General features: G+C 42.8%; 198 protein-coding genes, 1 tRNA gene, 3 pseudogenes and 1 riboswitch (2 of these 203 running past the window's edge). Of the genes and pseudogenes, 120 read left to right on the forward strand and 82 right to left on the reverse strand.

Translation table 11 applies throughout. The features are described from left to right. From AAGA51_RS04200 to purF, 7 genes are all read left to right on the forward strand, one after another. Nucleotides 1–755, forward strand: partial view of a FimV/HubP family polar landmark protein gene (locus AAGA51_RS04200; protein ID WP_042486334.1) — the final stretch only. 3,652 nt of this gene lie to the left of the window's left edge; the window shows 755 of its 4,407 coding nt (coding positions 3,653–4,407); its start codon lies beyond the left edge, outside the window; the stop codon is at nucleotides 753–755. Nucleotides 756–928: 173 nt separating this feature from the next. Further along, a complete protein-coding gene (truA, locus tag AAGA51_RS04205; RefSeq protein WP_042486330.1) occupies nucleotides 929–1,723 on the forward strand; it encodes a tRNA pseudouridine(38-40) synthase TruA in 795 nt (264 codons plus the stop codon). A gap of 209 nt (nucleotides 1,724–1,932) precedes the next feature. Further along, on the forward strand, nucleotides 1,933–2,859 hold the full coding sequence (gene accD / locus AAGA51_RS04210; protein WP_042486327.1) for an acetyl-CoA carboxylase, carboxyltransferase subunit beta: 927 nt from the start codon (nucleotides 1,933–1,935) through the stop codon (nucleotides 2,857–2,859). A gap of 44 nt (nucleotides 2,860–2,903) precedes the next feature. Then, the gene (gene folC / locus AAGA51_RS04215; RefSeq protein WP_042486324.1) at nucleotides 2,904–4,169 is read left to right on the forward strand and encodes a bifunctional tetrahydrofolate synthase/dihydrofolate synthase; all 1,266 of its coding nucleotides are present in this window, start codon (nucleotides 2,904–2,906) and stop codon (nucleotides 4,167–4,169) included. Next, nucleotides 4,170–4,721: an SPOR domain-containing protein gene (locus tag AAGA51_RS04220; protein WP_042486321.1), complete on the forward strand. Its 552-nt coding sequence runs from the start codon at nucleotides 4,170–4,172 to the stop codon at nucleotides 4,719–4,721. It begins immediately after the preceding gene. A 62-nt stretch (nucleotides 4,722–4,783) separates the two neighbouring features. Beyond that, entirely contained in the window at nucleotides 4,784–5,275 is a 492-nt protein-coding gene (locus AAGA51_RS04225) for a CvpA family protein (protein ID WP_042486318.1), read from the forward strand. 35 nt (nucleotides 5,276–5,310) lie between these two features. Continuing rightward, nucleotides 5,311–6,822, forward strand: coding sequence for an amidophosphoribosyltransferase (gene purF, locus AAGA51_RS04230; protein ID WP_042486316.1), 1,512 nt, complete (start codon nucleotides 5,311–5,313; stop codon nucleotides 6,820–6,822). Between the two features lie 131 nt (nucleotides 6,823–6,953). Here the strand turns inward: purF and AAGA51_RS04235 are convergent, their stop codons facing one another. After that, nucleotides 6,954–8,279, reverse strand: coding sequence for a Na+/H+ antiporter family protein (locus AAGA51_RS04235; RefSeq protein ID WP_042486313.1), 1,326 nt, complete (start codon nucleotides 8,277–8,279; stop codon nucleotides 6,954–6,956). 29 nt (nucleotides 8,280–8,308) lie between these two features. After that, nucleotides 8,309–8,962, reverse strand: coding sequence for a ribonuclease T (gene rnt / locus AAGA51_RS04240; RefSeq protein WP_042486311.1), 654 nt, complete (start codon nucleotides 8,960–8,962; stop codon nucleotides 8,309–8,311). A 258-nt stretch (nucleotides 8,963–9,220) separates the two neighbouring features. Between rnt and motY the strand changes: the two genes are divergently transcribed. Further along, a complete protein-coding gene (gene motY / locus AAGA51_RS04245; protein WP_042486307.1) occupies nucleotides 9,221–10,105 on the forward strand; it encodes a flagellar protein MotY in 885 nt (294 codons plus the stop codon). Nucleotides 10,106–10,184: 79 nt separating this feature from the next. On the opposite strand, the gene gloA is transcribed toward motY, so the two are convergent. From gloA to rsxA, 8 genes are read right to left on the reverse strand one after another with little or no spacing between them, the layout of a single operon-like run. Continuing rightward, on the reverse strand, nucleotides 10,185–10,601 hold the full coding sequence (gene gloA / locus AAGA51_RS04250; RefSeq protein WP_042486304.1) for a lactoylglutathione lyase: 417 nt from the start codon (nucleotides 10,599–10,601) through the stop codon (nucleotides 10,185–10,187). A 34-nt stretch (nucleotides 10,602–10,635) separates the two neighbouring features. Further along, entirely contained in the window at nucleotides 10,636–11,271 is a 636-nt protein-coding gene (gene nth, locus AAGA51_RS04255) for an endonuclease III (protein ID WP_042486301.1), read from the reverse strand. A gap of 32 nt (nucleotides 11,272–11,303) precedes the next feature. Continuing rightward, nucleotides 11,304–12,008, reverse strand: coding sequence for an electron transport complex subunit E (locus tag AAGA51_RS04260; RefSeq protein ID WP_042486296.1), 705 nt, complete (start codon nucleotides 12,006–12,008; stop codon nucleotides 11,304–11,306). Beyond that, nucleotides 12,008–12,637, reverse strand: coding sequence for an electron transport complex subunit RsxG (gene rsxG / locus AAGA51_RS04265; RefSeq protein WP_042486293.1), 630 nt, complete (start codon nucleotides 12,635–12,637; stop codon nucleotides 12,008–12,010). Before rsxG ends, AAGA51_RS04260 begins: the two co-directional genes overlap by 1 nt. A 9-nt stretch (nucleotides 12,638–12,646) precedes the next feature. Then, nucleotides 12,647–13,693 carry an electron transport complex subunit RsxD gene (rsxD, locus tag AAGA51_RS04270; RefSeq protein WP_042486290.1) on the reverse strand — a complete coding sequence of 349 codons (1,047 nt, stop codon included), beginning with the start codon at nucleotides 13,691–13,693 and terminating at the stop codon, nucleotides 12,647–12,649. Then, entirely contained in the window at nucleotides 13,693–16,212 is a 2,520-nt protein-coding gene (gene rsxC / locus AAGA51_RS04275; RefSeq protein ID WP_342291540.1) for an electron transport complex subunit RsxC, read from the reverse strand. The genes rsxD and rsxC overlap by 1 nt, the downstream gene beginning before the upstream one ends. Nucleotides 16,213–16,220: 8 nt before the next feature. After that, complete coding sequence (gene rsxB, locus AAGA51_RS04280) at nucleotides 16,221–16,808, reverse strand: electron transport complex subunit RsxB (protein ID WP_042486242.1); 588 nt, start codon at nucleotides 16,806–16,808, stop codon at nucleotides 16,221–16,223. Then, complete coding sequence (gene rsxA, locus AAGA51_RS04285) at nucleotides 16,808–17,389, reverse strand: electron transport complex subunit RsxA (RefSeq protein WP_042486237.1); 582 nt, start codon at nucleotides 17,387–17,389, stop codon at nucleotides 16,808–16,810. Before rsxA ends, rsxB begins: the two co-directional genes overlap by 1 nt. Nucleotides 17,390–17,698: 309 nt before the next feature. Between rsxA and AAGA51_RS04290 the strand changes: the two genes are divergently transcribed. Continuing rightward, on the forward strand, nucleotides 17,699–17,998 hold the full coding sequence (locus AAGA51_RS04290) for a PTS transporter subunit EIIB (RefSeq protein WP_042486233.1): 300 nt from the start codon (nucleotides 17,699–17,701) through the stop codon (nucleotides 17,996–17,998). Between the two features lie 21 nt (nucleotides 17,999–18,019). Here AAGA51_RS04290 and AAGA51_RS04295 read toward each other — a convergent pair whose 3' ends face one another. Then, nucleotides 18,020–19,024 (reverse strand): substrate-binding domain-containing protein, encoded by a 1,005-nt coding sequence (locus AAGA51_RS04295; protein WP_042486231.1) that lies wholly within the window; start codon nucleotides 19,022–19,024, stop codon nucleotides 18,020–18,022. Nucleotides 19,025–19,405: 381 nt separating this feature from the next. Here AAGA51_RS04295 and AAGA51_RS04300 point away from each other — a divergent pair, with 381 nt between their 5' ends. Then, nucleotides 19,406–21,523 (forward strand): alpha-galactosidase, encoded by a 2,118-nt coding sequence (locus AAGA51_RS04300; RefSeq protein ID WP_042486228.1) that lies wholly within the window; start codon nucleotides 19,406–19,408, stop codon nucleotides 21,521–21,523. Nucleotides 21,524–21,618: 95 nt separating this feature from the next. Here the strand turns inward: AAGA51_RS04300 and AAGA51_RS04305 are convergent, their stop codons facing one another. Beyond that, entirely contained in the window at nucleotides 21,619–23,943 is a 2,325-nt protein-coding gene (locus tag AAGA51_RS04305) for a glycoside hydrolase family 9 protein (RefSeq protein WP_081878717.1), read from the reverse strand. A gap of 439 nt (nucleotides 23,944–24,382) precedes the next feature. Here AAGA51_RS04305 and AAGA51_RS04310 point away from each other — a divergent pair, with 439 nt between their 5' ends. From AAGA51_RS04310 to fbpC, 8 genes are all read left to right on the forward strand, one after another. Then, on the forward strand, nucleotides 24,383–25,081 hold the full coding sequence (locus tag AAGA51_RS04310) for a family 16 glycosylhydrolase (RefSeq protein WP_052404605.1): 699 nt from the start codon (nucleotides 24,383–24,385) through the stop codon (nucleotides 25,079–25,081). Nucleotides 25,082–25,278: 197 nt separating this feature from the next. After that, complete coding sequence (locus AAGA51_RS04315; RefSeq protein ID WP_052404604.1) at nucleotides 25,279–26,475, forward strand: glycoside hydrolase family 5 protein; 1,197 nt, start codon at nucleotides 25,279–25,281, stop codon at nucleotides 26,473–26,475. A gap of 269 nt (nucleotides 26,476–26,744) precedes the next feature. Next, nucleotides 26,745–27,371 carry a response regulator transcription factor gene (locus tag AAGA51_RS04320; RefSeq protein WP_042486226.1) on the forward strand — a complete coding sequence of 209 codons (627 nt, stop codon included), beginning with the start codon at nucleotides 26,745–26,747 and terminating at the stop codon, nucleotides 27,369–27,371. Between the two features lie 2 nt (nucleotides 27,372–27,373). Next, nucleotides 27,374–28,936: a signal transduction histidine-protein kinase/phosphatase UhpB gene (uhpB, locus tag AAGA51_RS04325; protein WP_042486223.1), complete on the forward strand. Its 1,563-nt coding sequence runs from the start codon at nucleotides 27,374–27,376 to the stop codon at nucleotides 28,934–28,936. 92 nt (nucleotides 28,937–29,028) lie between these two features. Next, the gene (uhpC, locus tag AAGA51_RS04330; protein ID WP_042486220.1) at nucleotides 29,029–30,351 is read left to right on the forward strand and encodes an MFS transporter family glucose-6-phosphate receptor UhpC; all 1,323 of its coding nucleotides are present in this window, start codon (nucleotides 29,029–29,031) and stop codon (nucleotides 30,349–30,351) included. A gap of 103 nt (nucleotides 30,352–30,454) precedes the next feature. Then, nucleotides 30,455–31,489, forward strand: a complete 1,035-nt coding sequence (locus tag AAGA51_RS04335; RefSeq protein ID WP_042486217.1) for an ABC transporter substrate-binding protein — start codon at nucleotides 30,455–30,457, stop codon at nucleotides 31,487–31,489. 105 nt (nucleotides 31,490–31,594) lie between these two features. Then, nucleotides 31,595–33,691, forward strand: a complete 2,097-nt coding sequence (locus AAGA51_RS04340; RefSeq protein ID WP_042486214.1) for an ABC transporter permease — start codon at nucleotides 31,595–31,597, stop codon at nucleotides 33,689–33,691. Nucleotides 33,692–33,702: 11 nt separating this feature from the next. Then, nucleotides 33,703–34,758, forward strand: a complete 1,056-nt coding sequence (fbpC, locus tag AAGA51_RS04345; protein WP_042486211.1) for a ferric ABC transporter ATP-binding protein — start codon at nucleotides 33,703–33,705, stop codon at nucleotides 34,756–34,758. Between the two features lie 94 nt (nucleotides 34,759–34,852). Here the strand turns inward: fbpC and AAGA51_RS04350 are convergent. Next, nucleotides 34,853–34,928 (reverse strand) — tRNA-Asn (locus tag AAGA51_RS04350). A 628-nt stretch (nucleotides 34,929–35,556) separates the two neighbouring features. On the opposite strand from AAGA51_RS04350, the gene uvrB reads away from it, so the two are divergent. The 3 genes from uvrB to luxU all read left to right on the forward strand — a co-directional run bounded on the left by uvrB (nucleotide 35,557) and on the right by luxU (nucleotide 39,614). After that, nucleotides 35,557–37,587 carry an excinuclease ABC subunit UvrB gene (gene uvrB, locus AAGA51_RS04355; protein ID WP_042486208.1) on the forward strand — a complete coding sequence of 677 codons (2,031 nt, stop codon included), beginning with the start codon at nucleotides 35,557–35,559 and terminating at the stop codon, nucleotides 37,585–37,587. 270 nt (nucleotides 37,588–37,857) lie between these two features. Then, the gene (gene luxO, locus AAGA51_RS04360; protein WP_042486207.1) at nucleotides 37,858–39,258 is read left to right on the forward strand and encodes a quorum-sensing sigma-54 dependent transcriptional regulator LuxO; all 1,401 of its coding nucleotides are present in this window, start codon (nucleotides 37,858–37,860) and stop codon (nucleotides 39,256–39,258) included. Nucleotides 39,259–39,260: 2 nt separating this feature from the next. Continuing rightward, nucleotides 39,261–39,614, forward strand: coding sequence for a quorum-sensing phosphorelay protein LuxU (luxU, locus tag AAGA51_RS04365; protein WP_042486204.1), 354 nt, complete (start codon nucleotides 39,261–39,263; stop codon nucleotides 39,612–39,614). Between the two features lie 91 nt (nucleotides 39,615–39,705). Here the strand turns inward: luxU and yvcK are convergent, their stop codons facing one another. Then, the gene (yvcK, locus tag AAGA51_RS04370; RefSeq protein WP_042486268.1) at nucleotides 39,706–40,596 is read right to left on the reverse strand and encodes a uridine diphosphate-N-acetylglucosamine-binding protein YvcK; all 891 of its coding nucleotides are present in this window, start codon (nucleotides 40,594–40,596) and stop codon (nucleotides 39,706–39,708) included. 251 nt (nucleotides 40,597–40,847) lie between these two features. Beyond that, nucleotides 40,848–40,997, forward strand: a riboswitch (molybdenum cofactor riboswitch). On the opposite strand from yvcK, the gene moaA reads away from it, so the two are divergent. From moaA to udp, 7 genes are all read left to right on the forward strand, one after another. Next, nucleotides 40,985–41,974 carry a GTP 3',8-cyclase MoaA gene (gene moaA, locus AAGA51_RS04375; RefSeq protein WP_042486200.1) on the forward strand — a complete coding sequence of 330 codons (990 nt, stop codon included), beginning with the start codon at nucleotides 40,985–40,987 and terminating at the stop codon, nucleotides 41,972–41,974. Its footprint overlaps the riboswitch before it by 13 nt. 77 nt (nucleotides 41,975–42,051) lie before the next feature. After that, entirely contained in the window at nucleotides 42,052–42,558 is a 507-nt protein-coding gene (gene moaB, locus AAGA51_RS04380) for a molybdenum cofactor biosynthesis protein B (RefSeq protein WP_042486196.1), read from the forward strand. Between the two features lie 12 nt (nucleotides 42,559–42,570). After that, a complete protein-coding gene (gene moaC, locus AAGA51_RS04385; protein WP_042486194.1) occupies nucleotides 42,571–43,050 on the forward strand; it encodes a cyclic pyranopterin monophosphate synthase MoaC in 480 nt (159 codons plus the stop codon). After that, nucleotides 43,047–43,292: a molybdopterin synthase sulfur carrier subunit gene (gene moaD, locus AAGA51_RS04390; protein WP_042486192.1), complete on the forward strand. Its 246-nt coding sequence runs from the start codon at nucleotides 43,047–43,049 to the stop codon at nucleotides 43,290–43,292. The genes moaC and moaD overlap by 4 nt, the downstream gene beginning before the upstream one ends. A gap of 1 nt (nucleotide 43,293) precedes the next feature. Next, on the forward strand, nucleotides 43,294–43,749 hold the full coding sequence (gene moaE, locus AAGA51_RS04395; RefSeq protein WP_042486189.1) for a molybdopterin synthase catalytic subunit MoaE: 456 nt from the start codon (nucleotides 43,294–43,296) through the stop codon (nucleotides 43,747–43,749). Nucleotides 43,750–43,905: 156 nt separating this feature from the next. Next, nucleotides 43,906–44,322 carry a CBS domain-containing protein gene (locus AAGA51_RS04400; protein WP_042486187.1) on the forward strand — a complete coding sequence of 139 codons (417 nt, stop codon included), beginning with the start codon at nucleotides 43,906–43,908 and terminating at the stop codon, nucleotides 44,320–44,322. Nucleotides 44,323–44,588: 266 nt separating this feature from the next. Then, a complete protein-coding gene (gene udp, locus AAGA51_RS04405) occupies nucleotides 44,589–45,347 on the forward strand; it encodes a uridine phosphorylase (RefSeq protein ID WP_042486185.1) in 759 nt (252 codons plus the stop codon). Between the two features lie 81 nt (nucleotides 45,348–45,428). Here udp and AAGA51_RS04410 read toward each other — a convergent pair whose 3' ends face one another. After that, nucleotides 45,429–46,235: a hypothetical protein gene (locus tag AAGA51_RS04410; protein WP_042486183.1), complete on the reverse strand. Its 807-nt coding sequence runs from the start codon at nucleotides 46,233–46,235 to the stop codon at nucleotides 45,429–45,431. Between the two features lie 262 nt (nucleotides 46,236–46,497). Continuing rightward, a complete protein-coding gene (gene metG, locus AAGA51_RS04415; RefSeq protein WP_042486181.1) occupies nucleotides 46,498–48,561 on the reverse strand; it encodes a methionine--tRNA ligase in 2,064 nt (687 codons plus the stop codon). A 159-nt stretch (nucleotides 48,562–48,720) separates the two neighbouring features. Here metG and apbC point away from each other — a divergent pair, with 159 nt between their 5' ends. The 3 genes from apbC to AAGA51_RS04430 all read left to right on the forward strand — a co-directional run bounded on the left by apbC (nucleotide 48,721) and on the right by AAGA51_RS04430 (nucleotide 52,946). Next, nucleotides 48,721–49,794 carry an iron-sulfur cluster carrier protein ApbC gene (gene apbC, locus AAGA51_RS04420; protein WP_042486179.1) on the forward strand — a complete coding sequence of 358 codons (1,074 nt, stop codon included), beginning with the start codon at nucleotides 48,721–48,723 and terminating at the stop codon, nucleotides 49,792–49,794. Nucleotides 49,795–50,002: 208 nt separating this feature from the next. Beyond that, nucleotides 50,003–50,644 carry a uridine kinase gene (gene udk / locus AAGA51_RS04425; protein WP_042486176.1) on the forward strand — a complete coding sequence of 214 codons (642 nt, stop codon included), beginning with the start codon at nucleotides 50,003–50,005 and terminating at the stop codon, nucleotides 50,642–50,644. A 160-nt stretch (nucleotides 50,645–50,804) separates the two neighbouring features. Next, nucleotides 50,805–52,946, forward strand: coding sequence for an AsmA family protein (locus AAGA51_RS04430; RefSeq protein ID WP_042486174.1), 2,142 nt, complete (start codon nucleotides 50,805–50,807; stop codon nucleotides 52,944–52,946). An 86-nt stretch (nucleotides 52,947–53,032) separates the two neighbouring features. On the opposite strand, the gene cobO is transcribed toward AAGA51_RS04430, so the two are convergent. After that, entirely contained in the window at nucleotides 53,033–53,638 is a 606-nt protein-coding gene (gene cobO, locus AAGA51_RS04435; RefSeq protein ID WP_042486171.1) for a cob(I)yrinic acid a,c-diamide adenosyltransferase, read from the reverse strand. An 85-nt stretch (nucleotides 53,639–53,723) separates the two neighbouring features. Between cobO and AAGA51_RS04440 the strand changes: the two genes are divergently transcribed. Beyond that, nucleotides 53,724–54,191 (forward strand): low molecular weight protein-tyrosine-phosphatase, encoded by a 468-nt coding sequence (locus AAGA51_RS04440; protein ID WP_042486168.1) that lies wholly within the window; start codon nucleotides 53,724–53,726, stop codon nucleotides 54,189–54,191. Nucleotides 54,192–54,238: 47 nt separating this feature from the next. Here the strand turns inward: AAGA51_RS04440 and AAGA51_RS04445 are convergent, their stop codons facing one another. The 4 genes from AAGA51_RS04445 to AAGA51_RS04460 form a co-directional block, all read right to left on the reverse strand. Further along, the gene (locus AAGA51_RS04445) at nucleotides 54,239–55,519 is read right to left on the reverse strand and encodes an outer membrane protein transport protein (RefSeq protein ID WP_042486264.1); all 1,281 of its coding nucleotides are present in this window, start codon (nucleotides 55,517–55,519) and stop codon (nucleotides 54,239–54,241) included. A gap of 303 nt (nucleotides 55,520–55,822) precedes the next feature. Then, nucleotides 55,823–57,067, reverse strand: a complete 1,245-nt coding sequence (locus AAGA51_RS04450; protein ID WP_042486165.1) for an outer membrane protein transport protein — start codon at nucleotides 57,065–57,067, stop codon at nucleotides 55,823–55,825. 242 nt (nucleotides 57,068–57,309) lie between these two features. Beyond that, nucleotides 57,310–58,035 carry a DUF3379 family protein gene (locus tag AAGA51_RS04455; RefSeq protein WP_042486162.1) on the reverse strand — a complete coding sequence of 242 codons (726 nt, stop codon included), beginning with the start codon at nucleotides 58,033–58,035 and terminating at the stop codon, nucleotides 57,310–57,312. Then, entirely contained in the window at nucleotides 58,028–58,591 is a 564-nt protein-coding gene (locus AAGA51_RS04460; RefSeq protein ID WP_042486160.1) for a sigma-70 family RNA polymerase sigma factor, read from the reverse strand. Before AAGA51_RS04460 ends, AAGA51_RS04455 begins: the two co-directional genes overlap by 8 nt. A 643-nt stretch (nucleotides 58,592–59,234) precedes the next feature. Between AAGA51_RS04460 and fadI the strand changes: the two genes are divergently transcribed. From fadI to AAGA51_RS04475, 3 genes are all read left to right on the forward strand, one after another. Next, nucleotides 59,235–60,542, forward strand: a complete 1,308-nt coding sequence (gene fadI / locus AAGA51_RS04465; RefSeq protein WP_042486261.1) for an acetyl-CoA C-acyltransferase FadI — start codon at nucleotides 59,235–59,237, stop codon at nucleotides 60,540–60,542. Further along, entirely contained in the window at nucleotides 60,542–62,665 is a 2,124-nt protein-coding gene (gene fadJ / locus AAGA51_RS04470; protein ID WP_042486157.1) for a fatty acid oxidation complex subunit alpha FadJ, read from the forward strand. The genes fadI and fadJ overlap by 1 nt, the downstream gene beginning before the upstream one ends. Before the next feature lie 174 nt (nucleotides 62,666–62,839). Next, complete coding sequence (locus tag AAGA51_RS04475) at nucleotides 62,840–63,388, forward strand: NAD(P)H nitroreductase (RefSeq protein ID WP_042486154.1); 549 nt, start codon at nucleotides 62,840–62,842, stop codon at nucleotides 63,386–63,388. 66 nt (nucleotides 63,389–63,454) lie between these two features. Here the strand turns inward: AAGA51_RS04475 and AAGA51_RS04480 are convergent, their stop codons facing one another. Beyond that, nucleotides 63,455–64,330: a LysR family transcriptional regulator gene (locus tag AAGA51_RS04480; protein WP_042486152.1), complete on the reverse strand. Its 876-nt coding sequence runs from the start codon at nucleotides 64,328–64,330 to the stop codon at nucleotides 63,455–63,457. A gap of 237 nt (nucleotides 64,331–64,567) precedes the next feature. Between AAGA51_RS04480 and AAGA51_RS04485 the strand changes: the two genes are divergently transcribed. From AAGA51_RS04485 to recR, 7 genes are all read left to right on the forward strand, one after another. Further along, nucleotides 64,568–65,671: a response regulator gene (locus AAGA51_RS04485; protein WP_042486149.1), complete on the forward strand. Its 1,104-nt coding sequence runs from the start codon at nucleotides 64,568–64,570 to the stop codon at nucleotides 65,669–65,671. A 211-nt stretch (nucleotides 65,672–65,882) separates the two neighbouring features. Further along, the gene (locus AAGA51_RS04490; RefSeq protein WP_102940142.1) at nucleotides 65,883–66,014 is read left to right on the forward strand and encodes a hypothetical protein; all 132 of its coding nucleotides are present in this window, start codon (nucleotides 65,883–65,885) and stop codon (nucleotides 66,012–66,014) included. A gap of 57 nt (nucleotides 66,015–66,071) precedes the next feature. Then, a complete protein-coding gene (locus tag AAGA51_RS04495) occupies nucleotides 66,072–66,425 on the forward strand; it encodes a YbaN family protein (protein WP_425304592.1) in 354 nt (117 codons plus the stop codon). 139 nt (nucleotides 66,426–66,564) lie between these two features. Beyond that, nucleotides 66,565–67,110, forward strand: a complete 546-nt coding sequence (apt, locus tag AAGA51_RS04500) for an adenine phosphoribosyltransferase (RefSeq protein ID WP_042486144.1) — start codon at nucleotides 66,565–66,567, stop codon at nucleotides 67,108–67,110. Between the two features lie 89 nt (nucleotides 67,111–67,199). Continuing rightward, on the forward strand, nucleotides 67,200–69,344 hold the full coding sequence (gene dnaX, locus AAGA51_RS04505; RefSeq protein ID WP_042486142.1) for a DNA polymerase III subunit gamma/tau: 2,145 nt from the start codon (nucleotides 67,200–67,202) through the stop codon (nucleotides 69,342–69,344). A gap of 80 nt (nucleotides 69,345–69,424) precedes the next feature. Continuing rightward, a complete protein-coding gene (locus AAGA51_RS04510) occupies nucleotides 69,425–69,754 on the forward strand; it encodes a YbaB/EbfC family nucleoid-associated protein (RefSeq protein WP_042486139.1) in 330 nt (109 codons plus the stop codon). A gap of 14 nt (nucleotides 69,755–69,768) precedes the next feature. After that, entirely contained in the window at nucleotides 69,769–70,371 is a 603-nt protein-coding gene (recR, locus tag AAGA51_RS04515) for a recombination mediator RecR (protein WP_042486136.1), read from the forward strand. Nucleotides 70,372–70,424: 53 nt separating this feature from the next. On the opposite strand, the gene aqpZ is transcribed toward recR, so the two are convergent. Continuing rightward, nucleotides 70,425–71,126 (reverse strand): aquaporin Z, encoded by a 702-nt coding sequence (gene aqpZ / locus AAGA51_RS04520; protein ID WP_042486134.1) that lies wholly within the window; start codon nucleotides 71,124–71,126, stop codon nucleotides 70,425–70,427. A 121-nt stretch (nucleotides 71,127–71,247) separates the two neighbouring features. Further along, nucleotides 71,248–71,496, reverse strand: a complete 249-nt coding sequence (locus AAGA51_RS04525; protein WP_081878714.1) for a YkgJ family cysteine cluster protein — start codon at nucleotides 71,494–71,496, stop codon at nucleotides 71,248–71,250. Between the two features lie 164 nt (nucleotides 71,497–71,660). Here AAGA51_RS04525 and AAGA51_RS04530 point away from each other — a divergent pair, with 164 nt between their 5' ends. After that, nucleotides 71,661–72,101, forward strand: a complete 441-nt coding sequence (locus AAGA51_RS04530; protein WP_042486131.1) for a YcgN family cysteine cluster protein — start codon at nucleotides 71,661–71,663, stop codon at nucleotides 72,099–72,101. 128 nt (nucleotides 72,102–72,229) lie between these two features. Here the strand turns inward: AAGA51_RS04530 and AAGA51_RS04535 are convergent, their stop codons facing one another. The 4 genes and pseudogenes from AAGA51_RS04535 to rlmA form a co-directional block, all read right to left on the reverse strand. After that, on the reverse strand, nucleotides 72,230–73,228 hold the full coding sequence (locus tag AAGA51_RS04535) for a hypothetical protein (RefSeq protein ID WP_052404603.1): 999 nt from the start codon (nucleotides 73,226–73,228) through the stop codon (nucleotides 72,230–72,232). 21 nt (nucleotides 73,229–73,249) lie between these two features. Beyond that, nucleotides 73,250–73,425, reverse strand: a pseudogene (locus tag AAGA51_RS04540) (site-specific integrase); the annotation flags it as partial. A 100-nt stretch (nucleotides 73,426–73,525) separates the two neighbouring features. Continuing rightward, nucleotides 73,526–73,882, reverse strand: coding sequence for a hypothetical protein (locus tag AAGA51_RS04545; protein ID WP_042486128.1), 357 nt, complete (start codon nucleotides 73,880–73,882; stop codon nucleotides 73,526–73,528). A gap of 257 nt (nucleotides 73,883–74,139) precedes the next feature. Then, nucleotides 74,140–74,958, reverse strand: a complete 819-nt coding sequence (gene rlmA, locus AAGA51_RS04550) for a 23S rRNA (guanine(745)-N(1))-methyltransferase (RefSeq protein WP_042486253.1) — start codon at nucleotides 74,956–74,958, stop codon at nucleotides 74,140–74,142. Between the two features lie 435 nt (nucleotides 74,959–75,393). Here rlmA and AAGA51_RS04555 point away from each other — a divergent pair. After that, nucleotides 75,394–77,127, forward strand: a pseudogene (locus AAGA51_RS04555) (methyl-accepting chemotaxis protein); the annotation flags it as partial. A 101-nt stretch (nucleotides 77,128–77,228) separates the two neighbouring features. On the opposite strand, the gene AAGA51_RS04560 reads toward AAGA51_RS04555, so the two are convergent. Both AAGA51_RS04560 and gap read right to left on the reverse strand, forming a co-directional pair. Next, on the reverse strand, nucleotides 77,229–78,113 hold the full coding sequence (locus AAGA51_RS04560) for a D-hexose-6-phosphate mutarotase (RefSeq protein WP_042486121.1): 885 nt from the start codon (nucleotides 78,111–78,113) through the stop codon (nucleotides 77,229–77,231). A 131-nt stretch (nucleotides 78,114–78,244) separates the two neighbouring features. Further along, nucleotides 78,245–79,240: a type I glyceraldehyde-3-phosphate dehydrogenase gene (gene gap, locus AAGA51_RS04565; protein ID WP_042486118.1), complete on the reverse strand. Its 996-nt coding sequence runs from the start codon at nucleotides 79,238–79,240 to the stop codon at nucleotides 78,245–78,247. 336 nt (nucleotides 79,241–79,576) lie between these two features. On the opposite strand from gap, the gene msrB reads away from it, so the two are divergent. After that, complete coding sequence (gene msrB, locus AAGA51_RS04570) at nucleotides 79,577–79,981, forward strand: peptide-methionine (R)-S-oxide reductase MsrB (RefSeq protein ID WP_042486115.1); 405 nt, start codon at nucleotides 79,577–79,579, stop codon at nucleotides 79,979–79,981. Nucleotides 79,982–80,023: 42 nt separating this feature from the next. On the opposite strand, the gene AAGA51_RS04575 is transcribed toward msrB, so the two are convergent. After that, entirely contained in the window at nucleotides 80,024–80,845 is an 822-nt protein-coding gene (locus AAGA51_RS04575) for a DUF2989 domain-containing protein (RefSeq protein WP_042486112.1), read from the reverse strand. 192 nt (nucleotides 80,846–81,037) lie between these two features. Here AAGA51_RS04575 and AAGA51_RS04580 point away from each other — a divergent pair, with 192 nt between their 5' ends. After that, nucleotides 81,038–81,322, forward strand: a complete 285-nt coding sequence (locus AAGA51_RS04580) for a YeaC family protein (RefSeq protein WP_042486109.1) — start codon at nucleotides 81,038–81,040, stop codon at nucleotides 81,320–81,322. A gap of 90 nt (nucleotides 81,323–81,412) precedes the next feature. Here the strand turns inward: AAGA51_RS04580 and ansA are convergent, their stop codons facing one another. Continuing rightward, complete coding sequence (ansA, locus tag AAGA51_RS04585) at nucleotides 81,413–82,426, reverse strand: asparaginase (RefSeq protein ID WP_042486106.1); 1,014 nt, start codon at nucleotides 82,424–82,426, stop codon at nucleotides 81,413–81,415. A gap of 120 nt (nucleotides 82,427–82,546) precedes the next feature. Then, entirely contained in the window at nucleotides 82,547–84,394 is a 1,848-nt protein-coding gene (sppA, locus tag AAGA51_RS04590) for a signal peptide peptidase SppA (RefSeq protein ID WP_042486103.1), read from the reverse strand. Nucleotides 84,395–84,601: 207 nt separating this feature from the next. Between sppA and AAGA51_RS04595 the strand changes: the two genes are divergently transcribed. After that, complete coding sequence (locus tag AAGA51_RS04595; RefSeq protein WP_042486099.1) at nucleotides 84,602–86,605, forward strand: NADPH-dependent 2,4-dienoyl-CoA reductase; 2,004 nt, start codon at nucleotides 84,602–84,604, stop codon at nucleotides 86,603–86,605. 60 nt (nucleotides 86,606–86,665) lie between these two features. On the opposite strand, the gene purU is transcribed toward AAGA51_RS04595, so the two are convergent. Further along, nucleotides 86,666–87,499, reverse strand: coding sequence for a formyltetrahydrofolate deformylase (gene purU, locus AAGA51_RS04600; RefSeq protein ID WP_042486094.1), 834 nt, complete (start codon nucleotides 87,497–87,499; stop codon nucleotides 86,666–86,668). Between the two features lie 197 nt (nucleotides 87,500–87,696). On the opposite strand from purU, the gene AAGA51_RS04605 reads away from it, so the two are divergent. From AAGA51_RS04605 to rnd, 8 genes are all read left to right on the forward strand, one after another. After that, nucleotides 87,697–87,906: a hypothetical protein gene (locus AAGA51_RS04605; RefSeq protein ID WP_042486091.1), complete on the forward strand. Its 210-nt coding sequence runs from the start codon at nucleotides 87,697–87,699 to the stop codon at nucleotides 87,904–87,906. Nucleotides 87,907–88,065: 159 nt separating this feature from the next. Beyond that, a complete protein-coding gene (locus tag AAGA51_RS04610; protein ID WP_042486087.1) occupies nucleotides 88,066–89,997 on the forward strand; it encodes an ATP-dependent DNA helicase in 1,932 nt (643 codons plus the stop codon). A gap of 8 nt (nucleotides 89,998–90,005) precedes the next feature. Further along, entirely contained in the window at nucleotides 90,006–90,725 is a 720-nt protein-coding gene (gene tsaB / locus AAGA51_RS04615) for a tRNA (adenosine(37)-N6)-threonylcarbamoyltransferase complex dimerization subunit type 1 TsaB (RefSeq protein WP_042486084.1), read from the forward strand. Between the two features lie 89 nt (nucleotides 90,726–90,814). After that, nucleotides 90,815–91,111, forward strand: coding sequence for a hypothetical protein (locus AAGA51_RS04620; RefSeq protein ID WP_042486082.1), 297 nt, complete (start codon nucleotides 90,815–90,817; stop codon nucleotides 91,109–91,111). A 37-nt stretch (nucleotides 91,112–91,148) separates the two neighbouring features. Continuing rightward, nucleotides 91,149–91,712 (forward strand): Slp family lipoprotein, encoded by a 564-nt coding sequence (locus tag AAGA51_RS04625; RefSeq protein ID WP_042486079.1) that lies wholly within the window; start codon nucleotides 91,149–91,151, stop codon nucleotides 91,710–91,712. Next, complete coding sequence (locus AAGA51_RS04630; RefSeq protein WP_156102046.1) at nucleotides 91,709–92,569, forward strand: alpha/beta fold hydrolase; 861 nt, start codon at nucleotides 91,709–91,711, stop codon at nucleotides 92,567–92,569. The genes AAGA51_RS04625 and AAGA51_RS04630 overlap by 4 nt, the downstream gene beginning before the upstream one ends. Before the next feature lie 142 nt (nucleotides 92,570–92,711). Beyond that, a complete protein-coding gene (gene fadD / locus AAGA51_RS04635; protein ID WP_042486077.1) occupies nucleotides 92,712–94,400 on the forward strand; it encodes a long-chain-fatty-acid--CoA ligase FadD in 1,689 nt (562 codons plus the stop codon). A 103-nt stretch (nucleotides 94,401–94,503) separates the two neighbouring features. Continuing rightward, nucleotides 94,504–95,622 (forward strand): ribonuclease D, encoded by a 1,119-nt coding sequence (gene rnd, locus AAGA51_RS04640; protein WP_042486249.1) that lies wholly within the window; start codon nucleotides 94,504–94,506, stop codon nucleotides 95,620–95,622. Nucleotides 95,623–95,698: 76 nt separating this feature from the next. Here the strand turns inward: rnd and minE are convergent, their stop codons facing one another. The 3 genes from minE to minC are packed head-to-tail and all read right to left on the reverse strand — an operon-like array spanning nucleotide 95,699 to nucleotide 97,468. Further along, on the reverse strand, nucleotides 95,699–95,962 hold the full coding sequence (minE, locus tag AAGA51_RS04645) for a cell division topological specificity factor MinE (RefSeq protein ID WP_042486075.1): 264 nt from the start codon (nucleotides 95,960–95,962) through the stop codon (nucleotides 95,699–95,701). A gap of 9 nt (nucleotides 95,963–95,971) precedes the next feature. Further along, nucleotides 95,972–96,784, reverse strand: a complete 813-nt coding sequence (minD, locus tag AAGA51_RS04650; RefSeq protein WP_042486072.1) for a septum site-determining protein MinD — start codon at nucleotides 96,782–96,784, stop codon at nucleotides 95,972–95,974. A 21-nt stretch (nucleotides 96,785–96,805) separates the two neighbouring features. Then, nucleotides 96,806–97,468 (reverse strand): septum site-determining protein MinC, encoded by a 663-nt coding sequence (gene minC, locus AAGA51_RS04655; RefSeq protein ID WP_042486069.1) that lies wholly within the window; start codon nucleotides 97,466–97,468, stop codon nucleotides 96,806–96,808. A gap of 191 nt (nucleotides 97,469–97,659) precedes the next feature. On the opposite strand from minC, the gene AAGA51_RS04660 reads away from it, so the two are divergent. Both AAGA51_RS04660 and AAGA51_RS04665 read left to right on the forward strand, forming a co-directional pair. After that, the gene (locus AAGA51_RS04660) at nucleotides 97,660–97,941 is read left to right on the forward strand and encodes a YcgL domain-containing protein (RefSeq protein WP_042486066.1); all 282 of its coding nucleotides are present in this window, start codon (nucleotides 97,660–97,662) and stop codon (nucleotides 97,939–97,941) included. 20 nt (nucleotides 97,942–97,961) lie between these two features. Beyond that, entirely contained in the window at nucleotides 97,962–98,933 is a 972-nt protein-coding gene (locus AAGA51_RS04665) for a lytic murein transglycosylase (protein ID WP_042486063.1), read from the forward strand. Between the two features lie 67 nt (nucleotides 98,934–99,000). Here the strand turns inward: AAGA51_RS04665 and folD are convergent, their stop codons facing one another. Further along, the gene (gene folD / locus AAGA51_RS04670) at nucleotides 99,001–99,861 is read right to left on the reverse strand and encodes a bifunctional methylenetetrahydrofolate dehydrogenase/methenyltetrahydrofolate cyclohydrolase FolD (RefSeq protein WP_042486060.1); all 861 of its coding nucleotides are present in this window, start codon (nucleotides 99,859–99,861) and stop codon (nucleotides 99,001–99,003) included. Nucleotides 99,862–100,639: 778 nt separating this feature from the next. On the opposite strand from folD, the gene AAGA51_RS04675 reads away from it, so the two are divergent. From AAGA51_RS04675 to AAGA51_RS04685, 3 genes are read left to right on the forward strand one after another with little or no spacing between them, the layout of a single operon-like run. Further along, the gene (locus tag AAGA51_RS04675; RefSeq protein ID WP_042486057.1) at nucleotides 100,640–102,058 is read left to right on the forward strand and encodes a tyrosine-type recombinase/integrase; all 1,419 of its coding nucleotides are present in this window, start codon (nucleotides 100,640–100,642) and stop codon (nucleotides 102,056–102,058) included. After that, nucleotides 102,055–105,375 (forward strand): hypothetical protein, encoded by a 3,321-nt coding sequence (locus tag AAGA51_RS04680; RefSeq protein WP_042486053.1) that lies wholly within the window; start codon nucleotides 102,055–102,057, stop codon nucleotides 105,373–105,375. The genes AAGA51_RS04675 and AAGA51_RS04680 overlap by 4 nt, the downstream gene beginning before the upstream one ends. Beyond that, entirely contained in the window at nucleotides 105,372–105,986 is a 615-nt protein-coding gene (locus AAGA51_RS04685; RefSeq protein WP_042486049.1) for a hypothetical protein, read from the forward strand. Before AAGA51_RS04680 ends, AAGA51_RS04685 begins: the two co-directional genes overlap by 4 nt. 203 nt (nucleotides 105,987–106,189) lie before the next feature. Here AAGA51_RS04685 and AAGA51_RS04690 read toward each other — a convergent pair whose 3' ends face one another. Next, nucleotides 106,190–106,447 (reverse strand): helix-turn-helix domain-containing protein, encoded by a 258-nt coding sequence (locus AAGA51_RS04690; RefSeq protein ID WP_042486046.1) that lies wholly within the window; start codon nucleotides 106,445–106,447, stop codon nucleotides 106,190–106,192. A 119-nt stretch (nucleotides 106,448–106,566) separates the two neighbouring features. Here AAGA51_RS04690 and AAGA51_RS04695 point away from each other — a divergent pair, with 119 nt between their 5' ends. The 4 genes from AAGA51_RS04695 (at nucleotide 106,567) to AAGA51_RS04710 (ending at nucleotide 110,258) form a co-directional block, all read left to right on the forward strand. Next, complete coding sequence (locus AAGA51_RS04695) at nucleotides 106,567–107,133, forward strand: hypothetical protein (protein ID WP_042486043.1); 567 nt, start codon at nucleotides 106,567–106,569, stop codon at nucleotides 107,131–107,133. A 52-nt stretch (nucleotides 107,134–107,185) separates the two neighbouring features. Next, a complete protein-coding gene (locus AAGA51_RS04700) occupies nucleotides 107,186–107,803 on the forward strand; it encodes a hypothetical protein (protein WP_042486041.1) in 618 nt (205 codons plus the stop codon). A 635-nt stretch (nucleotides 107,804–108,438) separates the two neighbouring features. After that, nucleotides 108,439–109,761, forward strand: a complete 1,323-nt coding sequence (locus tag AAGA51_RS04705) for an endonuclease/exonuclease/phosphatase family protein (RefSeq protein ID WP_042486037.1) — start codon at nucleotides 108,439–108,441, stop codon at nucleotides 109,759–109,761. After that, nucleotides 109,758–110,258 (forward strand): carbohydrate-binding protein, encoded by a 501-nt coding sequence (locus tag AAGA51_RS04710; protein WP_042486034.1) that lies wholly within the window; start codon nucleotides 109,758–109,760, stop codon nucleotides 110,256–110,258. Before AAGA51_RS04705 ends, AAGA51_RS04710 begins: the two co-directional genes overlap by 4 nt. Nucleotides 110,259–110,755: 497 nt before the next feature. On the opposite strand, the gene AAGA51_RS04715 is transcribed toward AAGA51_RS04710, so the two are convergent. The 8 genes from AAGA51_RS04715 to AAGA51_RS04750 form a co-directional block, all read right to left on the reverse strand. Further along, nucleotides 110,756–112,849 carry a bifunctional diguanylate cyclase/phosphodiesterase gene (locus AAGA51_RS04715; RefSeq protein WP_156102044.1) on the reverse strand — a complete coding sequence of 698 codons (2,094 nt, stop codon included), beginning with the start codon at nucleotides 112,847–112,849 and terminating at the stop codon, nucleotides 110,756–110,758. Nucleotides 112,850–113,169: 320 nt separating this feature from the next. After that, the gene (locus AAGA51_RS04720; protein ID WP_042486029.1) at nucleotides 113,170–115,116 is read right to left on the reverse strand and encodes a methyl-accepting chemotaxis protein; all 1,947 of its coding nucleotides are present in this window, start codon (nucleotides 115,114–115,116) and stop codon (nucleotides 113,170–113,172) included. A 534-nt stretch (nucleotides 115,117–115,650) separates the two neighbouring features. Beyond that, nucleotides 115,651–116,391 carry an IS21-like element helper ATPase IstB gene (gene istB / locus AAGA51_RS04725; RefSeq protein ID WP_337165987.1) on the reverse strand — a complete coding sequence of 247 codons (741 nt, stop codon included), beginning with the start codon at nucleotides 116,389–116,391 and terminating at the stop codon, nucleotides 115,651–115,653. A 9-nt stretch (nucleotides 116,392–116,400) separates the two neighbouring features. Next, complete coding sequence (gene istA / locus AAGA51_RS04730; RefSeq protein WP_337165989.1) at nucleotides 116,401–117,933, reverse strand: IS21 family transposase; 1,533 nt, start codon at nucleotides 117,931–117,933, stop codon at nucleotides 116,401–116,403. Nucleotides 117,934–118,442: 509 nt separating this feature from the next. Continuing rightward, nucleotides 118,443–119,135, reverse strand: a complete 693-nt coding sequence (locus AAGA51_RS04735; protein WP_052404654.1) for an HNH endonuclease — start codon at nucleotides 119,133–119,135, stop codon at nucleotides 118,443–118,445. A gap of 208 nt (nucleotides 119,136–119,343) precedes the next feature. Continuing rightward, nucleotides 119,344–119,886, reverse strand: coding sequence for a hypothetical protein (locus tag AAGA51_RS04740; RefSeq protein ID WP_042490440.1), 543 nt, complete (start codon nucleotides 119,884–119,886; stop codon nucleotides 119,344–119,346). Nucleotides 119,887–120,150: 264 nt separating this feature from the next. Then, nucleotides 120,151–121,755, reverse strand: a complete 1,605-nt coding sequence (gapS1, locus tag AAGA51_RS04745; RefSeq protein WP_042490438.1) for a GapS1 family protein — start codon at nucleotides 121,753–121,755, stop codon at nucleotides 120,151–120,153. Nucleotides 121,756–122,567: 812 nt separating this feature from the next. Further along, entirely contained in the window at nucleotides 122,568–124,157 is a 1,590-nt protein-coding gene (locus AAGA51_RS04750) for a sensor domain-containing diguanylate cyclase (RefSeq protein ID WP_342291544.1), read from the reverse strand. Nucleotides 124,158–124,391: 234 nt separating this feature from the next. Between AAGA51_RS04750 and AAGA51_RS04755 the strand changes: the two are divergent. Continuing rightward, nucleotides 124,392–124,813 (forward strand): annotated as a pseudogene (locus AAGA51_RS04755) (helix-turn-helix domain-containing protein); the annotation flags it as partial. Nucleotides 124,814–125,538: 725 nt separating this feature from the next. Then, nucleotides 125,539–127,008, forward strand: a complete 1,470-nt coding sequence (gene ltrA / locus AAGA51_RS04760) for a group II intron reverse transcriptase/maturase (protein ID WP_042490453.1) — start codon at nucleotides 125,539–125,541, stop codon at nucleotides 127,006–127,008. A gap of 217 nt (nucleotides 127,009–127,225) precedes the next feature. Here the strand turns inward: ltrA and AAGA51_RS04765 are convergent, their stop codons facing one another. Further along, nucleotides 127,226–128,227, reverse strand: a complete 1,002-nt coding sequence (locus AAGA51_RS04765; RefSeq protein WP_042490481.1) for a GGDEF domain-containing protein — start codon at nucleotides 128,225–128,227, stop codon at nucleotides 127,226–127,228. Nucleotides 128,228–128,419: 192 nt separating this feature from the next. Here AAGA51_RS04765 and AAGA51_RS04770 point away from each other — a divergent pair, with 192 nt between their 5' ends. Beyond that, nucleotides 128,420–129,451, forward strand: a complete 1,032-nt coding sequence (locus tag AAGA51_RS04770; protein WP_042490479.1) for an IS110 family transposase — start codon at nucleotides 128,420–128,422, stop codon at nucleotides 129,449–129,451. 507 nt (nucleotides 129,452–129,958) lie between these two features. After that, nucleotides 129,959–131,047 (forward strand): hypothetical protein, encoded by a 1,089-nt coding sequence (locus AAGA51_RS04775; RefSeq protein ID WP_042486913.1) that lies wholly within the window; start codon nucleotides 129,959–129,961, stop codon nucleotides 131,045–131,047. 248 nt (nucleotides 131,048–131,295) lie between these two features. Here the strand turns inward: AAGA51_RS04775 and AAGA51_RS04780 are convergent, their stop codons facing one another. From AAGA51_RS04780 to AAGA51_RS04800, 5 genes are all read right to left on the reverse strand, one after another. After that, nucleotides 131,296–131,991 carry a DUF4405 domain-containing protein gene (locus tag AAGA51_RS04780; RefSeq protein WP_042486910.1) on the reverse strand — a complete coding sequence of 232 codons (696 nt, stop codon included), beginning with the start codon at nucleotides 131,989–131,991 and terminating at the stop codon, nucleotides 131,296–131,298. Between the two features lie 12 nt (nucleotides 131,992–132,003). Next, the gene (locus AAGA51_RS04785; RefSeq protein ID WP_342291545.1) at nucleotides 132,004–132,597 is read right to left on the reverse strand and encodes a flavodoxin; all 594 of its coding nucleotides are present in this window, start codon (nucleotides 132,595–132,597) and stop codon (nucleotides 132,004–132,006) included. Between the two features lie 169 nt (nucleotides 132,598–132,766). Continuing rightward, a complete protein-coding gene (locus AAGA51_RS04790) occupies nucleotides 132,767–133,171 on the reverse strand; it encodes a carboxymuconolactone decarboxylase family protein (protein WP_156102050.1) in 405 nt (134 codons plus the stop codon). 152 nt (nucleotides 133,172–133,323) lie between these two features. Further along, the gene (locus tag AAGA51_RS04795) at nucleotides 133,324–134,748 is read right to left on the reverse strand and encodes a heavy metal sensor histidine kinase (protein WP_042486943.1); all 1,425 of its coding nucleotides are present in this window, start codon (nucleotides 134,746–134,748) and stop codon (nucleotides 133,324–133,326) included. Between the two features lie 21 nt (nucleotides 134,749–134,769). Beyond that, nucleotides 134,770–135,450: a heavy metal response regulator transcription factor gene (locus tag AAGA51_RS04800; RefSeq protein WP_042486908.1), complete on the reverse strand. Its 681-nt coding sequence runs from the start codon at nucleotides 135,448–135,450 to the stop codon at nucleotides 134,770–134,772. Between the two features lie 278 nt (nucleotides 135,451–135,728). Here AAGA51_RS04800 and AAGA51_RS04805 point away from each other — a divergent pair, with 278 nt between their 5' ends. The 4 genes from AAGA51_RS04805 (at nucleotide 135,729) to AAGA51_RS04820 (ending at nucleotide 139,080) form a co-directional block, all read left to right on the forward strand. Beyond that, entirely contained in the window at nucleotides 135,729–136,784 is a 1,056-nt protein-coding gene (locus AAGA51_RS04805; RefSeq protein WP_042486905.1) for an alpha/beta hydrolase, read from the forward strand. A gap of 232 nt (nucleotides 136,785–137,016) precedes the next feature. Continuing rightward, nucleotides 137,017–137,223 carry a hypothetical protein gene (locus tag AAGA51_RS04810; RefSeq protein WP_042486902.1) on the forward strand — a complete coding sequence of 69 codons (207 nt, stop codon included), beginning with the start codon at nucleotides 137,017–137,019 and terminating at the stop codon, nucleotides 137,221–137,223. A gap of 154 nt (nucleotides 137,224–137,377) precedes the next feature. Further along, nucleotides 137,378–137,851, forward strand: a complete 474-nt coding sequence (locus AAGA51_RS04815) for a cupin domain-containing protein (RefSeq protein WP_052404608.1) — start codon at nucleotides 137,378–137,380, stop codon at nucleotides 137,849–137,851. A gap of 65 nt (nucleotides 137,852–137,916) precedes the next feature. Further along, entirely contained in the window at nucleotides 137,917–139,080 is a 1,164-nt protein-coding gene (locus AAGA51_RS04820; RefSeq protein ID WP_042486900.1) for an aldo/keto reductase, read from the forward strand. A gap of 60 nt (nucleotides 139,081–139,140) precedes the next feature. Here the strand turns inward: AAGA51_RS04820 and AAGA51_RS04825 are convergent, their stop codons facing one another. From AAGA51_RS04825 to AAGA51_RS04845, 5 genes are all read right to left on the reverse strand, one after another. After that, nucleotides 139,141–139,758 carry a flavodoxin gene (locus tag AAGA51_RS04825; protein WP_081878723.1) on the reverse strand — a complete coding sequence of 206 codons (618 nt, stop codon included), beginning with the start codon at nucleotides 139,756–139,758 and terminating at the stop codon, nucleotides 139,141–139,143. A gap of 56 nt (nucleotides 139,759–139,814) precedes the next feature. Continuing rightward, nucleotides 139,815–140,666: an aldo/keto reductase gene (locus AAGA51_RS04830; protein WP_042486897.1), complete on the reverse strand. Its 852-nt coding sequence runs from the start codon at nucleotides 140,664–140,666 to the stop codon at nucleotides 139,815–139,817. A 36-nt stretch (nucleotides 140,667–140,702) separates the two neighbouring features. After that, nucleotides 140,703–141,674: an aldo/keto reductase gene (locus tag AAGA51_RS04835; RefSeq protein ID WP_042486895.1), complete on the reverse strand. Its 972-nt coding sequence runs from the start codon at nucleotides 141,672–141,674 to the stop codon at nucleotides 140,703–140,705. 94 nt (nucleotides 141,675–141,768) lie between these two features. Next, the gene (locus tag AAGA51_RS04840; protein WP_042486892.1) at nucleotides 141,769–142,665 is read right to left on the reverse strand and encodes a LysR family transcriptional regulator; all 897 of its coding nucleotides are present in this window, start codon (nucleotides 142,663–142,665) and stop codon (nucleotides 141,769–141,771) included. Between the two features lie 157 nt (nucleotides 142,666–142,822). After that, nucleotides 142,823–144,265: an MFS transporter gene (locus AAGA51_RS04845; protein ID WP_042486889.1), complete on the reverse strand. Its 1,443-nt coding sequence runs from the start codon at nucleotides 144,263–144,265 to the stop codon at nucleotides 142,823–142,825. A gap of 303 nt (nucleotides 144,266–144,568) precedes the next feature. Between AAGA51_RS04845 and AAGA51_RS04850 the strand changes: the two genes are divergently transcribed. The 4 genes from AAGA51_RS04850 to AAGA51_RS04865 all read left to right on the forward strand — a co-directional run bounded on the left by AAGA51_RS04850 (nucleotide 144,569) and on the right by AAGA51_RS04865 (nucleotide 148,046). Continuing rightward, complete coding sequence (locus tag AAGA51_RS04850; protein ID WP_042486886.1) at nucleotides 144,569–145,648, forward strand: alpha/beta hydrolase; 1,080 nt, start codon at nucleotides 144,569–144,571, stop codon at nucleotides 145,646–145,648. 96 nt (nucleotides 145,649–145,744) lie between these two features. Continuing rightward, entirely contained in the window at nucleotides 145,745–146,218 is a 474-nt protein-coding gene (locus tag AAGA51_RS04855; protein WP_052404607.1) for a cytochrome P460 family protein, read from the forward strand. A gap of 238 nt (nucleotides 146,219–146,456) precedes the next feature. Next, nucleotides 146,457–146,915: a DUF4405 domain-containing protein gene (locus AAGA51_RS04860; RefSeq protein WP_167828609.1), complete on the forward strand. Its 459-nt coding sequence runs from the start codon at nucleotides 146,457–146,459 to the stop codon at nucleotides 146,913–146,915. Nucleotides 146,916–146,954: 39 nt separating this feature from the next. Further along, nucleotides 146,955–148,046, forward strand: a complete 1,092-nt coding sequence (locus AAGA51_RS04865; protein WP_042486880.1) for an MBL fold metallo-hydrolase — start codon at nucleotides 146,955–146,957, stop codon at nucleotides 148,044–148,046. 112 nt (nucleotides 148,047–148,158) lie between these two features. On the opposite strand, the gene AAGA51_RS04870 is transcribed toward AAGA51_RS04865, so the two are convergent. Next, nucleotides 148,159–149,769, reverse strand: a complete 1,611-nt coding sequence (locus AAGA51_RS04870; RefSeq protein ID WP_042486877.1) for a carboxylesterase/lipase family protein — start codon at nucleotides 149,767–149,769, stop codon at nucleotides 148,159–148,161. A gap of 334 nt (nucleotides 149,770–150,103) precedes the next feature. Between AAGA51_RS04870 and AAGA51_RS04875 the strand changes: the two genes are divergently transcribed. Together AAGA51_RS04875 and AAGA51_RS04880 are read left to right on the forward strand one after the other, a co-directional pair. Further along, nucleotides 150,104–151,126, forward strand: a complete 1,023-nt coding sequence (locus tag AAGA51_RS04875; RefSeq protein WP_042486873.1) for an alpha/beta hydrolase — start codon at nucleotides 150,104–150,106, stop codon at nucleotides 151,124–151,126. Between the two features lie 165 nt (nucleotides 151,127–151,291). Further along, nucleotides 151,292–151,771 carry a hypothetical protein gene (locus tag AAGA51_RS04880; RefSeq protein ID WP_255209386.1) on the forward strand — a complete coding sequence of 160 codons (480 nt, stop codon included), beginning with the start codon at nucleotides 151,292–151,294 and terminating at the stop codon, nucleotides 151,769–151,771. A gap of 278 nt (nucleotides 151,772–152,049) precedes the next feature. Here the strand turns inward: AAGA51_RS04880 and AAGA51_RS04885 are convergent, their stop codons facing one another. Then, nucleotides 152,050–152,868, reverse strand: a complete 819-nt coding sequence (locus AAGA51_RS04885; protein ID WP_255209385.1) for a DUF1883 domain-containing protein — start codon at nucleotides 152,866–152,868, stop codon at nucleotides 152,050–152,052. A 217-nt stretch (nucleotides 152,869–153,085) separates the two neighbouring features. Here AAGA51_RS04885 and AAGA51_RS04890 point away from each other — a divergent pair, with 217 nt between their 5' ends. Next, nucleotides 153,086–153,496 (forward strand): H-NS family nucleoid-associated regulatory protein, encoded by a 411-nt coding sequence (locus AAGA51_RS04890; protein ID WP_042486869.1) that lies wholly within the window; start codon nucleotides 153,086–153,088, stop codon nucleotides 153,494–153,496. 272 nt (nucleotides 153,497–153,768) lie between these two features. Here the strand turns inward: AAGA51_RS04890 and AAGA51_RS04895 are convergent, their stop codons facing one another. Then, complete coding sequence (locus tag AAGA51_RS04895) at nucleotides 153,769–154,719, reverse strand: tyrosine-type recombinase/integrase (RefSeq protein ID WP_042486866.1); 951 nt, start codon at nucleotides 154,717–154,719, stop codon at nucleotides 153,769–153,771. Between the two features lie 734 nt (nucleotides 154,720–155,453). Continuing rightward, complete coding sequence (locus tag AAGA51_RS04900; protein ID WP_042486863.1) at nucleotides 155,454–155,792, reverse strand: hypothetical protein; 339 nt, start codon at nucleotides 155,790–155,792, stop codon at nucleotides 155,454–155,456. Between the two features lie 1,163 nt (nucleotides 155,793–156,955). On the opposite strand from AAGA51_RS04900, the gene AAGA51_RS04905 reads away from it, so the two are divergent. Then, nucleotides 156,956–158,206: a dicarboxylate/amino acid:cation symporter gene (locus AAGA51_RS04905; protein ID WP_042486861.1), complete on the forward strand. Its 1,251-nt coding sequence runs from the start codon at nucleotides 156,956–156,958 to the stop codon at nucleotides 158,204–158,206. A 54-nt stretch (nucleotides 158,207–158,260) separates the two neighbouring features. Here AAGA51_RS04905 and AAGA51_RS04910 read toward each other — a convergent pair whose 3' ends face one another. From AAGA51_RS04910 to AAGA51_RS04920, 3 genes are all read right to left on the reverse strand, one after another. Beyond that, entirely contained in the window at nucleotides 158,261–159,181 is a 921-nt protein-coding gene (locus AAGA51_RS04910; RefSeq protein WP_052404606.1) for a DMT family transporter, read from the reverse strand. After that, the gene (locus AAGA51_RS04915; protein WP_042486858.1) at nucleotides 159,163–159,783 is read right to left on the reverse strand and encodes a LysE family translocator; all 621 of its coding nucleotides are present in this window, start codon (nucleotides 159,781–159,783) and stop codon (nucleotides 159,163–159,165) included. Before AAGA51_RS04915 ends, AAGA51_RS04910 begins: the two co-directional genes overlap by 19 nt. Before the next feature lie 184 nt (nucleotides 159,784–159,967). Then, nucleotides 159,968–161,500 (reverse strand): bifunctional GNAT family N-acetyltransferase/carbon-nitrogen hydrolase family protein, encoded by a 1,533-nt coding sequence (locus tag AAGA51_RS04920; protein ID WP_042486855.1) that lies wholly within the window; start codon nucleotides 161,498–161,500, stop codon nucleotides 159,968–159,970. A gap of 500 nt (nucleotides 161,501–162,000) precedes the next feature. On the opposite strand from AAGA51_RS04920, the gene AAGA51_RS04925 reads away from it, so the two are divergent. From AAGA51_RS04925 to AAGA51_RS04955, 7 genes are all read left to right on the forward strand, one after another. Then, the gene (locus AAGA51_RS04925; RefSeq protein WP_042486852.1) at nucleotides 162,001–163,470 is read left to right on the forward strand and encodes a protein adenylyltransferase SelO; all 1,470 of its coding nucleotides are present in this window, start codon (nucleotides 162,001–162,003) and stop codon (nucleotides 163,468–163,470) included. 140 nt (nucleotides 163,471–163,610) lie between these two features. Continuing rightward, nucleotides 163,611–164,339 (forward strand): response regulator, encoded by a 729-nt coding sequence (locus tag AAGA51_RS04930; RefSeq protein WP_042486848.1) that lies wholly within the window; start codon nucleotides 163,611–163,613, stop codon nucleotides 164,337–164,339. Nucleotides 164,340–164,344: 5 nt separating this feature from the next. Continuing rightward, the gene (locus AAGA51_RS04935) at nucleotides 164,345–165,799 is read left to right on the forward strand and encodes an ATP-binding protein (RefSeq protein ID WP_042486845.1); all 1,455 of its coding nucleotides are present in this window, start codon (nucleotides 164,345–164,347) and stop codon (nucleotides 165,797–165,799) included. Between the two features lie 24 nt (nucleotides 165,800–165,823). Further along, nucleotides 165,824–167,071 (forward strand): ABC transporter substrate-binding protein, encoded by a 1,248-nt coding sequence (locus AAGA51_RS04940; protein WP_042486842.1) that lies wholly within the window; start codon nucleotides 165,824–165,826, stop codon nucleotides 167,069–167,071. Between the two features lie 285 nt (nucleotides 167,072–167,356). Continuing rightward, nucleotides 167,357–168,355: a TRAP transporter substrate-binding protein gene (locus AAGA51_RS04945; RefSeq protein ID WP_042486840.1), complete on the forward strand. Its 999-nt coding sequence runs from the start codon at nucleotides 167,357–167,359 to the stop codon at nucleotides 168,353–168,355. A 72-nt stretch (nucleotides 168,356–168,427) separates the two neighbouring features. Beyond that, on the forward strand, nucleotides 168,428–169,090 hold the full coding sequence (locus tag AAGA51_RS04950) for a TRAP transporter small permease (RefSeq protein ID WP_042486838.1): 663 nt from the start codon (nucleotides 168,428–168,430) through the stop codon (nucleotides 169,088–169,090). A 3-nt stretch (nucleotides 169,091–169,093) separates the two neighbouring features. After that, the gene (locus tag AAGA51_RS04955; protein ID WP_042486833.1) at nucleotides 169,094–170,455 is read left to right on the forward strand and encodes a TRAP transporter large permease; all 1,362 of its coding nucleotides are present in this window, start codon (nucleotides 169,094–169,096) and stop codon (nucleotides 170,453–170,455) included. Nucleotides 170,456–170,544: 89 nt separating this feature from the next. Here AAGA51_RS04955 and AAGA51_RS04960 read toward each other — a convergent pair whose 3' ends face one another. Both AAGA51_RS04960 and AAGA51_RS04965 read right to left on the reverse strand, forming a co-directional pair. Continuing rightward, on the reverse strand, nucleotides 170,545–171,885 hold the full coding sequence (locus AAGA51_RS04960; protein ID WP_042486829.1) for a sigma-54-dependent transcriptional regulator: 1,341 nt from the start codon (nucleotides 171,883–171,885) through the stop codon (nucleotides 170,545–170,547). A gap of 14 nt (nucleotides 171,886–171,899) precedes the next feature. Continuing rightward, nucleotides 171,900–173,693 carry a sensor histidine kinase gene (locus AAGA51_RS04965; RefSeq protein ID WP_042486824.1) on the reverse strand — a complete coding sequence of 598 codons (1,794 nt, stop codon included), beginning with the start codon at nucleotides 173,691–173,693 and terminating at the stop codon, nucleotides 171,900–171,902. 524 nt (nucleotides 173,694–174,217) lie between these two features. On the opposite strand from AAGA51_RS04965, the gene tig reads away from it, so the two are divergent. The 13 genes from tig to pyrF all read left to right on the forward strand — a co-directional run bounded on the left by tig (nucleotide 174,218) and on the right by pyrF (nucleotide 188,750). After that, nucleotides 174,218–175,522: a trigger factor gene (tig, locus tag AAGA51_RS04970; protein WP_042486822.1), complete on the forward strand. Its 1,305-nt coding sequence runs from the start codon at nucleotides 174,218–174,220 to the stop codon at nucleotides 175,520–175,522. 107 nt (nucleotides 175,523–175,629) lie between these two features. Next, on the forward strand, nucleotides 175,630–176,256 hold the full coding sequence (gene clpP, locus AAGA51_RS04975) for an ATP-dependent Clp endopeptidase proteolytic subunit ClpP (RefSeq protein ID WP_042486819.1): 627 nt from the start codon (nucleotides 175,630–175,632) through the stop codon (nucleotides 176,254–176,256). Between the two features lie 83 nt (nucleotides 176,257–176,339). Beyond that, nucleotides 176,340–177,620, forward strand: a complete 1,281-nt coding sequence (clpX, locus tag AAGA51_RS04980) for an ATP-dependent protease ATP-binding subunit ClpX (RefSeq protein ID WP_042486817.1) — start codon at nucleotides 176,340–176,342, stop codon at nucleotides 177,618–177,620. Nucleotides 177,621–177,771: 151 nt separating this feature from the next. Continuing rightward, nucleotides 177,772–180,126: an endopeptidase La gene (gene lon / locus AAGA51_RS04985; protein WP_042486814.1), complete on the forward strand. Its 2,355-nt coding sequence runs from the start codon at nucleotides 177,772–177,774 to the stop codon at nucleotides 180,124–180,126. 192 nt (nucleotides 180,127–180,318) lie between these two features. Beyond that, nucleotides 180,319–180,591 carry an HU family DNA-binding protein gene (locus tag AAGA51_RS04990; RefSeq protein ID WP_042486811.1) on the forward strand — a complete coding sequence of 91 codons (273 nt, stop codon included), beginning with the start codon at nucleotides 180,319–180,321 and terminating at the stop codon, nucleotides 180,589–180,591. 154 nt (nucleotides 180,592–180,745) lie between these two features. Beyond that, nucleotides 180,746–182,605: a peptidylprolyl isomerase gene (gene ppiD, locus AAGA51_RS04995; RefSeq protein ID WP_042486808.1), complete on the forward strand. Its 1,860-nt coding sequence runs from the start codon at nucleotides 180,746–180,748 to the stop codon at nucleotides 182,603–182,605. A 203-nt stretch (nucleotides 182,606–182,808) separates the two neighbouring features. Next, nucleotides 182,809–183,066: a ComEA family DNA-binding protein gene (locus AAGA51_RS05000; protein WP_102940708.1), complete on the forward strand. Its 258-nt coding sequence runs from the start codon at nucleotides 182,809–182,811 to the stop codon at nucleotides 183,064–183,066. Between the two features lie 242 nt (nucleotides 183,067–183,308). Then, nucleotides 183,309–183,989 carry a (d)CMP kinase gene (cmk, locus tag AAGA51_RS05005; RefSeq protein WP_042486803.1) on the forward strand — a complete coding sequence of 227 codons (681 nt, stop codon included), beginning with the start codon at nucleotides 183,309–183,311 and terminating at the stop codon, nucleotides 183,987–183,989. 105 nt (nucleotides 183,990–184,094) lie between these two features. Next, entirely contained in the window at nucleotides 184,095–185,765 is a 1,671-nt protein-coding gene (gene rpsA, locus AAGA51_RS05010; protein ID WP_042486800.1) for a 30S ribosomal protein S1, read from the forward strand. A 308-nt stretch (nucleotides 185,766–186,073) separates the two neighbouring features. Further along, the gene (gene ihfB, locus AAGA51_RS05015) at nucleotides 186,074–186,352 is read left to right on the forward strand and encodes an integration host factor subunit beta (RefSeq protein ID WP_042486798.1); all 279 of its coding nucleotides are present in this window, start codon (nucleotides 186,074–186,076) and stop codon (nucleotides 186,350–186,352) included. A gap of 129 nt (nucleotides 186,353–186,481) precedes the next feature. Next, nucleotides 186,482–186,769 (forward strand): LapA family protein, encoded by a 288-nt coding sequence (locus tag AAGA51_RS05020; RefSeq protein WP_042486796.1) that lies wholly within the window; start codon nucleotides 186,482–186,484, stop codon nucleotides 186,767–186,769. A 12-nt stretch (nucleotides 186,770–186,781) separates the two neighbouring features. Beyond that, a complete protein-coding gene (gene lapB / locus AAGA51_RS05025; RefSeq protein WP_042486793.1) occupies nucleotides 186,782–187,951 on the forward strand; it encodes a lipopolysaccharide assembly protein LapB in 1,170 nt (389 codons plus the stop codon). A gap of 103 nt (nucleotides 187,952–188,054) precedes the next feature. Further along, on the forward strand, nucleotides 188,055–188,750 hold the full coding sequence (gene pyrF, locus AAGA51_RS05030) for an orotidine-5'-phosphate decarboxylase (RefSeq protein ID WP_042486789.1): 696 nt from the start codon (nucleotides 188,055–188,057) through the stop codon (nucleotides 188,748–188,750). A 43-nt stretch (nucleotides 188,751–188,793) separates the two neighbouring features. On the opposite strand, the gene miaE is transcribed toward pyrF, so the two are convergent. Both miaE and AAGA51_RS05040 read right to left on the reverse strand, forming a co-directional pair. After that, the gene (gene miaE / locus AAGA51_RS05035; protein ID WP_042486786.1) at nucleotides 188,794–189,564 is read right to left on the reverse strand and encodes a tRNA isopentenyl-2-thiomethyl-A-37 hydroxylase MiaE; all 771 of its coding nucleotides are present in this window, start codon (nucleotides 189,562–189,564) and stop codon (nucleotides 188,794–188,796) included. Nucleotides 189,565–189,635: 71 nt separating this feature from the next. Then, entirely contained in the window at nucleotides 189,636–190,400 is a 765-nt protein-coding gene (locus tag AAGA51_RS05040) for a hypothetical protein (protein WP_042486783.1), read from the reverse strand. Between the two features lie 310 nt (nucleotides 190,401–190,710). Between AAGA51_RS05040 and cysB the strand changes: the two genes are divergently transcribed. Then, complete coding sequence (cysB, locus tag AAGA51_RS05045) at nucleotides 190,711–191,685, forward strand: HTH-type transcriptional regulator CysB (RefSeq protein WP_042486780.1); 975 nt, start codon at nucleotides 190,711–190,713, stop codon at nucleotides 191,683–191,685. 54 nt (nucleotides 191,686–191,739) lie between these two features. Next, nucleotides 191,740–192,942: a methyltransferase gene (locus AAGA51_RS05050; protein ID WP_042486777.1), complete on the forward strand. Its 1,203-nt coding sequence runs from the start codon at nucleotides 191,740–191,742 to the stop codon at nucleotides 192,940–192,942. A gap of 44 nt (nucleotides 192,943–192,986) precedes the next feature. Here AAGA51_RS05050 and ald read toward each other — a convergent pair whose 3' ends face one another. Continuing rightward, a complete protein-coding gene (gene ald / locus AAGA51_RS05055) occupies nucleotides 192,987–194,111 on the reverse strand; it encodes an alanine dehydrogenase (protein WP_042486774.1) in 1,125 nt (374 codons plus the stop codon). 156 nt (nucleotides 194,112–194,267) lie between these two features. Here ald and lrp point away from each other — a divergent pair, with 156 nt between their 5' ends. Both lrp and AAGA51_RS05065 read left to right on the forward strand, forming a co-directional pair. Further along, nucleotides 194,268–194,762 (forward strand): leucine-responsive transcriptional regulator Lrp, encoded by a 495-nt coding sequence (gene lrp, locus AAGA51_RS05060; RefSeq protein WP_004726475.1) that lies wholly within the window; start codon nucleotides 194,268–194,270, stop codon nucleotides 194,760–194,762. Nucleotides 194,763–194,950: 188 nt separating this feature from the next. Further along, nucleotides 194,951–197,818 carry a DNA translocase FtsK gene (locus AAGA51_RS05065; RefSeq protein ID WP_042486768.1) on the forward strand — a complete coding sequence of 956 codons (2,868 nt, stop codon included), beginning with the start codon at nucleotides 194,951–194,953 and terminating at the stop codon, nucleotides 197,816–197,818. Nucleotides 197,819–197,889: 71 nt separating this feature from the next. Here AAGA51_RS05065 and dsbB read toward each other — a convergent pair whose 3' ends face one another. Together dsbB and nhaB are read right to left on the reverse strand one after the other, a co-directional pair. Then, a complete protein-coding gene (gene dsbB, locus AAGA51_RS05070; protein WP_414628709.1) occupies nucleotides 197,890–198,366 on the reverse strand; it encodes a disulfide bond formation protein DsbB in 477 nt (158 codons plus the stop codon). A 140-nt stretch (nucleotides 198,367–198,506) separates the two neighbouring features. Beyond that, the gene (gene nhaB, locus AAGA51_RS05075) at nucleotides 198,507–200,099 is read right to left on the reverse strand and encodes a Na(+)/H(+) antiporter NhaB (protein ID WP_042486761.1); all 1,593 of its coding nucleotides are present in this window, start codon (nucleotides 200,097–200,099) and stop codon (nucleotides 198,507–198,509) included. 640 nt (nucleotides 200,100–200,739) lie between these two features. Between nhaB and fadR the strand changes: the two genes are divergently transcribed. Next, on the forward strand, nucleotides 200,740–201,579 hold the full coding sequence (gene fadR, locus AAGA51_RS05080) for a fatty acid metabolism transcriptional regulator FadR (RefSeq protein WP_042486759.1): 840 nt from the start codon (nucleotides 200,740–200,742) through the stop codon (nucleotides 201,577–201,579). A 45-nt stretch (nucleotides 201,580–201,624) separates the two neighbouring features. On the opposite strand, the gene AAGA51_RS05085 is transcribed toward fadR, so the two are convergent. Next, the gene (locus AAGA51_RS05085; protein WP_042486757.1) at nucleotides 201,625–202,785 is read right to left on the reverse strand and encodes a DUF1887 family protein; all 1,161 of its coding nucleotides are present in this window, start codon (nucleotides 202,783–202,785) and stop codon (nucleotides 201,625–201,627) included. Nucleotides 202,786–202,962: 177 nt separating this feature from the next. Then, complete coding sequence (locus tag AAGA51_RS05090) at nucleotides 202,963–204,954, reverse strand: methyl-accepting chemotaxis protein (RefSeq protein WP_042486756.1); 1,992 nt, start codon at nucleotides 204,952–204,954, stop codon at nucleotides 202,963–202,965. A 266-nt stretch (nucleotides 204,955–205,220) separates the two neighbouring features. On the opposite strand from AAGA51_RS05090, the gene hinT reads away from it, so the two are divergent. From hinT to AAGA51_RS05125, 7 genes are all read left to right on the forward strand, one after another. Further along, on the forward strand, nucleotides 205,221–205,571 hold the full coding sequence (gene hinT, locus AAGA51_RS05095; RefSeq protein ID WP_042486751.1) for a purine nucleoside phosphoramidase: 351 nt from the start codon (nucleotides 205,221–205,223) through the stop codon (nucleotides 205,569–205,571). Nucleotides 205,572–205,614: 43 nt separating this feature from the next. Next, nucleotides 205,615–207,030 (forward strand): COG3014 family protein, encoded by a 1,416-nt coding sequence (locus AAGA51_RS05100; protein WP_415679606.1) that lies wholly within the window; start codon nucleotides 205,615–205,617, stop codon nucleotides 207,028–207,030. Further along, on the forward strand, nucleotides 207,030–207,419 hold the full coding sequence (locus AAGA51_RS05105; protein WP_042486746.1) for a YcfL family protein: 390 nt from the start codon (nucleotides 207,030–207,032) through the stop codon (nucleotides 207,417–207,419). Before AAGA51_RS05100 ends, AAGA51_RS05105 begins: the two co-directional genes overlap by 1 nt. A gap of 20 nt (nucleotides 207,420–207,439) precedes the next feature. After that, complete coding sequence (lpoB, locus tag AAGA51_RS05110) at nucleotides 207,440–208,030, forward strand: penicillin-binding protein activator LpoB (RefSeq protein ID WP_042486743.1); 591 nt, start codon at nucleotides 207,440–207,442, stop codon at nucleotides 208,028–208,030. 35 nt (nucleotides 208,031–208,065) lie between these two features. Further along, a complete protein-coding gene (locus AAGA51_RS05115; protein WP_042486741.1) occupies nucleotides 208,066–208,920 on the forward strand; it encodes a phosphotransferase in 855 nt (284 codons plus the stop codon). Nucleotides 208,921–209,020: 100 nt separating this feature from the next. After that, nucleotides 209,021–209,560 carry an alpha/beta hydrolase YcfP gene (gene ycfP, locus AAGA51_RS05120; RefSeq protein ID WP_042486738.1) on the forward strand — a complete coding sequence of 180 codons (540 nt, stop codon included), beginning with the start codon at nucleotides 209,021–209,023 and terminating at the stop codon, nucleotides 209,558–209,560. A 342-nt stretch (nucleotides 209,561–209,902) separates the two neighbouring features. Then, complete coding sequence (locus AAGA51_RS05125) at nucleotides 209,903–211,192, forward strand: NAD(P)/FAD-dependent oxidoreductase (RefSeq protein ID WP_042486734.1); 1,290 nt, start codon at nucleotides 209,903–209,905, stop codon at nucleotides 211,190–211,192. A gap of 105 nt (nucleotides 211,193–211,297) precedes the next feature. Here the strand turns inward: AAGA51_RS05125 and AAGA51_RS05130 are convergent, their stop codons facing one another. The 4 genes from AAGA51_RS05130 to AAGA51_RS05145 all read right to left on the reverse strand — a co-directional run bounded on the left by AAGA51_RS05130 (nucleotide 211,298) and on the right by AAGA51_RS05145 (nucleotide 216,788). Beyond that, on the reverse strand, nucleotides 211,298–211,837 hold the full coding sequence (locus AAGA51_RS05130; RefSeq protein ID WP_042486731.1) for a GNAT family N-acetyltransferase: 540 nt from the start codon (nucleotides 211,835–211,837) through the stop codon (nucleotides 211,298–211,300). Between the two features lie 68 nt (nucleotides 211,838–211,905). Then, nucleotides 211,906–212,679 (reverse strand): peptidoglycan binding protein CsiV, encoded by a 774-nt coding sequence (locus AAGA51_RS05135; RefSeq protein ID WP_042486729.1) that lies wholly within the window; start codon nucleotides 212,677–212,679, stop codon nucleotides 211,906–211,908. 69 nt (nucleotides 212,680–212,748) lie between these two features. Beyond that, a complete protein-coding gene (gene mfd, locus AAGA51_RS05140; protein ID WP_042486725.1) occupies nucleotides 212,749–216,210 on the reverse strand; it encodes a transcription-repair coupling factor in 3,462 nt (1,153 codons plus the stop codon). 8 nt (nucleotides 216,211–216,218) lie between these two features. Then, entirely contained in the window at nucleotides 216,219–216,788 is a 570-nt protein-coding gene (locus AAGA51_RS05145; RefSeq protein ID WP_042486722.1) for a hypothetical protein, read from the reverse strand. A 249-nt stretch (nucleotides 216,789–217,037) separates the two neighbouring features. On the opposite strand from AAGA51_RS05145, the gene lolC reads away from it, so the two are divergent. From lolC to lolE, 3 genes are read left to right on the forward strand one after another with little or no spacing between them, the layout of a single operon-like run. Further along, nucleotides 217,038–218,246, forward strand: coding sequence for a lipoprotein-releasing ABC transporter permease subunit LolC (gene lolC / locus AAGA51_RS05150; RefSeq protein WP_042486720.1), 1,209 nt, complete (start codon nucleotides 217,038–217,040; stop codon nucleotides 218,244–218,246). Beyond that, nucleotides 218,239–218,925: a lipoprotein-releasing ABC transporter ATP-binding protein LolD gene (gene lolD / locus AAGA51_RS05155; protein ID WP_042486717.1), complete on the forward strand. Its 687-nt coding sequence runs from the start codon at nucleotides 218,239–218,241 to the stop codon at nucleotides 218,923–218,925. The genes lolC and lolD overlap by 8 nt, the downstream gene beginning before the upstream one ends. Next, nucleotides 218,925–220,169, forward strand: coding sequence for a lipoprotein-releasing ABC transporter permease subunit LolE (gene lolE, locus AAGA51_RS05160; protein ID WP_042486715.1), 1,245 nt, complete (start codon nucleotides 218,925–218,927; stop codon nucleotides 220,167–220,169). Before lolD ends, lolE begins: the two co-directional genes overlap by 1 nt. A 147-nt stretch (nucleotides 220,170–220,316) precedes the next feature. On the opposite strand, the gene AAGA51_RS05165 is transcribed toward lolE, so the two are convergent. Continuing rightward, nucleotides 220,317–220,832 (reverse strand): DUF2062 domain-containing protein, encoded by a 516-nt coding sequence (locus tag AAGA51_RS05165; RefSeq protein ID WP_042486712.1) that lies wholly within the window; start codon nucleotides 220,830–220,832, stop codon nucleotides 220,317–220,319. 8 nt (nucleotides 220,833–220,840) lie between these two features. Between AAGA51_RS05165 and AAGA51_RS05170 the strand changes: the two genes are divergently transcribed. The 5 genes from AAGA51_RS05170 to kdsB are packed head-to-tail and all read left to right on the forward strand — an operon-like array spanning nucleotide 220,841 to nucleotide 226,797. Beyond that, a complete protein-coding gene (locus AAGA51_RS05170; RefSeq protein WP_081878721.1) occupies nucleotides 220,841–223,084 on the forward strand; it encodes a DNA internalization-related competence protein ComEC/Rec2 in 2,244 nt (747 codons plus the stop codon). A 32-nt stretch (nucleotides 223,085–223,116) separates the two neighbouring features. After that, entirely contained in the window at nucleotides 223,117–224,865 is a 1,749-nt protein-coding gene (gene msbA, locus AAGA51_RS05175; RefSeq protein ID WP_042486923.1) for a lipid A ABC transporter ATP-binding protein/permease MsbA, read from the forward strand. Between the two features lie 9 nt (nucleotides 224,866–224,874). Further along, nucleotides 224,875–225,882 carry a tetraacyldisaccharide 4'-kinase gene (lpxK, locus tag AAGA51_RS05180; RefSeq protein WP_042486710.1) on the forward strand — a complete coding sequence of 336 codons (1,008 nt, stop codon included), beginning with the start codon at nucleotides 224,875–224,877 and terminating at the stop codon, nucleotides 225,880–225,882. Further along, nucleotides 225,863–226,042: a Trm112 family protein gene (locus AAGA51_RS05185; protein WP_042486707.1), complete on the forward strand. Its 180-nt coding sequence runs from the start codon at nucleotides 225,863–225,865 to the stop codon at nucleotides 226,040–226,042. The genes lpxK and AAGA51_RS05185 overlap by 20 nt, the downstream gene beginning before the upstream one ends. Next, entirely contained in the window at nucleotides 226,042–226,797 is a 756-nt protein-coding gene (gene kdsB, locus AAGA51_RS05190; protein WP_042486703.1) for a 3-deoxy-manno-octulosonate cytidylyltransferase, read from the forward strand. Before AAGA51_RS05185 ends, kdsB begins: the two co-directional genes overlap by 1 nt. A 134-nt stretch (nucleotides 226,798–226,931) precedes the next feature. Here kdsB and AAGA51_RS05195 read toward each other — a convergent pair whose 3' ends face one another. The 3 genes from AAGA51_RS05195 to AAGA51_RS05205 form a co-directional block, all read right to left on the reverse strand. Next, on the reverse strand, nucleotides 226,932–228,488 hold the full coding sequence (locus AAGA51_RS05195; protein ID WP_042486699.1) for a SpoVR family protein: 1,557 nt from the start codon (nucleotides 228,486–228,488) through the stop codon (nucleotides 226,932–226,934). A 12-nt stretch (nucleotides 228,489–228,500) separates the two neighbouring features. Further along, nucleotides 228,501–229,772, reverse strand: coding sequence for a YeaH/YhbH family protein (locus tag AAGA51_RS05200; RefSeq protein ID WP_042486694.1), 1,272 nt, complete (start codon nucleotides 229,770–229,772; stop codon nucleotides 228,501–228,503). Between the two features lie 123 nt (nucleotides 229,773–229,895). After that, on the reverse strand, nucleotides 229,896–230,686 hold the 3' portion of the coding sequence (locus AAGA51_RS05205) for a PrkA family serine protein kinase (protein WP_042486692.1). It continues 1,144 nt past the right edge of the window; 791 of the gene's 1,935 nt are visible here — the last part of the coding sequence; the start codon falls outside the window, past its right edge; it ends in the stop codon at nucleotides 229,896–229,898.

Below are 230,686 nucleotides of genomic sequence, written 5' to 3' on the forward strand. Positions count from 1 at the left end.
CGGATATGTTCTCCCAAACGGATGAGCTGTCGGATGAATCAGAAGACGATCATTTAGATGATTCTTCACTGTATGCAGAGGCTGAGCCGGAGACAACAGAAGTTAATCTTAGCGATGTTTCTAAACAAGAGTTTGATGAACAAGCGCTGTCCGATTGGTTGTCTGATGAAGATCGAGCAGAAACAAGCTTTACCTTTGATAAGCCTATTGATGCGAAGTCCGTTGACAGTGCCGGTATGGACATTGACGCCATGCTGGAAATGGGCGGAGAAGATTGGAATGGCTTTAATTTAACGCCTGATCAAAAAGCGACAATACCTGACGAAGTACCAGAGACTGAGAAGGACGTGTGGCATCCTGAGATTCAGGTCAAAGAGCCAGAAGTTGCCCAAGAAAACTGGGGTAATCAGGAAGAGTTTGCTGAATTCGAGCCTGCTAGTCGTCAATTTATGACTATCGACGATTTAATGGCTCAGGTTGAAAACGATGATGGCAGTACTCTTAATCTTGATAATGAAGAGTTAAAGCTAGATGTCGGCCTCAACGAGTTCCCAGATGTGATTGGTGATGTCGGTGATATCGATGTAGACAGTAATTCAGAAGCCGCAGGCAAGCTGGATTTGGCGAAAATCTACATTGAGATGAACGATGATAAAGGTGCGATTAAGCTACTCGAAGAAGCGATCGTGGATGGTAGTGATGAGATAAGGCAGCAAGCGAAACACCTTATTGATGTCATTAACGGTCGAGTGTAAACAGTAATAGTAAAAGAGGCAGCATTGGCTGCCTCTTTGTTTATTCAGCTATCTTAAATAGCAGGTATGATCTTACCGTTGTATGTATTTTGCGGGTTAGAAATCTTAAGCGATTGATATTATACTGCCCGCCCCAAGGTCTTTAGACCTATAGTTTTTAAGAGTGATACACCATGAGAATAGCGTTGGGTATTGAGTACGACGGTACTCATTACTTTGGTTGGCAGCGTCAAAGAGAAGTCGCGAGTGTTCAAGAAGAGCTAGAGAAAGCTCTGTCTGTCGTCGCCAACCATCCTGTTGAAGTTCAGTGTGCAGGACGCACAGATGCTGGCGTACATGGCACTGGGCAAGTTGTGCATTTTGATACAACAGCGACACGCAAAATGGTTGCTTGGACGATGGGAACCAATGCGAACTTACCCAAGAATATCGCGGTGCGTTGGGCAAAAGAAGTGCCTGACGAATTTCACGCTCGATTTACCGCAACTGCGCGACGTTACCGTTATGTGATTTATAACCATGAATACCGTCCAGGGATATTGGCTTCTGGTGTGAGTCACTATCACGGGGAACTTGATGCAGAAAGAATGCATCAGGCTGGTCAATATTTGTTGGGTGAGAATGATTTCACGTCATTTAGAGCTGTTCATTGCCAGTCACGTAGTCCGTGGCGTAATATTATGCACTTAAATGTTACCCGCCATGAACGTTACGTAGTGATTGATATTAAAGCGAATGCTTTCGTTCATCACATGGTTCGCAACATTACAGGTAGCCTTATTGCTGTTGGTCGTGGTGAGAAGGAACCAGAGTGGATCCAGTGGTTGCTGGAAGCGAAAGATCGCACATTGGCAGGTGCAACCGCAAAAGCGGAAGGCTTATATTTGGTGTCTGTGGATTACCCACAAGAGTTTGATTTACCTCAACCACCTTTAGGGCCGCTATTTTTACCTGATCATTTGAACTAATGTTGAACTAAAGTGTAGTAATTGGCTCAAAGTTATCAGTTGATTAGCATTCAAAACGAGCAGAATTAGGTGTGTGGGGCTGGTGCAAGAAATAGGTACAACCAGTTTTTTGTCTACAGTTGGCATTTTCTATGCTTTAATCCCCACGCATTATTGTCGAATTTAAATCTTTCGCATTGAGCGGGAGAGCACAGAGTAAAAGGTCTTCTATGAGTTGGCTTGAAAAGATTTTAGAAAAAAGCAACATAGTTACTTCACGTAAAGCATCGATTCCTGAAGGTGTTTGGACGAAGTGTACATCTTGTGAGCAGGTACTCTACCACGCAGAACTTGAGCGCAACCTCGAAGTTTGTCCTAAGTGTAATCATCACATGCGTATGAAAGCGCGTCGTCGTCTTGAAACATTCTTAGATGAAGACAATCGTCAAGAGATTGCACAAGAGCTTGAGCCTCAAGATAAACTGAAATTCAAAGATTCTAAGCGTTATAAAGAACGTCTTGCAGCGGCACAAAAGAGCAGCGGCGAGAAAGACGCTCTTATCGTTATGAATGGTGAACTGCACGGTATTCCACTTGTGGCTTGTGCTTTTGAATTCTCATTCATGGGCGGTTCTATGGGCTCGGTTGTAGGTGCTCGTTTTGTTCGTGCCGTTGAATCTGCAATTGAAAGAAACTGTGGTCTAGTATGTTTCTCTGCAAGTGGTGGTGCTCGTATGCAAGAGGCTTTGATGTCTCTAATGCAAATGGCTAAAACCAGTGCGGCGTTAGAGCGTTTGTCAAACAAAGGTCTACCGTTCATTTCGGTAATGACTGACCCAACAATGGGTGGTGTTTCTGCAAGTCTTGCAATGCTGGGTGATATCAACATCGGTGAGCCAAAAGCACTGATCGGTTTTGCTGGCCGTCGCGTTATCGAACAAACTGTACGTGAAGATCTTCCAGAAGGCTTCCAACGCAGCGAATTCCTGCTAGAGCACGGTGCGATTGATATGATCGTAGACCGCCGCGAAATGCGTCAACGCATTGCTGGCTTACTAGCGAAGATGACCAACCAAAAATCTCCACTCGTAGTTTCTGTGAACGATGCTCCACAAGAGGAAGCATATTCAGTACCAGAAGCGAAGAAAAAAGGGTAAAGTAGGCGCTAACTAAACCAAAGAAAACAATGGTTCTACGTTAGATGAAACAAAACCCAATTCCTCAAGCCACATCCCCACTGTCGATGTGGCTTGATTATTTAACCCATATTCATACTTCTGCAATTGATTTAGGCTTAGACCGTGTTCAAGCGGTGGCTAACAAAGCTTCTCTCACTAAACCTGCTCCTACCGTTATCACAGTTGCCGGAACCAACGGCAAGGGCTCTACCTGTGCGTTAATGGAAAGTATTCTTCTGGATGCTGGTTATTCGGTCGGTGTCTACAGTTCTCCTCACCTTATCAGCTACAACGAACGTGTACGTATTAACGGCGTTGATGCTCGTGATGAACGACACACAGAAGCTTTTGCTTATATTGAACAACAGCGTGGCGAGATCAGCCTAAGTTTTTTTGAATTCGGAACATTAGCGGCTCTTCGCATTTTCCAAACTGAAAAAGTCGATGTTGTGCTGTTAGAGGTCGGCCTTGGTGGTCGTCTAGATGCGACTAACGTGGTTGATCACGATGTGTCGGTTATTACCAGCTTAGCGATCGATCATGTTGACTGGCTGGGTGACGACATCAATGTAATCGGTTTTGAGAAAGCGGGTATTTTCCGCTCAGGCAAACCTGCTATTTGTGGGCAACCTAAGCCTCCGTCAACAGTTGCCGCTCACGCCGATGACATTGGTGCGGATTTCTATCAGGTTGGTATCCAGTTTGATTATGAAAAAGTGTCAGACACGGTTTGGCAGTGGAGAAGCGGACCTTTTGATCTCACCGATCTGCCTGTGCCAACACTTCCTCTTGTTAATGCGGCAACGGCGTTGATGGCTCTGGGATGTTCAGGTTTAGAAGTCAGCGATGTCAATATTGTCGAAGGTCTGCGCAAAGCGAAATTGGCGGGACGCATGCAACGCATTAGCGATAAGCCAATAATATTGCTTGATGTGGCTCATAACCCTCATTCTGCAGAGTATCTCGCTAGCCAGATTCGAACTCAGTTCCCTGAGAAAACTGTACATATGGTGCTTGGTATGCTGCATGACAAAGATATTAAGTCCACCATTGATGTGCTTAAACCGCTGGTCAAGCATTGGTATCCAGCTTCTTTGTCTGGCCCGAGAGCGGCTTCTGCGAGTGAACTGTGCCAGCACCTTGAACAAGGTCAGGTTGAGTATGCAAACCCTGTTAGTGCATTTGAAAGTGCGATGACAAGTGTTACGGATGGTGATGTCATAATCGTTGCTGGGTCTTTCCACACAGTCGGTGAAGTGCTTGAGCACTGGAAAAATAAAGGAGCGTAAATGGCGAGTAAATTTCAAAGCCGTTTAGTAGGTACTATTATTTTGGTAGCGATAGGTGTCATCGTTTTGCCTGATGTTCTTGATGGCAAAAAAATGCACTATCAAGAAGAGATCACAAGCATTCCGATCAAGCCTGAGCTTAATAGTGATGTAGAAAAGTTCGAAATACTTGAGCCTGTTGAAGATCAAGCTGCTTTACCTGAGTCTCCAGTTTCTATCACTGAACAAACGACTCCGTCTTCAAACTCTTCCGCGAAAGTCGATAAACCGATGGAAACCGTCGTCAAAGAAGTACCTGAGAAAAATGACTACCAAGACAGCGCGTGGATCATTCAGTTGATGGCATTGAAGAACGCAGAAAACGCAAAAAACGTTGTGAGTGATTTACAAAAACGCGGTTATCAAGCTCACACAAAACAAGAAAACGGTTTTACAAGAGTGATCATCGGACCTGATGTCTCAAAAAGTAAGCTTGAGAGACAACTACTGGAATTAGAGAAAGTTACAGGTTCAAAAGGTCAATTGCTCAAATTTAAACCACTAAACCCATAAGAAAACGTTTGCGTCGCGTTTTTTTCTGTTAAAATGCGCGCCAACTTAAGATGTAAGAACTCATGAATTGGTTAGATATTGTCATTTTAAGTGTGATCGGCTTGTCAGCTTTGATCAGTTTGGTACGTGGCTTTGCGAAAGAAGCCTTGTCATTAATTATCTGGTGTGGTGCATTTTTTATTGCTTCACAGTACTACGCAAAACTGGCGGTGTACTTTACCAACATTAAAGACGATTTGATTCGCAACGGCGCCGCCATTGCTGCACTTTTTGTAGCAACTTTAGTGGTGGGGGCGATTGTGAATTATGTGATTTCGCAATTGGTTCAGAAAACAGGTTTATCAGGTACGGATAGAGTCTTAGGCGTTGTATTTGGCGCATTACGTGGGGTTCTAATCGTAGCGGCAGCTCTGTTTTTTGTGGATACCTTTACTGCATTACCAAGCTCAGAGTGGTGGAAGAGCTCGCAATTAGTACCGGAATTTAGCCGTGTGATTGCGCCTCTCTTCGAACACATACAAGCAACATCAAGTTTTCTATCTGACGCGATATAACGCGTCAGTTACTGACGCAAATCGAGGAATAAGACATGTGTGGTATTGTTGGAATCGTGGGCACAACGCCTGTAAACCAGTCTATTTATGACGCTTTAACGGTATTGCAGCATCGTGGCCAAGATGCCGCTGGTATTTGTACCATAGATAGCAATCGTTTTCGTCTGCGCAAGGCGAACGGTTTAGTAAAAGATGTCTTTGAAGCCAAACACATGCAGCGTCTTCAAGGTTCTGTGGGTATTGGGCACGTTCGTTACCCAACTGCAGGCAGCTCAAGTGCATCTGAAGCTCAGCCTTTTTACGTAAACTCTCCATTTGGTATCACGCTTGCTCATAACGGCAACCTAACCAATGCGAATGTTGTACGTGAAAAGTTATTCGAAAAAGATCGTCGTCATATCAATACCACTTCAGATTCTGAAGTACTGCTAAACGTATTGGCGCATGAGATTGATACTGTAAGAGGTAATGTTACTTCTGAAGATGTCTTCCGTGCAGTGGCAAACGTGCATCGCACTATTCGTGGCGCATACGCAGTAACCGCTATGATCATTGGTCACGGTATGATTGCGTTCCGCGACCCACATGGTATTCGTCCACTTTGCCTTGGCAAGCGTGAAGTGAATGGTCGCACTGAGTACATGGTTGCGTCTGAATCGGTAGCACTTGATGCTGTAGGTTTTGACTTTGTACGTGATGTTGCACCGGGTGAAGCTATCTACGCAACGTTTGAAGGCGAGCTGTTCACTAAGCAGTGTGCTGATAGCCCAAGTCTTACTCCATGTATTTTCGAGTTTGTTTATTTTGCTCGTCCAGATTCATTCATCGATAAAATCTCTGTTTACAGCGCACGCGTTGAAATGGGTAAACGTCTTGGTGAGCGTATTAAGAATGAGTTTTCTGACTTGGATATTGATGTTGTTATTCCAATTCCAGAAACGTCAAATGATATCGCGCTGCAAATCGCTCAAGCGATTGATAAACCATACCGTCAAGGTTTCGTGAAAAACCGTTATGTTGGCCGTACATTCATCATGCCGGGTCAACAGCTACGTAAGAAATCAGTTCGTCGTAAACTGAATGCTATCCGTTCTGAATTTAAAGATAAGAATGTACTGCTTGTTGATGACTCAATCGTGCGTGGAACGACTTCTGAGCAGATTATCGAAATGGCTCGTGATTCTGGTGCAGCGAAAGTTTACATGGTATCAGCAGCGCCTGAGATTCGTTTCCCGAACGTATATGGTATCGATATGCCAACAGCAAACGAGTTGATTGCTCACGGCCGTGATAATGCAGATATCTGTAAACAAATCGGTGCTGATGCGCTTATCTTCCAAACTCTTGAAGATTTAGAAGATGCAGTGCGTGCAGGTAACCCTGATATCGCTAAATTTGAAGCTTCAGTATTTAACGGTGAGTACGTGACAGGTGACATCGACCAGCAATACCTAGACTACCTAGAGTCGATGCGTGGTGATGATGTTAAGGCACAACGTGAAATTCAGGATCTAGCAAGTCTAGAACTGTACAACGAAGGTGCTTAATCACTTTTACCGTTAGCATTTTGACGTTGATAGTCAGTGAATAGCAAAAAGGCTTCCCGAGGGAAGCCTTTTTAATGTCTTACGTTTTATCAACCCCACCATTTCAGTATGTGGAGTTGAAAGCAAATGGGTTAAAGCACCATTGCCGCAATCCAACCAAATGCAACTAACGGCAAGTTGTAGTGGAGGAAGGTCGGTACAACGGTTTCCCAAATGTGCTCATGCTGTCCATCGGCGTTTAGACCAGAGGTTGGACCTAAGGTTGAATCAGAAGCTGGTGAGCCAGCATCACCCAATGCAGCAGCAGTACCAACGAGTGCTACGGTTGCCATCGGAGAAAAACCAAAAGCGATACACAAAGGCACATAGATGGTCGCGATAATTGGAATGGTTGAGAACGACGAACCGATACCCATAGTCACCAGCAAACCCACTACAAGCATTAGTAATGCTGCTAACGGCTTGTTGTCACCAATGCTGGTTGATAACGCGCTAACAAGAGATTCAACACCGCCAGTATCTTTCATTACAGCGGCAAAGCCTGCTGCAGAAATCATGATAAAGCCGATCATTGCCATCATGTGAACACCTTTGGTGAACACATCGTGCGTCTCTTTCCATGCGATAACACCGCCGAAAGTAAACACCATAAAGCCCGCTAATGCACCGATGATCATTGAACCTGTTGCAAGTTGAACAGCTAGTGCAACCACGATACCGACAGCAGCAATGCCAACGTGTTTCTTGTCGATTTCGTTCGCTTGATGATGAACAACAGTCAGCTCTGTTTCTTGATACTCACGCGGTTTGCGGTAGGTGAAAAATACCGCAATCAATAGACCAGCAATCATACCAATAGCAGGTAGTAACATCGCCATAGGTACCTGACTCGCTGTGATGTTTTCCAGGCCGTTTTCACGTAGGTTCTTAAGCAGAATGTTGTTGAGGAAAATACCGCCAAAACCCACAGGTAGCACCATGTAAGGAGTGATCAGACCAAAGGTAAGAACACAGGCTACTAAGCGACGGTCTAGCTTGAGTTTTGCAAATACGCCTAATAGAGGCGGAATTAAAATTGGGATAAATGCAATGTGTACCGGAATGACGTTTTGTGAAGATACCGCCATCAACAGCAAAGCAATCAGAACAGCGTATTTCAATCCGGTTGTTGCCGCACCATGCTCTTTGCCATGTATACGTTTGATCACGCTCTGGGCTAACAGGTCAGTGATACCAGATTTAGAAATCGCAACAGCAAACGTCCCCAGCATTGCGTAGCTAAGTGCGATAGTCGCACCACCACCAAGGCCGCTTTCGAAAGCTGCTACAGTATCATTTAAGCTCATACCTGCCACTAAACCGCCAACAATGGCGCTGAAGGTTAGGGCAACCACAACGTTTACGCGCATCAGTGCTAGAAGCAGCATGACGCAAACGGAAATGACTACAGGATTCATATAATTCTCAATTCAAGTCGTGTTTGGTTTTAGTTGTTTTCTTGGTTATCAACAGCAGGCCAGCCACCAAGAGCTTTCCATTTGTTGACGATTCCGCAGAACAGCTCTGCAGTTTTTTGTGTATCGTAAAGCGCTGAGTGTGCTTCACGATTGTCAAATTCCATTCCAGCTGCTTTACACGCTTTGGCGAGTACCGTCTGTCCGTAAGCAAGACCACTTAACGTAGCGGTATCAAAAGTGGCAAAGGGATGGAAAGGAACGCGTTTAAGTTTACTGCGCTCGCTTGCTGCCATAACAAAGCTATGATCGAAGTTGGCGTTGTGCGCGACGATGATCGCTCGGCTGCAATCAGAGTCTTTCTGCTCTTTACGAACCAGCTTGTAGATCTCTTTTAGCGCATGATCTTCAGACACTGCGCCACGAAGTGGGCTAAATGGGTCATAGATGCCAGTGAACTCGAGTGCCGCTTTTTCTAGATTGGCACCTTCAAAAGGCTCAACATGAAAGTGAATGGTAGAAGCAGGTTGCAAATCGCCGTTTTCGTCCATACGCAAAGTCACTGCGCAAATCTCTAATAAAGCATCGGTTTGGGCATTGAATCCAGCGGTTTCAACGTCAATAACGACAGGAAAATAACCACGGAAACGCTCTTTTAATGTCTTTGCTTCTTTTAAATCAGTCATGCTGGCTCTAGTTATTGTGACAAGGGCGGCATTATTGCATGTTATGACTATAAGAAAAACCTGAGCACTCTATTTAGAAGGAATTAATTGGTCCACTATTCGGTGGTATCAATTTAGGCTTAATTATCTGTTCTCAATCGATTTGAGATTAAAGAGTTAGGGGTAAGCTGGCGAGATTTTTGCATTACTCTGTTCAGATTTACGTTGGTGGCAATGTGTCGCCACGATGACATGCAGTATTAAGAGATAAAAGTCCTTATGAATAAATGGCTTGTGACAAGTTTAGCCGCTGCCACTCTATTGACGCCTGTTGCCGCTTCGGCATTAGAAAAGCGTTATGTGGCAACGCCACAGCAGTCCACTTGGCAGATGGTGGCGAACACACCACTCGAGTGTCGGCTTGTTCATCCTATCCCCAATTACGGCGATGCGGAGTTTTCTGCGCGTGCCAGTAAGAAAATGAATTTGGACTTTGAACTGAAAATGCGCCGCCCGATGGGTGACACACGTAATGTAAGCCTAGTTTCAATGCCACCAGCATGGAGACCGGGTGAAAGCGCAGACCGCATCACGAATATTCAGTTCTTTAAACAGTTTGATGGTTATATTGGCGGCCAATCGGCGTGGACACTATTGAGTGAACTGGAAAAAGGCCGTCATCCGACATTCAGTTATCAGGATTGGCAAAGCCGTGATCAACGCATTGAAGTGGCGCTCTCTTCAGTATTATTCCAAGCGCAGTACAACGTTTTTAGTGACTGTATTGCCAATTTACTGCCATACAGTTTCGAAGATATCTCGTTCACTATTCTTCATTACGACCGTGGTAACAGTGTCGATCTGAACAAAGCGTCTCAAAAGCGTTTAGAACAGATTGCCGAATACATTCGTTACAACAAAGATATCGACCTAGTGTTGGTAGCGGCTTATACAGATTCAGCAGACAGCAAAAACGAGAGTCAAAGCCTGTCGGAGAAACGCTCGGAAAGACTGCGCAATTACTTTAAGTCACTCGGTTTGCCTGAAGACAGAATTCAGGTGCAGGGTTTTGGTAAGCGTCGTCCAATTGCCGACAACGAATCGCCAATAGGCAAAGATAAGAACCGCCGCGTGGTGATTTCACTCGGTCGAACTCAAGTTTAGTACCGATCTGTCGCTTTAAAGAGACCAACAAAAACACCGCCAGATGGCGGTGTTTTTTATCGTCAGTACAAAAGAAAGATTAACCTTCTAGGCCAGCGCTTGCTTGACGGTTTTGGATAAGTTCAATCATGTAACCATCAGGGTCTTTCACAAAAGCGATGTGTGTTGTACCGCCTTTTACTGGACCTGGCTCGCGAGTAACATTGCCGCCAACCGTTTTAATTGCATCACAAGTTGCGTAAATGTCGTCTACGCCGATAGCGATGTGACCGAAACCTTTACCTAGGTCGTATTCTTCTACACCCCAGTTATAAGTGAGCTCAATAACGGCGCCTTGTGACTCATCACCATAACCAACGAACGCTAGAGTATATTTGTACTCAGCATTTTCGCTTTTACGTAGTAACTTCATACCCATTACGTTGGTGTAGAACTCGATAGACTTGTCTAAATCACCTACGCGTAGCATGGTATGTAGAACACGGTTGTTTGACATTTTGGACTCCTAGCTTTCCGGGTAAATTTTATATTTACAGTTCTGTTTTCGAAGCGAACTCACACAGGTCTTCAATTATGCAGCTCCCACAACGAGGTTTGCGTGCGATACAGGTGTATCGACCATGCAAAATCAACCAGTGGTGAACGTCTAATTTGAATTCTGCGGGAACGACTTTCAGTAGTTTCTGTTCGACATCGTCGACAGTTTTTCCCATTGCAAATTTGGTGCGATTGGACACTCGATAAATGTGGGTGTCCACAGCGATGGTTGGCCAGCCAAATGCCGTATTTAAAACGACGTTTGCTGTTTTTCGGCCTACACCGGGTAACGCTTCCAGTGCTTCTCTGTTTTCGGGAACTTCACCGTTGTGCTTATCAAGCAAAATACGGCAAGTTTTAATCACGTTCTCTGCTTTCGAGTTAAACAGACCTATGGTCTTGATGTACTCTTTAACGCCATCAACGCCCAAATCAAAGATGGCTTGAGGTGTATTGGCGACGGCATACAACTTGTCCGTTGCTTTATTCACACTCACATCTGTCGCTTGAGCGGACAACAGAACGGCGATGAGCAGTTCGAATGGTGAATTCCAGTTGAGCTCCGTTTCCGGCGTTGGATTGTTTTCTCTCAGTCGCTCGAGAATTTGTCTTCTTTTATCTTTATTCATTGCTCTGCGCTGTTTCCAGTCTCTCTAGTTTTTCATGAGGACGATACGTTGGTGACTCGTGCTCGTTCGATAGTTGGTTTTTCTTGTTTTGGCTGACGCGCTGCAAGCTGCTTATCAATCACATTTTTGAGAGCAATCAGCAGACCCACGCCGAAAAATGCGCCCGGTGGTAATAGAGCAAGCAAGAAGCTGCTATCAAAATGGAAAATTTCAATTCTCAATACCTTTGCCCAATCGCCCAGCAGCAGATCAGCGCCATCGAACAGGGTACCGTTACCGATGATTTCTCGCATTGCACCCAGAACAACCAGTACTGAAGTCATGCCTAGCCCCATCCACAGACCATCTTGGACTGAAGGCAGGACATCATTTTTTGACGCAAAAGCTTCTGCGCGACCGATGATAATACAGTTAGTCACGATGAGAGGGATGAAGATTCCGAGCGACAGATACAACCCGTAAGCGTAAGCATTCATCAGCAGTTGCACGCAGGTTACCAACGACGCAATGATCATTACGAATACTGGAATACGCACTTCTTTAGGTACGTAATCGCGAACCAATGATACGGTCACGTTGGAACCGACTAAAACCAATAAGGTTGCGATGCCTAAACCAAGTGCGTTGGTTACGGTAGAAGAAACAGCAAGTAGCGGACACAAACCAAGCAACTGTACTAAGGCGGGGTTGTTTTCCCACATGCCGTTTTTCATCAATGCTTTATGTTCATTGTTCATTACTGTTCTCCGCAGTTATAGGTTTGTTTCGCCAGTGCTTCACGATTTTGATTCACGTAAGTCACGGCGTTCTTCACTGCTTTCACCACAGCTCGTGGGGTAATAGTTGCACCGGTAAACTGATCAAATTGACCGCCGTCTTTACGGACTTTCCACTGTTCCTCGTTGTCTGCTGTTACAGATTTACCTGTAAAGTTGAGTATCCAGTCAGTGATTCTCAGGTCAATTTTGTCACCCAACCCCGGAGTTTCGTTATGTGCCAGAACTCGGGTGCCGGTAATCGTGCCATCATTTTTAATGCCGACAATGACTTTAATCGCACCGTTATAACCATCGGGAGCAATAGCTTCGATTGCTATTGCACTAGGCTGGCCGTTCAGTGTCGCCACATAGGCTGGCATTGAATTATCTGTGCCAAGTGCTGGGTCATTAATCAAGATGCACGATTGCGACAGTTCGTTATCGTGCAGCTTTTTAGGAATCACTTGGTTTAAAATCGACAACAACTGAATCTTCTCTTGCTTCTTGATTTGCGATTCAGTCAGTTGATGAGTCAGCGCTACGACACCTGTCGATAAGCAGGCAAAGATAGCAAGGATGAGACCGTTTTTTCTAATTGCGGTTAGCATAATTGCTCCTTAGTGCCCGTAAGTACGAGGTTTAGTGTAGTAGTCGATTAACGGTACGCACATGTTAGCAAGCAAAACGGCAAATGCCACACCGTCAGGGAAACCACCCCAGCTGCGAATGATAAACACCATAGCACCGATGAATGCGCCAAACACTAAACGTCCTTTCACTGTGGTAGAGGCCGTAACTGGATCTGTGGCAATAAAAAACGCGCCCAACATGGTTGCACCAGACAACAGATGAACTAATGGTGATGCGGTTGTACCCGGTGCGAACAGGGTCGCTAATGTGCTCATCACCAACAAGCTCGCGATAAAAGCAACAGGGATATGCCAGTTGATGACTCTTAGTCTCAGAAGAACTAGTCCACCAGCCAAATAGGCAAGATTGACCCATTCCCAACCAATGCCAGCTAAAGAACCGAACTGAGGCTGAGACATTACTTCAGATAAAGTGTGACCTGCTTTGAGCGAAGTTTTCACTGAGTCCAATGGTGTCGCCATCGTCATTCCGTCAATACCAGTTCGAACTTGCTGCAGCGATAAACCGTCGGAGTCGAAACCAGTAAAGATCAGAGAAAACGAGTCACTAAAAGAGATGCCATCAGCGCCTAGCTGATGTGGCGCTATCCAGCTTGTCATCTGAACAGGGAAGGAAATAAGCAAAACCACGTAGGCTACCATTGCTGGGTTAAACGGGTTTTGACCAAGCCCACCGTAAAGATGTTTTGCAATCAAAATAGCGAAGATAAGACCGATAACCACAATCCACCAAGGTGACATTGGTGGAATGGCAACAGCCAATAACCAAGCGGTGACAATGGCACTGTGGTCTCTTAATGCAAGATGAGTAGGGCGTTTACGTAGCTTCATCACTGCCGCTTCAAATGACAGCGCGACAATAACAGCAAATCCCAACTGGATTAAGGTACCGAAACCGAAGAAATAGGTCTGGGCAAATAAGCCCGGTAGTGCGCACAACGCTACCCACTTCATTAAATCAGAAGTGCTGCGTTTAATATGAGTATGTGGGGAACTAGCTATAAAGAAAGCCACTAGTTATTCTCCTCGGTATTTTTGTTTTGTTGCTCTGCTTTACGAGCCTTCGCACGGGCAATCGCTGCTGCAACTGCTGCTTTTTTCGGGTCTTCTGAAGTTTCTGTTTCAGCTTGAGCTTCTTCTTCAGTAGATGCCGATTCTTGCTGCGCTTTGCGAGCTTTGGCACGGGCAATCGCTGCTGCAACTGCTGCTTTCTTCGGATCGTCAGAAGTGTCCGTTTCAGCTTGAGTTTTTTCTTCAGTTGGTGCCGATTCTTGCCGCGCTTTGCGGGCTTTGGTTCGGGCAATCGCTGCTGCAACTGCTGCTTTTTTCGGGTCTTCTGAAGTTTCTGTTTCAGCTTGAGCTTCTTCTTCAGCAGGTACGGATTCTTGCTGCGCTTTGCGAGCTTTGGCACGGGCAATCGCAGCGGCAACTGCTGCTTTTTTCGGGTCTTCTGAAGTTTCTGTTTCAGCTTGAGCTTCTTCTTCAGCAGGTACGGATTCTTGCTGCGCTTTGCGAGCTTTGGCACGGGCAATCGCAGCGGCAACTGCTGCTTTTTTCGGGTCTTCTGAAGTTTCTGTTTCAGCTTGAGCTTCTTCTTCAGCAGGTACGGATTCTTGCTGCGCTTTGCGAGCTTTGGCACGGGCGATAGCTGCTGCAACTGCTGCTTTTTTCGGGTCTTCTGAAGTTTCTGTTTCAGCTTGAGCTTCTTCTTCAGTAGATGCCGATTCTTGCTGCGCTTTGCGAGCTTTGGCACGAGCAATCGCTTCAGCGACGGCTGCTTTTTTATCGTTAGCTGGTGCTTCAGATGTGTCGGTTTGTTGCTCTTTTTCCAACTTACGTTCACGAGCCTGACGCTTGCGCTCTTCTCGCAGTTTGATCATCTCAGCATTATCAGGTTCAGCTGCGCCTGTTTTTGCAGCTTCTGCCTGTTTTGCTTTCGCTTTGGCAATAGCGGCGGCAACGGCTGGTTTAACCGCTGAATCGGACGTTGCTGTTGCTTGTTCTTTTTGTGCTTTCACGCGCGCAATGGCAGCAGCAATCGCGTTTTCACCATCGCTGGTGGTCATCTCTTGACGACGGTTTTCTGCTGCGGCTTTAAAGCGATTTTCTCTGTCCGCTTTATCGCGTTCCATACGCTCTTTTTTCTCTTCGAAGCGAATTTTTGCGCGCTCAGCCGCTTCAGATTCCTGCTTGCGAATACGGATTTCTGCTTTGGCTTGGCGATAGTATTGAACCAGTGGAATTTCACTAGGGCAGACGTACGCACACGCGCCGCATTCAATACAATCTTTTAAGTGCAGTTCCTCACACTTGTCGAATTCTTCTGCTTTTGCATGCCATTGAAGCTGCTGTGGGAGAAGGGATGCAGGGCATACTTCAGCACATTGACCACAACGAATACACGCCATTTCATAGGCTTGTGGAGCAATTTCCTGACGCGTCGGAGCGAGAATACAGTTGGATGTTTTGGTCACTGGTACATTGGCATGCGGCAGGGTAAAGCCCATCATTGGGCCGCCCATGATCAGACGCGGAAGCTTTTTATCAGCCTGATAACCAAACTCATCAAGCAGTGCCTGAACGGGTGTACCAAGCAATGCCCAGACATTCTTCGGCTTTTTAAAACTGTTACCAGTGAGTGTAACGACACGGCGAATTAGCGGTTCGCCATCGACAACGGCTCGTTTGATGGCTTGCATAGAACCGACGTTCTGCACCATCAAACCGATATCAGCAGGGATTTGACCGTTGGGTACTTCAAGATTGGTTAAGAGCTTGATCAGCTGCTTTTCACCACCTGACGGGTATTTGGTTGGAATAACACGGATAACGATGTCTTTATTCAGCGCCGCATTTTGCAGCGCTTCAATCGCTTTCGGTTTGTTATCTTCAATACCAATAATGGTCAGTTTTGGTTTTAGAATGTGTTCGACAATGCTGATGCCTTGAATGATCTCTTGAGCGTTTTCTCTCATAAGAACATCGTCAGCGGTAATGTAAGGTTCACACTCAGCAGCATTAATGATCAGAATGTCAGTGCGTGACAAACCTGATTGAATTTTCTTTGCTGTCGGGAAGCCGGCACCGCCCATGCCTGAAACACCCGCTTGGCGGATGATTTCAATCAGCTCATCAGGTGAGGATTGAGTAAAATCTTCAATGGATGTCTTCTCAATCCACTCATCTTTTCCGTCAGTTTCAATAACGACGCACAATTCAGCAAGTCCTGAAGGGTGCGCTGTTGTTCTCGGTTCGATCGCTTTTACAATGCCAGAGGTCGGGGCATGAATGGGCAGCATAAATGTCGAGGTATATTGGGTTAATGCCTGACCTTTTTTAACGCTGTCGCCAACACTGACCAGTAGATCGCCCGGCTTACCGATGTGCTGCTTAAGAGGCAGTACAAGTTCACTTGGAATACTAGCCTGAGCTATAGCGGATTGATTCGATTGTTGTTTGTTTTCTGGTGGGTGAATGCCGCCCGGAAATGTCCACAGGCTACCCGTTCTGATTTGTTCGATTAATGACAACATATGAATCCTTAATCCCCGCTGTTTTGCTGAGTGGTTGCAGCGTTTGTAACATCAACCACAGGAATCGCATTTAGCTGCCATTTCCAAGTCTCAGTGGTTGTTGCAACAGGGATCATTTCAATACAGTCTGTAGGGCACGGAGCAACACAGAGATCGCAACCCGTACACTCATCTTTAATTACGGTATGAAGTGCTTTGGTACCACCTACTATCGCGTCAACAGGGCAAGCCTGAATACACTTGGTGCATCCGATACACATATCTTCATGAATAAAAGCAACAGTTTTGACTTTGCTATCGAGATCGTGTGCGGACTCTTGAACGTCAACGCCCATTAAGTCGGCTAATTTTTCGATCGTTTGCTGACCGCCCGGAGGGCATTTATTGATTTGGTCACCATTGGCAATCGCTTCTGCGTAAGGACGACAGCCTGGGTAGCCACATTGACCGCATTGGGTTTGTGGCAAAATAGCATCAATTTGGTCAACGATAGGATCGGCTTCAACTTTGAAGCGGATAGAAGCAAAGCCCAAAATAGCGCCAAAAACGGCAGCAAGTACCGCGATAGCTAATACAGCAATTAATATCGTACTCATTACAACTTCACCAATCCGGTAAAGCCCATAAAGGCAAGCGACATCAAACCAGCCGTGATCATGGCGATAGATGCGCCTTTGAATGGTGCCGGTACATCTGCTACATGAATACGCTCACGCATTGATGCAAACAGGATCAATACCAGTGAAAAGCCCACAGCAGCGCCGAAGCCGTAAATGATCGACTGTATGAAATTATGGTTTTCGTTGATGTTAAGTAATGCCACACCTAAAACTGCACAGTTAGTGGTGATGAGAGGCAGGAAGATACCTAACAAACGATAGAGTGTCGGGCTGGTTTTGTGCACCACCATTTCGGTAAATTGAACCACCACCGCAATCACGAGGATAAAGCTCATGGTGCGTAAGTATTCAATACCTAATGGTTTAAGGATGTAACTTTCTACAAGATACGAACATACTGAAGCCAAGGTTAAAACGAATGTTGTCGCTAACCCCATGCCAATTGCAGTTTCTAACTTTTTGGATACGCCCATGAAAGGACACAAGCCCAAAAACTTTACCAGTACAAAGTTGTTTACCAGCACAGTGCCGACTAACAACAAAAGATATTCGGTCATAATTATATAATGTCTTCGTTCCGATCTCGGTATTATCCTGCTTTGCGTAGTCAATAACAACCAACCAAAGATAAGGTTTTCAATTTAAGAATAAAAAAAGTTTAAACTTTACACGCTAGATTGAACTCGTAGCCCGAATTCGCGTAGAACTCTCAGTTATGATGTTCCCTCTGTATTGCATGACAACATGTTCAGAAAACACTGATTGTTCTGTATGTGTGACTAAGGTGTAATTTAGGTTTATGTACTTACAGTGTAGGGTTATTTATTGTATTTACTGCAAATCATCTTATTTATCGGCAGGTTTTTATGATTGATAAAATTCGTCAGTTTTTTAATTTTTTAGTCAGAGTAAACCCGAACATTGGTCAGGAAACTGACGGCATCGTAAAAGCTGTAGGTGGACTAGAGAACATCGTCCATTCAGGGGCGTGTGCGACAAGATTAAGATTGCAACTTAATGATTCGGCTCTGGTTGATGTTGACTACTTAAAATGCAACGGAGCTTTTGGTGTCGTTCTGCTGGACAAAAGCAACGTGCAAATTATCTATGGAGTAAAAGCGAACAACTATGCTCAAGAGATAGATGCTCGCCTTCAAGCGCTATAGCTAAACCTGATAGTGCAGAGCTTATTGCGCTCTGCCTACTGAGGAACGACGAACTAAGGTCGGCATAAACAGTTTGCACTCTGAGCGTTCTACGTTCTCATTATTTGCCAGCTGCAAAGAAAGTTTCACCGCTTCGTTCGCCATTAATTGAATGGGATAACGAATGGTGGTGAGACGCGGGTAAACAAAGCGAGCCATGTGTCCGTCATCAAACCCAATTACGGACATCTCTTCAGGAATACGAATGCCATTTTCTTGAAGTAGCACCAAACAACCTGCCGCCATATAGTCGTTATAGGTAGAGACCGCAGTAATGTCGGTATTTTTGGCCATCAGATTGACCATTGCCTGTTCGCCGCCAAGCTCGTCGGGCTCACCATACTCCACATACTCATCTCTGGCTTCTATACCGTAATCGCGTAGTGCATCAAAGTAACCTGCTAGTCGGTCATGGGCATCATCAATGTTATGGCTAGAGGCAATATAGCCGATGTGTTTATGACCATTTTTAATCAGATACTCTGTTGCGATATAAGCACCTTTACGGTTGTCTAATGCGATACAACGCGAAGCGATGTCAGGCACAACACGGTTGATCAGCACCATTCCGGGTACTTCTTTCGCGAGTTTTGTCAGCTCCTGATCGCTCATGCCTTTGCTATGCAGCACAAGCGATTCACAGCGGCTGTTAATTAACAGATTGATAGCGTTGCGCTCTTTTTCTGCATCATGATAGCCGCTACCAACCAGTAGCTGCTTTTCCTGCTCACTGGCGATAGTATCAATAGCTTTCACCATGATGCCAAAAAAAGGTGCAGACACATCACTGACCAAAACGCCAATGGCATTGGAAGATTTGCTTACCAGTGCGCGAGCATTTGCATTGGGGCGATAGCCCAGTTTTTCCATTGCGGCTTTAACCGCAATGATGGCAGTTTCGCTGGTGTGCGGGGCGTTATTAATGACGCGTGAAGTGGTCGCGATGGATACACCCGCTTCCCGTGCAACGTCTTTTATGGTCGCCATAGTGATATTTACCTTAGGTTTCTAAGAGAACGTTTAGTACTTATGCCATACAAGCTTAAGTTGTTTTTCTTAAGTGATTTCAGCGGTTCTCTGAACATGATTGTACTGTTTGTGAAAATGTTTTCAGGTTCTAAGACCTTAGCTGGCACTCATTAAATATCGGTTATTTAGACAACTCAAGTGCTTAAAGCCTAACTACTGCGCAAGCTCAAGCTTTTGGGCTTGTTTATGTTCAGCATTTCCCAAACTCCAAACTTTTTAACAAAAATAGTGAAACTTGCAGATGCATGGAAACGTTTCCATGATTATGGCTTTAATCACAGAAAGTTTTTCAGTTTTGCTTATGATATCGAAAATTAAAAGGTTTGAAGGGAACAGACAGTGACGGAGCCAGTATTAATTAACTTAACCGGTAAACAGAGCCAAATCATCGTTGAGGTCGGAGAGTTTGCAGAGATTCTCTATTGGGGCAAACCCGTTCAAGGTGCTTTGGAAAACTATAGGAAGAGTTTGTATCGTCCTGTGCCTTTTGGTCGCCTTGATAAAGATGTTGCAATGACACTAAGCCCAGAATTGGGCCGTGGTGTTTTCAGTAGCCCAGGTGTCGAAGGGCATCGCGACGGCTTGGACTGGGCTCCGGTCTTTATTGTTCAGCAAATAGTAGAAATTGACACTGGGGTGCGTATTGAAAGCGTTGATGAATTGGCAGGTTTGTCACTGACGACGGAACTGTGTTTAGACGCTGATGACGTGGTCAAAACCCGTCATACTTTAACCAATTTAAAAGCGGGTGTTTATCAGGTTAATCGCTTAGCCAATACTTTACCTTTGCCTGCTAGAGCCAATGAACTGATGACATTTTTTGGCCGCTGGGTTCACGAGTTTCAAACTGCTCGCCAGCCTTTAATACATGGTGGTTATCAGCAAGAAAACCGGCGCGGACGCACGTCTCATGAACACTATCCGGCATTGATTGCAGGCCAGCAGCATTTCGATGAATTGCAGGGTGATGTGTGGGGCTTCCATTTTGCTTGGAGCGGTAACCACCGCATGCGTGCGGATGTTAAGGCCGATGGTCGTCGTCTTGTGCAAGCTGAAGTGATTTATTTCGCTGGTGAAGTTTCATTAGCGCAGGGAGAAAGTGTCACATCACCATGGCTGTATGCCAGCTACAGTGATAAAGGTCTGAACGGCATGAGTCAGCAGTTTCACACTCATGTACGCCATCGTATTTTACCGAAAGAGTTTGTAGCAAAGCCTCGACCAATTCACCTCAATACGTGGGAAGGTATCTATTTCAACCACGATCCTGAATACATTATGTCAATGGCAACTCAGGCGGCAGCCATGGGTGTCGAACGTTTTATTATTGATGACGGTTGGTTTAAAGGTCGAAATGACGATAAAGCTGCGTTGGGTGACTGGTTCCTTGATGAGAGAAAATACCCTCAAGGTCTCACTCCAGTTGTTGAGCATGTTAATCAACTCGGTATGGAATTTGGTTTGTGGTTTGAACCGGAAATGATCAACAAAAATTCCGACCTTTACAGACGGCATCCTGATTGGTTGCTGGCTGTGGAAGGGTATGAGCAGCCTACAGGACGCAATCAGTATGTGATTGATCTGCAAAACCAAGAGGCCTTTGACTATCTGTTTGAGCGACTGGATCATTTTCTTTCCACTTACAACATCGCTTACATCAAATGGGATATGAACAGGGAAGTGGTTCAGCCTGCTCATGGGGGAATGGCCGCTGCTCATAAGCAAACGCAGCGTTATTACCAGCTGGTGGATAAAGTTCGCGCCAAGCACCCGAATGTGGAAATTGAATCCTGCGCCGCAGGTGGTGGCCGTATTGATTACGAGGTATTGAAAAGGACTCATCGTTTCTGGGCGTCTGATAACAACGATGCTTTAGAGCGTCAAACCATTCAGCGAGGAATGAGCTATTTCTTCCCGCCTGAAGTGATGGGGAGTCATATCGGCGCTAGCCATTGCCACAGTACACGTCGTCGCCACAGTATTGAATTCAGAGGCTTAACGGCTCTGTTTGGTCATATGGGTATTGAGCTAGACCCTGTAAATGAGAGCCAAGAAGAGAAGCAAGGCTTTGAACACTATGTGAAGCTACACAAAGCGCTGCGCCCATTGTTGCACAGCGGAACAACTTGGCGGATTCCAAGTGAGGACAAAGCGCATCAAATTCATGCGGTGGTATCGCAAGACAAATCACAAGCTGTGGTATTGGTTTCTCAGCTCGCTATGCCAACGTATTCATTAAGTGGTCATCTTAGTATTGTCGGATTAGACCCAGAATCAACTTACCAAGTATCAGTGATTGATAAGCCGGAGAACTTCAACCACATAGTGGCTTGCCAACCTGAATGGACAGCATCTGGCTGTGAAATGTCTGGTGAGTGGTGTCAGAACGTCGGCCTAACCATGCCAATTCTCGATGCAGAAAGCGCAATATTGATTGAGCTGAAGCGCGTGAGTTAGACATTTCTATCGATAATCGATAAATAACATAAGCCGAAAATAGGATTTATTTTCGGCTTATTAACTTAATGACTATTTGATTGCAGAACCGTTAATTACTGAACCGTTTCGTCTAAGAAGCTCGTAGCCCAAAAGAATGGAGCATTCCAGTTAATCGTAATTTCATTCAGTGTCCACGCACCAATATCATCTTTCCAACAAGTCTGTCCAATACATTTGCCCTTCATTGACGCTGCAACAGGGTCACTGAAGTTGATTGAATTTGGACCTCCAGACATAACACCAGGAGCGACTATCGGCGAGTTACTGTCCGCGGAATGTGCCCAAAAACGGTGATGTGGATTGGTAAGTGGGCGGCTACCGTAGCCTGAAACATAAGATTGGTCCAAAGCGTTACGTCCTAAGATGTAGTCCATTGCATTGATGACGCCATCTACGTACTTTTGATCTTTTGTGAAATCATAAGCAACTCCCATGAAGATACTGCGATTCATTAAGTTTGAATTTGAACCCCATGGGTACTCTTTTGTGCTGTAAGGAATTTGATAGCCTTCACTCTCAATAGACTGGTAGTAAGCATCCGCAGTTTTGATAATGTTAGCGCGTGCTTTTTCTATCTCTTTTTCCGGTAAGTTATTTGGAATAATCGCAAGAGACAAAGTTCCTGCAGCGCTCACTCCTTGCCAGTAGAGATCTCCGGTCGCTTCAACATCTCCTTTCGGAGTTACGAGATAATAAGGTGATGATAGAACTGCCTTTTTGTATTCTTCTTTCCCTGTCGTGATAAATAATTCTGCTGCTGCCCAGTAAAACTCATCGTCTAGCTGAGTATCATCGTAGGGGCCGGAACCGACAAAGTTGTCGTAGGCATACACATTTTTATGCTGATTGGCCGCTTTCCATGCTTTTTCTGCAGAAGTTAAGCAGCGCTTGGCGTAGCTTGCATCCAGATCTTGCCAAACTCGAGCACATTGAGCGGCAGTTGCAGCTAAATTAAGTGTAGCGGCTGTTGTTGGATAGCTCAGGAAGCGATCGCGTGGATCTTTGTGAGGAGGTAAAGGCATTCCCGTCCAAGCGTCATCTGCGACCTTATGAAAAGCCATACCACTGGCATCAATTTCCGTTAGTTTCAGATGATCCAGTTGGTTGGATTGATCGCCAACAGGAACCGAAACTTTGCTGTTTTCAGGCGCTTGCATTGACATCAAGAAGTCCATCATCCAGCGAGATTCATCGAGAAGATCGTTGAAGTTGTTTTTGTTTTCCGGAAGTTTGGCGTTTCCATCCGCAAAAGCGTTAGCACGGGCGGCCAGTTTTTCTCTTTCGTAGTAATTGGTCAGTGTCCACAATGAAATACCACCGTTTACCACGTACTTCCCATGATCGCCCGCATCATACCAGCCACCTGTGACATCTAATGATAGGTCACAACCTGGCCACTGATTGCCCTTTGCATCGGTTTTATTAAAGCAAGTAACGACTTCTGGCTTGTGTCCAGCTGGTCGAGCGAGATCGGCTCTTTGAACAAATTCAGGGAGAATATTAATACCGCTTCGTTGCTGATAGAAGAAAGAGAGCGCGTCATACTTCATATTGCTATAGATGGCGTTATCAATGGCAAATGGATGGCTCTGGTGTCCGTCAACTTCCAAGATCGCTTTCTTCGTCGGAGTTTGCACGCTGCTGAAATCGACTAATTGAACATGTTCACCAGAGGCTTTATTTAAGCCAAATGGAATCGTCTGACCTTTAGCGATTAGCTTCTTGTCAGCGTCTAACAGCTTCCAATCCATAGGTGATGTTTCTTTAGTAACAACCGTTGCGTGTTTAGGGCCACGGACAAAGTAGCCGACTTGGTTGACTCTAACGCTAGCAAGGTCGCTTTCTTTAAAATATTGAGGTCCGGTTAAAGATACATTTTTGACGCAAACTGTTGTTGGCGTTTCTGTTCCCATTTGAAATTGAAACTGCACACTATCGTCATCACCAGATGGCTTGAATGAAAACTCAAACGGTTTCAACTCTTGATTGAGATAAATATCCTTAACAAAATGGTTGGTGTATGGCGCGCCATTATGTTGAACGAGCGCTTTGACGTTTATTGACTGCTTCGCTAACGCACTAAATTTTAGATGGTAGTCTTCGCCCTTTTTCAAGGCCAGTCCCGATTGTCCAAGGATAACATCCCAAGGGTTACTTCCCCTTTTGGTAAACGTTATACAGCCCATTTCATCGATAGCCTGTAAATCAGCTCCTGCTGCCCACCAACCGTCTGTACCCTGTGAAAAGTTGCCATTAGTGATGAGCTCTTCTTGACCCATGCTGGTATTATTTGCCGTAGTTTTCTCAACAGCACAGCCACTAAGTCCAATAAAACCACAACTAACAATAGCAACGACACCTAGCCGTTTTTTATTCATTTTAACCTCGTGAAATTTTATCAATACAAATAGAAATCTTTGTTCTCGTCGTGAACCCTTGTGGGGTAGAAATGTATTTTTAGCTTTTAAATTTGGATTTTTATAACACGACATGTCTATGAATATTACAAGTGGCATTCATGTGTATTTGGCAATGGTTTTCAACGATATGTTTATTTTGTTTGCTAGTTAAATAATTTTACTAGCTCCAAGAAACTATTTCATGACGAAGAAGGAATTGTGATAGTGCCTATTGTTTCAAGTTTTCATAAATGACTTGTTTGCGATTTTCATAGATAGGTATAGACAAATTTTAAGAAATCATTCTAGAGTTATTCCTGAAATAAAAGAGGAAACAAAGATATTTTGCTGTTGTGCTTTGTTCTTGAAAACTATGAAGTTATACATCGGGTATATTATCCTAGCTAAGAGATTAACCATGAACACTATTCTACGAAACTGTAGTTATGCGGTGCTACTTAATATTTTGTTTGCTTCTTCCAGTTATGCTTTGAATTGGAGCGGGATGAACTGGCTTGTTTCTGATGGTTGGAAAAATGGGGGAAGTGAGTTTGATTGTACATGGAAAGCACAAAATATTTGGCGCGAAGCTGACTTATTAATTATGCATGCGAAGTCAGAGTCTTATGGAAAGAGTTGCTCTGAAATTCGAACCGATCAATATGTCCGACGTGGTCGCTATGAAGTCGAAATGCAGGCAGGTGCTGTACCTGGAACCATAAGCTCCTTTTTTACTTATGCGGGAGAAGCTGGCACATACAGTCATTATGAAGTGGATATTGAGTTAATGGGAGGAACCAATTTACTGCACACTAACGTATGGATTGGCGGCCAACAGTTTCCTCTAGACATTGACTTGGGGCAGTATGGTATGTCGATTTGGAGCATGGAAAAATATGCATTTACGATCGACGAGTATGGTGTGACTTGGGAAGTATTCAGCCGCTATCAAAATAGATGGGTTCAAGTTCGAAGAGCGAATCAAAAAGTTTCAGACTATATGCAAATTTTTATTAATAACTGGATAAGCGCCAATCCTCAATTCCCACCAAGCTATTACAATGGTTATCCTGTATATGCCAAATATAAAACAGTTAGATTTATTCCATATGAGTAACGCCTAGCGTGAAAATAATCAACTCCAAGGTGGGTGTTTATTTTTGTTTATATTTTAAATGAAAGAATGCTAAATAATTACTGTTGTTAAGACATCCAAATATTATTGATGGAACATTGCCATTCACAGGCTTCACATAAGTCCTACTTCTATGGAGGTAGGGCTTAGTTATTTTTAGAGCATTGAAGTGATGCATAATGAACGTGATTTTTGGGGAACGCTTTTTTATGAGTTATAGAATAAAAATAATGAGTATCGCGGCTTTTAGTCTCTTCGCCGTTGTGGGGTGTGGCTCAGATGCAAATAATTTCAAGCTAGGTGAGCAATCTGTTGTGTTAGAAAAAAGCTATTACACAGATATGTATCACTGGAATGAAAGCAAAGGGCTGAGCAACACGCTACTTGGACGGGGCATTAATATGGGAAATTATCTGGAATCTCCCACTTACGAAGGAGAGTGGAATAGTAACCTGACCATTAAGGCGAGTGATTTTAGAAATATCAGTCAATCAGGTTTTTCAAGTGTAAGGATTCCCATCCGTTGGAGCGCGCATACACTGCCTAGCGATCCCAATACTATCGATGATGCTTTCATGTCACGGGTTCAAGAGGTGGTTGATCAAGCAATCCAAGAAAACTTAAAAGTAATTATTAATACCCATCATTTTAATGAACTATTTTATGACGATAGAGATTATAGCTATCAGCGTTCACGGCTATTAAAGTTCTGGCAGCAAATATCTAACCGTTTCCCTATCAGTCAATACGGAGAGGATCAGCTGATTTTTGAGTTTCTAAATGAACCTCACGAAGACGTTGGAGTGAGAGAATGGAATAGCCTAGTTGTAGAGTTAACCAATCTTGTCTGGAACAAGAACGCTAAAACTCAAAACAACGCTCTTGGGCAACGCAAGGTCATGATTGGAACCGCGGATTGGGGCGGTGTGGCGAAACTGCCATATCTCCGACTTCCGAGGGCGGCGAATCCCAAAAATACAATCATCACTGTACATTTCTACGAACCGTTTAAATTTACTCATCAGGGAGCTTCATGGGTTGAAGGCGCCGATGCATGGATCGGTACTCGTTGGTTGGCGACACAATCCCAACGTAAAGTGCTACTTGATTACCTAAATGTTGTAGATAAATGGAATGCGGCACCAAATCGTGGCTTTGAGATAAATATTGGTGAGTTTGGTGTATACAGCCAATATGCTCCGCCAGAGGATCAGCAAGCTTGGACTGCATTCATTACAAGGGAAGCAGAAAAGAGAGGGTATAGCTGGAATTATTGGGAGTATAGCTCCGGTTTTGGTGCTTACGACCTACATTCCGGGCAGTGGCGAAAAGCACTACTTGGTGGATTAATACCAGAAGACGCGGATAGTCTTTGAGTTGCTATCTGTATTGTCCAGAATGTTACTTATTTTGCGAAAGAGTTTACCAAGCTTATTTAGGAGGTTTTAATACACATATAACCGTTGTCTAAATACTGATTGGGGATTTTGGAGCGCTTTAAAACTTCGAAAATTGAATCCTTGTCGATTCTGCAACTAATAGAAATAATTACGCTGTGCATTATGTCTCGATAACATAATGTAATACCCGATAGACTGCTATTCAATATTCAGAGTGTTAACACAAGTTATATAAGTAAACAGCGATGATAAAAATAGCTTTGATTGACGATCATACTATCGTGCGTTCCGGATTTTCTCAGTTACTGAATCTAGAACAAGATATTGTTGTAGCTAGTGAATTTGATAGCGCTAAGGATGCCTTCCATACATTAACTCAGACTCCTGTGGATGTGGCTGTTATCGATATATCCATGCCTGACGAAAATGGTTTGAGTCTTTTGGAAAGGCTTCGTCGGAGTGATCCTGCGTTTAAAGCTATAATTTTAAGCATCTACGATTCTGCATCTTTCGTAAAGAAAGCGCTTGATGCTGGAGCGCAAGGCTATTTGTCAAAGCGCTGCGGACCTAGTGAACTAGCAAGCGCAATCCGCACTGTTGCATCAGGTAAGCGTTATTTGTGCGCTGATGCACTGGTTAATCTTAGTAATCCAGATATCAATAATGTTTTGGTAGAGCTGACAAAACGTGAGCTAGAAGTGTTCGACCAATTGATTAAGGGAAAAGAAGTCAAAGAAATTGCACAGTCACTCTTTCTTAGCCACAAAACGGTTCATGTTCACCGAGCTAATATCCTTAGCAAATTAAACCTAACTAACAACGTTGACTTAATTCGTTTTGCCATTCATCACCATTTACTTGCTGAAGGCTGAGTATGTCTGGAGTTGTGTTCAACTTATTATTCAGCTTTTTACTCTACAGTATCACTCAGTTTAGTTTATGGAATATTAGTCAGTATTTAAGTCAAGCTCCGTTACACGCCTATTTGTTGTTTCCAACTGGACTTAGATTGGCTGCTTATCTCTTGGTGAAGCCTAATTACATCTGGGTGTTGTTGGTCAGTGATTTACTACTTGCAGGCGCTATTTGGGCGTACTTGCCAACGGAGGCGGACTCGGTATTGTTGTTGATGCCGTTTGTTGCTTGGGTCACAGTAACTTTTGCTCGCCAACGTTGGCAACACATTTCTCTTTACTGGCAAAAGTTGTTGTTGATCGTTGCGTTGGTTGTCGTGCACAGCGCAGCCACAGGGCTAACGTTTGTACTGCTGGGTAAACCTCTTCGCATCAACGCAGATACGATTACCGCAGTTACAGTCGCATCCCTAACTGGCGGCATTGTACTAACACCGTTTTTGTATCTGGTGGCAGATTATCTACGTCACCAAACTTGGTCACCATTGACACCGCAGCTCATACATCAGGATGTGAAATTACAGCCAAAGATGTTGGTTTGGAGCCTATTTTTCTTTTCATCGGGATTGCTAGCGGAGCTTACTCTGCTTGACCAAATGAAGCCATTTGCTCTGTTGATCATCATGTTACCGACAATATTTCTGGCTTATCGTTATGGATGGCAAGGCGGAGTGTTGGCAAGCAGCTTAAACAGTATATTGTTAGCTACAGCAAGACAGCTCAGTGGCTCATTTGAATCCGATCAAGAGCTGTTGATCTTTATGTCCAGCCAGGCCTTGATTGGTCTAGGCTTAGGTATTGCTATCAGTCGTCAACATCAATTATCTATGTTGCTCCAGAAAGTTAACCAAAGACTGGCTAGGGAACTGGCGGTAAAGCAAAACCTTGCACGTCAGTTAGTTTCCGTCGAGGAACAAATTCGTAAATCAGTGGCTAGAGAGTTACACGATGAAATCGGCCAAAACATCACAGCCATCCAGATCCAATCCATGTTGGCTCAACGCCTAGCTGAAGACGAACAAGCTAGAAGTGCAGCGACGAGCATTCAATCTTTGGCCATGAGAGTGCATCACTCAACCAGACAATTGTTGAAGCAACTAAGGCCACATATTCTTGATGAACTGGGGTTAGAACACGCAATTCGCCAATTGATTCAGGAAATGCGTTTCACTGAACAGGGTATTCAAGTTGGTCTAAATATTGGTGTGGACCCACAAAAGCTAGATGACACCACCAGTGTGACACTGTTTCGTATTGTTCAAGAACTTCTAAACAACGTTTCCAAACACGCCAAGGCTCGTAATGTAAACATCAGCTTGTTCCCGGGCAGTGACATGGTTTTGGAAGTAAAAGATGATGGTATAGGCCTTCCTGAAGACTGGCGCATCCGTGGGCAAGGAATTAAAGGGTTGACTGAACGAGTATCCGCACTTGGAGGTAGTCTTAAACTAACCACTTCATCTAATCCTGGTGGCACTCGTATTATTGTTAACCTACCCACAAAATCGTTACCAACAGATTAGAAACTAGGAATATTTCCTAGAAGAATACAAATCCTTCTCATGTTTTTCCCTCTCCTTCTCTTTAGGATCAGATTTAACAAGGACAAACAAGCATGAACATTGTGCCGACACAAACCAACAGCACAAACATGGACACCGATCAGGCTTATCGTTATTGGCGCATTCAGTTGATGGTATCCATGTATGTCGGATACGCGGTTTTTTACTTTACCCGTAAAAGTTACAACTTTGCACTACCAGGGATGTTGGTTGACTTAGGGATGGATTATTCCGACTTTGGTCTATTAGGTACCATGTTCTATTTAACCTATGGTGTTTCTAAGTTTGTTTCTGGCTTGATGATAGATCGTTCCAGATCTCGATATTTTATGGGATTGGGTTTGATAGCTACTGGTATTGTAAATATCGCTTTTGGTTTTAGCTCTTCATTACTTGCGTTCACATTGCTATGGACGATAAACGCGTTTTTTCAGGGGTGGGGGTGGCCAGCATGCGCCAAAATACTAACCAGTTGGTATTCACGAAGTGAGCGAGGGTTCTGGTGGTCAATTTGGAATACCTGCCACAACCTTAGCGGAGCTTTGATTCCTATCACAATTGGTTTTATTAGTTTGAATTTTGGCTGGCGCTATGGGTTTATCGTCCCTGGTTGTGGTGCTGTATTAGTTGGCATTTGGCTATGTTACCGCATACAGGAAAAACCGACCCATATTGGATTACCTTCCGTTGGTCAATGGCGCAATGATTCGCTTGAGTTGGAACATGAAAAGGAAGGACAAGGACTGTCTTTCAATGTAGCAGTCTATCGCTATGTGCTGACAAACCGTTACATATGGCTGCTGTGTGGGTCATATCTGCTGGTATATGTAGTGAGAATTGCAATTAACGACTGGGGTGCTTTGTACCTAGTGGAACGGCATTCCTATGACGTCTTGAGTGCAAATAGCGCGGTTTCCATGTTTGAAGTGGGTGGTTTTTTGGGCTCGCTATTTGGTGGTTGGGGTTCTGACCGATATTTCCATGGTAATCGTGCACCGATGAATTTGATTTTCGCCTTGGGTATTTTTGCTTCAGTTGCAGCACTGTGGTTAACCCCAGTGCAGCATATAGGATTTCTAGCTGGATGTTTTTTCTGTATCGGTTTTTTTGTATTTGGCCCACAGATGATGATTGGTATGGCCGCCGCCGAATGCGCTAGGAAAGACCTAGCTGGTACGGCTACCGGATTTATAGGCTTATTCAGTTATCTCGGCGCGGCGCTTGCGAGTTATCCAATGTCTCTCGCTATCGAACATTGGGGGTGGGAAGGATTTTTCTGTTTGATTACTGCGGCGGCAGCTGTGATTAGTTTACAACTGCTTCCTTTTATAAAGGCTCAGCAACCGAGTTCGGACGATGAGCTACCAATATCATGAAAGCTTTACTATCTAACAACGTGACAATGCTTCTAATGGTGACCTGATTGGCTTCTTGCCTGATCAGGAATTCAGGCAGGCATTAACAAAGAGGGAAAAACCAATGATTGTAAAAGCAAAACGTACGCTGCTCGCTCTAAGTATCCTTGGCTCTGTTATGGCAGCGCCCGTTGCTCAAGCTGAAGGGCGGCTTGTAGTCTACTGCAGTGCCACTAACGCCATGTGTGAAGCCGAAACCAAAGCGTTTTCTGAAAAATTTGATGTTAAGACATCATTTGTTCGCAATGGATCCGGTAGTACACTTGCAAAAATTGATGCAGAGAAGAATAACCCTCGTGCCGATGTCTGGTATGGCGGTACGCTTGACCCACAATCGCAAGCTGGCGAAATGGATCTACTACAGGCCTATAAATCTCCCCAGCTTGAAAACATCATGACAAACTTCCGAGATCCAGCTAAACGTAAAGGAAACTACTCATCTGCAGTATATATGGGGATTCTGGGGTTCGGTGTTAACACCGAACGGCTTGCTCAGAAAGGGGTTCCTATTCCACGTTGTTGGAGTGATCTCACCAAACCAGAATACAAGGGAGAAATTCAGATAGCTGACCCTCAAAGTTCTGGAACGGCATACACAGCATTGGCGACATTTATTCAACTTTGGGACGAGCCAAGTGCATTTGAGTACTTCAAGCAACTAGACAAAAACGTTTCTCAATACACCAAATCTGGCGTTACCCCGTCTCGCAATTCGGCACGTGGAGAAATCGCAATCGGCATTGGTTTCCTACACGACTATTCTCTTGAACAGTCAAAAGGAGCTCCGTTGGAGCTGATTTCACCGTGTGAAGGAACCGGTTATGAAATTGGCGGAGTGAGTATTATCAAAGGTGCTCGAAACTTAGATAACGCCAAATTGTTCGTTGACTGGGTACTGTCGAAAGAAGGTCAGGAATTGGCTTGGAAACAAGGCGAGTCGTTCCAAATTTTGACGAATACTCAGGCTGAACAATCACCTAATGCGTTGAATCCAAAAGAACTTAAGTTAATTAACTACGACATGGAAACCTACGGTTCGTCCGACGAACGCAAGCGTCTAATTACCAAATGGGTTAACGACGTCAAAATGGGCAACTAACCTCCCTAGTATTTCTGACCGTCATTTAACGGTTTTCATCACCTGATATTCAGTCTGCCAGTATTGGCGGGCAGGCTGAATGCAACTCAAAATAAAGGTTCCATAATGAACGAGCGAACTCAAGCATTGAACCTCGCGAACAGCCAGCCACGGCGAATAGATGCTGTGTTTTACTGGCTTGGCGTTGTGTTCTTTAGTTTTATTCTTCTGCCATCCTTTGCTTTGGACTATGGTCTGTTTGAATCAACCTCTGACGAATTTTATGACGCCATGGGGTGGAGTTCTCTGAACATATCTTGGTTCTGGTTTAGTTTGCCAGCGTTTCTAGCAATTCGTCCGCTTCATCCATTAGGGCGTGATCATAAAGTTCGTCACTATATTGATATTGGCTATTCAGTGTTCTGCATGCTTGCAATACTCGCTAGTTCTTGGCTCACTCATCAAGGGTTAGGTTACTCCACCATACTTCTGTTTGTTGGGTTGGGAGCCGTGATGACAATCGCTTTTGCCCGACTAGAGTATTTAGGAGGTGATCATTTCGTCATTGGCTCTCTGATTAGCATCATTTTGCTGATTGCTATTTTCATCATTTTCCCGAGTGTTGCGATTTTTCTACCTATGTTTAAAGATGACATGGGGTTCTGGACCGCATGGCAGTTTATGGAGATTCTTACACAATCTCATACTTTGTCCGTGATTCGTAATTCTATTGTTCTTGGAACTGCAGTAGGTGTTGGAGCTACTTTCTTCGGTTTGATATTCGCTATCTATACCACTCGTATTGCAAGACGTTCAGCCTTTATTGCTAGAGTGTTTTCAATACTGCCAATTGTTACACCTCCTTTCATCGTAGGTCTTGGTGTCACTCTAATGCTAGGTCGGTCTGGTTATATCACTGAACTAATGGTCGAGTGGTTTGGACTTCAAAAGACCAATTGGTTATATGGTTTTACAGGCATTTGGCTGGCTCAGGTACTCGCTTTTGCACCTATGTCATTCATGATTTTGGATGGAGCTTTGAAGTCACTACATCCGTCATTGGAAGAAGCATCTTATACTTTGAAAGCCAACCGCTATCAGACATTTTTTGGCATCATTCTTCCTTTATTGAAACCTGCTCTGGCCAACTCATTCCTGATTATTTTCGTGCAGTCTCTTGCAGACTTTAGTAACCCTCTGGTGCTTGGGGGAAGCTTTGATGTTCTAGCCACTCAGATCTATTTTTATATTGCTGGTGCTCAATTAGATTATGCCTCCGCCAGTACGCTTGGTTCAGTTTTGCTACTGTTCTCTCTTGCAATATTTGTCGTCCAGTATCTTTGGATAGGTCAACGTTCTTACGTGACAATCTCAGGCAAAGCTTATCGAGGCGATGTGCAGGAAATGCCAGCATCTCTCAAACTAGGAGTCACCATTACCCTCTACATATGGATGGTGTTTAATGTGCTTCTATATGGAAGCATCTTCTTCGGTAGTTTCACTGTGAACTGGGGGGTTGATTACACTCTCACGTTGCAGAACTACATCAACCTATTTGGTAATGGTATGTCTGATGGTGCTTGGCCTTCACTTATCACAACGATGATTTATGCTGGAGTCGCGGCTCCTATCACAGCGTTATTTGGTTTACTGATTGCTTATGTGGTTGTTCGCCAACAGTTTTACGGCAAAAAGGTCATCGAGTTTTCCACCATGCTATGCTTTGCGGTTCCCGGAACGGTGGCTGGTGTGTCTTACATTCTGGCATTTAATGATGCACCAATCTATCTTACAGGAACGGCGGCCATTGTCGTGATTTCTATGGTAATGCGAAATGTTCCCGTCGGGATTCGTTCTGGCATCGCTGGACTTGGACAGCTCGACAAGTCGCTCGATGAAGCTTCTTTGAGCTTACGTGCAAGTTCTTTACAAACCATTCGTCATATCATTTTGCCACTGTTGCGCCCAGCGATTTTATCGACACTGGTTTACAGTTTTGTGCGCGCAATGACTACTGTGAGTGCCATTATCTTCCTGGTTACACCCGAAACCCGTGTTGCTACATCGTATATTCTGAATCGAGTCGAAGACGGAGAATACGGAATTGCTATTGCTTATGGCTCCGTCCTTATTGTGGTGATGTTAGCCATCATATTGTTGTTTGATCTGCTGGTCGGCGAAGCTCGTATATCTCGCTCAAAAGCCACTAATCAAGATTCTTAGGAGATATCATCGTGGAAAAACAAAACTTCGTTGTACTGAAAAATATCTGCAAACGGTTTGGCAGCAATACTGTTATTGATAACTTGGATTTGGAAATAAAGAAAGGCAGTCTTGTCACACTGCTTGGCCCATCAGGTTGCGGTAAAACTACAGTCTTACGTTTAGTCGCGGGGCTAGAAAAAGCAACTAGTGGTCAAATCTTTATTGATGGAGAAGATGTAACTGAGCGTTCAATACAGCAACGGGATATCTGTATGGTGTTTCAGTCGTACGCCCTATTTCCTCACATGTCTTTGTATGAGAACGTCGCTTATGGACTAAAAATGCTTAAACTACCCGCAGAAGAAATTCGCCAGCGAGTTGATGAAGCTTTGAAAATCGTCGATCTGGAAGGCATGGGTGAACGTTTTGTAGACCAAATATCCGGTGGGCAACAACAGCGAGTGGCTCTCGCCCGCGCTTTAGTTCTCAAACCTAAAGTACTGTTATTTGACGAGCCTTTGAGTAACTTAGACGCCAATTTACGCCGTAGCATGCGTGAAACGATTCGAGAGTTACAAAAGCGCTTCGACATCACTTCTCTATATGTAACACACGATCAAGCAGAAGCATTCGCTGTTTCTGATACTGTGATTGTCATGAAAAGTGGTGAGATCATGCAGATTGGTTCACCTCAAGAGCTATACAAATCACCGAAATCAATGTTTATGGCGAACTTTATGGGAGAGGCAAACCTATTTCAGGGGCATTTTGATGGTGAACGCATTCATATTAATGGCTATTCTATTGACGCTGACCCAGATGCAACATTAGGCAAGACACATGGTGAATACCAGATTGGCGTTCGCCCTGAAGCAATTACTTTGAACACACAAGGCGAAAACAGCCAAGCGTGTGAAATACTGAAGTTCGCTTATATGGGGTCAATGTATGAAGTCACGGTGAGATGGCACGAACAGGAACTGCTATTGCAACTCAACTCCGCACAGTTTAGCCACGAATTGACCAAACATGCTTATTTAGAATTTAATCCAAGAGGTCTGTTCTTACTTCCTAAAGAGGGCTAGAAAGTTTGAGGTCAAGTAATTAAACAGCAGTAAAAAGCAATTAAATGTTATAGATACAAAAAAAGACGTCCTAGGACGTCTTTTTTCTTGAATTTGGCTCCCCCTGCAAGACTTGAACTTGCGACATACGGATTAACAGTCCGCCGTTCTACCGACTGAACTAAGGGGGAATTGCTTAGTGCGGTGCGGATGTTACTTAGAGGGACGGGGAGTGTCAACCTTTACACTAAAAAATTCAGCTAATTTTTTTCAAAAAAAATAGTTTACTTTTCTGTACCCCTTATGGGTATTACGCTGGATTTACTTATCCACCAAATTTGTGGATAAGTGTGTTGATGAAACTTGAGCAATCATTTGAAGTGGTTTCATTTAAGTGAAAACTCTAAATGTAATCGATTGTATAATTTATCTAACTTAATGATTTTGCTTTTATAAATCTTGTTATCCACTGTTTTTTCTAACGATTCTAAGCTGCGAGAGAAAGGTCAATTTAATGTCAAGATTGGAAATTTTGGGGAAAACCAGTGGATTATTATTTGGGTATTTTAGATGGGTATAACTCGGTGGGGCGACGATATTAACAAACTTTTTAGATTGATGCGAACGTTATTTTTTAGCCATGGTAGATCTGAAACACAAGTTCGATTCGTAGTTATGAAACTGTTTCATGAGTGCTTATCAATAGGGAAAAGAATCGTATATAAAGGTTTCACAATGGTAAATAACAATTATGACTTGCCATGCTGTAAGGCAAGCAGCGACAATAGTTCCTCGTTCAGACTGTAGGAAGAAAGCGTAATGAGTAAGGCGTTTGAATTGGTATCACACTATCGCCCATCCGGCGATCAGCCTAAAGCCATAGAGCAGCTTTTAGAAGGAATTGAAGCTGGACTTGCACATCAAACCCTGTTGGGTGTTACGGGTTCTGGTAAAACGTTTACCCTAGCGAATGTCATTGCTCGTTCACAACGACCGACGATTTTGCTTGCGCCGAATAAGACGCTTGCAGCTCAGCTTTATGGCGAGATGAAAGCTTTTTTCCCTAATAATGCCGTCGAATACTTTGTTTCCTACTACGACTATTACCAGCCTGAAGCTTACGTGCCGACGACGGATACTTTCATAGAGAAAGATTCATCTGTTAACGCTCATATTGAGCAAATGCGTCTTTCTGCAACCAAAGCGTTGCTGGAGCGCAAAGATGCCATCATCGTGGCTTCTGTTTCCGCGATTTACGGTCTGGGTGACCCTGATTCCTACTTGAAGATGATGCTTCATTTACGCCGAGGAGATGTGATCAATCAGCGTGATATGCTGCGTCGCTTGGCGGAGCTTCAGTATTCCCGCAATGATGTAGCGTTTGAGCGCGGTCAGTTCCGTGTGCGCGGTGAAGTGATTGATATTTTCCCTGCTGAATCTGACCAAGATGCGGTGCGCGTGGAAATGTTCGATGAAGAAGTCGAATGCATCAGCTTATTTGATCCGCTCACTGGTGCGATAAAACAGCGAGACTTACCGCGTTTTACGGTCTACCCGAAAACTCACTATGTCACACCGCGCGAACGCATTCTCGAAGCGATTGAGAGTATTAAAGTTGAACTCGAGTCGCGCCGTAAGTATCTGCTTGAAAATAATAAACTGCTGGAAGAGCAGCGTATTACTCAGCGGACACAATTTGATATTGAAATGATGAACGAGCTAGGTTTCTGCTCGGGTATCGAAAACTACTCTCGATTCTTGAGTGGACGCAACGAGGGTGAGCCGCCACCGACACTTTTTGATTACTTGCCACATGATGGTTTATTAGTGATTGATGAATCCCACGTTACTGTTCCGCAGATTGGCGCAATGTTTAAAGGTGACCGTTCGCGTAAAGAGACGCTGGTGGAATTTGGTTTCCGTTTACCTTCTGCTCTGGATAACCGACCGCTTAAATTTGAAGAATTCGAAGCACTGGCACCGCAGACGATTTTTGTTTCTGCGACGCCGGGTAATTATGAGTTAGAGAAATCGGCGGGTGAAGTGGCTGACCAAGTGGTTCGTCCTACAGGGTTATTGGATCCTGAGCTCGAAGTTCGTCCTGTTGCTACTCAGGTTGATGATCTGTTGTCCGAAATTCGTATCCGCTCTGCAAAAGATGAACGAGTACTTGTCACTACGTTGACTAAGCGTATGGCGGAAGACCTGACCGAATATCTCCATGAACATGGTGTTAAGGTGCGATATCTTCATTCGGATATCGATACAGTGGAAAGGGTCGAGATCATTCGAGATTTGCGTTTAGGCGAATTTGACGTATTGGTGGGGATTAACTTGTTGCGAGAAGGTTTGGACATGCCAGAAGTGTCTTTGGTTGCGATTTTGGATGCGGACAAAGAAGGCTTCTTACGTTCAGAACGTTCTCTGATTCAGACCATTGGTCGTGCTGCTCGTAACCTTGAAGGTCGAGCCATTCTTTATGCTGACAGCATTACGAAGTCGATGAAGAAAGCCATGGATGAAACCAACCGTCGTCGCGAAAAACAGCATGCTTATAACGAGGCCATGGGGCTTAAACCTCAGGCGCTAAAACGTAATATCAAAGACATTATGGAAATCGGCGATATTGCTAAATCTCGCAAACAGAAATCAAGTAAAGTGGTTGCACTGTCTAAAGTCGCAGAGGATGCTGCTAACTATGGGTCTTTAACTCCACAGCAATTGGATAAAGAGATCAGTAAGTTAGAAGGTCAAATGTACAAGTATGCACAAAACCTTGAGTTCGAGATGGCGGCGAAAACACGCGATCAGATTGAAGAGTTAAGAAAGCAATTTATTGCTAACTCTTAGCCATGAATTCTGAGCTATAGTCAGATAAAAAAATAGCCAATAGAAATCGTCTCTATTGGCTGTAATTTCGTGAATATCGTATTCACTAACAACGTCAGTTGGCTAGGTGACCCGTTAGGGTCATTAAGTACCAAGCATTTAGCGTGCCAAGTATAAAATACCAATTTTGTTCAATTCTCATACTAGTTGTATGGTTTAGCCCCTGTTTGTTTGCAAAATGCAACTTCTAATGCAATCATGAAGCAAAATGCAAAAATAAATGGCTAGGTTATGCAACATAATTACACACCACAAAAAGCAAAATACTTATTGATGGTGGAAGATACTGTGTCCGTGGCGGCACTGTATCGTTCATATCTCACTCCACTTGAAATAGATATCAACATAGTAGGGACGGGGCGCGAAGCAATAGAAAGCATCGCCGCACGCGAACCTGATTTAATTCTTCTCGACCTTCGATTACCAGATATGACAGGGATGGACGTTTTGCATGCCGTAAAACAGAAATCACCTGATGTCCCAGTTATTTTCATGACTGCGCATGGTTCGATTGATACTGCGGTTGAAGCCATGCGCCACGGGGCTCAGGACTTCTTGATTAAGCCTTGTGAAGCGGATCGACTGCGTGTCACCGTTAACAACGCTATTCGCAAAGCCAGTAAGCTAAAAAATGACGCTGATGGTCTGAATAATCAGAATTATCAGGGCTTTATAGGAAGTAGTCAGACGATGCAGGCGGTTTATCGCACCATAGACTCGGCCGCGACCAGTAAAGCGAGCATTTTTATTACCGGAGAAAGTGGTACTGGTAAGGAAGTGTGTGCAGAGGCGATTCATGCGGCGAGTAAACGCGGTGACAAACCGTTTATCGCTATTAACTGTGCTGCGATTCCTAAAGATTTGATTGAAAGTGAGTTGTTTGGTCACGTGAAAGGTGCCTTTACAGGTGCAGCGGCTGACCGACAAGGCGCAGCCGAATTAGCAGACGGTGGCACACTTTTTCTCGATGAGTTGTGCGAGATGGATCTAGAATTGCAAACAAAACTGCTGCGCTTTATTCAGACGGGCACATTTCAAAAAGTCGGCTCTTCTAAGATGAAAAGCGTGGATGTACGATTCGTTTGTGCAACCAACCGTGATCCATGGAAAGAAGTGCAGGAAGGGCGTTTTAGGGAAGACTTATATTACCGTCTCTATGTTATACCATTGCATCTGCCGCCTTTGCGTGAACGCAGCGATGACGTCATCGAAATCGCTTATTCGCTGTTGGGTTATATGTCTAAAGAAGAAGGCAAAGGTTTTGTTCGCTTGTCTCCTGAAGTGGTAGAGCGCTTTAAGCGCTATGAGTGGCCGGGTAACGTTCGTCAGTTACAGAACGTATTGCGTAATGTAGTGGTTCTTAATGAGGGTAAAGAGATCACTCAAGAGATGTTGCCTCCACCGTTGAACTTACCTCAGGAACGTGTTGAACCCGTTGACATGCCGATGAGCGGCCCTATCACTGTGCATGAAATATTTCCTCTTTGGATGACAGAAAAACAGGCGATCGAAAAAGCGATAGAAGCTTGCGATGGCAACATTCCAAAAGCGGCGGGCTATTTGGATGTCAGCCCTTCAACGCTCTACAGAAAACTACAAACGTGGAATGAGAAAGAGAAGGAAAGTCGATAATTATGGACGTGTTAAACCAAAGCAAGATAGAGAAATTAGCAAGAGAAATTGGTGAAGAGAACGTACCAATGCTCCTTGAAATTTTTCTTGGTGAGCTAGTAGCCTATCAGCAAAGTTTAACCAGCGATGAGGTAATTGATAAAACTCAATACCTTAAAGATATCAGTCATGCATTAAAGAGCAGTGCGGCGAGTTTTGGTGCAGATAGACTCTGCGCAAAAGCAGTCGACCTTGACGCTAAGGCAAAATTAGGTGAGCAATTTGATGAAGCGGTAGAAACCGCGAACATGGTAGATATTCTTAACCAGACTCACGGCTACTATCAGCAGTTAATTGTCACAAGCAGCTGTGATTAATCAGTGATTGTAAATTGTTACCGATTATCGGTAGTTTTTATCACCACTGCGGCCTTAGCTGCAGTGGTAACCAATAAGCCTAGTTGATGAGTTAATCGTTCAACTGCTCTTCAATTGCAAGGCGCAGCTTGTCTCGATCATGACGCCAATCGCGGTTTGGTGATGCCAAATCGCGAGTCACGCAGTTCCAATTGTCTTTTAAATCAGGGTGTTCTTTCGGGCCGATCACCACATCAATCTTACGATTTTTACAAGCGCGTTCGCACCATTCGAGCTTCTGTTTCAGGCTCATACGACCCGCAGGGCCGTATTCAGGTGATAAGTTCTCAATAAAAATCACCTTGGCCTTTTGGTTGTCAAAAATAGCCTGACCGATTTTAGGCAGAAGTAGCGGCGGCATTATGCTGGTAAGAAAACTGCCGGGACCAAGAATAATTGCATCGGCTGCCGCAATCGCCTCGACTCCCTCGAACGTTGCCGCAACCTTTGGCTCAAGGTCGAGTCGCAACAAATCGTCTTCCATCTCATCAACGTTGGTTTCGCCTGTTACCCATTTGCCGTTTGTTGCTAATGCGGTGAGATCGGATGGATGTTCTGACATAGGAATAATGTTTACATCAACTTTCAGCATGGTGCGGATAAGATTGATTGCGTCCAATGGACGAACCGAGAGGTTATCCAGTGCCGTTAGCATCAGGTTACCGAGGTTGTGACCATCAAGCTCGCCGCTGCCTTTAAAGCGGTATTCAAACATCATCGAGCTGATGGAAGGGTCGGTAATCAACTGGTTAATACAGTTACGCGTATCACCCCAAGCAATTCCGCCTTGGCAGTGGCGAATTCGCCCGGTCGAACCGCCGTTGTCCGTAGTGGTAACAATACCTGTTGCGTTAGAACCGAAATGCTTTAACGCTGCCAAAATTCGTCCTAAACCGTGGCCGCCGCCAATAGCGACCACTTTTTTATCTTTATATAAGTTCATCATCTTTATTCTTCTAATATTTGATAAAACCTTAGCCGATGGAAGTTAAGTTGTGAATGTATTGCCGATCAACAATCCTCCAGAGGCTTTGGTGTACTAGAATGTATAGGATATTGAAAACGACATATACTTATTTAGAGGTAAATTAGGACTTTGGTTTTCTTTTGCAACTGATTTACTAGAAAGATGATGCGTTTTTCAGTATTTTACAGCCAGTAGTCGCTGATTAGATAAGCGTTCAGCTTTCTAGCCGGCTGCCATAACTCCGAGCTTTTTCATCTAAGTCACTTGAGACTATTGATAGTGATATGGTTAAAAAGCCAGTGGCATATTGTCACGAGGGCATAAGTGGAAATGTTTATGCCTCCCGTATTTGGAAAGGTGTTCCGTGGCGCAACAATTCGAAGATAAATTCCAGCGTAAATTTTATTATTTACGTCTGTCAGTTACCGATGTTTGTAACTTCAAATGTACTTATTGCCTGCCTGATGGTTATAAACCTTCGGGGAGCAAAAACTCGTCTTTTTTAACCCTTCCAGAAATCCGTCGCGTGGTGAATGCTTTCGCTGATTGTGGTACTTCCAAAATACGTATTACTGGTGGTGAGCCTACATTACGTAAAGACTTTACCGATATCATCCGCTTGGTTTCCGATAACTCAAATATTAAGAAAATAGCCACCACTACCAATGGTTATCGGATGGAAAAGGGGGTTGCAGATTGGAAAGACGCAGGCCTCACGCATATCAATGTTAGCGTCGATAGTTTAGACCCGAGAATGTTTCATCAAATCACGGGTGAAAACCGCTTTCATCAAGTTATGGCTGGCATCGACCGCGCGTTCGAAGTCGGTTATAAACAAGTCAAAGTGAATGTGGTGTTGATGAAAGATCGCAATCACAACGAACTTCCTCTGTTTCTTGAATGGATCAAACACCGTCCAATCCAACTGCGTTTTATCGAACTGATGCAAACCGGTGAAATGGACGATTTATTCGCTAAACATCATGTCTCTGGAGTCACAATCCGTAATCAGCTTATTGCCAACGGATGGATTCTAAAAGCAAGAGAAAACAATGATGGCCCAGCTCAGGTCTTTGTGCATGCGGATTATCAGGGCGAAATCGGTCTTATCATGCCTTACGAAAAAAACTTCTGTGAGAGTTGCAATCGACTCAGAGTGTCTGCGCTCGGTAAACTGCATCTTTGTCTTTTTGGCGAAAAAGGTCTAGAGCTCAGAGATTTGCTTCAGGAAGATGCACAGGAAGCGGAGTTGATCGAACGTATTCAAATGCAACTGCAGAACAAATCCGTCAGCCATTTTCTTCAGGAAGGAAATACAGGCATGACTCCGCATTTAGCGTCTATTGGTGGTTAAAGCCATTTCGAAGGCTAGTAATCATCGTGATTAATCAGATTTAAATTAACGAATAATAATTGAATTAAGGTGAGCAAATGGGTCACGCAGAAAGCAAATTTCAACCAGCGAACATCGCAGTGTTAACCGTTTCAGATACACGTACAGAAGAAAATGATACCTCAGGTCGCTACCTTGCTGAGCAACTTCAGGAAGCAGGGCATCACTTAGCAGACAAGCAAATCGTTATTGACGATATGTACAAAATACGTGCGGTGGTTTCACAGTGGATTGCGGATGAAAAGGTTCAGGCAGTATTAATCACAGGTGGTACCGGTTTTACTTCGCGCGATAGCACCCCTGAAGCGTTAAAGCCTCTGTTTGATAAAGAAGTTGAAGGTTTCGGAGAGTTGTTCCGCATGGTTTCTTATGAAGAAATTGGCACTTCTACTATTCAGTCTCGCGCGGTGGCTGGTTTCGCAAACCATACGGTTATTTTTGCGATGCCTGGCTCAACAGGAGCTTGCCGCACTGGCTGGACGAAGATCATCAAACAGCAGTTAGATGCCAGCCATCGTCCATGTAACTTTATGCCGCATTTATAAGAGTGAGGGACAATGACTCAATTCACTCACATTAACGCTTCTGGTGAAGCCAACATGGTGGATGTTTCTGCAAAGGCGGAAACGGTAAGAGAAGCGCGCGCAGAAGCTTTTGTTCACATGGCATCAGAAACGCTGCAACTGATCGTATCGGGTCAGCATCACAAAGGTGATGTGTTTGCCACGGCACGTATTGCTGGTATTCAAGCAGCCAAGAAAACATGGGATTTAATTCCACTTTGCCACCCGTTACTGCTTTCAAAAGTTGAAGTCCAGTTAGAAGCGATTGAATCGGAAAACAAGGTTCGTATTGAATCAGTATGTAAACTCGCTGGCAAAACCGGTGTTGAAATGGAAGCGCTAACCGCGGCTTCGGTTGCAGCACTGACGATTTACGACATGTGTAAAGCTGTGCAGAAAGATATGGTAATTGGGCAAATTCGCTTGTTAGAAAAGACGGGCGGTAAATCGGGTCATTTTAAGGTAGATGTATGATTAGTATTTTGTTTTTTGCCCAAACAAGAGAATTAGTGGACTGTGATGGTTTGTCACTTGAGCATGAGTTTGATTCGGTTGAAGCATTGCGTGCACATCTTGTGGCTCAATCGGACAAATGGGCACTGGCATTAGAATCCGGAAAATTGTTGGCTGCGGTTAACCAATCAATTGTACCGATGGATTCTGAACTTAAAGATGGCGATGAAGTGGCTTTCTTCCCACCGGTAACTGGAGGTTAATATGAACAGCTATGTATCGGTTCAGGTAGAAGATTTCAGTGTCGCTCAAGAGTATGAAGCGCTTTCATCGGGCACAGATGCGGGTGCGGTCGTGACTTTCATAGGTAAAGTTCGTGACATGAACTTAGGTGACCATGTGACAGGACTGCATTTAGAGCATTATCCGGGTATGACGGAGAAATCTCTTAACGAAATCTGTGATGAAGCGAAATCACGCTGGCCACTATTGCAGTTGAGATTAATTCACCGTATTGGTGATTTAGATATCGGCGATCAAGTCGTCTTCGTCGGTGTCAGCAGCGCTCATCGCTCTGCCTCTTTTGAAGCCTGTGAATTTGTCATGGACTATTTAAAGACCAAAGCCCCTTTCTGGAAAAAGGAGCGTACAACCGATGGAACTCGCTGGATTGATTCAAGAGACTCAGATTCCAAAGCTGCTCAGCGTTGGGTGAAGTAGAGTTATCGCTGTTCCAAAGGTAAGAACGACAGATTTTTTACGTAGCCATAGGTTGCAACAATCAAAAAATTGGTGAATCCCATTTAGTAAAATCAAGAAATTAGTCAACACTTAGATTAACAGCTACCTTTAAATAAGGAACCTAAGGAGACTGAAATGGATTCACTAAAAGTAAAAGATTACATGACCGTTAAAGCGGTGACCTTTACTCCTGATATGCCTTTGTCTGCTGCGCTCGATAAAGTGATTCGTTCCGATCACTTGGGCGGGCCCGTTATTGATGATAAGGAACGCGTAATTGGCTTCCTTTCAGAACAGGACTTGCTCGATAAACTGGTCAAAGTGAGTTACTTCTGTCAGGACACACATATTGTCAGTGACTGCATGTATAAAGAAGTGCTTTCTGTCTCTCCGGAAATGTCGATCATTGAGTTGGCCGATATGATGAAAGTCGGAAAGCCTAAAGTTTACCCTGTTATTGATAATGGCAAGCTGGTAGGGATTATTACGCGGCGTGATGTGTTAAGAGCAATAGGTAAAAACTTAGCCAATTGTTTTAAACATCAAGTATAAAAAGCAACCTCCTCATTCCATACCATCAATGTGATTTTCTCTCTTAAAAGCACAGTTAAGCGCTGTGCTTTTGAATTTTCCTATCAGCGCGCATATTAACCATTTAATAAATTTTAAGTGATCTACATCACTTAAATGTGAAACGAATGCATATCTTGCTTTTAATGGTGTGATTCCTATCACTCTATGGCTTTTAATACTGAGCTAAAGTTGTCCTGTACCTATTTATATTTATGAGCTGAATAAGCCGCATGAAGGAGCAACCTATGTCTCAAGCAGTATTCCACCTTGGTGTTACCGAAGCTGATCTTAATGGCGCAACGTTAGCGATCATTCCTGGTGATCCAGCGCGTGTACAAAAAATTGCAGAGTTAATGGATAACCCAGTATTTCTTGCAAGCCACCGTGAATACACGCTTTATCGCGCAGAACTTGATGGCAAGTCGGTTGTTGTTTGTTCTACTGGTATCGGTGGCCCTTCAACTTCTATTGCTGTAGAAGAGTTAGCTCAGCTAGGTGTTCGTAGCTTCTTGCGTGTAGGCACAACAGGTGCAATTCAACCACACGTTAATGTTGGTGACATGATTGTGACCACAGGTTCTGTTCGTCTTGATGGCGCAAGCCTTCACTTTGCTCCAATGGAGTTCCCAGCGGTTCCTGATTTCGATGTTGCGATCGCAATGAAACAGGCTGCGGAAGAGAGCGGTGCGACAGTTCACATGGGTATTACTGCTTCCAGTGACACTTTCTACCCAGGTCAAGAACGTTACGATACATTCACAGGTCGTGTTGTTAAGCGTTTCCAAGGTTCAATGAAAGAATGGCAGGAAATGGGCGTACTAAACTTTGAAATGGAATCAGCAACTCTGCTTACTATGTGTGCAAGTTCTGGTTTGAAAGCAGGTTGTGTCGCTGGTGTTATCATCAACCGTACTCAAAAAGAAATTCCAGATCATGCAACTTTGAAAGAGACAGAAGCTCGCTCAATCAAAGTGGTAGTAGAAGCCGCTCGTAAGATGCTTTAATTCTCTCTATTCGCAGCTTAACTGCGTAGAGAATGCTTGAATTTAAACGCCATACTGTTCGCAGTATGGCGTTTTCGTTTATTAAGCAACGACCAGTTTAGGCAAAGGGATGTAAAGACTCTCACTGACATCCGCCAGCATTTGGTCATAAACGTGCGCAATGCTCAGCGAGACATCTGAAGTCAGTTGATATAGCTGTTCCTGAGGAATATCAAAGGCTGGATTCTCGTGCAGCTCACTTAATATATGCATCGCTTTTGAACAGGCTGGTGACGCAATAGACAACGGACTGATCAACGCCAATTGATTCAGTTTGCGGCGTAATAGGTCACAGTAATGACGCAAACGTGCGGAACCATCTTGGGTATGCATATCTTCAATTGAAATACGTAGCTGGGTCAGAGTGTCCATAGAGTCAATCACTTGCTGCCAATTCATATGGTACTCTTCACTCAAATCTTCTCGGTTTGATTCCACTAACCAAGCCAGCATGACTTCGTCCATCAAAAACATACAGTGTCGAATGGCTTTGCCGTGCATCATTTGGTTGCGAGCAATGCTCCTGTCCTGCCAGTTATTCATCAGAGCTTTCAATTTAAGCTGCAAAACACGATACATAGGCTTGCTATCGAAATGCGATGTTGAAATCAGATGGTTCGATTTCTCATGCAGTAAATCTTGCAAATGGCTAAGCTCTGCTTCTCTTTTTTCTCCGAACATCAGTGCATGATGAGTGGCACTGCGGTGTTGTCGGCTCAAATATAACAGCTGGCGAAGATCGATCAGAAGCTCGTACTTGCGCTGCAAAGTCGATTCTCTTTGCTTAGAAAAGTAGAACATCAAACCAAGTATGCCGATAGAGATCAGCATTGAGATAATGACAAACATAACCAACTCCTTGTTGCTACCTTGTCGTAGAGACGTGACAGTCGAAACTGTGCGTCAACCAGTGAAAGGATTTTATTGTTTACTAAAGGAATTGCAGTTTTAATGCCAAGGGTTATTTGTATTTAAATCAATAACTTATAATTTGATGGATTGAAATTTCGCACCATTGAAGTGCAAATTGAACTAAAAGTGTGAGCTGGTTCATAAAAAAGCCCCAGCGCTTATCACGTTGGGGCTTTCTTAAAGCTGATTTTCTGAGTGATTACAGAACACGCATGCCAGGCTGAGCGCCTTCGTGTGGTTCAAGAATCCATAGTTCGCTGCCACCAGGGCCAGCCGCTAGGATCATGCCTTCAGACATACCGAACTTCATCTTACGAGGTTTAAGGTTTGCAACAACAACCGTTAGTTTACCCACTAAGTCTTCTGGTTTGTAAGCGGCTTTGATGCCTGAGAATACTTGGCGCATTTCACCACCGATATCCAATTGGAATTTCAGTAGTTTGTCTGCTTTTGGCACAGCTTCGCATGAAACGATTTTAGCAATACGCAGGTCAACTTTTGCAAAGTCATCAAATTCGATTTCTTCTGCAATTGGATCTTTGCTTAACTCTGTCGCTTGCGCAGCTTCCGCTTTTTGTTTCGCAGCGACTTCAGCGGCTGCATCTTCTTTCGATGCTTCAATCATCGCTTCGATGTTCTTAGGATCGATACGGTTGAACAGTGCCTTAAACGCTGTGATTTCATGGCTAGTTAGCGGAGTAGCGATACCTTCCCAAGTTAATTCTTGGTTTAGGAACGCTTCTGTGCGCGCTGCTAGCTCAGGCATGACAGGTTTCAGATACGTCATCAGAACGCGGAACAGGTTGATACCGACTGAACAGATATCTTGCAGTTCTTGATCTTGGCCTTCTTGTTTTGCTACGACCCAAGGTGCTTTTTCATCTACGTATTGGTTTGCTTTGTCTGCCAGTGCCGTGATTTCACGAATCGCACGACCAAACTCGCGAGCTTCAAATTGCTCTGCGATACGGTCAGCGGCTGCTACGAACTCGTTATAAAGTTCTGGTTCTACAAAGTTGTCTGAAAGCTTGCCATCAAAACGCTTAGCGATGAAACCCGCATTACGAGAAGCAAGGTTAACGATTTTGTTAACTACATCAGCGTTTACACGTTGAGTAAAGTCTTCAAGGTTCAGGTCTAGGTCATCGATACGGCTGTTTAGCTTCGCAGCGTAATAGTAACGCAGACACTCAGGATCTAAATGCTCTAGGTAAGTACTTGCTTTGATGAAAGTACCTTTAGATTTAGACATCTTAGCGCCGTTAACAGTTACGTAGCCGTGAACGAAAACGTTGTTAGGTTTACGGAAACCAGAACCTTCCAGCATCGCTGGCCAGAATAGGCTGTGGAAGTAAACAATGTCTTTACCGATGAAGTGGTAAAGTTCTGTCTTACTGTCTTTGTTCCAGTATTCATCGAAATCTAGGTCATCACGTTTGTTACATAGGTTTTTGAATGAACCCATGTAGCCGATTGGTGCGTCTAGCCAAACGTAGAAGAACTTGTCTTTTTCGCCCGGGATTTCAAAACCGAAGTAAGGTGCATCGCGTGAGATATCCCACTGTTGCAGACCAGACTCAAACCACTCTTGCATCTTGTTTGCTGTTTCAGCTTGAAGAGAACCAGAACGAGTCCACTCTTTTAGCATGCTTTCAAACTGAGGCAGGTCGAAGAAGAAGTGCTCAGAATCTTTCATGATTGGCGTAGCGCCAGAAACTGCAGATTTCGGATTGATTAGCTCTGTTGGGCTGTATGTCTCACCACATGCATCACAGTTGTCGCCGTATTGGTCTTCTGACTTACACTTAGGGCAAGTACCTTTTACGAAACGGTCTGGCAAGAACATCTCTTTCTCAGGATCGAAAAGCTGAGAAATGGTACGGCTAGAGATAAAGCCATTCTTTTTCAGTTCTAGATAGATATGTGAAGCCAGCTCACGGTTCTCTTCTGAGTGAGTGCTGTGGTAGTTATCAAAGCTGATATCAAAGCCAGCGAAGTCTTTTTGGTGCTCTTCACTAACAGCGGCGATCATCTCTTCTGGTGTCATACCCATCTGTTGAGCTTTAAGCATAATTGGCGTGCCGTGGGCATCGTCAGCACAGATGAAGTTTACAGTGTTGCCGCGTAGACGCTGGTAGCGAACCCAGATGTCAGCTTGGATATGTTCAAGCATGTGACCTAAGTGGATTGAACCGTTAGCGTAAGGAAGGGCACAAGTTACCAGCAATTTCCTTGCGGTAGAGAGTCTTGGATCGTTTGCCATACTTAATATTCGCTTTCTTGATAGGTATAAAAATTTTGATGGGTAATACTACCCCATGAGCCATCTAACTCCAAGGTGTCAAAGGTGTGATTGCCTTAGTTTTTTCGGGGTTCTGTACAGGCTTAGCTGGTGGTAGCATAGGGTTAACAAGGAGGACCTATGCGTCAATTCAGTTCAAAGCAAGATTTTTGTGATTGGTTAAACCAATTTCAGCATCCTTTTCTTATTCAAGATTGGGCTTCGCAACCAAATATTGTTTCTGTGGAAGCTCAAGGCTTTAAGATAACACTCCCTTTTGCCGCACTCTCTTTGCCTGAAGAACTTTCAAGCTGGATTGCACAACAGCAGCAGTCTGGTGAAGTGCCTTCTTTCCACTATGAGGTTGTTGTTAGCCCTAAAGCTCTGGAGACTCACGTCGCTTCAGAAGTGCGTGGTGTGAAAAACATTATTGCCGTGACATCAGCAAAAGGCGGGGTGGGTAAGTCAACCACGGCGGTCAACCTTGCATTAGCGATTGCAAAATGTGGTGCGAAAGTTGGTTTGCTCGATGCCGATATTTATGGCCCTTCAGTGCCTATGATGCTGGGGCAGTTGGATGCAAAACCAGAAGTTCGTGACAACAAATGGATGCAACCGATATCTGCGCATGGCATTTACACTCATTCAATTGGTTATCTGGTGGATAAATCAGACGCGACTATCTGGCGTGGTCCAATGGCATCAAAAGCATTGGCTCAGCTTCTTACTGAGACAGAATGGCCTGAACTGGATTATCTGGTTATTGATATGCCACCGGGTACGGGTGACATCCAGTTGACGCTTTCTCAGCAAATACCAGTGACCGGAGCACTTATCGTCACGACGCCTCAAGATCTGGCGTTGGCGGATGCTCGTAAAGGTGCGGCAATGTTTGAGAAAGTGGATGTGTCGGTGATTGGCATGGTCGAGAACATGAGCTATCACATCTGTAGTCATTGTGGTGAGAAAGAACATATCTTTGGTCATGGTGGAGCACAGGCGCTGGCGAATGAATTTGGATTGTCACTGCTTGCTCAAATTCCGCTCCACATCAGCATGCGCGAAGATATTGATGCTGGTAAACCAACGGTCGCCGCTCGCCCAGACAGTGAGCATGCCGCCGTTTATATTCAACTGGCTGAACGTGTTTGCGCTTCGATGTACTGGCAAGGAAAGGTGAAACCAGAGTCAATCATGTTTACCATGGTTGAGTAAGTTTGATCATTTTCTGAGATTTAAAAGACGATCGAAATGAATGGTCACTGAGTCAGAGTAGATGTAATCGTTTACTCTGACTTTTTATTGTTCAACATCAGAAATTACTGTCATTTAACGTTAATGCAAACTGGTATAACCCTTTTGAACTCCCTATAATCAGGCGGTTTAACTTAATTCCCAAAATACACGTATCGAGTGCACATACATGTCTGATAATAATCAATGCGTCATCGTTGGTATCGCCGGCGCATCAGCTTCTGGTAAAAGTCTTATAGCCAGCACAATTTACAATGAACTGAGTGCGAAAGTTGGTGACCACCAAATAGGTGTGATTACGGAAGATTGCTATTACAAAGACCAAAGCCATCTGAGCATGGAAGAGCGTGTTAAAACGAATTACGATCACCCAAGTGCATTGGATCATGATTTACTGTGTGAACACTTAACACAGTTGATGAACGGTCACGCTGTTGAAGTACCAGAGTATAGCTACACAGAGCATACTCGTACCGCTAACACCACCACAATGACACCTAAGAAAGTCATCATTTTAGAAGGTATTCTGCTGCTGACTGACCCACGTCTACGTGAGCTTATGCAAGTAACGGTATTTATGGATACTCCATTAGATATCTGTTTGCTGCGCCGCGTGAAGCGTGATGTAGAAGATCGTGGTCGCACAATGGATTCAGTGCTGAAGCAATATCAAAAAACGGTTCGTCCTATGTTCCTCCAGTTTATTGAACCGTCAAAACAATATGCTGACATCATCGTACCTCGTGGCGGTAAAAACCGTATCGCGATCGATGTGTTAAAAGCACACATTGCGAAATTGCTAAAATCGTAATTTTGACTAATGCTTGGCATTAGCCGACTTTATTTTTTAACTGAAAAGTGGCACTTTAAGTGTCACTTTTTTTATATCTATATCATTGATTAATTGATTAATTGATTGAAAATCATCGGTTAATCGCAGGTGTTGATGTTTTCAAGCAAGGATTAAACAGATGAAAAAACTGTTGCTCTTGGTTGCTGTACTTGTGGTCGTCGTTTTAGGCGCAGTTGCAGCACTTGTTTTATTCGTGAACCCAAACCAGTTCAAGCCTTTAATTGTTGAACAAACGAAGAAACAAACCGGATTAGATTTAATGATTGAAGGCGACATTGGCTGGAAATTCTTCCCTTCAATTGGCTTTGAAATTGGCAAAACCGAACTGAAAAACCCACAGGGATTCACTAACCCAAATATGTTCAAAGTGGACAACGTTGGGGTGGATGTCTCCGTGATGCCTCTGTTGGATAAACAACTCGTTATTGGCAATGTTCAGCTTGATGGTGCTGAAATTTATTTAGAAACATTGAAAGATGGTCGAACGAATTTAGACAGTTTGACTAAAGCGAAAACCTCACAAGAAGTTGCTGACACTCAAGCACCAGCAGAAAGCAAAAGTCCCTCTCCAACTCCAGAGCAAACCAGCGGTGTTCAGGATTGGACAATTCAACTGGCTGGCGTCACTGTCAACAATGCGTTGTTGAATATTCAGGATCGTAAAGCAGGAACGCAAACCAAACTCTACGATGTTCAGTTAAAAGTGGATGAGTTCGAAGCAGAGAAGTGGACCTTAGTGAGCTTCGCTGCAAAAGGGCGCAATGAGCAGCAAAAAAACAATCCGCAGAACTTTGCAGCTTCAGGGAATGCAGAAGTCAAACTGTCGAGTGATTTTGCGCAATATGCGTTACGCAATATCAACGTGGACGCGAGCTTTAGCGACCAAGCAAACAACATTGAGTCTGCAAAGTTAGCGTTGGTAACATTCGATTTTGATAAGCCAAATGCGCTAGAGTTTTCTGTAAAAGGTAAAGCTGCAGATATGATGTTAGAGGCGAAAGGCTCTAGCTCACTGGTGGTGAATAAAGAGATCACAAAAGTAGCGGCAAACGGATTTACTCTGGAAGCAAATCTGCAGGGCGCAGCTTTACCTCAGTCACCGATGAAGGTTGGCATGCAATCGGATATTGCTTTTGATATCAGCAAAAGCACGCTCAATGTTGTTCTTGCGAAGTTAACGGCTAACGCATTGCAGTTTGACGGTAAACTCGATGTGGCGTTGGCGGATATCCCGAAAGTAAGATTTAGCCTGCATAGCCCAGATATTGATGTAGATGCCTTCCTTGGTAACGAGAAAGCGGCTTCAGCAAGTTCTTCAGAAACGGCTTCTGAGAAACCAGTGTCGACAGAGACCAAACCCGCTAGTACAAGCAAACAAGAGGTGGAGCCGGATCTATCTGCACTGCAAACACTCGACGTTGCCGGCGACATCACTATTGATAAGCTAAAAGCGAACAATGCGAAAATGCAGAACGTGAAAGCGGATGTTGTCGTGAACCGAGGTTTGGTGACACTGAAATCTTTTACTGCCAACTTGTATCAAGGATCAGTATCAGCAACAGCCCTAGTGGATACCAGAAAAACACCTGCCACTTATACGGTGAAGAAATCAGTTAAAGGTGTGAAGGTACAACCTATGCTGATGGATGTGCTTGATAACGATATGCTTGAAGGCACAGGTAATATAGAAGTTAACGCACAGGGTAAAAGCTTAACGCCTACAGGTATCCAAAAGAACCTTGTCGGTACAGTTGCAATCAACTTCGCCGATGGCGCTGTTAATGGTATCAACGTTGCACACTTGTTACGTACTAACTACGCCAAAATAACGGGTGGAGATGTCACTGAAGCTGACCATGTTAAGAAAACCGATTTCAGTGCGATGACAGCGACGCTCAAGCTTGATAAGGGTAATATCACGACCGATGATCTGCATATGCAGTCACCAGCTCTTCGCATCAGAGGGCAGGGTAAAGCGAACTACTTAGATGAAACGGTAGACTTTACACTCAGCACTTCAGTGGTGGGTTCGTTGAAAGGTCAAGGCGGTAAAGACGTTGATGAGCTGCGCGATGTGACTATTCCGGTCAACATCTCAGGTAAATGGTCTGAGCCTAAATACAAACTTGTGTTTGATGATGTACTCAAACAGAAAGCGAAAAAAGAAGTAGATCGAGGTATCGAGAAATTGAGTGACAAGATCAAGGACGAAGATACTAAGAAAGCGGTTGATAGCTTACTGAAAGGTCTGTTTAACTAGCTTGATTCCTCTAATAAACAAAAAAGCGAGTGGGTGTAATCTCCGCTCGCTTTCTTTTTATGATGAAAATGACTTCAACTAGATATTTACCAGTCGATACCTTGCAGAGCTTTAACTCCTGCTTCAAATGCGTGCTTGGTATTTTTGACTTCGGAAACGGTGTCGGCCATTTCAATTAAGGTTCGGTGTGCTGCGCGGCCAGTAATAATGACAGACTGCATATGTGGACGCTGGCTTAGTGCTTCAACCACTTCGTCTAACTCAATGTAGCCGTAGTTGACCATGTAAGTCAGTTCGTCGAATAAAATGACATCGATAGATTCATCTTTCAGCATTCGCTTACACTCTTGCCAAACAAGTTGCGCCGCAGCTGTGTCGCTTTCTTTATTCTGAGTATCCCAAGTGAACCCAGTCGCCATAACTTGGAATTCAACGCCTAACTTTTCAAGCAAGTTTCGTTCGCCATTATCCCAAGTTCCTTTAATGAACTGGGCTACGGCACATTTTTTGTTGTGTCCAACGGCGCGGGCAATAGTGCCAAAACCGGACGTAGACTTACCCTTACCATTACCAGTAATAACCAACAATAACCCCTTCACTTCCTGAGCGGCTGCGACTCGAGCATCTACCTGTTCTTTTACTTTTTGCTGGCGAGCTTTGTGGCGCTCTTGTTTAACGTCATCATTGGACATGACAATTCCTTTTTCAATCTGATTATTGTGACTATGATAACTTAATGAAGCGTTGGCAAACACAGATCAAAAACAAGGAATTACAATGACAAAAATTTTAGTGGTTTGCATGGGGAATATTTGTCGTTCACCAACCGGAGAAGCTGTCTTAAGAAGTAAGGCAGAGCAATTAGGTATCGATGTTGAAGTGGATTCAGCAGGCACGATTGGTTATCACCAAGGTGCGTTACCTGATAAGCGAGCGAGAGCCGCTGGAGAGCGGAGAGGTTATTCATTTTCTGGGATGTTAGCTCGCAAAGTAACAAAAAGAGATTTTGAGGATTTTGACTACATATTGGCAGCCGATCATGAGAATTTGGAAGATCTTATGCTCATGTGTCCAAAGCAATTGCAGTACAAGTTGTCGTTATTCTTGAGCCACGGAGAATCGAACTATGAAGAGATTCCCGATCCGTATTACGGCGGAGATCAAGGCTTTGAGTTGGTATTGGATTTAGTAGAAGAAGCCAGTGAACAGTTTCTATTGTTCCTAAAAGAAAGAGGCCAGTGGTAAGCACTGGCCTAATTAAGTAAGCAAATAGCTCCTAGAAACAATAGCTTTTAGAAACGGTAGCTCGCTTGAACACCTAGCAACCAAACACTACCAGTAGTTTGACCTGTGAATTGTCCACCTACTTTCTGAGCTGAGTTATCTGACTCATAACCACGAGATTCTTTGATTGAAGCATCTTTAGCTACGATATAAGTAAAGCCCGCATCAACAGTGAACTGTTCGGTAACGTCGTAGCCAGCACCAATGCTTAACCAGATACGGTCCGTTTCTGGAATCGTAATAGTTCGGTTTTGGTCATTAACCGCGCCCATGTCGTAAGCCACACCGCTACGTAGAGCAAGCTTTGAATCTAACTGGTAAGTCGCGCCGAGAGCGAAACGGTAGTTATCTTCCCAGTTTTCCTCTTTAACCATAACAGTTTTAAGTTTGTCTAACTGTGCTTCAAGTTTTTCAAAGCTGCTCCAGTCAGTCCAGTTGATACTGCCGTGTAAGGCAATTTTATCTGTTACTTGGTGGAAGCTGGCAATTTCGGCTGTTGCAGGCATGGTAAGAACCATGTATCCCTTATCATTGAATACAGTTGTGCCAGTGAAAATTTTTGCTGTACCAGAGAGCTTAAGATCCACTTCTGATTTATAGGTTAAACCAACGCGGTTACTCGGGTTGATTTGCCATGCAGCACCAGCTTGCCAGCCCCATGCGGTATCTTCACCTTCCATATATTTTAGAGTGGTGCCTTGGGGTAAAGAGTAGGCATTACTTGTAGGAGCTTTCGCACCGAAGTGACCTTCGCCGATAACGTAACGAACACCACCACCGATGCTGACAGCGTCAGTCAGTTGATAACCAAGGTTGGCATTCGCTTCCATGGTTTTTACCATCGCTTCATCACCGAAGTGACTGGCTGCGAAGTTAGAACCGAGTTCAGTCTCCATACCATAGTTTGTGCCTAGAGCAAGGCCGGCAACTAACTTGTCATTGATTTGGTGAGAAAGATAAAAGTTAGGAATAACAGCATCGTTCGCGTAATCATTCGATTCAACACGTGTCGTTGTGTTGTTAAAAGACACATCACCATGTACATCAACATTTGGGTTTACATAAATAGCGCCCGTTGAAACTTGAGTACCCTTTAGGTAAGTAAGCATTGCAGGGTTGCGCCATTGTGCGCTGGCATTATCTGCCATAGCGGCTTCACCTGCGTAGGCGCGGCCTAGGCCAGTTGCCGAGTATTCGGCAAGTTGAAAACCTGCAGCATGAGAAAGAGTTGGTACGCTAGCCAAACTAGCAGCCACCGCTAGAGTAAGGAGAGTCTTATTTGTTTTCATTTTGATTTTATGTTCGCTGAAATTTGGAAAAACTGAACGGTAAAGTCTAAGAACTAAAATCAGCCATGAAAAATGAAAACCAGCTTTTAATTGATATACAAAATAAAATGCCAAAATTTATGTTTATAAAAAACATCTGACTGCTTTGTTTTCTCCATGAATGTATTTTCAGCGTACACGTGTAGGGGTTAAGGAGGGTTTTAAGACACAGCTGTGCGCTTAAAATAAAAAAGTTTATTCGGAAAGATGTAAAAAGGGCTGGTAAACCAGCCCTTTAGCGATTGTGTTGTTTCTAACTAAGAATTAGAAAGAACGGCTGTATTGTAAGCCTACTAAGATTGCATCAGCACGAGTAGTTGCGGATACACTTGTGCCTAAGCTAGCAACTGATTCGTTTACTTGTGTATCTTCACCAATTAGGTAGGTGAAGCCAAAGTCAACGTTTGATGCTTGGTCAATTTCGTAAGTGAAACCAGCAGATAACCACTGACGATCAGAATCTGGCACTGAGATTGACGTTAGCTTATCTTGTGCACTTGTGTCATACATATAACCTGCGCGAAGCGTCCAGTCTTTGTTCAAGTAGTATGTGCCACCCAGAGAATAGTGCCAGCCATCTTGCCATTGATACTGTTTATCATATGACGTACCAACAAGTGAGTTTTGAAGATTACGCATTTCAATTTTATCGAATGCACTCCAGCCAATCCATTGCACACTGTAATGAACGGCAAAAGATGTATCTTCAATCTTGTGGAAACCAGAGAACTCTGCAATATCAGGCAATGGAAGAGTAATTTCTTGACCTTTGTCGTCTTTTGCTGTGAATTCAGGGCTGTAGTGGTAGCCAAAACCAAAGCGGTTGTTTTCATCTAGTTCGTAAACTGTACCTAAATTGAAACCGACAGCCCAACCGTCAGCTTTATCAACGTTTACAAGCGGAGTCCCTTGCTTGACTGTGTTACTTGTTTTTAGAGCAATCAGTGCACTAGTAGAGCGTTTGAATGTTCCTTGGCCGTAGATAAGATCTAAGCCAGCGCCAAAGCTAAGTTGTTCAGTTAAACGGTACGAACCAGCTAGGCCGAAGTTAAAGCTTTTAACATCAGTTAAGCCTCCATACTCAGATGCTGTGTAGTTATCTGAGAACTCTGTTTTGGTACCAAAGTTAGTGTAAGCATTCACACCCCAAGCAAACTTGTCGTTTACCGGAACAACTAGGTGAATATTTGGAGCAATTGATGTGCCGCCAACATCATCGGTATCATCAACAGATACTGCTCCTGCGTAGGTAGCATCTTTTACTTCGATCATGGTAGTAATCGACTCGAAACCTAGAGAAAGTTCCATTTTGTCGAATAGTGCCATCGCTGCAGGGTTACGCGCCATCACTGAAGCGTTATCTGCGATTACGGCATCACCAGCAAATGCACGGCCTAGGCCCGTTGCTGATTGAGCGTTGAGCTGGAAGCCAGCAGCCATTGCTTGCTGCGTAGCTAGTGTTACTGTTACTGCTAATAGTGAACGTTTAAACAGACGCGTCTTGTTCATGTGTTTTTCCTTTTTTGTATAGCCTCTAGTGGGCTTTTTTGAGCAATTGCTCAGTTGGGGCTGATCCTAGTACCTAGTCTACAATATAGAAATCCGACCATTGTCTAATTGGACGAGAAAATTGCAGAAATGGTGGATAACTGACATGAATTTGTAAGAAATAATGATTTATTAGAGTTTTAACTCTATTAAAAATGCAATAAGCCCACATTATTTGTGAGCTTATTGTTTATTCAGGTTGGCTATTTCTGAGGGCGAAGTAAAGGAAGAAGATTGTCTGCAATTTTACGTATGTTTTCGCCACTATTACCGACGATAATCAGACTTTTATCGCCGACTGACTCGACCATTCCGGACATTCCATCTTTATCAAAGTGTCCATTGATGTCGCTCTGAACACCTGCGAGAAACAAGGTAACTTTGCCACTATCGCCTTGGAAAACCATATGCAGAGCGTTAGATTTGCCAAATCCACAGTGATTTAGGTAATAAACATGGTACGGGAAGTTCTCGGTAAACTTATAGGCAAAAGGTTGTAACTTTGCATTGATCTGTCTAGAGCTGACTTGTTCGTCAATGTTAGATACAAAGCCTTCTTCATCGACCACATGTTTAATGGCGATATCTACCAAACTTGCTTGTGCTGGTGGAACGATAAGTTTCCCCCAGTTGACCTGTCCTACGATTAAGCCAAATACAAAAGCGATAGATGCTGCCATTGCCATTGCTCTACGAGCAAAGTTAACGGTAGTGACATTATCATCCGCGTGTGAACTTTGATTGAACAAAATTCTGTCGGCTAACCCTTCGGGCACATCAACTTTCATAGCATCAGCGATTTGTGCGTCGAGCTTTAACACATCATCTAAGAACTTTTGGTTAGCCTCTTTGGATAATGCACCAGCGTATTCGCTGTTTTTCTGTTTCGGTTCCGACATGACGCGGCGGCGAAATTCTAAATCATCCATTTTGCTGCCCTCTAAAGTTTTCGGAAGAATCCAACATTTCTTTTAATTGATTACGAGCTCGGAAAAGACGAGTCATAACGGTATTTTGATTGAGTTCGAGAATCTCGCTTATCTCTTCACCGCTAAAACCGCCAATGATCTGTAAGAACAGCGGTTCGCGATACTCATCTTCCAATTTCATGATCTGTTTTTGCAACCATTCTCTCTGGTGGTGAGCATCGTCTGAAACCTTTGCTTCATTTCCGTGTGTCTCAATATCAACTAAATCAAACTGTTTGCGCTCAAAGCGGCGTGCATTCTCTCGCCTCAGTATGGTAATGAGCCAAGACTTAGCGGCTTTTTCATCTTGCAAGCTTTCGAGTGATTTCCAAGCTCGTAAGCAAGTTTCTTGCACCAAATCTTCGGCCACACTTTGGTCTTTGCATAACCAATAAGCGTAGCGATAGAGATCGGTGTGATAAGCACGCACAAGCGCTTCGTATTTTCTTTGTCTATCCATACCGTTATTGACCGGATGGTTAGCCGATTTCTTTCCAAATATTTTAATTATTGACACTCGAGTCTCCGGTGGCTTCGTAGTGTGATATTTCAATTCATTCCAAATTCGAAACTAAGGTGAGCACTTAGCAACTGAAATGGGTATTCAGGCTCTTTTGGGTAACGATGTTTTCGCATTGATGTGGAAAATTATGCTCAAAACAACTTTTCAGCGAAATTAATTTCGATCTGCTCAATAAATCACATTAAAATTGATCTATTTCAAAATCTGTTGCTCAGGAGCAGTTATAGTTGTTCACGTCATCTAGTTAGTCCTTGTGACTAGCATGTTGAGCAAGATGACACTTCCTTTTGAAGGCTGACTTTACTTTCTCCTAATCAGGAAACTGATTATTTTCAATTGGCGTAAGTTAATTGTTTTACTATATATTCCGACCACACAGATTTGTGTGGTTTTTTTTTGCTTTCAATTCCTCTTTTTGAAAATATTTATTTCCTTTCTTTCTTCAATCACTTCTCTCTCAATCACCTTTAAATCATTCAAGACAAGCTGATATAAAGGTTAGCAGAGCTTAAGCAGGAATACTTGTTTCGCTGCTGATATCACGTTTTCTAAACGCTTGTTTGATTGTATTAACAATCCCGTTACAATGAGCAGGTCAGACCTCTTATTCTAAGGAAAAGTAATGGGTAAACAGATAATGGGCAAACAGGAAGTCAAAACGCGTTCGGGTGAACGTGTCGCTATCGTCGCAGGTCTAAGAACCCCTTTTGCACGCCAAAGTACAGAGTTCAGCCAAGTTCCCGCTGTTGATCTTGGAAAGATGGTGGTAAGTGAATTACTTGCTCGTACGAATATCGATCCCAAGTTGATCGAACAGGTTGTGTTTGGGCAAGTTGTTCAAATGCCAGCTGCGCCAAATATTGCGCGAGAAATTGTACTTGGCACCGGTATGGATATTAATACGGATGCTTACAGTGTGACGCGAGCATGTGCAACCAGCTTTCAATCAGCAGTGAACGTTGCAGAAAGCATTATGGCTGGCACGATCGACATCGGTATTGCGGGTGGTGCGGATTCTTCATCGGTACTGCCAATTGGCGTTTCAAGAAATTTAGCAGCGAGTTTATTGGCTTTAAGTAAAACCAAAACAATCGGCCAAAAACTCAAAGTACTGAAATCACTATCGCTCAAAGATTTAATGCCTGTACCGCCAGCCGTTGCGGAGTATTCAACTGGGCTTTCCATGGGACAAACCGCCGAGCAAATGGCAAAAACCCACGGGATTTCTCGCGCTGATCAAGATGCATTGGCACATCGCTCACATACACTCGCTTCAACTGCTTGGAGTGAAGGCAAAATTCAGGGCGAAGTAATGACAGCATTTCCTGAACCTTATAGAAAGTGGATCGAACAAGACAACAACATTCGCCATGATTCGACTCTAGAAGGATACGCCAAATTGCGCCCTGCCTTTGACCGTCAATATGGCACAGTAACCGCAGCCAACAGTACTCCTCTTACTGACGGCGCAGCAGCCATTATCTTGATGCGTGAAGGTAAAGCGAAAGAGTTGGGGCTGGAGATTATGGGTTACATCCGTTCTTACGCGTTTTCCGCTATTGGTGTTCAACAAGACATGCTTATGGGGCCATCTCACGCAACGCCTATCGCTTTAGACAGAGCTGGCATTACGCTTTCGGATCTTACTTTGATTGATATGCACGAAGCTTTTGCTGCTCAGACTTTGGCGAATTTGAAAATGTTTGCCAGCGATAAGTTTGCCCAAGAAGTGTTGGGGCGTAGCCAAGCGATTGGTGAAGTGGACATGGATAAATTTAACGTGCTTGGTGGATCCATTGCCTATGGTCACCCATTTGCGGCGACAGGTGCACGGATGATCACTCAAACACTTCGAGAGTTAAAACGTCGTGGTGGTGGTCTTGCATTGAATACGGCGTGTGCCGCGGGCGGACTGGGTGCAGCTATGATTTTGGAGGTTGAGTAATGAGTGAGTCGAAAGCGTTCCATCTTAGAATTGATGAAGACAGTATTGCTTGGCTTGCCATCGATGTTCCGGGAGAGAAAATGAATACTCTGCAATCTGCGTTTGCCGCGGAAATGCAAGAGGTGTTCACGGAACTGAATCAGTCAAAGAATCAAGTAAAAGGTCTGATCATCCACTCTTTGAAGCCAGACAACTTTATTGCTGGCGCCGATGTTCGAATGTTGGATTCTTGCACTTCTGCAAAAGAAGCGCAGGAGTTGGCGACCCAAGGTCAACAGATGTTCCAGCAACTGTCGGATCTCCCATTTCCTGTTATCGCTGCGATTCATGGCCCATGTTTAGGTGGCGGTTTAGAGCTTGCTTTAGCGTGTGATTACCGTGTGTGTAGCGATGATGACAAGACACGTTTGGGCCTGCCAGAAGTGATGTTGGGTTTACTTCCAGGATCTGGCGGTACACAACGTTTGCCTCGACTGATTGGCTTACTGCCATCACTAGATCTGATTCTTACAGGTAAACAATTACGTGCAGCGAAAGCGAAAAAGCTAGGTGTTGTTGATGCTTGCGTGCCAAACAGTGTTTTGTTGGATGTTGCAAAGCGTTTTGTGAATGAGAAGAGTAAAAAACGCAGCAAAGGCAAACTGACGACGAAAGAAAGACTGATTTCGCGAACTCAGTTTGGCCGTAAGTTTGTATTCGAACAGGCGTCTAAGAAGACAGAACAAAAGACGCGCGGTAACTATCCTGCGGCTAAAGCGATATTGGAAGTGATTCAATTTGGCTTAGAAAAAGGCATGAAAGCAGGGCTTCAGTTAGAAGCGGAAAGATTTGGTGAGTTAGTGATGACGTCCGAATCGAAAGCTCTGCGTTCTATCTTCTTTGCGACTACAGAAATGAAGAAAGAAAACGGTAGCGATGCTGAGCCAAGAAAAGTCGAGCGAGTGGGTGTATTAGGTGGCGGTTTGATGGGTGCGGGTATCAGCCACGTCAGCGCATCAAAAGCTAAAGTGCCAGTTCGCATTAAAGATGTCTCGAATGACGGAGTGCTCAATGCACTCAAATACAACTACGGATTGTTCGAGAAGCAGCGTAAGCGCCGTATTCTGAGCAAAGCTCAGGTTCAGCACGAGATGATGAAGTTGTCTGGAGGCACTGACTTTACCGCGTTCAACTTGACTGATGTGGTGATAGAAGCGGTGTTTGAAGACTTGGAGCTCAAACAATCCATGGTTTCAGACATTGAAACTCATGCTAAGCCAACAACAATTTTTGCGACCAATACATCCTCATTGCCGATTCATCAAATCGCTGAAAAAGCAGCTCGCCCTGAAAATGTGGTTGGTTTGCATTACTTCAGCCCGGTTGAAAAGATGCCTTTGGTTGAGGTGATACCGCATGCAACTACTTCTGATGAAACAGTATCAACTGTAGTGGCACTTGCTCGCAAACAGGGTAAGACACCGATTGTCGTTAAAGATAAAGCAGGCTTTTACGTTAACCGTATTCTTGCTCCTTATATGAATGAGTCAGCACAAATTCTAATGGCAGGTGTGCCGATAGAAGAGATTGATACTGCGCTGCTAAACGCAGGGTTTCCTGTCGGACCTATTACCTTGTTGGATGAAGTCGGTATCGATATTGGCGCGAAAATTATGCCGATATTGGTTAAAGAACTTGGCCCTCGTTTCCAAGGTCCAGAGGTTTTCGACAAGTTGCTTAACGACAGCCGTAAAGGTCGTAAGTCTGGCAAAGGCTTCTATATCTATAAAGGCAGTAAGAAAAAAGAAGTCGATAAATCAGTCTATAAGCTACTGAATTTGAAACCAGAGTCTCATCTCAGTGAGAGTGAAATATCATTGCGCTGCATGCTGCCGATGTTAAATGAAGCAGTACGCTGTTTAGATGAAGGCATCATTCGCAGTCCAAGAGATGGTGATATTGGCGCTATATTCGGCATTGGTTTCCCTCCGTTTTTAGGTGGACCTTTCCGCTATATGGACCATATCGGTCTTCCTAAGCTGGTGGAAATGATGAATAAGCATGCCGAAAAATATGGCGACAGATTTGCGCCTTGTGATGGTTTGCTAACTCGCGCAGGAATTGGTGAGACTTTTTATTCATAACGTCTTCTATCTATAGACCTTCTATTTATAAGAAGGAAAAACAACGTCGGCGAAGCAAAAACAGAAAGTGAGGTGAAAACCTCACTTTTTGCATTGATGAGAATAAAAATTTCTATGCTAGGATTGGTTTAAATTTATATCTTCAACAAATTAAGCACTTAAGAAGGACTTATCATGGATGCTCTTGAACTGCTGCTCAATCGCCGCTCTATGGCCAAGCTTGTTGCTCCGGCTCCGGAAGGCAAAGCTTTGGAAAATATTATCCGTGCTGGGTTACGAGCACCGGATCACGCAAACCTCACACCTTGGCGTTTTGTGATCGCGCAGGGCAGTGGTCTTCATAAACTTTCGGAAGTGTTGGTTAAAGCCGCGATTGCTGACAACAACGATGAAGCCGCAGTCACTAAGATGAAAAACGCACCTTTTCGAGCTCCTATGGTAATTACTGTGATTGCCAAAGTGACGCCGCATGAAAAAGTGCCTGCGTTTGAACAGCACTTGTCTGCGGGTTGCGCTGTGCAAGCGATGCAAATGGCTGCAGTTGCACAAGGGTTTCAGGGAATATGGCGTTCAGGCAATCTAATGTTCCATCCTGAAGTGCGAAGCGCTTTTGGTTTGCAAGGGGAAGATCACGTAGTCGGTTTCCTTTATCTGGGGACTCCAGAAGGGAGTGCGATGAAAGTGCCTGAGCGTGAACTCAGTAAGTTTGTCGAGTTTCTTTAATCTTTAATGGCAGAAAGTAGAGATAAGCAAAAAGGGCCGAATGGCCCTTTTTTTAATGAAATTGTTTTAATGCAAGTGGTAGGCGATAACAAAATCGATAAAGAGACGCACTTTTTCTGGAAGGTGGTCTTTATGGTTATACAGCATATAGATATCGCGCGGATTCGCACTCCACTGGTCAAGTACTCGAACTAGACTGCCTTCGGCAATGTATTCGGTAATCATGACGTTCGGCATCAGGGTAATACCTAACCCCTCAGAGCAAGCAATACGAACCACATCTAGAGTGTTGGCTTGGAAGCGACCTTTATCTAAGTTGATAACCGTTTCGCCTTCCGTGTTGGTGAGCTGCCATTTCAGTAAAGGATGGCCTTTAAGCAGTGAATGTCGGCTCAGCTCTTCCGCATGTTTAGGTGCAGGGTTCTTAGCTAAATAAGTCGGGCTTGCGACCAAAATATCTTTCACTTCACTGATTTTACGAGCAATTAAGCTTGAGTCGCGTTGCGGACCAATTCTGAAAATAACATCCCACTCCGTTGGGTCTAGTTGGTCTGCTTGATTGCTAGTCGTCAGTTCAATATTAATTTCTGGGTACTGCTTCATAAACTCATTGAACATCGGCATCATCAAACGCTTAGTCAGGTTTGAAGGTGAAGAGATCTTAAGTTTGCCAGATGCGCCACGGCACTCATCAGTGATCTCTTCCGCCATTGAAGCCAAACGGTGTAAGAGAGGAGAGCAATCTTTGAAGAAACGTTCCCCTGCTTCTGTAAGAGAGAGTTTACGAGCGTGGCGATTAAGAAGTCTCAAGTTCAATGAGTCTTCGAGTGCTTGAATGCGTCGAGTGATCGTAGCAACTGGAATCATCGTTTTGCGAGAAGTTGCCGTGTAACTTCCATTCTCGACCACCAGTCGAAAGAGATTTAGATCGTCTAGTTTCATTTTTCCTGACACATTATTTTACGAATTTGCTTAACTTATACGGATATCTGAAAGCAAAGGTTGAGTCATGTCAACTTGTTTGACGATTTTGAGACATTGCGTACATATAGTATGCAACTAGACCTGAAAGTGGAATATTTGTATAAATCCTTTTTACTGACTACTTTTTAAATAACGAATTCACCTGCTTTGAAGTCAACGTCATTGCATATAACAAACGCATAGTGGGGTTAGGCTATGTACAAAACTCATCCACGTATGGATCCGCAACCGATGGCGGAGTCTGTACACAAGAAGCTAATCATGTTGGTTGATGATGACCCCATTTTTAGACGTATTACGAGTGGCTATTTGTCGGCACAGGGTTATGAAGTGATGGAGGCCGAGAATGGTTTGGATGGACTTAGAAAGCTAAGAACCGTTGAGCCTGATTTGGTCCTGTGTGACTTGTCTATGCCTGTGTTAGACGGCATAGAGTTTGTGGAAGAAGTCAGTTTAGAGTACCCATCGCTACCATTGATCGTTGTTTCAGCAACTGATGAAATGTCGGATGTGGCAAAAGCCTTACGTTATGGGATTAAAGATTTTCTGGCGAAGCCGATTGGTAACCATGCTCACTTAGGTTGTGCAATAGAAAGCACTTTAGAAGATTCCAACAACCACATTGTTGACCAACGTGATTTTTCCAGCCAATGGTTCCGTGTTGACGGCGGTGGCGATGTGCCCGAAGAGCAAGAGTTGCATTGGCATCTGGACTTTCTACGTTCAAACCCAAATGCAGCCCGTGATTTGTTGCACGCTTTGCTGCCTGAAAACGACACTTCACAGGGTGTATGGAAGTGCAGTTATCGCCTTCTTCAATCGACGGATACAATGCCGTTAGTCTTTGACTATGCGTGGCTGATGAATGGTCAGTTTGCTTTCTATTTGGTTGATTCGGCAACGAACGATGAAGACAACGTTGCCAGTACATTATTGGTGAGAGCACTATTTCATGACTACCTGCGTAACCTGCGCAGTTTCAGCGCGGATCTCAAAGACTTGGCTGACATTTTGGAAAAAGGGCTAGAGTGCTCGCCTTGCGCGCAACCAGTGTCGGCACTATTTGGTTTGGCTGACTTAACGGACGGCACACTGTCCATTTTGCCCGCAGGGTTAGATAGCCAGTGGTCAAATGGTTACATGACGCAACATATTTCTGCTGGTGTGAATCTTGGTGAAAATTGCATGAAAAATTTTATTACCAAAGATCTTCTGATTCACGGAGGATGCCAGCTTTCTTTGGGTAAGATTGGGGTAAGTAGTTTTTCTCTTGATATTCATCGTGGTGCCGAAGCATAAGGCTTCGGCACTTACACTTAGTAATTTCAGTTTACACTTATACATAGTGTGAGCCTTGTATCTGCCTGCCAATAACCACACAATTACTCTGTGTTTAAGTTGAATTGTTTAAGGTATAGTCTGCGCCGAAAACAATGATGCATCAATTCGTTTACTTGTCATTAACGAGATGCAATAACAAGACTCAACACACAAGCTCAGAGACGTACCCATGGCAGATAAAGATTTTAAAGAACCATATAACGTTTTATATTTTTTAGGTTTTATTGCAGCCCTATTGATCCCAACGCTTCCAGCAACATTAACTTGGATTCGCGTATTTAGTGGATACGAGGGTTTCTAACTATTCAGAGGTTTCACCATCAGTATTCGTCGCTACACATATAATATTGTTGGTGCTGTGAGTGTATGCCTAGGCATTCTGGGCATCATCCTTCCTTTGCTACCAACCACACCATTTATCCTGTTAGCCAGTGCTTGCTTTGTCAGAGGAAGCCCACGCTTTCACACTTGGTTGCATCAACACGCCTTATTCGGCCCCATTTTAGAAAATTGGCATCAGAATCGAGCGGTTTCCAGAAAAGTGAAGATTCGGGGAACCATATTTATCGTTGCCAGTTTTGCATTCTCTATCTGGTTTGTGCCTCATATTTGGTTAAAACTTCTACTGTTTTTTGGGCTTGTGGTATTGATCACTGGGTTTCAGCGCATACCTACCTACGAGCTGGTTGCTAACCAGCAAGAAAATCACTAGCATTAGCGGGAAGTGTGCCCACTCTTCTCGTAGTGGGCGTTTGTTTTTTCGGCGCTATGAAATATTAATTTAGGGTGTGCCGGAATTTTAATACCAGTACATAGATTCTTGTACTGAATGAACCGAAGTTAATTTAGTTATGACAACCGAAACTCTTTCACTGATCAAATCAAGCATCAAATCAATTCAAGACTATCCAAAGCCAGGAATCTTGTTCCGTGACGTAACGAGTCTGTTGGAAGATGCTCAAGCATATCAAGCAACTATTCAGTTATTGGTTGATAAGTACAAGGATATGGGATTTACCAAGGTTGTAGGTACAGAAGCTCGTGGTTTCCTTTTCGGTGCACCACTAGCTCTAGAACTAGGCGTAGGTTTTGTACCAGTGCGTAAGCCGGGTAAACTTCCTCGTCAAACCATCGCTCAATCTTATGAATTGGAATACGGTACAGATGTACTGGAAATTCATGTAGATGCTATTAAATCTGGCGACAAAGTACTTGTTGTTGATGACCTGCTAGCGACAGGCGGTACTATTGAAGCGACAACTCTTCTGATTCGCCAACTTGGCGGCGAAGTAGAACACGCAGCATTTGTTATCAACCTACCAGAAATTGGTGGTGACAAGCGTTTAGAAGGTTTAGGCTTAAACGTTTACAGCATTTGTGAATTTGAAGGCCACTAATACCTTTTCAGTTGTCGGACAGTTTGGTTTCTAACAGTCCAGTGGCTGAATAGACTAATTAGGTATAAACATCTACAACGGAAGGTTTCATGAGTTATCTTGCCTTAGCGCGTAAATGGCGTCCTACCAAGTTTAAAGAAGTGGTAGGGCAGGCCCATGTATTAACAGCTTTAGAAAATGCTTTGGCTCACAATCAACTACATCATGCGTACCTGTTCAGTGGTACTCGTGGTGTAGGTAAAACGACGATTGGACGACTTTTTGCGAAAGGGCTCAATTGCGAAACAGGTATCACATCAACGCCTTGTGGCGAGTGTGCAACCTGTAAAGAAATTGACCAAGGACGTTTTGTTGATTTACTAGAAATCGATGCGGCGTCGCGCACCAAAGTTGAAGATACTCGTGAGCTTCTCGATAACGTTCAGTATAAGCCAGCGCGTGGTCGCTTTAAGGTTTATCTGATAGACGAAGTTCACATGCTGTCGCGCCACAGTTTCAATGCATTATTGAAAACGTTGGAAGAACCGCCTGAGTATGTGAAATTCCTGCTTGCGACCACCGATCCTCAGAAGCTGCCGATGACGATTTTATCTCGTTGTCTTCAGTTTCATCTAAAGCCGATCAGTATCGAAAATATCCAGCAACAACTTGAGCATGTTCTTACTGAAGAAAGTGTCGCATTTGAGCACAAGGCGTTAGGTCTGATTGCTCATGCCGCTGATGGCAGTATGCGTGACGCGTTAAGCTTAACCGATCAGGCGATTGCGCTGGGTAACAATCATGTGGGCAACGATATTGTGTCGCACATGTTAGGTACACTTGATACTGACCAAGCGCTGCACCTGTTGCAATCAATCAGCTCCAAACAGCCACAAATGGTGATGGAGTCTATTGAGACATTTGCACAGAATGGCGTTGAATGGGATGGACTGCTTCAGCAGTTAGCGAGCCAATTGCATCGTGTCGCCATGTTTCAGGCACTACCTGCAAGCTTAGATAAATCGGCTCCAGATGCTGAGAAAATTGAATGGTTAGCGAAGTCTCTGACACCTCAGGATGTTCAGCTTTACTATCAAATTGCGTTGAAAGGAAGATCTGACCTTGCTGCTTCGCCGACAGGTCGAATCGGTATGGAAATGATCGCTTTGAGAATGATGGCATTCAGACCATCTCAAGTGCCGTTGACCTCAGCAATATCGACGCAAAGTGAACCTACAACACCAGCAACAGTAGCTCAGCCAGCTGCTCAAGCAGCTGTAGCTCCGAGACCTCATGTCGCCCCTTCGGCTCCTGTAGCACCAAGTGCTCCGCAACATTCTGCGGCTCCGGCTCAAACTGTACCACAATCAGCGCCAGTTCAGAGTCAACCTACACAGAATCATGCCGAGCAATATAACGCGCCGCGTGATGTCCAACAGGCGCCGATGAATCCTGTTTCTCAGCCTGAACCTTATGTTCCAGCAGAAGAGCAAACTGTTGCAGAATCGCCTCAGCAAGAACGCAAAACATCTTCGCCTTTAACTGGGTTAAGACATCAGTTGCGTTCACAGCGTGAAGGTTTGAATCAGCAAGGAAATTCTGGTCAAGGAAACACAGGTCACGGCTCAAAAAAGTCTGAAGCGGCATCTGCAAAACCTACTTCGGTGTTAGAGCGAGTGGCACAACGTGCTCAGAACGCTTCGCCGATGTCGCCAGCGTATGAGAGCAACGAACCTGAAGATCAAGAAGCATATCAATGGCGTCCAACTCAGCCAGTTGCTGAAGTTGAAGTAAAAAAAGAACTGACACCGACTCAAATTAAAAAGTCTCTGGAGCATGAAAAAACACCAGAGATGACCGCTAAGCTCATTGATGAAGCTTGTGCTCAAAATGAATGGGCGAGTTTGATTCAAAGCTTAGAAACGGCGAAGCTTGTTGAGCAACTGGCGCTTAACTCTGTGTATAAGAAACAGGGTAATGTTATCGAGCTGCTATTGCGCTCCAGCCATGCTCACCTGAATACGGATAAAGCTCAAAGCGAGCTGCTACAAGCGCTTAACGCAAAATTAGGTGAAGAGTGTGTACTTTCGGTCTCTTTAGGCGAAGAAGGTGAAACACCGCTCGAACTGCGCGAAAGGCTGTACCAAGAGAAACTTTCTCATGCCATGAGCCAACTATCGACAGATCCTAATGTACAATTTATTGAGCGTCGCTTTAGCGCCGAACTTGATAAAGACAGCGTAAGACCAATTTAACCGAAACGGTGGGGTTGAGATTTTAATCTTTTATCCCCACTGTATGTGAAACAATCAAAGATAAAACCAGAGAGATAAAGATGTTTGGTAAAGGCGGAATGGGCAACTTAATGAAGCAAGCCCAACAAATGCAAGATCGCATGCAAAAGATGCAAGAAGAAATCGCAAACATGGAAATCACCGGTGAATCTGGTGCAGGTTTGGTAAAAGTTACAATCACTGGTAGCCACAGTGTTCGCCGTGTTGACATCGATGAAAGCTTGATGGAAGACGACAAAGAAATGCTGGAAGATTTGATTGCAGCTGCGTTTAACGATGCTGCTCGTCGTATTGAAGAAGCATCAAAAGAGAAAATGGCTGCAGTTACTGGCGGTATGCAACTACCACCAGGCATGAAGATGCCTTTCTAAAAAGTAGGTGATTGATGCGTACCAGTCATATGCTGGAGCATTTGATGGAGGCCTTACGTTGTCTGCCTGGGGTTGGTCCCAAGTCTGCCCAACGTATGGCCTTTCATTTGTTACAGCGCGACAGAAAAGGTGGGTTACTTCTCGCTGAAGCTCTTGGTCAGGCAATGGTGGATATTGGCCATTGCAGCCAATGCCGAACATTCACTGAAGAAGAAACTTGTCATATCTGTAACAATCCTAAACGTCAGGAAAACGGTCAACTTTGCGTGGTTGAAAGCCCGGCAGACATTGCTGCTTTAGAAGCAACAGGCCAGTTTTCGGGACGTTACTTTGTTTTGATGGGACACTTGTCCCCACTTGATGGCATAGGCCCAAGTGATATTGGATTAGATGTTCTGGATTTCCGTCTTCAAAAAGGCGGGATCAGCGAAGTTATTTTAGCAACCAACCCGACGGTAGAAGGCGAAGCGACAGCGCACTATATTGCTGAGCTATGCCGTGAACATCAAGTATCGGCAAGTCGTATTGCCCATGGTGTACCTGTTGGTGGTGAATTAGAGTTGGTTGATGGCACTACGTTGTCCCACTCTTTATTAGGTCGCCAAAGGCTTTCCTAAAATTCGCTTTAGCATCCAGAGCCGCTGCTTGTCACAGCGGCTTTTGTTTATCTTCAATCAATTTCTTTTATTTCGCCATCCACAATCTTATAGACAATCGCTCCGATCATTCCGCCCACAATAGGCGCTACCCAGAACAGCCACAATTGCGACATCGCCCAGTCACCGACAAAAACAGCCACGCCAGTGCTTCGAGCTGGATTAACTGAAGTATTCGTTACCGGAATACTGATTAAGTGAATAAGGGTCAGACACAAGCCGATAGCAATAGGTGCAAAACCTTTCGGGACTCTAGCGTCCGTGGCACCCATGATGACAAATAAAAAGACGCCCGTCATAACCAGCTCGCTCACTAGAGCAGCCATGAAAGAGTATCCTCCGGGAGAGTGCTCGCCATAACCATTGCTTGCAAACCCTGACGCACCAATGTCAAAACCGGCTTGACCAGTTGCGATGACATACAACACGCCGCCAGCTATAACACCACCAATTACTTGGGCAAGAACATAAGGGAGAATATCTTTACTTTCAAATCGACCACCAGCCCATAAACCAAAGGTAACAGCAGGGTTTAGGTGACAACCTGAGATATGACCAATGGCATATGCCATGGTGAGAACCGTTAAACCAAAAGCGAGTGATACGCCTAGCAAGCCAATGCCGACATCGGGAAACCCAGCAGCTAAAACTGCGCTGCCACACCCCCCGAGAACCAACCAAAATGTACCTACTAGCTCTGCGAGATATTTCTTCATAGTCACATTCCTATATGTAACAAAGACACATCTGAAGCGTAGTAGAAAAACGCAACTCACTTAGAGTAAAGGGAAATTATTCTGTTTCAAAAGTGGTACTTAGATCTAAAAATGGCTGAAACTAGGTTAACTCTTCGAGCTCAGTGAGATTTTGCAGAGCTTCTTGATTGGTTGAGCCACAAACCACAGGGCATGGTTTAAAATCGTGGCAGACATTTGGTCTCTCCGGCTTGCCAAACAACTTACATAAGTTATCGTCATTCAATTGAATGCATCGTACACCGGCAGGTTTTCCATTCGGCATACCCGGAATTGGAGAAGATATGCTAGGAGCAATACAACATGCACCACATCCAAGTCGACAATTCATCATGACCTACCGCAAGTAAAAGCAAAAAGAAGGGCGCAGATGTTAACAGAAAAACCAGTAGCGGTAGACATTTTACGACGTTTTTTTCAGCATATTTGCCCTTGAATTTTATGTGGTGGGGCGGTATAACACGTCCCCCGGTTACAGACAGAAAGAATTCAGCAATGACAACACCATTTTGGGAAAGCAAAACACTAGAACAAATGACAGAAGCAGAGTGGGAGTCACTGTGCGATGGCTGCGGTAAGTGTTGCTTGCATAAGCTGATGGATGAAGACAGCGATGAGGTGTATTACACCAACGTTGCTTGTAGCTGGTTAAATAGTAAAACCTGCGCTTGTAAAGACTACCCAAACCGTTTTGAATCAGGCGAAGAGTGCTTGAAACTCACTCGCGACAAAATCGATGAGTTCCACTGGCTTCCAGATACCTGCGCATACCGATTACTGTCTCAAAATGAACCTCTACCGCAATGGCACCCTCTCATCACCGGTTCAAAAGCCGCAATGCATGCAGAAGGTGAAAGTGTTCGCAATAAAGTCGTATATGAAATCGATGTTGTGGATTGGGAAGATCAAATTTTGAACCATCCTAGCAGAGGCTAGTGGCATCAATCTATATCAGTAGGTTGGTAGTCAATAAACACCAATAATTACCCATGTCCCTAAAACTTGTGGGCACTATGTGAACATTTCAAAGTCCACATTAGCCATTAAAAAATTAACTTCAATAATCAGGTAAAGCTACCAGTGATTGCTATGGTTGCAAGAACAATGAAAAGTAACATTAACCCGAATTTAATGAATGTTAACTCTCGATATTTATAAATTGATTTCTTATTGCGATTGAAGTTTGTCTCGGACATTTTCCATTTTTGATACCAATGGACAGGTTTATTGGTAATGTAGGCCAAGAACCATGAGCTAACATTGAACTCTACATTTTTTTGATAAAACTCTTGTAGATATGCAAGCTCTTGGTTTTCTTTGACGCTGATTATTCTAATTGAGGAAGGATGGTAATCACGTCTTCCAAATGTTTTCTCGATTACTTCTATTAGTTCATCAGGGTTCTTTAAGTGTTCTTGCGTTATTCCTAAATCCTTGTTTCCAGTTTCAGTTATGTATGAGTACCTTTTATCCTGATCGTTTTGTATTTCGACTACATATTTAGCATCGAAAGGAATTGATTTTATTTTTGGCAATTTGGGTTCAGTAATCCAGTGTGCTGTTGCTAAACCTATCCCAGAACCAGACAAAACGTCTTGGATAGGATTCCAATATTTCTTTCTTGTTTTTGTTACGTGTCGGCCATGGCTTGTGTGGAGCACAATCTGTTTTTTAATTTTTTGGTCGTCAAGAATTCTATTTAGGTCAAGCCTTCTCATGCTCATACCATAGAGACTTACAGGTCCATATGTGCGAGATATGGTTTCAAAGGGACCAATAATGATGGGGTCATCCTGTAGGTCTTCAAGTTTTATATATAAGTTATGACCGACCTTCATATAGATACCAAAAATGGCTTCTGATTTGTCTTTAAGATTCTGTAACAGGATAGTTTTTGGGTATTTGTCGGTAAATCCTATAGGTGTATGACCACCTATAATCTGAGATTGAATCTTTATCGATTTTTTTAGTCTTACGGCCTGCCAAGCATACAAGGCGGCAAAGGCTGAAATTACTAATGTTGCTAGAGCTACAGTATCAGCACTAATTACAATTGAAATCAAGAGTGAGTGACCTCTGAGTTACTAACGTGAATCAACTAGGTTTGCTAACGGATTTTTACTGACCACATCTTCTAGGTGATCCGCATGGTTTGTTTTATATCTGCGTGACCTAGAATACGCTGTAAGGCAATGATATTTCCACCATTCATAATGTAATAGCTGGCGAACGTGTGACAAAGAACATGGGCTTCTTCTTGCTTTCGATAGGCAAAACTCAGTCTCACATAGCAAAAATCCCACAGTGTAGTTAAACATTGTGGGATTTTTTAAAGCCTGAGAAGAATTGGGAGAGTGGGGTTAGGCTAATAAGAGTAATAGGCTACCAACAGTTGCCGCTGCGGAAAGATATTGCCCCGCAGAGAAGAACGAATCATCTTTGTCTTTTACTTTGTCTGGGTGTTCCATACCTAAAGCGCCATAGGTAAAGGCCTCCACCTTATCACTCATGGTTTTATCGCCTTCAGGCATTGTGCCGTTTTGCTCAATATCTTGTAATGCGGCAAGCAACGCCTTTCCTTCGTCAGAAAGCGTTACTTTGTTTTGTTCGACTTTCAGTGGTGCTGGTGAAGCCGACTCTGTACTCGCAGAAGCTTGATTTTTTAACGGTTGAGTGGCATTCAGATTAGATACTGATCCTGCGCCTACTGGGTTCATGCTGCTCTCCTAAATCCATCCTCAATAACTATATCGACAGGCTTATGTCAAACTTGTGTTATTTTTTGAACATATTTTCACTGTTTCTTACAAAGCAATTAGCATGCCTATTTTTTATACTTTTCTAGATTGGGATTTTGGAGAGGGATGCTTGGGGTGTTATTGGAGCAATAAGTTGTGTTTGTTATTGAAGTTACAGTAGTTTTTGTGGTTCCTGTAACTTCAAGTCGCTAGCAGTATTCGACAGGTAAGGATAACTAAGCTTTTCTATATACTCGAATCATAAAGTCTGCTTCGCATTGCACGCTGGCTGAGTTTTTCAATTCCGCTTTGTAAGCTTCACTTGCGCGCCATGCAAACGGAGTCATCTGAAGTAGATCAAATGCATCATCTCCGCTTAGTGTCATCAAGTAATTCACTTTCTCTTCGTGTTCTAAGGTGAAGTTTTCAATGACTTCAGGCTGCTCTTCATGCAAGCGTACGTCTTGATAGATACCTTGTTTAAACTCGTATAAATGTCTTGCAGCTGGGGTGACTGTAATAACAACACCGCCTGATTTGATGCAGCGATTCAGTTCATCTGCTTTGCAAGGAGCATAGATGCGTAAAATTCCGTCGAGCGTTTCGTCGGCAAAAGGTAAGCGATGGCTTGAAGCAACGGTAAAATCACAGTTTGAGTAGCGTTTTGCCGCATATCGAATAGCCACTTTGGAAATGTCCAGCCCGAAGGTATTGGCTTGCGGGTTCTGCTGTTTTAGGCAATCTGCAATATAGGTTGTGTAGTAGCCTTCACCGCAACCGATGTCTAACAGCTGGTGGTCTGTGTTTATTAAGAAACGTTGGCACAACTCGGCGACTTTCTCACGCATAGGGTTGTAATGACCGCCATCGAGAAAACGACGTCTTGCTTGCATCATCTCTTTGTTGTCACCTGGATCTTTCGAGCGTTTATGGTGAGCAGGCATCAAGTTGACGTAGCCTTCTTTTGCCAAATCAAATTGATGGTTGTTTACACATGAATAGGTGCGTTGGTTAAGAGTGAGGGGATGCTGGCAAAGCGGACACTGGTAAGCCATGGTGTTCTCAAGGTAGTAAATGGAAGCGTAAGTGTAGCGGTTACTCCACCAAATAAAAAGCAAGTTAACAGGCAGGCGTTGCATGACTTTTGGAAGGGGAATCTTATTTCTATCGCGTTTGCACTGCTATACCGACAATAATTTGGTTTATGCCAATTTGTTGACATAAACCTTTGCATAACAATGAGTTATATATTGAAAGTTTTATATCTTTTTAGTGGATAGCCTATGGTAATGAGGTTAGTATCTCGCCTGTAAAAACAACAATATGAGAGCTGTTAAATAATGTCATTTTCGCTAAAGCAAAAGTTAATTGGTGCTAGCCTAACCGCAGTTGTTGTTATGGCCGGAGCATTAACATGGTTGTCTATAGACCGTATCTATGATCAGACGCAAAAAGCAATGTCAGAGCGTGTTGAATCTCTAACGACTGCGACTGCCAAAGGTATCTCGGATTGGGTTGCTGACAGAAAATCTATCACTTCAGCATTTAAAGCCTATGCAAACGCTGCGGATCCAACGCCTTTTTTACAACAAGGCCGAGTTTCGGGCGGTTTTGATGAGCTGTATTACGGTACCACCGAAGGGGTGATGAACCGTTCTTATCCTGAGAGATATCAAGAAGGTTACGACCCTCGCAAACGTCCTTGGTATATTGATGCATCGACGGCTGGCAAAATGATTGTAACTACGGCGTATCAAGATGCAGTGACCAATGCATTGCTTATCACTATTGCTGAACCTGTTACTGTCAATGGACGCTTTTCTGGTGTTGTCGGCGCTGATGTGTTGATTGAACAGCTAGTCTCTGACGTGCTTTCATCCGATGCGGGTGAGAACGCTAGAACCATGCTTATTGATACTCAAGATGGCAACTGGCTAGCGCATCCAAATAAAGACTTCACACTAAAACCTGTATCAGCAGTGTCAAAAGTGTTAACTATCGACGCGATCAACAAAGCGGCGAGAGACAAAACTTTTATTCCTGTTACGTTGAATGGCGTACAAAAGTGGTACTACTTCAAAGCTGTGCCGGGAACTCAGTGGATCTTTGCGGTAGAGCTGGATAAAGACACTGAGCTTGCTTCAACGGACTCATTGCTTTGGGGATTAATTTCAACGGCGGTTGTGATTACGTTTTTAGTGTTACTTGCCGTGTCTTGGTTGGTTAATTTCTTGATTAGAGATCTTTCTCGCGTGAGCAAAGCGTTGGAAGAAATTGCCTCTGGTGATGCGGACTTGACGCAACGCCTGACGATTCATTCTGAAGATGAAGTAGGTAAACTGGCGCAAAGCTTTAACCAGTTTGTGGGCAATATGCAGCAAATGGTAGCGAACTTAGGTAATGTGTCTGCTGAGCTTTTACAGCAATCCGCTCATGCTGCGAAGCAATCAGACCAAAACAATATGCGCATTCAGCAGCAGCAAGATGAAATCAACATGGTTGCGACTGCGATTAATGAAATGTCAGCTGCAACTCATGAGATTGCGGGTAACGCTGAGCAGACGGCTGGCAACTCTAATGATGCCGTTATTGCATGTGATGCCGGTGCTCGTCAGGTTTCTCAAACACAGGTTTCTATTGAAAATTTAGCGACCGAAGTGGAAGTGGCAACTGGCGTTATTACTGAGCTTGAAGGTCACAGCAACCAAATCAGCAATATCCTATCGACGATTCAGGGAATTGCAGAGCAGACAAACTTGCTAGCGCTAAATGCAGCGATTGAAGCTGCGCGAGCGGGTGAGCAGGGTCGAGGATTTGCGGTTGTTGCCGATGAAGTTCGAGTGTTGAGCCAACGTACTTATGCATCGACAAAAGAAATTCAGCAAATGATTGATACGCTACAGAGTACAACAGGTAAAGCGGTATCGATCATGAATGACAGCCGCACATTGGCGACGACCAGTGTAAACGATGCAATCAATGCTTCTCAGTCGTTAGAGCAAATCAGAACCGTGGTGTCTGCGATTAGTGATATGGCAACACACATTGCGACTGCGGCGGAAGAACAGGCATCAGTGACGTCGGAAATTACGCGTAATACACAAGGTATTCGTGATGTTTCGAATGAGTTCTCTATTGAAGCGAAAGATGCTGCAGAGCAGGCCGCGATACTCTCTTCACTCTCTCATGAGCTTGAATCTGAGATTCGCCGATTCAAAGTTTAATATTGCTTAGACGCTTTATTTAAATACATAAACAAAAATCCGATAAACAGTGTTTATCGGATTTTTTCTTTTCGGGTTCGAACCACACTAAGACGAGATGGTTAGTTTGCCGAAATGGTCGTTGCTAAAAGGTACTGTTCACCCGGTTGCAACGTTTGACCTGCAGAAAGGCATGGTGCATGGATAGTCGACTCAACACAGAACATGGTTTTGTAACCGTCATCAGGCATGTCAGCCATTGCTTTTGAACCTTGAGACCAAGGGTTCCACAGTACTGCGCAATTGTGACCACTGTTTTCAACTAATAGCGCTCGTTTTAGAACTGGGTCTGTAACTGTGATTTTTGATTCCGGCATAGTGTAGACACGATCGATCGTATCAGTGAGTACCAGTGTCTCTTCACCTTGGCAGATTTTTGAATCTTGCAGCTTGTCGATGTATTCAGCGCCCATACCTGTCGTGGTAATTTGAGCTACGTCGCCAACATTCAGGTAAGTATGAAGTGCACTTGAGAACGTCCAAGCTTTTTCATCCGTGTTGTTTACTTCCAGTGTCACTTTCAACTCATCACCAATTTCGACAAACAAGCGGGTCTTAAACTTGTATGGCCAAATTGCCAGTGTTTCTTCTGACTCTTCAAACTCTAGAACAACTACAACACCTTGTTCATTTTCTCTGTGTTCTGCCAATTTCCATTGGCTGATACGTGCAAAACCGTGTCCAGGTTCTGCAATTTTGCCAAACCAAGGCCAACAAACTGGAATGCCACCGCGAAGTGCAGCTTTGCCGTCAAAAGGTGTGTTGCTGCTCATCCAAATCAGGTCTTCTTTGCCAGCAGGAACATAAGAAAGAACATGAGCACCATGCAGAGCGATAGCGGCGGTAGCTTTATCGTGGATAACACGAACGATTTTCACCTCATCTTTTTCAACGATGGTCACGTTGTCAGAAAGGTAAGTAAGGGTAGGGAGAGAAAGTAGATCCATAAATATCATTCCTCGTTCAGCTTTTTGCTTAGACTGATTGTTATTAGGAAAATCAAATCTGTAGAAACAAAAAAGGCGACACATCGGCCGCCTTTTCATATTCTCAACGAATTTCTTCGCTAATGCTTACATTACTTAGAGATGTGAGCGATTAGGTCTAGAACTTTGTTTGAGTAACCGATTTCGTTGTCGTACCAAGATACAACTTTAACGAATTTGTCAGTTAGAGCGATACCAGCTTTAGCATCGAATACTGAAGTGCATTTTTCGCCGATGAAGTCTTGAGATACTACTGCGTCTTCAGTGTAACCAAGAACGCCAGCCATTTCGCCTTCAGAAGCTTCTTTCATCGCTTTACAGATTTCTTCGTAAGAAGCAGCGTTTTTCAGGTTAACAGTCAAGTCAACAACAGAAACGTTAGCAGTTGGTACGCGGAAAGCCATACCAGTTAGAAGACCTTTAACTGCTGGAAGTACAACGCCTACTGCTTTAGCAGCACCAGTTGAAGATGGGATGATGTTTTGAGAAGCACCACGACCACCGCGCCAGTCTTTAGCAGAAGGACCGTCTACAGTTTTTTGAGTTGCTGTAGTAGCGTGAACTGTAGTCATAAGACCAGATTCGATACCGAACTTGTCGTTAAGAACTTTAGCGATAGGCGCTAGACAGTTAGTAGTACAAGAAGCGTTAGAAACGATGTCTTGACCTGCGTAAGTGTCGAAGTTTACGCCGTTAACGAACATTGGAGTTGCGTCTTTAGAAGGGCCAGTCATAACAACTTTCTTCGCACCAGCAGTGATGTGCTTACGTGCAGTAGCGTCGTCAAGGAATAGACCAGTTGCTTCAGCAACAACGTCAACACCGATTGCATCCCATTTTAGATCTTCTGGGTTGCGTTCTGCAGTAACACGTACAGTCTTACCGTTTACGATTAGGTTACCACCTTCAACTTCAACAGTGCCGTTGAAACGACCGTGAGTTGAGTCATACTTAAGCATGTAAGCCATGTAATCTACGTCGATTAGGTCGTTGATACCAACAACTTCGATGTCATTACGTTCTTGTGCTGCACGGAATACGAAACGGCCAATACGGCCAAAACCGTTAATACCTACTTTGATAGTCATTATAGTTGCTCCACAACTTAATTTCTGATTAAAGATAACTGGTAGTAAAATTACAAAATCCAGTAAACATCTGCAACAGATAATCCGACTTAACTTGTTTAAAGTCAAAAAAAACTGTCGCTTTTTTTCACAATCACTTACAACTGATTAGTTTTTAGACGTGCTACTGCTTTTCATCCCTACCAATTGACGTAAAATAATCAAGATACGAGGTTATTGATGCTCAAATAACCCGCAATACTACGGTGAAAAAGTATGTGCTACAAAATCATAGGTACGCAAGTTTTTAGCGAAAAAAGTCAAAAATAATTATTACAAAAAAGGAGAAGTCAAAGCGTGGTTGATAAAGCCCAAAATCTTGAGAAGCCTGACGAATACTGGAAAGACCAGTTATCGGAAGAGGAATATTACGTTTGTCGCCAGAGAGGAACTGAAGCGCCTTTCTCTGGCAAGCTACTGCATAACAAACTAACTGGCGATTACCATTGTACTTGCTGCAATGCGCTTTTGTTTAGTTCTGAAAACAAATACGACTCTGGTTGTGGGTGGCCAAGTTTTGATGCGCCTATTAATGATCAGGCCATCCGTTATTTAGAAGATCTAAGTCACGGAATGATAAGAACTGAGATTCGTTGTGCTGCTTGTGACAGCCATTTAGGTCATGTATTTCCTGATGGTCCACAGACTACAGGTGAACGATTTTGTGTTAACTCGGTGTCGTTAATTTTCAACAAAAAGTGAAAAAGTTGGTGGTAGAACACCAACTTTTGTTTGATAGCAACATTATTTCAAAGAGTTAGGGACGATGCTTTTTCGGTATTGTCCCTCTTTGATCGACTTAACAACCGTTTCTGCAATATCGTCAAGCTTCTCAAATTTCTCTTCATCAAAGCCATACATCAATGCAAGTTCAGACTCGCTGGCTATAGGTACATCATATTCCTTGCCGACCATAGCCCAAACATAGGCATGTTCTTTATCACCAGAAGCATGATAGTTGCTCGCCAGTGATTTAAGGATCTCGGTGTTGATATTGTCTGGCTTGCTTAACTCTAAAGCGTGATTAAGTAAGATGATGGTTTTTTCACGGTCTCGCGAGGTATAGAAGGTGGCTAATGCGTACTGTAACTCCGCGGTTTCTAGCTCAGGCTTGCCTTCCAACTGTAAAAACTCACGGCGAGCTTTATGGTCACCCTCTTGGCTCCATAAAAAATAAAGAGACTCTGGTGTGCGTTGGTTACGAAGTTCGGTCGCGATACGCTTTAAATCTTCACCTGCATTCACCAGTGCATTGACTCGTCTTTGCTTGAGATCTGCTTGGTCAATCGCCTGAATTTGAGACGCGAGCTCTAAACATTTTCGGTAAGCACTGGTTAGATTGTACTCTTCAATTTTGTTTACTGGAGTCGGGTCTTTAAGTACTTCGAAGCGATGCCAGATCAGGTCAGTTCTGGGGATACGGCATTGTCCGTCATTAACATTTAGTCTTTCACACTGCAGTGCTGGGTTGTCTGCACAAAGTTTATCGGTGTTCTTTTTATTTTCTAAACACCCTGATAGAGCCAAAGGCAGTGATAAAACGAGAATGGCTTTTATTGTGTTCATATTTTGGCCTGTTGACCTTATTTATAGAGATTCTTTTTTTTAACGGATTGAACTGAATAAATGCAGGAGCTATGCCACATCATGTTAGAAAAATGTTTAGCTTGTGATCCGATACACTTATTTATTTAGCTTGTCTTGACTCAATATGCCAGCAAGTTATTTTGGCGCAAATCGTTAAATTAGGAATGCACCATGGACGCAAATCAACTTGTTGCTGCTATCACACCGGAAGCTTATGAGCGCTTATTGTTTGCTGTTGAAACGGGTAAGTGGCCTGAAGGTACTTCACTTTCTCCAGAGCAGCGAGATTCTTGTATGCAAGCTGTGATGTTGTACCAATCAAAGCACAATAACAACGCTGACCATATGAGCATTGGCGTTGGTGGCGAGATGATCTTTAAATCAAAAGCAGAATTAAAAAAACGTTTTCAAGATAATCAAGAAGATATCGTACGTATTAATCCTAATCACGAGTAGTGGTTTGGGTCGGAAAAAGAAAACCCCGTATGTGAATACGGGGTTTTCTTACTTTATGAGGGTGTTCTTTTAAGCTTAAGCCGCTGTAATTTACAGAGACATTTCGCCACGCAGCACTTGCTGCATCTTTTGCTTCACTTCTTCGTAAGAGAGATTTTGGCTCAATAAGTAGTGAAGTTTTGCCAACGCCGCCTCAGGCGTCATATCGTAACCACTGATAACACCTGCATCAGCAAGTGCACAGCCCGTTGCGTAGCCGCCCATGTTGACTTTGCCTGCTAAACATTGGGTTAGGTTTACGACAATAACGCCACGTTCTGAGGCATCTTTTAGCTGTGCCAGTAGTTCTGGGTTTTGAGGTGCGTTACCAACTCCAAAAGTGAGCAGAATCATCGCATTCACGGGTTGCAACAAGGTGTTGCGAATGACCTCGTGAGAGATGCCCGGGTACATGGTGATTACACCGATAGGTTGCGGTGTAATGTGATGTACGCGGAACTTGCCTTCAGGCACCTGACCAATTTGCACGCCGTTGCTGACATGAATATTGATACCCGCTTCAAGCAGTGGCGGAATGTTTGGTGAAGTAAACGCGTTGAAACCATCTGCATGAGATTTAGTGCTGCGGTTACCGCGCATCAAGTGATTGTTGAAGAACAGAGTGACTTCATTAATCGGGTAGTTTGCTGCGATGTGCAATGCATTCAGCAAGTTAGCCTGACCATCCGAGCGTAGTTCTGCCAATGGGATTTGTGAGCCTGTCACAATGACCGGTTTACCTAAGTTCTCCAGCATGAACGACAATGCGGAGGCGGTATAAGCCATAGTGTCAGTGCCATGCAGAATAACGAAACCATCGTATTTGTCGTAGTTGTCTGCGATATCATCAGCGATTTTTTGCCAGTCTTCTGGCGTCATATCTGAAGAGTCAATCAGTGGTTCGTACTCATGAACCGTAAACTCGGGCATTTCGTCACGATGGAACTCTGGCATATTTGCCAATTGCTTTTCCATAAATCCAGCAACAGGAACGTATCCGTGTGAGGATTTCTTCATGCCGATAGTGCCGCCAGTGTAGGCGATATAGATATGTTTTCTTGCCATGATTACAACTACTAAAGGTGGTGGTAAATAGTGTGGCGATTATAACGAAAACGATTGTAATAAAAAGGGGCGCTGTGTATTTAGCGCCCCCTAAACGGAAATTTCGTGCTGCTAGTCTGACTATTGTACTTGGCAGGGCAGACAGAATGCGTATTGTCCTTTTGGATCGTTAAAACCGCTTAGCAGGTTCGCATCGTTAATTAACTGACTTGCTGCCGGTTGAAACGCTGCTGGAACCATACTGGAAACATCCAAACCGAGACTTGCTTTGATCTGTCCAAAGAGATCTTGCAGGATTTGCTGCGCCGGACTTAGCGGATCGGACACCCAGAACAGGTTGTAGTCTTCAACTTTGGCCAGTTCAGCCGCGAGCTTAACGGCGTCATCAAAGTCACCCAATTTATCGATCAAACCTAATTTCTGCGCATCTTGGGCTGTCCAGACTCGACCTTGAGCTACCTGATCAACCTGTTCAACTGACATACCTCTGCTTTCACCCACTAGCGAAATGAAACGGTGGTAACCATGTTCAATGCCCATTTGCAGCGCTTTTTGCGCCCCTTCGTTAAGGCCAGTAGTGATACCAATACCTGAGAATGGTGAAGTACCAACACCATCGGTAGAAATGCCAAGCTTGTTAAGACCTTTTTCAAAAGTCGTAATGACGCTAAAGATACCGATTGAACCGGTGAGGGTTGTTGGCTGAGCAACGATTTTATCTGCACTCATTGAAATCCAGTAACCGCCGGAAGCCGCTAGGCTCGACATTGAAACAACCACAGGTTTACCTGCTGCTTTTAACGCATCAATTTCGTTACGAATCACTTCGGAAGCAAATGCGCTGCCCCCTGGGCTGTCTACTCGTAAAACCACCGCTTTGACGTTGTTATCATTGCGTGCTTGGCGAAGAAGAGCCGCTGTGCTGTCACCGCCGATGCTACCGCGAGGTTGAGAACCATCCATAATTGTGCCGCTGGCAACCACAATAGCGATATCATCGTTGGTTGCACTCATTTGAGGCGTTACCGTTTGTGCATAGTCGTAATAACTCACAGCGTTGTAGCTGTCTTTACCATCACTGCCAAAGGTTTTAGCAAGCTCAAGGCGAATTTGCTGACGAGTTGCCAATTCATCAACGAGGCCAATGTTCAGTGATAACTGAGCTAAGTCTCCCGATGTTTGTTCAAGAAGAGCAAGAAACTCATCCATGTTTGGCGTTAATGCGTCAGCATCAATGCCTCTGTTGGTGGCAACGTCATCGATGTAAGCTCCCCATAACTGAGTTAACCAACGGGAAGCCGATTCACGTGCCGCATCTGACATGTCGTCACGGATGAAGGGTTCAATGGCAGACTTATAGGTTCCGACTCTGAATACGTGAGTGTTGACGTCGAGCTTCTCTAGAAGGGTTTTGTAATACATGTTGTAAGCACTGTAGCCATGTAACAGAACCGCGCCATCAGGAGCCATAAACACTTTATCGGCGTAACTTGCCAAGTAATATTGGCTTTGGTTGTACATGTCGCTCAGAGCAAAAACTGGCTTGCCAGAAGCTTTGAATTCATTAATGGCTTTCGCGATATAGCGCAATTTGGTTAGGTTGGTTTCTGGCATATTACGCAGTGCCAAAACCAAACCCGTAATCTTGTCGTCGTCTTTAGCGTGACGAAGTGTTTCGACAATATCGAAGAGCACGTTTTCTTTTGGCAGATCTTTGCCTAACACTGAGCCCGTTACTGAATCCATCGGGCTTAAATAACTGCTTTGCTCAACGATGGGGCCAGATAGGTTGAGCACTAAGGCAGATTTTTTCTCAACCACAGGTGCTGGGGTCTCATAAGCGTAAAGGAAATACACTAACGCGATACTGAGTAGGAAAATGAGGTTGGTAAGAGCGATACGAATGAAAGTGATTAGTTTCCAAATCCCTTTAAAAAGCAGCCCAATAAATCGGAATATTGTTTTCATTGTGTCTCCAGCAATGCCATCGAAATGCTTGTTAATATCACCAAAACAACACCTTGGAATATTAATTAAGTTGCATCGTACGTGATCTAGTATACGCAAACAACCGCAAGATTGATCGGTGTTACAAAAATGTAAACACTTGTTTGATTTTTGTGTGAGTGAGGAATAGTGTGGTCGGAAAACAATAACGATAAAGGTTAACTCTCCATGTACCCAAATCTGCTACAGCCATTGGATTTAGGATTTACTCAGTTAAAAAACCGAGTTTTGATGGGTTCAATGCACACTGGTTTAGAAGACGAAAAAGAAGGTTTACATAAGCTTGCCGCATTTTATGAAGAACGAGCAAAAGGTGGTGTAGGCCTGATTGTTACGGGTGGATACTCGCCAAATCTTCGCGGACGCTTACATCCTTTTGGTGCCGAGTTTAGTAGTGTGAAACATGCTAAAGCGCATAAAGTGGTGACTGAGGCGGTACATCAACATGGTAGTAAAATTGCGCTGCAACTTCTTCATGCTGGCCGTTATGCCATGCATCCTTTCTCACAGAGCGCATCTGCGATTAAATCTCCAATCAGTAAGTTTGTTCCTAGCGAAATGACTCCGCGTCAGATCCGAAAAACCATTCAAGCCTTTGCCAATAGTGCTGAGTTGGCTCAACTCGCAGGGTACGACGGCGTTGAAGTGATGGGGTCTGAAGGCTACTTGCTAAACCAGTTTATTTGTAAACGCACGAATATGCGTTATGACGACTGGGGTGGTAGTTATCTCAATCGAATCCGTTTCCCGCTTGAAGTGGTGAGAGCCATTCGTGAAGCGGTGGGTGAAGAGTTCATCATCATCTTCCGCTTGTCGATGCTGGATTTGGTTGAGCAAGGCAGTACATTTGAAGAAGTGTTGATGCTGGCTAAAGAGCTCGAAAAGGCAGGCGTGACAATCATCAATACGGGGATTGGCTGGCATGAAGCTCGGATCCCAACCATAGTGACGCAAGTTCCTCGCGCAGCATTCAGTTGGGTAACGGAGAAGATCAAACCTCATTTGTCGATTCCAGTGATTACCTGTAACCGTATCAATACTCCGGAAGAAGCGGAGAGCATTATCTCTTCAGGCAAAGCGGATATGGTTTCGATGGCTCGTCCATTCTTGGCAGACCCAGAATTTGTCAATAAGGCAGAGCAAGGTCGAGCAGCGTTTATCAATACTTGTATTGGCTGCAACCAAGCCTGTCTGGATAACGTGTTTAAAGGTAAACGTGCATCGTGCATGGTTAACCCGCGCGCCTGTTACGAAACAGAGATTGTGGTTCAACCTGCAAGCGTTAAGAAGACTGTGGCGGTGATTGGTGCAGGTCCAGCGGGGCTGGCTTGTGCAACGACGTTGGCTGAGCGTGGGCATGATGTTGACCTGTTTGAAAGAAACGATCGCATTGGCGGTCAGTTCAGATTAGCGATGCAGATCCCGGGCAAAGAAGAGTTTCGTGAGACGATTCGTTACTTCGCCAACCGTATTGATGAAACAGGCGTGCGTTTGCATTTAAGAACCGAAGCTGATTTCTCTATGCTGTCGGAGTATGACGAAGTGGTAATGGCATCGGGTGTTGAACCGCGTAAAGTCGACATTGCTGGCTTGGAAAACAGCGAAAAAGTGGTGGATTACCAAACGCTGATTCGCGAAAAGACACCGGTAGGCAATAAAGTCGCTATCGTCGGCGCTGGTGGTATTGGTGTCGATGTTGCAAGCATGATTACTGAGCCGTCTGACCATGATTTGGATGACTGGTTACATGAATGGGGCATAGACAAAGAGATTGCTTACCCTGGAGGTTTGTATCCTTATCCAGATTCACGCAGCGAAACTGAGGTGTGGTTACTGCAACGCCGCAAAGGCAGCGTCGGTAAAGGGCCGGGCAAAACAACAGGCTGGGTTCATAAACGGACCTTAGAGAAGCGCGGTGTACATATGATTGGTGGCGTTCAATATCAAGGTATTGATAGCCAAGGTTTTCATATCGGTGTCGATGGTGAATCAAAGATTCTGGATGTAGATAAAGTGATTATTTGTGCAGGGCAGGTTTCTGTTCGACCATTTGAAGATAAATGGCCTGAATTGTCCGGTAAGCTCCATGTCATTGGTGGTGCTGAACTTGCGGGAGAACTGGACGCGGTACGTGCGATTCGCCAAGGAGTGAAACTGGCGGTGTCTATTTAATCGCTGGTTATCACTAAAGAAAATGGCGCTGATTCAGCGCCATTTTTTATTCTCATAAACTTAAAGAATCACAGTCTTGTTGCCGTAGACGAACACGTGGTCATTGATCACTTTGTTCAGAGCTTTGCTTAGAACGTTCTTCTCTACATCACGTCCTGCCTGAGCCATATCTTGCGCACTGAAAGTATGATCCACAGGAATGACATCTTGCTTGATGATTGGACCTTCATCCAAATCGTTGGTCACAAAGTGAGCCGTTGCACCAATGATCTTCACACCACGCTCATAAGCTTGCTGGTAAGGTTTCGCACCAATAAACGCAGGTAAGAAACTGTGGTGAATGTTAATGATTTTATGGTGAAATTTCTCAACAAATCCCGGAGTTAGAACACGCATGTATTTAGCAAGAACAATATAGTCCGGTTGATATTGTTCGATCACTTCCAACATCTCCTTTTCATGCTCTTGACGGTTAAGACCTTCGTGAGACACACAGTGATAAGGGATGTCGAATCTCTCTGTTAAGGTTTGCAGTTTGTCGTAATTACCCACCACAGCTGCGATATCTACATCTAAGCTGCCATCGTAGTTTTTCATCAAAATATCACCCAAGCAATGCGCTTCTTTGGTGACCAGTATCACAATACGCTTACGTGATGAACCGACCAATTTGCGCTTTGCACCTTGAGGTAAAGCTTGGTCTAAGTCTGCCAATAGAGTGTGGTCATTGAAGTAGCCTTCAAGCTCGGTACGCATGAAGAAGTGACCACTGGTATTGTCAACGAACTCATTGTTATGAATGATGTTTAGCTGATGTTTGTAACAGATGTTGGTGATTTTTGAGATAAGTCCTGGTGCATCACTGCAATGCGTTAGGAGAGTTTTCTTTTCCATTAAATACGACTTCCGGGCGTGCAAATTTTTCATTCTTAGAAGAAATAGATTGGCTTGAACGGCAAACCAATTCCGAATTTGGCTTCTATAATTAATCTATTCTCCTAATGGTTTCAACTAATATAACTAGGCTCAGTGAATCCTCGGCTATTGAAAGCGTCTCCTCTGTTGGTACTTGTTTTGCGAAGGTGGTGTTTATGGACAAAGAATTACTTGCACGTAAATTGTACGTTGAACGTGTTATTTCATTGATGGGTGATCACAGTGTTGATGACGACATATTAGAGTTTATGTGGGAGAGCAAAGCGTCACCGGAAGAGGCGGCGAAGGCAATGATGCCTCAAGTTGAGCTAACCTCACTCGAAGTGGGTTCTAAGTGGTTAAATCGCTATTTAAATAGGAAATAGTTCCGCTATGTCAGGTACGGCTTAGTTTCGTACCTGACACAATCTGTTTTGAATGTAAGTGCCTACCAACTCCTTCTCAAAGATCGGGGTTTAACTGCATTCGCTCCCGACCTAAAAACCTGCCATAATCGCGCCAAAGTTATTATTTTTTTGACGTGGATGATCCAAAAAACCTTTTCTCAACAAGGCGCATTAGGCAAAGCCATTCCGGGCTTCCAGCCTCGACAAGCTCAAATCGAGATGGCTCAGGCAGTTGCAAAAGCAATTGTTGGCGAATCGCAGTTGGTCGTGGAAGCTGGAACAGGAACCGGCAAAACCTTCGCTTATCTCGTGCCTGCGCTATTAAGCGGAAAGAAAACCATCATCAGCACGGGTTCTAAAAACCTGCAAGAGCAGCTGTTTCATCGTGATCTTCCCTTAATGGTTGATGCTCTCGGCTTTCACGGCAATGTCGCATTGCTCAAAGGTCGTGCTAACTATTTGTGTCTAGACCGCCTGAGCAGACAAATGATTGAAAGTCACACCAATGACTCTGCTGACCCGCAACTGCTCACACAGCTGGTGAAGGTGAGGTCATGGTCATCAGAGACCAGAAGCGGCGATTTAGGTGAGTGCGATGCACTGCCTGAAGACAGCATGATCATTCCCACCATTACTTCCACCAATGACAACTGTTTGGGTAAAGAATGCCCGAGCTATACCGATTGCTTCGTCAATAAAGCAAGACGCAAAGCGATGGATGCCGATATCGTGGTGGTTAACCATCACCTGTTCTTAGCCGATTTAGCGATTAAAGAAACGGGATTTGGTGAACTGATACCAGAAGCGGAAGTGTTTATCTTCGATGAGGCACATCAGTTGCCTGATATTGCCAGCCAATATTTTGGTCAGTCGGTATCGAGCCGACAAATCCAAGATCTCGCCAAAGACATTGAAATTGCTTATCGCACAGAAGCTAAGGATATGCGCCAACTGCAAAAAGTAGGCGATAAGCTGGTTCAGTCTGCGGCTGATTTACGCATTGTGCTTGGCGATTCTGGGCACAGAGGTAACTGGAGAGAAGCGATGGCTTCGCCTTCTATTGCTCGTGAAATTGAACGTGTTAAAGACAGCCTCAACTTTGCGATAGAAGTACTCAAAATTGCTTTAGGGCGCAGCCAGTTATTGGATGCGGCCTTTGAGCGCGCCAATCTGATTAAAGGCCGAATTGAAAGGGTATGTGATGTTTCCATTACGGGGTACTCGTATTGGTTTGATACCACGCCACGTCATTTTAGTTTGCATATTACGCCGCTTTCCGTTGCCGATAAGTTCCACGAACAGATAGAAATGAAGCAAGGGGCGTGGATTTTTACCTCAGCCACGTTGGCAGTGAATGACGACTTCGGCCACTTTACCCATCGTTTAGGATTGCAGCCCGGTGAACAGTTCTCGTTGCCGAGTCCTTTTGATTATCAAAATCAAGCAAAGTTGTGTGTTCCAAGGTATCTGCCAGAGCCAAACAGTCCGGGGCTTGCTGACAAACTGGTACGCATGCTTTCTCCGGTCATTGAACAAAACCAAGGGCGCTGCTTCTTTTTGTGCACTTCACACAGCATGATGCGCGAACTGGGCGAGAAATTCAGAGAAACGCTGACCTTACCGGTATTAATGCAGGGTGAAACCAGCAAGCAAAAAACACTGGCTGAGTTTATGGAGTTAGGCAACGCCTTGCTGGTGGCAACCGGTGCTTTCTGGGAAGGGATTGATGTTAGAGGTGACACATTAAGCTGTGTTATCATCGACAAACTTCCGTTTACCGCTCCAGATGACCCGCTGTTAAAAGCGCGTATTGAAGATTGCCGTTTGCGAGGCGGAGACCCGTTTGCTCAGGTCCAGTTGCCAGATGCGGTGATTACCTTAAAGCAGGGTGTTGGACGACTTATTCGAGACAAGAAAGACAAAGGAGCACTGATCATTTGTGATAATCGATTAGTGACCCGAGACTATGGCGGAATATTCCTTGCCAGTTTGCCTCCTATCCCGCGTACGCGAGATTTGGATATGGTTAAAAGCTTTCTTGCACAATTATCAGAAACAGAAACAATTTAGAGATATTCATGAGCGCAAAAATTCTTGCCTTAGACACAGCGACAGAGCAGTGTTCAGTCGCCTTAATGGTTGGTGAAAAAGTGTATTCCCGCAGTGAGTTTGCACCTCGCGACCATACAAAAAAAATTCTGCCAATGGTGGATGAGGTTCTAAAAGAAGCGGGCTTAGCGCTGAGTGATTTAGACGCGCTCGCTTTCGGGCGTGGTCCGGGTAGCTTTACAGGCGTTCGAATTGGTATCGGAATTGCACAGGGTTTAGCATTCGGTGCGGATTTACCCATGATTGGCGTATCTACGTTGGCGACAATGGCGCAAGGTGCGTACCGTCAACACGGTGTGACTCACGTTGCGAGCGCGATCGATGCACGAATGAGTGAAGTTTATTGGGGCCGTTTTGAGCGTCAAGAAGATGGCAGTTGGAATGAAATCGACGCGGAATGCGTGATTCCACCGGCTGTGCTTGTTCAACAAATCGAAACTGCTGAGCAAGTCCAGAAAGATGAGAATAGTTGGGCGAAAGTAGGAACCGGTTGGCAAGCATACGCTGATGATTTGGCAGCGCTGCCACTGAATTTGACCGAGAGTGAAATACTTTATCCAGATTCGCAAGACATTGTTTATCTTGCTCAGTTTGAATGGGCAAAAGGCAATACAACAGCAGTAGAAGACTCTAGCCCAGTGTATTTACGTGACACAGTGGCATGGAAAAAGCTACCGGGACGTGAGTAAGCGTAAGGTCGCGGATAAGCTTTGAGTTGAGAACAAGTCACTTGCAAGGGTAAGGATCAGAACCTTACCCCACTTACTGTAGGAGCTTTATGGTTTCAATTAATGGATTGCCCGGCAATGTCTCGAATACCAACCGAACATCCAAGGCAAAGAAAAACAACGGGGTCAAAAAGGGTACTGAAGTTGCGACCAGAGCGACGAAAGTGGCTGAAGCCGTCTCGCACTCTATTCGTCCCGTTGATGAATCTGAAATCCATCGAGCTCAAGTTGAGTACGATTTACCAGAAGGCCGCTCCAGAAAAGCCATGGAAGCTTATATGGATGTGATGAATCGTGCTAAAAGAGAGGAACTAGCCCAGCTGTTAGGGGTCGATATTTATATTTGAACCATTTGCATCTTAAAGCCTAGCCTGAGAGGCCATCATGAAACCATTCACTTTACGCCACTTATTCGCCTTGTCTGCTGTCTTTGTTATTTCCGCCTGTACCTCATTACCAACCGAACTGAACGCTTCCTCAGAAGAAACGGTTATTTCTGATTACAAAACATGGGTGGAATCCGGCACTGCGCAAGGTAGTGAAGTCCGATTAGGCGGTGTTATCGCCCATATTACCAACCTCAAAGACAAGACCCGTATTGAAGTGGTTAATGTGCCAGTTGATAGTGTTGGCAGGCCAAGCGTTAAGGTTGAGCCTCAGGGACGTTTCGTCGGTTACGTGAATGAGTTCTTAGATCCGGTCACTTTCGCAGAAGGTCGATTAGTGACGCTACTCGGCAATACGGCTGAACCTGAAACAGGCAAAGTGGGTGATTTCGAACATCAGTACCCTGTGATGACAGTCAAGGGTTACCACTTGTGGCGAGTCGAAGAGCGCATCATCATGCAAGACAGCGGCCCTTATTTATATCACCACTGCTTAAGTTATTTCTGTCGTGACAGAGATGACATGTATCGTGAAGGCAGAGTAATACAAGAAGTAAAATGATGTTCAAACAGACTCAATACTCAATCCATAGCGGCAGGATAGCCGCAGTGGAATTTGGAGATGCAAAAACGGCCGAAGTATCGGTCGTTTTTATTCATGGCTGGCTAGACAACGCTGCGAGCTTTTTCTCGGTCATGCAAGAGCTGGCTGAGGTTGCGCCTCAGTTACACCTTTGCGCAATCGATTTACCGGGGCATGGCTTGTCTGAGCATAAAAATGGCAGCAATTTTTACCCTTTTCACGACTATATCGATGATTTTTGTCAGTTATCGCTTAATTTCTCAGCAAACAAGCTGGTGATCGTAGGTCATTCTCTTGGTGCTTTGGTTGCAAGTTGCTATAGTGCCGCCTTTCCTGAACACGTGGATGGATTAATTCAGATTGAAGGCTATGCACCTTTGGCTGAATCTGCTTCCGAAAGCGTTGAAAGAATGCGTCAGGGAGTGATGAGCCGTCAGCGTTTACGCAAGAAGCCACAACGTGGCTATGACGATATATCACAAGCGATAGAGCGTCGCTCGATGGCTAACCATATTAATCCTGAGTTGATTGCTCCCATTGTCGAACGGGGTATCAAACAGGTCGATGGTAAATGGCACTGGCGCCATGACGTTAAGTTAAAAAGTGAATCTTTATATCGGATGTCACCGCAACATGCGGCTGAAATTATCAATGCGATTCAATGCCCTCATCGATTAATCCTCGGTGAGCATGGTTTTCAAAGTTTAAAGCAACATCGCAACATTTCGGAGCAAAGTTGCCCTGAGACGTTCACTGTTTCTGGTGGTCATCATTGCCATTTAGAACAACCAGAGCAGGTTGCAGAACTAATTTTTGGCGTAGTTAACAAAATTTAAACAAGTGTTTGAGCCTTTTCGTGCTCAAGCACCGAGGCTGTGCTGTAATAAGCGCCATAAAAATAATGGCACGACATAAAGTCAATCCACCATGAGAAGGTCATTGACGACAAATTGCCAGCCAATAACGAGGAGTATTACTGTGGATAAACCTTGGCTTTCACGTTACCCAAGTGAAGTACCAGAGACCATAAATCCAGATCTATATCCATCATTGGTGGAAATGTTCGAACAATCGGTCAATCGATTTGCTGATCAACCTGCTTTCATTAACATGGGCACGGTTATGACTTATCGCAAATTGGAAGAGCGTAGCCGAGCATTTGCTGCGTATTTGCAAAACGATTTGAAATTGAAGAAAGGCGATCGCGTAGCGCTAATGATGCCAAACCTTTTGCAATATCCGGTTGCGTTGTTCGGTATTTTGCGTGCGGGCCTTATCGCAGTTAATGTGAACCCTCTTTACACTCCTCGCGAACTAGAACATCAGCTAAATGATGCAGACGCACGAGCGATCGTTATTGTTTCTAACTTTGCCAGCACGCTAGAAAAAATCGTTGCGAATACACAAGTTAAACATGTGGTTCTGACCAGTCTTGGTCAGATGCTGCCACGTGCAAAAGGTACTGTGGTTGATTTCGTAGTTAAGTACGTAAAAGGAATGGTACCGAAGTATCATCTTCCTGGTGCAATTTCTATGCGTAAGGCACTGCATAAAGGTCGCCGTCAACAGTATGTGAAACCTTTTATGGCGGGTGATGATATTGCTTTCCTTCAATATACCGGTGGTACTACGGGTGTAGCGAAAGGTGCAGTACTGACGCACAGAAATATGATTGCCAATGTATTGCAGGCAAAAGGTGCCTACGGTGCGGTATTGCGTGAAGGGCGTGAATTAGTGGTGACGGCGCTGCCGCTTTACCACGTATTCGCGTTAACCGTGAACTGCCTGCTGTTTATTGAGATGGGTGGCAACAACTTGCTCATTACCAACCCGAGAGACATTCCGGGGTTCGTGAAAGAGCTACAAAGAACATCTGCGACCGCTATTACCGGGGTAAACACCCTGTTTAATGCGTTGGTGAACAATGAAGATTTCCATGAGTTGGATTTCAGCAATCTGAAATTGTCTGTTGGTGGCGGTATGGCTGTACAGCGCGCTGTCGCTGAAAAGTGGAAAAAGATCACCGGCATCCATTTGCTCGAAGGTTACGGTTTAACAGAATGTGCCCCATTGGTTACTGGCAACCCTCATAACCTCACTGAATACACAGGTGCGATTGGTTTACCTGTACCTTCAACGGAAGTTCGTATTGTTGATGATGAAGGTAACGTATTGCCAAATGATCAAGTGGGTGAGCTGCAAGTACGTGGCCCGCAGGTCATGCAAGGTTACTGGCAACGTCCTGAAGCAACCAAAGAAGTGTTGGATGAAGATGGCTGGTTATCTACAGGTGACATCGTAAGATTTGACGAAAATTACTTACTGCATATTGTTGACCGTAAGAAAGACATGATTCTGGTTTCAGGCTTTAACGTTTATCCGAATGAAATTGAAGATGTGGTTGCTTTGCATGGAAAAGTTCTTGAAGTGGCCGCGATTGGTCAGGCTCATGAAATTTCAGGTGAAGTAGTGAAGATTTTCGTGGTTAAACGTGACCCAAGCTTAACCAAAGAAGATGTCATTGAGCACTGTCGTGAATACTTAACAGGCTACAAAGTACCTAAGTTAGTTGAGTTCAGAGATGAACTACCAAAAACTAACGTTGGTAAGATTCTGCGTCGAGTATTGCGTGAAGAGAACGACTCAGCTTTAGCTAAAAGTGCGTAACCTTATATTTAATGATGTTACAATGCCGACCTAAACCGTCGGCATTTTTGTTCCCATGGAAATCATGCTGATGCCGAAAAGGGAAACTCATAGTGAGCCATTTGTGAATTATCAGATTATTACCCAGTTTAACGAACTAGAGCGTGTGTGCTTATTAGCACGAGACGCCGATGTCGTTATGCTCGATACCGAATTTGTTCGTACCCGTACCTTTTTCCCGCAGTTAGGGCTTATCCAACTGTTTGACGGAGAAAGTCTATCCTTGATTGATCCGCTTACAATGGACGATATGTCGCCATTTACCGAATTACTCAAAGATACTTCCGTTCTGAAAGTGCTCCATGCCTGTGGTGAAGATTTGGAAGTATTTCAGAATGCCTTCGGTTGTGTACCATTTCCAATGGTCGATACCCAAGTGATGGCCGCTTTTCTCGGTTACGGCCTTTCAACAGGCTTTGCTTCTTTGGTGAAGGATCTGCTGGATGTTGAGCTAGATAAAAGTGAATCTCGCACTGACTGGCTGGCTCGTCCTTTATCACAAAAGCAGCTTAATTACGCCGCAGCGGATGTTTTCTATTTACAGCCAATGTATGAGCAACTGCTAGAGAAAGTGACTCAAGCTGGCTGGTGGGATGCCGCGCAGCAGGAATCTGAATTGCTGGTAGAGAAGCGCATTAAGTCAGTCAATCCTGATAATGTGTATTTAGAGATCAAAGGCGCATGGCAGCTTAGCCCTAAAGAGCTAGCAATCTTAAAACCGCTGGCAACGTGGCGTTATCAGGAAGCGGTGAAACGCGATTTAGCCTTGAATTTTGTGGTGCGTGAAAACGAGTTGCTGACTATTGCTCGTCTGGCACTGCGCAGTTCTAAACGTATGATCGAAGAGGGTGTAGATCCACACGCTGTTCGTCGTCATAGCACTAAGCTGATTCAAATCGTGAAAGATGCAATGCAAACTCCGGAAAATTACTATCCAGAGAAGATCGTCCCTCTGATGGATTATCCAGGTTATAAGCAACTGTTTAAGAAGCTCAAAGATGAAGTGAAGGCGGTGTCTCAATCAACAGGTCTTGCAACGGAATTCTTGGCATCGAAAAAACAGCTGAATCAACTATTAAGTTGGGTCTGGAATAACGAGCGTGATCCAGAGCATCTTCCTGATGTGATGAGTGGATGGCGTCTTCCTATTCTTGGCGAACGTTTAGATAAGCTGGTGAATTAAGCGTGTAGCGCTTTTGCGAATAGAAATGAAACAGCCGACAGTGAAGTGTCGGCTGTTTTTTTATGATAATCGCGAATTATTTTTCGTCGTCTGGAAGCTTAACGTTCAGCTCTAGCACTGAAATATCATCATCTTTATGTTCGAAAGAGAGCTCGACCATTGACGGGTCTATTGCCACGTATTTTGCAATCACTTGAAGAATGTCTTCTTTCAGCTGTGGCAAATAGGTTGGCGCAGGATCATTCTGGCTACGACGTTCTGCCACGATGATCTGTAAACGTTCCTTCGCTAAACTTGCGGATGTTTTTTTCTGTGGTTTGAAAAATTCAAGTAAAGACATAGTCGCTGTTTAGCCCCCAAAAAGTCGTTTAAAGATGCCTTTCTTCGGCTCGGTTAGGAAACGGAATTCGATTTCTTCGCCAAGTAGGCGTGATACGGTGTCATCGTATGCCTGACCAGCATCAGACTGTTCGTCGAAAATAACTGGAACACCTTTGTTTGATGCGTTCAGTACTGCTTGGCTCTCAGGAATAACACCCAATAGAGGCACATGCAAAATTTCTTCAACGTCTTGTACGCTAAGCATTTCGCCTTGATTAACACGTGTTGGGTTGTAACGTGTCAAAAGCAGGTGCTGCTTAATAGGCTCCATACCTTGTTCTGCACGTAGTGACTTAGAATCAAGAATGCCAAGAATACGGTCTGAGTCGCGAACAGAAGAGACTTCTGGATTAGTCGTTACAATCGCTTCATCTGCATAGTAAAGCGCCATCAAAGCACCTTGCTCAATACCTGCTGGAGAGTCACAAATGATGAAGTCAAAGCCCATTTCTTTTAACTCATCGAATACGCGTTGCACACCATCTTTGGTCAACGCATCTTTATCGCGAGTTTGAGAAGCAGGAAGAATGAACAGGTTCTCGTTACGTTTGTCTTTGATCAGGGCTTGGTTCAGCGTCGCTTCACCATTGATAACGTTGACGAAGTCATACACAACGCGACGTTCACAGCCCATAATCAAATCAAGATTACGCAAGCCGATATCAAAATCGATAACCGCTGTCTTTTTACCTTTTAAAGCCAAGCCTGACGCAATCGCTGCGCTAGATGTGGTTTTACCCACACCACCTTTACCCGACGTTACGACAATAATGCGTGCCATTTTTATAATTTCCTTTAAAACTTAAATTGCGAGAGATTCGAACAGGAGTGAGTCATCATTCATACTCAGCATGACTTTCTGCTGCCAAAACTCACTTTCAATCTGATCGCTAAGCCAGTAATTCCCAGCAATGGAGACTAGCTCAGCTTGTAAATCGTGACAAATAATACGAGCTTCTTTTTGACCGCTCGCACCTGCGATAGCGCGTCCACGCAGAGTGCCGTGAATATGAATGGAACCATCGGCAATCACTTCAGCACCCGCGCTGACATGGTTAAGGATCACTAAGTCGCCATCTTTGGCATACACTTGCTGACCGGAGCGAATAGGGGTGCGAACCACTTTGGTTGGTGCCATTTTCGCTGGCGCGTTAGTTGGGCTGTTACTGGCGGTCATCACGGCAAAACCCGCTTCAGACGCGAGCGTTTGGCTGCGTTTATCTTTGCAGCCGGAAATACCAACAGGAATTAAGTTTGCCTCGCTGATACCGTTTTTCAGTTGCACAAAATCGATGTCTCCGTCGACTTTAGCGATATTGATAACAACAGGGGCATTTGCAAAAAATGCAGGCGCTTGCGCGATTTTTTGTTTGAGAAAATCTATAGTGTTGGTGATGTGATTGTCAGAAAGGTGTAAAACTGACAAAGTAAAACTACTACCTTTTAGGTCAGGTGTATTAGACATTGAAACGTTGACCTCATAAACTCTTGGCTAGGCGTTGCCTGAGACTAGGGTTGTCATGTTATATTCAGCGCCCATGCGCAGCAAGTTATCTTGCGGTTAATTAAGTGATTTGGTCGCATTTTTGTCGAATCTTGACCATTTCTAGACAAAACTCGTCATTAGTACGTGTTATTTACAATAAAAGGCTCATCATGCTTTGTTCTATCTACAAAAGTCCTAAGAAAGAAGGCACCTATCTCTATATTCCAAAAAGAGATGATTTCTCGCAGATCCCAGAAGCGCTGATGCAAACATTCGGTAAACCGATATTTGTGATGTTGGTTAATCTGGAATCACGCCAATTAGCTCAGGTAAATGTGGAAAAAGTCAAAGCATCGCTGGATGAACAAGGTTTCTTCTTGCAATTGCCGCCACCACCAGAGAATCTATTAGAACAACATAAAGAAAGAAAAGCTCAGAACAATCCTGAGTGAGAATACTCAAGGAGGCTAGGTTGAGAAAATTATTATCAGTGGTTTTGGGGTTAAGTCTTTCTGCGCCCGTATTGTCGAACGAATTGAGTTTCGAACAGTATGTTGAAGGACTGAAACAACAAGCCCGCGAAGAAGGTATTTCAGAGCAGATTCTTCAGTCTGCTTTTACCAACGTAGAATACAAGCCTCGTGCAGTTGTTGCTGACCGTAATCAGCCAGAGAAAAAGAAAACGCTGGATGAATATATTCCAAGTGCTGTGCCGGATTGGAAAGTAAAACAAGCTCGTGCCTTGTATGAAAAACATTACAAAGAGTTGAGCCGCATTGGCGAACAATACGGTGTTCAGCCTCGTTTCATTGTTGCCTTGTGGGGTGTGGAAAGTAATTTCGGTGCCAATATGGGGCGCTTTAGTGTTATTGATGCTCTATCTACTATGGCCTACGAAGGCCGACGTGAAGAGTTCTTCCGAAAAGAGACCATGGCAGCGTTGCAAATCCTTCAGCAAGGCCACATTAAACCTGATGCTATGAAAGGCTCTTGGGCTGGCGCGATGGGGCAATGTCAGTTTATGCCAAGTTCATTCTTAGCCTTTGCTGCCGATGGTAACAGTGATGGTAAGAAAGATATTTGGGGCAGTAAGTCGGATGTGTTTGCTTCAACGGCGAATTATCTGAGCCAGTCTGGTTGGGATGATAAATACACTTGGGGTCGCCAAGTCAAAGTGCCTCATGGTTTAGATAAAAACCTCGAAGGCCGTCAGCCAGAGAAAGGCAAATACTTACGCGAGTGGAACGAGCTGGGTATTACTCGTTATGATGGCAAGCCACTTCCAGCGCTCAGCGATGATATTAAAGCGTGGCTGATTATGCCTGATGACGAAGACGGTCGTACGTATTTGGTTTACAACAACTACAACGTGCTGATGAAATGGAACCGTTCATACTACTTTGCGTTAGCGGTCAGCCATTTGGCGGATAGAATCGTCTATTAGTCTTAATCGACATGCATTGAAAATAGAAAAGGGCTCTTAGAGCCCTTTTTAGTATCTACTTGATCACTTATTTCTTGGTGTGGAATTGTTCACACGCAATCATAGTATTCTCAATCAAACTTGCTACCGTCATTGGGCCTACACCGCCCGGTACTGGTGTAATGAAGCTTGCGCTGCTGCGAGCCACATCGTACTCAACGTCGCCCACCAGTTTGCCACTCTCTAGTCGGTTGATACCGACATCGACCACCACAGCACCTTCTTTGATCCAAGCGCCCGGAATGAAGTTTGGTTTACCCACAGCGACAACTAAGATATCCGCTTGGCGAACATGACCTTCAAGATCCTTAGTGAATCGGTGACAGGTCGTTGTTGTACAACCAGCAAGTAACAGCTCCAGTGTCATTGGTCGGCCAACAATGTTTGATGCGCCAACAACAACGGCGTGTTTGCCGCGCATAGGAATGTTGTAACGATCTAAAAGGGTGATGATACCTTTTGGTGTACATGAACGCAGTTTTGGAATGCGTTGAGCCAGACGTCCAACGTTGTATGGGTGGAAGCCATCCACGTCTTTTTCTGGGTGAATACGCTCTAGTACGTGAGTTGAATCGATGCCAGCTGGTAGAGGAAGCTGAACAAGAATACCATCGATTTCTGGGTCTTGGTTAAGTTGATCAACCAAATCCAATAGTTCTGTTTCTGAAGCCGTTGCTGGTAAGTCGTAAGACTTAGAAACAAAGCCCACTTCCTCACAAGCGCGTCGCTTACTGCCAACATAAACTTGTGATGCAGGGTCTTCACCCACAAGCACTACTGCTAGCCCCGGAGCACGTAATCCAGCTTCTGTTCTAGCTTTTACTCGTGCTGCAACTTCTGAACGCACGGTTTTAGAAATAAGTGTTCCATCAATATTTTGAGCAGTCATGACTTTCCTTCACATTTAGAGCGAAAATTTTTGCGCGCATTGTCGCAGAAATTTTGATGAACATCTATAAGCAAACGTTTGCTTTGGTTTGTTTTTCGGCGTTAGTGGGTTGAGTGGTAAATTTTTAGGCATTTAAATCAGAAACTAAGATAAAGCCGTTGATTTACCATCTTTAACTCGTATAATCCTTTCCCTGTAGCGCGCCCTTAGCTCAGCTGGATAGAGCACCTGCCTTCTAAGCAGGTGGTCACAGGTTCTTATGTATGGTAAAGCTTTGGTGCGTGTAGTTACTATTAGAATAGTCTATATTTAATGTATAGATAGTGGTAGTAGTACATAAAGTAATTAAGCTCCGTTAGCTCAGATGGATAGAGCACCCGCCTTCTAATTTGGCAGAAATGTTTATTTCAAAAATTGGGCTTCACTTAGGAAACTTTGTGAATGTAAGACGTCAAATTCGGGGAAACCTTACTCATTGAGTTGGCAATCCCGAGCCAAGTCCAGCAAGGTCTGGAAAGGTGTAGAGACTAGACGGCGTCTACCTAAAGCATTATTGCTATGGTAAAGGGATAGTCCAGCGCACAAAGCCGAAAGGTGGTAGCGAAAGCTATAGTGTGATGAAGCGGGTGGTCACAGGTTCGAATCCTGTACGGAGTGCCATATTCAAAGAAGAGCATAACTCAGGTTATGCTTTTTTTTTCGCCTATACGACGCACCACTTGCGCACCAATGCGACATAACCTAAGATAAAGTGGTGCGACGAGGACTGGTTGGATATATGGCAAAGTACAGTAGTAAATATGTAGTGAAAAGAATACTCAAGATGGATGATGGGTATAGAACATTCATCTTGAGTATTGTCGGTGGGAGAACGATCACCGAGTATAATTATTTTATCAACCAGCTTAACCGGAGTGATTGCGCATGGAATACTGTGGAAGCTTATGCTCAAGATTTATCTCGTTTTTATGATTACTTATTCTGTGCCGAAGAACTGATTTTCACCGAAAAGTTGTTTAACTCAAGTGAGGGTAAGAACGGATTAGACTGGTCTAATGAACTGGTTCTTCAAACGCCCTTGTCGTTGATTTTCAATACATTTCCTAGCTTCCTTATAGATGGCGCTAATTCACGAAGCTTATTAGCAAGAAAATGTGCTGAAAAGCTTAAGCACAGACCTCTCCGTAATAATACTGCTCAACGAATTATTTCAAGCGTCACCCAATACATCTCTCAGTCTGCGGTTCTCCAGCTTAATTTATTAGCGTATAAAGATATGGATATCATTGATGTGGATATCAGCGCGGATGTATTTGGTAAAGAATTATTAGAGAAACGAGTTCTTACTGAGTTTGAGCAAAGAGCTTTGTTAAAAAATTCATATCTAGCTGGCTGCATACGTTCGGGTTCTAAATATGTAAATTCTAGAACGTTTAAAATACGAGAGAGAACCGAATCAACTATAGATAGAATTGGTAAAGCGTTTCCACTCAAATACGCAGCACATTTTGTTAGATCATTTGATTCATATCGAGATAAAGCGATTTATGCTTTGATTTTTGGTGGTGGGTTAAGACCTCATGAAGCGTATCAAATAAAAATTACAGATATTGATATGCTCAACGAAGAGATATTCTTAAGTGATCCAGGCTCGTTAAGCTTTGCTGAAGGATTTTACAGCCAAGGAAAAAAAGGGGTAGCCCATCCGAAAGTTTATCTTATTGAACCGTTTAAAAGTTTTTTATTCGATGCTATTGATGCTTATTTGCAGTACGAAAGACCGAACTCAGAATCACAATATTTGTTTCTAAAATCGGATAAATTCAATGCCGAACCATATTTTACAGCAACTAGGGCTACAAAGACCCAAGCTTTTAAAGATAATTTAATTAAATGTGGATTAGGGCATTTAGATTTAGGTCCGCATTCTGGGAGACATATGTATGCTTTCTATCTTAGGAACTTCATAGATAATGGAAGTGGAGGCAATGGTTTAACTACGTTACAAGTTCAAGAATATTTAAGACACAAAGATATAGTATCAACAAGAATATATGCAGTAGATGATATAGGTAAATTTGATGCTATCATAAATAACGCAAATAAATTGATTATTGAAAAGGAATTGAGTTTAGACGATATTAGAAACATGGCATATGAACAAATGGCTTATAAATTGCTTGGGGTTGATTTATGATTTTTAAAAATGAATACTCTATTGAAGAGATATCACAGTGCGTAAATGATTTTATTCAACGTTCATTATTAACACTACCCAATCAAATTAAACTAGGTAATTTATTCGATTTTTTGACTGAATTATCTTTATCTGAAGATATAAAGTTGAATCTGTCTAAACTAGAAGAAATATTAATGAATCAGTCATCATATAATACATTTGGTCGACAAGAATTCATTAATATATACGTTCATTCAACAACTGATATCAAGGAAATTGATAAAAGAGCTACTTTTGCTAGACTGGTTTTAGTCCATCTTGCTAGAAATAAAATGTGTACCTTATCTCCTATATTTAAATTGTCAATAAACGATCAGACGAGCTGGAAGACGGTTACTAGTTATAAAGAGTTTTATCCTAATTCAGTTGTTTCATTGCTATCTATGTCTACTGAGAAGAGAGCATTAGACAACAGGGATTTAATAGACCCTAAAATTTTAGATGCTGCATTATCAAATTCAACAAAGTCTGGAGACCTCTATAAATCTATCAATTCAAATTGTAATACTCTAGCTAGATGTTGTTTAGTTGAAGGGGTTGAGAGTATCGAAGATATTACAATTGATGATTTTATAAAATATAGAAACGGTCTTGCTGATGCTGGCGATACTAATGGAATATCTTGTAATTATCTATTTGAACTTATAGATATTGCATATAACAAAAATTTGCTAAATGAGTATAAAAAATCCGACGATATTAAGTCAATGCCTAGAAAGGACGTCGAATCTGGTAGTGAGAGAAATGTTTTATTTGGCAAAAATGTCCAAGTTAAAAAAATCATAGGCGAATTATTCAACTCTAGAAATAATAAAAAGATAATCGTACACCCTGAATTTATTAGACTCCCATATAAAAGAGAAGCGAAAATAGTTGACTATGGATATTGGAGTTCCCAAGGTGGCAGTAATTCAGACTACACTCCTAGCAGTTGTGATCAAGATAATCCTTGGATCATTGCTCAAAATCAATACATTAGATCTATTGCTGGAGAACTATCAACAGAAATTTCTATTTCTCGTCGGTTATCGTTTTTGAATTTATACCTATTTAGTTATTTGCCTGAATACTATTCGAACAATAAAAATGATATATTTCCATATCCAGATGTTCCTTATAAATTTATCGGAAATGTATTTGTTACTCGAAACTTAATATTTGAAAGTGAAGCTTGTATACCGAAGGATTTTAAGTACCCCGTATCTCTAGAAAAGTTTGTTATTGATTTAACTTTGGCTGGGCAAAAAGAAAATACTTTCGCAAATAACGTTGGTAGAGATACAATTGCTGAGTTAAGGAGATTCTTTAGTTATTTAGGGACAATGTCCAGTTTTGAGAAGTATTATGTGAAATCTAATCCATTTGATACTGTTTCTAATGGTTCAAAAATTGGTTTTAAACCAATTAAAAGTTCGAAAAATTTATTTAATATTCGTTATTGGTGTTTGTTGAGACTTTTTCTTAAAAAAGTAACGGAATCTATTCTTCGTGAAAACAAGACTGCATTAAAAAATGGGGAAAGTATAAGTACTAATAGTGTTAAAGTGGATAAGACTATAACGTTTGAAGATGATATTGTATACATTGGTGACGTTGACCTATCTAGTTTCCCTAAATGTAACTTTAAGCGTAATGGCAAGTCATTAAAATTATTCAGGTATCAGCCATGGTCACACTCTGTTTTTATGTCTTACTCTGGACAACGAAATTCTAACGCTTCTTGGGTTGATGCTGATAATGTATTCAGTGGCGTGTCTGATAAGGCTCTTGAACAATGTGAAAAATATATAAATGGTGAGGATGTTGGAGAAGAGAAAATAATCGACTCTTTGCACCCAATAGCTATTAATACAGATAAAGCAAAAAATCACCATTTTGCGACGCATGTACCAACAGAAGTTTTATGTATTCTGTATTTAACTAAGCATATCCGCAGTTTCAATGAATCAGCCTCTTTCAATGAAGCACAGTTTTACCAAGGGAATGAGAATTCTAAATGGGGAAAAATAAAGCCTCTATTTCAATTTGCTAATGTACATTTGAGGGATTTTGAAACCTATTTTGATGAGATAATTGTTGAGTTTGAAAAAACGTTAGTTCGTAACAATATCCGTTTTGAGTCAGTTTTGTCCTACGTCCCATTATACGCGTACTCTAAGGACGAGTTTTTCTATTTAATCAGCAATAATGCATTCGATGAAAAATTCTGTACCGTTGATATTCAATATGAAAATGGTTGCGTTCCATTTATTCCTTTGAAGGCAAAAGCTCGGCAATCACCACATTCATTGCGTGTAGAGGTTGATAGCGTGTTTGTACCAATTGTCGGAGAAAAAGTAGTTTCAGAACTTCTTACCGGTCAAACGGAAGGAACAGTTAGTTTTTACACAAAACCTTTTACTGATGATGCCTCTGCTGATCTGTTGAACAATGTAATATCTTTACTACTTCATAGTAAAGTGGTCAGTGCTAATGAATTTCAATTAGATCCTAGTAAATTTAGAGAAGATGTTCGCAATGGGACAGCTATCGAAAAATACGGTTGTAAAGCTTTTAATTTTGGTAGCGTATCAGATGAATCATTCGGTTTAGGACAGCTTCAACTAGGTGTTTTAAGTGAATTTGCGTTCAATCGAACGCATATTTGCCCGTTTAATAATCGATGCCCAAGAAGTATCATTTCAGAATATGGTGAAAGGAACTGTGCACAGTGCCATTATACAATTACAACTAATAATCATTTACTTGCTATCGGTGCTCATGTTCGAAAGTTGTGTGAAGAAATTGTTGATATTCGTGAGGTTATGAATAGGGGGCAATTGGATGAACATGAGTTTAATGAGCTAGATAGTTCTAAAGCAAGGAAACTAACTGAGGCATCGTTCTGGGTAATTCGTTATGTAATATCTACTGAAAGTGATGATCTTTTCCTTATTACTGCTGAAGGTAGAACTCAACTGATTAAGGACAAACCCGACGATAAGTTTCTAGGAAATAAAGAACTTTATTTCCTGAAACGTTTATGTGAATCGCAGGGAGCTGAGGCGTTGCAAAGCGAGCAATTGAAGAAGAAAGCTTTTCGTTTAGCTCGTCGATTGGAGCTGTTTATTAGCAAATCAGAATGGCAAGCGTTACCAGAGATGACTGAGGTAGATGAAGCGTTAGCTCTATTCAAACACGTTTCTACTATGTACGGACTGTCTTTTGAGCAGCAAATAAGTTTACTCAGTGACAGCAATAAACTCTCTCCACAACTATTGAGTTTAGCTAAATGAAAGCTCTATCGTTAATCGAAGAACAGAAGGCAAATGTTCAAAAACGAAAAGACGCAATTAGTTTAATTCTTGTTGAGTTAGAAGAAAACTCGATAGAACTAAAAAGCATGCGTCAATTGTCTGATTATATAGCGATTCGACTTACCCAAAGTGGTGATTTGTGTTCGGGAACCACATTCAGGCGAAAATCATCGCCTTATAAACATATGTTAGAAGAGCATTTAGGAATTAGAGCATTGCCAGTGTCTGGTGGGAATGCGCTAGACATATTGAAAAAAGACGGTGAAATTAGGCGGTTGAAGAAGCAGGTTGAGGATCAATACAAGGAAATTATTGAGTTACACCAAGAATTACAGAATCGTGAAGTGTTAAAAATCGAGCAACATGCCGCACCCGAGGCAACGATATATTCCAAATCTCAACTTAGCAAAGTAGAGGATGAGTTAGATAGAGCATATGTTGTAGTTGTTGACCTACTACGGTTATTGACGGGTTGCGAGATAAAGCCTAGCGACGGTAAGGTTTATGAAACATTGAACAATACGGTTTTGATGGATAGAGACAACTTTCCAAGATTTTTTGAAATTTATACCGAACACATGGAGTTTTAGTAAGGCGTACAGACGATGTAACGACAGCTATCCCATCAGAAATTTGGCAAGCGACAAGCTTGCCATTTTATTTTCTAAGCCTAAACCACCTTTACTACGATGGTAATTGTCCTTTTGTGCTTGCCAGAAGAGCAACAGATAAGGCTTAAACGTTATGATTACTAAGAAAGATTCTGGATGACAAGATAAGAGGATACTAAGGGCTATTTAGGCTCATCTAGTTTAATCATGTTCGCAATTCGTTTAGGATTTTCTTTCGGTAGCAAATCTAGCACTGAGCAATCTAATGCAGCGGCAATGATGTATACCTTTTCTAAAGTTACTCGACTCTGTGCTCTTTCTAGGCACCCGATATAATTTTTATCAAATCCACAAAGAAGACTTAGCTTCTGCTGAGCGATTCCTTTTTCAACTCTTTGATTTTTTATATTTTTAGCAAATTCTTTTGCGATTATGTTCATTATTATTATTTCGATAAATTGTGAGCCACAAGTTAGATGTGACAGAAATGCCTTTATCGAACATTTGCACTCTCGCAATCAACCTAATATATTAGGTATTTTAAGTGCGGGGATTTTTCATGGTTGGACTTAGAGAGCCTTTCTACAGTGCTATGAAGAGTTTTGAAAATGACTATTTCTTCTTGAATGAGTTTATTACAGAGATAAAGCGGATTTGTATCGCAAGAGATGAGGAAATTTTGGTCAATGACAAACAATTACGACACTTGACTCATAACCAATTGACTCGGCTGTTGAATAAAAATGCATTGTTCCACGATTCAGAGAAGTGGGCGAGAAATGCTCTCTACCAGAAAGCATCTGACTTTGATAACAAGGTTAAGTTGATTCCTGGTAATAATATATCGCGAGTCAAAACTAAAGAGTTGATAGAGTCTTCAAAAGATAAGTTAGCTAGGGCGTTGTTGGAAGTTAAAGAAAATGCTGACTACTTAGAAAAACGAAAATTGCAGTTATATGGTCAGTCTGAAGGATATCAGTTTGCAGGCAATCTGCTGCCGAGCATAAAGGATGTATTAGAACCAAAATTAGAGTCCGTGAAATCAGAGACAGAAAAAATCAGCGGTGTTTTACTAGCGCTGAATGATGTCATTGAAACTTTACAGAAGCAGAAATTAGCACCTTGAGGTGCTACTTCTATGTAGTGAATCAACTAGCTTGAGATGCATTTCGTTTAATATGACTACTACAAAAAAGTTAACTCTTTCACACAAGCATGCTTTTCGTTTGCAGCATTTATTGAGCAATAGAGAAATTCGTGGCTGGAAACGTGATAGCGACGTTTATATAGATGATGGAATGTTCTACGTCGATATCTCCATAGAAGCCTATGTAACGATTTATACGAGCATAACTGGGGTGCTATTCCCTTGGTCAAGTGGAGAGCCTCCTAAGGCATCTCCTGCGAATCTAAAGAACGATTTATCACACATAAATTTCTTACCAAATGCGGTACAAAATCTAGTTGAGTTACTCGAAAGTACGAACGCAAAATTGAAAGTTCATTCTCTATGGCGGTACTCATTCTATGGTGAAAAAAATAAGCTATCTGAATTATTCCTTCGCAATGGATTTAAAGAGAATCATCTTCATCCGGAGTTCTTTGTGGGATTTAAAGGCAAAGATGGCAGCAAAGTTTACGATTTAGAGTTTTCTATTAGTGACAGTTCATCTTCGAACATTGTCATAGATACCAAGCAAATGTGTCTTAGCGATAACTTCAAGCAGCATCTCGTAGATCCGACTGTTGGTTTTAGTTCTAGCGATGTATATGAGATTAGAAAGTTGATTGAGTGACTATTTTCTGAACAAAGTTCACAAGTAACTCTTATCTCTAAGATATTCATCCTTTAAGCAAATTCTTTCGTAGGGTGTAATTGAGAATAGGGTGTTAATTTAAAACGCAACGCATAGTAAATAAAATGCCATACGTTGCGGCTCAATTTAAAGCAGTTAAAAAACTGGTTTATTTCTTAGGTTCTGGTGCCTCGTCTTTTAAGTACCTAGTTCCTGGGGCGTTGGTGCTTTTGGTGGCGGCGGTGCAGGTTTCTTTTCAGACATTTTGAATCCTTACATTTTTCTTTCAGGTCGACCGTTTTCTATTATGCGTCTTGATAGTGGCAGAGCAGACGGTAGTGGAGGTGGAGGTGTTTTGTTCGTCATGAGCACTTCTGCTGGTCGATTAGGCTGTTCTAAGGAAGCCGCTATACGAAAGATTTATGTACGTGCTCGGAGCGTCTGTCATTTACTTTTGTATTGTGGTGTAAACCTCCCCCCATACTTTTCTTCTCGACTTAATTGGCAGATTCTAAGTAACTAACTGATTTATAATAAATATAAAACTAAATGTTACTCGCAAAGCCGCAGTCAGGTAAAGGCCGTAAAATTTAATTTGGGTAAAGTATCTGCAAATTAAAATGGCGAGATACTCCATGAGATTATTGCGTTCATACTTTTCATTAATGACTGTGCTCGGTTCAGTTTTACTAAGCGCTCATTCAGCAGCAGTACAACCACTTACAGTAGCTACCTACAATTCAAAGTTTCTTTCAGCATGTATGCCCAAAGAGCGACAACAACACTTTCATGAAGTTGTCAGTAACCTTAGCGGCGTAGATATAGTGGCTCTTCAAGAAGTAAGGGATAGATTTGCGGCCGAATATTATTTTCGACCAGATTCTTGGACTGTCGTTATTGATGACGAAAGTACCGATGATATGAACCTAGCCTATGCCATAAGAAAAGGTCTGCTATACAAATTAGAATCTGGACAATCGACTAACGCAGATAGTCAGAGTGATTTCGTATTTTCTAGGGAAAACAGTAATTTCATCGATGATAGGAGAGTACTTAAGATCGATATATCAACAGACTTTGGATACGTAACTGTTCTTAATCACCATGCAAAATCACGCTACAACGGTCGTGCTATCACAGAACAACAGCGTCTCAATTCTGCTTTAGATATAATTGACTACCTTGACCATTCTCTCAATAACAGGGTGATTCTATTAGGGGATTTCAATGACACCCCAGATGATGCTTCGGCTAATACCTTAGAATTAGGTCGACTTTCTGATCGCGAACTAGAAAACGCAAAGGACTCTTATCTAATCAATTTAACTGAACCTCTTGCAGCACAAGATAGAGTCAGCTATGGCTTAAAAAGTAATGCCGTAACAGGGGCGTATTTTCAAAAAGTTAATCCTATTGTTCTAGGTAGCAGACAAGCAAATTTAGACAACTTTTACTCCGATTCAGTCAACTCTCATGGATTATACGACCAGATTTTTATTTCTCCTGAACTAGCTGAATTATATGGTAATAAATCATTTACTCGCGTTTTTGAGCACACTTCCGCAATAGCGGGAAATCAAGACACAAGAGCCTCAGACCACATACCTGTACTGACGACTCTGGGGCTATCCAATCATGCAAAGCCAGAGTTAGCAATAAAAGCACTACTTCCTAATCCAATTGGAAGTGACTCACAAAACGAAACAATTACACTTCGAAACAATGGTTTTGGCTATAGAGGCGGTCTCATCCTTCGCGATGCGAGTAATCATTCAAGTTTACTTGAGGTAGATCTACCTTCGCTCAGTGAAATCACCGTCACCTTACGCTCTGGAGTAACGCTCAATAACTCAGGCGACACTATTTCTCTATTTGATGAACATGAACAGCATTTAGATTCTGTTACCTATTCATCTTGTAAAGAAGGCGTTGAAATTACATTTAAGGATGAAAAATGAAAAACCAGTTAATCGCATTAGCTATAGGGCTGAGTCTATCCGTTGGAACTCAAGCATCAGTGCCGTGGGATAAAGATACCGCTTACAGTGCAGGCGACGTTGTAAAGCACAACGGAGAATCCTTCGTTGCTTCTCATTGGACTCAAGGTGCAACCCCCGAGATTAATGATATTCCATGGGACGGTTGGATACATCTTAACGGCTCGACTGTGACGACGTATGCGCATGAACAAGCCTATGTTGGTGGCTCCGTTGTAAACTACAAAGGAGATGTTTACTTAGCAAAGTGGTGGGTGAAAGGGGAATACCCTAGTCATTCTAGTGCGTGGCGTTTACTAGAAGATTTTAACCTTAAGCTTTCATCATCAATTGAAGAACCCGATTCAAATATAAATCTCAAATCTCCAGAAGCTGTACACGGTCAAGATATTGATAAGGATGGTATTTTCCACTCATTACTATTTATAAATCAAAGTTACATGGTCATCGATACATAAGCTTTGATGCATAGCTCATTTAGGGGTAGGACGTGTTCTAAAGCCGCAGCCAGCACCATGATGGACATTTTCGTGTTAGGACTTTTGCACTAATGGATTCATTTTAGATTACCAAAAGTAAGGAAAAGCTCTAAACCTGTGGTCAGTTTTACTTGACCACTACACCTTTATATAAAGGCTACGCAAAAGTTAGTTGGTGAGTTTTTAGGTAATTTCGACACGATAAGCACCTTTAGTTTCTTTACTTTGGTACTAAGATATCGCTTAGTAAAACGAGTTAACGTGTATCAATATTTTTATTTATTGACCTTCAGACACGCATACTATCTGTCAATGAATTTGACAATACCTAGTCGCGAACCTCAGTGCTCTTTGAGTTTTAGAATTACTCTTGATATCAAAAAATACAGTTGACCGCCATTTTCACTAAGCTAATGCAGACAAACAGATATAAAATTCAAGAACAAGCCCTTCTACAAGTGACAAAGCAAGAAATATCAATATTGAAAATTATTAATATAGTTTTCCAAATCAATTTTGGATAACGGTTTAGAAAAATAATAACCTTGGAAAAGGTTACAACCTAAATTTAAATCTCGGAGCAGTTCAAACTGCCCTTTTGACTCAATACCCTCAGCAAGAACTTGCAAATTGTATATAGAACCTAAGGAAATTATGTTTCTAATCATTTTAACCGATGATTCGTCACATATTATGTTGTCAACAAAACTTTTATCTATTTTTAATTCATCTATAGGTAAATGTCTGAGCATACTCAAAGATGAATAGCAAGTACCAAAATCATCTAAAGATATATTAAAACCATCAGCGCGTAATTTGGAGAGGACATAACTTGCTTTGTCTATATCATCAATAACGGCCGTTTCTGTTACTTCTAACGTTAAGGAAGTATTATCGTAATTAAATGCAAGTACTGTGTCTGATAGTTTTTCTGTGAAACTTCCATCTAATAACTGGACGGTTGAAATATTTATAGAAAGATTAAAATCCTTTCCTGTGTGTTTTTTTACATCACTAATTTCGGTTAAGGATTGTCTAATAATAAACTCTCCTAACTCATTCATGAGACCGGTTTGCTCAGCCACTAAAATAAATTCATTTGGAGGAACGTTACCTAAACTAGGATTGTTCCACCTAACTAGTGCTTCAACACCATAAAAGTCACCAATTCCACTAATTTGTGGTTGATAATTTAGAAATATCTCTCCACGTTTAATTGCCCCCCGAAGGTGATGTCCCAAGTCCGATTTATATCTGTAGTTAGCTTCCAAATCTGGCTCATAGATGAAATATCTGTTTCTTGTTTTTTTTGCTTCATACATGGCTATATCTGAAGCTCTCAATAAATCCATTAGCGATGAACCATTTTCTGGATATCTAGATATACCAATACTGGCTCCTTGAGGATAAATATTACCACTAGCTTCTATACTCTCAAGAATTCTATAAATATCATCAATCACTTTAGACTCACATGAATCATCCTCAGTACTGATGACTAATATAAATTCATCACCACCATTTCTTATAAATAAGCAATCATCAGGAATACTACTAGTTATCTTCTTTGATATGCTTATAATTATCTCATCACCTATAGTATGTCCTAATCTGTCATTTATTTCTTTGAAATTATCCATATCTAGGAATAATAAGCTAAACTTTTCTTTTTTTGACTTCCAATTATCATATACGCTTTCAAGATAGTTTCTATTAGGAAGCTTTGTTAGATGGTCATAATAAGCTTGGTTCTTCAGTTGCTCTTTTTCCCTCGTCTGCGTTCTATCAATATTTTTAAATAGTATAAGTATAAAGATTTGGAAAATAGAAAAAATAAAAAAATAGCTTAAAAACACCATTAGGAACTCCCGATTTAAGAAAGATTCTTCAATTTCAGAAGTCAACCAAAACTCGTAACGAGGATGATAAAAAGCAATCCCCCTAACCATTCCTCTACCATCATCAGAGAATCGGATAAATTTAATACCATCTTGTTGATTGTTAGAATCTATTTTCTTAACATCGAGTTCTTCAAGAAAGCTAGAGTATTCCGCTCGCGAGATAGGGAATTTATAAAAATCTTCGTTTGCCGAAATGTCACTTATATATTGAAAGTATCTATCTCTTTGTCGAATAATAGCGATTCTATTAAAATCACCTAAAGTGATGCCTTTATGGAAGATTCCATTTTTACTATCTAGCCTAAGAGCACCAGTCATAACACCCAGTAATTTTCCATCAGCCGAGTATATCGATTTTCTTGCTGGTATGACAAAGCGGGGAGCGTAATAAGTTCTTCCTATGACCATCTTTTTGGTGCTTAAAGCGTACTGAAATGAATCTTTCGTTTGCTCAAGCCTCATTAGATTAGGATATCGCTCACTAACTAGATTTGATGATACTTCTAAAACTTCACCTTGAGTTGATATCAAAGCAAATCCAGAAAACAAGTCTGGATTTATTGACATTATCCTATCTAACTCATCCTTAGTGTCAGTGCCTTCAGACCATTTATTCGTTATGAGCTTGGAACCCATTAACTCTAGTATACTCTCTTGCTGTTCTAGCATAGAAGAATAACTTGCGAACCAGTGCTGTGCTTGAGACTTTTGCGTAAGAGAATAGTGATTTATGAGTTCTTGCCATCGTACAACAGAAAGAACGATCAGAAGAATAAAAGTTATAGAAGATACAAAGTAAAATATGATCCATATATTATTCCTTAGTTTCGCCACCCTTTGTACTCCTGAAAATAGACAATTTACTTACTAGTTATAGTTTAGTGAAAAGTAAAGTAGCCAAATGAGGTACACCTCAGAACTTTTAAATGACGAGTCTTATTGTATCCGCGGTATCTAACGTACCGCGGCTATCAATTTTGAAGGGTTATTTAAAGTCTGAATCTCTCAACAGTCGCCTTCAATTCATTAGCCATGGCTGACAGCTCATCACTTGAATCTGATATATGTCTAACCGCTTGCTCAGTCTCTATTGTACCTTGGTTGATATAGTCTACATTGTGTACGATTTCTTCTACAGTAGAAGACTGTTGTTCGGTTGCGGCTGCAATTTGAACGATCATATCAAATATCTTATTGATTTCTGTGACTATTTCTGCATTTAATTCATTAGCTTCCTTAGCAAGAAGCCTTACATTGACAGATTGTTCAGCATTTTGAGACATAACATCAACAGCATTCTTGATACCATTGACTATGGTCTGAATTATCGTCTCTATTTCAAACGTTGAGTTTTGTGTCGATTTAGCTAACTGGCGTACTTCATCAGCTACAACGGCAAAACCTCTTCCAGCCTCGCCCGCTCTTGCTGCTTCAATTGCTGCATTAAGAGCCAAAAGGTTAGTTTGATCGGCAATAGATTTTATAACTTCTAAAACAGAAACAATTTTTTCAGAATCAGACTGCAAAATTAGCATATTGTTAGAGATATCTTTTGAAGACTCAGAGAGAGTATTTAAGTTTGTATAAGTTATGCCTATTTTGTTAGAGCCGTCTTTAGCTCGGTCTTGTATTGCTCCACACACATCAGATACCTTTGATGTATGCGATGCAATTTCTCTTATTGTTGCCCCCATTTCATGTGTAGCTGTTGCAACTTGCGATGATTGCAACTGTTGCTCTGATACGGCTGCATTTGTCTGACTTGTTACGGCAGACAATTCAGTAGCAGTCGTACCTTGCTGTATTGTCATCGATGAAAGATTATGCATAATATCTCTAAGGTTATTCACCATAATCTTGATGGAGTTCTGAAGCTTACCAACTTCATCTTTTTGAGTAACTTCTATATTAGAAGTCAAATCCCCCATTGACACTTTTTCAGCGACAGATGAAATATGAATAATGGGTGAAGCAATCTTACTAGAAAAATAAACTCCTATGACTGTAATAATTACTGACATAGAAATTATACTAATGATAGAAAACAATCTCATTTCATTAACTGAACTTAAAGCTTCATCAACATCAAGCTCACTTAGAATAGCCCATTTATAACTACCAAAATCTATAACATCAAAAGAAGATAAAACGTCGTTTCCATTGTAGTCTCTAGATATACTGGTACCTGTATTTCCTTTAAATACATTTTCTACTGATTCAGTTTTTACGCCATTTTTATCAACACTTCCGGCAAAACTAGATTTGATATTCCTATTCGTAGGATCTAAAAATGACTCTGATCTCATTCTAAAATCTTCTCCGACTAAATAGCTTTCCCCAGAACTACCCATACCAATCCTTTGCTGCATAATGTCATTAACTTCTTTGCTAGACATTTGTGCAACGACTAGGCTTTCACTTCCATATATTTTCGTTGCAATAAAAGAAACTGGTTCATAGTTGCTTGGTTCATAAGGTCGGTAATCCGTTATCAACTTATTATTCTTAATTTTTCTAACTAGATCTGATAAATGTGAATCAGAATACCTACCACTTAAGATGTTAGTTTGGAAATCCTTTTCTTTCTTCAATGAATAATATACAAACCCAGTTTTATCTATTAGGAGGATATCATGAAAATGATTTTCTTGAGAAAACTGGTTGAAGTAATTATCATAATTTTCATTTGGTATATATGGAATCACCCTAGATAAATCTTCTAAAACACTAAGTTTTGAAGAAAATACGTTTTTTATTTGGTTTTTTTTTAATGAATTTATAGATTGCAAAGCGTTAAAAGCCTGCTCCTTTACACTTTCTCCGGATTTGTTAAAGCTAATAACTCCAATAGTAAGTGCAGGAAAGATGCCAATAATTACCATAAGGATTGTTAACTTCTTTTTTAAAGTCCAGAAATAGTCATATTTTTCACTCATTTTTTTATCCATTATAAATTAGTTTTATTATATTTCTCTTGGAATTATCTTTATATTAGAACTGCCGAATTCCCTTTCATCCCATACTGGCTAAAATTCTTTACGCTTTCACACGGATGCTCTCGAAACCTTATGAGTATCAAATCATACAAAAATAGGTTTATTGATACATACAGCACTTAGCCTATCACCTTGTACTTCCAATAAAGAAAACACAGTAATCACCTACATAACCACTTGCATTTTCACGACAAATCCTTCTGAAACGCCAAGATAGAGCATTTGCACTAATAATACGGATTTAAGCTTACAAGCGTAAGCTTAAACCTCTCAAATAAAGAAAATATATTGATAGACTTCTAATTTAATGTGAAACTTTTGAGCAAACATATAATTATAAGCACTTTAAATTCATAATTAATTACAAAATTAAAACACCTCGTTAACAGTCAGAGTGCGTATTCCGGTGATTCCGGACACCGGCTCCGGTTTAACCGGACGCCTCATATCCCTAACTTTTCTCTAACCCTATTTTTACTCTACCTGTCCGGATTGCGCCAGTTTTCTCATTGATTCTCCTCCGAGTTCTATTCGGTGACTGTTGTGGATTAACCTATCCAATAAGGCGTCAGCAACCGTGGCATTGCCTATCATGTTGTACCATTCTTTAACCGGAAGCTGGCTTATCATAATGGTGCTGCTGGTTTGATAACGATCCTCCAGAAGCTCCAGCAAGTGACCCGCATGATCCGGACTCAACTTTTCCATTCCCCAGTCATCCAAGATCAGAAGTTGTTTTCTCGACAGAGCCAGAAGTTGCTTTTGGTAAGTCCCGTCAAGGCGACCTGAACTCAGGTCATCAAGTAAACGGCTGAGCCTGTGATAACGGACACTGTAGAGCTGGTCGCAAGCTTGAGCTGCAAGCGCACAGGCAACGTAGGTTTTTCCTGCTCCCGTCGGTCCGGTGATCAGAACGTTTTGTTTTTTGTGCAAGTAGCTCCCGGTTAATAGCTCACTCATTTGAGTACGCTTAAGTCCTCGTCCTTCTTTGTAGATAATCTGACTTGGCAGAGCATCGACCCGGAGTTTAGCTTGCCACTTCAGGCGTTGGATTTTGGCCTGATTTCGTCCCAACACTTCGCTTTCAAGCAGCAGGCTTAACCGCTCTTCGAAGCTCAGCTCTGCATAGGTCGATAACTGCTCTTGTTGTTGCTCCAGAGCCGAGGCGGCATGGCTCAGACGCAGTGATTTGAGTTGTTCGCTTATTGTGTTCATCATTCTCTCCTAGTGATAACTGTTGGGTCCGCGCACATTGCTGTGTTGGATGTCAGGGGTGGATTCCGGAGTCGAAGACAACAGGCCTTCCCGGTGATTTTCAAGCAAGTTTCTGATGAACCTGAGATAGGGTTTGTTCACCATCAGAGCATCTTTACATGCCTGCTCTAAGCGAGCGTCACCGTATTTTTTCGTCAGGTTGAGAAGCCCAAGGCAACTGCGATTGGCTTGCGCAGGATGCGCTTTCGACATGAGTAATCGGTTGACCACTTCTTGTGTCGCTGCGCCGATCCGGCCTCCCCAGTTAAGTAACCGCTCTGGTGACCATTTTTGATATTGATGATTGCTGGGCATATGCTCCGGATAAGTACTGATCCCATGCTCTTTTTTACTGGCTGGGTGCTGAGAGATCAGATTACCCTGATGGTATATCTGTATCAGCCTGGAAGTGGCTTCAAGCTCAACGTATTGGCCCACTAACTGATGGGGAACAGAGTAATAATGCCTTTTGTATTCGATGTGATAATCCGGCCCCACTTTGGCGCGTTTGATTTCTGTGTAGAGATAACGTTGTACGGGGAGAGGTTTTAGTGCCGGCTTATCCAGAGTATCGAACAGCTCCTTTCGGCTGGCTCCCAGTTGTTTCATCTGTCTTTGGTTCAGTGAGTCCATTAACTCCCGGATAGAGAGGTTTAGCTCTTTGAAGGTATGGAAGGTTCGGTGACGAAGCCGCATCATGATCCAACGCTCAACGATAAGGACGGCATTCTCAGCCTTGGCTTTATCTTTGGGTTTATAAGGGCGTGCTGGCATAACGGCCGTGCGGTAATGGTACGCCAACTTGCGGTAACTATCGTTGAGCTTGGGTTCGTAGCGGTCCGTTTTGGTCACCGCGGATTTTAGGTTATCAGGTACAAGCAACGCCGGAACGCCGCCGAAGTGTTCAAAGGCATTGGCATGAGCTTCCAGCCAGTGCTCAAGTCGCTGGCTTTCACAGGCTTCAACATAGGTGTAGTTGGACGCACCTAACGTCGCCACGAAGATCTGAGCGTTGCGGATTTCTCCGGTTTCAGGGTTTACCACCGGGATGGTTGGTCCACAGTAGTCGATGAACAGTTTGTCACCGGCCAGGTGGCTCTGACGCATACTGCGTTTCTGCTTCTTTAACCAACGAGTGTAATGCTCGCAGAACTGGCTGTAACGATAAGCTCTCTCCTGATATTCAGCCAGATACTCTTCCCACAGCAGATGTTTGCTCATGCCCTTACGTTTCAGTTCGACAAAGCACTGGGCGAAGTCCGGCATCACCTTTGTGTCGCTGATTGTTTTGTCACGATAGAGAGTCTGAGCCAGTTCAGTATCAGAGCAGCTTTCAGGGAGAGGCCAACTCATTGCGCTTTGCTCAAAACGGGTCAGTATTTCTGAGATGGTTGAACGACTTACTTTCGTGCAGGAAGCGATCTTTCTGGTCGACAGATGGCACTCATATTTAAGGCGTAATACCTCTTTGATGTTTGTCATAGATGTTCTCTTTTTCGGCATTATCACTTCCTTGCTACGTTAATATGCATAACAAGAATAGTGAGTGATTGATTTAAAAGAGAAAAGAGGGATATTCCGGAGTAACCGGACAGGGTTTCCGCTTAACCGGACAGTGATTCCGGAGTTAGTGGAAAAATGGCTGGTTTATGCCGGAAATAGTGTCCGGATTAAAACGGAATGGGTGTCCGGGGAATCCCGGAAACGGTGGCTGGATTGCTCCGGAATACGCAGTCAGAGTTTGGGAGTTGTCCAGATTTCACCATTTTTAGATTAGAAAATGAACTCAACGCACTGATAAACAAGACCCGGGATATGTGTTAGTTTGAGGCAGTTTATACTTGGACTGGATACATAATACCTGCTGCCATCTACGTGATATGTAATAACAAAGGTTTGAAAGCTAACAGTGATGTAAGAGTGATGTAAGAATAGATAAATTTTACTTGGGGGAAATTCCATCAACAGAACGTAAAAGAGTAAAATTCTAACGCATAAAGGGGCAAAAGTGATTAACCGAAATGAAGTTCTCTATGACAATTAGGACACAAAGCCTGAGCATTCTCGACACTATCATCCCCTCCATCTGCGAGTCTTTTAATATGATGAACTTCAAGATAAGGAGTACCATCTCGGCTTCTTGAAAATGGTGCTTGTTGTTTACAACGTTCACATATCCCATCAGATCTTAATAAAACTTCAACAATAACATCTGGGTTTCTTCTAAATGTATAAGTTGTTGTGTGGATTCTTTCAGGACGCTTGCTTGAACTAAAAAGACGCATTTTACGGTTATCTGGTGTGTCGTTAAATGAACGTTCTATCGCTTCTTCCAATTCGAGTTGTATTTGCTCTGAAGTTGGTGCATCAACCTGCTCATCGTTTGATATCAATATTTCTTCTGAGCGAGAACTAAATATCTCGAAAACATCTTTAGCTTGTGCAAAATGAAAGTAATAAACAGTTCTAGTCTGGTCCTGTCCTATGCGCTGTGACATCATTTCTAGTTGTGCTCTAAAACGCCTAAATTCTCCCGTTGGTACAACTGTGAATTGGTTACTGCTGACCTTTGGGGCAACCCATGCGGTAGATTCATGATTAAAATTTTTACTTCTAATTCCCCAACGTCGGTTATCTTTCTTTGGTTGATGGTGAATATAGGCTCCATCAATATTCTTAGCTAGTGACAATAAATCACTATCCATACGACTTCTTTTCATAAACAGCCCTAACTGAATAGACAATTAATCTCATACTAGATGTATGAGATTAATTAAGTCAAAAGTATCTGTCAGGACTGATAAGTTTGCCTGTTCTAGCACGGGGCACTTCTGAGGTAAAAGCGTCAGGCATACAAGTTCGGGACTTATGTGCGTTTGTTAGATAAATTTACCTTTGATGATTCCCGTCGCTTTACCATGATGCTGTTGCATGCTTTCCTTCGCCTTTCGGTAGGTCTTTTCGGGCAATCAATTTACCCTCAAAAGTAAAGTCTTCGGAAATTTTTACAATTAAAAGCTTGTTAAAGTTACCAGCACGTTTCACTTTGACTTGTTCTTTACTTTTCTCAGGAGAGATAGTTTTTATCTCGATAAAGTCATTGCCAAGCTTTCCGTCAGAGCCTTGAGTATGTGGTTTATGCCGCTTTATTCCGTATTCTATTTCGGCAAATAGCTCACCCAATTCACCCCAAATCTGTAAGTAGCGATTTGTCAATTTATAGAAAGATTCCGCACTAGTAACCAAACTCTCAAAAATAACTTCTAGTTCAGGATTGGCCACAATATGTTCAGCATTTAGATAATTGTTATCAATCGCTTCCCATTCGTCAGGAGAAAAACCGAAATCTGACAGATCAACTTCATACGGGTTATATCCACAAGCAGCTGCATCAGCAATTTGATCCGCACTATAACCCTCATTATGCATATCATGTAGAAAATCCCAATCTCCCATATTGACTCCATATAGTTAGACAAAACACAAACGCTGAACAGCTAGGTAGACACTTCATTTCATACTAGTGGTATTAGATTAATTAAGCCAAAATATGACTTGTGCGTTTATTGGAAGTGATAGCTCTAGCAAAGAATGGGGCACAAATGAGTCAGCTCAGATCAAGCTGACTCGAAGATGGACATTTCTGAGCTACTCAAGATAACTAGCTCGATAATCACAATATTCCACACTTAGTCAAATTGTCACTAACTCAAAAGATAACTACACTAACTCTTTGACTATTTTAAGGTACTGTAAAAACTCAGGAGCTTTCACCAATCCTTTGTTCCAGAACTGCCGAGATTTTGACATTTTTCCAGCAAGCTCAGAAGTTAGGTATTTATAATTTTCTACTAGCCTATCGCTGCCAATAGGAGAGCTTTTCTCTGATGCTAGTTTCTTTGCATATGCTTGAATGTGCTGACGCATCTCAAATTTAGCAGTTTCTGGAGTTTCTTCTTCAATGCTACAAAAATCCAAAAATTCATTTATTTCGGTTTCAGTCTCATTACAAAGCGCTAGTATTCCTTCGAGATCAGCAACACAGCAAAAGTGGACGTTTTTCAGAGGTATCTTACCAGCAACCGCTTCATCTATCCTTTGTCTATATTCATCCCCTAAATAAGAGGCGAGTTTAACACCGTTACCAAGGTAAAAGTCTTGGTGAGTCACTATGAGAGCATATCTGTTATCATAATCAGCAAGATCCTCAAAACCAACGCCACTTAACTTATCTGCACATTCACCCGCTTGTTTAATACCTTTCAGGTGAGTATCTCTTAACTTGTCCTTAATAATGTTGCTCTGGTCAGTCACAAGAATTTTTTGGTTGGGTTCTACGCCTTTTGCATCAATAAAAATCGAAGTTCCGTTTCGTTGATGTAAGAAGTCGACAACCTTACCCTGAATTTTGTTATCTCTGTAAACTTCCTTCAGTTGCTCTTCTCTTGTCGTCTCAAAATTATATGCATCAAAAACATATGCTAAATAATCTTCAAACTCTTTAGTAAATTTGTCTCGAAAGCCATTCGAATCAGCGGTTTTAAGTGTTCTGAGAACAAACTCGCTCAACCCGATACTTGCAATGTATGGATGAGCGGTTGATATACCTTCAGGTAGGATGAGTATTGGTTTCTCAAGCAATAGTGGTTCAGAAAAATACTCTTCTGCTCTTACGTCTCCATCGCCTCTAGTTTCTCCCCTTCGGCGTTTCATCAATTGTTGCAACTGTTCAAAGTTTGCTCCAACCAAACTGAGGTATTGTTTAATCACGGCTACTGGATATGCAGGTGAGAGTTTGGGTAAGAACTCTTCGTACTTAATGACAGGCTTTTTAGACGAGTAAAATATAGAAAAGAAAAACACCGACAAAACAAAAAAGTCTTCCAAATCAATATCCGTCTGAGCTTGAAAGCTATCTCTAAACGACCGACTTGCACCTTCATTGCACATAATTGAGAACAACCTTACCAAGAAATAGTTGTGTACTATCTGGTTCGTTTGAAATCTAAGTTGTGTTAGTAGGAACGCTCTTAGAGACAACCAAACATTATCTTCATCGGCAAATTTTGTAGCTTTTCCTTGTAGCTCCCAAATTTTGTTCAATATATTCCATACATCTTTTTCATTCGCAGGAATAGCGCCGTGAATGGGTTCTAGTTCTAATGTCCACTCGAGCATTAGGCAGACAATCCAAGGTCGACCTAGTGCTTTAGGTTCATCAGGATATACGGTATGTAGCCGAGTCAGTAAATGTTGTACGACAGATTCTTTTGTGTAGCGTGTTATCGAGTTTCTTATCTTATGAGCATCTTTACTAAATGACATCAAATAACTCCCATGATACGGATAAACCCTAGCTTCATCTTTTAAGAAGCTTGAATCGCCACCTATAGAGTAGACACTTTGTTGCATTACTAAAGTTTGGTCAACTAGCTAGTGTCACACAGAACTTGTTAGGTAATGAGTAACAAAGAAAGGGGCACAAATGAGTCAGCTCAGATCAAGCTGAATCGAAGATGGACAATTATCAGTCAGCGATTTTACTAAATTATAAAACCATCAATAACTACAGGTGTTGCAAAAAATATTGGTTTAGGTGCGCACCATCTCGCCTCATGGTAAATAAAATTATCTAGATTTCAGGCGTTAATGGTAATTCTCTAGTGTAACATTCATATGATTTCACCTTTTAATATGATGAAATCATATTAAATGCAACAAGATGCACAAAAATCTATTTTTCAGGGAAGTGATATGCGGTTTAACCGTCGAAGAGACAGAAAAACTGTGTTTTAAAACTGTGAGGCAGGTCAAGTTGTGGGACGGTGGAAAAACGGATATTCCACCGGAATGCAAGAGCCTGATGCGAATGCGAATGATTAAGGGCAGGGAACTGCACAAAAAAACCGACATGGAAGGATTTCAAATGCGAGGAGATTATTTGATCCTTCCCAATAGTCAACAAGTCACATCACAACGACTTCTTACTGCTATCAGTGTTCTAGGAATCGAGTCAGAAATAGAAATCAAAACAACATCCAAACTTATTAAATATTCACGCATGCTATCTAAGTTTTTGTGAACAAATCACTTACATTGGGGCGAATGATTAGTAGCCCCAAAAAACAGTTTGTACGTTAGCTGCTTATACTCAACTCAGTTCTATTTCTACCATTATCTTTTGCTTTATACAGGGCATCGTCGGCTTCCTTGAGAACAGCGCTAATAGGTTTACCTTCAGCAGCCCAATGAGCGACACCTATAGAAACTGTCACATGTCCTACAGTTTCAAAATCTTGAGATTCAATCGATTTGCGAATACGTTCCGCCGCATACTTAGCATGATATATATCTGTTTTTGGTAAGAACAATAAAAACTCTTCTCCGCCAGAACGGAATACTAAATCTAATTCTCTTGCTTGTAGCTTTAGATGCTCTGCTACATTCTTTAATACTATATCGCCCACATCATGACCAAATACATCATTAACTTTTTTGAAGTGGTCTATATCCACAGCTAAAACAGAAAATGGTATTTTTTGTATACGGAGATTATCTTGAGATTTATCTAGCCCTCTACGGTTTAATAATCCCGTCAACGAATCTGTTAAAGAATCACTATGTAGTTGATTAATAGTATTAGAAACTATGTTTAATGTATTAAGAAAAGAACGCTTTAAATATGACGCCTCAAAATACCACGACTTTACTTTAATTAAATCATATCCAGTAGATGTATGACTTTCATAGTTTTTTAATATACTAGCCAATTGCCATAAAGGTTTAGATATAAATACAGATGCAACCCAGATAATTAAAACCGTTATTACTCCAATTGGAAGTGATTTAATGAATACCTTCCACATTTGCTCATTAAGCGTTGCTACGGTAAGTGCCTCCGCCCTTTGAGCAACGATTCCCCATCCAGAAAGAGCAACTGGCGCATAACCTGCTAACATATCAACTCCGCGAGAGTTAACGATAGGTTTACCGCCTTTTTCGCCTTTTGTTACAGCGTTAATTGCCTCATTTGTATCTATTACCTCTCCAACTCTTTTGGCGTCAGGATGGTAAATTATCGTGCGGTTTCTATCAACAACATAAAGATATGAACCATCTTTATAACTATGCTTACCGAGAATCGTATTCAAAATATTTTTTTGTTCAAGGTAAATAGTTCCTGCTATATAACCTAAATACTCTTTATTTTCAGAGAAAATTGGATATGAAATACTGGTTAAATAATTGCCAGAAGGTGGTATGAATGGGTCTGTAATAAGAGGAACTTTAGCATTTAATGATTGCAGCGAGCGATCACCTTTTAGCTGTACGCCTTTCAATTGTATGTTTTCAGGTGATATAGAGACTATAACCCCTTTAGAGTTAACGATAACTACAGAGTTAAAAAAACTTGTTTGAGTCCTTAATCTATCGACCTCTTGCTGTTGTACTTTTGTGTCAGACATACCTTGACTGAGTAAAGCAGCGCTATACTCCAACTGGGAAAACGCTGACTCAATAAACAAGTCTGTTGTTTCAGCCATTTTTTCTGCGTAAACGCGGTTGGATTCAATAGTGTTAGTAATAATCAGTTGTTGCTGAACTCTGTACATTGAGTAAAAGGAGTTGATAAGCGTCATCAACACACTGAAGACACTCAGAATCAGGATTAATTGCCTTAAATTCAATTTATCATTTAACAAATTAGGTTCGCCTACATCATCCATTAGTTAAGTTTTCCACTTGTTAGAGTTCATTTACAATAAGAATACACAATACGGGTATAGATTAATCAAATCGCTAAGGTAATGATAGCATTGAAAAAAGAAGATGCCCTACAAACCTTATAGTTATGTAGAAAGTACCCCCGTAGTACATACTCGGGGGGTTGCTCCGTCCCTCCGCCTCCTCAGTCCTCGTGCGTCCCTTCACCAAAACCCCAAAATCGATTGATAAGATGGTGGGCATGGGATAAACCTGAAAATGAAATACAAAAAACGGCGGCTCTTTTTTGGGAAGAATTTTATGCGGCTAAACGTCATTCTTTCCAATTACCCTTACCTTTAGATCGTCGGTTTAAAAAAAATTCTGCCAACAAGTGATGCAAGAATCTTTTTTGGTGCCGCCTCTTACCACCATTGCACATTCCATAGGTGCAAGTACCAAAACTGTCACAAGGCTATTCAAAGCAGAAACAGGAATGTCCTATCAGGACTGTAGACAGCTAAAGGCGATTGAGTTGTTGTCTAGAGAAGAGCAAGTTAGAGATGTTGCCCATTTGCTGGAATTTTCTTTCGACAGTGCTTTCATAGTCTTTTTCAAGAAACAAACAGGACAGATACCACTAAGTTTTATGAAGAATCATATAACTCCACTTAAATAAGCCAATTCCATATACTACCCGTTATGCGCACTGAGCAAGGTTGGAACTGGCAACTTTCCTTTATGGCAAACCAGTACGAAATTAGCTCTAGTATGGCAAATCCAGATAAACAGAATGTGTATGATTTTTTACTCTAAATGATTTTGGGGCGTGCGACGTGAAGTCGTATGAAGCGCTGTTCACCGCTCAACGAGTGAACCATCTGTATCACCAGATGAACCTAGGAGCCTGAATAAAGTAGCGGCTCTGACAATGTAACGAAGGTTGGTATTTTCCAATCGGGATTGAAATCGTGAGAGGACGATCCTCCTGATAACCACAAAATCGGGTAAGTGCTAGGTAGTCAGCATGATGAACATAAGTGAATCCGCGTAAGGTGCGTTAATCGATGAACAGCGGAAGTGGTTAATACGCTGTAGCCAAAAGGCACGAGAGTCGGAAAGAGATTGCCCCATGCTCTTTCGTGATCGCTGAACTCTCCGCACCATAGCGGGCATCTACACTGACATTGCGCGACATATGGAACACGGTAAGCCTGTATCACTCCCTCTGGGAAAGCCTTTGTGGCCGATAGTGATGCAGGTAGAGGATGTTGGAAAAAGCGAAGGCTGCATTGTAACGATGCAGATACAGATTCATATCTGATCACGAAAGTGAGCTGACTTCCGACTGGTCTTTCGTTGCAAGATAATTTGAAGAACTTTATTCAGGGAGAAATGCAAAGGATGATTTCAAAAGAGATTAGTGCCTCTCCTGACAGTGCTCAATGGCAATCCATAAACTGGAAAGCCGTTGAATCCCATGTTTTAAAGCTTCAGATGCGTATTGCAAAGGCAACACGAGAAGGTAAACACGGCAAAGCGAAAGCGTTGCAGTGGATACTGACTCACTCACGCTCAGCAAAACTTCTTGCTGTTAAGCGGGTATCACAAAATAAAGGCAGTAAAACGCCTGGAATTGACGGCGTTATCTGGAATACAGATACGCGCCGCATGAAAGCAGTCAACCAATTGAGCAGAAAAGCTTATCAAGCCAAACCGCTCAAGCGTATCTACATCCCCAAGAAAAACGGCAAGCTCAGACCACTGGGTATCCCCTGCATGGTCGATAGAGCGCAGCAAGCGCTTCATCTTCTTGCTCTGGAGCCAATATCAGAAACACTTGCCGACCCTAACAGTTATGGATTTAGACCAAACCGTAGCACTGCCGATGCGGTCGCACAGTGCTTCAAGTGTCTGGCATTAAAGAAATCAGCTCAATGGGTTCTTGAGGGAGACATCAAAGCCTGTTTCGACAAGATCGGGCATCAATGGCTGATGAATAACATTGCCGTAGATAAACGCATGTTGGAACAATGGTTAAAGTCTGGTTTTATGGACAAAGGGCTGTTCTACCATACTGACGAGGGCACACCACAAGGTGGGGTCATATCTCCGACCTTGATGCTAATGACTCTTGCAGGACTTGAGCAACGCATAAAGTCTACCGCACTCAAAAAGGGTGCCAGAGCCAACTTTATCGGATACGCCGACGATTTCGTCGTCACCTGTGCTTCAAAGGAAGTGCTGGAGAACGATATCAAGCCGTTGATTGCTGATTTCTTGGCAGAAAGAGGCTTAACACTCTCCGAAGAGAAAACGCACATTACTCATATCAGCCGTGGTTTTGACTTCCTAGGTTTTAATCATAGGAAGTACAAAGGGAAATTGCTCATTAAACCGAGCAAATCCAACACACTATTGTTCTTGAGCAACTTGCGCGAACTCATCAAGAAGCACGCAACCATCCCTGTTAACGATTTAATCAAGTTGATAAATCCGAAACTCAGGGGCTGGTCGAATTACTATCGGCACTGCGTGGCTAAACAGGTATTCGGATATGTAGGTCACAAGCTATTCCATACGTTATGGCATTGGGCTAAAAGGCGTCATCCAACAAAATCCAGAACTTGGATCGCGCTTAAATACTTCATCAACCGTCAGGGTCAATGGCAATTTCACGGTTGGCAGAAGATCATGGATATGGATTGTCAGTTCAATCTGTTTCAAATAGCTAAGGTGCCAATAGAGAGACATGTGAAAATCAGGAGTGCCGCTACGCCCTTTGATCCTCAATACCAAGAATACTTGGCTAAGAGAAAATCAAAGAAGCAATGCCGTAACTCTTGGCATGAGCCTGCTCTCACTGCTTTATAAGTTGCTGGGTGCCAATCGGTGCCTTTGTGAAGGCTTGAGCCTAGTGCGGTGAAAGTTGCACGCTGGGTTCTTAGAGGGACGACACTTGGTAACAGGTGTCGTCTACTCGACAAAAGTTTGCTAGTATTTTATCCAATGTAGAAAACCATGAACTACTTCAAGCATGGGAGCCTTGTTATTAATAAGCTAATGATATTAATTAATTTTTATTCTATTGTTACCTAGGCTGCATTCTCATCTTTTGGTAATGGTTGCGCTTGACCGAGTACATTCTCTGATCAGCTAAGTCGAGAAGGTGGTCTACTTCCACTCCATCTTGAGGTGTTAGTGAAAACCCAATACTGGCTTTCAAATTAATCGTATTAGTTTCATACACGACTGTTTTTGTTACTTCAGCTTCCAATCGTTGCACCAAATCTTTAGCATCTTCGCTACTCTTGAGGGGAGATATGATTCCAAACTCATCTCCGCCAATCCTCGCAACGGTATCTAACTCTCGGGTAGCTCTACGCAGACAATTAGCAAACTCTTTTATTGCCACATCACCGATTCTGTGACCCAAATTATCGTTAATCACTTTCAGACCATCCAAGTCACAAATAACGATTGCATACGGATGGCTAGATTCCATTTTTGTTAGTAGGGTGCTTCTAAGTCTATCCATAAAAAACGCTTTGTTTGCTAAACCGGTTAAACTATCTCTTGTTGCTTTTATGAACAAAGCATTGCGGTCATATCGTTCTGACAAAAACATGAGTGAAGCTATAGTTTCTGCTAATAGACTCAGTATAAAGACTTCTTCATCTCCAAACTTATTAACGGAAGACGACATCACCTTCAATACGCCTACTGTTTTGCCAAGATGATTCAATGGCTGTACGAGCATTGAACGCAACCCGATTTTCCTGCATGCCTCTATATCTACACGTGAGTCCGCTTCCGAATCAGAACATACTAAAGCCCTGCTAGAATCTATACAGAGACCAGATAAACTTGATGCAGCTTCTAACCTTAAACCTAAGTAGTTAGAGGCAATACCGGAAGCAGCTCGATAAACCATCTGACCATCATCGGCTAGTTCGATAACAGCACCATCTGCTCTTACAAGCGGCAATGCTCTATCAACTACTCGCTGCATTACAGCACCTAAATCCAAACCTAACTTAGTCAGTTCGGTCTGCATTTTTATGACCTCTAGTAGCTTTTCATTCGTAGGCATACAAAATTTCCATGTCTTTAAAAAGAACGCTGTTTACCACTAACTATAGCTTCTCAATTAATAACCCGTTATTTTTGTCGAGCTGTAAAAATATGAATGAGATGAGATTTATCCTAACTTGATGTATGGAATCCACTCTTCCCCTGCCAATCTAAACTTAGCAGGAGGAGATAAATACCCGAGGGTTCCAACATGCTGACCAACAATGTTATTGCTATCGACTTAGCTAAAAACGTCCTTCAAATCTGCCATATCAGCGTTCATGGCGAGTTACTTTTTAATCGAGCTTTAAGCCGACAAAAAGCAAAAGAGTTTCTTACTACAACGAAACCATCTATCGTTGCGATGGAAGGTTGTTGTGGCTGCCATTATTGGGGACAGTTAGCTGAGAAATGTGGTCATGAGGTCAGAATTATTAATCCCAAGAAAGTAAAAGGCTACTTAGAAGGCCATAAAACCGACCACAATGATGCTCTTGCCATTGCTAATGCAGCTATACAAATTGGTATAAAATACAGCCGACCTAAAACATTAGAACAACAAGCTATGCACTCTTTGGAAAGCAGTCGACGCTTTTTATCTCGTAGTGTCGTATCACTTGGGCAGCATATCAGAGGAACGATCTTGGGCTACGGGATAGCAAACCCAAGAGGCGAAAAAGGATTAAAAGCCTCCATTCAATCCGTGTTAGATGGTGAAACTCCAATACCAGCTAATGTGGTTTCTGTTCTTGCCATGTTGTGGGAACAATACAAACTACTCAAGTCTAAATTAATTGAATTTGAAAAAGAGAAAAATGCCTTAACTCGCCAGATTGAACCATGCCAAAGATTAATGGAAATCGAAGGGGTTGGCGAGACAACAGCAGCGATGCTTTACACCACTCTTGGCGATGGCAAGCAGTTCAAAAATGGAAGACAAGCTTCAGCATTCGTTGGACTGACACCTAAGCAACATAGCTCGGGCGGAAAAGTGTTTATGATAGGAATTGATAAATGCGGAGGGGTTAAAGAATTACGTTCTTTACTTTATCTTGGGGCGATGTCCTACGTTGGCCGACTGCCAGAAACACCTAAAACTCAAAAAGACGCTTGGCTAGCTAAAATCATCAAACGCATTGGGTACAAGAAAGCCTGTATTGCACTCGCCAATAAAATAGTCCGAACAGCATGGGCAATACTTCGTTACGAAACTAAATATAAGCCAATATTGCTAACCAATTAATTAAACCAAATTTTACGAAATGATGATGCATAAAAGGTAAGACCAACCTACTGAAAACCTGACCATTCTGTCATGCTTAACAAGCTGTAAACTCGATGAGGACAGTAGGTGCGCAAACATCAAAGGTTAGAAGGTCGCTCCTTCACAAGAAACCGAATATACGTACGCATCTTAACTCTTTATTTGCCAAATCACTTTGTAAATACGTGGATTCCATATACGGAAAGGGGCAAAGGCGTGTTGGCCTAGATCACAAGTTTGCGGAGACCAGCTTCAGCACGTCCTAGGATAAAAGCTACTTCGAGGTTCAGTTCTTCTATTTGCCTTCGGATAATGTCTAGCTATACAACTGGCTAGAGATCCTCATCGTTCAAATCTAACTAAGTGACAAAGCCCAGCGTATCACTTCAAATCAAATCAAAGAAGAAGTTGAAGAATTGAAGAACTATCACTATCATTTTTGCCATTCTTTATAATATTTTCAATTAGTTAGAAGGCGATTAGAGAATGAGAAACGTTGTTAGTGACGATAAAATCAGTGATTTTCGAGACTTAGTTAACTCAAACTCTAGCTTTGTGTATCAAATATACAAAGATAACGGTGGTAAGAATCTTTTTAACCTCGTTTGCTCTGCTATGGATTGGATCTCTGTCTCTGTTCGCCACTTAGAAAATGCGCCTGAGTTTGACAAGAACATAGATAGTAGATGTATGCAAGTCTACTCTCTGATCTCTTCAATAGACCTTATTTTCGAGTCAATAAAACAACTCCATCGAGTGTTTATAACTGATAAGAAAGATCCGTTTTATGGTGAAAAGAAATGTTTCAAAGATCGCCTCTTCGCTAATGAAGATGATAATAATTATTTTAAAACTATCAGGGCGTGTTTCGGTGCTCACCCCGTAAACCTGAACCAAGAAAACTCAAAGCGTTTCGCAAGTTGGCCATTTCAAAGTCATTTCAACACTGGCGATTTGAGTGTTCATTTGTACAGTCGAGATGTGGGTAAAGAAGACCTAACGTTAAACCTCAATATCAATGAGCTGCTGGAATTTCTCAGAATTCGATATGAGTATCTTGATGTTATTGCTGATAGGATTGAAACGCTGTTTGTTGAATATCAACACAAACTTTCAAAAGAAAAAATTGAGACTAAATCAGATCCTTTAGAACAACTCTATGTTCTTCGTACTGAGTCAGAAAAACGATTAGATAACGATTACTATAACGGGGAGATTGACGACCTGATTATGATTTTTGAAGCGGAAGTAACTGACGCTGACCTTGTACCATTGGCTGATAAGTATAAAGAATCCCTCCTACCTCTGATTGAAGAGATTAAGACGAATCTTCAAGATATGAACATCGTTGACCTAGCAAACGATAGTGAGCTGAGAATAAGATCTGAACTTGATAAAGAGTTACGTTATGAACTTGGTAAGTTCTACACTTGGGTTCACGGTGGCAGGTACGATCCGCTACTTGAATACTATTTTGAAAGGTTTAACGCTTCTACTGACGGTAAGTTTAAGTTCACCAAAACTGATGACATCAAACTTACGTTTCTTAAAGCAAAGCTCATGCTAACTGAATAGTGTGAACAAATTGGCTCAGCTTTTTTCTTTTGCTGTTCATTACTTTTTGTATATCAAAGTTGCCTCAACATCACTGTTTGAACTTTGGATTGTAACTCATAAAGGGACACTTCTGAGCCAGAAGAGCCAACCGTGAAGGTTCTGAACAAGAGCGTGCTACAGTTTTTCGCGACGAAATTCCTTTGTTCACGCCTTTTCAGTATCTTTATTAAATTAGAAAACACCACATTGCAGCTATTATAGGAAGTTCAATATACTTTCCTCGATGCTTTTTCATCTAACATTAGAGCCATCCACGTCAAAATACGCGTTAGATAAGCAACAGCGATTACGATTGAAAAGAAGCCTAAATAGAATCTCAGTTTTGATTCATCAAAATCAAAAAATGAGTAATTTACCTGCATCAATAGATAAGTATGAATTTGTCGTTCGATAACCTCATTGAACCCATAAAGTGAAACTAGAATAAAAACAAAGGGAATTAAGCGGTTTGCTAAAAATGCAGAGGGATAAATATGCCAAATTTTACTAAAAAAGCCTGCCAGCATTTTCCAATGCATCCCAAGATGTACAGCAATTAAAACTTGCATCCAGTGAACGCTTGTCATGTGTATCTTTCGAATCAAGTCCGCCGAGTTATGAAAAAAAGCATCAGGAGCAACATATTGAGATAGCATTAGCCCACTGATAGCAGCAAGAACGAATGAAACCATCAAAATCCCCGTAGATAACAATCTCAAACGGCGAAATAGATCGTATTCACCTTTGGCGATTCTCTTGAACCAGTGCACATTCAAGACGCAATGCAGAGCAATGAGGAGAAGCAAAGCCACTCCTAACCATTCATGTAGCGCTTCTCCCCAAAGGTGAAAACCAAACAAAGCTCCAACTAGCATTAGTAAAAATGCATCTTGAACAACTTGAAATATGTACTTTCTCTTCATTTAGGTATTCTGTTATTGCTTAGTGAAAGTATTTAGCCATTGAGATACTTGAGACGGGATCTGCTCGCTATCAATTCTATTTCTTGATATCGCAAGCCCAGTAGTAACAACATCAGCGTTAGGTTGCAGATTTTGGATGACTTTTATCGAGCCAGAGAATCGGCTTCCGCCATGAACAGTAAATGGAATGATGGTTTTTCCCGAAAAATTATTCTGTTCAAAGAATGTGTACATGATCATAGGCATCTGATACCACCAGATCGGATAACCGACATAAACAGTATCGTACTGCTCTAAATCTGGTAGCGGTGTTTTGATAGCAGGCCGAGTATTGGTTCGTTTTTCTTTCTGGGCAAATTCAAGTAATGGATCATGCGTATCAGGATATTCAAACGGTGCTTCAATACGATAGATATCACCACCAGTTTGTTGTTGAATGAGCTGTGCTACATATTGATTAGATCCAACAACATTGCCATTTTTTAGCAAAACGCTTGCGCCAGTCGCTGCATCGACGCCATTTAACGCAACGTTTTCTGGTACAGAAAAGTAAGCGATCAGCACTTTCTTTTCTGCGCTTTGTGCCGTTGAAACAAAAACTGTCATCAATAATATAGTTATTCTAGCTAAGTTATTTTTTAGATGAAATTTTAGTTTATTCAAAATAAGCCTCATTAATATTATCTATAATGGCTTACCTATATTATGTAAGCCATTTATATTAAAAATTACAATTTTTTATTATTGTTTACGACTATTAATCTGTATTGATGTTTTATTCTGGTTTTAGTTCATTAAATACTTCTCTTGCAACAGGTACTGCTGTAACAGAAGTCGGCCAACCAGAATAAAAAGCAAGATGAGTAATAGCTTCCATTATCTGTTCTTGAGTTAAACCATTCTTCAAACCGATTCGAATATGAGAACGCAATTGGTCTGGTCTATTCATCGCCACAAGCGCACTAATTGTTACAAGACTTCTATCTCTTGGCGACAGCTCTTTGCGTTCCCATATATCAGCATACAAAACATCGTCAGTAAGCTGCGCTAACTTAGGCGCAATATCACCCATTAGAAACTGGGCACGTGTAGGCTGCTCATTAGCAAAACTCATATTGGTTGCTGCACCAACGAACATAACACTAGACAACAATACTGGTTTAAAAAATTTTAATGTCATAATTATTTCCTCCATTTAAGATGGTAAATATCCATTAATAAGACGAAATAATTTTAACTTTACAATAAGGTCAGCAAGATGACGCCAACCTTACACGCATGTCAGTTAATATATTTAATTTGAAAATAATAATTGTTTATTAATTACAAAGATTAGCCATTATTATAATTTAGATTCATGTTATTTAATGTTTCTATATTTTCTGAACATTTTTCTAATCTATTACTTAATGTAAACCCAAACGTATTGGTGCCTTGCTCACTGGTGGCAAAAACTGTGCCGCCATGCATCAGTGCTACAGCCTTTACTATCGATAATCCTAAACCATGATGAGCGTGACTATTCTTTCGAGCGGAATCCATTCGATAAAAACGTTCAAAGAGACGCGATAGATGTGTAGGCTCAATTGTGTCACCAACATTAGATACAGAAACATGAACCTCATCGTGAACTTGTTGAAACTTAACTTTCACACATGAGTGTGGTTTGGCATATCGGGCGCTATTGCTAAGTAAATTTGCTAAAGCTCGATTAAAAAGCCGATAGTCGATACATGCACTCACATCACCATCAATTGCGACTTCAATATCATTCTCGAAAAACAGCGGTGAAACATATTCTATCGTTTTATCTGCTTCCTCTCGTAAAGACACCTTTTTAACATTAGTGGCATTCTCTCCAGCATAAGCTCTGGAGAGAAAAAGCATATCATTCACAATAGATGTCATTCGCTCCAACTCTTCTAGATTAGAACCTAAGATATCTTGCATACTTTCTGTTGATTGGCGGCTTGATAGCGCAAGCTGTGTTTGACCAATCAAATTCGTAAGCGGAGTTTTCAGCTCATGAGCAACATCCGAGTTGAAACTGTCTAGCTGTTGCCACGCGACTTCCTGTCTGTCTAAAACACCGTTAAACGAAACGGCTAGCTCTTTTAGTTCAACGGGCAACGAATCAGAATCTAAACGCATGCCATGCTCATCTGGCGCTAAATGTTGTGCTTGCTCACTAAGAGAATGTACGGGTTTCATTCCAATACGCACGAGGACAAAACTAAGTAACGCAATAAGTCCCAGACCGAAAACAGTGATAATCACAAGGTTTCGTGTGAACTCATCATATGTCCCCATATAAGCGCTTGATTCAAGACCTATTGCATAACGCAAGCCTTTGGTCGGTAAATCAACAATATATAGATAGGTCGAACAAGCCTCTGGGGTTGGAGACGGTATTCTCACGTAACCAGAGTTTAAGTCTGAAATGTTTACACCAGGAAGAAACGTATTACTTAACATCGACTGATTATTCGAATCAAATATCCAATAAGTAACACGACCTCCTTCAGTTAAAGTTAAGTCAGAAAGCTTAGCGACCAATACCTCCCAACTATTTAGATCAGTTCGAGAAGTTATCCAAGGCTCAATCAAATTAGCTCTAAATGACAGTTCATTGTGCATTTGATTTGCCAAAGAATCATGCAATGAAATACGAAGTAATAAGCCATAAATTGAGACAATTACGACAAAGGCAATGACAAACATTACTGCTAGACGAAAAGTGACTGAACGACGAAACATAAGTGCATTCATACTTCACATTTACTCATTTCGGACTTCGAGTACATAACCCATACCTCTCACAGTATGAATAAGCTTATCGGTAAAAGGCGAGTCTACTTTTGCTCTTACTCGCTTGATTGCAACTTCAACAACATTGGCATCACTATCAAAATTCATGTCCCAAATTTGTTCAGCGATCATCATCTTAGATAAAATTTCACCTTGATGGCGAGCCAGCAAACTCAATAAAGCAAACTCCTTCGCGGTCAGTTCGAGTCTTTTCCCTGCGCGAGTCACTCTTCGGGCAAGTAAGTCGAGGCTTAAATCGTGAATTTGTAAACGTGTGATATCTGCGCCATCACTAGGACGACGCCTTAACAAAGCTTGAACACGTGCGACCAACTCTGTTAGCGAGAATGGCTTAGGCAAAAAATCATCTGCGCCATGCTGTAAGCCTTTAACTCTGTCGTCAACACAGCCACGGGCTGAGAGCATAATCACTGGCGTTTGTTTATTTTTTCGCAACTGTTCTAGAACACCGTAGCCATCCAAATTTGGTAGCATGAGGTCCAAAATAATCACATCGTAGTCATACTCAAGAGCGAGATGCAATCCATCAATCCCGTTTTCAGCCAAGTCGACAGTAAAACCTAACTCAGTTAACGCTCGATTAATGTAGGAAGATGTTTTCTCTTCATCTTCCACCAGTAGTAATCGCATCCCATCTCCTCAAACATTCTAAGCTTTGCATTCATTTCACGGTTTCTATTATAACGGTTCATAAATAACATATTGCTGACATTTTACTGTCAGTTTTGTCAGAAATGTTCAAATATTCCCTTAAATATCAAACAACGAAAAATCTGACAAAATTGTTATTTCATCGTCACTCTCTCGTCAGCGACTTCTCCCTATCATTTCCCTACTTTAAAAGCCGAAGTAATCGGTAATTAAACAATTAATGGTTATTTAAAATATAGAAATCAGGGGACAAAATCATGAATCGGAATATTCTCAAAGTAACACTTCTTGCTGCAACTCTTGGTCTTGTTTCAGGGGCGGCTTTTGCAGAGGATTATAGGCAGAACCCTTTTACACTGACTTACAAGAATGCAATCACAGAGAACGTTGTGGGTAAAGTTAATATCCATGCAGTTAACTATGCATTGAATGGAGTAAACATTGTAGCTAACGTATATACCCCTGCAAACTATGACCCAAGTAAACAATACCCAGCTATAGTTGTTGCTCATCCTAATGGAGGAGTGAAAGAACAAGTCGCAGGTTTATATGCTCAAAGACTTGCAGAAATGGGGTACATCACGATTGCAGCGGATGCGGCCTACCAAGGTGGCAGTGGCGGCGAACCGAGAAATATAGACAAACCATCTCATCGTATTGAAGACATACACGGTATGGCAGATTTCATCAGCCAATATCCTGGTGTTGATGCAACAGAATTAGGTTTACTCGGCATTTGTGGCGGCGGCGGTTACTCGTTAAAAGCGGCTCAAACAGATAAACGATTTAAATCAGTGGCAACATTAAGTATGTTTAATTCGGGACTTGTAAGACGTAATGGCTATGTAAACTCCCAGACGGATACTATACAAGAGCGCCTCAAACAAGCTTCTGAAGCAAGAGCACTGGAAGCAAGTAGTGGCGAAATTCGATATACAGGTGATGCTCAGTTAACAGATGAGCAAATTGCAAAACTTCCATTCGAGTTGTACCGAGAAGGCTTCATCTACTACGGCAAGACACACGCACATCCAAATTCAACATTTCGTTATACCGTTAGCAGCTTGCTAGAGTTAATGAGTTTTGATGCAACTAACAACATCGACCTTATTAACCAACCTCTGCTCATGATTGCAGGAAGTAAAGCGGATTCGTTATACATGACGCAAGACGCCTTTATAAAAGCATCAGGAGCAGACTCTAAAGAGCTATTTTTGATTGATGGCGCAACACATATTCAGACATATTGGAATCCAGAATATGTCGATAAAGCGGTATCAAAGCTAACCGAGTTTTACGGAAAAAACTTATAGTTTAGAGATATGGGTGCGTTTCAATCAGGCGGATTTAACCGCCTGATTGACTAAAAACAAGTATCGAATTAATTAATCTGTATGACGGGCAGAAAACTTTATGAAAATATGTCTTTCACCTAGATTTACCGTCTTAATGAAATGCGTAATCTCTGTATCTGTTCTCTTGTGTTTACAAAATGCTGCTGCTTTTCAACAAAAGTCTGATAGTTGGAGTGAAAGGTTTGGTGACATGGTTTTTATCAGTTCGGTTATGAATAATGCCACAGAGTTCAATACTGACGCTCCATTCCCGCCATTTAAAGAATCTACCAGTCGTGGAAATCAAGTAACACAGCCAACGAACATTGACAGTAAAAACCTTTCTTACACCATACTTGCGTCCGACGATGAGTATTCAAAGATTCTATATGAACAAGAACATCTATTTTTAGCCTAGTGGCAAGAAATCGTAGGGGCAGACATCATCACGCTTTAAGTTTTTGATTCCGTAACAAAGCTGACAAAAATGTTATGTCAGCGTCATGATGTCGTCAGTCTATCTCTCATAACATGAATTCATACAATGATATTTGCTTACGATAGAATTTATGATGAATAGACGGATAAAAACACCAATAGTATTAATCTCGTTATTTTGTGGAACTGGACTAATTAGCCCTATAGCTCTTGGGCAAAACCAAACCATAACTAAATTTGAACAACACCAAATCCATCAAGCTCCTGACACAACTTTTTCAGGAAAAGCTCACTTTTCCCGTTATCCAATTCTTCCTACTTCCAACGATGTTGCGCCTGCGATTGTGCATTTCGAAGCCAACACTGTGACCAATTGGCACATACATAAGCACGGTCAATATTTGATTGTTACTGACGGTGAAGGCCGCACTCAGGAATGGGGACAACCAATTCAACACTTATCCGTTGGCGACATCGTTTGGTGCCCACCTGGGACTAAGCATTGGCACGGTGCAAGCGTAGATAAGTCAATGACTCATATCGCGATTAGCCCTGTATCAACGGATGGTCCTAGCGTCACGTGGCTTGAAAAAGTGGAATTTAACTAAACCAGAAAAACCTAACTGACGTTCTCAGATATGAGGATTTCCTTTACTTACTAAAAGGACAAATTATGAAAAAAAATGAATTACCTATCGAGGAAAGTCGTCGTTCTTTTTTGACAAAAGGGGCAACATTAGCTGCGGCGACGATGCTTCCTAGCATCGCTTCAGCCACTCAGACAACAGCCTCGAATTCCACACTACGAAAGACTTCTCAAACTCAGCTTCCAATTAGAAAATTGGGTAATCTCGAAGTCTCCAGTGTTGGAATAGGCGTCCAAAATATGAGTCGAAAGTACGATACGAGTGTACCGTATCGACCAGAGATGATTAGAGTTATACGTTCAGCCTACGAAAATGGAGTTACCTTTTTTGATGCGGCTGAAGCTTACGGTCCACTGGAAGTTGAACGAATCTTGGGTGAAGGTGTTGTGCCGTTTAGAGATAAAATCGTTATCGCTACTAAATTTGGTTGGAACATCGATCAGGAAACAGGAGCGCGTTTACCTGGATTAAATAGCCGACCGGAGCATATTAAGATTGTTGTAGAAGGGATGTTAAAACGTCTTAAAACAGACCGTATAGACCTCCTGTATCAACATCGAGTTGACCCTAATGTTCCAATTGAAGATGTCGCTGGCGCAGTAAAAGATCTTATGGCTGAAGGCAAGGTACTCAATTGGGGACTAAGTGAGATGGGGTTAAATACCCTTAGACGAGCACATAAGGAACTCCCTGTCGCTGCTGTTCAAAGCGAATATTCAATGCTTTGGAGAGGTCCAGAGAAGTCCGTACTTCCTACTTGTGAAGAGTTAGGTATTGGATTTGTTCCATGGAGTCCACTTGGCGTTCAGTTCCTGACGGGTTGGATCGATGAAAGAACCCGCTTCGCACAAGGCGACTTTAGAAGTACTGAATCACGATTCTTCCCTGAAAATTTGGCTCATAACATGAAATTGGTGGAGCTAATTACGCAATGGGCTGTACGAAAAAATGCAGCGCCAGCCCAAATAGCTTTAGCTTGGTTAATGGCACAGAAACCATGGATCGTGCCGATACCAGGAACGACGAGCAAAGATCATATGCTGCAAAACACTCAAGCGGTAAATGTTACGTTTACAGCTCAAGAGTTATCGGAACTGAATGATTCATTATCGAAAATAGAGATCAAAGGAAATAGATTGCCAGATGCTGTACAAGTTTATTCTGACGTCGAAGCTCCTTTAAAATCGTAACTATTGTGTTATTTCTTAAACGTTCAGCCACCTATCATAAAAGATAAGTGGCTTAATTTTTTACTTTTTCTTTAACGATTCCAACCAGTTAACAACTCCAGCATCAACTTCTTTAGCTCTGTCATTTTTTATTTCTAGAAATCTACCGTCTCTCTCCGAGCCTCCAACAAAAGAGATACCCTGTTTAACTTTGCAACCGATACATAATTGCGTGATTTGTTCAAAGCTACTGCCAATGCCATTGCCACCATTCGTATTGAAGGGGATGACGACTTTTCCACTCAAATTATTGTTAGACAGAAATGATTTCGTCGGCGGCGGTAAGCGCATCCCCCAAGTAGGAAAACCAATAAATATTGAATCGTAGTCTTTTAAATCTGAAATTGAAGTTTTTAACTCAGGGAGAAAACCAGTTTCATTTTCTCTTCTGACTTGCTCAACGATTGCTTTGTAGTCTGTCGGATAAGGTTGCTTTAGCTCTAATGCGATCAATCTGCCGCCAGTGTGTCGTTGGATTATTTCAGCAACCGCTTTAGTGTTCTCCGTGCGGCTCAAATAAACGATAAGAACATTTCCCATGCTCACATCATTGTACAGTGCTTTTGAATCAGCCTGAACGGCTAATGGAAACAACATAGCATTAGCTGATAAAAACAGTACTAATATTGCTCTTAACATCTTCTCACCAATAAAAAGAGAGGCTGTAAACAGCCTCTCAAAGTCTAAATTATCGATTAAACATTGAGTTTTCGGTCTGATAACCACTTAACCATTGCAGGATCGCGATGAGAGAAGAATGCGCTAGTCGCAGTATCAAGAGAAGCAATAAGAGCCATGTCTTGAGCATCGAGTTCGAAATCAAAGATGTTTAAGTTTTCAGCCATACGTTCTTTACGTACGGTTTTAGCTAAAGCCACAATATTGCGCTGAACAACCCATCTCAACACCACCTGACCAATAGATTTGCCATATTTCTCTGCAATTTGTGTTAATACAGGATGAGAGAATAAATTCTGGCGACCTTCGGCAAAAGGTGCCCATGCTTCAGGTTGAATACCATTCGCCAGCATATAAGGTACAGGATGTAGCTGTTGCTGAAACGGGTTGACCTCCACTTGGTTGACCGCTGGTACAATATTATTAAATGCAACCAAATCAGCTAATCTATCAGGCATAAAATTGCTAACACCAATCGCTTTAATTTTGCCTTCTTTATACAATTCTTCCAACGCTCTCCATGCACCATGAACATCACCAAACGGTTGGTGAATAAGGTAAAGGTCAACGTAGTCCATTTGTAAGCGATTTAGAGAACGCTCAAATTGTGCTTTAGCGCCTTCGTAGCTAGCCCCTTCAAGCCATAATTTTGTGGTAACGAACAGTTCATCACGTTCAATACCACTTGTTTTAATCGCATTACCGACTTCGACTTCATTCATATACGAGGCTGCGGTATCAATTAGGCGATAGCCGACGTCAATCGCATCAATGACAGCTTGCTCACACTCTTTTGGATCATTCATTTGAAAAACGCCAAAACCAGCAATTGGCATTTCAATGCCATTATTTAAAGTTACAGTTTGCATTTGTTAGTATTCCTAGAGTTGTCATCAAGTGACTAATTAATAACGATTTCCAACCACATTTATGTTAGCCATTGCACTGGCAATATCTGATAAATCGTTAAGAGTTAAATTGAGATCTGTCGAAGCATTGTTTTCACGTAAACGTGCTAAGTTTCGAGAACCAGGTATAGGCACAATCCAAGGCTTTTGAGCAAGTAACCAAGCAAGAGCTACTTGAGCAGGTGTCGCTTGATATTGCTGCCCAATACGAATAAGAAGATCAACGACGGCTTGATTGGCATCTATTGCTTCAGCCGTAAATCTAGGGTTGTGACTACGTATGTCGCCTTTGTCATAGGTAGTTGATTTGGTAATTGCACCAGTCAAGAAGCCACGACCTAAAGGGCTATAAGGCACGAGACCTATGCCAAGTTCTTCACAGGTTGGCAGGATTTCAGCTTCAATGTCACGCCACCATATAGAGTACTCACTTTGCAATGCAGTAACGGGCTGAACCGCATGCGCTCTACGAATAATATCCGCGCTCGCTTCTGACAAACCAAAGTGCTTAACTTTGCCTTCTTTAATTAAATCTTGAACAGCGCCTGCTACATCTTCGATAGGAACATTTGGATCAACACGGTGTTGATAGAATAAATCTAAACAATCGACTTTTAGGCGTTTTAGTGATTCTTCAGCCACTCGTTTAATTTGTGCAGGGCGGCTATCAAAGCCTTCATTCGGAGTAGGTCCAGTGCCTTGTGCACTGTGTTTAAACCCAAACTTTGTAGCAATGATAAGTTTATCTTTATTAACTGAACTCAGGGCTTCGCCAAGCAACGATTCATTCGTGAAAGGTCCATAAACTTCTGCGGTATCAAAAAATGTCACGCCTTCATCCACAGACTGACGTAGAAAGTTAATCATTTCTTTCTTGTCAGTAGGTTTGTCTCCAAAGCTCATGCGCATACAGCCCAGACCTAACGCAGACACTTCTAAATCACTGGCTCCCAGAACTCTCGTTTTCATGGTTATCTCCAATCCTCAGCAAATGAAATGTCATTATAGGAGTGGCAATAACCAATGATAATGGCGGAATAATTAATGGACTTATCGATTTAATTCATGAATACCGTTGATAACGAAGTGCATCAACGAGCAGTTTGAATGCGGGGGAGCTTAATTGACGGTTTGCATAGTAAAGGTAATAGCCATCAAAGGGAGGGCACCAGTCTTCAAGGACTCGTTCTAGATGACCATTTTTTAAATGATCTTGTACTATATCCTCTGGTACATAGGTGATCCCAAGGCCATCTAATGACGCATTAAGACGGCTTTGTGTACTGGTCATGACCACTTGCCCTTTAACGTTGACGTTAATGACTTTGTCGTCTTTTTCAAACTCCCACGCATACACGCCGCCGTAGGTGGGAAATCGAATGTTAATACAGTTGTGTTCAACTAATTCGTGAGGCGTTGAAGGCTTACCTTTCTTTCTCCAATATTCAGGGGTTGCCACAACAGCCATTCGCATTGGAGGGGAAATAGGTACAGCGATCATATTTTGATCTAGGCTTTCACCTAGACGAATCCCTGCATCAAATCGTTCAGATACGATATCGACAAAACCATAATTGACGCTGATTTCAACGTTAATATCTGGATATTCCAATAGGAGATCTCGAACTTTCGGCCAAAGTATTGTATTCACAGCATGCTCTGCGGCTGTGATCCGGATTGTTCCTGCGGGTCTTAATTTGAACTCATTGATCAGCTCAAGTTCATGGTCAATTTCGGTTAACTTGGGAGCGATAGAATTCATTAATCTCTCACCAGCTTCTGTTGGCGAGACACTACGAGTCGTCCGGTTAAGCAAACGAACATCCAAACGTTTTTCTAAACCGCCAACGGCATGGCTCAACGCTGATTGAGAAACACCAAGCAAACCAGCAGCTTTAGTAAAACTGCCTTCTCTTGCCACTGTGACAAATGCCAGTAAATCGTTGTAATTTTTGTTCATGTCTGTCGTCTATTATTTACTTAGTGGAAAATCATGCGTCATATGTATGAGGTTATTTTTACATAACGGATGACTTACCATTACTATAGTTAATCAATAGCTGACATGAAATAAATTCATTAATTAAAAACTATTATTATGAAACCATGATTATTTTTTAAGACTGTTGAACTGACTTCACCAACATTCGATATTTACGCCACCAAGCGGGAATAAAGTTCAATACCAAAATGAAGGCTATTGCACCAACAATCATCCATACACTTCCCTTATATGCCGCAGAGATTTGATGCGCAAGTAGCAGATTACCTGATAATTCTGGTGTCATAGCTGATGAAAATACGACGACGAGGATACTAAGACCTAGACTACCGCCTAATTGATGCGCCACATTGACAAGTCCTGATGCCGCGCCTGTATCTTCTCTCGCGACACCAGCGACTCCCGCAATAGTAAGTGGTCCTAATGCAGCACCGTTACCAAAGCCAATGATGAACATTGGAATGGCGACACCAACAATATAATTACTTTCTACCGTCACAAGGCTCAGACGCCAAAGTCCTGCGAATAAGAATACGAAAGCAATCAACATAACAGCTTGGTTGCCTAACCGTTTTGTCATGGCTGGAACCATGCGAGAAGCGAAAAACGTAGGAATAGTGAAAGGCAAAAAGCCAATACCAGCTTGCACAGGTGTAAACTGCAATACTCCTTGCATAAACTGAGTTGAGAAAAAGAAAAAACTCACCATAGCCCCAAGAAACAGCATACGAGCTAAATATGCTCCAACGCGCTCTCTACTGTTAAAGAGTCGTAATGGTAAAATTGGCTGTGCCGCTTTTGACTCATGGAAGAAAAATACAGCTAATAAGACAATGGAAGCAATCAAAGATGATTGAGTAACCATGCTGCCCCAGCCTAATGAAGCAGATTCAACAATACTAAACACTAATAAAGTCATGCCAATCGTTGACGTAAGTGCACCAAGAATATCGAAGTTACCCTTCTGAGTTTCGGATTCCTCTAATACTTTCCGTCCAGCGTACAAAAGTACAATCCCTACAGGAACATTGACTAAAAATCCAATTCGCCATGTTAACCAACCAGCAAACACACCGCCAGCAACGAGTCCCAAGCTTGCCCCTATGCCTGCTGTAGCAGCGTAATAAGAAAGTGCTTTAGTCCGTTCTTCACCTTCAGAAAAGTAAATAGAAAGTAGAGATAGAGTAGAAGGCGCAAGGATCGCTGCACCGAGTCCTTGTACAGCCCTGGCGACAAACATTGTTGATGCGTTCGGTGCTAGACCGATAACTAAAGATGTAACGGTGAATAACGTTAAGCCAATCATAAACATTCGCTTACGACCAACGAGATCTCCTGCACGAGCACCGAGCATCATGAATCCACCAAAGCTTAGTGTGTATGCATTTTGAACCCAAGAAAGCTCAGTCGTCGTTAAATCAAAAGCAAGGCGAATTTCTGGCAAGCCCGTAATGACAATAGAAGTATCAAGCAAAATAACAAAGTAGCTTGCTAATACGATGGCTAAGACGTGCATTTTATTCACATCGCGCTCTTCTTTTAAAATTTGAGGTTTCATTATGCTTTTCCACCAATTGCAAAATCATTGATGCCGCGAATAGTAACAATCTGTTACTACGTGATAACCCCACTAAACATGAAAGCACTTATGAATAAAACTTATTAATTATGAAATAATAAGTATTAATCAGTATGTTAGGTTTATTTTTTGTATAGCGTTAGAGGCGTTTTCAAATAAAGACAAATTAATAATTATTCCTCATTAATGAAATTATCTAATGAGTGCTATCAGCAGGTGCGCATAATCAAAATCAATGCTTTCAGTATACTGCTGTAAAACCACTCAATCTGAGGAAACACGATGAATCTTCGCTTAAACAAACGAGTGTCAGTATTGTGCTTAGCAATGTTGCCACTTATTTCAAATAGTTATGCTGATGACGTTGTTCAACCAATCACCATCGCTAAACAAGGTAGCTTTACTGTTGGCGGTACAGTGATCACCGCTCCAGGTGAATTTAACCCTAAAAAACCTTTTACACCTGAAGGGCAAACGTTACATGGTGATCATCTATATGCGTCTTACCAAATTCCACTAGAGCCGAAGAAATACCCGATTGTTATGTGGCATGGTTTCGGTCAGTTTTCTAAGACCTGGGGAGAGACTCCTGATGGTCGTGAAGGGTTTAAAACTCTTTTCCTAAGAGATAACTACTCTGTTTATTTGATTGACCAGCCTCGTCGCGGTGCTGCTGCGAAAGGTACTGAGGGTACAACCATTGCTCCAAAACCTGATGAACAATTCTGGTTCGGTCAATTCCGTGTCGGGATTTACCCAGATTACTTTGATGGTGTTCAGTTCCCTAAAGACGAAGCTTCTCTTAATCAATACTTCCGCCAAATGGTGCCAGATACCGGTCCATTTAACGTAGAGCTGATGTCAGATTCTGTTTCGGAACTCTTCAATAAAATTGGCGACGGCATCTTGTTTACGCATTCCCATAGTGGTGGTTTAGGTTGGTCTGCTGTAATGAAAAACCCTCACATTAAGAGTGTCGTTTCATTTGAACCAGGCAGTAACTTTGTATTCCCAGAAGGAGAAGTGCCAGAGCCAATGCCTAGCTCTTTCGATACGTTGAAAGGTGTTCCAGTGCCTTTAGACGACTTTATGGCTCTAACTCGTATTCCTATTGTCATTTACTACGGTGATAACATTCCTGCACAGCCAACTGATGTTCCGACTCAAGACGCATGGCGTGTTAGATTAGCGATGGCAAAAGTTTGGCAGGAAACAGTGAATCGTCACGGTGGCGATGTGACTCTTGTTCACCTTCCTGAAATTGGTGTGAAAGGTAATACTCATTTCCCATTCTCCGATTTAAACAACAAAGAGATCCTAAAACTGGTTGAAGATTTCTTAACAAGTAAGAAGCTCAACTAATGTGACATCGGGGCATGCAACAACTCAAACAAAATGCTTGCCCCATCTTCCCTTCAAAAGATTGCTCACTTATTCGGAATATACACGGAGGCAATGATGCCTATAAAAACTATGCCTATAAACAAGCTATTGAAGCAAACTGTCGTCGTTGCTTTGACGCTGTTTCCTTTGGTCTCAACAGCAGAGGAAAATCGAGTAAAACTCCCCAATATTGATGATTTGGTTCATTACACGACTGTGACGAGAGGAGAGGTCACAGAACACATTATGACGCAACAAACCACAATCGATGCACTACAACAAGGCGAACCTGCGCCAAACGGTAGTCAGTTCGTATTAGTCGATTACAGAGACAGTCGAATATATCGATATTTTGTGATGGAAAAAGGCGAAAACTGGGGAGCAGATTATCCAGCCTATCGTCGCACGGATGACTGGCAATTTCAGTGGTTTTGGGGAGATGGCAGTATCAATATGGATGAGAATACTGAACGATGTCAGTCTTGTCACCGCTCACAAGAATCAAGCGAATACACATATACATACTACGACTTAATGAACTTCAAATGAGGCTAGTATTATGTCTATTTTTCGTTTTACTCCCAAGATACCGACACGTCTGCTGTTAGACTGCGTCTCTCTTCTGATGTTGATTATTTGCCTTGCTTATTATTGGCTTGGAAACCTCACACACGAATGGCTAGGCTTGGCATTAATTGCATTCATGATAATACATAACTTTTTCAATCGGTTATGGTACAGGCATATCAACAAACATGTAAAAAAAACCAGACCGCGATTTATATTGATGCTGAATATTTTACTACTAGCGGTAGTTTTGACTCTTGTCACCACAAGTTTGTTTGTATCAAGAGAGTTGTTGCCTAATATTTCTGAACGACCAAGTAATATCATTCGCCGATTACATTTCGCTTCAGGTTATTGGATGTTTATCATCGTCGCGATCCACGTAGGGTTCAATAGTATTAAAGTTCTGAATTGGTTACACAATTACTCTTGGTCACGAAACGCAACCTTCCAGACATTTCTACGATTGAGTCTCTACTCAATCGGCATCATCGGATTATTTAGCATTGACGAGATGGTTTTCATCGATAAGCTGTTAATGAATCCCGTTCTATTTATGTGGGACTTTTCAAACCCTTACGGTTTTATTTTTCACCACTTTGCCATTTTCGTTGCTGTGTCTCTCATCAGCTACTTGGTTTTACATCGAATTCGTTGGTTCAAGCATACTCCCCGATAAAAAATCTCTTATTAATATTAAGGTAACTAAGGTTTATACGTGAAAACACTGTTTATTATTCTGGCAATTTTACTTGTCGGTGGCTTTGCTTACATGAAGCAACCCGCACTTGTTGACCCTATTGTCGATCAGCAAAACGAAAGCGATCATTATGCAGATGGTTACTTTAAAAACACCATTGATAGACCATTGATCACTAGCACAGAAAGTCGAGTATCTCGCCTATACAGATTTGTGTTTGATAAGAATGTGGATGCAATACCTTCTCAGCCTATACCATCTAATAAAACTAACCTGAAACAACTTAATCCTTCAACGAATATCATAGTATGGATGGGGCACTCCTCTTATTTCATGCAATTAGATGGTAAAACCTTCCTTGTCGATCCTGTATTCAGTGAAAATGCGTCCCCTGTACCGATGACGAACGTCGCCTTCAAAGGTTCAAATGTATATACCGCAGATGATATTCCTGCTATCGACTACTTATTGATTACTCACGATCATTGGGATCACTTAGATTACCCAACGCTAAACGCATTAAGAGAAAAAATTGACAACGTTATCACACCGTTAGGCGTAGGTTCTTACATTGAACAATGGGGCTTTGATGCTAACAAAATAAGCCAAGGAGATTGGTTCAGCAGTATTGAACAACCGGATGATTTAGTCATCCATATTTTGCCAGCTCAACACTTTTCAGGACGATTGCTTGAACGTAATCGAACGCTTTGGGGATCATTTGCTATCGTTACGCCAAAGCACAAAATCTATTTTGGTGGCGACAGTGGTTATGGTCCTCATTTCAAACAGATTGCTGACAAATTAGGTAATTTTGATATCGCAGTATTGGAAGATGGGCAATATAACGAAGCGTGGTCGTATATTCACATGACGCCTGAAGAGGTAGTTCAAGCTGCTAAAGACTTGGGAACAAAAGCGATGCTGCCTTCACACAACAGTAAGTTTAAGCTCTCGAAACACACCTGGTACGATCCACTTGAGCGTACATACCAAGCAAGTCTAAAACAGCCATTCCGGTTAATGACACCAATGATTGGAGAGACGATAGAAATAGATAATGAACAGCAGTCGTTCAAGTTATGGTGGAAAGACCTGTTGAACCACTGACACCTTAGCTTTCTAAGGGCGTTTTACGCAGACGTTATTGATAATAAAAAAGCCTATATCTTAAAAAGTATAGGCTTTTAGCTATCTGAAAGATCGAGTTAACTCGGCGTGATTACCACTTGTAATCAGGGGCTAGAATTTTCATCAATCCTTTATCGTGACCGAACACTAGCGAACTTTCCAAATCAAGAATCATGGTTGCGCCATTATCACGAGTGTAAGCTTCCCAATCTGGTATTGAATTAGCGGCTGGTTTATCTGTTTTGGCAAACGAGATCCAAGCGCTACTCATGGTATCTGCCATTACATTTGCTGAGTGTTGTTCCGTTTCTGTTCTGCTGTTACTGATGGCAATCGGTGGTTGAGCTTGTGCATTGTTAAATACAAATGGGATTTCAGCAGTATGAATCGCTAGAGGTGAGTTATAGGTATAGACATACCCATAAACAGGTGCTCCTTGCTGATCTGCTTTATGGCTCATAATTTTCAACATTGGTAAGCGAATAAAAGTGTCGAAATACAAGGCGTCTTGTTTGGCTTTTGCTGGAAAAGCTTTCAGAAATTCACGAACAACATCATCCTTTTTATCGCCATAGACTTTCTGCAAACGACTTTCTATTTCAGCATCAGAGAACTGTTTACCTTTGTCAGGTCCCATAACAAGATTCATTGATGTCCATTCGTTGAGATTAGAGCCAATAAGTAACGGAATATCTTTTCCTGCTTGTGCAAACGAATCTTGAGTCACAGGGTTCGTCGGTAAGAAGTCGCCATCAACAACGGGTTCCCAGTCCATAGAAACTTTGCCCGATAATGCGCCAAACAAGCCAAACTCGCCAGCGGTTTCAACTTGAGCTTTCATCGCCTCTTCAACCAATTTGTCATAAGGAACCGATTGAATCGCGTCGACGTTATCCTGAGAAATGCCGAGATTTTTCAGCGTTAACTCCCCAACTCGTTGGCTTGCAGCTAACGTTGTAAAGTTCACACCCATTGATTCAGTAGCACCACTTTGAACTATACCTTTACTGAATAGTCCTTTTGCATAAGGCGTCGACATTAAGGTCAATACTTTTGCACCGCCACCTGATTCACCAAAGACTGTAACGTTATCTGGATCTCCACCAAAACTAGCGATATTTTCTCTAATCCACTTCAGTGAATCGACGATGTCTAAGACTCCAACATTCGCGGAATATTTGTATTTCTCTCCATATGCAGAGAGGTCAAGATGTCCCATAACATTTAATCGGTGGTTCACAGATACAACGACTACATCGCCTTTGTGGCTTAAGTTTTCACCGTTGTATGCGGGTACTTCCTGAGCTGAACCCGAAGAAAAGCCACCGCCATGTAACCAGACCATTACTGCACGTTTTTTGCTATCGATACCTGGTGTCCAGATATTTAAGTTTTGAGCGTTGTTATCTTGTTTTCCTTCAGGTATGGGGAAGCCTGTCAAAGAAGACTGTAATGATATAGAGCCATACTTTGTCGCATTACGGATACCACTCCAAGGCGTCACTTTATCTGCTGGCACAAAACGCTCGTGAGCTTCTGCATAAGGGACGCCAAAATAGGTGTAGATACCGTTGTTAGTACTACCTTGCAGTAAGCCCGATTCAATTTGTACTATTCCATTTTCATTACTGGAATCGGCAGTGGTACAGCCAACTAAAGTAAGGGCTGCCGATAAACCTAATATTAACGGCAATCTTTTCATCGTTTATCTCCATAGTTCAGTAGTTACTATCATGATGAGCTAACGATTTGAAAATCATCATGTAATATGTGTAATCCACGGTGCAAATACTATGTATTAGTTCAACCAATGAATTACAGCTTAATTCTATATAATGATGAATTGTTGATAATTATTGAAATGCAAATGCTCATATGAATTTATTTCATAAATAATGTTAATCTGATCTTCTATTTATAGTTAATGTTCGCTTGTCTATTAATGAATAATATTCATTAAGGTTAGAATTTTTTTCGATTTTATTAATAGTAATCCATAGGTAAAATATAGTGATCTATTATTGATTGGTTACTACATGAGAAAACAACGAGTTAATGCTGTAAATGCACGTGTGCTGATTGCAACTGTTGGATGTTTCGTTCCATATACTTCTTTCTCTAGTGAATTGGAGCATCCTTCAACCAATATGGAACAGCAAACAGTGCAAATAATTACAGATAAAACAAAAATTTCAGACATCATTAGTAACCCAATGTTTGATGGTTTCGGTCAGTTCATTTTTCCTATGGAACTACCGATGGAAATCAGTGGTTCAATTTCTGATTTGACTTTAAATAATATAGACGCATTGCTTCCTTACCATTCTCATATTCATACCCAGTCCACAATTGATGTCATTAGTTACTTCCAAAGCCAGAAACAGCAAGGCAATAGAGTTTTCTACAATATTTACACGAAAGATGAAAAAGCGAGAGTACCTCAAAAGAGAAATACGGGTCTCTTCTTCTTTAAAGGTAAACCTAATGCACCGTTTGCAATAATTTGTGCAGGTGGTGGTTTCTCTTACGTTGGATCTATTCATGAAAGCATGCCCTTAGCGCTAGAGCTTAGTAACAAGGGATACAATGTATTTGCTATTCAATATCGAACAGGAGGCTTGAAAGTTGCCGCCGAAGATTTAGCGGCAGGGATAAACTTTGTGTTTACACATGCAGATGCACTCCAGATCAGCACAGATAATTACTCCCTGTGGGGCGGTTCTGCGGGTGCTCGTATGGCAGCTTATTTAGGTTCTTACGGTACTAGCGTATTTGGGTATCCCTCATCCCCCAGACCAGTTTCGATCATCATGCAATATACAAGTTACAACGACTATACTGCCAATGACCCAGCTACATTTGCAGTCGTTGGTGATGATGACTGGATAGCCAACTGGAAAACGATGCAAAACAGAATCAACAATTTAAATAGACAGGGCACTACCACCGAATTTCATCATTATCCTAATCTTGGGCATGGTTTTGGTTTAGGACTCGGCACATCTGCTGAAGGGTGGTTAGACTTAGCCACAGCATTTTGGGAACGTCACATTAAATAATTGGGTTGCATAATTATATATTGAAATAACTTAACCAGTTGCGCCAGAGGGTTAAGTGAAGTAGAACATTAACTCAATGATGAAGTGAATAACCGGATGGTTATTATAAACTGCTGATTTGTAGTTAATTCATTAAGCATAACCTAAAACTGAGCGAGGATTGTCTTGAATACAGGTAAAGAAAGCGTTTTAGCTGATAGGCATATAACGCCCGAAAACTTTGTGAAGTTTGCGTGGGACTTGAACTTTAGAGTTTCTATTGCCGATGCTGAAGTTCTACATCCTGATTTCATTGAACAAACCACAAAGTTAGCCACACAAAATGGCATAGGTGTTCACTTTTTAGACTTTTCAAACTACGACACTGCTTCATCAGCTTTGTCTGCACAAGAGAATGAGGAATTCCTTGCAGCCATCGAAGACGGAAGCAAGAAGTCGTTGCTGTGGTTTGTAAATTGCGAGTCACTCGCTCCTTTATATATCGATGTCACATACTCTCTTAGTACAATTCTGACAACACGACAAACAAGCAATACGCAATCAGTATTTATTGCAAGTCATACAGCTCTCTTAAATATGTTTGCGAATCGCGAAGCTCCGTTTTATCAGAGCCATTTCAGGTTGACGGGATATAGTTTTAACTAATTACTATGACTTTTTTACACCATATTGAACATGAGAATGCTGCACCATATATTTATTAATGAGGGATGTCCTCACATACATATAAGGATAGCTATTATGGCAATTAAACCAGGTCCAAAACCAATTGCTAAGTCAACAGGGAAGCCAGATCAACGCAGACGTGACAATAAAAACACCCCAGGAAATACTCCAGGGCTAAAGCCGAGTAAATCGTCTCAAAAGTAAAGTTCAACATTGTAAAAGCTACCTATGCGGTAGCTTCTTTAAACTAATCTCTCCTACGATCTAGATTTGATCAGCTCGGCTATCTCAGCCGCAATATCATTCACTGTATGAGTTGCAGTGTTTCTCGCTACTTTGTCTGCTAACGATGGGCTAAAATCAATTACTTGCTGTTTAGTGATATTATGCCAAATCGGTAGTAATACCTGCTCTCCAGAGACTGTTCGTGTAACAATGCCGTCTAATTCGTAGTTGGTCCATCCTTTTGCGATAAATGAAGGAGATAAAACGACTAGACCGACACGGCTATTCGCTAATCCTTTATCTATCTTTTGCCTTAGGCTATCCCCAATTCGGAGTGTCATTTCATCAAACCAAACATTTAGACCTTCGTTTATTAGAGCATTTGCAAGAGGTCTAACGAAATCATCTTTGTCTTCAGATGCATGTGAAATGAATACATCGTGTGTCTCTCCGGTTTCTGTGGGTGGAGGAATATTATCACGTAGCAAGCTTGGTACTTCTGCAAGTGGACGGTCTTGGATTGTTGGTAGAGCACCAGGTAAAACACGCACTGAAGCATTCGTGCTTCCTCTTAAACCCTGCATATCGATAGCTACGTACCAATGACCTGAAATAGGGACGGGTATATGCGCAGGAGACTTTTTTGCTAATCCCCCGTAAAACCTATGCTTACGTCCATTCCTATAATTATTAAAATTGGAACTATCCATAAGGCGCACATTGGCACCACTAGTTAGTGTCACTTCAACAATTTCGCCTCTCTGAAGGTTTCCGAGGTCGTATTTTAAAAAATTCAATGTGACTCCTTTCAACGAAATAAAGAATTTTATCGTTTGACGTTCATTAAACATACAAAGTAGAATTTACTACACATATTGCGAGTGAAACGTGTAGGATATCGAATAGTCGGGTTTATGATATTCGAAATATATCCATGAACAGCACCGATATAATTCTTCTCTGAATTAAGCATTCCGTTACCGTACCTTAAAGACGATTTAAAATCTTCGTATGTGCACATATGTCGGAAGTTCCAATTTGCACATATGATATTAACTTGGGAATAGTATGAACGAACTAATAAAAACTTTATTAAACCTACGCAGCTTGAGAGCATATTCTCGTGAACTAACGTTAGAACAACTGAATGAAGCTCATAGTAAGTTGCTTTTAGTTGTTGAGGAACGACGTGAAGAAGAGGCTAAGCTGAGAGAACAAGAACAAGCCAAAGAAGCCAAGCTAGCGGCTATTGCAAGACAGATTAAAGACCAAGGAATTGATATCAATGAAGTGATTTCAGCCCTTTCATCGACATCTAGCTCCAGTAAGCAGAAGTCAAAGAGAGCGCCACGTCCAGCTAAATACAAATATACTGATGCGTCAGGTTCAGAACAATTTTGGACAGGTCAAGGACGTACTCCAAGCGTAATCCAAAATGCATTAGATCAGGGTAACTCTTTAGACGACTTCTTGATCTAATTTTGATCTAGCTAGATGGAGCTTTGGTTTAGCAGGATGTAAAAAGCTCATCACGAATGTGATGAGCTTTTTTAATGGCTAGTTCTATCTATATTATTCTGCCTTTTACGACGATAGATGTCAGTATGAAGGACAGTACAAAAACACCTACGATATCAAAGATAGCTTGAATGAAGTTTTGTAATCCGCCTGTTATATAAGCAAAGAGCTACGTAAATGATAATTTTCGTAACTCTTTGTTGTTACGTAACAAACCAGAAGTGTGGTTTTATTTACGACTTGCTATAGTTAAGATATTGTTCAGTATTTTTATATGTATAATGACGAAAGAAATATTTGTCCATTATGGAGTGAGGCTTTGTTTCTAACAACGTATTAATATCGTACGAGAACAGTCTATGTCTGTATGTATGTCGCATAGATTGTGGTGTCACGTGAAAATTCAAAATGTTCCCCACTTTTTTTAATGCATACGACAATTGTGAACGTTTTAATGGAGTATGATTTATCTTATCTAATTCAAAAAGGAAAACTAAGTTAGGGTTTGAATCTACTAATTGTTTTATGATGTTCAGATCCTTGTCAAGTAATAGTATTTGTTGGTAGGAATCTTTTTGATTGTAGAGTGTGTAATCTTGCTTATATAGAGTAAGGATTGTTCGGTTTTGGTCGTCTTTGTGTATGTGATTTATTTTTATATTTAGTAATTCTGAGGTTCTTAGACCATGTCGAATACCAATATCCCATAAAGCAGCTATGACTATCCCAAAATTCTCATATAACAACTTAAATATTTTAATTTGTAGTTCTTCACTGACGTACTTAATCGAAAGTGTAGACTTTTTATAGCGATAAGGACGTGAGACTTTACCTTCCTTTTCTCTAAGTTCATTTTCTACCATTTTGTTTACCGCTTTCGTTATAACTTTTGTATCAATATTTGCGAGTTCGGAGCAGATGACAGAGGAGATCTGCTTATTTATATGCTCGTCTGAAAATAGGTATAGCGGGACGTTTTTGTCAGCTAATTTTCTTGATTTTGTCGATTGAACTAAATCACTATGCCCCTTATATCCAAGTGCTTTTGATAATAGGTCATTTTTTTGGAAGTTTGACAACCGAATGCAACCAGACATGTCTTGTATATATGATGCAAGTTGTTTAGCTTTGGTTTTAAAGAGTTGCAGTTGTAATGGATAGATTGGAAATTTTTGTGGGGACATAAATCAAACCTCTTATATCGGCTATAATTTTGCTATGTGACTCTCACGCAATAAGCCCAGTTAGTTTGACTGATTTCACGTATTTTACGTCTTAACCAATGAGTCAGGTCTAGGTGACGAAAACCTTATATTACCTTAGCAAAGAAATTTGATTATGTATAGTTAAGGTTTAGGAAATAGCAAAAAATTCATTGAGTTCGTTTGCCCTAATAATTGTTTGTTGAGGTTAAGGCTCATGATTCCATCAAATAATAGCGTTCACTCAGATTCTGGGTTCTACTCTAGACCAAATATCGCTATTCCTGGGTGCGAATGTTTGTGATAAACATAGCTCTGGTAAGATTATTTCGTGAGTGCTACTGCCTACAACAATATGTAGTTTTCTTCAGACTCAGCGTTAACCATCAGTGTAGTGCTGAGGCTAATTCGTTGAAACGGCGACGTCTACTAAGCTTGCATTACTTCCAGTGGGTTGTTTTGTAACGAGGTCTGGTATGAGTCTAATCGTTCAGGTCGTAAGTTTCTGATTAAATTTAATTGAACTCCGCAACAAAGTCCTATTACTTTGCTAATTCTGAGCTAACATCGCATATCTCGATAGACATTGGATAAATGGTATAAGTAGTATTACCAAAATTATTCTTTATTTAATTGCTTAATGGTAAATGATTGGGGTGAAGATGAGCTAACTTTAATGACTAGCCCATCCTATATCGCCATTTAAAATAATGTTATTAAGTTTCAATGGATTCCAACATATTTATGGACACTAAGCATTTTAGAGGAAAATTTTTTCTAACATCTTCTAGTGGTTCAATTGTATCAATAAAATTTTGTTTTTCCAGTATATCTATAATACCTGTGGCTACTTCGATGAACTCGTTTTCACTTAACTTATAAAAGACAGTAAGTGGGTTGCCTTTTTCGAAATAATTAACGATAAATTGGTGTTCGCCTTCTGCTAGGTCAACTAAATATCTTTCACCTTCTTCTCCAAATTTTAGATAAAGATGATTACTTGTAAGAGTTAATACATCACCTTGAAATTCATATTCGAATAGAATATTCTGCATCTGTACCTCCGTGTTATTGAAAACAAGCTTGATTTATACATTATAATGTAATGTAGTTGACTTTTAAAATAAGAAATCAAACTGCATAATTATTCTTTTTTATGTCTTTATTCAGGTTGCATTTTGTTCTCTTACGAGGCAAGGACATTGGGCAGTTCTTGATAGGATTGAGTCTTAATCTTCTTAATTGCCAAATTTTGTCTCTAGACAGAAATTTGATACGTTCAACACTCAAAGTTGTTACCTATAACTACATTAGGGTAGTGGTGCGCATGTGGTGCGCAAAAGTTTTTTGCTTTTATTAGATAAATTACTTGACTTAATCTTCTAATAAACATATAGTTATTGAAAGTTAGCTCTTATTTGATTTGGTTGGTTATTGAAGTGTAACCATACATAAAGGTTCGAATCCTGTAGGGCGTGCCATTATTTTAGACCTCGGCATGTTAACTCTGCCGGGGTTTTTTTATTTGTCTATATCTCATCTCTCTTTTCCTTCAGTGTCAATGGACTATCGCTAGTTACGGATTTTTTAAATCTGTCTTATTCTCAGTGACCATATTTATAGTGCTACCTTTTCCTCTATAACTGAAACCGAACTCCTTTGTTTTAAATGCGTGAGAGATTTGACGTATAAATTTAGGGAGGGATGTTTTCAATTGTGATAACGACTAAACCAAGTGAGCTGTTCTTTAGTGTTTTTCACTGCTTGTGGGTGCTGAAACGTGTTCAATCGAAAGTGTTGGTCGTAACTTCTTAAATATCAATGAATAGTATCAATTGTATTTCGTTGTTCATGGAGAGAGTCGAATCTATGGGTGTTTGTAAAGAGTCACAAGCCTAAATGTTATAAGAAGTCAGACCTGTTGTTTATTAAACGTCATCGATTCCGTGACGGTTTTTATTGAGTCATCTTACCTTGTCGTCAGTCTCAGTGCTTGAATTTAACTCTTTGAAATTTATTGGTAAATTATTTTTACGATTAGAGTGTTTAGTTAGGATTAGTAGTTTTCTGAAATCAAGTCCTCGTTAAGTAATCATTCATTCTAAAAATGACGTTGAGTTTGGCTATTTATACCTATTTACCTCACTTCTCTTTTGTTGTGTAATCCGGCCTTTGATTTTTTTATTTTCACTAGCACTTTTAAGAAACAAGGAATGAGATGAATACGCAAGTACAATCGCAACCCAAAGGGTTTTGGTCTGGTCTAGCACTGTGGAAAAAAATATTGATAGGTATGGTTGCAGGTCTCGTGGTCGGTACCATTATGGGACCTAGCGCTGCCATATTGAAACCTATTGGGACACTTTTTATCAACGCGATTAAAATGTTGATTGTCCCTCTGGTCTTTTGCTCACTTATTGTTGGCATCACCTCAATGAAAGACACTCGTAAGATGGGACGCATTGGTGTAAAAGCTATCGTTCTTTATATGGGTACAACGGCAGTGGCTATTGCAATCGGTATGGGGCTTTCTTCAATATTGGAACCAGGTGCTGGTCTAAATATGGTTGCGAAGAACCTAGAAGACAGTGGCAAAGCGGCTCCAGAACTTGTTCAGACGCTATTGGCGATGATCCCGCAAAACCCTGTGAACGCAATGGCGGCAGGTAATATTTTGCAAATTATTGTATTCGCTGTTGGTCTGGGTGTTTCTTTAGTTTTAGTTGGGGAAAAAGGCGAGCCCGCAGTTAAAATTTTTGAAAGCCTAGCTGAAGCGATGTATAAGCTCACTGAAATTGTGATGACACTGGCTCCTTACGGTATTTTTGGCCTGATGGCTTGGGTTGCTGGCACATATGGCTTAGATGTACTTCTGCCTTTGATTAAAGTGATCGCGGCGGTATACATTGGCGCGTTAATTCACATTCTCGTTTTTTACTCTGGTTTACTGAGTATTTTAGGCCGCTTAAATCCTATCAACTACTTGCGCAGTATTACTAATCCAGCAGCCGTTGCGTTTACCACTTCTAGTAGTTCAGGTACTTTACCAGCCACTATCAAAGCATCTCGTGAAGAATTGGGTGTTTCTGAAGGCGTATCAAGCTTCGTGCTTCCTCTGGGTGCAACTATCAATATGGATGGTACTGCTTTGTACCAAGGCGTTTGTGCTCTATTTATTGCACAAGCGTTTGGTATTGATCTTGAAACATCAGACTACTTGACCATTATCCTGACGGCGACTTTAGCTTCTATTGGTACCGCTGGTGTTCCAGGTGCTGGCCTCATTATGCTGTCTCTAGTGTTGAGCACTGTTGGCCTGCCAATTGAAGGTTTAGCGATTGTTGCAGGTATTGACCGTATTCTTGATATGGCGCGTACGACAATCAATATCTGCGGTGACATGATGGTTGCAGTACTGGTGGCGAAGAGTGAAGGTGAACTAAGCGAAGAGACTTATCACGCTTCTTAAGTTCATTATTGTTGTGTAATAAAGAGCCAGCGGAGTGATTCGCTGGCTCTTTTTCTAGCTAAGAATAACTCCAAGGAAAATCAATATTATTCCCCAAAGATGATAAATCTGAACAAACTCTCCGAGAAATAGGGCAGAGAGCATAGCGCCAAAAACCGGAATCAAGTGAACGGAAAGGCTGGCTTTCGCTGGACCAAGCAGTTTCACGCATTGCATATAAAGCAAGAAGGCACCTATAGAAGGGAAAATGCCGATATAGAGCAAGCTCATAATGGAGTGTGCGTTCCAAACCGGATATTGACCTGAATACACTTCCCATAAATAAAACGGCAGTAGAGCCAGTATCGCCAATATCATTTGCACTGACATCAAACCGAGTCGATTGATGGTCGGGGGCAATTGTTTAAGACCGATGGTGTATATCGCCCAACAAACCATGGCTAAGAAAATAATAAAGTCACCATAATTGATGTTGAGTGCGAGAAGGTTGTTCCAGTCACCAGCACTGACGATCGTCAGTATGCCGCATAGGGAAAGAGTAATTCCCAGACACAGCCGCCAAGTGATAGCGAGGCCAAAAAACAGAGCACCAAAGATGCTGATCAGAATAGGAATAAAGGCGTTCAGTAAAGTGCCGTTGGTTGCGGGTGTGGATTGCAAACCAAGATAGATAAATGAGTTAAACGCGGCAAAGCCTGTAATCGAAGTGACCAGCGTTAAACGCCACTGCTCGATGTAGAGCTTCCATTCTTTAAGAATGAATTTATAAGAAAAAGGCAGTAACAGAATGCTTGCCAGAACCCAACGGCTGAATGAAAGGGTCACTGGCGGAATTTCATCGCGAACCGCACGACCGACAATAAAATTGCCCGCCCAGAAAAGCGGTGGCAGCAGGAAGAAAAACACGATCACCGCTCGCGATTCAGAAAGTTTTCTGACGCCCGTATTTAAACGACCTAACTCAAAAATAGCCATATACCGACACCCATCATCAACGTTCCCGAAATACGGTTCATAAGTTTCACGTTTTGAGTTTTTCCAAGTGCGCGTTTCAGGCCTTTACCGCCAGTTGCGTAAAGCGTCATACACACAAACTCGGACACAAGAATAATGGATACCAGAAAAATAAGTTGTGGTGTCAGGCTAATGGATTGGTCGATGAATGGTGGTAACAAAGAAATCATAAAAGCCCACCCCTTAGGGTTAGCAATAGCGGTAATAAAACCTTGAGCTGTCAACTCCCAGTTGCTGCCTTTATATGATTCTTCACTATCAACATTTAATGCAAGTTTGCCTCTTGAAAGCCACATTTGCACGCCGAGGTAAAAAAGATAGCAAGCACCGATAGATTTGAAGACGGTGAATAGCCAAGGGTAGGTAAGCATGACCGCTGCAATACCCACAACCGCTGAAACCGCGACAACAGCTACCCCTACCAATTCTCCTGCCATCATCCAAAGCGTACGCTTGTAACCGATGGTCATACCCAAAGTGAGTGCAAGTGTCATACACATACCCGGGGTGATAGAAACGAAGAAAAAAGTAGGAATAAACATTCCTAACAACGCGGTATTCATAGAGATATCCATATCTTGAAAGTAGGAGAACAACAATAAGCTTAGAGCGTATGACGATCAATATTTGTTTGATGTGGTTCGCAGAAAAATTAGGCTTAAATTGAGATTCAAACAAAAACGCACAGCAAAAAAACGCACAGTAGTTACTGTGCGCTTCGAAGTTCTAGTGAGCAGTATTCACTGACTAGGACTTGGGTTGTGTGAATCCGCCGTAGAGATCCATTCTGCGATGGCGAAGATTAGTTACCGAACCTTCGGTATTCAGCTGCTTAAGCTTATCTAAATCGACATCAGCAAAGATGATCATCTCGGTATTGGGGCTGGCTTCCGTGATTGTCGCATCGTGAGGGAAATAGACGTCAGATGGAGAAAATACTGCAGATTGTGCGTATTGAATATCGACGTTATCCACGCGTGGTAAGTTACCGACACTTCCTCCAATGGCCACGTAGCACTCATTCTCTATTGCCCTAGCTTGTGAGCACAGACGAACTCGTTGATAGCCGTTTTTGGTATCTGTCCAGAAGGGAACAAAGATAATTTGCACATCTTGTTCTGCCATCATTCTGCCCAGTTCTGGAAACTCGCTGTCGTAACAAATCAGAATGCCAACACGTCCTGCGTCGGTTTCAAACACCTGCACTTTGTCACCACCGTCGATAACCCAATCTCGCTTTTCATGCGGAGTGATGTGGATTTTACTCTGTTCATCAATGGTACCGTCGCGATGAAGCAAATAAGCCACGTTGTAGAGAATGCCATCTTCCAACACAGGCATACTGCCCGCAATGATGTTGATGTTGTAAGTAACGGCCAACTCAGAAAAACGCAGTTTAATTTCTTCACTGAATGACGCAAGAAAACGAATCGCCTCTACCGTATTTTGATCGTTTTTAAGTCCCATTAATGGGGCGTTGAAAAATTCAGGGAAGAGGGCGAAATCAGCTTTGTAATTGGAGAGTGAATCGACAAAGAATTCAGCCTGATCCATCAAGTCTTCCGCGCTGGTCACGGCCCGCATCTGCCATTGTACGATACCGATTCTGACCAACGTTTTTTCAATGTCGTGAATGGAGATAATATCGTCTTCATAAAAAAAGTTATCCCATTCCAACAAGGTGGCGTAACCACGCGAACTGTCATCTTCTGGCAAGTAATGACGCATGATACGTTTTACGTCAAAGTCGTTGGAAAGTTGGAAGGAGAGTATCGGGTCGTGGATTTCGCGGCGTTTGATTTTTTCAATGTACTCGGTCACGGGCATAGTATTGGCGTAAGCGCCGTATCCGGGAATTCTTCCGCCAGCGAGGATCGCTTTCAAATTGGTGCTACGACAGAGCTCTTTACGAGCCGCATATAAGCGTCGTCCTAAGCGTAAACCACGATAATCGGGGTGCACAAACACATCTAACCCATACAATGCGTCACCGTTAGCTTTATGCTGAATAACGTTGTTTTCATTGATGATATCGGTGTAAACATGGGGAAGAGAGAAGCGGTTGTAATCGACTTTGATAGTGAGAGCGGCGCCAATGATTTTGCCGTCGTCTTCGATACAAATTTGTCCATCAGGAAACTGGTGAATCAAATCCATAATTGTCATGCGTGGCCAAGCTCCGCCCACGTCATGAAAAACTAAATCCATTAGCTCTGCTAATTCTGGATAGTCGCTTTTTTCAATCACGCGCAATGTTAGGCGCGGTGTTGGATTTCTCATTCATCCTTATCCTTCTATTGCTGTCCTTTTTTCATACTGGACAATTTGAAGCTTCAATACAAGGGCTAATACGGTAAAGGCTTTGTCGATAGGTAAGGTTTCTCTGTCTATGTTGCTAGGTTTAGGTCGCTACATTTAGAAACGCATTTCAGTGTGTTACTTACGTTGTAACAAAAATTTAATCTGTCTAGTTATTGCTCATTCGCGAAATTTTCATCATATTGTCATTACATTGTCATATTTATCGAGGAGAGCATTATGCATGTGGAAATGATTCAACCAACTCTTTTAGGCGTTATTGGTCGCACGCTAGTGTTTTCCTTAGTTGCGGTAGTAAGCGTATTCGCTCTGATTTAACCGTTAATCAGCAAGTGACACTAAGAGCCCCAAATCAAGTTGGGGCTCTTTTATCTCTGTTCTATATAACCTAGTATTTAACTCAGGTATTTGCTAACGTTCGAACAAATAAATCAGCGCAATCGATCCTTGTGAGAAATGTTATGTCGTTCTGGGATACCGTCACATTGACGACTCGTTTTAGCGAGTTACCTAAAGCTTTTTACACACCTATTGACCCTCAGCCTTTGAGTAATACCCGATGGGTGACTTGGAATAGCGATCTAGCCAAGCACTATGGTTTTCCTGACAAACCGAATGACGAACTCTTACAGGCTTTTTCAGGGCAGGAAGTGCCAGAGCAGTTTGCCCCGTTGGCGATGAAGTATGCTGGTCATCAGTTTGGCGTTTACAACCCTGATTTGGGGGATGGACGTGGATTGTTATTGGCAGAAGTGGCGTCGAAAAGTGGTCAAGTGGCTGATATTCATGTTAAAGGAGCGGGTTTAACACCCTATTCGCGAATGGGCGATGGGCGTGCTGTTTTACGTTCATCGGTACGCGAATATCTGTGCAGTGAAGCGATGGCTGGGCTGGGAATTGCAACTACCAGAGCATTAGGTCTAATGACCAGTGACACACCGGTTTATCGTGAAAAACAAGAGTACGGTGCATTGTTGATTCGTATGGCTGACACTCATATTCGTTTCGGCCATTTCGAACATTTTTTTTATACCAATCAGTTAGATCAGCAAAAACTCCTCGCTGACAAAGTGATTGAGTGGTATTTCCCTGAATGTGCCGGACAGGAAAATCCGTACGCCATGATGTTCAATCAAATCGTGGATAAAACAGCACTGATGATTGCGCAGTGGCAAGCAGTGGGTTTTGCGCATGGGGTAATGAATACCGACAATATGTCTATTCTTGGGCAGACTTTTGATTACGGTCCTTTTGGCTTTTTAGATGATTATCAGCCTGAATTTATCTGTAACCATTCTGACTATCAGGGGCGTTATGCCTTCGATCAGCAACCTAGAATTGCGTTATGGAATTTGTCGGCACTAGCACATTCTTTATCGGCGTTAATTGAGAGAGAAGATCTTGAACAGGCGTTGAATCAATACGAAGTTCAGCTCAATGGTTACTTTAGCGAAATGATGCGTAGAAAACTTGGCCTGTTAACGCGTTTACCTGAAGATGGCACCATTTTCGATACCATGTTTGATATTTTGGCTGCCAATAAGGTCGACTACACCCGATTCTTCCGCCAGATCTCTATGTTGGATAAAGCGAAGCCACAAGAGGTGATTGACCTGTTTCTCGATCGCGAGCAAGCCACTCAATGGCTGGACTCGTATCTCGCTCGCTGTGAGCACGAGTTAAATAGTGAAGGTGAACCTGTGAGCACGGCCCAACGCTGTGAGAAAATGCGTCAGGTAAATCCCAAATACATTTTAAGGAACTATTTGGCGCAGATCGCGATAGATAGAGCTGAAGAAGGCGATTTTTCAGAGTTAGAGCGCCTAGCCGAACTATTGAAAACGCCATTTGATGAACAACCACACAACGAACATTACGCTAAGTTACCGCCAGAATGGGGCAAAACTTTGGAGATCAGCTGCTCTTCATGAGAACGTTTACAATAATTTGACTGAATAATGTGATCTTTATCCATGATGAATTCAAGTTTTAGTGAAATAAGCGTAATCAAGAAAGCGCTACGGTTATAAAATCTATTCACTATTTGTTACATACGGAATATGGAAGAAACATGCTGGAAGATACTCGCATCCTCGTCGTTGATGATGATAAAGAAATATGTGAGCTGCTGGATGAGTATCTCAGTAAGTCCGGATTCAATGTCGCCGCTGTCGGTGATGGTGTAGAACTTCAGGCTTACTTAGATGACAAAGGGTATCCTGACCTTATCTTGCTGGACGTGATGTTGCCGGGGGATGATGGTTTCGATATATGCCAACATATTCGCCGTGATTCTAATGTCCCTATCATTATGTTGACTGCGGTATCGGATGAAACCGATCAAATCATCGGTCTGGAAATCGGTGCGGACGATTATATCGCTAAGCCGTTTAGTCCAAGACAGTTGGTGGCTCGTATCAAAGCGGTACTGAGACGTTTCAATGCCAACGAAGAGAAAGGCGAAGAAGTTTTGCCGAAACACGTGGTGTTTGGTGATTGGCGTTTAGATACCACTTCTCATCGTATTGTGCATGCTAATACTGGGGAAGAGCATGACCTGTCCGGTAGTGACTTCGCATTGTTGATGCTGTTTTTGACCAATCCGAACGAAGTGATCGACAGGGACACCATTTCTATTGCAACCCGTGGGCGCGAAGCCTTGCCTTACGAGCGCGGTATCGATGTTCAATTGAGTCGTTTAAGACAGCGTCTGGGTAGCAGTGAGCAGTTTCCTAACTACATCAAAACCATGCGTGGCAATGGTTATAAGTTAGCCATTCCTGTTCAATATGAGCATTAATCTCTATGTTAGCTCCACGTTTTTGGAAAAGATTTAAGCCCAACTCGTTAGTGGCTCGTACCTTGATGTTGACGCTGCTGGCAGTGGTTATCGCTCAGGGTATTGCCACTTCAGTCTGGTATAGCCAATCAAAGGCCAAAGAACTGGAAGGTATTCATTCGGCATCAGCCAGTATGGCGGGTATGTTCGCCTCGACCGTGACGTTTTTCCAGTCTCTTCCTGTTCGCTATCGTCATATTATTTTGGATCAAATCCGAAATATGGGCGGTACACGCTTCTTTGTTTCCTTGAACAAGGAAAGCTTAATCGTTGAACCGATAGAAGAAACAAGCCTGAAAAAGGCATCGGTAAAGGCGGTGAAAGAGGTTCTGAATGACAAACTGAACAATGTCGGTCAGGTGCTGGTGGATTTCTCTCGTCCTGAAAGACTGCGTTTACTCAAGAACAGCATTTTCATGAATGACTTACCCAAGTCATGGGTTCATCACACGCTCACTTTGGAACCGCTGAACCCTCCGGTGATGGTGGTGCAGATTGAACTGGATGAAAAAGAGTGGATATACATAGCAGCCTTACTGCCTTCACCATACATCACCTTGGATGACACCATCATAGGCAAAGAGCAGATTATCTATTTGTTCTTTTCGACTTCCATTTTGCTAGTGCTTACTTACCTGTTAATGCGCAGGCAAGTTAGACCTTTAAAAAACTTAGCCCGTGCTGCCAACGATATGAGTATGGGTATCGAACAGCGACCTTTGAATGAAGAAGGTGCCAGTGAGTTAATTACCGCTACCCGCGCATTTAACCTCATGCAACAGCGCATTCGTCGCTATGTATCGGACAGGGAAAATCTCTTTTCCGCTATTTCACACGATTTGAAAACACCAATTACCCGTTTGAGACTGCGAGCTGAACTGCTTGAAGATGACGTTAAGCGCGAAAAATTTAACCGTGATTTAGATGAACTTGAAATGATGGTTAAAGGCGCATTGCAGTGTGTTCGTGACACCGACTTGCACGAAAACAACGACTTTATCGATCTCAACGAGCTGATTCTGTCGATTGCAGAAGGGCACAATCTAACGACTCAAACTGTCCACTTTAAGCCAATTGCCATTGAACCTATTGTCGCAAAACCGTTAGCGATGAAGCGGGCACTTACCAATCTGATTAACAACGGCGTTAAGTACGGTTATGAAGTTTGGGTGAGCATTGAAGAGACAGAAGACTGGATCACCATCTGCATTGAAGACCGGGGGCCGGGTATCCCTAAAGATAAACTGGAAACCGTTTTTGAACCTTACTTCCGCATTGCCAACGATGATGAAGGGCATGGGCTTGGTTTAGGGATCAGTCGCAGCATTCTTCGTGGACATGGTGGCGATATGGTAATAGAGAATCTGTTGAGTGGTGGTTTGCGCGTTAAACTGTTTATCCCGCCAACACTCGAAGTGTAAATTCCTTACTCTCAAGGAAAACCAATGAAAATAAGCAAAACTCTTCTTGCCGCTTCACTGCTTTCTGCTGCTACACCGACATTTGCCGGTGAGGTAGAAGTGCTTCACTGGTGGACTGCCGGTGGTGAAGCAAATGCTATTTCTGTATTGAAAACCATGTTGGAGCAACAAGGATATTCATGGATTGATTTCGGTGTGGAAGGCGGTGGTGGCGAAAGCGCGATGAGAGTTCTCAAGACTCGAGCTGTCTCGGGTAATCCACCTTCAGCGGCGAATATCAAAGGACTCGATATTCAGGAGTGGGCTCGACTCGGTTTTTTAACCAACTTGAACGAAGTGTCGGGAAAAGAGCACTGGGATAGTGTTATCCCTAACATCATCAGTAATGTGATGAAATATGACGGCCAGTATGTCGCAGTACCCGTGAATGTTCACCGAATCAACTGGCTTTGGGCGAATGCTGAGGTTCTGAAGAAAGCTGGTGCGAGTGTGCCGACCACGTTAGACGAGTTCTTTGTGGCCGCAGATAAAATTAAAGCGATAGGACTGGTTCCTTTGGCTCACGGCGGTCAGCCTTGGCAGAATGCAACGCTGTTTGAAGTCATTGCCTTGGACGTACTCGGGTCAGGTGACTACATAAGAGCGTTTGTCGACCTGGATATGGACATTCTAGGCAGTGACAAAATGGTCGAGGCTTTTACTCAGTTTAAACGAGTCCTCAGCTATGTTGATGATGATGCGCCCGGTAGGAACTGGCTTGAAGCGACCTCAATGGTGATTAAGGGCGAGGCGGGAATGCAGATCATGGGTGACTGGGCAAAAGGTGAATTTTCTGCGGCTGGTAAGATACCTGGAAAAGATTATATCTGTGCACCTGCTCTGGGGACGGCCGGAAAATTCACTTATAACGTCGACAGTTTTGCGTTCTTTGAACTTCACGATGAAGAGAACTTTGAAGCGCAAAAGGCATTAGCGTCCACGATACTTAACCCTAAGTTTCAGGAAGTATTCAACCTGAACAAAGGTTCGATACCTGTGCGTGTCGATATGGATATGTCTCACTTCGACCAGTGTGCACTCGATTCAATGCAAGAGTTTAAATCATCGGCGAAAACAGGCGATTTGGTGCCAAGTATGGCTCATGGGATGTCGACCACCAGCTATGTTCAAAGTGCAATGTTTGATGTGATCACCAACTTCTTTAACGATCCAGATGAAACACCAGAACAGGCGGTGCAACGCCTTGTGAAGGTGGTGAAATCCTCAATGTAGTTTAAACCTCAATACAGTGAGAAATAGCGTTGAACTCAGATACGCTGCTTTTCTTTCTATAGGCGGGAAATGACACAAACGTTAATTTTTAATGTGTCATTTTCCACCCATTTCTACATTCTTCATTACCCGTCTTATCAAGATGACATTTAGAAACTAAATGTAACTAATTGTTTTTAAATGAATGTTAATTAATTGTTTCAACTTGGCTTGCTCCTTGCTCTACAGAGTTCATGCAGCGCTCATTGATGAGTTAGCTGATGATATAAACCAAGGAGAATAATAATGTTAAAGCCTCTTACCCTACTGACTGCCTCTATCCTAGCTGTTACAAGCTTCAATGCTGCTGCGAACTGTGACCCAGGTGAAATGGTGATTAAATTCAGCCATGTAACTAACACAGATAAACACCCTAAAGGCATTGCTGCATCATTACTTGAAAAGCGCGTTAACGAAGAGATGAATGGCAAAGCTTGTATGCAAGTTTTCCCTAACTCAACGCTTTACGATGATGACAAAGTGTTAGAAGCATTGTTGAACGGCGACGTTCAGTTAGCCGCTCCGTCTCTGTCTAAATTTGAAAAATTTACCAAAAAGTTCCGCCTTTTCGACTTACCTTTCCTTTTTGAAGACGTAGACGCAGTAGACCGCTTCCAGAACTCAGAATCTGGTGAACAGCTAAAGAATGCAATGACTCGCCGTGGTGTGAAAGGTCTTGAATTCTGGCACAACGGTATGAAGCAAATTTCTGCAAACAAACCAATTATTGTTCCAGAAGATGCTAAAGGTCTTAAGTTCCGTGTTCAGGCTTCAGACGTGCTAGTTGCTCAGTTTGAACAGTTGGGCGCTAACCCTCAAAAAATGTCATTTGCTGAAGTGTACGGTGGCCTACAAACCAAAGTTATCGATGGTCAGGAAAACACTTGGTCAAACACTTATGGTCAGAAATTCTTCGAAGTTCAAGATGGTATTACTGAAACCAACCACGGCATCCTTGATTACCTAGTGGTGACTTCTTCGAAATGGTGGGACGGTCTACCAGCAGACATCCGTGATCAGCTAGCGACCATTCTTAATGAAGTAACGGTTGCTCGTAACTCGGAATCGAACAAAGTAGAAGAACAGAACAAGCAATACATCATTGAAGCGGGCGGTGTTGTTCGTCAGCTATCACCAGAACAACGCCAACAATGGGTTGATGCTTTGAAACCTGTTTGGAAGAAGTTTGAAAAAGATATCGGTAGCGATCTGATTGATGCTGCTTTGGCTTCTAACCAGAAGTAATGAAGTTTGCCCCTGCTCTTTACGGGTAGGGGCTTTTACAAAATAACGATTACAACAAGAGCTTAGTATCTTATGGAACAGTCATTTTTTGCCAAAGTCGGTCGTTTTACTGACAAAGCGGAAGAGACATTGATCGCCTTCTTCTTAGGTGCAATGACGCTACTCACTTTTGCCAACGTAGTGATGCGCTATCTGTTTAACGGCAACATTCTCTGGGCGTTAGAACTCACCGTATTTATGTTTGCATGGATGGTGCTCGTCGGAGCTTCCTATGGAGTGAAAAAGCACTTTCACATTGGTGTTGATGTGTTGATCAATTTGGCACCGCCTGCAGGCCGAAAAATTTACGCTTTGATCGCTATTAGCTGTTGTCTCGCTTTCTCAATTTTACTGCTGATCGGTTCGTGGAATTACTGGTACCCATTTGCGACTGAACGCGCATGGTACGAAACCGACGATATTCCGATGCCGGAAATGCTGCAATTTCTAGCGGATTGGCTGAACGAAGGTGAGCGTTACGAGAAATTGCCTCGATTTATTCCTTACATGGCATTACCAGTAGGTATGGCTATGCTCACTTTCCGTTTTTTACAAATCGCGTATCAAATTCTAACTGGCAAGTTAGACCGAATGATTGCGGGTCATGAAGCCGAAGAAGACCTTGATGCATTAAAAGCGGAATTGGCTGACGTGGAAGATGTTATGGGCGTCAAAAACAAGACTAAGGAGCAGTAAGCCATGGCTATTTTGTTGTTATTCATACTTGTAATTGGCTTCATGCTGATTGGCGTTCCAATTGCTGTATCGCTTGGTCTGTCGAGTATTCTGTTCTTAATGTGGCACTCGGAGGCTTCACTTGCTTCGGTTGCACAAACCCTATTCAATGCGTTTGAAGGCCACTACACCCTTTTAGCTATCCCATTCTTTATTTTGGCTTCCAGCTTTATGTCTACTGGCGGTGTAGCGAAACGTATTATTCGTTTTGCTATCGCAATGGTAGGTTGGTTCCGCGGTGGTTTAGCGGTGGCTTCGGTTGTCGCTTGTATGATGTTTGCGGCGCTTTCTGGATCATCACCAGCTACGGTTGTTGCTATCGGTAGTATTGTTATTGCCGGTATGGTGAAAAATGGTTACAGCAAAGAGTTTGCAGCGGGTGTGATTTGTAACGCGGGCACCTTGGGTATTCTTATCCCGCCTTCAATCGTAATGGTTGTGTATTCAGCGGCGACTAACGTTTCGGTTGGACGCATGTTCCTTGGTGGTGTAATTCCGGGACTATTGGCTGGTCTTATGTTGATCATTGCGATTTACATTACTGCCCGTATCAAAAACTTACCAAAACAGCCTTTTGTTGGTTGGAAAGAAGCGATGGCAGCAGCAAAAGATGCGAGCTGGGGTCTGTTGCTGGTGGTGATTATCCTTGGTGGTATCTACGGTGGTATCTTTACACCAACAGAAGCCGCAGCAGTTGCAGCTGTCTACTCGTTCTTTATCGCAAACTTTATTTATCGCGATATGGGGCCGTTCGCTGACAAAAATAATACCAAGAACTTCGTCGTCAAAGTGTTCGAGTCTTTTGTTCATAAAGATACGCAAAATACTCTTTATGACGCGGGTAAACTGACGATCATGTTGCTATTTATCATCGCTAACGCGCTGATCTTGAAACATGTTCTGACGGAAGAACGCGTACCACAGATGATTACAGAATCCATGCTTTCTGCTGGATTAGGACCAATCACCTTCCTAATCGTAGTGAACGTATTGTTGTTGATCGGTGGGCAATTTATGGAACCATCAGGTCTGCTAATCATCGTCGCTCCGCTGGTTTTCCCAATTGCAATTGAGTTAGGAATTGACCCTATTCACTTAGGTATCATGATGGTGGTGAACATGGAGATAGGCATGATAACACCGCCTGTCGGGCTCAACCTCTTCGTAACCGCAGGGGTCGCCAAGATGTCCATGATGCATGTGGTGAAAGCCGCTATGCCTTGGGTAGCGATCATGTTCCTGTTCCTAATCATCGTTACTTATGTGCCAATCGTATCGACATGGCTACCAACCTTACTCATGGGACCTGAAATCATTACCCGATAGGGAAGGCGGTATTCTAGCTAACATAACAAAACGCCCAGCATTGCTGGGCGTTTCTTTTGTGTCTCTAAACCACTTTTATAAAAGTCGTTTTATTCTTTGTAAGTGTCTTTATTTATCTGATATTTCTGCATTTTATCGTAAAGTGTTTTTCTTGGGATTTTTAGCAGTTCCATGGTGTCTTTAATACTGCCGGAGCACTCTATCAGTGTTTGTTCGATAAGAGACTTTTCATACTCTGCAACCTGATCGGAGAGACTGGTCAGCACTTTTGCATTTTTGCTCTGTTCACCAAGTTCTGAAAGTTTGCCCAGCAATACGTAACGTTCCGCAGCGTTGCGCAGTTCCCTGACGTTACCCGGCCAGTCGTGACTGAGCAGCGCTTGCAATGCACTCTGAGGCAGAGCGGTCGCTGCTTTACCATAACGTGCTGCTGCCACAAGCAGGAAGTGGTGAAATAGGGCAGGGATGTCTTCACGACGCTCACGAAGCGGCGGAATATCCAGCGTGACAATGTTGAGTCGGTAATAAAGATCCTGACGGAAAGTCCCTTCTTGAGCCGCTTTTTTCAGATCCACTTTGGTAGCAGCAATCACTCGGATATCCAATGGAATCAGTTCATTGGAACCTACTCTTTCAATCACACGTTCTTGCAGTACACGTAGCAATCGAATTTGAGCCTGCATCGGCATCGATTCAATTTCATCAAGAAACAGCGTACCACCTTGGGCATGTTCAAACTTACCAATGCGTTTTGCATCTGCACCGGTAAATGCGCCTTTTTCGTGTCCGTAGAGTTCACTTTCGATAAGGTTTTCCGGTACCGCTCCGCAGTTAACGGCAACAAAGTTTTTCTCACGTCTTGAGCTTTGTTCGTGAAGAGAGCGGGCGACAAGTTCTTTACCTGTGCCTGTTTCACCAAATAGCAGAATGTCAGCGTTGGTGTCGGCAACGTGAGTAATGGTTTCTCTTAATGCGATGATACTGTTGGTTTCACCGATAATCCGAGGACCAAGTGTCTGGCTGGCTTTTAGGCTCCGTTTTAACTGTTGGTTTTCCAGCGTTAGTTTTCTGCGTTCAATCGCGCGATTCACAGTCTCTATCAATCTTTCTGGAGCAAAAGGTTTTTCAATAAAATCGTACGCTCCGTCATGCATCGCCTGTACCGCCATAGAGATATCACCATGGCCTGTAATGAGAATGACAGGAACATCGCTATCCTGATGGTGAATCGATGACAGCAGATTTTGTCCGCTTAAGCCGGGCAAGCAGATATCCGTGACGACCACCATAGGCAGTTTGTCCTGCTTAATGGCTAATAATGCGTCTTCAGCACTTGAGAAAAACCGTGCATTGATGTCTGCCAGTTCAAAGCTTTGCTCAATGGCGATTCGAATGTCGTTTTCGTCATCAATAAAAAATACATCGCACATACAACTTCCTTAATTTACTGCTCTGAACTTTGTTGGGGTTTGTTTAACGTAATAGTGAATCTCGCGCCTCCTAGCGGTGATGAGTGGGCTGTAAGATCGCCACCCATGCCATGCATAATTTGTTGCGAGATAGATAGTCCTAACCCTAAACCATTTTTCTTGGTGGTAAAGAAGGGCTCAAACAAGTTTTTCATTTGATTCAAATGGAGCCCAGTACCCGAGTCGTCAACATGAATGCAAATGCTGTTTTGATGTTCTTCTAACGTCAGCACAACTTTCTTTATTTCCTGCTCATCTACGGCCTGCATAGCATTAGTCAGCAAGTTAATGATTACTTGTTCTAGCTGGATTGGGTTAATACTGCATCGAATCGGTGACTCTGGCGCGTGAATGTCAAACTCTACGTAATGGGATTTAAACTGAGGCTGCATAAGTTCCTTTGCGTTGATGATCAGAGGAAGCAGTTGCGCTTCTACCTGATCGCCAGTATCTGTTTTTCTCGCAAAAGATTTGAGCTGTTCACTTATCTTTGCCATACGCACCGTTAATGCGGATATACGTTCTAGGTTTTCGTCGGTCCGTTCTGGTTTTCCGTTGGCAAGAAATCGTCTGCCGTTATCGGCAAAGCTGCGAATAGCAGCGAGTGGATTGTTCAGCTCATGACTGATGCTGGCAGACATCTGTCCGAGTACCGCCAACTTAGCGGCTTGTATCAACTCTTCCTGAGTCTGTCTTAATGCCTGTTCGGCTCTTATCCGTTCGTCAATCTCGACATGAAGTTTTGAGGTTCGTTCCATCACCAAAAACTCAAGCTTTTGTTTGGCTTCTGCTTGTAGTCGTTCTATCTGGCGTTGGCGGACTTGTCTGTGATGCAAAAGCAAAAAGGCGAGATAGATGATGGCGAAAATCATAGTAAGAATGATTAGGAAGCCAAAGGTATCCCAGAACACGTTTACTTTGGGAGATAAGACGTGAATGTTGAGCGCGAGATTATCGAGCTTGTTGGTTGAAACAATATAGTCGTCTTTAATCCAACCTTGCTTAGGCTTTATCCACTCGGTTTCTGCAAGATTGACATCACCATAAAAACCCAAGGAGGGAATCGCACTGTCTAGGTACTGGCGGGTCTCCTGTATTTTTTGTCGCGACTCTTCGCTCAGTTCTGAGACACTGTGAAACAGCCAGTCTGGTCTGCTGGACATGAAAACAATATTGTTATCGTCTGTTGCAACGAAGTAGCTGTTCTTGCTTTGCCAGTTGTCCTCAATGGATGAAAGATCCATTTTTACCACCACGACGCCAATCACTTCTGCGGCATAAATGACGGGATAGGCATAGTAGTAACCGCGCTGACCGGAGGTAGAGCCGAGAGCGAAGTACTGACTTTTTTGACCGGAAATAGCGTCGTAGAAGTAGGGGCGCCACGCAAAGTTGCGGCCTATAAAGGAGCGGTCTAGATTCCAGTTGCTGGATGCGATGGTATTGCCGATGCCATCCAGCAAATAAGTGTCAGCCGCTTGAATGACCTCGTTGACTTGCTCCAAATAGCGATTGGTTAAGTCAATTTGCGCACTGTTTTCTGGGTGGCTCAGTGCGTCAACCAGCTCTTTATCTTTAGAAAGCAGGCGAGGTATGTGCGCGTATTTGTCGAGTTTGGCTGAGATGTGGCTTGAGAAGCGTTCAAGTTCTGACTGTTGTTCTATCAACAGAGATTGATAGCTATAGCGCCAAACGAGATGAGCTGTCATGGCAGCGATGACACCATAAATTATCAAAAATAATACTGAGAGTTGGCGCACAGACAGCATCCTTGTCATACCTTTCTTTCCTCGTTTACTTCGCCACTAATGATAATGGGAACTTCAAATTATCGGTTTAAAAACATCTCGAATATGGGAGACAAAACAAGAGCCAGATCTCTTTTTGATTATTTGAGGAAAAAAATCCCTCGATTCTCTTGAAAAAGCCTATATTGTCCCCATTTCAGTGCCATCGAGTGAACCATTAATTGATGGATTTTTTAGCACTCAAAGAGTTTTTTAGGACATTGGCTTTTTCTTGCTGGGTATTCGCTCGACAGCTAAAGCTGAGATCGGTAGTATATCGCGTCTAATTTTTTAGTCCTGAGGCTAATCAGAGATACCTTTATTCGGCGCAAATCGACAAAAGATGTCACTCATTAGTTCGATATTTATGTGAAGTTCACTGAGAGTATCGATGCTCAATATTTACAGTTAAGTGTTCTACCGAGCACAAAATAAGGATGAAGCCAAACAGAGATGTTGGCTCATGATGCTCAGGAATACTGAGCCAGTTTTGAGGTTTATATACAATGCAAGTTACTGTTGAAACGCTAGAAGGCCTAGAGCGCCGTTTGAATATTACTGTTCCTGCTGCAAACATCGAAGATGCAGTGGCAGCTGAGCTACGCAACATCGCGAAAAATCGTCGTTTCGACGGTTTCCGTAAAGGTAAAGTACCGATGAAGATGGTTGCTCAAATGTACGGCAAAGCAGTACGTCAAGACATTCTTGGTGAAGTGATGCAACGCCACTTCATCGAAGCAATCGTAAAAGAGAAAATCAACCCAGCTGGCGCTCCAACTTTCGCACCAGTAGAAGTTAAAGAAGGTGCAGACTTAGTATTTACTGCAACTTTCGAAGTGTACCCAGAAGTTGAACTGAAAGGTCTAGAAAACATCACTGTAGAAAAACCTGCAGCAGAAGTTCAAGATTCTGACGTTGAAGAGATGCTAGAAACACTACGTAAGCAACAAGCGACTTGGGCTGAAGTAGAAGAAGCTGCTGAAAACGGTAAGCGTGTTTCTATCGATTTCGTTGGTTCTATCGACGGCGTTGAGTTCGAAGGCGGTAAAGCTGAAAACTTCCCACTAGAAATGGGTGCAGGTCGTATGATTCCAGGTTTTGAAGACGGTATCGTTGGCAAAACTAAAGGTATGGAATTCGAAATCGACGTGAACTTCCCAGAAGATTACCACGCTGAAAACCTAAAAGGTAAAGCAGCTAAGTTCGCGATCAAAGTGAACAAAGTTGAAGCTCGTGAACTACCAGAACTGAACGATGAGTTCGTAGCTAAGTTCGGCGTAACTGAAGGCGGTGTTGACGCACTTAAAGCTGAAGTTCGTAAGAACATGGAACGTGAACTTAAGCAAGCAATCAAAGCGCGTATCAAAGATCAAGCGATTGAAGGCCTAGTGAAAGAAAACGCAATTGACGTTCCAGCGGCTCTAGTAGATCAAGAAATCGACGTACTACGTCAACAAGCTGCACAACGTTTCGGTGGCAACATCGAAGCTGCAAACCAACTTCCACGTGAAATGTTTGAAGAGCAAGCAAAACGTCGCGTAGTTGTAGGTCTACTTCTAGGTGAAGTAATCAAGACTGAAGAGCTAAAAGCAGACGACGAGAAAGTAAAAGCGCTTATCGAAGATATGGCGACTGCTTACGAAGATCCATCTGAAGTTATCTCTTACTACGAGCAAAACGAGCAAATGATGAACAACATGCGCAACGTAGCTCTAGAAGAACAAGCGATTGACGCGATCATTGCTAAAGCAACAGTTACTGAGAAAGCAATTAGCTTTAACGAGCTAATGAACCCTCAAGTTGCTGCTTAATAAGCAATCTATAGCGTAGAAGGTTGACGAGACATCAACTATTCTGCTAACAATGGTCCGCATGATATACATCATCCGGGCCATTTATTTTTAGGGATATTAAGACTATGAGCTACCAAGAAAAAAACGCAATGTCGCCGATTATTGATGCGCTAGTACCAATGGTGGTTGAACAAACTTCCCGTGGCGAACGTTCATACGATATCTATTCACGTCTTTTAAAAGAGCGAGTTATTTTCTTAACGGGTCAGGTAGAAGACCACATGGCAAACCTTGTCGTGGCTCAGCTGCTTTTCTTAGAGTCGGAAAACCCGGACAAAGATATTTTCCTATACATCAACTCACCAGGTGGTAGCGTGACTGCGGGTATGTCTATTTACGACACTATGCAGTTTATTAAACCAAACGTGAGCACAGTATGTATGGGACAAGCTTGTTCTATGGGCGCATTTCTACTAGCTGGTGGCGCACCTGGTAAACGTTATGTTCTACCAAACTCGCGCGTAATGATTCACCAACCGCTAGGTGGTTTCCAAGGCCAAGCTTCGGACATTCAAATTCATGCGCAAGAAATTCTATCGATTAAGAACAAGTTGAATCACTTGTTGGCAGAGCATACCGGTCAACCGCTTGAAATTATTGAGCGAGATACTGACCGCGACAACTTTATGTCTGCAGAACAAGCAGTAGAATACGGTTTGGTGGATTCAGTACTGACCCACCGTGGTGAGTAACAGTTCTGGTAATTGTTTAACGCAATTTAATTGAAATTGTTATACACTCAAACCATAAAGAGTAAAGGCTAAGAGGTTAGCGAATGACAGATAAAAGCAAAGAGGGTGGTAGTAGTAAACTGCTGTACTGCTCTTTCTGTGGCAAAAGCCAGCACGAAGTTCGCAAGCTGATTGCAGGTCCTTCTGTGTATATCTGTGACGAATGTGTTGATCTATGTAACGACATTATTCGCGAAGAGATTAAAGATGTGTTACCTAAGAAAGAGTCGTCAGCATTGCCTGCGCCTCGTGAAATTCGTGCACATCTTGACGACTATGTAATTGGCCAAGAACACGCTAAAAAAGTGCTCGCTGTTGCGGTATATAACCACTATAAGCGTTTACGTAATGGTGATACGACAAGTGATGGTGTCGAGCTTGGTAAAAGTAATATTTTGCTGATCGGCCCTACAGGTAGCGGTAAAACTCTCCTTGCTGAGACACTGGCTCGCTTCCTAGATGTACCATTTACGATGGCAGATGCTACTACGCTAACTGAAGCGGGTTATGTTGGTGAAGATGTTGAAAACATCATTCAGAAACTGCTTCAGAAGTGTGATTACGATGTAGCAAAAGCGGAACGCGGTATCGTCTATATCGATGAAATTGATAAGATTTCTCGTAAGGCTGAAAACCCGTCAATCACACGAGATGTTTCTGGTGAAGGTGTTCAGCAAGCACTATTGAAACTGGTTGAAGGTACGGTTGCATCGGTTCCACCGCAAGGCGGCCGTAAACATCCTCAACAAGAGTTCTTGCAAGTAGACACTTCTAAGATCTTATTTATCTGTGGCGGCGCATTTGCTGGTCTAGATAAAGTGATCGAACAACGTGTTGCAACGGGTACTGGTATCGGTTTCGGTGCGGAAGTTCGTTCTAAAGATCAAAACAGAACAGTAGGTGAGTTGTTTACTCAGGTAGAGCCTGAAGATCTAGTGAAATATGGTCTGATTCCAGAATTCATTGGTCGTCTACCTGTGACTGCAACACTGACTGAGCTGGATGAAGAAGCACTGATTCAGATTCTGTGTGAACCTAAGAACGCTTTGACGAAACAGTACGCAGCACTTTTCGAACTTGAAGATGTTGATCTTGAGTTCCGTGAAGATGCACTTCGTGCAATCGCAGCAAAAGCGATGGCTCGTAAGACTGGTGCTCGTGGCCTACGCTCAATTCTTGAGAGCGTATTGCTTGAAACCATGTACGAGTTGCCTTCAATGTCTGACGTTGAGAAAGTTGTGATTGATGAGTCAGTGATTAACGGCGAATCAGAACCACTAATGATTTTCTCAGGCAACGAGAGCCAAGCTGCTGGCGCTGAGTAAATTTGCCAAGTCTCTTGGGTTTAAAAGCCATTAAGAGTCAATAAATAATCAAAGGAGGTAATCATTACCTCCTTTTTTTTATTCTGTTATTGAATCCAGTTAGTTAGCCCCCATATACTCCGATATATATCAAAGCGGAAGAGAGAATAATATGAACTTGGAGCGTTCCGAGCGTATAGAGATCCCCGTATTACCTTTACGTGATGTGGTTGTGTATCCACATATGGTGATCCCTTTGTTTGTTGGTCGTGAGAAATCGATTCAGTGCCTAGAAGCGGCAATGGACAACAACAAACAAGTTCTTCTGGTTGCACAGAAGCAGGCCGAAACAGATGAACCTACTATTTCGGACTTATTCGAAGTGGGTACGGTTGCTACCATTCTGCAATTGCTGAAGTTACCCGACGGCACAGTGAAAGTGTTGGTCGAAGGTCAACAGCGCGCCAAAATTAATGAGTTTCATGAAGGTGAGTTCTTCTCTGCAAGTGCTGAATTCCTGATCACTCCAGAGTTAGATGATAAAGAACAGGAAGTGATAGTACGCAGTGCTATCAACCAGTTCGATAGCTTCATTAAATTGAATAAGAAGATTCCACCTGAAGTTTTGACTTCATTGAATGGCATCGAGGAAGCTGCACGCCTAGCGGATACTATTGCAGCACACATGCCTCTTAAGTTAGTGGACAAGCAAAAAGTTCTTGAAATTTTAGATGTGACTGAACGTCTAGAGTTTTTAATGGGACAGATGGAATCTGAAATCGATTTGCTACAAGTTGAAAAGCGCATCCGCACTCGCGTTAAGAAGCAAATGGAGAAATCTCAGCGTGAGTACTACCTGAATGAGCAAATGAAAGCGATTCAGAAAGAGCTGGGTGAAACAGAAGATGGTGTTGATGAGTTCGAAGTTCTAAAACAGAAAATCGAAGAGTCAAAAATGCCAGCGGAAGCTCGCGAAAAAACAGAACAAGAGTTGCAGAAGCTGAAAATGATGTCTCCGATGTCAGCAGAAGCAACGGTAGTTCGCAGCTATATCGATTGGATGATCAACGTTCCTTGGACCAAGCGTTCTAAAGTGAAACGTGATTTGGCAAAAGCGGAAGAGATTCTTAATGCTGACCATTATGGTCTTGAGCGCGTGAAAGAACGCATCCTTGAATACTTGGCAGTTCAAAGTCGTATTAGCAAGTTAAAAGGTCCGATCTTGTGTTTAGTTGGTCCTCCGGGTGTTGGTAAGACATCACTAGGTCGTTCAATTGCAGCAGCAACGGGGCGTAAGTACACGCGTATGGCGCTCGGTGGCGTTCGCGATGAAGCTGAGATTCGTGGTCACCGTCGTACTTACATCGGTTCTCTGCCGGGTAAACTGATCCAAAAAATGTCGAAAGTTGGTGTGAAAAACCCGCTATTCCTACTTGATGAAATCGATAAGATGGCATCGGATATGCGCGGTGACCCAGCTTCAGCACTATTGGAAGTGTTAGATCCAGAGCAAAACAACTCATTCAATGACCACTATCTCGAAGTGGATTATGACTTGTCTGACGTAATGTTTGTTGCGACATCTAACTCGATGAATATTCCGGGCCCACTGTTGGACCGTATGGAAGTTATTCGTCTATCAGGCTACACCGAAGATGAAAAACTGAACATTGCTAAGCGCCACTTGGTTGAAAAACAAATAGAGCGTAATGGTCTGAAACCTTCTGAAATTACCATTGAAGATTCAGCGATTATGGGTGTGATTCGTTACTACACACGTGAAGCGGGTGTTCGTAGCCTAGAACGCGAGATCTCTAAAATCTGTCGTAAAGCAGTGAAAAACATCTTATTAAACAAAGATGTGAAACATGTCACTGTGAACCAAGATAATCTTAAAGAATACCTTGGTGTACAACGTTTTGACTTTGGTAAAGCAGACGAACACAACCGTATTGGTCAAGTAACAGGTCTTGCTTGGACAGAAGTTGGCGGTGATCTGTTAACGATTGAAGCTCAATCTATGCCTGGTAAAGGTAAGCTTACTCAGACAGGCTCATTGGGCGAAGTGATGCAAGAGTCTATTCAGGCGGCAATGACAGTTGTACGTTCTCGCGCAGAAAAACTGGGTATTAACCCAGATTTCTACGAAAAACGCGATATTCACGTGCACGTACCTGAAGGTGCGACACCGAAAGATGGACCAAGTGCTGGTACGGCAATGTGTACAGCATTAGTGTCTTGCTTAACAGGTAACCCTGTGAAAGCTGATGTTGCAATGACGGGTGAAATTACCCTTCGTGGTGAAGTTTTGCCAATCGGTGGTTTGAAAGAAAAACTACTGGCTGCTCATCGTGGTGGTATCAAAACGGCGCTAATTCCAAAGGACAATGAACGTGATTTGGAAGAGATTCCTGACAACGTAATCGCTGATCTTAAAGTAATTCCTGTACGTTGGATTGACGAAGTTTTGAAGGTTGCACTGGAAAATGACCCTACTGGTGTGGCATTTGAAGCCGAAAAAGAGTGATGTGCAGCAAAAATAAGTAAAAGATTACGCTGATAGGCTCAAAAAGGGCTTGTCAGCGTTTTTTTTGGAGGCTACCGTTATTCACTATAGCTTTCAGCCCAGTTGTAACAAGGCTTTAGGTTATCTTTAAACATCAATGGAACGAATAGGCGCCGAACAAAATAATAAATTGGCGACCAAAGGGGAATCACAGTGAATAAAACACAATTAGTAGAAAAAATCGCAGCTAACGCTGATCTATCAAAAGCTTCAGCAGGTCGTGCTCTAGACGCATTTATCGAAGCAGTAAGCGATACTCTTCAGTCTGGCGACCAAGTAGCTCTAGTTGGCTTTGGTACTTTCCAAGTTCGTACTCGTGCAGCACGCACTGGTCGTAACCCAAAAACTGGTGAAGAAATCCAAATCGCAGAAGCTAAAGTTCCTGCATTCAAAGCTGGTAAAGCACTGAAAGACGCTTGCAACTAATTTCTTAGAATGACTTTTTGCTGCTTGCAGCAAAATTTATTCGAACCTTTTTTAATTATGCGCATCCTACTGATGCGCATTTCTTTTTCTGATATTATCGCGCTATTCATTTTTGGCTGAAGTCTAAACTTCAAATCCGGAGAGCAGTAAAACTATGATGGATCGATTACGCGAGGGTGTTAACAGCATCGCGGTAAAAATTATCCTAGGACTAATCATCCTTTCTTTTATCTTCGCAGGGGTAGGTAGCTACCTAGTCAGTGGCGGTAATAACGCGGCGGCTAAAGTTGGCAGCATTGAGATTGACCGTGGTCAGTTTGAGCAAGCTTATCAAAACGAAAGAAACCGTATGCAATCTCAAATGGGTGACTATTTTGCTAACTTACTAGCAGATCCAGCGTACGTTGCTTCTTTCCGTAAATCTGTTTTAGATCGCATGATCAACGATGTCCTCATTGAGCAGCATGCGAATTCATTAGGTCTAAGAATCAGCGACGAGCAAGTTCGTAAACTGATTTTGGACATGCCTCAGTTCCAATCTGAAGATAAGTTCGACCAAGAAATCTACCAAGCAGCACTGCGTCGTGCAGGCTTTAACGCTGAGTCTTTTGCTGAGTATCTGCGTCGTGATCTACTGCGTAGTCAGCTAACGTCAGCGCTACAAGGTAGTGAGTTTACTTTACAGGGTGAAATTGACGCTCAAAGCGCGTTGATTGCACAAACCCGAGATATTCGTACTGTTACATTGTCTTTGAAAGATTTTGCCAGCAATGTGGCAGTAAGCGACGAAGACGTACAGAAGTTCTATTCTGAGAATCCAGAGCGTTACACTCGCCCAGAACAAGTAAAAGTCTCTTATATTGAGCTATCAGCCGAGAAGTTGGCTGAGCAAGTGACTATCAGCGATGAGCAAGTGAAAGAGTACTATCAAGAGCATCTAGACAAGTATTCTACCGCTGAGCAACGCGAAGTTAGCCATATCTTAGTACAAGGCGATGACGAAGCTAAAGCTCAAGCGATTCTTGATGAGCTAAAAGCAGGTGCAGATTTTGCAAAACTTGCTGAAGAAAAATCTGAAGATATTGGTAGCTCAGAAAATGGCGGTTCTTTAGGTTGGATTGAACGAGATACAATGGATCCTGCATTTGAAGCGGCAGCGTTTGGCTTGGCTTCAGTTGGCGAAGTGTCTGGTCTTGTTAAGTCCGATTTCGGTTACCACATTATCAAATTGGATGGTGTCAAAGCTTCAACTGCTAAACCGTTGGAAGAAGTGGCAGCAGAAATTAAGACTGAACTGTCTTCTCAAAAAGCGGTAGACACTTTCTATGAGCTACAAACTGAGCTAGAGAAAGTAGCGTTTGAATATCCAGATTCGCTCGATGAAGCAGCTAAAGCGACTTCGGCACAAGTGGTTAAGACAGACTTTATTTCTCAATCAGATATGCCAACAGCTCTGCAAAATGCATCAGTTCAGCAAGCGATTCAGTCTCCTGAAGTTAAAGAAGATGGCTTGAACTCTTCTGTTATTGAAGTGGCACCAGAACATGTGGTTGTTGTACGTGTTGATGAAACGCGTCCTGAAATGGTTCTACCTCTAGAAGAAGTCAAAGATCAGGTTGTTGCACAACTGTCTAAAGTAAAAGGTGAGCAACAAGCACTAGAGCTTGCGGATAAGTTGATTGCTGGTCTTGAGCAAGGTGATAAGACTCTGCTTGAAGAGAACAAACTGGCATTCGGTGAGTTAGAAACGGTAGACCGTGGCTCTCAACTTGCTCAAACGGTTTACTCTATGCCTAAACCGCAAGCAGACCAGGTCGTGTACGCTCAAGCGAAAGATCTGGACGGTAATATCGTTCTAATTGAACTAAGCAAGGTTGAAGCGAAGATTGAACCTCAATATCAAAATCAAATTGGTGCGCAGCTTTCTCGTATTGCAGTGCAACAAGATATTGCGGGCGTTCTGTCTGTGCTAAGAGCGAATACGGATATCGAATATTTTGCTGTGAGCCAATAAGCTCAAAAAATGTAATTGATATGTTTAACGAAAGGGGCTGCTATTGCAGCTCCTTTTATTTTGTTCAAACCTAAATCTGTCTCTCGTTGCAGCTTGTTTAAGATGGCTTCGTTTAATTAACAGAGAGAGCAGCAAATATGGTGAAAAAAATCGGTTTGATAAATCAATGGCTACTAGCATGTCTATTAGCATTAGCGCTACCTATGACGAGTGTGTCCGCAGCAGATAACAGTACTAATCAGACAGTGAAAACAGATGATATTGTGATAACGGTGAATGTGAATACCGCATCAGCCGAAGAAATATCCACTTTACTAAAAGGTGTTGGACTTAAAAAAGCGCAAGCGATTGTTGAATATCGTGACCAGCATGGGCCATTCGCATCTAAAGATGATCTTACTAAGGTAAAAGGTATTGGTGCCTCAACAGTAAAGAAAAACGAAGACCGGATTCTTCTGTGATGTTGTAGGGCTCAATCTTTAACCATTTCGGTTTAAACACAGGCTCAAGCAATTACTTGAGCCTGTAAATTGGTTGCATAACCAGCTATCAACTGCGCGTTTGCTCATTAAAACGCGATATATGGAAATCCTTCCTAGCACCTTTGCTCTATTCCCACTATAATTTTTCGCCGATGAAACGTGGATACTCTTTATCTGCGGAAATAAAAGTTATCTTCGAATAACAATAAGTGGAGTAAAACATGCCCTCACACACTCCGGTGATCACTGTCGACGGCCCAAGTGGCGCAGGCAAAGGCACCCTTTGTATGCTATTGGCAAACAAACTCGGTTTTCATCTTTTAGACTCAGGTGCGATTTATCGCGTATTAGCACTTGCAGCTATCCATCATGGTGTGGATCTTGAGTCCGAAGACGCGTTAGTGCCTCTGGCTATGCATTTAGATGTTCAGTTCATCGCTGAAGGTGACTTAGTTAAAGTTATCCTTGAGGGCGAAGATGTTTCCAAAGAACTGCGCAAAGAAGAGACTGGCATGGCGGCTTCTAAAGTCGCGGCTCAACCTCGCGTGCGTGAGGCTTTGCTGCGCAGACAACGCGCATTTGCTGAAGGCAATGGCTTAGTAGCTGACGGTCGTGATATGGGAACGGTGGTATTCCCTAATGCTGAAGCTAAAATTTTCTTAGATGCTAGCGCTGAAGAAAGAGCTCGTAGACGATTCAAGCAGTTGCAACTGAAGGGGCTTGATGTTAAATTTGACGCCCTTTTAAGCGAAATCCAAGAGCGTGACGATCGAGATCGTAACCGCCCAGTGGCTCCATTACGCCCTGCAGAGGATGCGCTTGTGCTTGATTCAACCGAAATGTCTATCGACGAAGTTGTCGAAAAAGCACTACAATATATCGAATCGAAGTTGGCGGAATAAACCACGTTAGCTAAGAGCGTTGGTCGCAAGGATGATGACTGGCGAATTTAATAACCCCCATGCGGTAGGATGCCCGTGGACGTTTAATTATTGAAGATTAAATAAATGACTGAATCTTTTGCTCAACTCTTTGAAGAGTTCCTAAATGAAACTGAGTTCCAACAAGGTAGTATCGTTAAAGGTACTGTAGTAGCTATCGAGAACGGTTACGTTCTTGTAGATGCTGGCCTTAAGTCTGAGTCTGCTATCCCTGCTGAACAGTTCAAGAACGCTGCTGGCGAACTTGAAGTTGAAGTTGGTTCTGAAGTAGATGTTGCTCTAGACGCTGTTGAAGACGGTTTCGGTGAAACTCAACTTTCTCGTGAGAAAGCTAAGCGTCACGAATCATGGATCGTTCTTGAGAAAGCATACGAAGAAGCTGAAACTGTTGTTGGTATCATCAACGGTAAAGTTAAAGGCGGTTTCACTGTTGAACTAAACGGTATCCGTGCATTCCTTCCAGGCTCTCTAGTAGACGTACGTCCAATCCGTGACACTGCTCACCTAGAAAACAAAGAGCTAGAGTTCAAAGTTATCAAGCTAGACCAGAAACGTAACAACGTAGTTGTTTCTCGTCGTGCTGTTATCGAATCAGAAAGCAGCGTTGAGCGTGACGAACTTCTTGAAACTCTACAAGAAGGTACTGAAGTTAAAGGTATCGTTAAGAACCTTACTGACTACGGTGCATTCGTTGACCTTGGTGGTGTTGACGGTCTTCTACATATCACTGATATGGCATGGAAACGCGTTAAGCACCCATCAGAAATCGTTAACGTTGGTGACGAAATCCTAGTTAAAGTTCTTAAGTTCGACCGTGACCGTACTCGCGTATCACTAGGTCTTAAGCAACTAGGCGAAGATCCATGGGTAGCAATCGCTAAGCGTTACCCAGAAGGTCACAAACTATCTGGTCGCGTAACTAACCTAACTGACTACGGCTGCTTCGTTGAAATCGAAGAAGGCGTTGAAGGTCTAGTTCACGTTTCAGAAATGGATTGGACTAACAAGAACATCCACCCATCTAAAGTTGTTAATGTTGGCGACGAAGTTGAGGTTATGGTTCTTGATATCGACGAAGAGCGTCGTCGTATCTCTCTAGGTCTGAAACAGTGTAAAGCTAACCCATGGCAGTCATTCGCTGAAGCGCAAGCTAAAGGCGACAAAGTTACTGGTAAGATCAAGTCAATCACTGACTTCGGTATCTTCATCGGTCTTGACGGCGGCATCGACGGTCTAGTTCACCTATCTGACATCTCTTGGAACGTTCCTGGAGAAGAAGCTGTACGTGAGTACAAGAAAGGCGACGAGATCTCTGCAGTTGTTCTAGCAGTAGACGCAGAGCGTGAGCGTATCTCTCTAGGCGTTAAGCAAATGGAAAACGACCCATTCAATGCTTATGTAGCTGACAACAAGAAAGGTGCTCTAGTTAACGGTACTGTTACTGCAGTTGACGCTAAAGGTGCAACTATCGAGCTAGAAGAAGGCGTAGAAGGTTACATCCGCGCTTCTGAAGTTGCTCGTGACCGCATTGAAGATGCAACTCTAATCCTAAGCGTTGGTGACAGCGTTGAAGCGAAATTTACTGGTGTAGACCGTAAGAACCGCGTAATCAACCTATCTATCAAAGCTAAAGATGAAGCTGAAGAGCAAGAAGCAATGGCTTCTATCAACCAAGAAGATGGTGCTTCTTTCGGTAACGCAATGGCAGACGCTTTCAAAGCAGCTAAAGGCGAATAATAGCTATAGCTATCGCTAAATAAGAAGGAGCCGAAAGGCTCCTTTTTTTTGCCTTAAAGCTTTCTAAGTTTAAAATTCTAGAATGTTTAACCCGCTGAACCTTATGCAATTAGTGGTCTTTTTCTTTAAAATAGAGTGTTTGCGCGGCATCTCTAACCTAGATGAGCTAATGTTTTAGTAAATAAACAGAAATTCTTTATAAAACTATTAGGTGTTTTGCTGGATCATTTTCTACAATACAAAGTAAGTGTTTGTTGGAATTGATATTACTCACTATAATGAGTAATAAAAAATCTGTGAGGGAAGTTATGACTAAGTCTGAATTGATCGAAAGGCTCTGTGCTGAGCAAACACATCTGTCGGCAAAAGAAATCGAAGATGCGGTAAAAGATATTCTTGAGCATATGGCCAACACTCTAGAGAGTGGAGATCGCATCGAAATTCGTGGTTTCGGTAGTTTCTCTCTTCACTATCGCGAGCCACGCGTTGGCCGTAACCCTAAGACAGGTGAAAAAGTGGAACTTGAAGGCAAATATGTGCCTCATTTCAAACCTGGTAAGGAATTACGCGAGAGAGTGAACGGTTAAATTCTCTAGCTTGATGAAATTGGCGGCATACTGATGAGGTGTGCCGCTTTTTTATGATATATAGACATGGTTTGTCAGGGCTTTTTCCTGCATAATCAGTAAAGCCGATTTATTGATAGGTGATGGACTATGAAAATTATAAAAATCGTTGTGGTACTCGCTCTCTTCTTGATTGCACTGGCTTTGGGTTCCCAAAACCAAGAAGTCGTGACTTTCAATTATCTACTCGCACAAGGTGAGTTTCATCTATCCACTCTCCTCGGTTCTGTATTTGTCACTGGCTTTGTCCTTGCTTGGATTATTTTTGGCAGCTTACATCTTAAATCTCAATTGAAAGTACGTAAGTTAAACAAACAACTTAAAAAAGCGACGCCAGCAGTTAAAGACTCATCTGAAAACAGAGTTAATATTGGATAAGGCTGTTTTTAGATGTTAGAAATTCTCTTCTTGTTACTACCAATCGCTGCCGCTTATGGTTGGTATATGGGTAATCGTAGTGCCCAGCATGACAAGCAGAAGCATTCTCACCAAATCTCACGTCAATATGTTACGGGTTTAAACCTGCTATTGTCTGATCAGTCAGACAAGGCAGTTGATCACTTTATTGAACTTCTTCAAGTAGATAACGAGACCATAGACACTCACCTTGCTTTAGGTAATTTGTTTCGTTCCCGAGGGGAAGTTGATCGTGCTATTCGCATCCACCAAAACCTAATCTCCCGGTCAGGGCTGACCATAGAACAGAAAAATCTGGCTCTTCAGCAGCTAGCGAAAGATTACATGGTCTCCGGTTTCTTGGATCGCGCGGAGAAAATTTTTGAACAACTTATCGATGAGCCTGAGCATCGCGAGTCCGCTTTACAGCAGTTGACATCCATTTATCAGCAAACACGTGAATGGCACAAAGCCATTGAATGTGCATCAGCGTTGGTAAAAATGGGACGAAAACGCATGAAGAGCAGCATTGCTCATTTCTTGTGTGAGTTGGCAATGCAGGAAAAAGCAAATGGTAGCGACAGCAAAAGTATTCAGCTTTTTAAACGAGCACTAGCAGAAGATCCTAAATGTGTGAGAGCAAGTATTGCTCTAGGCAAGTCTTACTTAGAAAGTGAAGATTATAAGCAGACTATCCATTACATGAAGATGGTTCTGGATCAAGATATCGACTTCATCGGTGAAGTATTACCTACACTGGCTGAGTGTTACTACCATCTTGGTCAAGAGCACGAACTGGTCGAGTTTCTGCGTAAGTGTATTGAAAACAAAGCGGGTGTATCTGCCGAGTTAATGCTGGCTCAGTTGGTTGCTCAGCATGAGGGTGTTGCAACTGCGCAAGAACTGTTAACTCGTCAGTTAGTGAAGAACCCAACGATGAAAGGTTTCTATCGTCTGATCGATTATCATATTGCTGAGGCAGAAGAAGGGCGAGCGAAAGCCAGTTTGTCTACGCTTAAGAAGCTTGTCGGTGAACAGTTAAAAGTTAAGCCGCATTATCGATGTCGGAAATGTGGATTTTCAACCCATTCTTTATATTGGCACTGTCCTTCTTGTAAAGGGTGGGGATCCGTCAAACCGATTCGGGGTTTGGATGGAGAATAGTAATAGGTCAAAAGGCCACCATTATTGGTTTGTCATCAGCCAATAAGACTTGCAGCTCTAATGGCTGCATTTTTTTAAGCTCAATCAATACTTAGGAGTAGAAATGAACGACCAGAAAGTGATCGTTGCACTGGATTATGATAATCAAGCGGATGCGCTTGCATTTGTCAGTAGAATCGACCCAACAAGCTGTCGCTTAAAAGTGGGCAAAGAGATGTTTACGCTTTTTGGCCCAGATTTCGTTCGTGAACTACATAAACGTGGCTTCTCTGTATTCTTAGATCTTAAGTTTCATGACATCCCAAATACCTGTTCTAAAGCAGTAAAAGCTGCCGCTGAACTTGGAGTTTGGATGGTCAACGTCCATGCTAGTGGTGGTGAGCGCATGATGGCTGCTTCTCGAGAAATCTTAGAACCGTATGGTAAAGACCGTCCATTGTTAATTGGTGTAACGGTATTGACGAGCATGGAGCAAAGTGATCTTGCTGGTATTGGCTTGGATATTAAACCTCAGGATCAAGTAATGCGTTTAGCGACCCTGACAAAAAATGCTGGCTTAGATGGCGTGGTGTGTTCTGCACAAGAATCTCAAATGCTCAAACAAAGCTTAGGTAAGGAGTTTAAATTGGTGACTCCTGGTATTCGTCCGGCTGGCGCTGATGTTGGTGATCAACGCCGTATTATGACGCCATATGAAGCCGTTAAAGCAGGCTCAGATTACCTAGTAATTGGCCGACCAATCACTCAAGCTGCAGACCCAGCCGTAGTACTTGCAGAAATTAACGCATCATTAGCGTAAGTAATTGAACTACAAAAAAGCCAGCGATACTCGCTGGCTTTTTCTATACCGGGGAACCGGAATGGAATCGAAACTCAGTGTCGTTGGAAGAGATAAGCTTGGCTTCTACTTCGCCAAAATACTTAACTCTGTCTGTAATATCTTGTGTAGATATTTTCTCAGCAAGTGCTAAGTAATCCTGATAGTGACGTGCTTCAGAGCGCAAGAGAGAAATATAGAACTTCTGAATAGATTCTTCTAAATAAGGAGCGAGCTTAGCAAAGCGTTCGCATGAGCGGGCTTCGATATATGCACCGATAATTAGCTTATCTATAAGAGCTTCTGGTTCATAAGTTCGGACGTGTTTTATCATGCCTTTCGCGTAACGACTCGCTGTAATAGGGCGATATTCTAAGCCTTGTTGTTCAATGATTTCCAAAACCTGATAAAAGTGATGCAGCTCTTCTTTAATAAGGAGGACCATTTTGTCAATCATGTCTTGTCCATAAGCGCAGCCTTCTTTGGCGCTAATTGATTTTGATAGCTGGCTTTTCCCGCACAACGTATCTAGGCTTCCTATGCCTTTGTAAGCAAATAGCTCATATGGCTCCACAAGCTGGGTTATCTGCTTTTTACCTTCTTCAGTAAGCGCATATCGCTTTAGTAAAAAAACAGCGCTCTGAGCCGCTTTCAGCTCACATAAGAGATGGTCGCGTAGGATTCTAGATAAGTTCGCAGGTCTTCTGGCTTCTTCAATCCAAGCATCAGGTGTCGGGCATTGTAGAAACTGATGGATTGGGACGAGCAGAGTATTGAAGGTTTGGTCTTGGTTCATAATTCTTATAATAAAAAAGGTTGCCGAGGCAACCTTTCATCAAACTGAGTGTTACGTTGGTAACAAGTATATTACCACTTTTTCTTTTCACCAAAGAGCGCTTCCATATCACTGTTACGTTCTTTTTCTTCAATCTCTTGAAGTTCAGTTGCGCTTTTTGATTGGCGTCTATGCTCGAGATCATCATACATTTGCTGTAGCTTATCTCGTGCTTGGTTTGAGTAGTTATCGTTCTTTGTGCTCAGAACATCTAAGCCTTTACGTAACAACTGAATCGCGGTACCCGGTTGGCCTCGAATGATCGAATCATTTGCTCGTTTAATAACGTTTTCAATGTTGATACGGACTTGAATATTTTCGAGACGAGCATTTTCAGTCACATAAGCTTGGGTTTCAAAGCGACCTTTATTATGTTCACTCTTGATCGTATCGCGTAAACGCTTGACCAGTTTAAGCATCACAATCGCTTGCTTATCACTGCTAGGAACTTTAAAGGTTGTACTGTCACCACCCGGATGATGTTCTTTCAAATGTTTAATTTGCGCATTCATATGTTCAATACGTTGTGCCAACTGTTTATTTTTTGGCTCAAGTTCAAGCATGTTTTGCAAGCAATCCAAAATTCGAATATTTAGGCAAAGCAATAATTCTTTACTAAAAGGCAGGTGATGAGCATTACCGATTAAATCTTCGGTAGCATCAATGATTGCCAAGTATTTTGAGGATTCTTGCTTTCTTGCCGCTTCAACTTTGACTTTATACTGCAACATAATGTTGTAGCCCAAAACCAAAACTAACAGTACTGCAACCAGCGCAATGATTAAACCTATATTCATAAATTCCGTGTCTTCATTTTTCAATGACTAGTGAATAGGATACAACAACATAACTTATCACTACACCTAGAAATTTACTAATTTCATTATGTTTTTTTTGAAGCAAAAAAACGCTCCTATCTATTTTGTTTGAAGGTTCGCACAAAGTTTTGTCGCTAATACTTAAGAATAGAGTTAATTTTTCATCTTAAGCAGTATTTTCTTAAATTTATCTGTTTGCTGAGCTGTGAGACCTTGCAAATTCTATTAGTATGGATATATAACTAATAATTATAAAGCATACTCATTTAGGCAAGGAATTAGGGCAGTTATGAAGTTGCAGCAATTAAAGTATATCGTTGAGGTGGTCAACCATAATTTGAACGTTTCTGCCACAGCCGAGAGTTTGTATACATCTCAGCCAGGGATCAGTAAACAAGTTCGTTTATTGGAAGACGAGCTGGGCATTCAAATATTTGAACGAAGTGGTAAGCACCTTACTCAAGTAACGCAAGCTGGCGAAGATATTGTACGTATCTCGACAGAAATACTTTCTCGTGTCGAAAGTATCAAAGCCGTTGCGGGTGAACATACTCATCCAGAAATGGGTACGCTTAATATTTCAACTACTCATACGCAAGCACGCTATGCTCTGCCTGAAGTTATTAAAGGATTTACTGCTCGTTATCCAAAGGTATCTCTTCATATGCACCAAGGGACGCCGAGTCAAATGTCTGAAGCAATTGCCAAGGGTGTAGCGAATTTTGCTATTGCAACTGAGGCATTGCATCTATACCAAGATGCAGTAATGCTACCTTGTTATCACTGGAACCGTTCAATTGTTGTCCCTAAAGATCATCCATTAACAAAAAAAGACCGCATCTCAATTGAAGATTTGGCTGCTTTTCCTTTAGTGACTTACGTGTTTGGTTTTACAGGGCGTTCTGAACTGGACACGGCTTTTAATCGGGTAGGGTTAACACCTAAGGTTGTCTTTACTGCTACAGATGCAGACGTTATCAAAACCTATGTTCGTATGGGGATTGGTGTTGGTGTGATTGCCAGCATGGCAATTGATAAAGAGCAAGACAAAGACCTTGTCGCGATTGATGCGAGCCATATCTTCGGCGCGAGCACAACCAGTATTGGTTTCCGCAGAGGTACTTTCTTACGCTCTTATATGTTTGATTTTATGGAGCGATTTGCGCCTCATTTGACCCGTCCGGTTGTTGAACAAGCTATCTCTCTGAAATCCAATATGGAGATTGAAGAGATGTTTAAAGATATTGAACTTCCGGTACGTTAAGGCTTTTACTTCATTTATCTCTCCCTCTAAACTACAGCCTGTTTAGGGGGAGCTATGCAGTCCAAATTTCAAACTATCGATACTTATTTAGTCACGCACCAGTCTCTTTGGCGTTTTGAAGCATTTCTGCAATGTTTAGACGGCACTTCATTGTGGCAACAGCAATACCCTCAGTTGCATCACTGGCTCGAGAGTCTGAGCATAGAAGAGATCGAGCGTATGAAGAATGACACTGATGAGTTGATTAATCAGTTGTCTAACTTGATTCCTGAACTTGGTCTTATTTCTCAACTAACACGTTTGCCCTTTACTCAGCATTCTGTATTGGAACGAAACCTTGTACTTGAGGCGGGAATTCCCGGAAGAAAGCTTTCTCAGATTAAAGCGTTAGGACAAAGTGTACTGAATCAGCATCATGGCCATGAGTGGTTAGAATGGTGTGCTGGAAAGGGGTATCTTGGTCGAATTCTTGCTTTTAATTCAAAGCAACCTGTTGTGAGTTTTGAGTATCAGCAAGCGCTTTGTGAATCTGGACAAAGTGATGCTGAACATCTCAATTTGCCGATGACTTTCGTTCAAGGCGACGCATTTGAATCAAAAAGTGCGCAAGTTTTTCACTCTGAGCAACATGCGGTTGCGCTGCATGCGTGTGGCGATTTGCATGTTCGATTGATGCATTACGCCACAGCTGCCAAGACAAAAGCGGTTAGCTTTTCGCCATGCTGCTACCATTTGACTCACCATGATACTTATCAAGCTCAATCTTCTATGGGACAGAACTCCGAACTCCGATTAACCAAGCAAGAACTGCGAATCCCACTTCAGGAAACCGTAACTGGTGGAGAGCGAGTTAAACGTCACAGGCAGCAAGAAATGAGCTTCAGGCTGGGATTAGATGCTCTACTGAGAGAAGAATTAGGGTTTAGCGAATATATGCCCGTTCCTAGCATCAAGAAATCCATGTTGAGTGAAGGCTTTGAAGCGTTCTGTTTATGGGCAGCCGAGCAAAAAGGCATCCTTCTTCCAAAAGTGAATTTCTCACATTATGAAAAAGTGGGTACACAATATTTTTGGCAAATGGAACGGCTTAGTTTAGTTCAGCAAAGTTTTCGCCGCTTATTGGAGATTTGGCTAGTCTTAGATAAAGCGATGTTTTTGCAAGAGACAGGCTATCACGTCGAGTTGAGCGAGTTTTGCAACAGAAAGGACACACCGAGAAATATCCTTATTCATGCAGTAAGAAATGAGAATTCATAGCGTCTAGGACACCGAGCTTAAACTCGGCGTCCTTTTGCTTGGGGTCAATTAAACATTTCTATCGCTTGTCTAGGATCTACGTAGTCAAGCTGGAAGGCATCGGCGACTGCTTTACAGGTCACTTTACCGTGAATAACATTTAACCCATTAAGTAACCCTGAATCCTCAAGTAATGCTCTTTGATACCCTTTGTTCGCGAGTTTAAGGATATAAGGTAGCGTCGCATTGTTTAGCGCGTAGGTAGAGGTTCTCGCGACCGCTCCCGGCATGTTTGCTACGCAATAGTGGACCACATCATCGATAATGTATGTTGGTTCTGCGTGCGTAGTGGCATGAGACGTTTCGAAGCAACCACCTTGGTCAATGGCAACATCGACTACGGCAGAGCCTGCTTTCATCTGGCTAATGTGCTGCTTTGTCACTAGCTTTGGAGCCGCAGCTCCGGGAATTAAAACCGCGCCTATCACTAGGTCGGCATTTAGAACATTTTGTTCTACCGTATCTTTGGTTGAGAATAAGACTTTAGCGCTGCCCTGAAATTCTTCATCAAGCTTGCGTAATGTATCGATATTTTTGTCGATGATGGTAACGTCAGCCCTTAAGCCAACCGCCATTCTCGCAGCATTTGCGCCGACTACACCGCCACCTAGAACGACGACTTTCGCTGGTGCAACGCCCGGTACACCACTGAGCAATAAACCACATCCACCACGTGATTTTTCCAACGCCTGTGCACCCGCTTGAATAGACATTCTGCCTGCGACCTCAGACATTGGTGCTAATAGTGGTAAGCGACCCATATTATCTGTTACAGTCTCATATGCTATACAGACAGCTTTGCTCTTGATTAGCTCTTCAGTTTGTGGAAAATCTGGAGCTAGGTGTAAATAAGTAAATAATATTTGCCCTTCTTTGAGCAATGCTCGTTCTACAGCTTGAGGTTCTTTAACCTTTACAATCATCTCTGCTTTCGCAAATATGTCGGCAGCGGTAGGAAGAATGGATGCGCCCGACGCGATGTAATCGTTGTCGGAAATACCAATGCCATGTCCGGCATTTGTTTCTATCAATACTTGGTGGCCGTGAGAGACCAGCTCTCTCACACTTGATGGGATCATACCAACACGGTATTCGTGGTTTTTGATTTCTTTAGGTACACCAATGATCATCCTGACTCCTTAGTCTTACTTGGTTGTATTGACTGTGTCTTGAGTTTTATGGCGAGTTTATTGCTAGTATATGCGCTATTGTTTAAGATTTGAAACTGCATATTAAAAAGTTGTAGTATATTTTTTGCAAGGAAGTAATTAAGGTGGAATATAAAAATGGCAGACAACTATAAAAGGCCGTCCAAGGATCTTGATCGTATCGACCGCAACATCTTGAATGAGTTGCAGAAAGACGGTCGTATTTCGAACGTTGAATTATCTAAGCGAGTAGGTCTATCTCCAACGCCGTGCTTGGAGCGTGTACGTCGCTTAGAACGTCAGGGATACATTACTGGATATACAGCGTTATTAAACCCTCAGTACCTTGATGCATCACTATTGGTTTTTGTAGAAATTACTCTAAACCGTGGTGCGCCAGACGTGTTTGAACAGTTTAATACTGCAGTACAAAAACTGGATGATATTCAAGAATGTCATTTGGTTTCAGGTGATTTCGACTACTTGTTGAAAACTCGTGTATCAGACATGGGTGCTTACCGTAAGTTACTTGGGGATACCTTGTTGCGTTTACCTGGTGTAAACGACACTCGAACCTACGTAGTAATGGAAGAAGTTAAACAAACCAATCAGTTAGTCATTAAAACTCGTTAATCGTGCTGAAGCTCAGAATAGTGGTATTTCTTTCCGCATTCTGACTTTAGTTAATTGGGTTTTTGACCTTGATATGGTTAAATCTTCGAACAAACCGAGCGGCTTTTGCCGCTCGGACTGTTTTCACCTATCCAATATGAGTATAGTGTTACTCACGTTGGCCATAATAATCATATTCAAGTTGGTTTATGTTCAAAGAGAACAAAAATAAAGTCGAAACAATTATCAAAACGAGTGAAGAGTTTGACTCTGGACGTTTGGATGGTATTCAAAGACTTAAAGAGTGCGGGCTGATACTGGCTGTTCTGGCTTCTATTTTATTAGCAGTAGCACTGTTCACATTTAGTCCTGCCGATCCCTCATGGTCTCAAACTGCATGGGGTTCTGATATTCAAAACGGTGGCGGAATTGTCGGCGCTTGGGTCGCTGACACGTTATTTTTTGTCTTCGGTTCACTTGCTTATCCTTTACCCATTATTTTAACCGCTGGTGCGTGGGTGGTATTTCGTAAACGCCGTGAAGATGAAAGCATTGATTTAATGCTTTGGGGAACGCGCTTGCTTGGGCTAGTGGTCCTTTTGTTAACCAGCTGTGGGTTGGCGGACATTAATTTTGACGACATCTGGTACTTTTCGTCTGGTGGTGTTGTCGGTGACGTTCTTACTAGCTTAGCTTTGCCTACGCTAAACGTTCTGGGAGCTACGTTGGCCTTGCTTTTCTTTTGGGGCGCAGGTTTTACACTATTAACAGGCATTTCATGGCTGAGTATCGTAGAAAGACTAGGCGACTCTAGTATCGCAGGTCTTCATTGGGTACTTAATCGCATGCGTGGTGAAAAAGACGAAATCATTGAACCTCAACTAACGCCGCCATCGCTTATAGAACCTATTCAGACCCAAGCGTTAGAACCAGCAGATGAAACTCTCGATTCTGTTGAAAGCATTTCTGCTGTTCCTCAGGAGACAGAATACGAGTCTCAGCCAACAGAACGTCGCTTCAATATTCATATGCCGAAAGAAGAGCCAGTGAGCCGTTTTATAGCTGAGGAGGAAGAATCCTTATCAACGCCACTCTCTCCAGCTCCTAATTATAATTATGACGAGGATGAGGAAATTCCTCCTCGTAGTAAGCAACTGTCAGCAACAATTGAAGAGCTCGATATGGTTGCCCGTGAATCGGATGACTTTGCTCAAGATGATGTTCCCTCTAGCTCTGAGCCTGAACACGATCGATTCATTGACCAGATAGATATTGCTGACGAACCACCAGTAGATGCACGCCAACTTGAAAATGTAGTGAATGCCGTAGAGTTGGAAGATGACATTCACATTGAACCCACAATTTCTAACTTTGATGTTCTCGATGATGACGAGGACGAATGGCAACCTCAGTCTGCGCAGTCTGAATATGACATTGATGATTATGAAGATGAAGACAGCGATGAGTCAGAACAAGATAAAGATCTCACGGCTTTCCAGAGTTTAGTGTCAGAAGCTCAGGCAAATATGGCAGGGCAACAAAACCCATTCCTGATGCAAAAAGACGTGAATTTGCCAAAACCTGCAGAGCCAATGCCCACACTGGAACTGCTGTATCATCCAGAGAAACGTGAAAACTTCATTGATAGAGCAGCTTTGGAAGAGATCGCTCGCTTGGTCGAAGCCAAGTTGGCGGATTATAAGATACAAGCGGAAGTGGTCGATATCTTCCCTGGGCCAGTTATCACGCGTTTTGAACTAGATTTGGCTCCGGGTGTTAAGGTTAGCCGCATTTCGAGCTTGTCGATGGATTTAGCTCGTTCTCTGTCTGCCATGGCAGTACGTGTGGTTGAAGTTATACCGGGTAAACCATACGTCGGTCTGGAATTACCGAATATGAGCCGCCAAACCGTGTATTTGTCTGACGTTATAAGCAGCCCTCAGTTTAAAGAGTCTAAATCTCCGACCACAATCGTACTAGGGCAGGATATTGCAGGTGAAGCTGTGGTCGCCGATCTTTCCAAAATGCCTCATGTGCTTGTTGCGGGTACAACAGGCTCAGGTAAATCGGTGGGCGTGAACGTCATGATTCTAAGTATGTTGTATAAGTCGACACCGGAAGATGTTCGTTTCATCATGATTGACCCGAAAATGTTGGAGCTTTCTATTTATGAAGGTATCCCGCATTTGCTGTCTGAAGTAGTGACAGACATGAAAGACGCATCGAATGCATTGCGTTGGTGTGTTGGCGAAATGGAACGTCGATACAAGCTTATGTCTGTATTAGGTGTGCGAAACATTAAAGGTTTCAATGACAAACTGAAAATGGCCGCTGAAGCTGGTCACCCGATTCACGACCCATTGTGGAAAGAAGGTGACAGTATGGATGCGGAAGCGCCACTGCTTGAGAAGTTACCTTACATTGTTGTGGTCGTGGATGAGTTCGCAGACTTAATGATGGTGGTGGGCAAGAAAGTTGAAGAGCTGATCGCTCGCCTTGCTCAGAAAGCTCGTGCCGCGGGTATTCACCTGATATTGGCAACACAACGCCCTTCTGTTGATGTTATTACAGGCCTAATCAAAGCGAATATTCCAACTCGCGTAGCGTTTACGGTATCGACTAAGACTGACTCTCGAACCATTCTAGATCAAGGTGGCGCGGAATCGCTGCTTGGTATGGGTGATATGCTTTATCTGCCTCCGGGTTCCAGTCATACAATACGTGTGCATGGTGCATTCGCATCCGATGATGATGTACATGCTGTGGTGAACAACTGGAAAGCGCGCGGTAAACCAAACTACATCAGTGACATTATCAGTGGCGATCAAAGCCCAGAGATGATGCTACCGGGTGAAAGAATGGAAAGTGATGAAGAGGTTGACCCTCTGTTTGATCAGGTAGTAGAACACGTTGTAGAAACGCGTCGAGGTTCTGTTTCTGGCGTACAGCGTCGCTTTAAAATTGGTTACAACCGAGCAGCGCGTATTGTCGAACAGCTGGAAGCTCAGGGAATAGTGAGTGCTCCGGGTCACAATGGTAACCGTGAAGTTCTTTCTCCAGCACCAATCAGAGATTAACAATCAACAAGTTGTGAGTATCGAAAAGGCGCCAATTGGCGCCTTTTTTAATGACATTCAGTGAATTATCGTTAGCTGAAGAATCGTCTTTTCTCTTTAAAAAACTGGGAGATAACAATGACCGCAAGTACAAACAGGTTAGCGGCAAAGATAACGACTAGCCATTGAGGCATTGATAAATCGAAGAACTGCCAAACGATCTCACTACAGTCGCCATAGGCTTCGAACATCCAAGGGAACCATTGGTTTAGTGGTGCCCAGCTCGGGAATTGAACAAACACATCGCAGGTGGCAAAAGGAGACGGGTGAAACTGATATTGAACGTGCTGGAGCGAAAGCTTTAAACCTTGGTGGGCGCTGTAACCCCACCCCGCAAAGCCTAACCAACGAAACAGTGGATTCTTAGGTGCAATTAATCCCACAATTGCAGCGCCACCGATTCCCAACATCGCAACGCGTTCATAAATACACATCACGCATGGTGCTAACACCAACACATGCTGGAAGAAAAGCGCACACGCTTCAAAAAACAGCACAAATCCCAACAACAACATCCATGAGATTCGGCTTTTAGAAAATGTGTGCAATTTAGAAAAGAAATTCACAGTTGATCCTTACCGTTTAAATAAAAAAGCTCTGAGTTATCAGAGCTTTTTATCTTGAAATAGTTTCCTATTCAATACAAATTTTAATGTCCTTCTGGAGCAAGGCTACCAACGGCACTAATAGGATGATGAGAAAGCCAGCCTAAATCGTAGAACATATGCGTCATTGGCTCGGCTAGGAAGATTATGCCAGCTAGGCCTACCAATGTAAGTACTATGGTATATGGCAGCGCCATCACTACCATTCGACCGTAAGATAGACGAATTAACGGAGCCAATGCTGAAGTTAGCAAGAACAGGAATGCGGCTTGACCGTTTGGTGTCGCAACAGATGGTAGGTTAGTACCAGTGTTAATAGCAACGGCGAGCAAATCGAATTGATCGCGGGTAATAATTCCCTGAACCATAGCTTCTTTGACTTCGTTGATGTACACAGTACCAACAAACACATTGTCCGAAACCATGGATAACAAGCCATTTGCTACATAGAACAAGGCTAGCTGTGTGCCACTGTCTTCAATGTGAAGCACTGCATCGATGATTGGCTTGAACAAGTGTTGGTCAATGATTACCGCAACAATCGAGAAGAACACGGCCAGTAGGGCGGTAAATGGCAATGCTTCTTCAAACGCTTTACCCATTGAGTGTTCTTCGATAACACCAGTAAATGCAGTTGCTAGAATAATAACGGAAAGTCCAATAAGACCAACGGCTGCTAAGTGAAGAGCTAAACCTACAATTAGCCAAACTGCGATGATGCCTTGTACCCAAAGTTTAGCGACATCTTGATTAGTACGCGTTTTACGCTCTTCAGTGTCAAAATCGATAAGAATTTGTCGAACGTTGGCTGGTAGCTCACTGCCGTAGCCGAACACTTTAAATTTCTCGACTAATACGCAGGTAATAATGCCGCAGAAAAATACTGGGACAGTGACAGGAGCCATGCGGATTAAGAACTCACCGAAGAACCAGCCAGCCTGATCTGCAATGATAAGGTTCTGAGGCTCACCAACCATAGTCATTACGCCACCTAAAGCGGTACCCACACCTGCATGCATTAATAGTGAACGCAAAAAGCCACGGTAGTTCTCTAAATCATCACGAGTCAGTTCTGAAATGTGTTCATCATGAGTGTGGTCATGTGATGAGTTGAATGTCTTCCCTGAAGCAACTTTATGATAAATAGAGTAGAAACCAACAGCGACACTAATAATCACAGCAATAACGGTTAGAGCATCTAAGAAAGCGGACAAAAATGCCGCAGTAATGCAAAACGCAACGGAAAGGGCAACTTTTGAACGGATACCAAGCAGTATTTTAGTGAATATAAACAGCAGCAGGTTCTTCATGAAGTAGATACCTGCAACCATAAATACCAGTAGAAGCAGTACTTCAATATTGGCAACTAATTCGTGTTTTACTTGACCTGGGCTAGTCATCCCAATCGCAATTGCTTCTATTGCCAATAAACCGCCAGGTTGAAGCGGATAGCACTTAAGTGCCATTGCCAAAGTGAAAATAAATTCAATGACAAGTAGCCAGCCGGCAATAAACGGATTGATAAAAAAGAAAACGATTGGATTAATTATAAGAAAGGCAATTATGGCAACTTTGTACCAATCAGGTGCTTTTCCTAGGAAATTCTTGATAAAAGCGTTTCCAAGGGACATCGGCATGGTAATTACTCTCACTGTTATAAAAAAATTAACAAGGATATGTGCAAGCTTTGATTTGAACCTCAATAGGTTTGGAATCAAAGTCTTTCAACAGTGACTTAGAGAGGCAATAATGAATTTTGCCTATTTAGAACCTTGCCAAGTCACTCCCTGATCAAAACAAGCACTCTAGACTTCGACCGCAACTCTACCTGCATAAGTTATTTAGTCAACAATCTGCTTGAAAGTGTTGAAGCTAGGATTATTTATTTTTTAGCTCGATATTGTGGCTTCATTTATAACCTGAAGCTAATTAAAAAATTATTTTCAAGCCTATAGGATTAATAAATGTGCGTAAATACTACAAAGCTCACGTAAATTACTCTATTTAGGTAAGTTTATTTTGCTATTTGTTCAATTATTATTGTGATTAAACTCTCTTTTTTTATGTGGTTTTTGTGCATTAAAAGTTACCAATTGAAATATTTTGAAACATATTTTAAGCGCTTAAATAAGGTGAGAGATTGGTTCGTCGGAGAATTCTTTTTTCATGCGTTAGCTTTGTGACAAGTTTAGGGCTGCTTTGTTTCCGCTTGGTGATAACTAGTGGTATGATGAGTCACATTTGAATCTAATAAATAGAAAACTGGATAAGTACTTAATGGTTATTAAGGCAAAAAGCCCAGCAGGTTTCGCAGAAAAATACATCATCGAAAGCATTTGGAACGGTCGTTTCCCACCTGGCTCCATTCTTCCTGCAGAGCGTGAACTCTCTGAACTTATAGGTGTTACTCGAACAACGTTACGTGAAGTTCTTCAGCGTTTGGCTCGAGATGGTTGGTTGACTATTCAACATGGTAAACCAACGAAAGTGAACCAGTTCATGGAAACATCTGGTTTACATATTTTAGATACGTTAATGACGTTAGATGCAGACAATGCAACCAGTATTGTTGAAGACCTACTAGCGGCTCGTACAAATATCAGCCCTATCTTTATGCGTTATGCATTTAAGGTAAATAAAGAGAATTCAGAACGTACAATTACTAATGTGATTGAGTCGTGTGAAGCGCTTCTGGCTGCTGAGTCATGGGATGCATTTATGGCATCTTGGCCATTTGCAGAGAAGTTACAGCAGCATGTTAAAGATGACGGTGAGAAAGACGAAGAAAAGCGTCAGTCAGTGTTGATTGCTAAGACTTTTAACTATTACGACTACATGTTGTTTCAGCGTTTAGCATTCCATTCTGGTAACCAAATCTACGGTTTGATTTTTAACGGTGTGAGAAAACTTTACGACCGTGTGGGAAGTTATTATTTCTCGAATCCAGAAGCTCGAGAACGCTCTCTGGCGTTTTATCGAGAACTATTGGCGATTTGCTGCTCGGGCGATCGAGAGCAGCTACCGGGTGTGATTCGTCACTATGGCATTGATAGTGCTCAGATCTGGAACAAGATGAAAGATACTCTGCCATCGAACTTCACTGAAGACGATTCCTAATAGAAAAGCCCGCTGGAAAGCGGGCTTTTTTAATCGTATATATTTCTATATGTTTTCTCTGCCACCGGCTTGCTTAAACCAAGCTGTAAGGTGTGTTTTGAGATCTTTTAGCTCTTCAGGGCCGATTAATGCGAGCCCAAGATCTTCCGCTCGAGTAATATCGTTATGGCGTAGAGGTCTGAAGCTTACTAACATCGCTCGTGCCTGTAATCCTCCGAGCAAGTCTCTTAGAGATTCCAGTTTATACAAGGTGTCATCACCATCATCACGCATACCTTTGGTTTTGCACTCAATGATATACAGCTTGTTGTTAACAACGGTTGCGATGTCCAGCTCGTTACGAACTTCTTTCTCACCCAACTGACGGTAAACCTGAACGTTTAAAGAACGATCCTGAATGGTCGGTAAGTCATCTTGAATCTGCTTAACAGTGCTGTGTACAAGAGTTTCTAACCATTCGCCGTTCGAAAATCGACGTGCGTCTTCGTTTGCAAACGTGAGAACACCATTTTCATAGGTGGCAATCTCTGTTTCAACCAAGTCATTCAATAACATGTTTAGTTCACGATAGCCTTGCTGTTTTTCAGAAAGCTCTACATCTAACCGCTGCTCTTTACGACATGTTGTTGCTAGATAGTTCAGTGTTGCTAAGCCAGGACCAAGTTCTAAAGCATTACCCGCCCAACGTTCACCCAAGTTATACAGTTTTTCATCCAACTGAGGTGGGATGTTATGTTCACTGAACTCACCACGAGCACCGAATATGGTCAGGTAATCAGAGATGGTGATGTGGTCTTGCACTTGAGTATCTGTATTACCATCCGGATAGAGCCAGCACAAACAGTCGCTGTTAGGTTCTACGACGAAAATGGGCCAGTGGTAGGTACGGAATACTTCGTAAACACAAAGAAGTCTGTGTCTGAGACCGCAACTTGCATTCAGTTTGATCGGCAGGTTGCGTTGCTTTAAGTCATCAGCAAGAACATTTACCGCTTTCTTGATCTCGGCAACGTTAGACCCTGCCGGAATTTCGAAAAACTCTGAAGTGATATCTCGCTGGTTCAGTACTTTGTTCAGGCGAAGATACATTGCTTCTTGCGAGCTATCCCCAACAAAAACAATATGACGACTTGCAGTTCTGTTATCTAAAAGTGGGGTAACCAGACGGACGGGGTCTTGGTCAATAATGCCAACATGAACAGCCATAGTTTTTCCTCATGTTTGGCTTGCAAAAAGAGTTAAGTATGAAAGGTTTGCCGCAAGCCATAGCTATCATATAACGGTGCGAGACGTAAAAAACAAGGGTGACCTTATAGAAAAGGTCACCCTTATGGTAGTTTTTACTCAATGATTACAATCTTGAGCTTAAAGTGCACAGTAAAATTACAATTTAAATCTGTGTACTAACGAACTTTGCTGTGCTGCTAGTTGGGTTAAGTTCGTGCTGTTATCTGCAATTTCAGCCATTGCACGATAGCTCTCATCAGAGATCAAGTTGATGTCCTCAATACTGCGGGCAATACTTGTTGTTGTCTCGTTTTGTTCTGCTGCTGCTTGTGAAATATGCGTACTCATCTGACTGATTTCTATGATGAGTGCTTGTATCTCTTCCATTGCGCTGTTGGCATTTGACGCTTGCTCAACAGATTGCTCCATATCTTTCATACAGCTTTCGATCACTTTACTTGCTGAAGTAGAGCTTGATTGAAGGTTACTGATCATATTCTCGATTTCAGCGGTTGATTCGGTCGTGCGTTGTGCAAGAACACGTACTTCATCAGCAACCACAGCAAAACCTCGACCTTGCTCACCCGCACGCGCTGCTTCAATCGCGGCGTTTAGTGCAAGTAGGTTGGTTTGCTCTGCGATGTTGCGAATTACATCGAGAATGCTGCCAATTTGGCTGCTCATTCGGCGTAGATCGTTAGTAGCCTCCACTGATTCATTCAATCGAGCTTCCAACTGGTTAATGGTCGAAATGTTTTGGCTCATGATTACTCGACCCGATTCAGAGGCGGTTTCAACTTGCTGAACCATCTGCAGAGAGCTTTGAGCACTATTTGCTACTTCACCCACTGAATGCGCCATCTCTGTCATTGCTGTTGCAACGCTCGCCGTTTGTTCACGTTGATTGTTTAGCTGAGACTGTGCGCCTTGTGATGTTGCTTGGTTGTTGTTTGCTGTAGACGTTAGGGCATCTGATGCTTGGTTGAGCTTTTTCAGAATGTCATGCAGGCTATCTGCGAGGGTATTGATATGACCACTCACACGACTGAATTCGTTGTTGTAACGAATATCGATACGTTGCGTCATATCACCATCAGTTAAGCTTTCTAGTGTGGTAAGAATGCGTTTCAGAGGTTCACGTACACTTTGAGCTAAGTGGTAGCCAATAGCGATGGCAACAACAAGTACAGCAATACCAATACCAACTGCTTTGTAGAGACCTTGTTGATAAACATCACCCGCTTCAACCAATGAGCCGTTTAGATCGTTGGTCGCGGCTTCGTTAAATGAATCCAAAATGGTCATTGCGTTATCGATTTCTGCCGCAAGGTTACCAATGTTTTCATAGAGTGCAGCACGAGCTTTAAGATATTCGTTGTGTTGGTCAAGTACGCCGCCTTTCTTGCCGATGTCTTGAGTAAATTGCTCAACTTTCTTTTCAAATACACTTTTAAGACCTGGAAGTTGAGTTACCAGACCGCGATATGCGTAGTTCAGATGAGTCACCGCTTTTTTGTTCAGTGCTACAGCTTTTTCAACAAAAGCGACATCACTACTTGCCAACGCATCTGAAGTGATTACCTCGGCATCGCGAAGTTTAATGAAGTAACTTTTCGCCATCACTTTGACTGAAATATTGTTTTCACCGTCAACGGCTTCTTTCATGCCAGCGCTCAGCTCTGCCTGTAAGCGTTGGAACTCTCGAGTTGATTTTTGTACCTTAGCTTGCGCATCAAACATTGCCTGATAATTATTCATCGCTTTATCGGCTTCGGTGAAATAACGGTCTTCTAATTGTTTAAGCGTTTCGACGCGCTCAATCAGATCGGAGTGTGAAACACTGGCTTCCTGTAGCTGATTTAATGTTTCGCTGAACTTGTCCTTGGCAGAAACAAACGAACTGCGAATTTCGTCCATTCGTTCAAGGTTCTGAGTGGTCAGAAAGTCCTTAAATGATTTGTCTGCAGACAATAACTGAACGCTAGTTTGATTGGATAAAGAAACAAGCGGAAGAGCTGTTTTCGATACACTTTCAAAATTAGAATGAATTTGGTTCATTCCGCTCATCATGATGGCAACTGTTACAGCGAACATGACGATAATTAATGCAAAACCAGCATACATCCGTCTTATTACGGAACCTTGCATACTTCTACCCCCAATAAATACATTCTCAAAAAATAAAAAAAACTAAAAGTTGCTCTATGGCAAATGGCTCAACGACTAGACAAGCAAGTGATATTCTATGAATGATTAATCGACAGTTTTTAGAGGAAAGTTACAAAATTGTAATTTAGCTGGCGTGAAAATTGAATTCTGTTAACTGGATAATGTTTTGTATTGAGGTTTGAAGCACCTTGACGCATACTCAAATGCACAATGATTTATACAAAATGCCTACTACGGAGCACTTTATGGCTGAGGAAACCATTTTCAGTAAAATTATTCGCAAAGAGATCTCAGCAGATATCCTCTATCAGGATGATTTAGTTACTGCATTTCGAGATATCAATCCTCGCGCTCCAAGCCACATTTTAATCATTCCTAATAAGTTGATTCCTACCGTGAATGATGTGGAAGAGAGTGACGAGCTTGCTTTGGGTCGTATGTTTACTGTGGCTAAGAAATTGGCGAAAGAAGAGGGCATTGCAGAAGACGGCTATCGTCTACTAGTAAACTGCAACTCACACGGCGGTCAAGAAGTTTACCACATCCACATGCATCTTGTCGGTGGTCGCCCTCTAGGTCCACTATTGATGAGTTAAGTATGAATAATGCCCTGTTAACCAACGGGGCATTATTGTTTCCATCCTAATTTTTGCGGAGTGTGTGGTGAAGGCCAAAAAGCGACACATTACGGTTCCCATAGCCTGTTTGCTGTTAAGTGCATGTGCCAATATGACGGCAGGTAACCTGTTCAGTCATTACAGCGCCCAGAACCAAGATTTATATCAAACGGTCAAGCAGGGGCAATACTCTGAAGCTACCGATTTATTCGAAGATTATGTTGCGGGCGATATTCTTGACAATCTGGAAAAAGGTCGCGTCTATTTTTTAAATCAGCAGTATACCGAAAGTAAAGCAACACTAGAGCTTTCAGATCAAGCGATAAAACAGCAGCAGAGCAAGGCGATTATTTCAGTTTCAGACACTGCGACCAGCGTAGGTTCGCTCGCGGTCAACGACAACTTAAATGATTATCAGCCTGCGGATTATGAGTTAGGTTTCCTTCATCTCTACCTTGGGCTTAATTACGTTCAAGCTAATGATCTCGATGGTGCTTTAGTTGAGATGCGCCGAGCGAATCAGGTTCAGGAACAGGCTCGCGCGAATCGTGAAGCTGAACTTGAACGTGCTCAAAGTGAGCTGCGTGAAAATGGGGTTAGTGCCAATCTGGGCAGTGTTCTTTCTCGATATCCAGATGCAGGCAAAACATTGCAAGCCGTGCAAAATGGTTATCTACTCTATCTTTCTGCACTCCTTTATGAAGCTTCAAACGATCTTAACAGTGCTTATGTCGATTACAGACGAGCATTAGCGGTTGCCCCTGAAAATAAAGCCGTTATCGACGGAACTTTACGGGTCGCTAAACGTCTTGGTATGAAAGAAGACTTAACTTTGTTGGAAAAACAGTACGGTTCGGCACAAACTCTGCAAGAAGGCCAAGGGCGAGTTATTATTTTAGATGAACAAGGAGTTGTAAAGGCGATGGAAAGCTGGCGATTATCTTTACCTCTTTATGACAGCAGAGGTAATAGTGCGCTGTATTCTTTAGCTTTACCGTACTATAACAACAGCGTAGTGCAGCAGAAATTTCATATGCAGTTGAATGGTAAAGAGTTAGCCTCTTCTGCATTAACTAACGTAGATTTAATGGCACAGCGGAATTTGTCTGAAAAGATGCCGGCAATCGTTATTCGCCAAGCTTTACGGGTGGTGGCAAAAGAACAGTTGCGTAAAGAAACCACCAACGGCAATGATGTCGGCAACTTAGTGTTAAATGTGTGGAACACATTGACAGAACAACCAGATACACGCAGTTGGATTACGTTACCAGCGTCGGTTCACGGTATGACTGAAGTCGTGCCATCAGGTGAACAGACCTTGAATGCGGCTGGTAAGTCATACAGCTTCAATGTTCCTGACCAAGGAACCACTCTTGTTTGGGTCTCCCAACAAGGGTCGAACGCAACTATGTGGCACAAGCAACTAGGGAAATTGTGATGAAAAAATGGCTTGTAGCTTTACTGTCGACGCTGGCGATAGTGGGCTGTAGTAAAAACACAGCAGGATTAAGTGTTGAAGGTGAATCGCAAAGAGTATTATTTGCTGACAACGTACTAGGTAATCGACTTGTTATTGATGATATATCAACGATAGACGTTGATGGACACGCCCGAGGCGTGGTTCGTTTAGTCAGTAACCACAAAGGCGACCAACATATTCAGTACCGATTTTACTGGTATGACGATAACGGTTTGGAAGTGAATACTCGTCTTGCGCCTTGGAAGCAAGCGATCGTTCGCGGCATGGAGAGTATCTCTATCTCAGAAGTGTCGGTAAATCCAAATGGAAAACAATTTCGTGTTCAGATCCGCGAATCTGACGACTAGGCAATTTTAGAGGAAGCCAAATGAAAAAGAGTGTTATTGCGTTGCTTGGATTAGCTGTGATTCTTGGTGGATGTTCAAACAAAGTCAGTTACGGTGATGCGCAAGCCGTAGAAACGGTTAACGTTGATTTTGGTTCAACGGATCTGCAAAAGATCGCTGGTGAGATGGTAGACAGCATGATGATGTCCGGTTCTGTGGCGGCGATTACTCGTGACTCGCGTCCAATCGTTTTTGTTGAACGCATCAAGAATAAAACCAGTGAGCATATTGATACTGAATCGATCACTGACACCATCAGCACCAAAATGCTGAATTCAGGCAAGTTCCGATTTGTTGACATGGACCGTGTAGAGTCAGTTCGTGAACAGCTTAATTTCCAGAACAACGATGAGCTAGTAAACCAAAGCACCGCAATTCAGTTCGGTAAAATGGTGGGTGCCCAGTACATGCTCTATGGAAACCTAGCCAGCATCTTGAAGAATGCGGGTAGCGATAAAGATGTTTACTACAAGATGACAATGCGCTTAATGGATCTGCAAACTGGCTTGATTGAATGGGCAGATGAAACTGAAATCCGTAAGCAAGAGTCTAAAAGTTTACTTGGTCTTTAATCCCATCTAGTGTGGAAAATTGAATGAGGTGAGCAATGGCTAGAATGTCTTGGCATGAAGCGTGTCAGTTAGACCCCACGTTGCAGTCTGTTGCTCACTTTTTTTCTTTTCCGCCCGAATACGCACAAACCCTAACGGGTGGATTAACCAATCGCTGTTGGAAAGTGGTTTGCCAGAAAGGCAAAGCCTACGTCTGGCGACCTAATACCCCTATCACCAAAGCCTTTTCTATTTCTCGATTTCAGGAATACCAGATTCTTAAGGCGATAGAATCGACACATATTGGCCCAGCGCCAATATTCATTAGTGATCAAGGGCTGTTAGTTGAATGGGTGGAAGGGGAATCACTGCACAACGGGGTGAATTTCGACTCGTTACTCAAAATACAATCTAGAATCCACGCTATTGATACAACCAAAATTCCAGTTGTTCCTTTCTCATTCTTAGCTCGAGTTGACCATTACTGGTTTCAAATTAAAGAGAGCTTAAAAACTCCCGAATTTGAGAAACTTTACCGAGACTGGCGAAATCCACCAAGTTTGCCCAATGTTGGCTATTCGTTGTGCCATTTTGATTTGGCCGGATATAACATGGTGAAAACTGAACATGGCCTCAAGGTTATCGATTGGGAATACGCTTCTATTGCTGATCCAAGATTGGATCTCGCTTTGAGTATTGATGTAGCAGGCGAGAACCCTGTGGAAGCTATTGCTCGCTACTGTCAGCTGAGAGAAATAGAAGATATTGATATTTGGATTGAAGGGGCAAAAGCATGGCTACCGAGAACAGCCATGATGGCAATGCTCTGGTATTTGCTTGCTTTCCAGCTTTGGGGAGATGAGCACTATTACCATCAGGCGCTTCAAATAAAAGAAACATTTTGCAGTTAGGATCACTGTTTGTTGTTTATGTCTCATTAGTTTTTGTACGATTTACTTTAAAACCTTAGCGTTCGTGGTAGATTAAAACCTCAAGGAGCGGGGGAGTATTATGATTATTTATTTGCACGGTTTCGACTCAACCAGTCCAGGGAACCACGAAAAAGTTCTGCAACTGCAATTCATTGACGACGATGTTCGTTTTATCAGCTACAGCACGCGACACCCTAAACACGACATGCAGCACTTACTGAAAGAAGTCCATAAAGTGATTGAGCATTCTAATGATCCAAACCCAATCATTTGTGGCGTGGGGTTAGGGGGATACTGGTCTGAACGTATCGGCTTTTTGTGCGGTATCAAACAAGTGATCTTTAACCCGAATCTCAACCCAGAAAGTAACATGACTGGCAAAATTGACCGTCCTGAAGAGTATGAGGACATCGCGACCAAGTGTGTTGAACAGTATAGAGTGAAGAACAAAGGTCGCTGCTTGGTGATACTGTCACGTAACGATGAGATGCTTGATAATCAACTCACGGCGAAAGCATTAGAAGATTATTACGACATCATATGGGATGATACCCAGTCGCATAAGTTCAAGAAAATCTCTCAACATCTTCAAGCGATAAAAGCCTTTAAGATGGCTTGATTTGATTGGTTCTGAATATGAATAACGGCCGAACAGTGGGCCGTTTTTTATTATGTAACATACGGTTTATTTCCCTACATTTTGAGTGAATATAAGGTTGCGTGAAGGATTTAGCTCTATATAATGTGAGCCTCGAAATAAATTTGATGTATATCAAAAAAACGATAAAGAGCAAGAGATAAAACTTGCCTAGAATTTAGATTGAAATCCATTTCTGTCCCAAACACTTAAACATTAATAATTAGCCTCAAATCGTTGAGCTTAGTACGAATTTAAGAATTTCTTCAGTGTGAATTTGTCATGCTGAACTTTGATTTTTCATTATTTTTGAGGAATGTTGTTGTGACACGCATTATTGTAGTTGGTGGTGGCGCTGGTGGTCTTGAGCTTGCAACTAAGCTTGGACGTACCTTGGGCCGTAAAAACCGAGCTGATATCACTCTGGTAGACAGAAAATCCAGTCACCTGTGGAAGCCGCTATTACATGAAGTTGCTACAGGCTCACTGGATGAAGGTGTTGATGCACTGAGTTACCGTGCGCACGCAAAGAACCACAGCTTTGATTTCCAGCTAGGAAGTCTTGAATCTATTGATCGTGACAGTAAGAAAATCGTACTAAGCGAATTATGTGACGATCATGGTGAGTTGTTGATGCCGAAACGTGAACTGGCGTATGACATTCTGGTCATGGCGATCGGTTCAACCTCAAACGACTTCAATACCCCTGGTGTTCGTGAGAACTGTATTTTCCTTGATAGCCCAGAACAAGCTCATCGTTTCCGTACTGAAATGAACAACGAGTTTTTGAAGCTGCATGCGAAAAATGGTCACGGTTCGGTAGATATCGCGATTGTTGGCGCAGGTGCGACCGGTGTTGAGCTGTCAGCAGAACTGCACAATGCGGTGAAAGAACTTCGTACTTACGGATTCGGCGATCTCGACTCAAGCAAACTGAATGTAAACCTGATTGAAGCGGGTGAGCGCATTCTTCCAGCATTGCCTCCTCGTATCTCGTCTGCGGCGCACAGTGAGCTGACTAAACTTGGCGTTAACGTACGCACTGCAACCATGGTTACGCAGGCAGAAAAAGACGGTTTAACTACCAAAGATGGCGAAAAAATTACTGCGCAGATTATGGTTTGGGCCGCGGGTATTAAAGCTCCAGATTTCATGAAAGATATCGCTGGCCTTGAGACTAACCGTATTAATCAGCTAGTGGTGAAAAACACGCTGCAAACGACTCGTGACGACAATATCTTCGTTATTGGTGACCTTGCACAATGCACACAGGCTGACGGTTCATTTGTACCACCTCGTGCTCAAGCCGCTCACCAAATGGCTTCACAAGCGTTTAAGAACATTGTGGCAATGATTAATGGTCGTGAGCTAAAACCCTATGTGTACAAAGACCATGGCTCTTTAGTTTCGCTAAGCCGTTTTTCTACCGTGGGGAGCTTAATGGGCAACTTAACCAAAGGCTCTATGATGGTTGAAGGTCGTATAGCACGTGTTGTGTACATTTCGCTGTACCGTATGCATCAGATGGCGCTACACGGCATTTTCAAAACCGGTCTGATGATGTTGGTTGGGCGTATTAACCGAGTGCTGCGTCCTAACTTAAAACTGCACTAATCGGCTTTGATTCCAATTTAAAAATCCCACTATCTAGTGGGATTTTTTATATCTGGTAATTTGGCTACTGGTTCTATCGGTTTTGTCCGTTTGCTTAACCAGTATTCAGTCAGGAATTAAAGAGAACACTATCCCGTCTTTGGGTTGATCATTAAACATGAATCGGTTGCGGGCAATGTGCTCTTGCAACGCGCCACACGCTAATGCCAACTTTTGGCTCGGTAAGTTTTCAGGATCACACACAATCTCTATTCTGGTGAGCTTTAGTTGGCTAAAACAGAATTCAATTAATGCATCGACGGCTTCTTTTCCATAACCTTTGTGCTGATGATTATCGGCAATCCAATAACCTAAACTCGCCATATTAAATACGCGATAGAATTCGTTGATCGCGACCATTCCGACTAATCTTTGCGTCTGTTTTTCAAACACTCCAAAGCCGTAAGCATCTGCCTTAACCCAATTTAAACGGTTCGCTAAGATGAACTGTTCGGCATCTTTCTCGGAAAATTGATCGTGACACCAGTCAACCCACTGATGAAGAGATGGGGAGTGACGGATGCAGCCGGATAAGGCTTCGGCTTCCTCTAGCTTAAGCAACCTTAGCTGTAGTCGCTGAGTCACAATCTGAAAGTCTGGCAGCATGGTCTAATCTCAATTGTTGTTCTGGTTTTATGAATACAAAAAAGCGCCCATAGGGCGCTTCAATATATTTACTGCTCTGCTACTTTTCGCACCTGGATAATCATGCCCATCAAAGGGTGGTCCAAATAGTGTGTCTCGCTACTGCGCATACGTCTTTTCTGGTCGATGCGATAGCTTTTCAAGAAGCTTTCTACTTTTCTTGTTGGAGAAACAGGCGCTAAGTTACCCGCCTGAACCGTGCCGTCGGCTTGTTCGTCAGTAGGTGTCAGCTCTAGCGGCGTGTCCTGTATCAACACTTCACGAACACTCGGCTCTTTTAAGTCCATCATCACTTCAGCGTAGAGATAATGCTGAACGTAAATCTGTAAGGTACCGTCTAGCTCATAAAATGGTTTAGCAATACTTTGTTCTGTCACACCATCAATCGATGTTTGTGTGGTTGCGCTATTAATGGCGCTGCCATCAGGACGATATTGACGCGAGTAATCTTTACCTGCCTGAATATGGAATACAGGTGCAGAACTTCTTCCTTCATCACCCTGACGCCATGCAGTGTGTAGCAAGACGTCAAAGCCAGCGTGCTTTTTCAACTCTTGAACTTGGTCATTAAGTTGATAATCTGAATAGGCAAGCATCTTAACGCCTTTTGATTGACGATAAGCAGAATCAGAAAAGCTGCCAGCTCGAGCCATGTTAATTTCAGGCAGGTTATCTGGCCAAGATTCGCTGATTTTTTCTGCATCTACTGCTCTTTTGAAGATGATGACTTCAATATCAAACTGTCTCTGAGCCAAGCTAGGCATTGAAACCAGTAAAAGCAGTAATGGGATCAGTTTTTTCATTATGACTCCGTCATTCGGTGCTTAGCACCTTACATCTTTTTTTAAGGCTTCACTTTTTCAGAGAGGCCTTTACGCTGTTGGAAGTAGATTTTGCTGGAATTCGCCCAGCATGTCTGTAACAAACTGAATTCGTTCTCTTCTGTCGACTAATGGTAACGCATACTTAAATTTGGTTGGACCATCCATCGCAAATTTTTTCGGTTGAGACTGCAACAGTTTAACCAAAAACATAGGGTTAATGTCAGCATTTGGATAGAACTCGATATAGCCGCCTTTCTCATGGGCTTCAATTTTACGAATTTTAAGTTGTGCTGCATCAAGCTTAAGTTGCGCAAGAGCCAGCAGATTCAGAGCCGCATCTGGCAATTTGCCGAAGCGGTCAATCAATTCTACTTTCAGTTCAGCAAGCTCGCTTTCATCATGGACGCTGGCAATTTGTTTATACATAGACAAACGCGTATTGATATCAGGAATATAGTCTTCTGGTAACAGCGCTGGTAAACGCATTTCCACTTCGGTTTGTTCGCGTAGTAAGTCATCCAAGGATGGCTCTTTACCTGATTTCAATGCTTCAACAGCTTGCTCCAGCATTTCCATGTAAAGCGTGAAGCCGATGGATTGGATCTGACCACTTTGCTCATCGCCCAACAGTTCACCAGCTCCTCGAATTTCCAAGTCGTGTGTGGCTAACGTAAAGCCTGCACCTAGGTCTTCCAACGAAGCGATAGCTTCAAGACGTTTGACCGCATCCTTAGTGATTGCTTTTGGTGGCGGCGTTAACAAGTACGCATAAGCTTGGTGGTGCGAACGGCCTACACGACCACGCAATTGGTGTAACTGTGCCAAACCTAATGAATCCGCGCGATTCATAATAATGGTGTTGGCGGTCGGAACGTCGATACCTGTTTCAATAATGGTAGTACACACCAACAGGTTGAAGCGCTGGTGGTAGAAATCATTCATCACGCGTTCCAATTCACGTTCGCGCATTTGCCCGTGAGCAGTGGTAATTCGAGCTTCAGGAACCAGCTTGGTTAAGTCTTCCGCCACTTTTTCGATGGTTTCGACTTGGTTGTGCAGGAAGTACACCTGACCACCACGCATAATTTCACGCAGAACAGCTTCACGAACAACACTGTCTTCACTTTGGCGGACAAAGGTTTTGATCGCTAAACGACGAGCAGGTGGGGTTGCGATTATCGACAGGTCACGCATTCCACTCATTGCCATATTCAATGTGCGCGGTATTGGCGTTGCTGTGAGAGTCAGGATATCCACATCCGCACGCATCGCTTTCACTTTTTCTTTCTGACGAACACCAAAACGGTGTTCTTCATCAACAATCAGCAAGCCTAAATCGGCAAACTTAATATCGTTAGAAAGCAGCTTGTGCGTCCCGACTAAGATGTCGACTTTACCTTCAGCCACATCTTGTAGAATTTGTTTTTGCTCTTTGGCTGACTTGAAGCGAGAGAGCACTTCGACACGAATTGGCAGGTTGGCAAATCGGTCACGGAAGTTCTCAAAGTGTTGCTGCGCTAGCAGGGTAGTCGGAACCAAGACCGCAACTTGTTTGTTGTTATCCGTACACAAGAACGCCGCACGCATCGCCACTTCAGTTTTACCAAAGCCCACATCACCACACACCAGTCGATCCATCGCTTTGGCTTGGCACATATCAGACAGTACCGCATTAATTGCCATTGCCTGATCGTCGGTTTCCTCAAATGGGAATCCCGCTTTGAATGTCGCGTACTGGTCTCTGTCTAGGGTGAACTTAAAGCCCGGTTTGAGCTCGCGTTTGGCATAAACATCCAACAATTCAGCCGCGACGTCACGAACCTTTTCAGCGGCTTTGCGACGAGCTTTTGTCCATGATTCACTGCCCAGTTTGTGTAACGGCGCACTCTCTTCCGCGCCGCCTGAGTATCGGCTAATCAGATTCAGCGATGAAACCGGAACATAGAGCTTGGCTTCATTCAAATACTCCAGTGTCACGTATTCTGTGGTTAAACCACCGGCTTCTAAGGTCTGCAGACCGACGTAACGGCCGATACCGTGGTCAATATGAACCACAGGTTGACCCGGTTTGAGTTCAGCAAGGTTGCGAATTACGGCATCGCTATTGGTGGTTTTACGATCTTTTTTGCGGCGTTGAATGACGCGGTCACCCAACAAATCGCTTTCACAGACCAGTGCTACCTTGTCGGTGCCAAAAATAAAACCATGCTCTGAGGAGCCAAGAATCAGCGCAAATTTATCGCTGCTTTGTAGCGCTTCACTAAATGAGCTTTTACTGTGTGGGCGAAGCTTGATCTGTTGTAACAGTTCAAGCAAAGCTTCACGCCGACCTTCCGATTCTACGGAGAAGATGATCTTGCCAGTAAATTGTTCGCTGAACTGACGCAGTGCCGACATCGGTTCTTTGTTTTGGTGCTGAACAGCAAGCGTAGGAAGAGCGCTGATATCGGGATTAGTGCGACCGGCTTTTTCCGCCACAGGGTCGATACTCATCACGGTATGAGGCAAGTCCTTGAACTGTGTAAACAGTTCGTCTTTCTTAAGCCACAGTTCTTCTGGTGGAAGCAGAGGACGCAGTGGGTCTACTTTGCGCTGATCGTATCGGTAGTCGACGTCTGTTAAGAATTGGTCGATGGATTTTTCTAAATCCCCAACGGAAATAAGCTGACTGTCCACTGGCAAATAATCAAACAGAGTCTCGGTTTGTTCGAAAAACAGTGGTTGCCAGTATTCAATACCAGCAGGCCAAGTGCCTTTTGAAACCTGCATGTAAACCGACTCAGGCTCGCGACGCGCTTCAAAGCGTTGACGCCAGCGAGTTCGAAAATCTTCAATCGCACTTTCTGTTGTTGGAAATTCGTGCGCTGGTAGCAGGCAAATCTCCTGAATTTCTTCAATTGAGCGTTGGTTCTCTGGATCGAACGTGCGGATGGTATCAATTTCATCGTCGAAGAAATCAATACGATACGGGTCTGAGCTGCCCATAGGGAATAGGTCGAGAATCGAGCCTCTGCTCGCGTACTCACCCGGGCCAAACACTTGGTCTACATGGCGATAACCAGATTTTTCCAGCTGTATTCTCAGTTTTTCTAACGAGAAAAGATCGCCGCGTTTTACCATCAAGGTGTGCTGAAGCAAAAAGTCCTGCGGCGTTTGGCGTTGAAGCAGTGTGCTTACCGGTACAATAGTAACGCCTGACTTTAGCGTAGGCAGCTTATACAGTCGGGATATGCGGTCAGAGATAATTTCCTGATGAGGCGAGAAGTTGTCGTACGGTAAGGTTTCCCAGTCAGGGAAAAGAGCGACTTCGTGCTCGCTGAACTGTTCAATTTCATGAAGCAGTTTCAGTGCTGTTTGTGGGTCAGGCACCGCTAACAATGTGTGTCCTGAATGACCATTCGCTATTTCAGCGATGGCTAATGCTAAACTAGCACCTTTTAAGTTGCCTATGTGCTTTTTGTCTCCGGCATTGGATGCCGAATTCAAAGAGAGTAGTGTATTTTTAGTCATGGAAACGCTTATGTTTTATCTCTATCCAAAGAGCGCTGACGCAGAAGTTTTTGCTGTTGATAGAGGGCTGCTTTGATCAGCAAGTCTTGGTCAGTGTCGCGTAGTAAATCGTATTTTACGGTGACGACTTTATCAGCATTGTGTTCTTCAATGCTATGGACAGTGGCGTAGCAGTAAATTGCCGCTGCAGGATGTTCTATAAATAGCTTGATGCGCAGCTTAGTGCCCACCACTGGTGCTTTATCGGTTAAGTAGGATAACTGGCTTGCCCCAAAAGAAGTGGTTTGGTGGCGTAGCTCTGGTTCATCTTGTTGGGACAACATGAAGGTTAACAACAGATTCAGCTTTGAGTTCTGAGTATCCAGCAACTGGACAACATGTTTAAAGTCACTGTTTTTGAGCTCCAGTTTCGCAGCATCATTGAGTTGGTCCAACTGACTAAACTCGCTGGCAACAACAAATGGCGCGGGGATCTCAGCAACGAAATGCTCATAAGAAGGAAAAACGAAATCGTCCGACATTGGCTCGACATTGATAGTGAGTGCATGATGTACAGTGAAAAATTCTTGATCTGTCATATAAGTTCCTTCTTTTCTTTGTTGATTATCGCCATACCGACCAAGTAATCAAGTTATGCCTGTCCATCGGGCGCAAATAATGGTTTTTCTCGTAAATGTTGGCTTTTCTTAGCAGAGAGGAGTTCGCGGATTGAATGTTTGTCTTCCTCATCAATAATTTGCGCTCTTACATAGATTTGGCAAAGAAAAGCTACAACCTTGGCGGGTTTATAGTTACAGTATCGGCATCTTATTTTATTGGTTTTTATTATGTTTCATCCGATATCGACCTTTATCGGCCTGCGTTATCTCAGAGGACGCTCCGGTGACAGGTTCAGTCGATTCGTGTCTTATATGTCTACTGCTGGTATTACGATTGGCGTGATGTCTCTGGTTACCGTTCTTTCCGTCATGAATGGTTTTGAAGCTCAGCTTAAAAGTCGCATTCTTGGCGTCTTGCCACAAGCGGTTGTTTCTCAAGCTCAAGATAAAACGACGCTAACAGAACAAGCTCCTGAATTTATTACTCAGCTATCCAGTCAGCGTAGCCCAGAACCCATTGTCCGTAGCGAAGCTGTTATACAGAGCCCGTCTCAATTAGCAGCTGGGCTCATGGTCGGGATTGAGCCTAGTGACAAAGATCCAATCATGGATTATCTGATTGCTGGAAGTCTTTCGGCGCTTAAAGCGGGAGAGTACCAAGTGTTTTTGGGCCATACACTGGCTCGCAATCTCAACGTATCACTGCACGATAAAGTCAGATTAATGGTTACCAGCGCCAGTCAGTTCACACCTCTGGGGCGTATTCCAAGCCAGCGCAATTTTACTGTTGCGGGAATTTTTAACACGGGTTCCGATGTTGACGGGCAATTAATGATTACCCATATCAGTGACGCAGGAAAACTGCTGAGATTTAACCAAGACACGGTATCGGGATGGCGTTTGTTTTTTGAAGACCCGTTTGTCGTCGGTGAGCTTGCGAACACCAAGTTACCAGAAGGCTGGCATTGGACAGATTGGCGTGAGCAGCGTGGTGAACTTTTCCAAGCCGTAGGGATGGAAAAGAACATGATGGGCTTAATGCTTGGACTGATTGTCGGTGTTGCGGCTTTTAATATTATTTCTGCCCTGATTATGGTGGTGATGGAGAAACAGGCCGAAGTTGCGATTTTGAAAACACAGGGCATGACAGACCGCCAAGTGTTGGCAATTTTCATGGTTCAAGGAGCCAGCAGTGGTGTGATTGGTGCCATCGTAGGTGGAACCTTAGGCGTGTTGCTTGCAAGCAACCTGAATACCATTCTGGATAGCTTAGGTGTAGCTCTGTTCTCGCTGGGTGGCGAACTGCCAGTGGTGATCAATCCAACCCAAATTTTTATTGTGGTGGTATTGGCGATATGCCTGAGTCTTCTAGCGACTTTATTTCCGTCTTACCGTGCATCATCTGTTAAACCCGCTGAGGCTTTACGTTATGAATAACCTTTTACGTTGTCACCAAGTTTGCAAAACTTACCAAGAAGGCGAACTACAAACTCAGGTATTAAAAGGCGTCAGCTTCGATATTCAGCGTGGGGAACTGGTCTCAATTATCGGTTCTTCCGGCTCGGGTAAAAGTACCCTGTTACACATTCTCGGTGCGCTTGATGATGCATCCAAAGGAAGTGTTGAGTTTCTTGGGCAAGATCTGACAAGTTTACATTCCAACAAGCAGGCGAAAATTCGCAACAAGCACCTGGGTTTTGTGTATCAGTTCCATCATTTATTGGCAGACTTTTCTGCTTTGGAAAACGTGGCGATGCCACTTCTCATTGGTGGAATGAAAGTTTCTGAAGCGAAAGCGGCGGCGCAAGCCTTGCTGGAACGAGTAGGGCTGAGTCACCGTTTAGAGCATCGTCCTTCGGAATTGTCTGGTGGCGAACGTCAACGTGTTGCGATTGCTCGAGCATTGGTCAACAAACCTGATCTAGTGTTGGCTGATGAACCGACGGGTAACTTGGACCACACAACGGCATTGTCTATTTATGATCTGATGCGTGAACTGAACAGAGAATCAGGAACCGCTTTCCTAGTCGTCACCCACGACGGAGAACTGGCGGCGAAAATGGATCGCCAGATGCACATGAAAGATGGCTTATTGCTTGATGTGGAGGAGGCGTAGTGTTCTCTTCACTATCAATGTTCATTGGTGGCCGTTTTAGTCGCGCAAAACAGCGTAATAAAATGGTTTCCTTTATTTCTCTTTCTTCAACCATTGGTATTGCGGTGGGTGTTGCGGTGATTATTATCGGTCTTTCTGCCATGAACGGCTTTGAGCGCGAATTGCAAAACAGAGTGCTGTCTGTAATCCCACACGGCGAGTTTGAAGGTGTCCGCCAGCCGATTAATAACTGGCAGGACATCGTTAAAAAAGCCAATGAAAATTCCGAAGTAGAGGCTGCTGCGCCTTATGTGAAGATGACTGCGTTGGCAGAAAAAGGCGCTCAGCTCAAAGCCATCGAAGTTCGAGGTATTGATCCTCAGATGGAGCGAGCGGTATCCAGCCTTTCTCAATATGTGACGGATAATGCATGGCAAGATTTTACACCTGGTCAGCAACAAGTGATTTTGGGCAAAGGTGTAGCCGATAAATTGGATGCTAAGGTTGGCGATTTCATCACCTTGATGATCCCTAGCTCTAACAGCGAAAACAGAGTTCAAGCACCAAAGCGGGTACGAGTAAAAATTGCAGGGCTTTTGGCCTTAAATGGACAAATTGATCACAGTCTGGCACTCCTGCCGATTGAAGACGCGCAGCAATATTCAAACTTGGGCGATGCGGTTACCGGTGTTTCTATCAAAGTGCGTAATGTGCTGGCAGCAACGAATGTGGTGCGAGAAGTAGGGACGACGCTAAATGAATACGTCTACCTTCGAAGCTGGCAACAGAAGTTCGGTTTCCTTTATCGCGATATACAAATGGTACGTAGCATCATGTATCTGGTGATGGTGCTAGTTATTGGTGTTGCCAGTTTCAACATCGTTTCGACACTGATGATGGCAGTAAAAGACAGAGCCGCAGAAATCGCGATTCTTCGCACCATGGGCGCGAGCGATGGTTTGGTTAAACGTATTTTTGTATGGCAAGGCGTGTTTTCTGGTGTGCTTGGCGGTGTTGTCGGCAGTGTGTTAGGCGTGCTGGTGGCTTTAAATCTCACACCTATGGTGAAAGCTCTAGAGTCATTGATTGGTCATCAATTTTTATCTGGAGATATCTACTTTGTGGACTTCTTACCGTCGCAAGTGATTGCCGGAGATGTTTTCTTAGTGTCAGGGACTGCAATTGCCTTAAGTTTGTTGGCAACTTGGTATCCAGCCTCCAGAGCGAGTAAGCTCAATCCGGCCTCTGTTCTGAGCAGCAAATAAAACGCCAGCGTTAGCGATTTTAGCTAGACGATGGAAAAGCAAAAAAGGACCGTAAGGTCCTTTTTTCATGTTCGCGCTACATTCATTTCATTGCTGAGCAATAAGTTCATCTCAAGTTAGAACGTCCGTTATTTTCTCTTTAGGTTTTCAGGTTATTTTCGTACGTCGTCTCTGCCAGCTTCTTACTACAGAGTAACGCCATAAACCACGAATACCGAAATAGCCAACCACTGATGCCACAACTGCGCAAACCGCGCACCCTAACAGGAACGGTGGAGCAATAGTGCCCATTTGGTGTGCCAGAAAATCCCAAGAAAGTTCAAAATGAAAATTCTGTGGCGGGATATTGAGTAACCAAGCACCAAGCTTATAGGCGATATAGAAAATAAACGGCATGGTAATTGGGTTTGTAATCCATACCAAAGCAACAGATAACGGTAGATTAACACCCAAAGCGATGGCTATACCGGCGGACATGATCATCTGACTTGGTAGTGGAACAAACGCCATGAAGAGACCAACAGCAAACGCACCCGCTGCTGAGCGTCGATTAAGACACCACAAGTTAGGGTTATATAGAACATTGCCAAAAATTTTTAATGCCTTTTGACGCTTAATAACGTCATGGTTAGGCATAAATTTTTTGATGAATTTTCTTGGCATAGGGAACCATGACTCTCTTATCGAAAAATTGGACGCTTGCTTCGTTTTCGCTCACTGTTTTGTCATCGCCCTATTGGCCTTATATGCCAGATTTGGGTTTTGCGCTATTTTGCCCACTTTTTATCATTCTTAGTGTCCGATTCACTAAGCTTAGAAGATGGGGCGGGATCGTACTCGCTTTGCTAGTGATAATAACACATGGCAACGTAGTAAAAACTCAATCCAGTAGCATTTTTCAAGCAGGGCTGGATATTACCATAAAAGGAAAAGTTGACAGCTTTTTTAAACAAATAAGTTATGGATACGAAGGTTCTGTTGCCGTACATCAAATAAATGACCATGTTGTCACTACATGGCTCTCTCCTCGTATTCGCTTAATATCACCTTTGCCGTTGCAAATTGGCGATCACTTTGAATTTGCAGTTAAAGTGAAACCTGTTGTTGGCAGATTGAATGAAGTTGGATTTGATGCCGAATCCTACTCTTTAAGCCAAGGTTGGGTAGCTAGGGCATCGGTCGTTAATAATTCCCGCTTTCAGATTAGCTCCGGATTAAGTCTGCGAAACTGGATTTACGACTCGGTTCAAAAACAAATATCAGACAGCCCATTTAAGGGAATAATAACCGCCCTAATGTTCGGCGAACGCTCTGGGTTGAGCCAAGCAGATTGGATGCAACTGAGAAACAGCGGTTTGATTCATCTGGTGGCAATTTCAGGTCTGCATATAGGTATTGCATTCGGGATAGGGTATGTACTTGGCCTAGGAGTATCAAGACTCCATCCTATGTTCGTTTGGCTTCCTTTTATTTTGGGCGCATCCTTCGCGGTGAGCTATGCGTGGCTTGCTGGTTTTACGTTGCCGACGCAGCGAGCATTGATTATGTGCCTGCTCAATGTGCTGCTTATTGCCTTACGGATTCATGTATCTGTATCTCGGCGAATTTTACTTACGCTAGCGGCAGTCTTGATGATTGACCCGTTTGCTTCATTAGCGAGCAGTTTCTGGCTTTCGTTTACTGCAGTTTGTATCGTGATTTATCTCTGTTCAATCACCGCACAATGGAAACAGTGGTGGACGCGATTTATCGCAGGGCAGGTGATGTTGGTGCTGATGATGGCACCTGTAAGTGCTTACTTCTTTGGTGGGGTAAGCTGGGTATCAATCCTGTTCAATATGGCTTTTATCCCTTGGTTCTCTTTCCTTATCATTCCTGTACTTTTTGTGGCGGTAATTGTTACTTGCCTTGATTTCCCTTACAGCGACGGTTTGTGGCAACTCGTCGACTTTTCGTTTCAACCACTGGCGCATGCGCTTCCTTACGCGACTTCAGGTTGGATTAACATCAGTGAATGGCTTCTTCAGTTGATGCTAGTTTTGACCCTAGTTTGGCTACTACGGATGGTTGTAAGCCGTTTTAGCCAGATCTTGCTAGCGATAGTTCTGATCTCAACCTTGTTGTTTAGATCTCCGTCTTATGACTGGCGGATGGATGTGCTCGATGTTGGTCACGGTCTGGCTGTTTTGATCGAAAAAGGAGGTAAAACCTTGCTTTACGATACAGGAAGCAGCTGGGAGAACGGCAGCTATGTTCGTTCTGTGATTGCACCGCTGCTTGCAAAAAGGGGAACAGACACGATTGATGCAGTGATATACAGTCATTTCGATGATGATCATGCCGGTGGCAGAAAGGATGTAGACCAGCTACTTCTACCTCGTAATGTCTATTCCAGTCAGTTTATCGAAGACGCTTTGGCATGCGTGCGCGGTGAAGAGTGGCAGTGGCAAGGTCTGCATTTTTCTGTGCTATGGCCGCCAAAGCGAGTCGAGAGAGCCTTCAATCAGCATTCATGTGTAGTCCGCATTTCAGATATGAAACATGCTCACAGCGTGTTGCTTTCTGGGGATGTTACTGCTGTTGGTGAATGGTTATTGGCTCGAGATAATGCAATGTTGCAAAGTGATGTTATGATCGTTCCTCATCATGGCAGCAAAACGTCTTCTACAAAGGCATTTATTGAGCGTGTTTCACCCCAAATAGCGATTGCATCGTTAGATAAAACGAATCGATGGAACCTTCCTCACCCTGAGATCGTCGATAGGTACACCAGTTTCGGCTCTGAATGGTACGACACAGGAGAGAGCGGCCAGATAACCTTGAAATATAGAGCAGAAAGTCGTCACTTATCCACTCTTCGGCAGGATGGGATTCTCCCTTGGTATAGGCAGATGCTGCGTAAAGAGGTAGAATGACGACCAATATTGAAATAAGAATAAGCACTTATATGTCACTGAATACCGACGAAACAACATGGCAAACATTTAAACGCTTGTGGACTTACATCCGCCTTTACAAAACAGGGCTATATGCTGCTGTCATTGCTTTAATTGTGAATGCCGTTTCTGATACCTACATGATTTCTCTACTGAAACCTCTTCTTGACGAAGGTTTTGGTGACGTTGAATCTAATTTCTTACAAGTAATCCCGTTTATTATTCTTGGTGTTATGGCTGTTCGAGGCCTGAGTGGATTTGTTTCTTCCTACTGCCTAAGCTGGGTTTCCGGTAATGTGGTCATGCAAATGCGCCGCGCTATTTTCCACCATTTCATGCACATGCCAGTCACTTTCTTTGATAAAGAACCAACCGGTAGCTTATTGTCACGTATTACTTACGACTCTGAACAAGTTTCTGGTGCAACTAGCCGAGCTTTAGTGAGTATCGTGCGTGAAGGTGCAAGCATTATCGGTTTGCTCACTCTGATGTTCTGGAACAGCTGGCAACTTTCGTTAGTACTGATCGTTGTTGCCCCGATAGTTGCTATGGGTATCCGTTTCGTTTCTAAGCGTTTCCGCAAGATTTCTAAAAATATGCAAACCACGATGGGTGATGTTACATCGTCGGCTGAGCAGATGCTGAAAGGCCATAAAGTTGTATTGAGCTACGGTGGTCAGGCTGTAGAGCGCGAACGTTTTGATGAGGTGAGTAATCGCATGCGCCAGCAAACCATGAAGATGGTTGCTGCACAATCGATCGCTGATCCTGTGATTCAAATGATTGCGTCGTTAGCGTTAGTGACAGTGTTACTGCTTGCCAGTAATGACAGCATTCGTGCTGAACTGACTCCGGGTACTTTTAGTGTTGTTTTCTCAGCGATGTTTGGTTTGATGCGCCCTTTAAAAGCGTTAACCAACGTGACATCAGAGTTCCAACGCGGTATGGCAGCAAGTGCAACACTATTCAACCTTATGGATCTTGAAACCGAACGCGACAACGGTACTTTCGAAACGGACAAGGTTCGTGGCGAGATTGCAGTGAAAGACGTAACTTTCACTTATTCTGGTAAAGAAAAACCAGCGCTATCACACGTCAGTTTTGATATCCCGCAGGGTAAAACGGTCGCTCTGGTGGGGCGCTCTGGTTCGGGTAAATCGACTATAGCTAACCTGTTTACACGTTTTTACGATGTGGACTCCGGTGTGATTGAGTTAGATGGCCATGATGTTCGTGATTTCAAACTAACGAACCTGCGTAAACACTTCGCTTTAGTGTCGCAGAACGTGCATTTGTTCAACGATACCATTGCAAACAACATCGCTTATGCTGCAGAGGGTGAATACACTCGAGAGCAAATTGAAGAAGCCGCTCGTTTAGCTCATGCGATGGAATTTATTAATGGTATGCAGCATGGCCTAGATACCATTATTGGTGAGAACGGAACGAGCTTATCCGGTGGTCAGCGTCAGCGTATTGCTATTGCGCGAGCACTGCTGCGTGATGCCCCTGTGTTGATTTTGGATGAGGCAACATCAGCGTTGGATACCGAATCTGAGCGTGCTATTCAAGCTGCGTTGGATGAGCTGCAAAAGAACAAAACCGTACTGGTTATTGCACACAGACTTTCTACCATCGAACAAGCAGATGAAATCTTGGTTGTTGATGAAGGTGAAATCATTGAACGCGGTAAACACGCTGAATTGATTGAAAAAGATGGTGCTTATGCACAGCTGCACCGAATTCAATTTGGTGAGTAGGTTCGAACTGTGATTGAAAAAATCTGGTTTCAACATCATCCGATTCGTTTGCTCTTATGGCCACTTTTGTGGCCATTAAGCCTTGTGTTTAAAGCGATAAGCCGCTCTCGCAGAAAGGCATTTCAATCCGGAAAGAAACAGAGCTACAAGGCACCAGTGCCTGTTGTTATCGTCGGCAATATTACTGCTGGTGGTAATGGTAAAACGCCCGTGGTTATCTGGTTGGTCGAAACGCTTCAACGGCTAGGTTATAAACCCGGCGTGGTTTCCCGAGGCTATGGAGCGAAAGCGCCTTCTTATCCGCTTATGGTCTCAGATAACACGTCGACAGCCCACTGTGGTGATGAACCCAAGCTTATTTATCAACGCACCAAAGCGCCTGTTGCGGTTGACCCCATTCGCTCCAGTGCTGTGAAAGCTCTGCTGAAGGAAAACATCGATATTATTATTACCGATGATGGCTTGCAGCATTACGCACTGGATCGTGATATTGAATTTGCCGTTGTTGATGGCGTGAGACGATTTGGCAATGAGCAGTTACTGCCTTTGGGCCCACTGCGTGAGCCTGTGTCACGTTTGAAAGAAGTGGATTTTACGATTACTAACGGCGGAACGCCTCTCGCGGGTGAAGTGGCTATGACACTGCAACCTGACTTGGCGGTAAATATGGTCACGGGAGAAAGAGTGCCTGTGAACACATTGTCAAACATCGTTGCTTGGGCGGGTATTGGGCATCCTCCACGCTTTTTTAACACCTTAAAAGAGCTAGGTGCTAAACCTGTAGTAGAACACGGATTTGCTGACCACCAAGACTTTGATTCCTCACAGCTGTTTGCATTAGCAACACGTGGGGATCATGTGGTTATGACAGAAAAAGACGCTGTAAAATGTGCTGCGTTTGCCAAAGAGAACTGGTGGTATCTGCCAGTCTCAGCGCAGATCTCTCATCATGATGAGCAGCATATTGTGGAAACTATTAAAGAGGTTATGGAACAGTATGGATCACCGTCTGCTTGAAATCGTTGCTTGTCCTATATGTAAAGGCAAGTTGACTTACGATAAAGATAAACAAGAACTCATTTGTAAATTTGACCGTCTTGCTTATCCAATCAAAGAGGGCATTCCTGTTCTCCTTGAACCGGAAGCTCGTACTATGTCAATGGACGAGGGACGATAATGTCATTTACCGTTGTTATTCCTGCTCGTTATCAGTCGACGCGTTTACCGGGTAAACCGCTCGCGGATATTGGTGGTAAACCTATGATCCAATGGGTTTATGAGCAGTCTCTTTTGGCGGGTGCTGAAAGAGTGATTATCGCAACTGACGATGCTCGCGTTGAACAGGCGGTTAAAGCGTTTGGCGGTACGGTGTGTATGACTTCTCCAGACCATCAGTCAGGCACTGAGCGTTTGGCTGAAGTGGTTGCATTAATGGGCATTGAAGATGACCACATCATAGTCAATGTGCAAGGTGATGAACCCTTGATTCCACCCGCTATTGTTCGTCAGGTTGCGGATAATTTGGCGGCGAGCAACGCTCCTATGGCAACACTGGCGGTTGAAATTGATCACGAAAGTGAAGTGTTCAACCCCAATGCAGTGAAAGTGGTGACAGATAAAGACGGTTACGCACTCTACTTCAGCCGTGCAACGATTCCATGGGATCGTGATAACTTTGCTTCTGAAGACAAAACCATAGTGCAACCTTTAATGCGTCACATTGGTATCTACGCGTATCGTGCTGGTTTCATTAATACCTATATCAACTGGCAGCCTAGCCAGCTTGAGAAAATTGAATGTTTAGAGCAGCTACGCGTACTTTGGTATGGCGAGAAAATTCATGTTGCAGTCGCGCTGGAAGCGCCTCCTGCTGGTGTCGATACTCCGGAAGATTTGGAGTTAGTACGCAGTATTGTGGCGAAGCAGTTGTAAGCAATCAGAATAAGAAAAGCCCCAGAGGAGAGTCTGGGGCTTTGTTCGTTATATAGAACTATTTACTTTTACAACTACTTACTTTTTACAACTAATTGTTAGGTTAGATGTTTTAGTTGTCGCAACGATAATCACTATTCGTGATCACCTTTTTTAGGACAGGTTGCGAGGATTTCTCTTCTTCCAGTGTCTTTTACCTCCTCTAATTTGACTTCAAAACCCCATAGGCGATGCATGTGTTTTAGTACCTCCTCGTAGCTTGGGTCTAAAGGAATTCGGTCGTGGGGGACATACTGCAGTGTGATGGAACGGTCCCCACGAACGTCGACGCTGAATACTTGGATGTTCGGTTCCAAGTTACTCAGATTGTATTGAGCAGCGAGCTTCTCTCGTATCTGTTGATAGCCGCTGTCATTGTGGATGGCGGTGACTTCAATGAAGTTCTTCCTGTCGTCGTCTGCAATGGCGAACAACTTGAAATCACGGATAAGTTTCGGTGATAAATATTGGCTGATAAAGCTTTCATCTTTGAAGTTGTGCATAGCGAAATGCACCGCTTCTAACCAGTCTGTCCCTGCCAGTTCAGGGAACCATTCGTAGTCTTCGTCGGTTGGGTTTTCACAAATTCTTTTAATATCGGTAAACATTGCAAACCCTAACGCATAAGGGTTTATACCACTGAAGTAACGACTGTTGTATGGCGGTTGAGCCACAACACTGGTGTGGCTGTGCAGAAACTCTAGGATAAACTTGTCTGACACTAGTCCTTCGTCATACAGGTGATTCAAAATGGTGTAGTGCCAGAAGGTAGCCCAACCTTCATTCATTACCTGTGTTTGTTTTTGCGGATAGAAATACTGGCTAATTTTACGCACGATACGGACGATTTCACGCTGCCATGATTCAAGCAGTGGCGCGTGTTTTTCGATGAAATAGAGAATGTTCTCTTGTGGCTCACTCGGGAAACGCGGTTGGTCGTCTTCCGCTCTCGCTTTCTGTGGGACGGTGCGCCAAAGGGCATTCACCTGAGACTGCAAATACTCTTCACGTTCTTCTTGGCGCGCTTTTTCTTCGGCGATGGAAATTTTCTCTGGGCGTTTGTATCTGTCGACTCCGTAATTCATTAGTGCATGGCACGAGTCTAATAAGCGTTCTACCTGATCAACACCATATTTCTCTTCACATCCGGCAATGTAATTTTTAGCAAACAGCAGGTAGTCAATAATTGAACTTGCGTCGGTCCATGTTTGGAATAGGTAGTTTCCTTTGAAGAAAGAGTTATGTCCGTAACAGGCGTGAGCCATGACCAACGCTTGCATGGTTACGGTGTTTTCTTCCATCAGATAAGCTATACAAGGGTCGGAGTTGATGACGATCTCGTACGCCAGTCCCATTTGTCCATGCTTATAGTTTTGTTCGGTATGGATAAACTTCTTACCAAATGACCAATGGTTGTAATTGATAGGCATACCAATACTGGAATAGGCATCCATCATTTGTTCAGAAGTAATGACTTCAATTTGGTTCTCATAGGTATCCAGTTTATAAAACTCAGCGACACGTTTTATCTCTGTGTGGTACTGCTCTAGGATGTCAAAGGTCCAATCCGGCCCATCAGGCAGAACTTTCGATTTGGTTGCGCGTTTCTTCGGCGCAGCATTTGACTTATTTTTTGTAGCATTGGTTGTCATACGCGCTCCCCCCTATGCGGTTTCCTTCTGGAATAGTTCCCTAAAGACAGGGAAAATATCCTCCACACTGCGAATGTTCTTCATAGCAAAATTACCAAAGGCTGGCTGCAGTTTTTCATATTCGTGCCATAAGGTTTGATGCGACCGACGGGTAATCTCGATATAGGCATAGTACTGACAGTAAGGTAGCAGTTGTTTGGTGAGCAACTCTTTACAGCGTGGCGAATCATCCGCCCAGTTATCACCATCGGAAGCTTGTGCACCGTAGATATTCCATTCACCAAGCGGATATCGTTCTTCAATGATCTCGTGCATCAGCTTAAGTGCACTGGAAACAATGGTGCCGCCAGTTTCTTGGGAATAGAAGAATTCTTGTTCATCCACCTCTTTCGCTTGAGTATGGTGACGAATGAACACTACTTCGACGTTTTTGTATGTTCGAGTCAGGAACAGATAGAGCAATACGTAAAAGCGTTTTGCAATGTCTTTGGTGGCTTGGTCCATAGAGCCAGAGACATCCATCAAACAGAACATAACCGCTTGGCTAGATGGAATAGGGCGTTTTTCGTAATTTTTGAAACGCAAATCGAAAGTATCAATAAAAGGCACGCTTTCAATTTTGGCGCGCAGTTCTTCAATCTCTTTTTTGATCCGTTTTTCTTCTAGAAGCAGAGCAGGTTCCGCGACTTTAATTCGTTCTAACTCTTCTTCCAATTCTTTCATTAAACGACGTTTATTGGCGGTCATCGCAGTGCGGCGTGCCAATGATTGTTGTAGCGAACGAACAATAGCAATGTTGGAAGCTGAACCCGCAGTCTGGTATCCAGCTCGATGGGTTTTCCACTCCGTTATCTTATTGATTTGGTTTTTTTCGAGATTCGGCAGTTCGAGGTCTTCGAACAGAATATCCAAATATTCGTCTTTGGAAATCTGGAATACAAATTCGTCCTCGCCTTCACCGTCTTGGCTGGCTTCTCCTTCACCTGACCCGCCGCCTTGACCACCTCCGCGAGGGCGTTCTATCTTGTCACCGCGTATGAATTGATCATTGCCTGGGTGTACACGCTCACGCATGCCTCCCTGACCTTGATGAAAGACAGGCTCTTTGATGTCTTTATTTGGTATAGACACATCTTCGCCAGTTTCTGTGTTCGTGATTGAACGGCGGTTTACCGCATCGGAAACCGACTCTTTAATCTGTTCTTTATAACGGCGTAAAAAGCGTTGTCGGTTCACCGCGCTTTTGTTCTTACCGTTTAATCGTCTATCGATGAATTGCGGCATGAGTCTTCCCCCGTATAACGTCACCTGAATAGCTCCCCCAACGAGGCATCCTGTCCTTGGATGCCTGCTTAGTTGGATTTCAGATATACCCTTTACAACAAGTTCTTTGGGTACAGACAGTGTTTAAGAAGATTTACGTACGCGTAAATACCACTCAGACAATAGTCTCACTTGTTTTTCGGTATAACCTTTCTCCATCATGCGAGCGACAAAGTTGTCGTGTTTTTTCTGATCTTCAGAAGAGGTTTTCGCATTAAAGGAGATAACAGGTAGTAGTTCCTCAGTATTCGAGAACATTTTTTTCTCGATAACGGTGCGCAATTTTTCGTAGCTGGTCCAAGCTGGGTTGTTACCATTATTATTCGCACGTGCACGTAATACGAAGTTGACGATTTCATTTCGGAAATCCTTCGGATTACTGATCCCAGCGGTTTTTTCGATTTTCTCCAATTCGCCGTTGAGTGAAGCTCGGTCAAACAGTTGCCCAGTTTCCGGATCGCGGTATTCCTGATCCTGAATCCAGAAATCCGCATAAGTGACGTAGCGGTCGAAAATGTTTTGACCGTACTCAGAGTAGGACTCTAAATATGCGGTTTGAATTTCTTTACCGATGAACTCGACATAACGCGGTACGAGGTAGCCCTTCACAAACTCTAAGTAACGGTCAGCCGTTTCTTGTGGGAACTGCTCACGTTCTACTTGTTGTTCAATTACATAGAAGAGATGTACAGGGTTTGCCGATACTTCACTGTGGTCGAAGTTGAATACGCGAGAGAGAATCTTGAACGCAAAACGAGTGGAAAGACCCGACATGCCTTCATCGACGCCTGCGTAGTCACGATACTCTTGGTAGCTTTTCGCTTTTGGATCGGTGTCTTTGAGTGTTTCACCATCGTAAACCCGCATTTTCGAAA

The sequence above is a fragment of the Vibrio diazotrophicus genome (assembly GCF_038452265.1).
In the GTDB taxonomy this organism is placed as follows: domain Bacteria; phylum Pseudomonadota; class Gammaproteobacteria; order Enterobacterales; family Vibrionaceae; genus Vibrio; species Vibrio diazotrophicus.

Coding starts and splice junctions, on each gene's coding strand:
- rsxA (WP_042486237.1), bottom strand. CDS start 17,389: ATGACCGAATATCTTTTGTTGTTAGTCGGCACTGTGCTGGTAAACAAC.
- AAGA51_RS05020 (WP_042486796.1), top strand. CDS start 186,482: ATGAAAATTATAAAAATCGTTGTGGTACTCGCTCTCTTCTTGATTGCA.
- uvrB (WP_042486208.1), top strand. CDS start 35,557: ATGAGTAAGGCGTTTGAATTGGTATCACACTATCGCCCATCCGGCGAT.
- cobO (WP_042486171.1), bottom strand. CDS start 53,638: ATGTCCAATGATGACGTTAAACAAGAGCGCCACAAAGCTCGCCAGCAA.
- AAGA51_RS05145 (WP_042486722.1), bottom strand. CDS start 216,788: ATGACAGATCAAGAATTTTTCACTGTACATCATGCACTCACTATCAAT.
- AAGA51_RS04335 (WP_042486217.1), top strand. CDS start 30,455: ATGATTGTAAAAGCAAAACGTACGCTGCTCGCTCTAAGTATCCTTGGC.
- AAGA51_RS04800 (WP_042486908.1), bottom strand. CDS start 135,450: ATGCGATTACTACTGGTGGAAGATGAAGAGAAAACATCTTCCTACATT.
- AAGA51_RS04905 (WP_042486861.1), top strand. CDS start 156,956: ATGAATACGCAAGTACAATCGCAACCCAAAGGGTTTTGGTCTGGTCTA.
- AAGA51_RS05170 (WP_081878721.1), top strand. CDS start 220,841: ATGACTCTCTTATCGAAAAATTGGACGCTTGCTTCGTTTTCGCTCACT.
- AAGA51_RS04455 (WP_042486162.1), bottom strand. CDS start 58,035: ATGGATGATTTAGAATTTCGCCGCCGCGTCATGTCGGAACCGAAACAG.
- folD (WP_042486060.1), bottom strand. CDS start 99,861: ATGACTGCTCAAAATATTGATGGAACACTTATTTCTAAAACCGTGCGT.
- AAGA51_RS04610 (WP_042486087.1), top strand. CDS start 88,066: ATGATCCAAAAAACCTTTTCTCAACAAGGCGCATTAGGCAAAGCCATT.
- AAGA51_RS04310 (WP_052404605.1), top strand. CDS start 24,383: ATGAACACTATTCTACGAAACTGTAGTTATGCGGTGCTACTTAATATT.
- AAGA51_RS04430 (WP_042486174.1), top strand. CDS start 50,805: ATGAAAAAACTGTTGCTCTTGGTTGCTGTACTTGTGGTCGTCGTTTTA.
- metG (WP_042486181.1), bottom strand. CDS start 48,561: ATGGCAAACGATCCAAGACTCTCTACCGCAAGGAAATTGCTGGTAACT.
- AAGA51_RS04595 (WP_042486099.1), top strand. CDS start 84,602: ATGTACCCAAATCTGCTACAGCCATTGGATTTAGGATTTACTCAGTTA.
- tsaB (WP_042486084.1), top strand. CDS start 90,006: ATGAGCGCAAAAATTCTTGCCTTAGACACAGCGACAGAGCAGTGTTCA.
- AAGA51_RS05200 (WP_042486694.1), bottom strand. CDS start 229,772: ATGCCGCAATTCATCGATAGACGATTAAACGGTAAGAACAAAAGCGCG.
- motY (WP_042486307.1), top strand. CDS start 9,221: ATGAATAAATGGCTTGTGACAAGTTTAGCCGCTGCCACTCTATTGACG.
- AAGA51_RS04680 (WP_042486053.1), top strand. CDS start 102,055: ATGATTTTTAAAAATGAATACTCTATTGAAGAGATATCACAGTGCGTA.
- ansA (WP_042486106.1), bottom strand. CDS start 82,426: ATGGCAAGAAAACATATCTATATCGCCTACACTGGCGGCACTATCGGC.
- AAGA51_RS05115 (WP_042486741.1), top strand. CDS start 208,066: ATGGCTAGAATGTCTTGGCATGAAGCGTGTCAGTTAGACCCCACGTTG.
- AAGA51_RS04440 (WP_042486168.1), top strand. CDS start 53,724: ATGACAAAAATTTTAGTGGTTTGCATGGGGAATATTTGTCGTTCACCA.
- hinT (WP_042486751.1), top strand. CDS start 205,221: ATGGCTGAGGAAACCATTTTCAGTAAAATTATTCGCAAAGAGATCTCA.
- AAGA51_RS04915 (WP_042486858.1), bottom strand. CDS start 159,783: ATGAATACCGCGTTGTTAGGAATGTTTATTCCTACTTTTTTCTTCGTT.
- AAGA51_RS04485 (WP_042486149.1), top strand. CDS start 64,568: ATGTACAAAACTCATCCACGTATGGATCCGCAACCGATGGCGGAGTCT.
- AAGA51_RS04715 (WP_156102044.1), bottom strand. CDS start 112,849: ATGCTAGAACAGCAAGAGAGTATACTAGAGTTAATGGGTTCCAAGCTC.
- purF (WP_042486316.1), top strand. CDS start 5,311: ATGTGTGGTATTGTTGGAATCGTGGGCACAACGCCTGTAAACCAGTCT.
- minC (WP_042486069.1), bottom strand. CDS start 97,468: ATGTCTAATACACCTGACCTAAAAGGTAGTAGTTTTACTTTGTCAGTT.
- yvcK (WP_042486268.1), bottom strand. CDS start 40,596: ATGAACTTATATAAAGATAAAAAAGTGGTCGCTATTGGCGGCGGCCAC.
- AAGA51_RS04530 (WP_042486131.1), top strand. CDS start 71,661: ATGACAACACCATTTTGGGAAAGCAAAACACTAGAACAAATGACAGAA.
- AAGA51_RS04510 (WP_042486139.1), top strand. CDS start 69,425: ATGTTTGGTAAAGGCGGAATGGGCAACTTAATGAAGCAAGCCCAACAA.
- AAGA51_RS04290 (WP_042486233.1), top strand. CDS start 17,699: ATGATTGATAAAATTCGTCAGTTTTTTAATTTTTTAGTCAGAGTAAAC.
- ppiD (WP_042486808.1), top strand. CDS start 180,746: ATGATGGATCGATTACGCGAGGGTGTTAACAGCATCGCGGTAAAAATT.
- lon (WP_042486814.1), top strand. CDS start 177,772: ATGAACTTGGAGCGTTCCGAGCGTATAGAGATCCCCGTATTACCTTTA.
- AAGA51_RS04315 (WP_052404604.1), top strand. CDS start 25,279: ATGAACGTGATTTTTGGGGAACGCTTTTTTATGAGTTATAGAATAAAA.
- AAGA51_RS04790 (WP_156102050.1), bottom strand. CDS start 133,171: ATGACATTAAAATTTTTTAAACCAGTATTGTTGTCTAGTGTTATGTTC.
- AAGA51_RS04580 (WP_042486109.1), top strand. CDS start 81,038: ATGGACGCAAATCAACTTGTTGCTGCTATCACACCGGAAGCTTATGAG.
- AAGA51_RS04575 (WP_042486112.1), bottom strand. CDS start 80,845: ATGAACACAATAAAAGCCATTCTCGTTTTATCACTGCCTTTGGCTCTA.
- aqpZ (WP_042486134.1), bottom strand. CDS start 71,126: ATGAAGAAATATCTCGCAGAGCTAGTAGGTACATTTTGGTTGGTTCTC.
- mfd (WP_042486725.1), bottom strand. CDS start 216,210: ATGACTAAAAATACACTACTCTCTTTGAATTCGGCATCCAATGCCGGA.
- AAGA51_RS04295 (WP_042486231.1), bottom strand. CDS start 19,024: ATGGCGACCATAAAAGACGTTGCACGGGAAGCGGGTGTATCCATCGCG.
- AAGA51_RS04775 (WP_042486913.1), top strand. CDS start 129,959: ATGAGAAACGTTGTTAGTGACGATAAAATCAGTGATTTTCGAGACTTA.
- recR (WP_042486136.1), top strand. CDS start 69,769: ATGCGTACCAGTCATATGCTGGAGCATTTGATGGAGGCCTTACGTTGT.
- clpX (WP_042486817.1), top strand. CDS start 176,340: ATGACAGATAAAAGCAAAGAGGGTGGTAGTAGTAAACTGCTGTACTGC.
- AAGA51_RS05105 (WP_042486746.1), top strand. CDS start 207,030: ATGAAAAAATGGCTTGTAGCTTTACTGTCGACGCTGGCGATAGTGGGC.
- AAGA51_RS05085 (WP_042486757.1), bottom strand. CDS start 202,785: ATGGCTGTTCATGTTGGCATTATTGACCAAGACCCCGTCCGTCTGGTT.
- gap (WP_042486118.1), bottom strand. CDS start 79,240: ATGACTATCAAAGTAGGTATTAACGGTTTTGGCCGTATTGGCCGTTTC.
- AAGA51_RS04890 (WP_042486869.1), top strand. CDS start 153,086: ATGAACGAACTAATAAAAACTTTATTAAACCTACGCAGCTTGAGAGCA.
- AAGA51_RS04940 (WP_042486842.1), top strand. CDS start 165,824: ATGAAAATAAGCAAAACTCTTCTTGCCGCTTCACTGCTTTCTGCTGCT.
- AAGA51_RS04445 (WP_042486264.1), bottom strand. CDS start 55,519: ATGAAAACAAATAAGACTCTCCTTACTCTAGCGGTGGCTGCTAGTTTG.
- AAGA51_RS04235 (WP_042486313.1), bottom strand. CDS start 8,279: ATGAATCCTGTAGTCATTTCCGTTTGCGTCATGCTGCTTCTAGCACTG.
- AAGA51_RS04960 (WP_042486829.1), bottom strand. CDS start 171,885: ATGTGCGATGTATTTTTTATTGATGACGAAAACGACATTCGAATCGCC.
- AAGA51_RS04630 (WP_156102046.1), top strand. CDS start 91,709: ATGATGTTCAAACAGACTCAATACTCAATCCATAGCGGCAGGATAGCC.
- AAGA51_RS05065 (WP_042486768.1), top strand. CDS start 194,951: ATGTTCAAAGAGAACAAAAATAAAGTCGAAACAATTATCAAAACGAGT.
- AAGA51_RS04780 (WP_042486910.1), bottom strand. CDS start 131,991: ATGAAGAGAAAGTACATATTTCAAGTTGTTCAAGATGCATTTTTACTA.
- folC (WP_042486324.1), top strand. CDS start 2,904: ATGAAACAAAACCCAATTCCTCAAGCCACATCCCCACTGTCGATGTGG.
- pyrF (WP_042486789.1), top strand. CDS start 188,055: ATGAACGACCAGAAAGTGATCGTTGCACTGGATTATGATAATCAAGCG.
- fadR (WP_042486759.1), top strand. CDS start 200,740: ATGGTTATTAAGGCAAAAAGCCCAGCAGGTTTCGCAGAAAAATACATC.
- AAGA51_RS04765 (WP_042490481.1), bottom strand. CDS start 128,227: ATGCCTACGAATGAAAAGCTACTAGAGGTCATAAAAATGCAGACCGAA.
- AAGA51_RS04675 (WP_042486057.1), top strand. CDS start 100,640: ATGGCAAAGTACAGTAGTAAATATGTAGTGAAAAGAATACTCAAGATG.
- AAGA51_RS04805 (WP_042486905.1), top strand. CDS start 135,729: ATGAATCGGAATATTCTCAAAGTAACACTTCTTGCTGCAACTCTTGGT.
- AAGA51_RS04870 (WP_042486877.1), bottom strand. CDS start 149,769: ATGAAAAGATTGCCGTTAATATTAGGTTTATCGGCAGCCCTTACTTTA.
- miaE (WP_042486786.1), bottom strand. CDS start 189,564: ATGAACCAAGACCAAACCTTCAATACTCTGCTCGTCCCAATCCATCAG.
- rnt (WP_042486311.1), bottom strand. CDS start 8,962: ATGACTGATTTAAAAGAAGCAAAGACATTAAAAGAGCGTTTCCGTGGT.
- fadJ (WP_042486157.1), top strand. CDS start 60,542: ATGAGTGAGTCGAAAGCGTTCCATCTTAGAATTGATGAAGACAGTATT.
- accD (WP_042486327.1), top strand. CDS start 1,933: ATGAGTTGGCTTGAAAAGATTTTAGAAAAAAGCAACATAGTTACTTCA.
- AAGA51_RS05130 (WP_042486731.1), bottom strand. CDS start 211,837: ATGCTGCCAGACTTTCAGATTGTGACTCAGCGACTACAGCTAAGGTTG.
- AAGA51_RS04735 (WP_052404654.1), bottom strand. CDS start 119,135: ATGGATAGTGATTTATTGTCACTAGCTAAGAATATTGATGGAGCCTAT.
- moaC (WP_042486194.1), top strand. CDS start 42,571: ATGACTCAATTCACTCACATTAACGCTTCTGGTGAAGCCAACATGGTG.
- moaD (WP_042486192.1), top strand. CDS start 43,047: ATGATTAGTATTTTGTTTTTTGCCCAAACAAGAGAATTAGTGGACTGT.
- AAGA51_RS05040 (WP_042486783.1), bottom strand. CDS start 190,400: ATGAATATAGGTTTAATCATTGCGCTGGTTGCAGTACTGTTAGTTTTG.
- AAGA51_RS04450 (WP_042486165.1), bottom strand. CDS start 57,067: ATGAACAAGACGCGTCTGTTTAAACGTTCACTATTAGCAGTAACAGTA.
- AAGA51_RS04740 (WP_042490440.1), bottom strand. CDS start 119,886: ATGGGAGATTGGGATTTTCTACATGATATGCATAATGAGGGTTATAGT.
- AAGA51_RS04320 (WP_042486226.1), top strand. CDS start 26,745: ATGATAAAAATAGCTTTGATTGACGATCATACTATCGTGCGTTCCGGA.
- AAGA51_RS04820 (WP_042486900.1), top strand. CDS start 137,917: ATGAAAAAAAATGAATTACCTATCGAGGAAAGTCGTCGTTCTTTTTTG.
- AAGA51_RS04490 (WP_102940142.1), top strand. CDS start 65,883: ATGGCAGATAAAGATTTTAAAGAACCATATAACGTTTTATATTTTTTA.
- AAGA51_RS04770 (WP_042490479.1), top strand. CDS start 128,420: ATGCTGACCAACAATGTTATTGCTATCGACTTAGCTAAAAACGTCCTT.
- AAGA51_RS04660 (WP_042486066.1), top strand. CDS start 97,660: ATGCTTTGTTCTATCTACAAAAGTCCTAAGAAAGAAGGCACCTATCTC.
- AAGA51_RS04410 (WP_042486183.1), bottom strand. CDS start 46,235: ATGTTTGTCATTATCTCAATGCTGATCTCTATCGGCATACTTGGTTTG.
- sppA (WP_042486103.1), bottom strand. CDS start 84,394: ATGAAAACAATATTCCGATTTATTGGGCTGCTTTTTAAAGGGATTTGG.
- dnaX (WP_042486142.1), top strand. CDS start 67,200: ATGAGTTATCTTGCCTTAGCGCGTAAATGGCGTCCTACCAAGTTTAAA.
- AAGA51_RS04625 (WP_042486079.1), top strand. CDS start 91,149: ATGAAACCATTCACTTTACGCCACTTATTCGCCTTGTCTGCTGTCTTT.
- AAGA51_RS04695 (WP_042486043.1), top strand. CDS start 106,567: ATGGTTGGACTTAGAGAGCCTTTCTACAGTGCTATGAAGAGTTTTGAA.
- AAGA51_RS04840 (WP_042486892.1), bottom strand. CDS start 142,665: ATGAACAAAAATTACAACGATTTACTGGCATTTGTCACAGTGGCAAGA.
- AAGA51_RS04945 (WP_042486840.1), top strand. CDS start 167,357: ATGTTAAAGCCTCTTACCCTACTGACTGCCTCTATCCTAGCTGTTACA.
- AAGA51_RS04690 (WP_042486046.1), bottom strand. CDS start 106,447: ATGAACATAATCGCAAAAGAATTTGCTAAAAATATAAAAAATCAAAGA.
- AAGA51_RS04605 (WP_042486091.1), top strand. CDS start 87,697: ATGGACAAAGAATTACTTGCACGTAAATTGTACGTTGAACGTGTTATT.
- AAGA51_RS04900 (WP_042486863.1), bottom strand. CDS start 155,792: ATGCAGAATATTCTATTCGAATATGAATTTCAAGGTGATGTATTAACT.
- AAGA51_RS04930 (WP_042486848.1), top strand. CDS start 163,611: ATGCTGGAAGATACTCGCATCCTCGTCGTTGATGATGATAAAGAAATA.
- AAGA51_RS04705 (WP_042486037.1), top strand. CDS start 108,439: ATGAGATTATTGCGTTCATACTTTTCATTAATGACTGTGCTCGGTTCA.
- minD (WP_042486072.1), bottom strand. CDS start 96,784: ATGGCACGCATTATTGTCGTAACGTCGGGTAAAGGTGGTGTGGGTAAA.
- rsxB (WP_042486242.1), bottom strand. CDS start 16,808: ATGAGTACGATATTAATTGCTGTATTAGCTATCGCGGTACTTGCTGCC.
- nhaB (WP_042486761.1), bottom strand. CDS start 200,099: ATGCCGATGTCCCTTGGAAACGCTTTTATCAAGAATTTCCTAGGAAAA.
- cysB (WP_042486780.1), top strand. CDS start 190,711: ATGAAGTTGCAGCAATTAAAGTATATCGTTGAGGTGGTCAACCATAAT.
- AAGA51_RS04795 (WP_042486943.1), bottom strand. CDS start 134,748: ATGTTTCGTCGTTCAGTCACTTTTCGTCTAGCAGTAATGTTTGTCATT.
- AAGA51_RS04560 (WP_042486121.1), bottom strand. CDS start 78,113: ATGGATCTACTTTCTCTCCCTACCCTTACTTACCTTTCTGACAACGTG.
- AAGA51_RS05135 (WP_042486729.1), bottom strand. CDS start 212,679: ATGAAAAAACTGATCCCATTACTGCTTTTACTGGTTTCAATGCCTAGC.
- AAGA51_RS04810 (WP_042486902.1), top strand. CDS start 137,017: ATGGTTTTTATCAGTTCGGTTATGAATAATGCCACAGAGTTCAATACT.
- lolC (WP_042486720.1), top strand. CDS start 217,038: ATGTTTCATCCGATATCGACCTTTATCGGCCTGCGTTATCTCAGAGGA.
- AAGA51_RS04480 (WP_042486152.1), bottom strand. CDS start 64,330: ATGAAACTAGACGATCTAAATCTCTTTCGACTGGTGGTCGAGAATGGA.
- lrp (WP_004726475.1), top strand. CDS start 194,268: ATGGCAGACAACTATAAAAGGCCGTCCAAGGATCTTGATCGTATCGAC.
- AAGA51_RS05195 (WP_042486699.1), bottom strand. CDS start 228,488: ATGACAACCAATGCTACAAAAAATAAGTCAAATGCTGCGCCGAAGAAA.
- AAGA51_RS05090 (WP_042486756.1), bottom strand. CDS start 204,954: ATGCAAGGTTCCGTAATAAGACGGATGTATGCTGGTTTTGCATTAATT.
- nth (WP_042486301.1), bottom strand. CDS start 11,271: ATGAATAAAGATAAAAGAAGACAAATTCTCGAGCGACTGAGAGAAAAC.
- moaE (WP_042486189.1), top strand. CDS start 43,294: ATGAACAGCTATGTATCGGTTCAGGTAGAAGATTTCAGTGTCGCTCAA.
- AAGA51_RS04885 (WP_255209385.1), bottom strand. CDS start 152,868: ATGTTTAATGAACGTCAAACGATAAAATTCTTTATTTCGTTGAAAGGA.
- AAGA51_RS04815 (WP_052404608.1), top strand. CDS start 137,378: ATGAATAGACGGATAAAAACACCAATAGTATTAATCTCGTTATTTTGT.
- AAGA51_RS04525 (WP_081878714.1), bottom strand. CDS start 71,496: ATGAATTGTCGACTTGGATGTGGTGCATGTTGTATTGCTCCTAGCATA.
- kdsB (WP_042486703.1), top strand. CDS start 226,042: ATGTCATTTACCGTTGTTATTCCTGCTCGTTATCAGTCGACGCGTTTA.
- AAGA51_RS04860 (WP_167828609.1), top strand. CDS start 146,457: ATGCTGAATATTTTACTACTAGCGGTAGTTTTGACTCTTGTCACCACA.
- AAGA51_RS04875 (WP_042486873.1), top strand. CDS start 150,104: ATGAGAAAACAACGAGTTAATGCTGTAAATGCACGTGTGCTGATTGCA.
- ald (WP_042486774.1), bottom strand. CDS start 194,111: ATGATCATTGGTGTACCTAAAGAAATCAAAAACCACGAATACCGTGTT.
- istB (WP_337165987.1), bottom strand. CDS start 116,391: ATGAACACAATAAGCGAACAACTCAAATCACTGCGTCTGAGCCATGCC.
- clpP (WP_042486819.1), top strand. CDS start 175,630: ATGAGCTACCAAGAAAAAAACGCAATGTCGCCGATTATTGATGCGCTA.
- AAGA51_RS04830 (WP_042486897.1), bottom strand. CDS start 140,666: ATGCAAACTGTAACTTTAAATAATGGCATTGAAATGCCAATTGCTGGT.
- AAGA51_RS04895 (WP_042486866.1), bottom strand. CDS start 154,719: ATGTCCCCACAAAAATTTCCAATCTATCCATTACAACTGCAACTCTTT.
- truA (WP_042486330.1), top strand. CDS start 929: ATGAGAATAGCGTTGGGTATTGAGTACGACGGTACTCATTACTTTGGT.
- ycfP (WP_042486738.1), top strand. CDS start 209,021: ATGATTATTTATTTGCACGGTTTCGACTCAACCAGTCCAGGGAACCAC.
- cmk (WP_042486803.1), top strand. CDS start 183,309: ATGCCCTCACACACTCCGGTGATCACTGTCGACGGCCCAAGTGGCGCA.
- AAGA51_RS04750 (WP_342291544.1), bottom strand. CDS start 124,157: ATGGATGATGTAGGCGAACCTAATTTGTTAAATGATAAATTGAATTTA.
- uhpC (WP_042486220.1), top strand. CDS start 29,029: ATGAACATTGTGCCGACACAAACCAACAGCACAAACATGGACACCGAT.
- luxU (WP_042486204.1), top strand. CDS start 39,261: ATGGACGTGTTAAACCAAAGCAAGATAGAGAAATTAGCAAGAGAAATT.
- AAGA51_RS05050 (WP_042486777.1), top strand. CDS start 191,740: ATGCAGTCCAAATTTCAAACTATCGATACTTATTTAGTCACGCACCAG.
- AAGA51_RS05165 (WP_042486712.1), bottom strand. CDS start 220,832: ATGCCAAGAAAATTCATCAAAAAATTTATGCCTAACCATGACGTTATT.
- ltrA (WP_042490453.1), top strand. CDS start 125,539: ATGATTTCAAAAGAGATTAGTGCCTCTCCTGACAGTGCTCAATGGCAA.
- gapS1 (WP_042490438.1), bottom strand. CDS start 121,755: ATGTCATTTAGTAAAGATGCTCATAAGATAAGAAACTCGATAACACGC.
- fadI (WP_042486261.1), top strand. CDS start 59,235: ATGGGCAAACAGGAAGTCAAAACGCGTTCGGGTGAACGTGTCGCTATC.
- AAGA51_RS04965 (WP_042486824.1), bottom strand. CDS start 173,693: ATGCTGTCTGTGCGCCAACTCTCAGTATTATTTTTGATAATTTATGGT.
- uhpB (WP_042486223.1), top strand. CDS start 27,374: ATGTCTGGAGTTGTGTTCAACTTATTATTCAGCTTTTTACTCTACAGT.
- AAGA51_RS04710 (WP_042486034.1), top strand. CDS start 109,758: ATGAAAAACCAGTTAATCGCATTAGCTATAGGGCTGAGTCTATCCGTT.
- luxO (WP_042486207.1), top strand. CDS start 37,858: ATGCAACATAATTACACACCACAAAAAGCAAAATACTTATTGATGGTG.
- rsxC (WP_342291540.1), bottom strand. CDS start 16,212: ATGTTGTCATTAATCGAACAAATCAGAACGGGTAGCCTGTGGACATTT.
- AAGA51_RS04920 (WP_042486855.1), bottom strand. CDS start 161,500: ATGAGAAATCCAACACCGCGCCTAACATTGCGCGTGATTGAAAAAAGC.
- lapB (WP_042486793.1), top strand. CDS start 186,782: ATGTTAGAAATTCTCTTCTTGTTACTACCAATCGCTGCCGCTTATGGT.
- AAGA51_RS04685 (WP_042486049.1), top strand. CDS start 105,372: ATGAAAGCTCTATCGTTAATCGAAGAACAGAAGGCAAATGTTCAAAAA.
- moaB (WP_042486196.1), top strand. CDS start 42,052: ATGGGTCACGCAGAAAGCAAATTTCAACCAGCGAACATCGCAGTGTTA.
- tig (WP_042486822.1), top strand. CDS start 174,218: ATGCAAGTTACTGTTGAAACGCTAGAAGGCCTAGAGCGCCGTTTGAAT.
- ihfB (WP_042486798.1), top strand. CDS start 186,074: ATGACTAAGTCTGAATTGATCGAAAGGCTCTGTGCTGAGCAAACACAT.
- AAGA51_RS04475 (WP_042486154.1), top strand. CDS start 62,840: ATGGATGCTCTTGAACTGCTGCTCAATCGCCGCTCTATGGCCAAGCTT.
- AAGA51_RS04935 (WP_042486845.1), top strand. CDS start 164,345: ATGTTAGCTCCACGTTTTTGGAAAAGATTTAAGCCCAACTCGTTAGTG.
- istA (WP_337165989.1), bottom strand. CDS start 117,933: ATGCCGAAAAAGAGAACATCTATGACAAACATCAAAGAGGTATTACGC.
- AAGA51_RS04925 (WP_042486852.1), top strand. CDS start 162,001: ATGTCGTTCTGGGATACCGTCACATTGACGACTCGTTTTAGCGAGTTA.
- msbA (WP_042486923.1), top strand. CDS start 223,117: ATGTCACTGAATACCGACGAAACAACATGGCAAACATTTAAACGCTTG.
- udp (WP_042486185.1), top strand. CDS start 44,589: ATGTCTCAAGCAGTATTCCACCTTGGTGTTACCGAAGCTGATCTTAAT.
- rlmA (WP_042486253.1), bottom strand. CDS start 74,958: ATGGCTTACCAGTGTCCGCTTTGCCAGCATCCCCTCACTCTTAACCAA.
- AAGA51_RS04225 (WP_042486318.1), top strand. CDS start 4,784: ATGAATTGGTTAGATATTGTCATTTTAAGTGTGATCGGCTTGTCAGCT.
- gloA (WP_042486304.1), bottom strand. CDS start 10,601: ATGTCAAACAACCGTGTTCTACATACCATGCTACGCGTAGGTGATTTA.
- minE (WP_042486075.1), bottom strand. CDS start 95,962: ATGTCTTTACTTGAATTTTTCAAACCACAGAAAAAAACATCCGCAAGT.
- AAGA51_RS04950 (WP_042486838.1), top strand. CDS start 168,428: ATGGAACAGTCATTTTTTGCCAAAGTCGGTCGTTTTACTGACAAAGCG.
- AAGA51_RS04545 (WP_042486128.1), bottom strand. CDS start 73,882: ATGAACCCAGTAGGCGCAGGATCAGTATCTAATCTGAATGCCACTCAA.
- AAGA51_RS05000 (WP_102940708.1), top strand. CDS start 182,809: ATGACGAGTGTGTCCGCAGCAGATAACAGTACTAATCAGACAGTGAAA.
- udk (WP_042486176.1), top strand. CDS start 50,003: ATGTCTGATAATAATCAATGCGTCATCGTTGGTATCGCCGGCGCATCA.
- rpsA (WP_042486800.1), top strand. CDS start 184,095: ATGACTGAATCTTTTGCTCAACTCTTTGAAGAGTTCCTAAATGAAACT.
- AAGA51_RS04260 (WP_042486296.1), bottom strand. CDS start 12,008: ATGAACAATGAACATAAAGCATTGATGAAAAACGGCATGTGGGAAAAC.
- AAGA51_RS04825 (WP_081878723.1), bottom strand. CDS start 139,758: ATGTTAAGAGCAATATTAGTACTGTTTTTATCAGCTAATGCTATGTTG.
- AAGA51_RS04845 (WP_042486889.1), bottom strand. CDS start 144,265: ATGAAACCTCAAATTTTAAAAGAAGAGCGCGATGTGAATAAAATGCAC.
- AAGA51_RS04910 (WP_052404606.1), bottom strand. CDS start 159,181: ATGGCTATTTTTGAGTTAGGTCGTTTAAATACGGGCGTCAGAAAACTT.
- AAGA51_RS04340 (WP_042486214.1), top strand. CDS start 31,595: ATGAACGAGCGAACTCAAGCATTGAACCTCGCGAACAGCCAGCCACGG.
- purU (WP_042486094.1), bottom strand. CDS start 87,499: ATGGAAAAGAAAACTCTCCTAACGCATTGCAGTGATGCACCAGGACTT.
- AAGA51_RS05185 (WP_042486707.1), top strand. CDS start 225,863: ATGGATCACCGTCTGCTTGAAATCGTTGCTTGTCCTATATGTAAAGGC.
- lolD (WP_042486717.1), top strand. CDS start 218,239: ATGAATAACCTTTTACGTTGTCACCAAGTTTGCAAAACTTACCAAGAA.
- AAGA51_RS04855 (WP_052404607.1), top strand. CDS start 145,745: ATGCCTATAAAAACTATGCCTATAAACAAGCTATTGAAGCAAACTGTC.
- AAGA51_RS04305 (WP_081878717.1), bottom strand. CDS start 23,943: ATGAATAAAAAACGGCTAGGTGTCGTTGCTATTGTTAGTTGTGGTTTT.
- AAGA51_RS04220 (WP_042486321.1), top strand. CDS start 4,170: ATGGCGAGTAAATTTCAAAGCCGTTTAGTAGGTACTATTATTTTGGTA.
- lpoB (WP_042486743.1), top strand. CDS start 207,440: ATGAAAAAGAGTGTTATTGCGTTGCTTGGATTAGCTGTGATTCTTGGT.
- apbC (WP_042486179.1), top strand. CDS start 48,721: ATGCGTCAATTCAGTTCAAAGCAAGATTTTTGTGATTGGTTAAACCAA.
- AAGA51_RS04835 (WP_042486895.1), bottom strand. CDS start 141,674: ATGAAAACGAGAGTTCTGGGAGCCAGTGATTTAGAAGTGTCTGCGTTA.
- AAGA51_RS04785 (WP_342291545.1), bottom strand. CDS start 132,597: ATGACAGTTTTTGTTTCAACGGCACAAAGCGCAGAAAAGAAAGTGCTG.
- AAGA51_RS04850 (WP_042486886.1), top strand. CDS start 144,569: ATGAATCTTCGCTTAAACAAACGAGTGTCAGTATTGTGCTTAGCAATG.
- AAGA51_RS04720 (WP_042486029.1), bottom strand. CDS start 115,116: ATGAGTGAAAAATATGACTATTTCTGGACTTTAAAAAAGAAGTTAACA.
- AAGA51_RS04620 (WP_042486082.1), top strand. CDS start 90,815: ATGGTTTCAATTAATGGATTGCCCGGCAATGTCTCGAATACCAACCGA.
- AAGA51_RS04700 (WP_042486041.1), top strand. CDS start 107,186: ATGACTACTACAAAAAAGTTAACTCTTTCACACAAGCATGCTTTTCGT.
- rsxG (WP_042486293.1), bottom strand. CDS start 12,637: ATGCTAACCGCAATTAGAAAAAACGGTCTCATCCTTGCTATCTTTGCC.
- AAGA51_RS04400 (WP_042486187.1), top strand. CDS start 43,906: ATGGATTCACTAAAAGTAAAAGATTACATGACCGTTAAAGCGGTGACC.
- apt (WP_042486144.1), top strand. CDS start 66,565: ATGACAACCGAAACTCTTTCACTGATCAAATCAAGCATCAAATCAATT.
- AAGA51_RS04955 (WP_042486833.1), top strand. CDS start 169,094: ATGGCTATTTTGTTGTTATTCATACTTGTAATTGGCTTCATGCTGATT.